The organism is Roseateles sp. PN1 (assembly GCF_038419725.1).
In the GTDB taxonomy this organism is placed as follows: Bacteria; Pseudomonadota; Gammaproteobacteria; order Burkholderiales; family Burkholderiaceae_C; genus Paucibacter_A.
In genome coordinates this window covers 55,943-276,746 of sequence record NZ_JBCARA010000005.1, presented here as the reverse complement: position 1 = coordinate 276,746, position 220,804 = coordinate 55,943, and the positions used below count along the sequence as shown (strand labels likewise).

206 protein-coding genes and 1 tRNA gene (2 of these 207 cut by a window edge) are annotated in these 220,804 nt (G+C 65.5%); 87 read left to right on the top strand and 120 right to left on the bottom strand.

The window, feature by feature from the left end:
• From AABB87_RS10560 to AABB87_RS10535, 6 genes are all read right to left on the bottom strand, one after another.
• Positions 1-94, bottom strand: the start of a protein-coding gene (locus AABB87_RS10560; protein ID WP_341971196.1) for a GGDEF domain-containing protein. 1,043 nt of this gene lie to the left of the window's left edge; the window shows 94 of its 1,137 coding nt (coding positions 1-94); the start codon lies at positions 92-94; the stop codon falls past the left edge of the window.
• Positions 95-123: 29 nt separating this feature from the next.
• The gene (locus AABB87_RS10555) at positions 124-1,038 is read right to left on the bottom strand and encodes a branched-chain amino acid ABC transporter permease (RefSeq protein WP_341971271.1); all 915 of its coding nucleotides are present in this window, start codon (positions 1,036-1,038) and stop codon (positions 124-126) included.
• Positions 1,039-1,166: 128 nt separating this feature from the next.
• Positions 1,167-2,054, bottom strand: a complete 888-nt coding sequence (locus AABB87_RS10550; RefSeq protein WP_341971195.1) for a branched-chain amino acid ABC transporter permease — start codon at positions 2,052-2,054, stop codon at positions 1,167-1,169.
• A 147-nt stretch (positions 2,055-2,201) separates the two neighbouring features.
• Positions 2,202-3,407: an ABC transporter substrate-binding protein gene (locus tag AABB87_RS10545; protein ID WP_341971194.1), complete on the bottom strand. Its 1,206-nt coding sequence runs from the start codon at positions 3,405-3,407 to the stop codon at positions 2,202-2,204.
• A 40-nt stretch (positions 3,408-3,447) separates the two neighbouring features.
• Complete coding sequence (locus tag AABB87_RS10540; RefSeq protein WP_341971192.1) at positions 3,448-4,158, bottom strand: ABC transporter ATP-binding protein; 711 nt, start codon at positions 4,156-4,158, stop codon at positions 3,448-3,450.
• Positions 4,158-4,928, bottom strand: coding sequence for an ABC transporter ATP-binding protein (locus AABB87_RS10535; RefSeq protein WP_341971191.1), 771 nt, complete (start codon positions 4,926-4,928; stop codon positions 4,158-4,160). Before AABB87_RS10535 ends, AABB87_RS10540 begins: the two co-directional genes overlap by 1 nt.
• A gap of 196 nt (positions 4,929-5,124) precedes the next feature.
• Here AABB87_RS10535 and AABB87_RS10530 point away from each other — a divergent pair, with 196 nt between their 5' ends.
• Positions 5,125-6,093, top strand: coding sequence for an MBL fold metallo-hydrolase (locus AABB87_RS10530; protein ID WP_058721463.1), 969 nt, complete (start codon positions 5,125-5,127; stop codon positions 6,091-6,093).
• A gap of 98 nt (positions 6,094-6,191) precedes the next feature.
• Here AABB87_RS10530 and AABB87_RS10525 read toward each other — a convergent pair whose 3' ends face one another.
• Positions 6,192-6,797 carry a PEP-CTERM sorting domain-containing protein gene (locus AABB87_RS10525; protein ID WP_341971190.1) on the bottom strand — a complete coding sequence of 202 codons (606 nt, stop codon included), beginning with the start codon at positions 6,795-6,797 and terminating at the stop codon, positions 6,192-6,194.
• A 550-nt stretch (positions 6,798-7,347) separates the two neighbouring features.
• On the opposite strand from AABB87_RS10525, the gene AABB87_RS10520 reads away from it, so the two are divergent.
• Positions 7,348-8,022 carry a hypothetical protein gene (locus AABB87_RS10520; protein ID WP_341971189.1) on the top strand — a complete coding sequence of 225 codons (675 nt, stop codon included), beginning with the start codon at positions 7,348-7,350 and terminating at the stop codon, positions 8,020-8,022.
• 44 nt (positions 8,023-8,066) lie between these two features.
• Here the strand turns inward: AABB87_RS10520 and AABB87_RS10515 are convergent, their stop codons facing one another.
• The 4 genes from AABB87_RS10515 to AABB87_RS10500 all read right to left on the bottom strand — a co-directional run bounded on the left by AABB87_RS10515 (position 8,067) and on the right by AABB87_RS10500 (position 12,911).
• A complete protein-coding gene (locus AABB87_RS10515; protein ID WP_341971188.1) occupies positions 8,067-8,546 on the bottom strand; it encodes a methyltransferase family protein in 480 nt (159 codons plus the stop codon).
• Between the two features lie 8 nt (positions 8,547-8,554).
• Positions 8,555-10,183, bottom strand: coding sequence for a peptide chain release factor 3 (locus tag AABB87_RS10510; protein WP_341971187.1), 1,629 nt, complete (start codon positions 10,181-10,183; stop codon positions 8,555-8,557).
• Positions 10,184-10,294: 111 nt separating this feature from the next.
• Positions 10,295-12,268 carry an alkyl/aryl-sulfatase gene (locus AABB87_RS10505; RefSeq protein WP_341971186.1) on the bottom strand — a complete coding sequence of 658 codons (1,974 nt, stop codon included), beginning with the start codon at positions 12,266-12,268 and terminating at the stop codon, positions 10,295-10,297.
• Between the two features lie 22 nt (positions 12,269-12,290).
• Positions 12,291-12,911, bottom strand: a complete 621-nt coding sequence (locus tag AABB87_RS10500) for an AraC family transcriptional regulator (protein WP_341971185.1) — start codon at positions 12,909-12,911, stop codon at positions 12,291-12,293.
• A gap of 57 nt (positions 12,912-12,968) precedes the next feature.
• On the opposite strand from AABB87_RS10500, the gene AABB87_RS10495 reads away from it, so the two are divergent.
• Positions 12,969-14,810, top strand: coding sequence for an OPT/YSL family transporter (locus AABB87_RS10495; RefSeq protein WP_341971184.1), 1,842 nt, complete (start codon positions 12,969-12,971; stop codon positions 14,808-14,810).
• 4 nt (positions 14,811-14,814) lie between these two features.
• On the opposite strand, the gene AABB87_RS10490 is transcribed toward AABB87_RS10495, so the two are convergent.
• The 13 genes from AABB87_RS10490 to AABB87_RS10430 form a co-directional block, all read right to left on the bottom strand.
• Positions 14,815-16,005, bottom strand: a complete 1,191-nt coding sequence (locus AABB87_RS10490) for an ABC transporter permease (protein WP_341971183.1) — start codon at positions 16,003-16,005, stop codon at positions 14,815-14,817.
• Positions 16,005-17,192: an ABC transporter permease gene (locus tag AABB87_RS10485; RefSeq protein WP_341971182.1), complete on the bottom strand. Its 1,188-nt coding sequence runs from the start codon at positions 17,190-17,192 to the stop codon at positions 16,005-16,007. The genes AABB87_RS10490 and AABB87_RS10485 overlap by 1 nt, the downstream gene beginning before the upstream one ends.
• Before the next feature lie 50 nt (positions 17,193-17,242).
• Entirely contained in the window at positions 17,243-18,232 is a 990-nt protein-coding gene (locus tag AABB87_RS10480) for an HlyD family secretion protein (RefSeq protein ID WP_058721470.1), read from the bottom strand.
• A 52-nt stretch (positions 18,233-18,284) separates the two neighbouring features.
• Positions 18,285-19,649 carry a TolC family protein gene (locus AABB87_RS10475; protein ID WP_341971181.1) on the bottom strand — a complete coding sequence of 455 codons (1,365 nt, stop codon included), beginning with the start codon at positions 19,647-19,649 and terminating at the stop codon, positions 18,285-18,287.
• Positions 19,650-19,765: 116 nt separating this feature from the next.
• Positions 19,766-20,782: a ChaN family lipoprotein gene (locus AABB87_RS10470; protein ID WP_341971180.1), complete on the bottom strand. Its 1,017-nt coding sequence runs from the start codon at positions 20,780-20,782 to the stop codon at positions 19,766-19,768.
• Positions 20,779-21,471: an energy transducer TonB gene (locus tag AABB87_RS10465; protein ID WP_341971179.1), complete on the bottom strand. Its 693-nt coding sequence runs from the start codon at positions 21,469-21,471 to the stop codon at positions 20,779-20,781. Before AABB87_RS10465 ends, AABB87_RS10470 begins: the two co-directional genes overlap by 4 nt.
• 50 nt (positions 21,472-21,521) lie before the next feature.
• The gene (locus AABB87_RS10460) at positions 21,522-22,319 is read right to left on the bottom strand and encodes an ATP-binding cassette domain-containing protein (RefSeq protein ID WP_341971178.1); all 798 of its coding nucleotides are present in this window, start codon (positions 22,317-22,319) and stop codon (positions 21,522-21,524) included.
• A 3-nt stretch (positions 22,320-22,322) separates the two neighbouring features.
• The gene (locus AABB87_RS10455; RefSeq protein ID WP_341971177.1) at positions 22,323-23,414 is read right to left on the bottom strand and encodes a FecCD family ABC transporter permease; all 1,092 of its coding nucleotides are present in this window, start codon (positions 23,412-23,414) and stop codon (positions 22,323-22,325) included.
• A gap of 35 nt (positions 23,415-23,449) precedes the next feature.
• Positions 23,450-24,376: a heme/hemin ABC transporter substrate-binding protein gene (locus AABB87_RS10450; protein WP_341971176.1), complete on the bottom strand. Its 927-nt coding sequence runs from the start codon at positions 24,374-24,376 to the stop codon at positions 23,450-23,452.
• Positions 24,373-25,458 (bottom strand): hemin-degrading factor, encoded by a 1,086-nt coding sequence (locus AABB87_RS10445; RefSeq protein WP_341971175.1) that lies wholly within the window; start codon positions 25,456-25,458, stop codon positions 24,373-24,375. Before AABB87_RS10445 ends, AABB87_RS10450 begins: the two co-directional genes overlap by 4 nt.
• A 23-nt stretch (positions 25,459-25,481) precedes the next feature.
• Positions 25,482-27,683 carry a TonB-dependent hemoglobin/transferrin/lactoferrin family receptor gene (locus AABB87_RS10440; RefSeq protein WP_341971173.1) on the bottom strand — a complete coding sequence of 734 codons (2,202 nt, stop codon included), beginning with the start codon at positions 27,681-27,683 and terminating at the stop codon, positions 25,482-25,484.
• Positions 27,684-28,037: 354 nt separating this feature from the next.
• The gene (locus tag AABB87_RS10435) at positions 28,038-28,556 is read right to left on the bottom strand and encodes a Dps family protein (RefSeq protein ID WP_058721478.1); all 519 of its coding nucleotides are present in this window, start codon (positions 28,554-28,556) and stop codon (positions 28,038-28,040) included.
• 130 nt (positions 28,557-28,686) lie between these two features.
• Positions 28,687-29,661 (bottom strand): helix-turn-helix transcriptional regulator, encoded by a 975-nt coding sequence (locus AABB87_RS10430; protein WP_341971172.1) that lies wholly within the window; start codon positions 29,659-29,661, stop codon positions 28,687-28,689.
• A 121-nt stretch (positions 29,662-29,782) separates the two neighbouring features.
• Between AABB87_RS10430 and AABB87_RS10425 the strand changes: the two genes are divergently transcribed.
• The gene (locus AABB87_RS10425; protein ID WP_341971171.1) at positions 29,783-30,436 is read left to right on the top strand and encodes a LysE family translocator; all 654 of its coding nucleotides are present in this window, start codon (positions 29,783-29,785) and stop codon (positions 30,434-30,436) included.
• Between the two features lie 172 nt (positions 30,437-30,608).
• Here the strand turns inward: AABB87_RS10425 and katG are convergent, their stop codons facing one another.
• A complete protein-coding gene (katG, locus tag AABB87_RS10420) occupies positions 30,609-32,807 on the bottom strand; it encodes a catalase/peroxidase HPI (protein WP_341971170.1) in 2,199 nt (732 codons plus the stop codon).
• A 402-nt stretch (positions 32,808-33,209) separates the two neighbouring features.
• On the opposite strand from katG, the gene AABB87_RS10415 reads away from it, so the two are divergent.
• On the top strand, positions 33,210-33,557 hold the full coding sequence (locus AABB87_RS10415; RefSeq protein ID WP_341971169.1) for a DUF4148 domain-containing protein: 348 nt from the start codon (positions 33,210-33,212) through the stop codon (positions 33,555-33,557).
• A 21-nt stretch (positions 33,558-33,578) separates the two neighbouring features.
• Here the strand turns inward: AABB87_RS10415 and AABB87_RS10410 are convergent, their stop codons facing one another.
• Positions 33,579-34,244, bottom strand: coding sequence for a flavin reductase family protein (locus AABB87_RS10410; RefSeq protein ID WP_341971168.1), 666 nt, complete (start codon positions 34,242-34,244; stop codon positions 33,579-33,581).
• A 284-nt stretch (positions 34,245-34,528) separates the two neighbouring features.
• On the opposite strand from AABB87_RS10410, the gene AABB87_RS10405 reads away from it, so the two are divergent.
• Entirely contained in the window at positions 34,529-36,199 is a 1,671-nt protein-coding gene (locus AABB87_RS10405; RefSeq protein WP_341971167.1) for an ATP-binding protein, read from the top strand.
• Between the two features lie 25 nt (positions 36,200-36,224).
• On the top strand, positions 36,225-37,217 hold the full coding sequence (locus tag AABB87_RS10400) for a substrate-binding domain-containing protein (protein WP_341971166.1): 993 nt from the start codon (positions 36,225-36,227) through the stop codon (positions 37,215-37,217).
• A gap of 8 nt (positions 37,218-37,225) precedes the next feature.
• Here the strand turns inward: AABB87_RS10400 and AABB87_RS10395 are convergent, their stop codons facing one another.
• The 4 genes from AABB87_RS10395 to AABB87_RS10380 all read right to left on the bottom strand — a co-directional run bounded on the left by AABB87_RS10395 (position 37,226) and on the right by AABB87_RS10380 (position 42,022).
• Positions 37,226-38,122: a bifunctional transcriptional activator/DNA repair enzyme AdaA gene (locus AABB87_RS10395; protein ID WP_341971165.1), complete on the bottom strand. Its 897-nt coding sequence runs from the start codon at positions 38,120-38,122 to the stop codon at positions 37,226-37,228.
• Positions 38,123-38,247: 125 nt separating this feature from the next.
• A complete protein-coding gene (locus AABB87_RS10390; protein ID WP_341971164.1) occupies positions 38,248-38,844 on the bottom strand; it encodes a sensor histidine kinase in 597 nt (198 codons plus the stop codon).
• A 2-nt stretch (positions 38,845-38,846) separates the two neighbouring features.
• On the bottom strand, positions 38,847-41,099 hold the full coding sequence (locus AABB87_RS10385; RefSeq protein ID WP_341971163.1) for a GAF domain-containing protein: 2,253 nt from the start codon (positions 41,097-41,099) through the stop codon (positions 38,847-38,849).
• A complete protein-coding gene (locus AABB87_RS10380) occupies positions 41,096-42,022 on the bottom strand; it encodes a LysR substrate-binding domain-containing protein (RefSeq protein WP_058721485.1) in 927 nt (308 codons plus the stop codon). The genes AABB87_RS10385 and AABB87_RS10380 overlap by 4 nt, the downstream gene beginning before the upstream one ends.
• Before the next feature lie 169 nt (positions 42,023-42,191).
• On the opposite strand from AABB87_RS10380, the gene panB reads away from it, so the two are divergent.
• Positions 42,192-42,998 carry a 3-methyl-2-oxobutanoate hydroxymethyltransferase gene (gene panB, locus AABB87_RS10375; RefSeq protein WP_058722473.1) on the top strand — a complete coding sequence of 269 codons (807 nt, stop codon included), beginning with the start codon at positions 42,192-42,194 and terminating at the stop codon, positions 42,996-42,998.
• Positions 42,999-43,049: 51 nt separating this feature from the next.
• Positions 43,050-43,892 (top strand): pantoate--beta-alanine ligase, encoded by an 843-nt coding sequence (gene panC, locus AABB87_RS10370; protein WP_341971162.1) that lies wholly within the window; start codon positions 43,050-43,052, stop codon positions 43,890-43,892.
• Between the two features lie 50 nt (positions 43,893-43,942).
• On the opposite strand, the gene AABB87_RS10365 is transcribed toward panC, so the two are convergent.
• Positions 43,943-44,413: an FKBP-type peptidyl-prolyl cis-trans isomerase gene (locus AABB87_RS10365; RefSeq protein WP_341971161.1), complete on the bottom strand. Its 471-nt coding sequence runs from the start codon at positions 44,411-44,413 to the stop codon at positions 43,943-43,945.
• Positions 44,414-44,621: 208 nt separating this feature from the next.
• Between AABB87_RS10365 and AABB87_RS10360 the strand changes: the two genes are divergently transcribed.
• The 5 genes from AABB87_RS10360 (at position 44,622) to sodC (ending at position 49,273) form a co-directional block, all read left to right on the top strand.
• On the top strand, positions 44,622-45,350 hold the full coding sequence (locus AABB87_RS10360; protein ID WP_341971160.1) for a peptidylprolyl isomerase: 729 nt from the start codon (positions 44,622-44,624) through the stop codon (positions 45,348-45,350).
• Between the two features lie 59 nt (positions 45,351-45,409).
• Positions 45,410-46,504 (top strand): hypothetical protein, encoded by a 1,095-nt coding sequence (locus tag AABB87_RS10355; RefSeq protein WP_341971159.1) that lies wholly within the window; start codon positions 45,410-45,412, stop codon positions 46,502-46,504.
• Positions 46,505-46,535: 31 nt separating this feature from the next.
• Positions 46,536-47,159, top strand: a complete 624-nt coding sequence (locus AABB87_RS10350) for an ABC transporter ATP-binding protein (protein ID WP_341971158.1) — start codon at positions 46,536-46,538, stop codon at positions 47,157-47,159.
• A gap of 75 nt (positions 47,160-47,234) precedes the next feature.
• Complete coding sequence (gene trhP, locus AABB87_RS10345) at positions 47,235-48,626, top strand: prephenate-dependent tRNA uridine(34) hydroxylase TrhP (RefSeq protein WP_445944858.1); 1,392 nt, start codon at positions 47,235-47,237, stop codon at positions 48,624-48,626.
• Positions 48,627-48,712: 86 nt separating this feature from the next.
• Positions 48,713-49,273, top strand: coding sequence for a superoxide dismutase [Cu-Zn] SodC (gene sodC / locus AABB87_RS10340; RefSeq protein ID WP_341971157.1), 561 nt, complete (start codon positions 48,713-48,715; stop codon positions 49,271-49,273).
• 33 nt (positions 49,274-49,306) lie between these two features.
• Here sodC and recG read toward each other — a convergent pair whose 3' ends face one another.
• Entirely contained in the window at positions 49,307-51,370 is a 2,064-nt protein-coding gene (recG, locus tag AABB87_RS10335) for an ATP-dependent DNA helicase RecG (RefSeq protein WP_341971156.1), read from the bottom strand.
• A gap of 48 nt (positions 51,371-51,418) precedes the next feature.
• Positions 51,419-51,907 carry a hypothetical protein gene (locus AABB87_RS10330; protein ID WP_058721489.1) on the bottom strand — a complete coding sequence of 163 codons (489 nt, stop codon included), beginning with the start codon at positions 51,905-51,907 and terminating at the stop codon, positions 51,419-51,421.
• A 139-nt stretch (positions 51,908-52,046) separates the two neighbouring features.
• Here AABB87_RS10330 and AABB87_RS10325 point away from each other — a divergent pair, with 139 nt between their 5' ends.
• Complete coding sequence (locus AABB87_RS10325) at positions 52,047-52,922, top strand: alpha/beta hydrolase (RefSeq protein ID WP_341971155.1); 876 nt, start codon at positions 52,047-52,049, stop codon at positions 52,920-52,922.
• Between the two features lie 50 nt (positions 52,923-52,972).
• On the opposite strand, the gene AABB87_RS10320 is transcribed toward AABB87_RS10325, so the two are convergent.
• Together AABB87_RS10320 and AABB87_RS10315 are read right to left on the bottom strand one after the other, a co-directional pair.
• The gene (locus tag AABB87_RS10320) at positions 52,973-53,353 is read right to left on the bottom strand and encodes a hypothetical protein (RefSeq protein ID WP_058721491.1); all 381 of its coding nucleotides are present in this window, start codon (positions 53,351-53,353) and stop codon (positions 52,973-52,975) included.
• Between the two features lie 108 nt (positions 53,354-53,461).
• A complete protein-coding gene (locus AABB87_RS10315) occupies positions 53,462-53,860 on the bottom strand; it encodes a TraR/DksA family transcriptional regulator (protein WP_341971154.1) in 399 nt (132 codons plus the stop codon).
• 167 nt (positions 53,861-54,027) lie between these two features.
• Between AABB87_RS10315 and queA the strand changes: the two genes are divergently transcribed.
• From queA to AABB87_RS10300, 3 genes are all read left to right on the top strand, one after another.
• Positions 54,028-55,071, top strand: a complete 1,044-nt coding sequence (queA, locus tag AABB87_RS10310; RefSeq protein ID WP_058721493.1) for a tRNA preQ1(34) S-adenosylmethionine ribosyltransferase-isomerase QueA — start codon at positions 54,028-54,030, stop codon at positions 55,069-55,071.
• Positions 55,072-55,106: 35 nt separating this feature from the next.
• Positions 55,107-56,294: an amino acid aminotransferase gene (locus tag AABB87_RS10305; RefSeq protein ID WP_341971153.1), complete on the top strand. Its 1,188-nt coding sequence runs from the start codon at positions 55,107-55,109 to the stop codon at positions 56,292-56,294.
• Between the two features lie 93 nt (positions 56,295-56,387).
• Complete coding sequence (locus AABB87_RS10300) at positions 56,388-57,269, top strand: alpha/beta hydrolase (RefSeq protein WP_341971152.1); 882 nt, start codon at positions 56,388-56,390, stop codon at positions 57,267-57,269.
• Positions 57,270-57,284: 15 nt separating this feature from the next.
• Here the strand turns inward: AABB87_RS10300 and AABB87_RS10295 are convergent, their stop codons facing one another.
• The gene (locus AABB87_RS10295) at positions 57,285-57,653 is read right to left on the bottom strand and encodes an ankyrin repeat domain-containing protein (protein WP_341971151.1); all 369 of its coding nucleotides are present in this window, start codon (positions 57,651-57,653) and stop codon (positions 57,285-57,287) included.
• 189 nt (positions 57,654-57,842) lie between these two features.
• Here AABB87_RS10295 and AABB87_RS10290 point away from each other — a divergent pair, with 189 nt between their 5' ends.
• On the top strand, positions 57,843-59,129 hold the full coding sequence (locus AABB87_RS10290) for a D-amino acid dehydrogenase (RefSeq protein ID WP_341971150.1): 1,287 nt from the start codon (positions 57,843-57,845) through the stop codon (positions 59,127-59,129).
• Entirely contained in the window at positions 59,126-60,352 is a 1,227-nt protein-coding gene (locus tag AABB87_RS10285; RefSeq protein WP_341971148.1) for a hypothetical protein, read from the top strand. Before AABB87_RS10290 ends, AABB87_RS10285 begins: the two co-directional genes overlap by 4 nt.
• Before the next feature lie 35 nt (positions 60,353-60,387).
• On the opposite strand, the gene AABB87_RS10280 is transcribed toward AABB87_RS10285, so the two are convergent.
• The gene (locus tag AABB87_RS10280) at positions 60,388-61,332 is read right to left on the bottom strand and encodes a DMT family transporter (RefSeq protein ID WP_341971147.1); all 945 of its coding nucleotides are present in this window, start codon (positions 61,330-61,332) and stop codon (positions 60,388-60,390) included.
• Positions 61,333-61,518: 186 nt separating this feature from the next.
• Here AABB87_RS10280 and AABB87_RS10275 point away from each other — a divergent pair, with 186 nt between their 5' ends.
• Both AABB87_RS10275 and otnI read left to right on the top strand, forming a co-directional pair.
• Positions 61,519-61,977, top strand: a complete 459-nt coding sequence (locus AABB87_RS10275) for an Lrp/AsnC family transcriptional regulator (protein ID WP_058721499.1) — start codon at positions 61,519-61,521, stop codon at positions 61,975-61,977.
• A gap of 17 nt (positions 61,978-61,994) precedes the next feature.
• A complete protein-coding gene (otnI, locus tag AABB87_RS10270) occupies positions 61,995-62,843 on the top strand; it encodes a 2-oxo-tetronate isomerase (protein WP_341971146.1) in 849 nt (282 codons plus the stop codon).
• Here otnI and AABB87_RS10265 read toward each other — a convergent pair.
• Positions 62,828-65,698: a TonB-dependent receptor plug domain-containing protein gene (locus AABB87_RS10265; protein ID WP_341971145.1), complete on the bottom strand. Its 2,871-nt coding sequence runs from the start codon at positions 65,696-65,698 to the stop codon at positions 62,828-62,830. The two genes, otnI and AABB87_RS10265, sit on opposite strands and share 16 nt — an antisense overlap.
• A 211-nt stretch (positions 65,699-65,909) precedes the next feature.
• Between AABB87_RS10265 and dacB the strand changes: the two genes are divergently transcribed.
• Together dacB and AABB87_RS10255 are read left to right on the top strand one after the other, a co-directional pair.
• On the top strand, positions 65,910-67,385 hold the full coding sequence (gene dacB / locus AABB87_RS10260; RefSeq protein ID WP_341971144.1) for a D-alanyl-D-alanine carboxypeptidase/D-alanyl-D-alanine endopeptidase: 1,476 nt from the start codon (positions 65,910-65,912) through the stop codon (positions 67,383-67,385).
• A gap of 204 nt (positions 67,386-67,589) precedes the next feature.
• Positions 67,590-68,033, top strand: coding sequence for a putative Ig domain-containing protein (locus AABB87_RS10255; protein ID WP_341971143.1), 444 nt, complete (start codon positions 67,590-67,592; stop codon positions 68,031-68,033).
• Here the strand turns inward: AABB87_RS10255 and AABB87_RS10250 are convergent.
• The 4 genes from AABB87_RS10250 to AABB87_RS10235 form a co-directional block, all read right to left on the bottom strand.
• On the bottom strand, positions 68,024-69,097 hold the full coding sequence (locus AABB87_RS10250; RefSeq protein WP_341971142.1) for a S66 peptidase family protein: 1,074 nt from the start codon (positions 69,095-69,097) through the stop codon (positions 68,024-68,026). The genes AABB87_RS10255 and AABB87_RS10250 overlap by 10 nt on opposite strands.
• Positions 69,098-69,199: 102 nt before the next feature.
• Positions 69,200-69,820, bottom strand: a complete 621-nt coding sequence (locus tag AABB87_RS10245; protein ID WP_341971141.1) for a M15 family metallopeptidase — start codon at positions 69,818-69,820, stop codon at positions 69,200-69,202.
• On the bottom strand, positions 69,817-70,719 hold the full coding sequence (locus AABB87_RS10240; RefSeq protein ID WP_341971140.1) for a LysR family transcriptional regulator: 903 nt from the start codon (positions 70,717-70,719) through the stop codon (positions 69,817-69,819). The genes AABB87_RS10245 and AABB87_RS10240 overlap by 4 nt, the downstream gene beginning before the upstream one ends.
• A 34-nt stretch (positions 70,720-70,753) precedes the next feature.
• Complete coding sequence (locus AABB87_RS10235) at positions 70,754-72,394, bottom strand: ABC transporter substrate-binding protein (RefSeq protein ID WP_341971139.1); 1,641 nt, start codon at positions 72,392-72,394, stop codon at positions 70,754-70,756.
• Positions 72,395-72,670: 276 nt separating this feature from the next.
• Between AABB87_RS10235 and AABB87_RS10230 the strand changes: the two genes are divergently transcribed.
• The gene (locus AABB87_RS10230) at positions 72,671-73,474 is read left to right on the top strand and encodes a hypothetical protein (RefSeq protein WP_341971137.1); all 804 of its coding nucleotides are present in this window, start codon (positions 72,671-72,673) and stop codon (positions 73,472-73,474) included.
• A gap of 47 nt (positions 73,475-73,521) precedes the next feature.
• Here the strand turns inward: AABB87_RS10230 and speB are convergent, their stop codons facing one another.
• Complete coding sequence (gene speB / locus AABB87_RS10225) at positions 73,522-74,451, bottom strand: agmatinase (RefSeq protein WP_341971136.1); 930 nt, start codon at positions 74,449-74,451, stop codon at positions 73,522-73,524.
• 132 nt (positions 74,452-74,583) lie between these two features.
• On the opposite strand from speB, the gene AABB87_RS10220 reads away from it, so the two are divergent.
• Positions 74,584-75,549 (top strand): exopolyphosphatase, encoded by a 966-nt coding sequence (locus AABB87_RS10220; RefSeq protein WP_341971135.1) that lies wholly within the window; start codon positions 74,584-74,586, stop codon positions 75,547-75,549.
• Here the strand turns inward: AABB87_RS10220 and AABB87_RS10215 are convergent.
• Complete coding sequence (locus tag AABB87_RS10215) at positions 75,533-76,969, bottom strand: hypothetical protein (RefSeq protein WP_341971134.1); 1,437 nt, start codon at positions 76,967-76,969, stop codon at positions 75,533-75,535. The genes AABB87_RS10220 and AABB87_RS10215 overlap by 17 nt on opposite strands.
• Before the next feature lie 146 nt (positions 76,970-77,115).
• On the opposite strand from AABB87_RS10215, the gene AABB87_RS10210 reads away from it, so the two are divergent.
• Positions 77,116-77,502, top strand: a complete 387-nt coding sequence (locus tag AABB87_RS10210; protein ID WP_341971133.1) for an MAPEG family protein — start codon at positions 77,116-77,118, stop codon at positions 77,500-77,502.
• Positions 77,503-77,565: 63 nt separating this feature from the next.
• Here the strand turns inward: AABB87_RS10210 and AABB87_RS10205 are convergent, their stop codons facing one another.
• From AABB87_RS10205 to AABB87_RS10170, 8 genes are all read right to left on the bottom strand, one after another.
• Complete coding sequence (locus AABB87_RS10205; protein WP_341971132.1) at positions 77,566-78,534, bottom strand: peptide ABC transporter ATP-binding protein; 969 nt, start codon at positions 78,532-78,534, stop codon at positions 77,566-77,568.
• The gene (locus AABB87_RS10200) at positions 78,527-79,510 is read right to left on the bottom strand and encodes an ABC transporter ATP-binding protein (RefSeq protein ID WP_341971131.1); all 984 of its coding nucleotides are present in this window, start codon (positions 79,508-79,510) and stop codon (positions 78,527-78,529) included. The genes AABB87_RS10205 and AABB87_RS10200 overlap by 8 nt, the downstream gene beginning before the upstream one ends.
• 3 nt (positions 79,511-79,513) lie before the next feature.
• The gene (locus AABB87_RS10195; RefSeq protein WP_341971130.1) at positions 79,514-80,434 is read right to left on the bottom strand and encodes an ABC transporter permease subunit; all 921 of its coding nucleotides are present in this window, start codon (positions 80,432-80,434) and stop codon (positions 79,514-79,516) included.
• A gap of 11 nt (positions 80,435-80,445) precedes the next feature.
• On the bottom strand, positions 80,446-81,456 hold the full coding sequence (locus tag AABB87_RS10190) for an ABC transporter permease subunit (RefSeq protein ID WP_341971129.1): 1,011 nt from the start codon (positions 81,454-81,456) through the stop codon (positions 80,446-80,448).
• Between the two features lie 22 nt (positions 81,457-81,478).
• Positions 81,479-82,351, bottom strand: a complete 873-nt coding sequence (locus tag AABB87_RS10185; protein ID WP_341971128.1) for an N-acetylmuramoyl-L-alanine amidase — start codon at positions 82,349-82,351, stop codon at positions 81,479-81,481.
• 153 nt (positions 82,352-82,504) lie between these two features.
• Positions 82,505-83,092 carry an IMPACT family protein gene (locus AABB87_RS10180; protein ID WP_341971127.1) on the bottom strand — a complete coding sequence of 196 codons (588 nt, stop codon included), beginning with the start codon at positions 83,090-83,092 and terminating at the stop codon, positions 82,505-82,507.
• 32 nt (positions 83,093-83,124) lie between these two features.
• Entirely contained in the window at positions 83,125-83,940 is an 816-nt protein-coding gene (locus AABB87_RS10175; protein WP_341971126.1) for a substrate-binding periplasmic protein, read from the bottom strand.
• Between the two features lie 7 nt (positions 83,941-83,947).
• Positions 83,948-84,763 (bottom strand): substrate-binding periplasmic protein, encoded by an 816-nt coding sequence (locus tag AABB87_RS10170; protein WP_341971125.1) that lies wholly within the window; start codon positions 84,761-84,763, stop codon positions 83,948-83,950.
• Positions 84,764-84,869: 106 nt separating this feature from the next.
• On the opposite strand from AABB87_RS10170, the gene tgt reads away from it, so the two are divergent.
• Positions 84,870-86,006: a tRNA guanosine(34) transglycosylase Tgt gene (gene tgt, locus AABB87_RS10165; RefSeq protein WP_341971124.1), complete on the top strand. Its 1,137-nt coding sequence runs from the start codon at positions 84,870-84,872 to the stop codon at positions 86,004-86,006.
• Between the two features lie 72 nt (positions 86,007-86,078).
• Positions 86,079-86,567, top strand: a complete 489-nt coding sequence (locus AABB87_RS10160; protein ID WP_341971123.1) for a hypothetical protein — start codon at positions 86,079-86,081, stop codon at positions 86,565-86,567.
• Between the two features lie 3 nt (positions 86,568-86,570).
• On the opposite strand, the gene AABB87_RS10155 is transcribed toward AABB87_RS10160, so the two are convergent.
• From AABB87_RS10155 to AABB87_RS10140, 4 genes are all read right to left on the bottom strand, one after another.
• Positions 86,571-88,364: an MFS transporter gene (locus AABB87_RS10155; RefSeq protein WP_445944857.1), complete on the bottom strand. Its 1,794-nt coding sequence runs from the start codon at positions 88,362-88,364 to the stop codon at positions 86,571-86,573.
• Positions 88,365-88,433: 69 nt separating this feature from the next.
• On the bottom strand, positions 88,434-89,120 hold the full coding sequence (locus tag AABB87_RS10150) for a CAAX prenyl protease-related protein (RefSeq protein ID WP_341971121.1): 687 nt from the start codon (positions 89,118-89,120) through the stop codon (positions 88,434-88,436).
• A gap of 301 nt (positions 89,121-89,421) precedes the next feature.
• Complete coding sequence (locus AABB87_RS10145; protein ID WP_341971120.1) at positions 89,422-90,285, bottom strand: 23S rRNA (adenine(2030)-N(6))-methyltransferase RlmJ; 864 nt, start codon at positions 90,283-90,285, stop codon at positions 89,422-89,424.
• Positions 90,286-90,333: 48 nt separating this feature from the next.
• A complete protein-coding gene (locus AABB87_RS10140) occupies positions 90,334-91,581 on the bottom strand; it encodes a right-handed parallel beta-helix repeat-containing protein (RefSeq protein ID WP_341971118.1) in 1,248 nt (415 codons plus the stop codon).
• 76 nt (positions 91,582-91,657) lie between these two features.
• On the opposite strand from AABB87_RS10140, the gene AABB87_RS10135 reads away from it, so the two are divergent.
• A complete protein-coding gene (locus AABB87_RS10135) occupies positions 91,658-92,731 on the top strand; it encodes an alkene reductase (protein WP_341971117.1) in 1,074 nt (357 codons plus the stop codon).
• Between the two features lie 19 nt (positions 92,732-92,750).
• On the opposite strand, the gene AABB87_RS10130 is transcribed toward AABB87_RS10135, so the two are convergent.
• From AABB87_RS10130 to AABB87_RS10075, 12 genes are all read right to left on the bottom strand, one after another.
• Complete coding sequence (locus AABB87_RS10130; protein ID WP_341971116.1) at positions 92,751-93,143, bottom strand: VOC family protein; 393 nt, start codon at positions 93,141-93,143, stop codon at positions 92,751-92,753.
• A 43-nt stretch (positions 93,144-93,186) separates the two neighbouring features.
• Complete coding sequence (locus AABB87_RS10125; protein WP_341971115.1) at positions 93,187-93,771, bottom strand: MOSC domain-containing protein; 585 nt, start codon at positions 93,769-93,771, stop codon at positions 93,187-93,189.
• A gap of 54 nt (positions 93,772-93,825) precedes the next feature.
• Complete coding sequence (gene cobA, locus AABB87_RS10120) at positions 93,826-94,629, bottom strand: uroporphyrinogen-III C-methyltransferase (protein ID WP_341971114.1); 804 nt, start codon at positions 94,627-94,629, stop codon at positions 93,826-93,828.
• Positions 94,626-97,451 (bottom strand): nitrate reductase, encoded by a 2,826-nt coding sequence (locus AABB87_RS10115; protein ID WP_341971113.1) that lies wholly within the window; start codon positions 97,449-97,451, stop codon positions 94,626-94,628. The genes cobA and AABB87_RS10115 overlap by 4 nt, the downstream gene beginning before the upstream one ends.
• Positions 97,452-97,467: 16 nt before the next feature.
• On the bottom strand, positions 97,468-97,848 hold the full coding sequence (gene nirD / locus AABB87_RS10110; protein WP_341971112.1) for a nitrite reductase small subunit NirD: 381 nt from the start codon (positions 97,846-97,848) through the stop codon (positions 97,468-97,470).
• Positions 97,849-97,889: 41 nt separating this feature from the next.
• The gene (nirB, locus tag AABB87_RS10105; RefSeq protein ID WP_341971111.1) at positions 97,890-100,322 is read right to left on the bottom strand and encodes a nitrite reductase large subunit NirB; all 2,433 of its coding nucleotides are present in this window, start codon (positions 100,320-100,322) and stop codon (positions 97,890-97,892) included.
• Positions 100,319-101,119 carry an ABC transporter ATP-binding protein gene (locus AABB87_RS10100; RefSeq protein WP_341971110.1) on the bottom strand — a complete coding sequence of 267 codons (801 nt, stop codon included), beginning with the start codon at positions 101,117-101,119 and terminating at the stop codon, positions 100,319-100,321. Before AABB87_RS10100 ends, nirB begins: the two co-directional genes overlap by 4 nt.
• A gap of 12 nt (positions 101,120-101,131) precedes the next feature.
• On the bottom strand, positions 101,132-102,037 hold the full coding sequence (ntrB, locus tag AABB87_RS10095; protein ID WP_341971109.1) for a nitrate ABC transporter permease: 906 nt from the start codon (positions 102,035-102,037) through the stop codon (positions 101,132-101,134).
• Between the two features lie 8 nt (positions 102,038-102,045).
• Positions 102,046-103,275, bottom strand: a complete 1,230-nt coding sequence (locus AABB87_RS10090; protein WP_341971108.1) for a CmpA/NrtA family ABC transporter substrate-binding protein — start codon at positions 103,273-103,275, stop codon at positions 102,046-102,048.
• 300 nt (positions 103,276-103,575) lie between these two features.
• The gene (locus AABB87_RS10085; RefSeq protein WP_197418184.1) at positions 103,576-104,184 is read right to left on the bottom strand and encodes an ANTAR domain-containing response regulator; all 609 of its coding nucleotides are present in this window, start codon (positions 104,182-104,184) and stop codon (positions 103,576-103,578) included.
• Between the two features lie 49 nt (positions 104,185-104,233).
• Complete coding sequence (locus AABB87_RS10080; protein WP_341971107.1) at positions 104,234-105,517, bottom strand: sensor histidine kinase; 1,284 nt, start codon at positions 105,515-105,517, stop codon at positions 104,234-104,236.
• Positions 105,507-106,103, bottom strand: a complete 597-nt coding sequence (locus AABB87_RS10075) for a response regulator (RefSeq protein ID WP_341971106.1) — start codon at positions 106,101-106,103, stop codon at positions 105,507-105,509. The genes AABB87_RS10080 and AABB87_RS10075 overlap by 11 nt, the downstream gene beginning before the upstream one ends.
• Positions 106,104-106,208: 105 nt before the next feature.
• On the opposite strand from AABB87_RS10075, the gene AABB87_RS10070 reads away from it, so the two are divergent.
• The 6 genes from AABB87_RS10070 (at position 106,209) to chrA (ending at position 114,629) form a co-directional block, all read left to right on the top strand.
• Entirely contained in the window at positions 106,209-107,477 is a 1,269-nt protein-coding gene (locus AABB87_RS10070) for an efflux RND transporter periplasmic adaptor subunit (protein WP_341971105.1), read from the top strand.
• Positions 107,474-108,160, top strand: a complete 687-nt coding sequence (locus AABB87_RS10065; RefSeq protein ID WP_341971104.1) for an ABC transporter ATP-binding protein — start codon at positions 107,474-107,476, stop codon at positions 108,158-108,160. Before AABB87_RS10070 ends, AABB87_RS10065 begins: the two co-directional genes overlap by 4 nt.
• Positions 108,157-110,649, top strand: a complete 2,493-nt coding sequence (locus tag AABB87_RS10060) for an FtsX-like permease family protein (RefSeq protein WP_341971103.1) — start codon at positions 108,157-108,159, stop codon at positions 110,647-110,649. The genes AABB87_RS10065 and AABB87_RS10060 overlap by 4 nt, the downstream gene beginning before the upstream one ends.
• A gap of 130 nt (positions 110,650-110,779) precedes the next feature.
• Positions 110,780-110,953 (top strand): oxidoreductase-like domain-containing protein, encoded by a 174-nt coding sequence (locus AABB87_RS10055; RefSeq protein WP_341971102.1) that lies wholly within the window; start codon positions 110,780-110,782, stop codon positions 110,951-110,953.
• A gap of 325 nt (positions 110,954-111,278) precedes the next feature.
• A complete protein-coding gene (locus AABB87_RS10050) occupies positions 111,279-113,159 on the top strand; it encodes a phosphoenolpyruvate carboxykinase (GTP) (protein WP_341971101.1) in 1,881 nt (626 codons plus the stop codon).
• Between the two features lie 120 nt (positions 113,160-113,279).
• Positions 113,280-114,629, top strand: coding sequence for a chromate efflux transporter (chrA, locus tag AABB87_RS10045; protein ID WP_341971270.1), 1,350 nt, complete (start codon positions 113,280-113,282; stop codon positions 114,627-114,629).
• A gap of 90 nt (positions 114,630-114,719) precedes the next feature.
• On the opposite strand, the gene AABB87_RS10040 is transcribed toward chrA, so the two are convergent.
• Positions 114,720-114,971 carry a hypothetical protein gene (locus tag AABB87_RS10040; protein ID WP_058721579.1) on the bottom strand — a complete coding sequence of 84 codons (252 nt, stop codon included), beginning with the start codon at positions 114,969-114,971 and terminating at the stop codon, positions 114,720-114,722.
• Between the two features lie 193 nt (positions 114,972-115,164).
• On the opposite strand from AABB87_RS10040, the gene AABB87_RS10035 reads away from it, so the two are divergent.
• From AABB87_RS10035 to AABB87_RS10020, 4 genes are all read left to right on the top strand, one after another.
• On the top strand, positions 115,165-116,133 hold the full coding sequence (locus AABB87_RS10035) for a LysR family transcriptional regulator (RefSeq protein ID WP_341971100.1): 969 nt from the start codon (positions 115,165-115,167) through the stop codon (positions 116,131-116,133).
• A gap of 131 nt (positions 116,134-116,264) precedes the next feature.
• The gene (locus tag AABB87_RS10030; RefSeq protein WP_082680383.1) at positions 116,265-117,050 is read left to right on the top strand and encodes a YecA/YgfB family protein; all 786 of its coding nucleotides are present in this window, start codon (positions 116,265-116,267) and stop codon (positions 117,048-117,050) included.
• Between the two features lie 216 nt (positions 117,051-117,266).
• Positions 117,267-118,040 carry a metallophosphoesterase gene (locus AABB87_RS10025; protein WP_341971098.1) on the top strand — a complete coding sequence of 258 codons (774 nt, stop codon included), beginning with the start codon at positions 117,267-117,269 and terminating at the stop codon, positions 118,038-118,040.
• 80 nt (positions 118,041-118,120) lie between these two features.
• Entirely contained in the window at positions 118,121-118,543 is a 423-nt protein-coding gene (locus tag AABB87_RS10020) for a universal stress protein (RefSeq protein WP_341971097.1), read from the top strand.
• Positions 118,544-118,645: 102 nt separating this feature from the next.
• On the opposite strand, the gene AABB87_RS10015 is transcribed toward AABB87_RS10020, so the two are convergent.
• Positions 118,646-118,873 carry a hypothetical protein gene (locus AABB87_RS10015; protein ID WP_156422137.1) on the bottom strand — a complete coding sequence of 76 codons (228 nt, stop codon included), beginning with the start codon at positions 118,871-118,873 and terminating at the stop codon, positions 118,646-118,648.
• Between the two features lie 213 nt (positions 118,874-119,086).
• A complete protein-coding gene (locus tag AABB87_RS10010) occupies positions 119,087-120,013 on the bottom strand; it encodes a LysR family transcriptional regulator ArgP (RefSeq protein WP_058721585.1) in 927 nt (308 codons plus the stop codon).
• 76 nt (positions 120,014-120,089) lie between these two features.
• Between AABB87_RS10010 and AABB87_RS10005 the strand changes: the two genes are divergently transcribed.
• The 3 genes from AABB87_RS10005 (at position 120,090) to AABB87_RS09995 (ending at position 123,459) form a co-directional block, all read left to right on the top strand.
• Positions 120,090-120,734 (top strand): LysE/ArgO family amino acid transporter, encoded by a 645-nt coding sequence (locus AABB87_RS10005; protein WP_341971096.1) that lies wholly within the window; start codon positions 120,090-120,092, stop codon positions 120,732-120,734.
• Positions 120,735-120,751: 17 nt separating this feature from the next.
• Positions 120,752-122,026 (top strand): D-amino acid dehydrogenase, encoded by a 1,275-nt coding sequence (locus AABB87_RS10000; protein WP_341971095.1) that lies wholly within the window; start codon positions 120,752-120,754, stop codon positions 122,024-122,026.
• A gap of 101 nt (positions 122,027-122,127) precedes the next feature.
• Positions 122,128-123,459 (top strand): Hsp70 family protein, encoded by a 1,332-nt coding sequence (locus tag AABB87_RS09995; protein ID WP_341971094.1) that lies wholly within the window; start codon positions 122,128-122,130, stop codon positions 123,457-123,459.
• A gap of 57 nt (positions 123,460-123,516) precedes the next feature.
• Here AABB87_RS09995 and AABB87_RS09990 read toward each other — a convergent pair whose 3' ends face one another.
• Positions 123,517-124,416, bottom strand: coding sequence for a YecA/YgfB family protein (locus AABB87_RS09990; RefSeq protein WP_341971093.1), 900 nt, complete (start codon positions 124,414-124,416; stop codon positions 123,517-123,519).
• A gap of 43 nt (positions 124,417-124,459) precedes the next feature.
• Positions 124,460-125,476, bottom strand: coding sequence for a LysR family transcriptional regulator (locus AABB87_RS09985; RefSeq protein ID WP_341971092.1), 1,017 nt, complete (start codon positions 125,474-125,476; stop codon positions 124,460-124,462).
• A gap of 95 nt (positions 125,477-125,571) precedes the next feature.
• On the opposite strand from AABB87_RS09985, the gene AABB87_RS09980 reads away from it, so the two are divergent.
• On the top strand, positions 125,572-127,086 hold the full coding sequence (locus tag AABB87_RS09980) for a CoA-acylating methylmalonate-semialdehyde dehydrogenase (protein ID WP_341971091.1): 1,515 nt from the start codon (positions 125,572-125,574) through the stop codon (positions 127,084-127,086).
• Between the two features lie 60 nt (positions 127,087-127,146).
• Here the strand turns inward: AABB87_RS09980 and AABB87_RS09975 are convergent, their stop codons facing one another.
• On the bottom strand, positions 127,147-127,752 hold the full coding sequence (locus AABB87_RS09975) for a hypothetical protein (protein WP_341971090.1): 606 nt from the start codon (positions 127,750-127,752) through the stop codon (positions 127,147-127,149).
• Between the two features lie 212 nt (positions 127,753-127,964).
• On the opposite strand from AABB87_RS09975, the gene AABB87_RS09970 reads away from it, so the two are divergent.
• Entirely contained in the window at positions 127,965-129,017 is a 1,053-nt protein-coding gene (locus AABB87_RS09970; protein ID WP_341971089.1) for an AraC family transcriptional regulator, read from the top strand.
• A gap of 74 nt (positions 129,018-129,091) precedes the next feature.
• Positions 129,092-130,741, top strand: a complete 1,650-nt coding sequence (locus AABB87_RS09965) for a tetratricopeptide repeat-containing diguanylate cyclase (RefSeq protein ID WP_341971088.1) — start codon at positions 129,092-129,094, stop codon at positions 130,739-130,741.
• Positions 130,742-130,796: 55 nt separating this feature from the next.
• Here AABB87_RS09965 and AABB87_RS09960 read toward each other — a convergent pair whose 3' ends face one another.
• From AABB87_RS09960 to AABB87_RS09950, 3 genes are all read right to left on the bottom strand, one after another.
• Positions 130,797-131,957 carry a GGDEF domain-containing protein gene (locus AABB87_RS09960; RefSeq protein WP_341971087.1) on the bottom strand — a complete coding sequence of 387 codons (1,161 nt, stop codon included), beginning with the start codon at positions 131,955-131,957 and terminating at the stop codon, positions 130,797-130,799.
• Positions 131,954-133,177: a GGDEF domain-containing protein gene (locus tag AABB87_RS09955; protein WP_341971086.1), complete on the bottom strand. Its 1,224-nt coding sequence runs from the start codon at positions 133,175-133,177 to the stop codon at positions 131,954-131,956. Before AABB87_RS09955 ends, AABB87_RS09960 begins: the two co-directional genes overlap by 4 nt.
• Before the next feature lie 101 nt (positions 133,178-133,278).
• Positions 133,279-134,280 (bottom strand): septal ring lytic transglycosylase RlpA family protein, encoded by a 1,002-nt coding sequence (locus AABB87_RS09950; RefSeq protein ID WP_341971085.1) that lies wholly within the window; start codon positions 134,278-134,280, stop codon positions 133,279-133,281.
• Positions 134,281-134,426: 146 nt separating this feature from the next.
• Here AABB87_RS09950 and AABB87_RS09945 point away from each other — a divergent pair, with 146 nt between their 5' ends.
• Positions 134,427-135,140: a fumarylacetoacetate hydrolase family protein gene (locus AABB87_RS09945; RefSeq protein ID WP_341971084.1), complete on the top strand. Its 714-nt coding sequence runs from the start codon at positions 134,427-134,429 to the stop codon at positions 135,138-135,140.
• An 86-nt stretch (positions 135,141-135,226) separates the two neighbouring features.
• Positions 135,227-136,093, top strand: a complete 867-nt coding sequence (nadC, locus tag AABB87_RS09940) for a carboxylating nicotinate-nucleotide diphosphorylase (protein ID WP_058721594.1) — start codon at positions 135,227-135,229, stop codon at positions 136,091-136,093.
• A gap of 36 nt (positions 136,094-136,129) precedes the next feature.
• On the opposite strand, the gene AABB87_RS09935 is transcribed toward nadC, so the two are convergent.
• The 4 genes from AABB87_RS09935 to AABB87_RS09920 are packed head-to-tail and all read right to left on the bottom strand — an operon-like array spanning position 136,130 to position 140,174.
• Positions 136,130-136,864, bottom strand: coding sequence for a proteasome-type protease (locus tag AABB87_RS09935; protein ID WP_058721595.1), 735 nt, complete (start codon positions 136,862-136,864; stop codon positions 136,130-136,132).
• A 52-nt stretch (positions 136,865-136,916) separates the two neighbouring features.
• Positions 136,917-137,744, bottom strand: a complete 828-nt coding sequence (locus AABB87_RS09930; protein ID WP_341971082.1) for a transglutaminase family protein — start codon at positions 137,742-137,744, stop codon at positions 136,917-136,919.
• 31 nt (positions 137,745-137,775) lie between these two features.
• Entirely contained in the window at positions 137,776-138,744 is a 969-nt protein-coding gene (locus AABB87_RS09925) for an alpha-E domain-containing protein (RefSeq protein ID WP_058721597.1), read from the bottom strand.
• A 2-nt stretch (positions 138,745-138,746) separates the two neighbouring features.
• Positions 138,747-140,174, bottom strand: coding sequence for a circularly permuted type 2 ATP-grasp protein (locus AABB87_RS09920; protein ID WP_058721598.1), 1,428 nt, complete (start codon positions 140,172-140,174; stop codon positions 138,747-138,749).
• A 515-nt stretch (positions 140,175-140,689) separates the two neighbouring features.
• On the opposite strand from AABB87_RS09920, the gene AABB87_RS09915 reads away from it, so the two are divergent.
• The 3 genes from AABB87_RS09915 (at position 140,690) to AABB87_RS09905 (ending at position 145,534) form a co-directional block, all read left to right on the top strand.
• Complete coding sequence (locus tag AABB87_RS09915; RefSeq protein ID WP_341971081.1) at positions 140,690-142,594, top strand: methyl-accepting chemotaxis protein; 1,905 nt, start codon at positions 140,690-140,692, stop codon at positions 142,592-142,594.
• Positions 142,595-142,807: 213 nt separating this feature from the next.
• Positions 142,808-144,556 carry a mechanosensitive ion channel family protein gene (locus AABB87_RS09910; RefSeq protein WP_341971079.1) on the top strand — a complete coding sequence of 583 codons (1,749 nt, stop codon included), beginning with the start codon at positions 142,808-142,810 and terminating at the stop codon, positions 144,554-144,556.
• A 174-nt stretch (positions 144,557-144,730) separates the two neighbouring features.
• Positions 144,731-145,534 carry a glycoside hydrolase family 19 protein gene (locus tag AABB87_RS09905; protein ID WP_341971078.1) on the top strand — a complete coding sequence of 268 codons (804 nt, stop codon included), beginning with the start codon at positions 144,731-144,733 and terminating at the stop codon, positions 145,532-145,534.
• Positions 145,535-145,654: 120 nt separating this feature from the next.
• Here the strand turns inward: AABB87_RS09905 and AABB87_RS09900 are convergent.
• Positions 145,655-145,729, bottom strand: a tRNA-Arg gene (locus AABB87_RS09900).
• Positions 145,730-145,784: 55 nt separating this feature from the next.
• On the opposite strand from AABB87_RS09900, the gene AABB87_RS09895 reads away from it, so the two are divergent.
• Positions 145,785-145,961, top strand: coding sequence for a hypothetical protein (locus AABB87_RS09895; RefSeq protein ID WP_341971077.1), 177 nt, complete (start codon positions 145,785-145,787; stop codon positions 145,959-145,961).
• A gap of 69 nt (positions 145,962-146,030) precedes the next feature.
• Positions 146,031-146,582: a c-type cytochrome gene (locus tag AABB87_RS09890; protein ID WP_341971076.1), complete on the top strand. Its 552-nt coding sequence runs from the start codon at positions 146,031-146,033 to the stop codon at positions 146,580-146,582.
• A 109-nt stretch (positions 146,583-146,691) separates the two neighbouring features.
• On the opposite strand, the gene AABB87_RS09885 is transcribed toward AABB87_RS09890, so the two are convergent.
• From AABB87_RS09885 to AABB87_RS09865, 5 genes are all read right to left on the bottom strand, one after another.
• Positions 146,692-147,219, bottom strand: a complete 528-nt coding sequence (locus AABB87_RS09885; protein ID WP_341971075.1) for a DUF2946 family protein — start codon at positions 147,217-147,219, stop codon at positions 146,692-146,694.
• Between the two features lie 67 nt (positions 147,220-147,286).
• The gene (locus AABB87_RS09880) at positions 147,287-148,300 is read right to left on the bottom strand and encodes a YheT family hydrolase (protein ID WP_341971074.1); all 1,014 of its coding nucleotides are present in this window, start codon (positions 148,298-148,300) and stop codon (positions 147,287-147,289) included.
• A gap of 52 nt (positions 148,301-148,352) precedes the next feature.
• Positions 148,353-148,802: a YybH family protein gene (locus tag AABB87_RS09875; RefSeq protein WP_295083024.1), complete on the bottom strand. Its 450-nt coding sequence runs from the start codon at positions 148,800-148,802 to the stop codon at positions 148,353-148,355.
• Positions 148,803-148,811: 9 nt separating this feature from the next.
• Positions 148,812-149,018 (bottom strand): zinc-finger domain-containing protein, encoded by a 207-nt coding sequence (locus tag AABB87_RS09870; RefSeq protein WP_295083022.1) that lies wholly within the window; start codon positions 149,016-149,018, stop codon positions 148,812-148,814.
• Between the two features lie 44 nt (positions 149,019-149,062).
• Positions 149,063-149,998: a branched-chain amino acid transaminase gene (locus AABB87_RS09865; protein ID WP_341971073.1), complete on the bottom strand. Its 936-nt coding sequence runs from the start codon at positions 149,996-149,998 to the stop codon at positions 149,063-149,065.
• A 196-nt stretch (positions 149,999-150,194) separates the two neighbouring features.
• Between AABB87_RS09865 and AABB87_RS09860 the strand changes: the two genes are divergently transcribed.
• Positions 150,195-150,794, top strand: a complete 600-nt coding sequence (locus AABB87_RS09860) for a PEP-CTERM sorting domain-containing protein (RefSeq protein ID WP_341971072.1) — start codon at positions 150,195-150,197, stop codon at positions 150,792-150,794.
• 47 nt (positions 150,795-150,841) lie between these two features.
• Here the strand turns inward: AABB87_RS09860 and AABB87_RS09855 are convergent, their stop codons facing one another.
• Entirely contained in the window at positions 150,842-151,252 is a 411-nt protein-coding gene (locus AABB87_RS09855; protein WP_058721607.1) for a hypothetical protein, read from the bottom strand.
• Positions 151,249-151,686, bottom strand: coding sequence for an antibiotic biosynthesis monooxygenase family protein (locus AABB87_RS09850; protein ID WP_341971071.1), 438 nt, complete (start codon positions 151,684-151,686; stop codon positions 151,249-151,251). Before AABB87_RS09850 ends, AABB87_RS09855 begins: the two co-directional genes overlap by 4 nt.
• A 200-nt stretch (positions 151,687-151,886) precedes the next feature.
• On the opposite strand from AABB87_RS09850, the gene AABB87_RS09845 reads away from it, so the two are divergent.
• Positions 151,887-153,851: a diguanylate cyclase domain-containing protein gene (locus AABB87_RS09845; RefSeq protein ID WP_341971070.1), complete on the top strand. Its 1,965-nt coding sequence runs from the start codon at positions 151,887-151,889 to the stop codon at positions 153,849-153,851.
• Here AABB87_RS09845 and radA read toward each other — a convergent pair.
• Complete coding sequence (gene radA, locus AABB87_RS09840) at positions 153,838-155,202, bottom strand: DNA repair protein RadA (protein WP_058721609.1); 1,365 nt, start codon at positions 155,200-155,202, stop codon at positions 153,838-153,840. The two genes, AABB87_RS09845 and radA, sit on opposite strands and share 14 nt — an antisense overlap.
• 101 nt (positions 155,203-155,303) lie before the next feature.
• Between radA and AABB87_RS09835 the strand changes: the two genes are divergently transcribed.
• Both AABB87_RS09835 and AABB87_RS09830 read left to right on the top strand, forming a co-directional pair.
• Positions 155,304-155,936: a LysE family transporter gene (locus AABB87_RS09835; protein ID WP_058721610.1), complete on the top strand. Its 633-nt coding sequence runs from the start codon at positions 155,304-155,306 to the stop codon at positions 155,934-155,936.
• A 76-nt stretch (positions 155,937-156,012) separates the two neighbouring features.
• Entirely contained in the window at positions 156,013-156,894 is an 882-nt protein-coding gene (locus AABB87_RS09830; RefSeq protein WP_341971069.1) for a DMT family transporter, read from the top strand.
• Positions 156,895-156,969: 75 nt separating this feature from the next.
• Here the strand turns inward: AABB87_RS09830 and AABB87_RS09825 are convergent, their stop codons facing one another.
• From AABB87_RS09825 to alr, 3 genes are all read right to left on the bottom strand, one after another.
• Entirely contained in the window at positions 156,970-157,383 is a 414-nt protein-coding gene (locus tag AABB87_RS09825) for a PspC domain-containing protein (protein ID WP_341971068.1), read from the bottom strand.
• A gap of 131 nt (positions 157,384-157,514) precedes the next feature.
• The gene (gene arfB, locus AABB87_RS09820) at positions 157,515-157,925 is read right to left on the bottom strand and encodes an alternative ribosome rescue aminoacyl-tRNA hydrolase ArfB (RefSeq protein ID WP_058721613.1); all 411 of its coding nucleotides are present in this window, start codon (positions 157,923-157,925) and stop codon (positions 157,515-157,517) included.
• 40 nt (positions 157,926-157,965) lie between these two features.
• Positions 157,966-159,078 (bottom strand): alanine racemase, encoded by a 1,113-nt coding sequence (gene alr / locus AABB87_RS09815; protein ID WP_341971067.1) that lies wholly within the window; start codon positions 159,076-159,078, stop codon positions 157,966-157,968.
• Between the two features lie 192 nt (positions 159,079-159,270).
• Here alr and lplT point away from each other — a divergent pair, with 192 nt between their 5' ends.
• The 3 genes from lplT to AABB87_RS09800 all read left to right on the top strand — a co-directional run bounded on the left by lplT (position 159,271) and on the right by AABB87_RS09800 (position 163,379).
• A complete protein-coding gene (gene lplT / locus AABB87_RS09810; protein ID WP_341971066.1) occupies positions 159,271-160,551 on the top strand; it encodes a lysophospholipid transporter LplT in 1,281 nt (426 codons plus the stop codon).
• A 72-nt stretch (positions 160,552-160,623) separates the two neighbouring features.
• Positions 160,624-161,628 carry a DUF2157 domain-containing protein gene (locus tag AABB87_RS09805; RefSeq protein WP_341971065.1) on the top strand — a complete coding sequence of 335 codons (1,005 nt, stop codon included), beginning with the start codon at positions 160,624-160,626 and terminating at the stop codon, positions 161,626-161,628.
• Positions 161,625-163,379, top strand: coding sequence for a GDYXXLXY domain-containing protein (locus AABB87_RS09800; RefSeq protein ID WP_341971064.1), 1,755 nt, complete (start codon positions 161,625-161,627; stop codon positions 163,377-163,379). Before AABB87_RS09805 ends, AABB87_RS09800 begins: the two co-directional genes overlap by 4 nt.
• Positions 163,380-163,405: 26 nt before the next feature.
• On the opposite strand, the gene AABB87_RS09795 is transcribed toward AABB87_RS09800, so the two are convergent.
• A complete protein-coding gene (locus tag AABB87_RS09795) occupies positions 163,406-164,341 on the bottom strand; it encodes a hypothetical protein (RefSeq protein WP_341971063.1) in 936 nt (311 codons plus the stop codon).
• A 243-nt stretch (positions 164,342-164,584) separates the two neighbouring features.
• On the opposite strand from AABB87_RS09795, the gene AABB87_RS09790 reads away from it, so the two are divergent.
• Positions 164,585-165,457 carry a DMT family transporter gene (locus AABB87_RS09790; protein WP_341971062.1) on the top strand — a complete coding sequence of 291 codons (873 nt, stop codon included), beginning with the start codon at positions 164,585-164,587 and terminating at the stop codon, positions 165,455-165,457.
• Positions 165,458-165,554: 97 nt separating this feature from the next.
• Positions 165,555-166,055 carry a glutathione peroxidase gene (locus AABB87_RS09785; protein WP_341971061.1) on the top strand — a complete coding sequence of 167 codons (501 nt, stop codon included), beginning with the start codon at positions 165,555-165,557 and terminating at the stop codon, positions 166,053-166,055.
• 6 nt (positions 166,056-166,061) lie between these two features.
• On the opposite strand, the gene AABB87_RS09780 is transcribed toward AABB87_RS09785, so the two are convergent.
• On the bottom strand, positions 166,062-166,790 hold the full coding sequence (locus AABB87_RS09780; protein WP_341971060.1) for a Crp/Fnr family transcriptional regulator: 729 nt from the start codon (positions 166,788-166,790) through the stop codon (positions 166,062-166,064).
• Between the two features lie 63 nt (positions 166,791-166,853).
• On the opposite strand from AABB87_RS09780, the gene AABB87_RS09775 reads away from it, so the two are divergent.
• Complete coding sequence (locus AABB87_RS09775) at positions 166,854-167,963, top strand: DUF2332 domain-containing protein (protein WP_341971058.1); 1,110 nt, start codon at positions 166,854-166,856, stop codon at positions 167,961-167,963.
• Positions 167,964-167,974: 11 nt separating this feature from the next.
• Here AABB87_RS09775 and AABB87_RS09770 read toward each other — a convergent pair whose 3' ends face one another.
• From AABB87_RS09770 to AABB87_RS09755, 4 genes are all read right to left on the bottom strand, one after another.
• Complete coding sequence (locus tag AABB87_RS09770) at positions 167,975-169,867, bottom strand: bifunctional diguanylate cyclase/phosphodiesterase (RefSeq protein WP_341971057.1); 1,893 nt, start codon at positions 169,865-169,867, stop codon at positions 167,975-167,977.
• A 144-nt stretch (positions 169,868-170,011) separates the two neighbouring features.
• Entirely contained in the window at positions 170,012-171,607 is a 1,596-nt protein-coding gene (locus AABB87_RS09765; protein WP_341971056.1) for a glycoside hydrolase family 10 protein, read from the bottom strand.
• Positions 171,604-172,893: an MFS transporter gene (locus AABB87_RS09760; RefSeq protein ID WP_341971055.1), complete on the bottom strand. Its 1,290-nt coding sequence runs from the start codon at positions 172,891-172,893 to the stop codon at positions 171,604-171,606. Before AABB87_RS09760 ends, AABB87_RS09765 begins: the two co-directional genes overlap by 4 nt.
• Positions 172,890-173,774: an N-acetylmuramic acid 6-phosphate etherase gene (locus AABB87_RS09755; protein WP_341971054.1), complete on the bottom strand. Its 885-nt coding sequence runs from the start codon at positions 173,772-173,774 to the stop codon at positions 172,890-172,892. Before AABB87_RS09755 ends, AABB87_RS09760 begins: the two co-directional genes overlap by 4 nt.
• Before the next feature lie 264 nt (positions 173,775-174,038).
• On the opposite strand from AABB87_RS09755, the gene bufA2 reads away from it, so the two are divergent.
• The 3 genes from bufA2 (at position 174,039) to AABB87_RS09740 (ending at position 176,206) form a co-directional block, all read left to right on the top strand.
• Entirely contained in the window at positions 174,039-174,326 is a 288-nt protein-coding gene (gene bufA2 / locus AABB87_RS09750; protein WP_341971052.1) for a BufA2 family periplasmic bufferin-type metallophore, read from the top strand.
• Positions 174,327-174,440: 114 nt separating this feature from the next.
• Complete coding sequence (gene bufB, locus AABB87_RS09745) at positions 174,441-175,376, top strand: MNIO family bufferin maturase (protein WP_341971051.1); 936 nt, start codon at positions 174,441-174,443, stop codon at positions 175,374-175,376.
• A gap of 14 nt (positions 175,377-175,390) precedes the next feature.
• Entirely contained in the window at positions 175,391-176,206 is an 816-nt protein-coding gene (locus AABB87_RS09740) for a DNA-binding domain-containing protein (RefSeq protein ID WP_341971050.1), read from the top strand.
• Positions 176,207-176,241: 35 nt separating this feature from the next.
• Here AABB87_RS09740 and AABB87_RS09735 read toward each other — a convergent pair whose 3' ends face one another.
• Together AABB87_RS09735 and AABB87_RS09730 are read right to left on the bottom strand one after the other, a co-directional pair.
• The gene (locus AABB87_RS09735) at positions 176,242-178,611 is read right to left on the bottom strand and encodes a fatty acid cis/trans isomerase (protein WP_341971049.1); all 2,370 of its coding nucleotides are present in this window, start codon (positions 178,609-178,611) and stop codon (positions 176,242-176,244) included.
• Positions 178,612-178,691: 80 nt separating this feature from the next.
• Entirely contained in the window at positions 178,692-179,681 is a 990-nt protein-coding gene (locus AABB87_RS09730; RefSeq protein ID WP_341971048.1) for an LLM class flavin-dependent oxidoreductase, read from the bottom strand.
• Positions 179,682-179,822: 141 nt separating this feature from the next.
• On the opposite strand from AABB87_RS09730, the gene AABB87_RS09725 reads away from it, so the two are divergent.
• Positions 179,823-181,178, top strand: a complete 1,356-nt coding sequence (locus AABB87_RS09725) for an HDOD domain-containing protein (RefSeq protein ID WP_341971047.1) — start codon at positions 179,823-179,825, stop codon at positions 181,176-181,178.
• A gap of 11 nt (positions 181,179-181,189) precedes the next feature.
• Here the strand turns inward: AABB87_RS09725 and AABB87_RS09720 are convergent, their stop codons facing one another.
• Complete coding sequence (locus tag AABB87_RS09720) at positions 181,190-182,071, bottom strand: hypothetical protein (protein WP_341971046.1); 882 nt, start codon at positions 182,069-182,071, stop codon at positions 181,190-181,192.
• A gap of 289 nt (positions 182,072-182,360) precedes the next feature.
• Between AABB87_RS09720 and AABB87_RS09715 the strand changes: the two genes are divergently transcribed.
• The 6 genes from AABB87_RS09715 to AABB87_RS09690 all read left to right on the top strand — a co-directional run bounded on the left by AABB87_RS09715 (position 182,361) and on the right by AABB87_RS09690 (position 189,291).
• The gene (locus AABB87_RS09715) at positions 182,361-182,909 is read left to right on the top strand and encodes a peroxiredoxin (RefSeq protein WP_341971045.1); all 549 of its coding nucleotides are present in this window, start codon (positions 182,361-182,363) and stop codon (positions 182,907-182,909) included.
• Positions 182,906-184,291: an amidase gene (locus tag AABB87_RS09710; RefSeq protein WP_341971044.1), complete on the top strand. Its 1,386-nt coding sequence runs from the start codon at positions 182,906-182,908 to the stop codon at positions 184,289-184,291. The genes AABB87_RS09715 and AABB87_RS09710 overlap by 4 nt, the downstream gene beginning before the upstream one ends.
• A 221-nt stretch (positions 184,292-184,512) precedes the next feature.
• Positions 184,513-185,205 carry an aquaporin Z gene (gene aqpZ, locus AABB87_RS09705; RefSeq protein ID WP_341971043.1) on the top strand — a complete coding sequence of 231 codons (693 nt, stop codon included), beginning with the start codon at positions 184,513-184,515 and terminating at the stop codon, positions 185,203-185,205.
• Between the two features lie 108 nt (positions 185,206-185,313).
• Positions 185,314-185,901, top strand: a complete 588-nt coding sequence (locus AABB87_RS09700) for a response regulator (protein ID WP_058721635.1) — start codon at positions 185,314-185,316, stop codon at positions 185,899-185,901.
• A 93-nt stretch (positions 185,902-185,994) separates the two neighbouring features.
• Positions 185,995-188,445 (top strand): penicillin acylase family protein, encoded by a 2,451-nt coding sequence (locus AABB87_RS09695; protein ID WP_341971042.1) that lies wholly within the window; start codon positions 185,995-185,997, stop codon positions 188,443-188,445.
• Between the two features lie 42 nt (positions 188,446-188,487).
• Positions 188,488-189,291 (top strand): hypothetical protein, encoded by an 804-nt coding sequence (locus tag AABB87_RS09690; RefSeq protein WP_341971041.1) that lies wholly within the window; start codon positions 188,488-188,490, stop codon positions 189,289-189,291.
• A gap of 41 nt (positions 189,292-189,332) precedes the next feature.
• On the opposite strand, the gene cadR is transcribed toward AABB87_RS09690, so the two are convergent.
• A complete protein-coding gene (cadR, locus tag AABB87_RS09685; protein ID WP_341971269.1) occupies positions 189,333-189,812 on the bottom strand; it encodes a Cd(II)/Pb(II)-responsive transcriptional regulator in 480 nt (159 codons plus the stop codon).
• 64 nt (positions 189,813-189,876) lie between these two features.
• Here cadR and AABB87_RS09680 point away from each other — a divergent pair, with 64 nt between their 5' ends.
• The gene (locus AABB87_RS09680; protein ID WP_341971039.1) at positions 189,877-192,141 is read left to right on the top strand and encodes a heavy metal translocating P-type ATPase; all 2,265 of its coding nucleotides are present in this window, start codon (positions 189,877-189,879) and stop codon (positions 192,139-192,141) included.
• Positions 192,142-192,355: 214 nt separating this feature from the next.
• Positions 192,356-193,549, top strand: a complete 1,194-nt coding sequence (locus tag AABB87_RS09675; RefSeq protein ID WP_341971038.1) for a hypothetical protein — start codon at positions 192,356-192,358, stop codon at positions 193,547-193,549.
• Between the two features lie 19 nt (positions 193,550-193,568).
• On the opposite strand, the gene AABB87_RS09670 is transcribed toward AABB87_RS09675, so the two are convergent.
• Genes AABB87_RS09670 through AABB87_RS09660 form a run of 3 tightly spaced genes read right to left on the bottom strand, consistent with a single transcriptional unit; the run spans position 193,569 to position 194,963 of the window.
• Entirely contained in the window at positions 193,569-193,811 is a 243-nt protein-coding gene (locus tag AABB87_RS09670) for a hypothetical protein (protein ID WP_341971037.1), read from the bottom strand.
• Positions 193,801-194,265: a GNAT family N-acetyltransferase gene (locus AABB87_RS09665; RefSeq protein WP_341971036.1), complete on the bottom strand. Its 465-nt coding sequence runs from the start codon at positions 194,263-194,265 to the stop codon at positions 193,801-193,803. Before AABB87_RS09665 ends, AABB87_RS09670 begins: the two co-directional genes overlap by 11 nt.
• Before the next feature lie 32 nt (positions 194,266-194,297).
• Positions 194,298-194,963, bottom strand: a complete 666-nt coding sequence (locus AABB87_RS09660; protein ID WP_341971035.1) for a glutathione S-transferase family protein — start codon at positions 194,961-194,963, stop codon at positions 194,298-194,300.
• A gap of 206 nt (positions 194,964-195,169) precedes the next feature.
• On the opposite strand from AABB87_RS09660, the gene AABB87_RS09655 reads away from it, so the two are divergent.
• On the top strand, positions 195,170-195,757 hold the full coding sequence (locus AABB87_RS09655) for an NAD(P)H-dependent oxidoreductase (RefSeq protein ID WP_341971034.1): 588 nt from the start codon (positions 195,170-195,172) through the stop codon (positions 195,755-195,757).
• A gap of 161 nt (positions 195,758-195,918) precedes the next feature.
• Here AABB87_RS09655 and AABB87_RS09650 read toward each other — a convergent pair whose 3' ends face one another.
• The 6 genes from AABB87_RS09650 to AABB87_RS09625 all read right to left on the bottom strand — a co-directional run bounded on the left by AABB87_RS09650 (position 195,919) and on the right by AABB87_RS09625 (position 202,682).
• Positions 195,919-196,662, bottom strand: coding sequence for a substrate-binding periplasmic protein (locus AABB87_RS09650; protein ID WP_341971033.1), 744 nt, complete (start codon positions 196,660-196,662; stop codon positions 195,919-195,921).
• 88 nt (positions 196,663-196,750) lie between these two features.
• Entirely contained in the window at positions 196,751-198,445 is a 1,695-nt protein-coding gene (locus AABB87_RS09645) for an AMP-binding protein (RefSeq protein WP_341971032.1), read from the bottom strand.
• 288 nt (positions 198,446-198,733) lie between these two features.
• Complete coding sequence (locus AABB87_RS09640) at positions 198,734-199,657, bottom strand: acyltransferase family protein (RefSeq protein WP_341971031.1); 924 nt, start codon at positions 199,655-199,657, stop codon at positions 198,734-198,736.
• Positions 199,654-200,343 (bottom strand): class I SAM-dependent methyltransferase, encoded by a 690-nt coding sequence (locus AABB87_RS09635; protein WP_341971030.1) that lies wholly within the window; start codon positions 200,341-200,343, stop codon positions 199,654-199,656. The genes AABB87_RS09640 and AABB87_RS09635 overlap by 4 nt, the downstream gene beginning before the upstream one ends.
• Before the next feature lie 192 nt (positions 200,344-200,535).
• On the bottom strand, positions 200,536-201,897 hold the full coding sequence (locus tag AABB87_RS09630; RefSeq protein WP_341971029.1) for a glutamine synthetase family protein: 1,362 nt from the start codon (positions 201,895-201,897) through the stop codon (positions 200,536-200,538).
• Between the two features lie 17 nt (positions 201,898-201,914).
• Positions 201,915-202,682, bottom strand: coding sequence for a ParA family protein (locus AABB87_RS09625; protein WP_341971028.1), 768 nt, complete (start codon positions 202,680-202,682; stop codon positions 201,915-201,917).
• A 225-nt stretch (positions 202,683-202,907) separates the two neighbouring features.
• Here AABB87_RS09625 and AABB87_RS09620 point away from each other — a divergent pair, with 225 nt between their 5' ends.
• The gene (locus AABB87_RS09620; RefSeq protein WP_341971027.1) at positions 202,908-203,657 is read left to right on the top strand and encodes a hypothetical protein; all 750 of its coding nucleotides are present in this window, start codon (positions 202,908-202,910) and stop codon (positions 203,655-203,657) included.
• A 37-nt stretch (positions 203,658-203,694) separates the two neighbouring features.
• On the opposite strand, the gene AABB87_RS09615 is transcribed toward AABB87_RS09620, so the two are convergent.
• From AABB87_RS09615 to modA, 5 genes are all read right to left on the bottom strand, one after another.
• Positions 203,695-204,432 (bottom strand): hypothetical protein, encoded by a 738-nt coding sequence (locus tag AABB87_RS09615; protein WP_341971026.1) that lies wholly within the window; start codon positions 204,430-204,432, stop codon positions 203,695-203,697.
• Positions 204,433-204,601: 169 nt separating this feature from the next.
• Complete coding sequence (locus tag AABB87_RS09610; protein WP_341971025.1) at positions 204,602-205,423, bottom strand: TOBE domain-containing protein; 822 nt, start codon at positions 205,421-205,423, stop codon at positions 204,602-204,604.
• Positions 205,404-206,084, bottom strand: coding sequence for an ABC transporter ATP-binding protein (locus AABB87_RS09605; protein ID WP_445944856.1), 681 nt, complete (start codon positions 206,082-206,084; stop codon positions 205,404-205,406). Before AABB87_RS09605 ends, AABB87_RS09610 begins: the two co-directional genes overlap by 20 nt.
• On the bottom strand, positions 206,081-206,785 hold the full coding sequence (gene modB, locus AABB87_RS09600; protein WP_445944855.1) for a molybdate ABC transporter permease subunit: 705 nt from the start codon (positions 206,783-206,785) through the stop codon (positions 206,081-206,083). Before modB ends, AABB87_RS09605 begins: the two co-directional genes overlap by 4 nt.
• Positions 206,786-206,793: 8 nt before the next feature.
• Positions 206,794-207,558, bottom strand: a complete 765-nt coding sequence (gene modA, locus AABB87_RS09595) for a molybdate ABC transporter substrate-binding protein (protein ID WP_341971024.1) — start codon at positions 207,556-207,558, stop codon at positions 206,794-206,796.
• Between the two features lie 308 nt (positions 207,559-207,866).
• Here modA and AABB87_RS09590 point away from each other — a divergent pair, with 308 nt between their 5' ends.
• Entirely contained in the window at positions 207,867-208,973 is a 1,107-nt protein-coding gene (locus AABB87_RS09590; RefSeq protein WP_341971023.1) for a calcium:proton antiporter, read from the top strand.
• 39 nt (positions 208,974-209,012) lie between these two features.
• On the opposite strand, the gene AABB87_RS09585 is transcribed toward AABB87_RS09590, so the two are convergent.
• Both AABB87_RS09585 and AABB87_RS09580 read right to left on the bottom strand, forming a co-directional pair.
• The gene (locus AABB87_RS09585) at positions 209,013-209,252 is read right to left on the bottom strand and encodes a DUF2789 domain-containing protein (protein WP_341971022.1); all 240 of its coding nucleotides are present in this window, start codon (positions 209,250-209,252) and stop codon (positions 209,013-209,015) included.
• Between the two features lie 117 nt (positions 209,253-209,369).
• A complete protein-coding gene (locus AABB87_RS09580) occupies positions 209,370-210,320 on the bottom strand; it encodes an XdhC family protein (RefSeq protein ID WP_341971021.1) in 951 nt (316 codons plus the stop codon).
• Positions 210,321-210,486: 166 nt separating this feature from the next.
• Between AABB87_RS09580 and AABB87_RS09575 the strand changes: the two genes are divergently transcribed.
• The 8 genes from AABB87_RS09575 to AABB87_RS09540 all read left to right on the top strand — a co-directional run bounded on the left by AABB87_RS09575 (position 210,487) and on the right by AABB87_RS09540 (position 219,442).
• A complete protein-coding gene (locus AABB87_RS09575) occupies positions 210,487-210,966 on the top strand; it encodes a (2Fe-2S)-binding protein (protein ID WP_341971020.1) in 480 nt (159 codons plus the stop codon).
• Positions 210,966-213,320, top strand: a complete 2,355-nt coding sequence (locus tag AABB87_RS09570; protein WP_341971019.1) for a xanthine dehydrogenase family protein molybdopterin-binding subunit — start codon at positions 210,966-210,968, stop codon at positions 213,318-213,320. Before AABB87_RS09575 ends, AABB87_RS09570 begins: the two co-directional genes overlap by 1 nt.
• A gap of 20 nt (positions 213,321-213,340) precedes the next feature.
• Positions 213,341-214,129 carry an FAD binding domain-containing protein gene (locus AABB87_RS09565; protein ID WP_341971018.1) on the top strand — a complete coding sequence of 263 codons (789 nt, stop codon included), beginning with the start codon at positions 213,341-213,343 and terminating at the stop codon, positions 214,127-214,129.
• Positions 214,126-215,034, top strand: a complete 909-nt coding sequence (locus AABB87_RS09560) for an AAA family ATPase (RefSeq protein WP_445944854.1) — start codon at positions 214,126-214,128, stop codon at positions 215,032-215,034. The genes AABB87_RS09565 and AABB87_RS09560 overlap by 4 nt, the downstream gene beginning before the upstream one ends.
• Positions 215,035-215,056: 22 nt before the next feature.
• Positions 215,057-216,364: a vWA domain-containing protein gene (locus AABB87_RS09555; protein WP_341971017.1), complete on the top strand. Its 1,308-nt coding sequence runs from the start codon at positions 215,057-215,059 to the stop codon at positions 216,362-216,364.
• A complete protein-coding gene (locus tag AABB87_RS09550) occupies positions 216,361-216,927 on the top strand; it encodes an SRPBCC family protein (protein ID WP_341971016.1) in 567 nt (188 codons plus the stop codon). The genes AABB87_RS09555 and AABB87_RS09550 overlap by 4 nt, the downstream gene beginning before the upstream one ends.
• Positions 216,928-217,316: 389 nt before the next feature.
• Positions 217,317-217,655, top strand: a complete 339-nt coding sequence (locus AABB87_RS09545) for a hypothetical protein (protein WP_341971015.1) — start codon at positions 217,317-217,319, stop codon at positions 217,653-217,655.
• 413 nt (positions 217,656-218,068) lie between these two features.
• Positions 218,069-219,442: a ferredoxin reductase family protein gene (locus AABB87_RS09540; protein ID WP_341971014.1), complete on the top strand. Its 1,374-nt coding sequence runs from the start codon at positions 218,069-218,071 to the stop codon at positions 219,440-219,442.
• Positions 219,443-219,468: 26 nt separating this feature from the next.
• On the opposite strand, the gene AABB87_RS09535 is transcribed toward AABB87_RS09540, so the two are convergent.
• Complete coding sequence (locus AABB87_RS09535; protein ID WP_341971013.1) at positions 219,469-220,437, bottom strand: dienelactone hydrolase family protein; 969 nt, start codon at positions 220,435-220,437, stop codon at positions 219,469-219,471.
• A gap of 93 nt (positions 220,438-220,530) precedes the next feature.
• Here AABB87_RS09535 and AABB87_RS09530 point away from each other — a divergent pair, with 93 nt between their 5' ends.
• Positions 220,531-220,804, top strand: the 5' portion of a protein-coding gene (locus AABB87_RS09530; protein WP_341971012.1) for a hypothetical protein. 122 nt of this gene lie beyond the right edge of the window; the window shows 274 of its 396 coding nt (coding positions 1-274); its start codon is at positions 220,531-220,533; its stop codon lies off the right edge, out of view.

The window sequence follows — 220,804 nt, the reverse complement described above, 5'->3', positions numbered from 1 at the left end:
GCCGCATCTTGTCTTCGTTGCGGCGGGCTTCCTGCAACAGGGCTTGCAGTTGTTCCCTGAGGGCTTGGTTCTCGGCCTGGAGCTCGCTTTGCATGCGAGGCATTATGCACAGGGCGGCGGCTTTTAGTGGCCGCGTATCTTGTCCCACAGGGCTTGGGCCTCACCCACCACGCCGCGGCGGAAGGCCAGCACGCAGATGATGAAGATCAGGCCTGTGACCAAGCTCACCGACTCGCCCAGGCCGTTGAACCAGGCCACGCCGGTCATGTCGGCCAGGGCCTTGCCGAGATCACCGATCTTGTTCTCCAGCGCAATGATGATCAGCGCGCCCACCATCGGGCCCACCAGGGTGCCCATGCCGCCCACCAGGGTCATCAAGATGACCAGGCCTGAGGTGGTCCAGAGCGCATCGGTCAGGGTGGCAAAGCCCAGCACCAGGGTCTTGGTGGCACCGGCCAAGCCGGCCAGGCTGGCCGAGAGCACAAAGGCCAGCAGCTTGAACTTGTCGACGTCATAGCCCAGCGAGGTGGCGCGGGCTTCGTTCTCGCGGATCGAGGTCAGCACCTGGCCGAAGGGCGAATGCACGGTGCGATAGATCAACCAGAAGGCGGCAATGAAGACCGCCAGCACGACGTAGTAAAGCGTGAGGTCGTGTTCCAGATTCAGGCCGAAGAAGCTGCCGCGCGGCACCGACTGCAGGCCGTCCTCGCCCCCGGTGAAGGGCGCTTGCAGGAAGACGAAGTACAGCATCTGGCTCAGCGCCAGCGTGATCATCGAGAAATAGATGCCGGTGCGGCGGATGGCCAGCAAGCCGAACAGCAGGCCCACGCCGCCGGCAGCCAGGGCGCCGAACAACAAGCCCGCAGGCGCGGGCAAGCCCCACACCTTGAGCGCATGGCCGGTGGCATAGGCCGCGGTGCCCAGAAAGGCGGCGTGGCCAAAGCTCAGCAAGCCAGTGAAGCCGATCAGCAAATTGAAGGCGCAGGCAAACAGGGCGAAGCACAGCACCTTCATCACGAAGATGGGGTAGACGCCCATGGCCGGCAGCAGGGCGATGGCCAGGAACAGGGCGCCGTAGCCCAGCAAGGGGTTGCGCTCCTTGCGGGCGCTGTTGGGCGGCTGCTTGGCAGCTGTTGCGGCGGTGGTGCTGCTAGCGGATGTTGTGCTCATTTCTCTTTTCCAAACAAACCGGCGGGACGCACCAGCAGCACGATGGCCATCACAACGAACACCACGGTGCTCGACGCTTCGGGGTAGAACACCTTGGTCAAACCTTCCACCACCCCCAGGCCCAGGCCGGTGATGACGGAGCCGAGGATGGAGCCCATGCCGCCGATCACCACCACCGCGAACACCACGATGATGAGGTTGGAACCCATCAGGGCCGAGACCTGCAGAATCGGCGCAGCCAGCACGCCGGCAAATGCCGCCAGGGCCACGCCGCCGGCGTAGGTGAGGGTGATCATGCGCGGCACATTGATGCCGAAGGCCTGCACCAGCTTCGGGTTCTCGGTGCCGGCGCGCAGGGTGGCGCCCAGCGAAGTTTTCTCAATCAAGGCCCACACGCCCAGGCAGACGGTGATGGACGCCACCACCACCCAAGCCCGGTAGTTGGGCAGAATCATGAAGCCCAGATTGGTGGCGCCCTGCAAAGCCTCGGGCACCGAATACTGCTGGCCCGACACACCGTAGAAGGAGCGGAACACGCCCTCCATCACCAGGGTGATGCCGAAGGTCAGCAGCAGGCCGTAGATATGGTCCAGCTTGTAGAGCCACTGCAGCAGCAAGCGCTCGATCAATATGCCCAGCACCCCCACCGCCAGCGGCGCCAGCAGCAGCATGGCCCAGTAGTTGATGCCCAGATACTCCAACCCCATCCAGGCCAGAAAAGCGCCCATCATGTAGAGCGCGCCGTGGGCGAAGTTGATGATGTTGAGCATGCCGAAGATCACGGCCAAGCCCAGCGACAACATGGCGTAGAAAGAGCCGTTGACCAGGCCCAGCAAAAGCTGGCCGAGCAAGGCGGGCAGGGGGATTCCGAAGAAGTCAGTCATGGGCGAGGCTGGGTTGGCGTGATGGCTTCAGTGCGGTTGATGCGGTGCAGGCGGCTCGTGCGGCTCATGCAACTCGTGAGCTGCCCCCGGCGCGGTGCCGGCGGCAGCGCGCGGTGGGCGCGCACCCACCGCACTGCGCTCAGGGCTTTAGCGTTTCACCAGCGGGCACTTGCTGTCCGCCAGTTTGGTGAAGGCTTCTTCGCCGGGGATGCGGGTCACGACCTTGAAGTAGTCCCAAGGCTCGACGGACTCCTTCTGCGACTTCACCTGCAGCAAGAACATATCGTGGATGCCGCGGCCGTCTTCCTTGCGGATCGTGCCCTTGGTGTAGAAGTCGTTGATCGGTGTGTCCTTCATCTTGGCCAGCACCTTGTCGGCGTCGTCGGTCTTGAGCGTGTCCACCGCCTTCAGGTAATGCATGGCGGCGGAGTAGTCAGCCGCCTGCAGCGAGGAGGGCATGCGCTTCATCTTCTCGAAGAAGCGGCGGCTCCAGGCGCGCGCCTCGGGGCTCTGGTTCCAGTACCAGCTGTCGGTCAGGTACATGCCCTCGGTGGTCTTCAAGCCGAGCGAGTGGATGTCGTTGATGAACATCAGCAAGCCAGCCAGCTTCATGCTCTTGGTGACGCCGAACTCATTGGCCGCCTTGATGGCGTTGATGGTGTCGCCGCCGGCATTGGCCAGGCCCAGGATTTGCGCGCCGCTGCCCTGCGCTTGCAGCAAGAAGGAGCTGAAGTCACTGGCGTTGAGCGGATGCTTGACGGTACCCACCACCTTGCCACCCGAGGCTGCCACCACCTTGGCGGTGTCGGCTTGCAAGGCGGCGCCGAAAGCGTAGTCGGCCTGCAGGAAGTACCAGCTCTTGCCGCCGCCCTTGGTGACGGCAGCACCCGTGCCATTGGCCAGGGCCACGGTGTCGTAGGCGTAGTGGATGGTGTAGGGCGTGCACTTGTCATTGGTCAGCGCCGAGCTGCCGGCGCCAATGGCAATGAAGGGGCGCTTTTTCTCCGCCGCTACCGTGGCCATGGCCAGGTTGGCACCGGAGTTGGTGCCGCCGATCAGCAGGTCCAGGCCCTGGGTGTCGATCCACTCGCGGGCCTTGGAGGCGGCCACATCGGCCTTGTTCTGGTGGTCGGCAAAGATCAGTTCGATCTTCTTGCCGGCGGCCACGCCCTTCATATCGGCGATGGCCAACTTGAGGGCTTCGACGCCACCGGCGCCGTCGATGTCAGCGTAGACGCTGGACATATCGGTGATGAAGCCGATCTTGACCACATCGCCGGAGACCTGGGCCTGTGCCAAGCCACCGCAGGCGGCCAGGCTGGCGATTGCAACTTGCTTGAGAACTTGGTTCATGGGGGTCATCTCCTTGGGTTTACTTATTGCCAACTCGTCATCAAACACTCAGCAGCACATCGAGCACGGCCTGCTTGGCCGCCAGCTCAGAAGCCGGGAAGGACTCCACCACCTCGCCATGCTCCACCACCATGAAGTGGTCGGCCAGCGGTGCGGCGAAGCGGAAGTTCTGCTCCACCATCACGATGGTGAAGCCTTGTGATTTCAGCGTCGTGATCATGCGCGCCAGGGCTTGCACGATGACGGGCGCCAAGCCTTCGGAAATCTCATCCAGCAAGAGGATGTCCGCACCGGTGCGCAGGATGCGCGCCACCGCCAGCATCTGCTGCTCGCCGCCCGACAAACGCGTGCCCGGGCTGTTCTTGCGCTCGGCCAGATTGGGGAACATGGCGTAGATGTCCGCCTCGCTCATTGGCTTGGCACGCTGGTTCTTCAGCAACGGCGGCAGGCGCAGGTTTTCCTCGGTGGTCAGCGAGGCGAAGATGCCGCGTTCTTCCGGGCAGTAACCCAGGCCCAGGTGGGTGATGTGGTGGGTGGGCATGTCAATGGTTTCCACCCCATGCACGCGGATGCTGCCCTTGCGTCGCCCGGTCAAGCCCATGATGGCGCGCAAGGTGGTCGTGCGGCCAGCGCCGTTGCGGCCCAGCAAGGTCAAGACCTGACCCTGTTTAACGCTCAGATTGATGCCGTGCAGGATGTGGCTCTCGCCGTACCAGGCGTGCAAATCCTTGATTTCCAACGCGACTGACATCAGTGGGCTCCCTGCAACTCAGCGGCTTCGCTGCCCATATAGGCCTCCAACACGGCGGGGTGCTTGGACACGGTGGCGTAGTCGCCTTCGGCCAGCACGGCGCCGCGCGCCAGCACGGTGATGCGGTCGGCAATGCGCGACACCACCTTCATATTGTGTTCAACCATCAAGACGGTGCGGCCTTCCGCGACGCGCTTGATCAGCTCGGTGACCTTGTCCACATCCTCGTGGCCCATGCCTTGGGTGGGCTCGTCCAGCAGCATCAGCGTGGGCTCCATGGCCATGGTGGTGGCGATCTCCAGCGCGCGCTTGCGGCCATAAGGCAGATCGCCCGCTTTCAGGTGGGCGGCGTCGCGCAGGTCCACCAACTCCAGCAATGCCAGCACGCGGGCGTCCAGTTGCTTCAGGCCGGTCAGGCCCTTCCAGAAATGAAAGCTGGTGCCGGTGAAGCGCTGCAGGCCGATGCGCACGTTCTCCAGCACCGTGAGGTGAGGGAACACGGCGGAGATCTGAAAGCTGCGGATCACGCCGCGCCGGGCGATCTCGGCCGACTTCTCACCAGTGATGTCGATGCCGTTGAAGATGATGGTGCCGCGCGTCGGCTCCAAGAACTTGGTCAGCAGATTGAAGCAGGTGGTTTTGCCCGCGCCGTTAGGGCCCAGCAAAGCGTGGATATGACCGCGTTGAACCTGCAGGTTCACCTGGTCCACGGCCGTAAAGCCTTTGAACTCTTTGGTCAGATTCTTGGTTTCAAGAATGAGTTCGCTCATCAGAGGTGTTGCACCGAGTGAGGGCACGGAAAAATTGAGTTCCCCAATGTAGGGCCGAAATTCGGCCGCAGACACAGGAAGAACCTTTACGTAGATTTGTCCTAGGGTTAACACGGGGAGCGCCGATGCGGCTACCCCGAGCAGGGCTTTTGCCCCCGCGCTATGCTGGTCGTCCCCCATTTGGAAGGACATCGTGATGCCCAAGTTTGCTCAACTCGGACTGGCCATAACGCTTTTGTTAGGCGGTATAAATACCGAAGTCATGGCTGCGGCGCCGCAGGTCAAAACCCAGGCGCCGGGCTTCTACCGCATGATGCTGGGTGACTTTGAGATCACCGCCCTGAATGACGGCACGCGCGATCTGCCGGTGGACAAGCTGCTCAAGGAACGCCAACCCGGCCAGGTGCTGCGCGCCCTGCAGCATGCCTATTTGGGCCTGCCGCTGGAAACGTCTTTCAACGGCTTTTTGATCAATACCGGCGCCAAACTGGTGCTGGTCGACAGCGGCGGCGGCAGCAATCTGGGCCCCACTTTGGGGCGTTTGATCACGAACCTGAAGGCGGCCGGCTACCAGCCCGAGCAGGTGGATGAGGTCTACATCACCCATTTGCACTCCGATCACATCAGCGGCGTGCTCAGCGAGGGCAAGGCCGCCTTCCCGAATGCCACGCTGCGCATGGATCAGCGTGAGGCCGATTTCTGGCTCAGCGAAGAGAACGCGGCCAAGGTGGCGGAGGGCGCGCGTGGCACCTTCACCAATGCCCGGGCTGCCGTCAAGCCGTATCAAGAGGCGGGGCGCTTCAAGCCCTTTGAGGGTGACGCCAAGACCGGCGTTGAGCTGGTGCCGGGCATCCGCGCGCTGTCTACCTATGGGCATACCCCGGGTCACAGCGTTTACTTGGTGGAAAGCAAGGGCCAGAAGCTGGCCGTCTGGGGTGACCTGATGCATGTGGCGGCAGTCCAACTGCCCGACCCCACGGTGACCATCAGCTTCGACAGCGATGCCAGCCTGGCTCAGCCCCAGCGCGAGAAGGCCATGGCCGACGCGGCCGAGAAGGGCTATTACGTGGCTCTGGCCCATTCCTCATTCCCAGGCATCGGGCGGCTGCGGCCCGACGGCAAGGGCTATGTCTGGCTACCGCCTAACTATTCCAGCAAGCCCTGAGCGCGCGTCTTTTCAGCAGCAATGCAAAAAGCCAGCACGGTGTGCTGGCTTTTCTGTTTTGACCCTCATTCAGCGCCCAAGCTGGGCGCTGCCTGTCATCAGGCGCTCTTGCGGCGGCGGGCCACAAAGCCCACGGCGGCCAAACCGGCCAACATCAGGGCATAGCTCTCTGGCTCGGGCACGGCGGTGGTCAAGCTGACCTTGTCGAGCGAAGTGCCCAGCGCGTCGTTGGTGCCGGTGGCACGGAAGCCGATCACGGTGCTGGCGCTGCTGGCGATAAAGCTGGTGCTGAAATCGGCCCACTTGCTGCTGTTCAGGGTCGGAGCGGCGTTCCAGGTCTTGCCACCGTCAACCGTCCAGTCCAGGCCGTTGGTGGCAGCGGCTGTGCCTTCACGATTGGCGAAGCTGAAGCTGAAGTTGTAGCTGCTGCCGACGCTGGTGCCGACGGTCTGGAACATGCCGCTGTTGGAATAGCTGTCCAGCTCCACGAACTTCACGCCGTCGATGGCCGAACCGACGATGTTGTTGCGCACCTCAATGCCGGCGCCCGTGCTGGTCCAGCCACTGATATTGGCGAAGACGTTCCACTTGCCGTTGGCAACAGCGTTGTCTTCAAAGCTGCCATTGATCAGCAGATTGGGCTGGGCGGCCAGGGTGATGGCGGGGGCGGCGATCAGGGCGAGAGCGGTAATCAGAGCTTTCATTTTTTCTTTCACTTGAACTGCAAATGTGCTGTTTCAACACGATGTCGCTATTGTTCCCAGCACTACAGATCCTCGCATCCCCGTGGCCCAAGGGGGTGTGCGCTCTGCGTGTGATATGTGTCACGTTTGTGGCGCCGGTTTGACAAGTTTTTGTTGTGGCGCAACTGGTCCGGCGTGAGCCACGACTCCCCGGGCCCCTGGGCGAGAGCAGTTCAGCGGCCAGAGTCTTGTCAAACCTAGTGGGCGATTTGAGGTGCTCAAGCTGAAAAATTGCGCGCGCCAGAGGCTGTATGCCGGCTTGTTTGTCCGCTCGGCGCGGCGAAGTTAGCGCTGCGCTGCCAATGGCGCGGGGTCTTTCTCGATAGTCTCGCCGTGTATGCTGGCTTGCATGTTTGCCGTCGCGCTTTTTCGAATGTTGCTGCCAGCGCAGCCCGCTCGTTTGCCGTGTCAGCGCCTTGTGCTGAGGGCGGCATGCACGCTGGCGCTTGCCCTGGGCGCGGCGGCCCAGCCGAACGGCGCAGCTGCTGCTGAAAAGGAGCCGCTGCGGGTGATGGTGTCCGAAAGCTGGGGCATGCCCTTCGGGCAAGTGAAGCGCCAGGGCAGCGGCCAGCAACTCAGCGCCGGCATTGCCTACGACTGGTACCTCGCCCTGGCCGAGGAGTTGGAGCGACCGTTGGAGCAGCGTGTGCGCTCGCGCCGCCGCCAAGAAGCGGCCTTGCTGGCGCATGAAGTCGATGTGTTCTGCCTGGTGCGCCCGGACTGGCTTAGCAAAAAGGTCAGCACCGCCCTGCAATGGGCCAGCCAGCCCTTGATGGCGGCGGAGGATCGCATTGTTGCCGCGCCTGGCGTGCCGGTGCCCAGCAGCCTGGATGTGCTGCGTGGCCAGACCCTTGGCACCGTCTTGGGCTTCGTCTACCCCAGCCTGGAGGCCGGTTTCGCCGCCGGCCATCTGAGCCGCGAAGACGCACCGAACGAGACGGCCTTGGCCGCCAAGCTGCTGCGAGGCCATAACCGCTATGGCGTGCTCAAGACCTTGGACGCCCGGTATCAGCAGCGCAGCCAGCCGGCAGCCATGGCCTTGGGGATCAGTGCCATCGTGGTGGCGAATGCGCCGCTGTTCTGCGCCTTGGCGCCCCAGGCCCGCATCAGTCTGGCCGAGTTGGAGGCGGCTCAAGCCAGCTTGCTGCGGCGCGGTGAGATGACGCGCATCCTGGCCAAGTACTGATTGGCCGCCGCTGAGGCCCGCCCAGGCGTCAGCTCATGCCCGGCTCAAAGCCAGCGCCGCACCCGGCGCATATAGGCCAGGAACGGCTCGCCGAACTTGGCGTGCAGGGCCGCTTCCTCGGGCCGAATCTGAAATCGAACCATATAGGCCACGTAGACCGGGATCAGCAGGGCGGCTGCCGCATTGCCCAAAGCGATGACCCAGGCCGTCAGGCCCAGGCCGAAGCCCAGATACATGGGGTTGCGGGTGAAACGATAGATGCCGCTGCTGACCACGGCCGAGCTGTGCTCGGGCCGTGTCGGGTCCACCGTGGTGCCATGCTGGCGAAAGGCCCGCACACCCGCCAGCGCGATGGCCGCTGCCAGCACCGCCAGCCCCAGGGCGAACCAGCGCTGGCCGGCAAAGCGCAGGTTCAGTGCCGGCCACTGCCAGGCCAAGAGCCAAGCGAGCGCGGCCAAAGCCAGCACCAGCAGCAGAGGCGGCAGCTTGGTTTCCAAGCGCCGCAGCACGCTGCTGAGCGGCATGGTGTCGATCAGCCTTCCAGGCGCTTCTGGAACACCAGACCCGCGTGCTCGCGCAGGGCGTGGAACTTGATCTTGGGCCAGTTGGCCTCGATGGCGCGCAGCTCGGGCGCGTATTCCACCAGCACGGTGGGCGCGTCCACCGCGTCGTAAGCCATGCGGTGGTCGTTGGCGTCGATGAAGCGCTTGAGCTCTTTCTCGTCGTCGCAGGTCACCCAGCGTGCCACTTGGAAGCGGCTGCCGCTGATGCGGGCCTTGCAGCCGTATTCATGCTCCAGACGGTGCGCCACCACTTCAAACTGCAGCTGACCCACGGCGCCCAGCAGCAGCACGCTGCCGGCAATGGGGCGGAAGACCTGGATCGCGCCCTCTTCGCCCAGCTGTTGCAAGCCGGCCTTGAGTTGCTTGGTCTTGAGCGGGTCGGCCACTTCCACGCTGCGGAACATTTCCGGCGCGAAGAAGGGCAGGCCGGTGAACTGCAGGGCCTCGCCTTCGGTGATGGTGTCGCCCAGCTGCAGCACGCCGTGGTTGGGGATACCGATGATGTCGCCGCCAAAGGCCTCGTCCAGCAGTTCGCGGCGCTGGCTCAAAAAGCTCACCACGGTGTTGGGTCGCAACTCTTTGCCTGAGCGCACTACCTTCAGCCGCATGCCGCGCTCGAAGTGGCCCGAGGCCACGCGCAAGAAGGCGATGCGGTCGCGGTGCGAGGGGTCCATATTGGCCTGGATCTTGAACACCACGCCGGTGAACTTCGATTCCTCGGGCTTGACCACGCGCTGCATGGCGGCGCGATCGCCCGGCGCCGGGGCCAGCTCGACCAGGGCGTCCAGAATTTCTTGCACGCCGAAGTTGTTGACGGCAGAGCCGAAGAACATCGGCGTTTGCTTGCCGACCAGGAATTCCTCGTGATTGAACTCGGCCGCGGCATCGCGCACCAGTTCAATCTCGCCCTCGGCCTGCTCGTACTGCATGCCGAAGCGCTCGGCGTAAGCCGGGTTGTTGAGGCCGCTGAGGATCTCGTCGTCACCGCCCACGCGGTCTTCACCGGGCGAGAACACCCGCATTTGCTCGCGGCGCAAGTCCATCACGCCGTGGAAATGCTTGCCCATGCCGACCGGCCAGGTGAAGGGCACGACGGTCATGCCCAGCTCGCGCTCGATCTCATCCATCAGGGCCAGCGGGTCTTGCACCTCGCGGTCCATCTTGTTGACGAAGGTCAGGATGGGCGTGTTGCGGGCGCGGCAAACCTGCAGCAGGCGGCGGGTCTGTGGCTCCACACCGTTGGCCGCGTCGATCACCATCAGCGCGGCGTCCACCGCGGTCAGCACGCGGTAGGTGTCTTCGGAGAAGTCCTGGTGGCCCGGGGTGTCGAGCAGGTTGATCACGCAGTCGCGGTATTCCATCTGCATGACGGACGAGGCCACCGAAATGCCGCGCTGCTTTTCAATCTCCATCCAGTCGGACGTCGCATGGCGCGAGGCCTTGCGTGCCTTCACCGAGCCGGCGATCTGAATCGCGCCCGAGAACAGCAGCAGCTTTTCCGTCAGCGTGGTCTTACCCGCATCCGGGTGAGAAATGATGGCGAAGGTGCGGCGACGCTTGACTTCGGTTTGAATGCGGGAGGGTAGATCGGCGGACATGGGGCAGGCGGGCGCGACGGCCCCAGGGCCCACGCGCAGATTCGAAGATAAGAGCGGGATTATCGCAGTGGCGGTCCCGCTGCGCGCCCCGCCCCCTTTCTCTGCGCCAGCTCAGCGGGTGACGATGGGGAAGACGCCCTTGGATTTGTCGATCAGGCTGAAGAAGCGGCCCAGGTCCAGGGTGCTGCCGCTGATCTTGGTTTGATCGGACAAGAGCAGGTCTTTGGCGCCGGCCGATCCCGTCATCATGCGCAGGAAGAAAGGCTTGCTGAGCGTCAGCGTGGCATTGGCATCGCTGGCGGGTGGGGCCTGTTTGTGGTGCAGCACCGAGTTGTCCAGCTGCAGCACATAGCTTTCCTGAATGTCTGAGAACACCAGATTGATCTTGAGCTGTAACCCCTCGGCCTTGCCCGCATTGATGCCTGCGGCCATCGCCTCCAAAAAGCGCTCGATGGGCGTGTGCTCCAGCATGTCCATCAGCATGGCGGTGCTGGTGCCTTTCTCGGGCGGCCCTTGCCGCAACTCCAGCGCGCCGGTGAGGTAGAAGTTGCGCCAGGGCGCGGACTCCGCCGCATAGCCCAGCTGCTCAAAAGTGCGGGCCAGCAACTCGGCCGCAGCCTTGTCCTTGGGCTGGCTGTAGACCAGGTGTTTCAGCAGCTCAGCGGCCCAGCGGAAGTCGCCCGCATCAAAGGCTTTCTGTGCCGCGCCCAAGGCCTTGTCCGGGCCGCCGGCCAAGCTCACATAGCGCTGGGCCAGCTCCTGCGCGGGCAAGGCATCCAGATTGGATGGGTGGGCATCAAACCAGCCCATATAGAACTGGTAAACGGCACGCGCGTTATGCCGCACCGTGCCGTAATAGCCGCGCACATTCAGATGGTCTTGCAAGGCTTTGGGCAGCTGCAAGGTCTCGGCGATCTCGGCCCCGTTGAGGCCTGCATTGATGCCGTGCACCGTCTGGTCGTGGATGAATTTGTAGACATCGCGCTGCTTGGTGATGAAGTCGCGGATCTTCGCCTCGCCCCAGACCGGCCAGTGATGCTGGTTGAACACCACTTCGGCCCCTTGGACCTGGGCCAGCGAGCGGTCCAGATAGGCCGCCCACTTGAGCGCGTCCCGTACCTTGGCCCCGCGCAAGGTGTAGAGGTTGTGCAAGGTGTGGCTCATCAGCTCGGCGCCGCCAAAAGCCTTCAGATCGGGCAGGGAGAAGGTGAACTCCGAAGGCGCCTCGCTGCTGGGCACGTTGTGAAAGACGAAGCGCACGCCGTCCAGCACCAGCTCTTCGTCGGCTTTTTCAACCAGGCGGGTGGGCGTCAGAATGCCCAACTGGCCATAGGCTACGGCCTTGCCCAGGCCGTCGTCCACCAGGCCGTTGGCGGAGCGCGGCAGGCGGCTGCCGTACATATACATGGAGCGCCGCGCCATGGCGCTGCCCACCATCAGGTTCTCACTGGTGGCTTCTTCCATGAAGCCGGCCGGGGCGACGATGGGCACGGCGCGGGCCTTGGCGTCTTCGGCCGAGAGCACGCCCAGCGCGCCGCCGAAGTGGTCGGCATGGCTGTGGGTGAAGACCAGGGCCGAGACCGGCTTATTGCCCAAATGCTGGCGCGCAAAGGCCATGGCCGCCGCGGCGGTTTCGCGTGAGGTCAGGCTATCCACCACGATCCAGCCCGTCTTGCCCTCGATCAGGGTGATATTGGCCAGATCAAAGCCGCGCAGCTGCCAGATGCCCTCACTGACCTTGAACAGGCCGATCTGATTGTTCAGCAAGGCCTGGCGCCACAAGCTGGGGTTGACGGTGGCGGGGGCGGCGCCTTGCACAAAGGCGAAAGCCTCGTAGTCCCAGATCACCTCGCCCGCGGCATTCTTGACCTGGCCCTTGGGTGCGGCGATGAAGCCGCGTTTGGCATCGGCGAACGTGGCCGGGTCAGATAGGTCGGCGGCCTTGGCCGTGGCCGCATGGGCTTGCTGGACCTGGGCAGAGACCTCGGCTTGCGCCGTGGCTTCCGGTGGCTTGGGCTGGCACGCGGCCAAGCTGAGCGCCATCAAGGCGAGAGAGAGCTTGGGGCGGTGCGTGCATGAACTCAAGGTTTGTCTCCTCCGTTTGTATTCAGTTTTTGGGTGTCAGAAAAGCTTGCACAGTCTTGATCAGCCGCGCCACATACTCGTCCTTCTCGCCCGCCGGCGCCACATCGTGCAAGGCATCGCGGGTGGCAGCCTCACCGGCCTTGCTGAGCATGACCCAGGTCGCCAAGTACTGTGCTGCCAGGCCGCCGCTGGCGGTGGCGATGGGGCCGTGGGCGTGGAAGGCTTCGTCCAGCACGCGGGCGCCGGCCTCGATGAGCCAGGGCTTGCTGCTCGCATCGGTGCAAGCCGGCTGGTCGCCCAGCAGGCCTAGGCGGGCCATCAGCAAGCTGCCCGAGCCTTGCGCGCCGATCAGCTGGCGCAAGGGGTCCAGCTGCAGCCGGTCCAGCAGGGCGGAGTTCTGCGCAAGCGAGCGCGTGTAGAGCCCCGCGCCGAATAACACGACCTCGGCCTCATTGGCCCATTCCAGCGGGCGCTGCAATTGCACGCTGACGCCGTTCACCGAACTGACGCTGTGACCCGGCCCGCACAGCTCGGCGTGCAAGCCCAGCGGTCGCAGCCGATTTAGCAGCCCCAGGGCAATGAAGCTGTCCAGCTCATTGAAGCCGTCAAAGCTGAGGAGGGCGATGCGGGTGGAAGCACTCATGGGGCGGCGCTGCGCAGAGGACTACAGTGCGCGCCATCCTAGTCAAACTTAGCCCTCATGTCTCTCAGTTCAACTCTCGCCCAGGGCGCAGCCCTAGACACGCGCCGCTGGGCCTGGCTGCCGCCGGTTGGCTCGGCCGCCTATTACCTTTTGCTCGGCGTGGTGGGCATGCTCATCTTGGGGCCGCTGGGCGGCATCACCGCCGCGTTCATGAACTTCTCCATCGGCTTTTACGTCGGTGGCCAGGTGCTGGCCGGCATTCTGGGCTCGGTGGTCACCTTTGGCTATGGCACTGAGGGCAAACACGGCGCCAACTACATCCAGACCACGGCCGCTTCGGTCGCGGGCATGATGGCCATGAGCACCTTGGTGCAAGCCATGGTCTGGATGGGCATGCCGCCTGTGCCGACCTGGCAGCTGGTGACCTATATGCTTTGCATCGGCATGATGGCCGCTGGCATTGGCATGCTCTACACGCCCATCTTGGTTGAGCGCATGCAGCTGACCTTTCCCTCCGGCCTGGCCGTGGCCAACATCCTGCGTGCCTTGACCGACCCGGTGCTGCTCAAGCAATCGGTGTCTCGCCTGTTCGGCGGCATGGCAGCGGGTGCCGTTGGTGGCATCGCGGCGGCCAAGATGGCCGTGTTGGGGGTGATTGAGTTGTCCACTTCCACCTTTGGCGCCGGCCTGATCGTGGGCGCGCGGGTGGGCATTCCGGCCATCCTCGGTGGCTTGGTGTTCTGGTCCCTGGCGCCCTATTTCATCAGCATCGGCTGGTTGAAAGAGGGCGAACCCTTCCGCAAGATCGCTTTCCTGATCGCTCTGGGCATGATTCTTGGCGCGGCCATTGTGGACCTGACGCTGATCATGTTCCGCGCCGTCAAGCGCCTGAGCAGCTTGGCCGCCAGTACGCGCGCCAGTGCGGCGGCGCAGGTGCCGGCCGAGCGGGTCGGGCAGGGCATTGGCCCGCGTGCCAGCATGCCGCGCCTGCTGCTGTGGGTGGGCTGCTGGACCGTGGCCACCATCGTGGCCGGCATGAGCTTCTTCAATGAACCGCTGGGCTATATGTTGCTGGCGGTGGGTCTGGTCTATGTGTTTGCCATCGTCAACGGCATCTCGCTGGGCCTGACCGACCAGAACCCGATTTCCTCTGCCTTTGTGGTGACGGTGCTGATCCTGGCCGGCATTGGCCTCAAAGACCCGATGCTTGGCCTGATGGCGGCGATGGTGGTGTTCGTTTCCAGCAGTGTGGCCGGCGATATGCAGCAAGACCGCTCCACCGGCTGGCGCCTGGGCTCCAACCGCACGGTGCAATTCCGCTTCCAGGTGGCGGGCTTGTTGCTCGGCGCAATTCTGGCGGTGGCGATTGCCCAGCTTTTCATGACCGCCTACCCGGTGCTCAAGCTGGACCAAACGGTGATGAGCGAGAGCGAGGCCCCCGCGCAATGGACCTCGGCCATGACCTTCAAATTCGTCGGCGTGCTGCGCAGCCTGACCGAGCCCAAGGCTTTTCAGACCACCGCCATCCTGATCGGTCTGGGTATCGGCTTTGGTACTGAGTTGCTGCGCAAGCTGATCAAGGCTAACGCTGCGTATCAGCGCTTCGTCAAGGCCGGCCGCAAGGGCTTTGCCGCCGACTTCTGCGTGGACGTGCTGCTCTTGCCCAGCCCCTATGCCTCCTCATTCGGCGGCTTTGTGAACCTTCCCACCTCGGCCTGGTTTGCGGCCGGCGGGACCATTTCCAGCCTGATCAACACCTTGAAGCCCAAGCGCAAGGCCGGTGAGCAAGATCTGCCGGACGATATGAGCAGCACATCCCTGGTCGGCGGCGGCCTGATCGCCGGTGACGCACTCGCCGCACTGGGCCTGGGCCTGGCGGGCTTGGCGGCGGTGCTTTGAGCAATCAGCCCAGCGCGGCCGGCTGGCCGCCCGAGCGGCGCAAGCGGCGCTGAACCGCCCAGGCCGCCAGCAGCGTGAAGGCGGCGGCCTGCGCCAGCAGGGTCCAGCCGTAGGGGGCCACCGCTTCCAGCGGCGCGCCCATTTGGTTCAGGCGCAAAAAGGCTTGGATGCCGACCACGGCGGGCACGGCATCGCCCAAGGTCTGCAAGGCCGCCGGCAGCGATTCGCGCGGCCAGGAGAAGCCGGCGATGAAGGCGATGGGCAGCGAGGTGCACAGCAGCGCCTGCATGGCCCGCTCGCGGTCAGCGAACAAGGCGCCCAGGGCCACGCCCAGCGCGGCCACGCCCCAGCAAAAAGGCAGGAGCAAAAGCGTCAGCCCGGCGTTATTGCCGCCATGTGGGTAGCCCAGCCAGGGGAACATCAGGCCGAAGTACCAGGCCGCTGACAGCAGGCCGAAAAGCGCGAAGGCGGCGATGCGGGCCGACCAGGCCGTGAGGCTGTTGTCCCGCGTAGCCTCAGGCTCGCCGGCTCGCGGGCGGCTCTCAAACCAGGTGCCCACCCACAGCGCCGTGCCAATCAGCAGCAGCTGCTGGATGATGAGCACCGCCACCGCCGGCACCACATAGCTGCCATAGCCCTCGCTGGGGTTGTAGAGCGCAATCAGCTGCACATTGAGCGGGCTGCGCGACTGCTCGGCTTGCAGCGGCGGCTGGCCGCGGGCCTTGAGCGTCTTGAGTTCGGCCCCGGCCGAGACCGTGCCAATCACCTCGCCAAAGCCGCTCAGCACCACCTTGTTGGTGAGGAAGTAGGCGCCGTCCGCCAGCACCGGCAGCGTCACGGCCTGGCCGCGCCCCACATCGCGCTTCATGCCCGCGGGCAGCAGCACATAGCCTTCGATCTGGCGGCGCGCCATCAGCGCGCGTGCCTCGGCCTCGTCGGCGCTCACCACGCTCAAGTCCAGGCGCGGGCTGGCCTGGGCGAAGCGCACGATCTGGCGGCTCAGGCTGCTTTGGTCTTGATCGACGATGGCCACCGGCACGCGCTGCAGCGCCTGCGTCGAATAAGGCCAGGGGTAGAAAAATGAGTAGATCACCGGCGCCACCAGCAGCATCAGCAAGGCGCCCTGGTCCCGCAGGGCCGAGGCCAGGGTGGCCGCGAGGTGTTTGAACCAAGACATATCGGCTTGCCCGCTCATCAACGCCGCCCCCAGCTGCTGGGCCGCAAGGCCAGGCGCGGCAGCATGAAGCAGGCCGCCATCAGCAGCGCCAGGCTGGCCAGGGCCAGGCCGCCCAGGGTGGCTTGCAGGCCAGCGGGGCTCAGGCCCGCTTGCAGCAGGCCGATCTGGCCTTGCAAAACCCAGGTGAAGGGCAAGGCCTGCGCCCACATCCGCGCACCCTCGGGCATGGCCATCAGCGGGAAGGCCAGGCCAGAAAAAGCGAAGGCCGGCGCGGTGATGAAACCCGCGGCCGAGAGCACCAGGCGCAGCGAGCGCCCGGCCAATGCAATCGCCGCGCCCAGCGCCAGGTAGAGCGCGATCATCAAGCCGTGCAGCAACAACAGCGTGGTCAGCGTGCCTTCGGGCACCAAGCCCAGGCGGCCCAGAATCAGCCAGAAGGCGAAGTTCACCAAATTCAGCAGCAGCCAGGCCGGGGCCAGCTTGGCCAGCAGCGCAGGCAAGGCCTGACCCCCGCTGGCGGCCAGCCAGGCGGGCGCGGTGGCGTCGCGCAGCTCACGCCCCACCGTCCAGCCGCCGGCCACCATGGCCAGCAGATGCAGCAAGGCCGGGATCAGGGCGGTGGCCAGAAACTGCTGGTAGTTCAGCGCGCCGTTGTAAAGCGCGCCCAGGCTGCTGCGCAGGGGCTCGAAGGCCTCTTTGGCCGCCAGCGGACTTTGGCCGCGCTTCTCGCGTGCCGTCAACTCAATGCCGGCCGACAAGGTGGCCACCACCGTGCGCACGTCTTTTTGAATCAGGCCCGAGTGGCTGGAGAACTGCGCGTTATGCAGCAGGGCCAGCTGCCCGGCCTGGCCATGCTTGATGCTGCGCGCCAGGTCGGGCGGAATCACCAGCGCGGCATAGACCTCGCCGGCGCGCAAGGCGCGCTGCATGGCTTGTTCGTCACTGAACTGGGCGCTGATGCGCAGCCCCGGCGCGCCGTCCAGCATGCGCTGCAACTGGCGCGACAAGGCGCTGTGGTCGCCGTCCAGCACGCCGATGGGCAAGCGCGTGGGCAGGCCCGCCGCAAAGCTCCAGATCACCATCAGGCCCAGCAGCAAGGGCACCCAGCTCAGCATGGCCAGGTCGAAGGGGCGCGCCCAGAGCAGGGCGCACTCGCGGCGCAAGCTGTCGCGCCAGGGGCGGGGGTTGCTCAGAGTCTCGGGCATGGTGGGGTCAATGCGGCATCAAGGCACGCGGCGGGCGGACAGATGAAGTCTCACTTCACCAGCACACTCATCCCGGGCCGCGCTTGCGCAATCGGCTGCAGCGGCTTGGCCTTGACCTCAAAGGTCCGCAAGTCATAGCCCTGGTTGGCGCGGGTGGCGCGCCAGGTGGCGAAATCCGGCAGCACTTGCGAGGCCGTGACCTTGAATCGCACCGTGAGCGGCTTGGCCTGGCTTTTCAGCGCGGGCAACTCAGCGTCGAATTCCTGGCCGATGGCAAAGCGGGCCAGTTGGTCCTCGCGCACATTGAACACGGCCCATTGGTTTTGCAGGTCCACCACGGTCAGCACCGGCACGCCGGCGGGCGACAACTCGCCCACCTTGGCCAGCAGCTTGGCCACTTCGCCGCCCACCGGGCTGCGCAGCTCGGTCTCGGCGCGGGCGCTTTCCACTTCCTGCACCACGCCGGCCACTTGGGCGGCTTGGGCTGCAGCTGCGGCCTTGTCTTCGCTGCGGGCGCCGGCGCGGGCCATATCGGCTTGGGCCTTGGCTGCATCGGCCAGGCCTTGCGAGGCATGCCAGTTGGCTTCGGCCTCGTCGCGCTTTTGCTGCGCCACCAGGCCGTCTTTGTAGAGGCTCTCCACCCGCTCGTAGCTCTTCTTGGCCAGCTCGGCCCCGACCTTGGCGCGCTCGTAATTGCTCTGCGCCATGCGGATTTCTTCGGGCCGCGCGCCGTTCTTGGCTTTTTGCGCCACCGCTTGCGCGGCCAGTTCGGCGCTATTGGCTTGCGCCAGCTTGGCCGCAACTTCGGGGCTGTTGATGCGCAGCAGCAGGCTGCCGGGCGCGACCTTCTGGCCCTCTTGCACCATCAGCTCGGCGATGCGGCCGGTGAGCTTGGGCGCGATATCGGTTTCCTGCGCTTCCATCATGCCTTGCAGCTGCTGGGGCGGCTCGCGCCCGCCTTGCAGCAGGGCGTAAACGCCCCAGGCGCCCAGGCCCAGCAAGAGGACGGGCGCGACGATCTGGCTTGGTTTGAGTTTCATGGCTTTGCTATTCGTTCTACTTGCTTGCGGGCTTGCTTGCGGAAGCGCTGATTCACTCGACGCGCAGATCGGCTTGCGCCAGGAATTCGCCCAGGCGATGGATCTGGCCGCTGGCTTGCAGCAGGCCGGTCAGCGCCATCACGTACTCATACGCCACTTGGGCGCGCTCGGTGCGCAGCTTGGCCAGATTGAGTTCGGCGTCGATCAAATCCAGCGCCGTGCTGGTGCCCTGGCGCAGGCCGGCTTGGCGCAGGCGCAGCAGCTCCAGGCCCAGCTCGTCTTGCGGCGCTAGGCCGATGAATTGCTCGCGCGCACGTTCGGCGCTGCGCCACTGCTTTTCCACCAGCAGGGCGATGTCGCTGCGGGCCTGGGCATCGGCGGCATTGACCTGCTCGATCTGCTTGGCGTGCGAGCGCGACAAGGCCTCGTGGTCGAGCGAATCCCATAGATTCACCCGCACGCCTACACCGGCCACCCAGTCGCGGTTATGGCTCAAATTGCTTTGGCCGAAGGCAAAGAGCTGTGGCTTGTTGAGCGCGTCGCCTGCTGCCTTGGCTTGCTCGGCCTGGCTGCGTTTGGCGGCCACTTTGGCCAAGCCGGGGTGGTGGGCCAGGGCTTGGTCAATGAACTCTTGCAGCGGTGCCAGCGGCTGGCTGCGCAGGGCCAGCGGCGTGCTGGGCGTGGGCGGCGCGCCAGCCAGCTTGACGCTGCGGGCCAGGGCCACTGCGGCCATCTCAGCATCGCTGCGCGCCTTGCGGGCCTGGTGGCGGGCGTCTTCCAGCGCGGCGCGCGCCTGCAGGCGTTCGAGCTGAGACACGACGCCGACCTTGAGCATCTTCTCCAGCGCCGCATCATGCTCGGCCACGCCTTGCACCACCGCCTCGCGCAAAGCGGCGGCGCGGCGCGCCAATTGGGTCAGGAAGTAACGCTGCGCCAACTGGCCCAATGCTTCTTCTTCGATATGGCTCAGCTCGGCCTGCGCTTCGTCACCCTGGGCTTTGCTCAAGCCGCGTGCCGCGTCGGCCGCGCCGCCCATGTAAATGGGCCAGACCGCGTTGAGGATGGCGGTTTGATTGCTGTTGCGCCGCTCAAGCGTGTAGTCGGAAGGCAGCGGCGGCAGGGGCGGCAACAAGCCTGCAAGTCCTGGCGGCAAGAGGCCGATCGCGTTACCGAGTCCCTGGTTGAGCGGGTCCAGGTTCAGGTCGAGGCTGGCCTTGTAGCTGTAGGCGGCGCCGTAGAGGCTGACGATGGGCCCACCCAGCCGGGCAACGCCTTCGCTCTGCGCCTGGCGGTAGGCCACATTGGCGCGCGCGCCGGCCAGCTGATCGGAGCCTTGTTGCAGCTGCTGCACGGCGTCCTGCCAGCTCAGTCCCGGCGGTGCCGCCGTGTCCGCCGCCCAGGCTTGGGCGAGCAGCATGGGCAGGAAAAAAATCAGCCGCAGCGCGGCTTTCGATGGGGTGGGGGTGGAGGCGCTCACGCCGCTGAGGTTAACCGATCTCGATGGCTGTTTGGCCGCACTGAGGGGGGCTCCAATTAGGGGGTCGCAGGCGGCAGCTTGAAGCCGGCGCAGGGATCATCGCGCGTGGCGGCAGGTGTACGCCAGACATGGGTGTACAAGCCCGCAGTGGGCTGGCCAATTTCTGCGAAGCCCACGCTGATCACACGCGCTTTTGGGGCCTGCTGCTGAATCCAATAGGCCAAGCCATAGTCGCTGCGAATATGACCATTGCCGGCCAGCAGCAGCACCGGTTTAGACCCGTCCTTGGCGGCGGCTTGCATGGTGCTCCACAGGCTGGCGTCGCGCAGGCCCTGCGCCCAGATCATGCCTTCGAGCCGTGGGCCGCTGAGTTGGCCGCAATGGCCTTGCACCAGGTCGGCGGCCAAAGCGGCGCGCCCCGTCGCTGGCAAAGGCGTGGCGTCCATTTGGGCGCGGGCGAAGTCGGGCAAGGCATAGCGGCCTTCTCGTGCGACCTGGCGTGCCAGCGGGGATGCTACATTGCCGCCGAGCAATGTCATGCCCGAAGCCCTGAGCCCTTCAAACAAAGCCTCGTGCAGCGGCCAGCGCCAGGCCCTGGCCTCAAAGCCGGCGCCGCTGAGCTGGCTCAGCAGATCCAGTTCGGGCCGCAGCTGCAGCTGCGCAGGGGCGGGCAGGTGTTCGGCAACGACCACGGCGGGCGCGCGCAACTGGGCCAGCAGCGCGCCGCGACGCTGATGATGCAAAGGGTTGTCATGCACTTCACCCAGCAGCACAAAGTCGCTTTGGCGCATCAGCGTCAGCAAGTCGGCCGGGCTCAGCACTTCTTGGCTGCGGCTATCGATCAAGCTTTCGCCCGTGGGCTCCCTTGCTTCGGGGCTGGCTTGGGCAGTCGTCGTTGTCATCATCACTGCCGCCGCCGCCGCCGCCGCCGCCGCCAGCAGCAGGGCGATGGCCGGACGAGCTTGGTGTGAAGGCGCATGGCGGGCGGGCATGGAGTCGTGCAGCATTGGGATGAGATTCTCAAAAAGAGCTGGCGCTCTGGTGTCGATGGGCCGCAAGAGGATGGAACTCATTGCAGCAGATCTTGTTGCAAGGTGAAGCGCACCGGGTACTCCACCCAGCTGGCGACGGTTTGCTCCCCACGCCGGGCCGGGATGAAACGACAGGCTTGCGCGACCAGCCGGGCCGCTTCATCGAATAGACGCAGGCCGCTGCCCTGCTTGAGCTGGATGTCGGTCGCGCGGCCTTGTTCGTCCACTTGCACCCGCAGCGTCACCCGCCCTTGCAGACCGCGTTCGCGCAGCAGGGCGGGATAGAGCCGGGCGGTGTTGCTGGCCGAGCATTGGCCATGCTCGGGCGGCAGGCTGGCCGCCACCCATTGGGCTTCGGGCGGCTGTTTGCTGGGGGCCGGTGCTGGCGCTGGCGTGGTGGACTTGCTGTCGACGGCCGCGGGCGCTTCGGTGGCATGGGCCAGCAAGGGCGCGGGCTTGAGCGTTGGCGTGGCAGGCGCGGTGGCCTCGCTTGTTTCTTGGCTGGCGACCACCGGCAGCAACGGCAGCGCCGCGGGCGCCAGCAGGCGCGGCCGCAGATGCGCTGGCGCAGGCGCTTGGCTTGCAAGCGCCTTGGTTACCTCGCTGGCAGCGCGCCGCTGAGGCACGATGAAGGCGCTGATCCTGGCGCCGTCGGTGGGCTGGGCGCGCAGGCGCTGCGGCGTGGCGCTTGAACTCCAGGTCCAGCAGCAAAGCAATGCGGCTGAATGCAAGATGAGCGATAGCCATAGGCCTGGCCTCAGGGGCCAGCTCAGGCTCCAGCTCATGCCGCCTCCGCCACCCGGCGCGCGGCAATGTTGCCTGAGCGGCTGGCCAGCAAGGCCATGCCCTCGGCGTCTTGCAAGAGCCGCAGGCGCAGGCCGTAGAGCTGTTCCAGCAGTGGCAGCACGGCGGGAACCGCCTCGCAATCGGCCAGGATCTGGCCGTCCTTCAAGAGCCATAGGCGCTCGAAGTGATTCATGGCCAGGCTCATATCGTGCAAGACCGCGACCAAGGCATGACCGCGCTCGGCGGCAAATTCGCGCATCGCGTGCATCAGCTCCAAGACCAAGCCGGGGTCCAGCGCCGCCAGCGGTTCATCCACCAGCAGCACGCCGCCTTCGGCATCCCAAAGCTGCGCGAAGACGCGGGCCAACTGCACCCGCGCTTGCTCGCCCCCCGACAAGGTGTCGAAGCGCCGCCCCCACAGATGGCTGGCATGCGCCTGGGCCAAAGCCTGGCGCACGAGCGCCATTTGCGTCGGATCGACCTCGCGCGCCACACGGCCGAGCGACACCACCAACTCGACCGGCAAGGCGAACGCCAGGCCGTGGCCCTGGGGCAGTACGGCGCGCCGGCGCGCCAATTCGGGCGCCGACCAATGCTGCAGATCGCGGCCGCCCAAGCTGACCGAGCCCTGAGAGGCGGGCAGCTCCTTGGCCAGCAGTTTCAGCAGGCTGGATTTACCGGCGCCGCTGGGGCCCAGGATGGCGACGCGATCACCGGCCCGCAGCTGCAGATTGAAGCGACCCAGCTGGCGCGAACCCACGCGCAGCGAGGCTTGGTGCACTTGCATCAACATGGCTCAAACACTCCCCATGCGCTGCACCGACTTGCGCAGCATGAACAAAAACCAGGGGGCGCCGATCAAGGCGCTGAACACGCCCACCGGGATTTCCGCCGGTATGGCCAGGGTGCGCGCCAATGTGTCGGCCAGCATCAGCAGCAAAGCCCCCGCCAGCATCGCGATTGGCAGCACGCGGCGCAGGTCTGCCCCCACCCATTGGCGCGCCAGGTGCGGCGCCATCAAACCGATGAAGCCGATGCTGCCGCACCAGGCCACGGCCAAGGCGCTGAGCAAGGCCACGCAGGCGATGGTCTGCAATCGCAAGCTATGGACCTGCACGCCCACATGGCTGGCCGCCGCCTCGCCAAGGGCCAGGGCGTTGAGCCGGGGCGCCATGCGCTTGGCCAGAGTCGCCGCCAGCACCACGGCCCCACCCATCAGCGCCACCATCAACCAGCTGGCGCCGGCCAAGGAACCCAGGGTCCAAAAGCTCAGTGAGCGCAGTTGCTCATCGGTGGCCACGTGGCTGCACAAGCCGACCAGCGCAAAGGCCAGGGCTTGAATCGCCAGGCCGCTGAGCAGCAGCGCGGCGATGGAGCCCGGTGCCAGCCAGCGCGCCAGGCGTTCCAAGGCGAAGCACACCAGCAAGGCGCCGGCGAAGCCGACGGCCGGCAGCAGCCAAACCCGCCAGGGCGCAGGCAGGGCCAATTGCAGGCCGGCGAACAGGGTCAGGCTCAGGGCCACAGCGGCCGCCGCACCGCTGGTGACGCCCAGCAGGGCCGGGTCGGCCATCGGGTTGCGGAACAGGGCTTGGCTCAAGGCGCCCGCCAGCCCAAGCCCCGCCCCAACGCTGGCCGCCAGCAAGATGCGTGGCAGGCGCAGCTGCCACAGCACATGCGCGCCGGCGCTGCCGCTGTCCTCATTCCACGGCCCGTGCAGCCAGTCTTGCAGGCCAATCGGCACGGCGCCCAACTGGCTCAGCGTGAGCAGGAAGACGAGCACGGCGGCGGGCAAGGCAAGCATGCGCAGCAGGCGTGCACGCGAGCCGGGCTGGACAAGTGGGCGATTCAGACCCGCCGCAGCGGGCAGGCTGGCATTGAGGCGGCTCATGGGCAGGCGCTCCTTCTACTCTCGCTCAATTTGGCTCAGGCCTTGGCGTGCAGCGCCGTGGCCAAACGGCTCAAGGCCAGCGGCAAACGGGGGCCGAAGCCCAGCAGCTCCAAGGCATCCATGGACACAAGGCGTTGCGCCCGCCCTGCGGGCGTCTGGGCCAGGCCGGGTAGCTTCAGAAAGTCCTGAATGCTGCCGGCCGCGGCCAAACCTTGGTCGGTGACCAGCAGGATGTCGGGTGCGGCGGCAATCGCGGCCTCGGGCGTCAGCTGCCTATAGCCCTTGAAGCCTTGCACCGCGTTCTCGGCCCGGGCATAGCGGAGCATGGCATCGGCCGCAGTGTCTTGCCCGGAAATGCGCAGCTGTTGCGGGCCATGCGCCAACACGAACATCACCCGAGGCGGGCGGCTGGCGTTTGCGCTGGCTTGCAGCTGCTGCACTTGGGCCACGCTGCTTTGCCATTGCCGGCGCAAGCGCTCGGCCAGAGCTTGGGCCTCGCTGGGCCGCTGCAGCAATTGACCCAGTTTCAGGCAGCGTTCAATCAGGCCTTCAAAACGATGTTCGGCGCTCAGCACATGCAGGGGCACGCGGGCGGCTTCCAGCTGGCGCAAGACGGCCGGAGGGCCGGCATCTTCGGTGGCCACGATCAAGTTGGGTTGCAGCGATAGCAGGCCTTCGGTGGCTAGGGTGCGGGCGTAGCCGACCTGGGGCAGTTTCTGCGCCACGGCGGGGTAGAGCGAGCTGCTGTCCACGCCCACCAAGAGCTGTTGCAGGCCGAGTTCGTAAATCAACTCCGTCACGGCGCCGCCCAGGCTGATGACGCGCAAAGCCTGGCTTTTGGCCGGAGCTTGCGCCCAGGCGCCCGGCAGACCGAGGCCCAGGCCGATGCTGGCCGCCCAGGCCAAGCACTGACGGCGCTGTGTTGGCGCCAGCGCTGTGCGTGGGGTGGGGGCGGGCTTCATGGGCACGCGGCCAACTCCGCCGCCGGGTCGGTCAGGCTGTTGAGCAGGCTGCGCCAATCGCAGCGTTCGGCTTGGCCCGGCTTGCGTTCGCCGAACAGCATGGCGATGTTGCGGCCTTCGGCGTCGAAGAGTTCCAGTGAACTCACCAGGCCATCGACGGTGGGCTTGCGCACCAGCCAGACCTGCGCGATGTGATCTTCTCGCAGATGGAGATTGAAGCCGGGATCGAGGATATTGATCCAGGGCCCCATGACGGCCACTTTCTGCACCGGCCCGGTGTGGATCTGGATCAGGCCGGGGTTGCCGACGAAGACCATGATGGACACGCCCTGCTGGGCGGCACGGCTGATGAGTTCGTGCACGCTGCCGATCGGCAGTGGCTGAACAAACTGCGCATCCGCGAGCCGCAGGGCTTGGGTTCGGCTGAGGCCAAAGCGCTTCAAGAGGCTGAAGAAGTCATGCGTATCGCGCAAGGAGGCCCAGGCCGCGCGCAGGCCAGGCACGTCGATGTCGGCGTCGCTGCGCTCGCTGGGCTCGGCGGGCACTGGGCCGAGTTCAAGGCCGGGCGTTTGGTCTTCGGCCGCAAAAGCGCTCAGCAATGCGGTGTAGGCGGCCAGATCGCTTTGCGGGCGCAGGAAGACCTTGTGGATGGCCGAGCCCGCTGCATCAAAGAACTGCAAGCTGCGTTGCAAAGCGCCGTCGGACAGGCGCTCGCTGACCGCAAAGCCATGCGACCAGACGCGATAGAACAGGCGCAAATCGATCTCGCCGAGCACCAGGCCCACGCCGTGCTGGGCCGAGGCCTCGCGGTAGACGCCCACTTTCTCGTGCACGCAAGAGGCGTTGCGGGTCAGCGCCATCAGCTCGCCCAAAGGCTCCAGGGCGGCGATCAGCTCGGGCCACTCGGCCTTCAGCCGCAAGGCCTGCAGCGGTGACTCCTGCGCTTCGAAGTGGCCGACATGCGCGGCGATCAACTCGCCTTCGCTGATGGCCAGTGACTCGGCAATATCGCGATGACGGGCTCGGTGTTGTTGGCGCGCCGAAGTAAAGGCTTGGCGCAGATCGCTGTAGCGGGTTTGCATAGGGGGCTCCTGGGTAGGGGGAATCAGAAGTCGGCGCGCAGCGAGAGCTGCACCTGCCGGCCGGGGGCGGTGTAGGCATCAAGCACGGCGTTGCTGGCTTCCAGGCCGCGCACGTCGGCCCACTGCCAATACTTGCGATCGCCCAGATTGGTGATCAGGACATTGGCGCTCAGGCCAGCGCTGATGCGATACGAGGCGCCGAGATCAACAACGTCGAAGCTTGGCGGCAAGAATGCCTTGGCATCGCTGACTTGTGAGGCTGGCTTGGCCGCGCTGTGCAGCCAGTTGGCGCGCAAGCTCCATGGGCCGACTTCGTACTTGGCGCTGAGGCTGGCGCGGGTGGGCTGAATCGTGTCGAGTGGCCGGTCGGCGCCGTCGACCTGGCTGTCGCCGCGGCTGTGGGCGATGGCGGCATTGAGTTCCAAGCCCGGGGCGGCTTGCCAGATCAGCCTTGCCTCAGCGCCGCGAATCTGCGCTTGCTGCAAGTTGATGTACTGGAACACCAGCGGATCGTTCGGCCGGCCGCTGCCGCGCACCACTTGCTGGCTGATGAAGTCTTTGTAGCGGTTGTAGTAGGCACTGAGTTGCCAACGCAGGCCGCTGATCGGCTGGCCGCGCAGGCCGGCTTCCAGGCTGTTGGCATGCTCGGCTTTGAGCTCGGGATTGCCGATGCTCATATAGCCGTGGACCGGATTGGCAAAGCCATTGTTGACCTGATCGGGCGCGGGTGCGCGGAAGCCCAAGGCCCATTGGGCATAGGGCTGCAATTGCTCAGTGGCGCGCCAGACCAGGCCCAGCCTTGGCGTCAGGGCCTGGTCGCTGAGGCGCACGGCCGTGCCGCTGTAGCCCTCGGGCTTGGGGGCCAGCCGATAGCTGTCGTAACGCAGGCCGGGCACCAAGCTGAAGTTGCCCGCTGCCAGCTCGCTTTGAACGAAGCCGCCCAGTTGGGTGTAGTCGGTGTCAGGGAAGGGTTTGCTGGGGAAGGTCTCGCCGGCGGGCGGCACCGTGCCGTCACGCAGCGCTTGGATGTGGTTGCGACTCAGGTCGAGGCCATAACTGATCATTTGGCCGGGCAGCTGGGTCTGGGCCTGGCTGCTCAGGCCGAGCAGACGCTCGCGGTATTGGCCCGATCGGGTGCGGTCGGGCGAGATGTGGCGGTCTTCGCTGGCAAATTGCCGGGTCTCGCTGTCTTGCACATAGAACTGGGTCTTCAAGGCATGCAGCCAGCTGGCGTTCAGGTCCTCAAAGCGATGCTCCAGCGAAAAGCGTTGCCGCTCCAAGCGGTCTTGCGCTTGCAGATCGACGACGGCGCTGGGTGCCTTGGCATTGACGGTTTCGGCGCGTGCCGAGAGCACATCGGTGTCCACCTGGCGGCGCCGGCCTTCCGCGGTGGCTTGCACCTGGTGTTGGCCATTGATGCGCAAGCCGGTCTTGAGCAGCCAGCTCTTGCTGCTGATATCGGCTGGGTTGGCCGCGGTGCGGCTGCTGTTGGGGGCTTGGTTATCGCCGTGGTTTTCGGTTTCATGGCCGCTGCGGCTGCTCAGCAAGAGCAAGCCAGTCCAGTCGCCGCTGCGGCCGGCCACCGCGCCGGACAGCCCGAGGGAGCGATCGACCGACAACCAGCTCGCGCGCGCAAAGCCGCCCGTGGTTTTGCCGTTCACCAGCAGGTCTTCCGGGCTGAGGGTGCGCAGGCTGAGCGCGCCGGCGAGGCCGTCACTGCCGTATTGAGCCGAAGCGGGGCCGCGCAGCACTTCGGCGCCGGCCAGGGTGTCCATCTCGGTGTAGTCGAGTCGGCCGCTGGAGAACGCGCCGAAGTTGAAGCTTTGCGGCAAGCGAATGCCGTCCACCAGCATCAGCACCTGATTGCCTTCCAAGCCGCGGATATTGAGCCCCTCATTGCCGCCGCGGCCGGTGGCCGCACCTGCCGCTGTGAAGCGCGGTGACGCCGCGCGCACGGCCAGATCGACCTCCTGATCCAGCAAGGCTTTGAGGTCGCGGGCATCCCGCTGCGCCAGCTTTTTCTTGCCGTAGACGCTGACCGTGTTCGGCACTGCGTCAGTGCTGCGCTCGGTGCGGGTGCTGCTGACGGTGACTTCACTCAGCACAACACTGCTGTCGGGCGCTGGTGCTGAATTCTTTGTGGAGTTTTGCGCCCAGCCGATCGAAGGGCTAAAGGGCAGGCATAGCGCAGCGAGCGCCAGCGCGACGGGAGTCTTGCGCAGCATAGGGAATCAGTCCGAAGTGATGACACACGGGCTGGCTCACAGTGGCTGGCTGGTGCAGAGGAAAGCAGGGATCAGGGTGACCGGAAAGCCGCTTGCTCAGCGGCGCTGAACGCAAGGGCACCCGTCATTGCTTCGCAGCATAGCACAGTACATGCGAATCATTCGCATTTAGATTTGTGAGGGGTGGCGGGGTGATCGTTGATCGCGGTTGGCTTGCGATGCCGTGGCCACAAAGAAAAGGCCCCGGCGCTGAGACAGCCGGGGCCTTGTGGATCACTTGAAAATTCGCGCGGGCCAGGTCTCGCAGGTTTGGCCGATTGGCGGGCGCAGCCTGCGCTGCGGCCTCGCCTGTACTTACTCTTCCAGCAAGCTGCGCAGCATCCAGGCGGTTTGCTCGTGCACCGTCAGGCGTTGGGTGAGCAGGTCGGCGCTGGGCTCATCGGCGGCTTTTTCCACGGCGGGGAAGAGCTTGCGGGCGGTGCGCGCCACGGCCTCATGGCCTTCCACCAGAATGCGCACCATCTCCAGCGCCTTGGGTGGCGTGGTGGGCGCGTCGGACAGCGAACTCAGCTGCGCGAACTGTGCATAAGAACCCGGCGCCACATGGCCCAGGCTGCGGATGCGTTCGGCAATCGGGTCAACCGCATTCCACAGCTCGGTGTACTGCGCCATGAACATGGTGTGCAGGGTGTTGAACATCGGCCCCGTCACATTCCAGTGGAAGTTGTGCGTGGTCAGGTAGAGGGTGTAGGTGTCGGCCAGCAAATGCGCCAGGCCGCTGGCGACCGCGGCGCGGTCCTTGTCGGAGATGCCGATATTGATCGCGCTGCTGCCGATGTTCTTGCCCTTGCTGGTTGCTGCCTTCTTGGCCATGGGATGCTGCTCCTGGTTGGGTTTGAGTGAATGTGGTGCCGGCTCGCGACAGACCCTGGCTACTCAGGGCTGTCATCCTAAGCGGGACTATATTCCTCGCTTGGCCCACCTAGGCCCGGCCCCTGGGTTCCTAGGGATGCGCGGCCAGGTTTTGCAGCCGTTCGCCCAGTTCTTGCAACTCGCGCCGCAAGGCGGCTGGCTTGATGACGTGCCAGGCAAAGGGCCAGCGGCTGATCTCGCGGGCCAGCGCAGCAAGATCGTCGATCTGCGCGTGCAAGCTGAGTGGACCGCGGCTGCCGTCCAAGCGCCCCAACTCCGGGGCGATATGCCGCTGCGCCGTGGCCAGGTCGGTGTGCAAGCGCATCTGCACGCTGTGCGTGCGCGGCAGCTCGGCAATCGCTTGGGCCAAATGGCCCAGCACATCAAAGCCCTTGGGCCGCAAGAAGCTGGCGGGCTTGGCCTCCACCGCTTCCACCCGGTCTAGCCGGAAGCAGCGCAAGGCGCGGCGCAGATGGCAGTGGCCCACGGCATACCAGGCACCGGCCCGGAAGGCCAAACCGTAGACATCGACCTCGCGCACGCTTTCCTCGCCCGAGGGCGCGCGGTAGTGCAGTTCCACCCGCTGCTGCGCCCGCGCAGCGGCGGACAGGGCCAGCAACTCCTGGCTGCGCGGCAATGCGGCGGAGCGGCCATCTCGGGCCTCCATCGCCACCACCTCGCTGACATCGCGCAGGCGTTTTTGCAAATTCTTGGGGCTGACGCGCTCCAGCTTGGCCTGGGTGCTGGCAATGGCGGGCAGGATGCCGTGCAGGCCCAGCTCGCGCGCCGCCCGCAAGCCCATTGCCAGGGCCAGGGTTTCGTCCTGCGTGAACATCAGCGGTGGCAGCTTGTGGCCGGGGCCGACTTGGTAGCCGCCGTCGCAGCCCCGGCGCGCTTGCACTGGCACACCCAGGGCCTGCAAGTGGCCGATGTAGCGGCGCACCGTGCGGGCGTCCACCCCCATGGTCTGCGCCAGCTCGGCGCCGCTGACTTGTTGCTTGGACTGCAGCAATTCCAGCAGGGCCAGCACGCGGCTGGTGGGTTTGCTCTTGTTGTCAGTGGGCATGCTGGCGTGGGCAAGCTTGGCGCAAGCCGAACAAATCGATATAGGGCGGATTCTGTCCTGATTGATGCTTAGACTGCGAGCCGCTTTCCATTCATCGTGCTGACCTCAGCCAACCCCCGCCATGCAAACCGCCAACAGCTTGTGGATCTTCTTCGCCTTGACCCTGGGCATCATCGCCCTGCCAGGGCTGGACATGGCCTTCATCGCCGGCAGCGCCACGGCCGGCGGCCTGCGGGGTGGGCTGGTGGCTATGGCCGGCGTGGTGGCGGGCGGCTTTGTGCATGTGCTGCTCAATGTGCTGGGGCTGGCGGCCTTGCTGATGCTGTGGCCGGGCGCGTTTCAGGCCCTACTGCTGGCGGGCTGCGTCTATATGGCCTGGATTGGCTGGGGCATGTTGCGTGCACCCGTGGGGGGCGATGAAGGCGCGAGTGCGGCGTCAGCGGCAGCGCCCCCGCCGGCCTTGGGCTCGATGCCGCGCGTGTTCATGCGCGGCATGATGAGCTGCTTGCTCAATCCCAAGGCCTATGCCTTCATGCTGGCGGTCTTCCCGGCCTATTTGCAGGTGACGCAGCGCAGCGTGGCGGCGCAAGCGGCCTTGCTGGCCGCCATCATTGCCGGTAACCAGATCGTGGTTTACGGGGCGGTGGCGGCTGCGGCAGCCGGGGCGCGCCATTGGCTGGGGCCGCGTGGCGCCACGGCGGGCTGGATGGTGCGTGGCGTGGGCCTGGTGTTGATCCTGGCTGCTGTGTTCACGCTGTGGCGGGCGTGGCCCTGAGCATCAGCTGGCGCTGTGGCGCATCCAGTCGACGATGAACTGCGCGCCCAGGGCGCTGCCTGAGAGCTGAATGGCCAGGCCGAGCAAGTGGCGGGGTTTGTTGAACATGGGGTACTCCTTTTGGGGTGGATGCATCGGGGCTGAGCCGCAGCTCAGCCCCGATGCGTTGACCTTAGGCCAGGTCGAAACGGTCCAGGTTCATGACCTTGGTCCAGGCGGCCACAAAGTCAGTGACGAACTTGGCTTGCGCATCGCTGCTGCCGTAGACCTCGGCCACGGCGCGCAGCTGCGAGTTGGAGCCGAAGACCAAGTCCGCGCGGGTGGCGCTCCAGCGCAGGGCGCCGGTCTTGCGATCACGGCCTTCAAACAGCTCTTGGTCCGGCGACACGGCCTTCCACTCGGTGCTCATGTCCAGCAGATTGACGAAGAAGTCATTGCTGAGCGTGCCGGGCCGCTGCGTGAACACGCCGTGCGGTGATGCGCCCACATTGGCACCCAGCACCCGCAGGCCGCCGACCAGCACGCTCAACTCCGGCGCGCTCAAGCCCAGCAGCTGGGCCTTGTCGATCAGGAAGGCTTCCGCCGGCACGCTGTAGCGGGCCTTGACGAAGTTGCGGAAGCCGTCGGCCACCGGCTCCAGCACGGCGAAGGCGTCCACATCGGTCTGCGCCTGCGAAGCATCCATGCGGCCCGGCGTGAAGGGCACGCTCAAGGCTTGCCCCGCCTTTTGCGCGGCCAGTTCAATGCCCACGCCTCCGGCCAGCACGATCAGATCGGCCAAAGATACCTGCTTCTTGCTGGCGGCTTGGCTGACATTGAAGGCGCTTTGAATGCCTTCCAGCGTCTGCAGCACCACGGCCAATTGCGCGGGTTGGTTGACGGCCCAATCCTTTTGCGGTGCCAGGCGGATGCGCGCACCATTGGCGCCGCCGCGCTTGTCGGAACCACGGAAGGTGGCGGCCGAGGCCCAGGCGGTGCTGACCAGTTGCGCCACGGTCAGGCCTGAGGCAGCGATCTTGGCCTTGAGTTCGGCGATGTCCTTGGCCTCGATCAGTGCATGGTTGAGCGCGGGGATCGGGTCTTGCCAGATCAACTCTTCGGCCGGCACGTCCGGGCCCAGGTAGCGGCTGCGCGGGCCCATATCGCGGTGGGTCAGCTTGAACCAGGCGCGGGCAAAGGCGTCGGCGAACTGATCCGGGTTGGCCAGGAAGCGGCGCGAGATCTTCTCGTAAGCCGGGTCCACGCGCAGCGACAAGTCGGTGGTCAACATGGTGGGCAGGTGGCGCTTGGCGGGGTCAAAAGCGTCGGGCGTGTTGGCCGTGGCGTTCTTGGCCACCCACTGGTGGGCGCCGGCGGGGCTCTTGCTCAGCTCCCATTCGTAGCCGAACAGGTTTTCGAAGAAGTTATTGCTCCAGGCCGTGGGGGTGGTGGTCCAGGTCACTTCCAGGCCGCTGCCGATGGCGTGCGAGCCCTTGCCGCTGCCGTAGCTATTCACCCAGCCCATGCCTTGCTGGGCCATGTCGGCGGCCTCGGGGTCAACGCCCACATGCTTGGCATCTGCCGCGCCATGGGTCTTGCCGAAGCTGTGGCCACCGGCGATCAGGGCGACGGTTTCTTCGTCATCCATGGCCATGCGGGCAAAGGTTTCGCGGATGTCATGTGCAGCGGCCAGCGGGTCAGGGTTGCCGCCGGGGCCTTCCGGATTCACATAGATCAGGCCCATCTGCACGGCAGCCAGCGGGTTCTCCAGATCACGCGCGCCGGAGTAGCGCTTGTCGTCGCTCAGCCAGGTGCTTTCCGAACCCCAGTAGACGTCTTCCTGCGGCTCCCACACATCGGCGCGGCCACCGGCAAAGCCGAAGGTCTTGAAGCCCATGGACTCCAGCGCGACGTTGCCCGTGAGGATCATCAGATCGGCCCAGGAAATCTTCTGACCGTACTTCTGCTTGATCGGCCACAGCAGGCGGCGCGCCTTGTCGAGGTTGACGTTATCGGGCCAGCTATTGAGCGGCGCAAAGCGCTGCTGGCCGGCCCCGGCGCCGCCACGTCCGTCCCCAGTGCGGTAGGTGCCGGCGCTATGCCAGGCCATGCGCACGAACAGGGGGCCGTAGTGGCCGAAGTCGGCCGGCCACCAGTCTTGGGAATCGGTCATCAGCGCATGCAAGTCTTGCTTGAGCGCGGCCAGGTCCAGGCTCTTGAAGGCCTGGGCGTAGTCAAAGCCCGGGTCAAGCGGATCGGACAGCGCCGAATGCTGATGCAGCACGCCCAGCTTCATCTGGTTGGGCCACCAGTCGCGGCTGGACTTGGCTTGAGCGGCGCTCGCGGCGGCGGCCGCGCTGTGGTTGAAAGGGCACTTGGCTTCGGTGGACATGGGCATCTCTCCTTGGGTTTTGAGCGCCGCCCATCGCAGGGAGGCGTCGCCTTGTGGGGCCAGCTGGGCTGACAGTGCTGCAAGCTTAGGGCGCCTGGATCAATAGCGCCAGTTAATAGAATCAAACTCGTCGATAGCTAAACATAAACTCGACGTCATATCTTCATCAGACAAGGTTTGCCGCGCAATCCCACATTGCTTGGCCGCGCTTGGCCAGCGCACAACTGGCGCCGCAATCAGGCTGCCTGGCGCCGCGCCGTGCGGCCTTGGTCGCAAAAGCCTGGGCCGCCCCGGCCCGATTCGCGACATTGCAGCCCAGCGAAGCCACATCGGCTTCGAGCCCCGGCTGCCATCCTTTGGGTCCGAGCCGGGCGGACCTTGTTTTTGATGGAGTGACAAATCATGTCCAAGACTGCAACTTTCACGCGTTTTTCTTTGCAATCCCTGCGCCCGGCTGCGCTGCTGCTCGCGGCGGCTTGGGCTGGCTGCGGCCCGGCACAGGCGGCCGATAGCAAGCCAGCGGTGCAGGCGACGCCAGCAGCCTCGGCGCCATCGACTGAGCGCAGCCGCGCCGAGGTGGTGGCCGAGTTGGTCAAAGCCCGCGCCGAAGGGCAGATGCCCGCCGACAACGAGGTCGACCCCTTCACCACCCAACGCCGCGCCGAGGCCAAGCTGCGTGAAGAGCGGCGCCTGGCAGCGCTCAAGACAGAGCAGGCCAGTGCCGCCGTCAAGACCGCGCGGCCCCAGTAATCTTCGGCGCAGCGCTGCCCTTTATGCCATGAACTTCCAGGGCGCATAAACCTCTTCGGGGTGGGCGCTGGCCAGGCGCGAGGCCTGCGGCAGCGCCTCGGCGCCATCGCCATAGAGTTGGCGGAACTTCATCAGCAGGGGCTGCCAGCGCTGCGGTGCAATGCGGTGCGAGCCGGGTGATTCGAGCAGCGCGGGGTCAACATGGGTGGCCAGCAAGCGCAGCTCCACCATGCAGGCGGGCACGGGCATGCGCGGGTCTTGAGCCGCGAAAGGGCGTATGTCCACCACCTGCGCTTCCAACTGCACCTGGCATTCGCGCACCCGCGGCGGCGCGACCTGGGTGGAGGCCTCGGCGCTGAGGCCAGCCGCGCCAAATTTGTCGGCGCAAAAGCGATAGTCCAGCATGCGTTTGTGGGCAGGTAGCTGGGCGCTGCCGGTCAACAGCGCCAGTCGGTCGACTGCCTCGGCATTCTGGGTGGAGGCGAGATTGAGCACGCACTCGCCTTCGCGCCGTAGGTTTGCGACTGTTTTCGAGCTGGCATCCAGGCCCAGCATGCAGCTCCAGCCCAGCCACCAGGCCGAGGACATCGGGGCCAGATTGGCGCTAGCGTCTTCGTTCAGCGTGCTGATCAGCAGCACCGGCGTGCCCCAATAATGGATAGCAGGCGTGATGGTGGTCTTGGTCATACAAGGGCCTCGCATGGCGGTTGAGAAAGCCGCAGTGTTGGCGGCCCCGCGCGCAGGTGCCACCCGATTCTTGCGTTCTGCACCGGCGGGGTAATTGCTCCACTCGCTGGCTGCGCAGGTGGGCGTCAGCGCAGCCCCCAAATGAGGCCTTCTGTGCATGGCAGAAGTCCCTGGCCGCGCATGGTGGAGCGGGCTTGCGCGTAGACTGCAAGTGAAGGCCCAGCGGAGGCGCCTGAGGAGAGCTTGTTGAGCTTTGCATCGCCCAGCGGATGGCCTGCACTATCGTGAACGAGCGTCGTTCTTCCCGCAGGCCTCGGATAGGCATCGGCCTGCGTCTGGCACTCAGCTACGGCGCCATCATCCTGCTCTTGGTGGGCCTGAGTGTGGTGGCGGTGCTCAAGCTGAAAACGCTCAGCGAGACCACCAAGCAGGCCCTGCAGCGCGAATACCCGAAGACCGCCCTGGTCAATGAGGTGAACAGCCAGCTCGGCATCGCCGCCCTGGCCATGCGCAATGCGCTGATCTTCAGCGAGGACGCGGCCCTGGCTCAGCATCAGGCGGAAATCACCGAAGCCAATCAACGCATGCTGGCCGCCCTGGCGACGCTGGCGGCGCAAGTCGAAGACCCCTTGGGTCGCGATCTGCTTCGGCGCATGCAGACGGTGCAGTCGGCTTACAGCATCAATCAGGATGATTTCATCGGCCTGCTCAACCAGCATCGCTTGAGTGAGGCGCGCAATCTGCTGATCGTTGATTTGCATGGCTACCAAACCGACTACTTCGCCTTGCTGGAGCAGTTCAGCCAACACCAAGCGGCGCAGATGCTGGCGGCCAGCCGTCATGTCGAGCAAGACTACCTGGAAGCTCGCTGGCTGATCTTTGCGCTTTCAGGCATGGCCCTGCTGCTGAGCGTGCTGGTTACGGTGCTGATCACCCGCTCCCTGCTGCGCCGCCTGGGCGGCGAGCCTGAATATGCGGTGGACATTGCACGCCGCATCGCGGCGGGCGATATGCAGATGGCGATTCACTTACGAGGCAGTGACAGCAGCAGCTTGCTGCACGGTATGGAGGTGATGCGTAAGCGCTTGATCGAGCGTGACGATGCCCTGCGCTGCGCCAATGCCGAGTTGCAGCGCAGCCTCGACGCCATGAGCCAGATGCAGGCGGACCTGGTGGCCAGCGAAAAGCTGGCGGCCTTGGGCGCCCTGGTGGCTGGCGTGGCCCATGAGCTCAATACGCCGATCGGCAACGGCTTGCTGGCGGCCAGCACCATGGCCGATGCGACCCGCCAATTGCATGAGCAGTTGGCCCAGCCGCTGGCCCGCAAGACCATGAACAACTATGTGTCAGAGATGCAGACCGCAAGCGAGATCGTGCTGCGCAATCTGGGCCGGGCCGCTGACCTGATCAGCAGCTTCAAACAAGTGGCGGCTGACCGCGAAAGCTCGCAGCGCCGCCCCTTTTTGCTGCACGAGGTGGTGAATGAAATCTGCAACTCCTTGCAGCCCGCCTTGAGCAAGGCCAGGTGCAGCCTGCTCGCCGAACTGCCTCATGACTTGCAAATGCTCAGCTTCCCCGGCCCCCTCGGTCAGGTGCTGGGCCATCTGATCAATAACGCGATGCTGCATGCTTTTGAGGGGCGTGAGCAGGGGCAAATCAGTATCAGCGCGCGCAGCTTGGGCGCCGATCAAGTCGAGCTGAGCGTCAGGGATGACGGTTGCGGCATCCCGGAAGAGCATTTGAAGCATGTGTTTGAGCCCTTCTTCACGACCACCTTCGGTCGCGGCGGCTCGGGCCTGGGTTTGCACATCGCATTCAATATCGTCACCGGCATATTGGGTGGCAAGATACGCATCGTCAGTCAGCGAGGCCAGGGCACCACGGTCTTGATGAGCCTGCCGCGCGAGGTTGCCAGCGGGGCGCCTGACGGTCAATCCAGCCCCCAGGCGTCTTGAGTCAGTGAACAAGGGAGAGTTCGCCATGTCTGAGCCCAGTGCCTCGCGCCGCGACTGTTTGCGTCAACTGATCTACGGCAGCAGCATGGCGGCGCTGGCGCCCTGGCCGCTGCAGGCCGCGCCGGCGCCGCTGGTGGCCTATCTGACGCCGGGCCTGGATCTGCCCTTCTGGCGCATGCTGGGGCGGGGCGTGCAGACGGTGGTGGAGCCGCAGGGCTTCGCTTTCGAGGCGCTGGACAGCCGCAACAGTGATGCGCAGCAATTGCAGAATGCGCGCGCCGTGTTGGCGCGCGGGGCGGCCGGCATCGTGCTGTCGCCGACCAGCAGCAAGTCGGCGCTGGATGTGTTGGAGCTGGCCAGCCGGGCCAAGGTGCCCGCGGTGGTGGCCGACATTGGCACCAATGGCGGCGAGTATCTGTCCTACATCAAGTCCGATAACTACAAGGGCGCTTTTGGCGTCGGCGTGGTGATGGCCCAGGCGATGAAGGAGCGCGGCTGGCAAGGCGGTGAATACGGGCTTTGCACCATCGCCCTGGATCGCAAAAACGGCCAAGACCGCACCAATGGCTTTCGTGACGCGATGCGCGAAGCGGGCTTTGGCAAAGAGGTGGCGCTGCGGCAGATGAAGAGCTATTCCACCGAGGAGACGCATGGTTTCGTCAAAGAGATGCTGATCCAGTTCCCCAAGCTGCGCGGCCTGTTTGTCGAGGTGGATCAGCCCACCCTGGGCGCGCTGCAGGCGGTACGCGAGGCCAAGCGGGGCAATGATTTGCTGGTGGGCTCTTTTGATGGCATTCCGGAGTTCGTCGACCTGCTCAAGAGCAAGGCCTTGTTGGCGGTAGGCATGCAGCAGCCCTTGCTGATGGGCAGCCGTGCGGCCGAGGCTTTGTTGGCCGGGCGCGCCGGGCAGCTGCCGGCCAAGCAGATTCTGGTGCCTGTGCTGATCGCGACCAGCCGCAATATTGAGGAATGGTTGCCGACGGCGCAGAAAACCGTCTTCGGTCAGGCCGGCCCGTAAGGCTTTGCTCAAGCCAGCGAATGCTCGGCACTTATCGCAAAACCAGAGGCGGCGCCTCGCGCCAGTTCCAGCCCCAGCAGCGCGCGCTTGGTCTGCGGCCCCCAGCGGTATTCGCCAAAGTCGGCATTGGCGCGAATCACCCGGTGGCAGGGGATCAGATAGGCAATCGGGTTGGCCGCCACGCAGCTGGCCACTGCCCGCACCGCCTGCGGCGCGCCGGCCAGACGGGCCAGCTGGCTGTAGGACAAGACCTGACCCTCGGGTATGGCCAGCAGGGCTTGCCACACCTTCAGGCGCAGCGGCGTGCCGCTCATCAAGAGGCCCAGGGGCAGGCGCGCGCCCTGACCGCCGAGCCGGCGCTGCACCTCGGCGGTCAGGGGTGCCAGCTCCTTATGCGCTTCACGCCAGCTGGCCTGGGGCAGGGCAGCGGCGGCCTCGCGCTCGATCAGCTCGGCTGCTGAGGCGTCGCCCATGAAGACCAGGCGCATCACGCCACGCTCACTCGCGGCCAGCCAGATGGGCCCCAGCACGGTGTCAGCACAGGCCCATTGCAGCGTAAGACCGGCGCCACCGTTTTTGAAATCACCCGGCGTCATGCCGTCCAGGCCGATGAACAGGTCATGCAAGCGCGAAGGCCCGGACAGCCCTGCCGCCAGCGCCGCTTCCATCACCGAGTCGGCCTGCGCCAGGCTTTGCTTGGCGCGCTGCAGGGCCAGCGCCTGGCTGAACTCCTTGGGCGTCACGCCGGCCATGCTGACGAAGCTGCGCTGGAAGTGAAACGGGCTCTGTCCGGCCTCGTCGGCCAGCGCTTGCAGCGGCGGCGCCTGCTCGGCCGCGGCGAGCCGCTCAATGGCGGCGCGAATACGTTGATAGCGCGCATTCATCGCGGCGCTACCTGCTGGCATGGTGGGCATTGCCGGGCGGCAAGGTCGCGCGCAAGCAGCCGGGCAGACGGCTCAGCGGCACGGCTTTGAAATTCAAATCGACTGAGGCGCATGGCAAGGGGCTGAAGCTGCGAATGAGCGCATTGTCAAATTGCGCTGCCGTTCTGCCCACCCGATTCTTGCGCCGCCCCGCCGTCCACCCCCTGTGGCGCCTGCAAGGGCAGGTTCACTACAAAGCAAGCGCCTGGCCCCGGCTTGGGCTCCAGCGTCAGGCTGCCGCCCAGCAGGGAGCTCACGATGTTGTGGCTGATTGAGAGGCCCAAGCCGCTGCCGCCCTGGCCGAACTTGGTCGTGAAGAAGGGCTCGAAGATGCGCTTGGCATGGGCCGTGCTGATGCCCAGCCCATCGTCCGCGAAGCGCAACTCAACGCGTCCATCCTTCAGCAGCTGGGCGCTCAAATGCATCTGGCCGCCGCGCCCTTCCCCGAAGCCGTGCAGCATGGCGTTGTTGATCAGATTGCTCAAGACCTGGCCAAAGGGGCCGGGAAAGCTGTTCATCAAGATGCCGGCCGGGATGTCCAGCGTGATCTGGTGCCCCTGCTTGCGGATGCTGGCGTGCAAGGTGGCGACGAGCTGCTCGCACATACCGGCCAGATCAAAGTCGCGGCGCTGCTCCACCGTCTGGTCGACCGCCACCTGCTTGAAGCTGGTGATCAGGCGTGCGGCGGTCTCCAGGCCTCGCATGATCAGCCGCGCCATCGAGCGCGCTTCGTCAAAAAGTCCGCCAACTCGCTGCGGCGCAAGGTATTGGCTACGGCGGCGCGCTCCACCTCGGCCGTTCTTTGTTCCAGCGTGCTGGCCATCAGCAGGCTGTTGCCCAGCGGGGTGTTCAGCTCATGCGCAATGCCGGCCACCAGCGCACCCAGGGCGGCCAGCTTCTCCTGGGCAATCAGCTGGCTTTGCGCCTGCTGCAGGCGCTGGTAGGCGTTGGCGTTGTCCAGTGCGATGGCGGTGTAGGCATTCAGGGTGCGAAAAATCATCCGCTCATGCTCGCCGTAAGCATCGGCCAGTGGCGACTGCACCGTCACCACGCCAAGCAGACGATCCCCGATCAACAGCGGCGCAAACAGCGCGCTGAGGGTGCGCATGGTGCCGGGGACCTGACTGGGGTCGCTGCCGTCGGCCGCCAGTTGCACCGACAGTTCGCTGCGTTCGAGCGCGCAGCGCGCTGCATTCGAAGCCGAATCGTTCAGTGGAATATGGTCGGGCGGCAGACGTGCGCCGCCCTCGAAACCGAACACCGAGTTCAGACCCTGGCCCTCGGCGTCAAGCAGATAGATTTCGAACGAGCGGGCATCCAGCAAGGAGGGGATGTGCTGGCTGAGCGCCGAGAAGATCGAGTTCAGGTCGAGTTGGCGGGTCAGCTCCTGGCCGATCAGGCCGAGCTTCTCCAGCGTGTCGCTATTGCGCTGCATCAGCTGGGCTTTTTGTCGCTCGGCCTCGGCCAACTGGCCCAGGTAGTCGGCCTGGGCGCGCGCACTCTCGCTCAAATTGCGCAACTGGATCGAGGCCAGGCGCTTGTCAGCCTCGCGGCCCAGCGTCTGGGCACGCGAACTGGCCGCCAGTTGGCTGGCCTCAAAGGCCTCCTGGTAGCGCCCTGCATCGGCATAGGCGATGGCCAGGGCATTGAGCAGATCGGCCCCGTCCTGGTAGCCGGCGATCGACTTGGCGCGCTCGCGGGCGCGTTCCAGGTATTGCAGCGCCAGGCCTTGCGGATCGGCTGCTTGACGCTGCGCGATGCGTGCCAGCAGCAGGCCCAGCTCCACCTCCAGTTCACCCGCGCCGCGCGATGCCGCCAACTGCAAAGCCTGCTGTGCAAAGCGCTCGGCCTCATCTAACTGTTCCAGTTGCAGCATGGCCTGGGCTTGGCCGCGCAGCGCGACCATTTGCAAATCGACGAATCCCCCCAGGGCCTGCAGGCGCGCAAAGTAGCCGGTGGCCTCTTGCGCCCGCGTTTGATCGAGCGCCAAACGGCCCAGATAACTCAAGCCCAGCGCGTAATTGCGCGCTTGCGCTTGGTTGGAAAAGCATTGCAGCGCCTCGGTCAAATGCTGCTGAGCCAAGTCCAGTTGGCCGAGCCGGCGCAGCGTATCGCCCAAGAGCATCAGGCAGTTGCCGGTGCTGTTGCGCCAGCCCTGGCCGCGCGCCATATCCAGGGCGCGCTCGGTCCACTCCAGCGCCGCTTCCGGGGCATTCAATTCATTGAAGGAATGTCCCAGATTGACCTGGGCGGTGATGGCCTCGCTGATATGGCCGGCGTCCTTGAGGGGCTCGATCAGGGCCGAAAAACGTTGGATCGCTTCGCTCAGCTTGCTGGCGCGCATGACCCGGTAAGCGCCGTAGAGCTCAATCAGGGGCCGCGATGCGGGCGCGAGCGCGGCGTCGATGTGCTCAAAACGGTCGCCCCAGCGGGCCTCGGCGGCGTAGCGGTCCGTCAAGCCGGCGTAGCGGGCTTGGCTGCATTCCAGCAGCCATTGCCGATCAAGGTCGCCGGCGCGCCGCGCCAGCTCGAAGCCGTGGCCGACCAGGTCGCAGCGGACCATATCGCCGTCGGCTGGGCTCAACAGCGCCAAAATCCAGCAGGCATCGGCAGCCGAAATCCAGTCGGCCGCCGCCTCGGCTTGTTGAAGAATCAGTGTGGCCAGGGCCTTGTCTTGGGCCGGCTCACCGCGCAGTCGGCGGACTTCAATGCCGGTCAGTTGCAGGCGCCAGCGCAGCGAAGCGAGCAGCTCGGGCGGCAGGGCCGCGCAGGCCGCTGGGCTCAGCGCTTGCTCGACCTGCTGGGCCAGGGCGAGGGCGCGGCCGCAGTCGCGTTCGCGCAAAAGCCAGGCCAGCCGCGTTTGCGCCGGCAGCCGTTGCGGCGAGGGCAGGCCGGCGACTTCTTCCGCCAAGGCCTCGACCTCGGCGTTCAAGGCAAAGAAGGCCGGCGCCTGCCTCATGACAGGCGCGTCACCCCGGCCAGCTCGCAGCCGTAGACGGCATTGCGCAAGGCGGCAATGGCCTCGTAGCGGGTAAAGGTCTTGCGCCAGGCCAGCACCACCCGGCGGGTGGGCACGGGCGCGGCGAAGGGAATGAAGCGCAGATGATCCAGCTCTTGGCGCTGCTTGGGCACCGACATGGCCGGCACCACGGTCACGCCCATGCCCGAGGCGACCATGTGTTTGATGGTTTCCAGCGAGCTGCCTTCGAAGCTTTTGCGTATGCCTTCGGCGTCGCTGGAAAAGCGTGCGAATTCCGGGCAGACCTCCAACACCTGATCGCGGAAGCAGTGGCCGGCGCCCAGCAGCAACATGGTTTCTTGCTTGAGCTCCTGGGTGCTGATGCTGCTGCACTGGGCCAAGGGGTGCTTGGCGGGCACGGCGACCATGAAGTCCTCGTCATACAGCGGCGCCACGGCCAGGCCGGTGTCGGGGAAGGGCTCGGCCAGGATGGCGCAGTCCAGCTCGCCGGTGCGCAGCATATCGAGCAGGCGCACGGTGAAGTTCTCCTGCAGCATCAGCGGCATCTGCGGGTAGTCTTCAATCACCCGCTTGACCAGCTCGGGCAACAGATAGGGGCCGATGGTGTGGATCAGGCCCAGGCGCAACTCACCGGCCAGGGGATCTTGGCCGCGCTTGGCGATTTCTTTGATGGCATGGGCTTGCTCCAGCACCGACTGGGCCTGGCGCACGATGTCCGCGCCCAGGGCGGTGACCGAGACCTCGGCCGCGCCGCGCTCGAAGATCTTCACATCCAGCTCTTCTTCCAGCTTCTTGATCGCCACGCTCAAAGTGGGCTGCGACACAAAGCAGGCTTCGGCGGCACGGCCGAAATGCCGCTCGCGGGCCACGGCGACGATGTAACGCAACTCGGTCAGGGTCATGGGTTCGGCTTTCTGCTGGGCAGCTGGCGCAGGCAAAGCCTATATTGTCAGGGGCGAAGTGCAAGCCGTGCTTGCCGCATGACATCGGGGCACACAGCTACACTTCGGGCCGCTGGCATGGGACTTTCAATTGCCGGCCCAGCTTTTCTTTCAACGCTCAGGTGCCATCATGACCGAACGCAAACCCATCAGCATCCAGCGCCTGTTGGACATGCACGCCAGCGGCGAAAAAATCGCCATGCTGACCTGCTACGACGCCGCCTTCGCCACGCTGCAGGATGAGGCGGGCGTGGACGTGCTCTTGGTCGGCGACTCGCTGGGCAATGTGCTGCAAGGCCAGACCAGCACGGTGCCGGTGAGCCTGGAAGACATGGTTTATCACACCCGCTGTGTGGTGCGTGGCCGCAAGAACGCCTGGGTGATCGGCGATCTGCCCTTCGACAGCTATCAGGCCAGCCCACAAGAAGCCTGGAAAAGCGCCGCCGCGCTGGTCAAGGCCGGCGCGCATATGGTCAAGCTCGAAGGCGGTGGCTGGACCGCGCCGGTGGTCAAGTTCATCGTCGAGCGCGGCATTCCGGTCTGCGCCCATCTGGGCCTGACGCCGCAGACCGCCACCATGCTGGGCGGCTTCAAGGTGCAGGGCCGCGACGATGCCGCCGCCGCGCTGCTTAAGCGCCAGGCCATCGAACTGGCCGAGGCCGGCGCGCAAATGCTGGTGCTGGAGATGGTGCCGGCCGGCCTGGCCGCCGATCTGACCCAGACCTTGAACATCCCCGTCATCGGCATCGGTGCCGGTGTGGGCTGCTCCGGCCAGGTGCTGGTGCTGCACGACATGCTCAACATCACGCCCGGCCGCCGGCCGCGCTTCGTCAAGAACTTCATGGCCGGCGCGGCCTCGGTGCAAGACGCCGTGGCGCGCTATGTGGCCGAGGTCAAGATGCAGACCTTCCCGCAGAATGACCTGCACAGCTATTGATTGACGGATAAGTTCTCAATCTGGCTGTCCCTTTTCTCTTCTCGTTTTTTCATGCAACTGATTCACGACATCGCCGGCCTGCGCCAGGCATTGGCCGCCGACCCGCGCCGCGCTTTTGTGCCCACCATGGGCAATTTGCATGAGGGCCATCTGACCCTGATTCGCCAAGCCCGCGCCGCGCTCGATGCGCAAGGCAGCGGCGGCCTGGTGGTGGCCAGCATCTTCGTCAACCGCCTGCAATTCGCGCCGCACGAGGACTTTGACCGCTATCCGCGCACCCTGGCGCGTGATTGCGAACTGCTGCAAGCCGCGGGTTGTGACGTGGTGTTTGCGCCCGACGAGCGCGAGCTCTACCCCGAGCCGCAGGGCTACAAGGTGCAGCCGCCGACCGAGTTGGCCGACATTCTTGAAGGCGAGTTCCGCCCCGGCTTTTTCACCGGCGTGTGCACGGTGGTGGCCAAGCTCTTCAATATCGTGCGGCCCTCCATCGCCCTGTTCGGCAAGAAGGACTATCAGCAGTTGATGGTGCTGCGCCGCATGGTGGCGCAGATGGCGCTGCCGATTCAGATCATCGGTGGCGAAACCACCCGCAGCGCTGAAGGCCTGGCCCTGTCATCGCGCAACGGCTATCTCAGCGAGCTTGAGCGCGCGGAAGCCTTGCGCCTGAGCCGCACGCTCAAAGCCATGTTGGCGCGTTGGGCCGCGGGCGAGCAAGACCTGAGCCTGCTGGAAGCCGAGGCGATGGCGCATCTGCGCGCCCACGGCTGGCAGCCGGACTATGTCTGCCTGCGCCGCCAGCATGATTTGGGCCCGGCGCAAGCGGGCCAGCCTGTGGTTGCCCTGGCGGCGGCCAAGCTGGGCGCGACCCGGCTGATCGACAACATCGAGGGCTGAGGGCCGCGCAGTGCGGGCCCCGATCGGGGCCTGCCGCTGCTGATGCTGCTTTACTTGACCGTCAGCAGTTCCACATCGAACACCAGTGCCGCATTGGGCGGAATCACATTGCCGGCGCCTGCCGTGCCATAGGCCATGCTGGCCGGGATGATCAGGGTGCGCTTGCCGCCCGCCTTCATGCCCAGGATGCCCAGCTGCCAGCCTTGAATCACCGAAGACACGCCCAGGGTGAAGCCAAAGGGGTTGCCGCCCACCGAGCTGTCGAACTTGGCGCCGCGCAGATCGGCGGCCTTTTGGTCATACAGCCAGCCGGTGTAGTGCACCGTCAGCACGCTGCCGCCGACGGCTGTTGCGCCGGTGCCGACCGCGGTGTCGTTCGTCTTGAGTGCGGTGACGGAGGCCCAGCCTGCGCTGTCTGTTGAGCTGCCCGAGTCATTGCCACCGCCGCAGGCGCTGAGGCCCAGGGTCGCGACGAGGACGGTGGCAGCCAAGTTCGAGGCACGGAAAAAAGGCTTGATCATGATGAGTGGGCAAACTTTGTTGTATTGAAAGTGAAGACGAGGGCAAAAAACAATCAAGCCCTTGGCGGATCGAAGGCCGCGATTTTGCGCGCATTTGTTGGCTGGCTTGTTTCACCCGCCGCACTTCCCAGGCGCCATTCGCACAAGACCTGTCATCCCCTGATCACGCTGCGGCGTTGAAAGCTCTGTCAACAGGGAGTTTTCAAGCATGCGTACCGATCTTTGTACTGACCGCAATCTCAACCATCGCCGTGCTTTTGGCACCCGCGCGCTCACGGCCGCGGCCCTCGTGCTGAGCAGCCTCTTGCTGAGCGCCTGCGGCGGCGGTGGAGATGGCGGTGATCATGACCGCCTGCCTTTGCCCACACCCAACCCGAACCCCCGACCCAATACTCTGAGCTGCAGCAGCGAAGGCCTGGCCAAGTCGGCGCAAAGCAGCTATGCCACCGTGTGCATGCTGACCAGCAGCGGCGAAATCGTGTTTGAGCTTTACACGCCCTACGCGCCGGTGACGGTCAACAACTTCCTGCGCTATGTGGCCGATGGCGCCTACAGCAACACCTTGTTCCACCGGGTGGATCGCGACTTCGTGATCCAGGGCGGGGCCTACACCAGTGGCATGGTGGAGCGCTTCCCGGCCTACGCGCCCATCGTGTCTGAAAGCAATAACGGCCTGGCCAATCTGCCCGGCACCTTGGCGATGGCGCGGCGCGGCGACCCCAATAGCGCCACCAACCAGTTCTTCATCAATGTGGTCGACAACCCTGGGCTTGACTACAAGAACGCGGCCCAACCCGGTTACACCGTCTTCGGCCGCGTCATCTCCGGCATGGCCACGGTGCAGGCCATCAATGCGGTGCCCACTTACCGCTACAGTGATACCGATCTCCAGCCACAACAAGAAGTGTTGATCTATTGGGTGCAACGCCTGAAGTAATGAGGAACCGAAGCGGGCCGCCATCGCTGCAACAGCAAAAACTGCAGCAGCAGCGGCCCGTGAGCTTGACGGCTATGCGCCTGAGCGGCAGCGCTGCCGAGTTGCGCGCCTTGCTGCGCCGCTGGTCCGGCTTTGTGCTGGTGGTGGCCATGGTGCTGGGCCCGTTTTTCACCACCTTGATCGGCTGGCCGGCCTTGCCCTTGTTCTGGGCGGTGCAGCAAGCGCCGAAAGGCGCGGGCCTGGCGCTGCTGGCCATCGCTGCCCACGCCATGCCTGCCGCCCTGCTGTGTTGGGCGCTGCGCGAGCAACTGCTGCCCGCGCGCTGGTTGCCGGCCGAGGCCAGCCTGCCGCTGAGTGGGCGCCAGCGCCTAGCCGCCGACTTGGCCGTGCTGGCCTTGGCGCAAGCGCCCTGGCTGCTGCTCAATCTCATTTCCATGCTGGCTTGGCGGCGCGACAGCCCCGCCTGGATGCAGGGCCTGTGGCTGGGTGTGCTGGCCGGCTTTGCCTCCTCGTTGATCATCTCCAGCGCCTTGGGCGTGCTGGCTCTGCATTGGCAGCGGCGCCGCCCGGTCGTGCCGGCCCGCCGAACCCCGAGCAGGGCTGCTGCCGACGCTAGCTCGGCTTCGCCCCAACCCTTGCTCGCCAAGCGCTCACCCTGGTTCAGCCTGCTGTGGCTGCCGCTGTGGCGCGGCCCGGCGCGGGCGGTGTTGTGGGCCTGGCTGCTGGCGCTGCTCTTGCCTGGCTTGAGCTTGTTGCTGGCCTGGCATTGGCCGCAACAGGCCTCCTGGGCCTTGGCCTTGTTCACTTTGATGGTGATGGGCTGGACGGCGCGTCTGCACAGTCTGGCCGAGCGTTGCTACGGCCCGCTGCGCCTGGCCAGCCAGTTGCTGCCTGTTGCCGATGTGTCCTGGGCCTGGCGCTTGGCCGTGCTGAGTCTCTTGCCCGCCGTCTTGGCTTGGCTGGCCCTGGCCGGCTTGTTGATGGTCGGGCCCTGGGTCTTGGCGCCGCGTGCCACGCCGCTGTTCATGCTGCTGGGCTTGCTGGCGCCGACGCTGGCGATTGCCTTTGATGGCGGCGGTGCAGAGCTGCGTGCCGCGCGCTGGCTCTTGTGTTGGGCGGTGTGGGTGGCGGTGGCCAGCGAGGTGTTGATGTGATGAAAAAACAAGAAGCGAAAAAGAGCGCCGCATGAGTCTCGAAGCGAACTTTTTGCACTGCGATGCGCTCAGCTTTGCATACACCCAGCAGCGCAGGGTGGTGGACCTGTGGACGCAGACCCTGGCGCCGGGCCTGTGCTGGCTGCGCGGCGCCAACGGCACCGGCAAATCAACCCGCTTGAAGCTGCTGGCCGGTGCCCTCACGCCGCAATACGGCACGGTGCGCCTGCAAGGCTTGGACTTGCAGGCGCAGCCGCTAGACTATCGCCGCCAAGTCAGCTGGGTGGGCGCCGAGCCGCCACCCTTTGAGCATCTGAATCCGGCCGAGCGCTTTGCCTTTCTCGCCGGGCTTTACCCCCACGCCGATGCGTCGCAGTGGCAGGCTCATGTGGACGGCTTTGGCCTGACGCCGTTTCTGCACCAGCCCCTGAGCCAGCTTTCCACCGGCACCCAGCACAAGGCGGCCCTGGCGGCGGCGCTGGCTTTGCAAACGCCCTTGCTCTTGCTGGACGAGCCGCTGAACGCGCTGGATGCGCAGTCGCTCAGCTATCTGCGCGCACGCATGGCTGAGGCGGCGCAGGCCCGCGATCGCCTCTGGCTGGTGGTCAGCCACGAGGATCTTGGCGTGCCGCCCAGCGCTTGTCTTGACCTGTAGCAAGGCGCAGCGCGGCGCTGGCGCATAACCTAGCGGGTTGCTTGCCTTTTGCTTGCCACCTTCTCGGCCATTGCCATGAATCAGCCCCACACCACCCCCGCAGCGCCCACCCTGCGCGCACCCGAATTGCTGCTGCCCGCCGGCGACCTGGAGCGCATGCGCGCCGCCTTCGACTTCGGCGCCGACGCGGTGTACGCGGGCCAGCCGCGTTATTCCCTGCGCGCGCGCAATAACGACTTCAAGCTGGAGAACCTCAAGACCGGCATTGCCGAGGCCCATGCGCGTGGCAAGAAGTTCCTGGTCGCCAGCAATATCCTGCCGCACAACGGCAAGCTGAAGAACTATCTGGCCGATATGGCGCCGGTGGTGGAGATGGCCCCCGACGCCCTCATCATGGCCGACCCCGGCCTGATCATGATGGTGCGCGAGCGCTGGCCTGAGCTGCCGGTGCACCTCTCGGTGCAGGCCAATACGGTCAACTACGCGGGCGTGAAGTTCTGGCAGAAGCTGGGGCTCAAACGCATCATCTTGTCGCGCGAGCTGAGCCTGGACGAGGTGGCGCAGATCCGCCAGGAATGCCCGGACATCGAGCTGGAAGTCTTCGTTCACGGCGCGCTGTGCATTGCTTATTCCGGCCGCTGCCTGCTCTCGGGCTATTTCAATCACCGCGATGCCAATCAGGGCACTTGCACCAATGCCTGCCGCTGGGACTACAAGCTGGGTGATGCCTTCGAGGACGAGGCCGGCCAGGCGCAAGAGGCGCAGAAGATCAATTTCGACTTTCGCAAGGCGGCCGAGCTGGCCGACCAGAGCTTTGCCGCCGCCGGCGGCACGAGCCGCCACCCGGCGGCCGATCAGGTCTATCTGATCGAGGAGTCGCAGCGCCCGGGTGAACTGATGCCCATCATGGAAGACGAGCACGGCACTTACATCATGAACTCCAAGGATCTGCGCGCGGTTGAGCATGTGCAGCGCCTGGTGGAAATTGGTGTGGACTCGCTCAAGATCGAAGGTCGCACCAAGAGTCGCTACTACGTCTCGCGCGCCGCCCAGGTCTACCGCCGCGCCATCGACGACGCGGTGGCCGGCCGCGCTTTTGACCCCAGCTTGCTGGCCGAGCTGGACGGCCTGTCCAACCGCGGCTACACCTCGGGCTTTTATCAGCGCCACCGCAGCCAGGACACGCAGAACTATCTGGACGGCCATTCCAAGGCACGGCGCAGCCAGTTCGTCGGCGAAGTGCGCAGCGTGGATGCCCAGGGCTGGGCCGATATCGAGGTGAAGAACCGCTTCGAAGTGGGCGACCGCCTGGAAATCATCCACCCCAGCGGCAATGTGATCGTCGACGTGACCCAGCTGCGCGGCAAGCTGGGCGAACCGGTCAGCGAGGCCGCAGGCAATGGCGTGGTGGTGAGCATGCCGCTGGAAGCGCGCTTCGAAGGGGCTTTGATGGCGCGCTTGCTCTAAAGCTTGCCCTGCAGCTTGCGTTACTGAATTGCGGTGTTAGATTGGTGCGCAGGTCCTCTCTCCTGACTACAGCGAAGGTGAAACCGATGATCAAGCGTCTGTCCAACACATGGTTCTTCTCGGCCCTGGCCTTGGCCGCCGCGGCGTCCAGCGCCCAGGCCGCTGAGTCGATGGCCGCGCCGGCCGATCTCAGCATCACCGTCAGCCAGGTCAACCCGGCCGGCGTGCTCAAGTCCCTGGGCACGGTGGCCGTCAGCCAGACGCCCTACGGCCTGGTGTTCACCCCCGATTTGCAAGGCCTGCCGCCCGGCGTGCATGGCTTCCACATCCACGAAAACGGCAGTTGCGATTCGGCCATGAAAGATGGTCAGCCCGTCGCCGGCCTGGCCGCAGGTGGTCATTACGACCCGCAGGGCAGCAAGAAGCATGGCAGCCCTTGGGGCGACGGTCATCTGGGTGACTTGCCCGGCTTGGTGGTGGATGCCGCTGGCAAAGCCAGTTATGCCGTGCTGGCGCCGCGCCTCAAACTGGCCGATATCAAGGGCCGCAGCCTGATGGTGCACGCCGGTGGTGACAACCATGCCGACCACCCCATGCCTTTGGGCGGCGGCGGGCAGCGCATGGCTTGCGGCGTGATCGCGAATTGATGATCCGCTGAGCGGCGCTCAGTTCACGAGACCTCAGGCCTTCAAAAACTCCGCCTTGCCGCCGAGCCAGCGCATCACCTGCTTGGCGGCCACCTCGGGCTGTTGATCCAGTAATACAGGCGCCAGGCGCCGGGCGGTTTGCAGCAGCACCGAGTCTTCCTGCAAATCGGCAAAGCGCAGCAGCTCGGCGCCGCTCTGGCGTGAACCCATAAACTCGCCGGGGCCGCGGATGTCGAGGTCGCGGCGGGCGATCTCGAAGCCGTCATTGGTTTCAGCCATGGCGCGCAGGCGGTCTTTGCCGGTTTGCGACAAGGGTCCGGTGTAGAGCAGCACGCACACACTGGCCTTGGCACCACGCCCGACGCGGCCGCGCAGCTGGTGCAGCTGGCTGAGGCCAAAACGCTCGGCATGTTCGATCACCATCAGGCTGGCATTGGGCACGTCCACACCCACTTCGATCACGGTGGTGGCCACCAGCAACTTCATCTCGCCACCGGAAAATTGCGCCATCACCGCCGCTTTTTCGGCCGGCGCCATGCGGCCATGCAGCAGGCCGACGCTGAAGCCTTCGAGCGCCGCGCTCAGCTCCGCATGGGTTTCGGTGGCATTGCTGAGGTCCATGGCCTCGGACTCTTCGATCAGCGGGCAGACCCAGTAGACCTGGGCGCCGCGCGCCACTTCTTCCTGAATCTTCTCGATCACATTCCAGCGCTTGGCGTCAGCAAACACCTTGGTGACGATGGGGCTGCGGCCGGGCGGTAGCTCGTCAATCGTGCTGACCGCCAGGTCGGCGAAATAGGTCATGGCCAGGGTGCGCGGGATAGGCGTGGCGCTCATCATCAGCAGATGCGGCTCCAGATCCATTGAGGCCAGCTTCTTGCGTAGCGCCAGCCGCTGCGCCACGCCGAAGCGGTGCTGCTCGTCGATGATGGCCAAGCCCAGCTTGGCGAACTTGACCTTGTCTTCGATCACCGCATGGGTGCCGATGACCAGCTGGGCCGAGCCGTCAGCGGCGGCGTCCAGCATCTTCTGGCGTGCCTTGCCCTTGACGCTGCCGGTTAGCCAGGCCACTTTGAGGCCCAGCGGCTCCAGCCAGCCCAGCAGCTTTTTGAAATGCTGCTCGGCCAGGATTTCGGTCGGTGCCATCAGCGCGCATTGCCAACCGGCGTCGATGGCCACGGCCGCCGCGAGTGCGGCGACCACGGTCTTGCCCGAGCCCACATCGCCTTGCAGCAGGCGGTGCATGGGCTGGGGCAGGGCCAGGTCTTGCGCAATTTCTTCGCTGACGCGTTGCTGCGCGCCGGTCAGACCAAAGGGCAGGGCGGCCAGCAACTGCTCTACCAGGCCGCCGGGCTTGGCGCGCAGGGCCGGGGCGTGCAGCAGGGCGCGTTCGCGCTGGGCCTGCATCTGGCTGAGCTGCTGGGCCAGCAACTCCTCGAACTTCAGGCGCTGCCAGGCCGGGTGGCTGTGGTCTTCCAGCGTGGCCAGCGGGGTTTGCGGCGTCGGGTGATGCAGGAAGTTCAGCGCCTCGCGCAGCGTCGGCAGCTTGGCCGGCACCACACCGGCGGGCAGCAACTCACGCAGATCGGCGCGCTGCAAACCGGCCGCCACGGCCTTGCGCAAATAGGCTTGCGGCAGGCTGGCGCTTGCCGGGTAGACGGGGGTGAGTGCGGCGGCCAGCGGCGTGTCGGCCTGCACGGCCTTGAACTGGGGGTGCACCATCTCGCGGCCGAAGAAGCCGTGGCGCACCTCGCCGCGCACTCGCACGCGGTTGCCGACCGCCAGTGTCTTTTGATGCGAGGGATAGAAGTGGATGAAGCGCAGCAGCAGTTGCTGGCCGCTATCGTCCTCGATGCGCACCAGCAAGACGCGGCGGCCACGCAGGTCGATGCGGCATTCGCTCACCTCGCCCTCGCATTGCACATTGTCGCCCTCGAAGGCCTCGGCAATCGGGGTGACGCGGGTTTCGTCCTCGTAGCGCAGCGGCAGGTGCAGGGCCAGGTCGATATCGCGCAGCAGGCCCAATTTCTCCATCGCCTTCTGCGGGGCAGATTTGGGCGTGGAGCTGGCTTTGCTGGTGCTGGCGGCTTCTGACATCGGCGCCATTCTGCCGTGTGCTGAGCCCTTAGCGCTCAAGCTTAAGCGTCAGCGGAACTCGCGCGAATACTGCAGCATCAGGCCGGCATCACCCAGGGCGTGCACGGTCAGCGCGTCCTTGGGTGTGAACTGCCAGCCCAGCGAGAACAACAAGCCGGGCGAGATGCCACGGTAGTTGAAGGGCACTTTGTTCTTGTATTCGCCGCGGTACCCCCACAGCACGCCGGCGGACCATTGCGCGAAGTACTCGTTCGAAGTCCAGCCCCACAGGCCGGGGTAGCGCTTGCCGACGTAGACGTAGGCGCTGTCCTGACCGAAGGAATTGCTGAAGTAGGAGGCACCGGCCAGCCAGTCGGTGGCGTCCCATTGCTTCTCGACGCCCACGGCCCAAACATGGCGATGCTCGGGGCTGGGGTGGAAATGCAAGGTGTAGGGCGAGCCCGCGAAGCGCCAATGCGAGGGGCCAGTGAAGCGGCCGCCAAAGCTGTAGCCGCTGGCGCTGGAATCGCTGGCATCATCAGCGGCGTGAGCCGCCATTCCCGAGCCCAGTGCAAAAACGGCGCACAAGGCCGCTGCGGCGACTCGGGGACTATTTGATGTTGAGGACACCCGCATAGATATGGACGACAAAGGCAATTTCATGGCGCGCATTATGGCGGCGGGAATCGCAAGGCCTGTGACAGGGCTTGCACGCGGCCTGACCCTGGCCATGGCGGTGTCCGCGCTGAGCGGCTGCGCCTGGTGGGATGCCAAACAGCGCGAGTTGGCCCTGCGCCCCTCGCCAGGCCGCCCGGCGGCCTTTGCCGAAGACGGCGCGGGCCTGCGCCCGGGCGACCAGCGCTGGTTAGTTCCAGCGGCCAGCGATCCGCAGCAGATGCTGGCGCTGTGGTGGTTGCCGCAAGTGGGCAAGCCGGAGGCGCCGACGCTGCTCTATCTGCACGGCACGCTGCGCAATCTCTTTGAGAACCTGCCCAAGATCGAAGCGCTGCGGGCGGCCGGCTTTGCCATCCTGGCGGTGGACTATCGCGGCTGGGGAGATAGCGCGGCCATCATTCCCTCGGAAGCGACGATTGCGGCGGATGCGGCTCAAGCGTTTGCCGAACTGCAGCGCCGGCAACCCGATGCGCGCAAGCGGGTGATCTTTGGCCACTCCATGGGGGGCGCAGCAGCGGTGCGTCTGGCCAGCGGTTTGCACCACGGTCAGGATTACGGTGCGCTGATTTTGGAATCCACCTTCACCAGCCTGCCCGATGTGGCGCGCGAGGTCGGCAATATCGGCGAAGTGGCTGCCGCCATCACCACGCTAGACTTCAACTCGGCGGGGCGAATCGGCAAAATCGATGCGCCCATCTGGATGCTGCATGGCAGCGCTGATAAGACCGTGCCGGTGCAACTGGGCCGGCGCCTGCGCAATACGGCCGAAGCCGCGGGGAAGGCGCCGGTGCGCTGGGTGGAGATTGCCGGCGGCTCACACAGCGGTTTGCACCGCGAGGCCTCCGGCATTTACCGGGAAGCCATGCGCAGTGCCATGAGTGGGCTGACTTCGCCCTGAACCTTGCAGAGCGAGGGCGAGGCGGCAGGCGCCGCCTCAGCGCACGGTGCTCAGGTCGGGGTGGGCACGCCGGCCATGCGGTCGTACTTCAGGAAGTACTGGCGGGCAAAGGCCAGCAATTGGTTCTCGGTCGGGTGATCCACGGTTTCATAGGCCACGATGGCCTTGCCGGCTTGCGGGCGGTGCTTTTCAACATAGTGCTTGAAGTCGGCCTGGGCGGTGCTGGAACCGACCACCAAGACTTCGGTGATGCCGTTCAGTGCATCCACCACTTCACCGAAGAATTCATGCTCGGTGCGCACCGCGCTGCCGCGCTGCTTGGTGTGGTGGGAATGTGCCTTGATCTTCTCGGCCTGCACATGCTCGGTGTCGAACTGCAAGACCTTGGCTTGTTGGTGATCGAGCCAAACGACGGCGTGAAAAGTGCTCATAGCGCGAATGCCTTTATGGGTTGAGTTGATAGGTAAAGCGTTGAAAGAGGGGCTGATGACCTCGCCTGCTGTTGCCGCGCCAGCGCTCAAGTAGCTGGCGCTTCAAACTCACAAGCTGTGCGAGCGCAGCGCACCGTGGCTTTGCTCTTGCTTGGACTGGCAGTCGATGCAGCGCAGCACGGCCGGGTTGAGCTTGAGGCGGTCAAAAGCGATGGCGGCGCCGCAATCGCCGCACAGGCCGAATTCGGGGTCGTGCACCCGCTGCAGTGCCTCGTTGACCTGACGCAGGGATTCGAGGGCCTGGTCGCTGCGGGCCAGATCGACCTCGCGGTCGGCTTGGTGGGCTTGCTCGCCGTCCACGACTTGCAGCAATTCTTCGCGGGCATGTTCCACGCGGCCCTGCGTGCCGAGTTGGTTGCTCAACTCCTGCTCCAGGGATTGCTGGCGCAGTTTCAGGGCGGCTTCCAGCAGGGCTTGTTGCCCCGAGGTGAGATGGTGTTTGCTCATAAGCTGTGATCTCCTTGGAACTCATGCTCGCACCGGGCGGCTGCGGCCACCTTGATCGGCGTCAACTTTTGCTGCTCGCCCAGTGCTTGCCGATGCCCGGCGTGCGGCATGGGAAAATCCGCGTTCTTTCTTTGCTTGGTACGGGTCCGTCCGGCCCTCAACACACAATGTCTGCTCGTCAACACAGCGTCAGTGACTTCGACTTCGAACTCCCCCCGGAGCTGATCGCCCAACACCCCGCCGCCGAGCGCAGCGCCTCGCGCTTGCTGGATGGACGCCATGCCACTGCGGTGGATCGCATCTTTCGGGAATTGCCCGACTTGCTCGCCCCCGGCGACCTGCTGGTGTTCAACAATACCCGTGTCATCAAGGCCAGGATTTATGGCCAGAAGGCCACCGGCGGCAGCGTCGAAGGCCTGATCGAGCGGGTGATTGCCGGAACCAATGAGGTTTGGGCCCATCTGCGCGCCAGCAAGTCGCCCAAACCGGGTAGCTGGGTGCGCTTCAACGAGGCCTTTGACGCCGAAGTGCTGGGCCGCTGCGGACCCGACAACGGCATGTTCCATCTGCGCTTCCCCAGCGACCCCTTCGCGCTGCTGGAGCAACACGGCCATGTGCCGCTGCCGCCCTATATCGAACATGCCGATGAGGCCGACGATGTACGGCGTTATCAAACCGTGTTCGCCAAAGAGCCTGGCGCGGTGGCCGCGCCCACGGCCGCCCTGCATTTCGACGAGGCCTTGCTGGCCCGCTTGGCAGAGCGCGGCGTGGGCACGGCGCATGTGACCTTGCATGTGGGCGCGGGCACTTTCCAGCCGGTGCGGGTGGAGCAGCTCAGCGACCACAAAATGCACAGCGAATGGTTCGAGGTCAGCGCCGAGACGGTGGCTGCCATCGCCGCCTGCAAGGCCCGCGGTGGCCGTGTGGTGGCGGTGGGCACAACCACCTTGCGCGCGCTGGAGTCCGCCGCCCAGGGCGGTGAGCTGCAAGCCGGCGCGCGTGAAACCGCCATCTTCATCACCCCCGGCTTCCAGTTCCGCGTGGTCGACACCCTGGTCACCAACTTCCACCTGCCCAAGAGCACTTTGATGATGTTGGTCAGCGCTTTTGCCGGCTATGAGCCCATCATGGCGCTGTACCGCCATGCCATTGCCCATCAGTACCGCTTCTTCAGCTATGGCGACGCCATGCTGCTGCAGCGCGCTGGCTGATAATCAAACGCAAATTTCGTTTTGGAGACCAAGCCATGTTTCATCACGTCGAACCTTATGCCGGTGACCCGATCCTGAGCCTCAACGAGGCGTTTCAGAAAGATCCTCGCCAGGGCAAGATCAATCTGTCCATCGGCATTTATTTCGACGATGACGGCCGCATCCCCATGCTGGACTCGGTTCGCAAGGCCGAACTGGCCGTGGTGGCCGAGGCTGGTGCGCGCCCCTATCTGCCGATGGAAGGCGCCGCCAATTTCCGCAGCGCGGTGCAAGCCCTGCTGTTCGGCGAAGCCAATCCGGTGCGTGAACGCACCGTCACCATCCAGAGCGTGGGCTCCAGCGGCGGCCTGAAGGTGGGCGCGGATTTCATCCACCGCTACTTCCCCGACAGCGCCATCTACGTCTCCGACCCGACCTGGGACAACCATCGCGCCGTCTTCGAAGGTGCTGGCATCGAGGTCAAGACCTATCCCTACTACGACCCCGCCAGCGGTGGTGTGCGCTTTGCCGATCTGCTGGCCGCCGTCGAGGCCCTGCCGGCCAAGAGCGTGGTGCTGCTGCATGCCTGCTGTCATAACCCGACCGGTGTGGACCTGACGCCCTCGCAGTGGGATGAGCTGATCCCGGTGCTGAAGGCGCGTGAGTTGCTGCCCTTCCTGGACCTGGCCTACCAGGGCTACGGTGAGGGCATCGAGGAAGACGCTTTCGCCATTCGCGCCATGGCCGATGCGGGCCTGAGCTTCTTCGTCGCCAACAGCTTCTCCAAGAGCATGAGCTTGTATGGCGAGCGTTGCGGCGCGCTGAGCGTGGTTTGCCCCAACGCCGCCCAGGCCGTCAATGTGCTGGGCCAGCTGAAGTTCCTGATCCGCCGCAACTACTCCAACCCGCCCATGCACGGCGGCCAGATCGTTGCTCGCGTGCTGACCGACCCGGCCCTGCGCAGCCTGTGGGAAGGCGAAGTGACCGAGATGCGCGACCGCATCCACGCCATGCGCAATGCCTTGTACGAAGTGCTGACGGCCAAGCTGCCGGGCCGTAACTTCGACTACTTCCTGACCCAGCGCGGCATGTTCAGCTACACCGGCCTGAGTGCCGAGCAGGTGGACCGCCTGAAGGACGAGTTCGGCGTTTACATCCTGCGCTCGGGCCGCATGTGCATCGCCGGCTTGAACAACAAGAACGTCGAAGCCACGGCCGCCGCCATGGCCGCGGTGCTGAGCTGAGTTGCGCTAAGCAACCAGCCTGCACCGTGACCTTTAGCGCTTGAAGCCCGCCCTGCCCAGGGTTGTTGGCCTTCAGCCGGCCTGGCGGCTCGTGTGAACACGGGCACCAGGCCGCCATTGCCGAGTCGGCTGGATCAGCTGGATGGCTTTCTGGCCGCCAGCGAAGCGCGCTGGGGTGATGTTCGTCCCGGCACCGAAAAAACCATCATTTGGGGCGCAGGAGGTCAGCAGCGCGCACCTTGGGCGGTGGTCTATCTGCACGGCTTCACGGCCACCCGCCAGGAAATGGCGCCGCTGGCCGAACAGGTGGCGGCCGGCCTGGCTGGTCATGTCTTCTACACCCGCCTGGCCGGCCACGGCCGACCCGAGCTGGCCATGGAAGGCATGCGCCTCAAGCAATGGAAGGCCGATGTGCGCGAGGCCCTGGCCATCGGCAGCTTGTTGGGCGAGCGGGTCTTGGTGATCGGCTGTTCCACCGGTGCCACCCTGGCCGCCTGGGCCGCGCTGAAAACCAAGGCGGTCGATGCCTGGGTGATGGTGTCGCCCAACTTCCGGCCCAAAGACCCGTTCTCTGCCCTGCTGAATTGGCGCCTGGGCCGCTGGCTGGCGCGCCAGGTGCATGGCCGCATGATGGGTGAGCCCGCCAGCAGCGAAGCCCGTCAACGCTTCTGGACCAGCCGCCACCCCACCAGCGCCCTGTTCCCCATGATGACCTTGGTGGCCCAGGTGCGCGCCAGCCGACTGGACAAGGTCACTGCGCCCTTGCTGATGCTGTACTCGTCGCGCGACACCGTCATCCATGTGCCGGCCTTGCTGGCTGCCTTCGAGCGCTTCGGCAGCCAGCCCAAGCAACTGATCGAGGTGAACTACAGCGAAAGCCCGGGCCAGCATGTGCTGGCCGGTGATATCGACGCGCCGCTAGCCACGCCGCGTATGGCGGCAGAGATTCTGGCGTTTGTGCGCGGCTTGGGCTGAGGCCCGCTCGCAGGCTCAGGCGCTATCGCGCGCAAACAGGCGGCTGAACCAGCCGCGCTGATCGCGGCCGACGCCCGGCGATGCTTCTGCCATCGCGCCGAGCTGCATTAGCCTGGCCTCTAGCCCGACCAACTTGGCCTTGCGGGCGGCTTGAATTGGCGTGAGTTCGTCAAACTCGGAAGGCAGATGCGGATTAGCGCCTGAGTCCAATAGGTACAGGGCGATTTCCTCCTGGCCCGCCAAGGCGCAGGCGACCAGCGGCGTGGAGAGGAACTCCGGGTGGGCGTAATTGACATCCACGCCTTGCTTGACATGGTATTTGACGAGTTCCAAGTCGCCCTCACAGCCGGCGATGTACATCTCTTTCCAGTTGCCACCTGCCATCAGTGCCTCCACTTTTTTGTCTGCGCTTGGCTACGCACTATATGGGTTTGCGTCTTGGCCCGCTGAGGGGCTTGCTGCGCTGTCACACATGCGGTCAAGTTATGGCTTGCGCCCGCGCTTTCATTGGTCAGCCGGGCGGCCCTTCACTAAGCTGGCGGCTTGTTTTCCCAGTGGCAGGCCGAAGGACGAATGAGCGGACGACAGAAAAAGCATTGCGTGGTGATCGGCGCCGGAGTGGTGGGCCTGACCAGCGCCTGGGCCTTGGCCGAGCGCGGCTTTGCCGTCACCTTGGTCGAGCGCGAAGCCCAGGTCGGCCAGGGCGCCAGTTTCGCCAATGGCGGGCAGCTCAGCTACCGCTATGTGTCGCCCCTGGCCGATGCCGGTGTGCCCATGAAGGCGCTGCGCTGGCTGCTGGACCCGGACGGCCCGCTGCGCTTCAAGCCCGATTTGACCTCGCTGCAGCAATGGCGCTGGATGGCGCAGTTTCTGCGTGCCTGCCGCGCGCCGGTGAACCAGCAGATGACCACCCGGTTGCTGGCGCTGGGCGCCTATAGCCAGGCCGCGTTTGCGCAGCTGCATGCCGATGCGAATCTCAGCGCTCCAGCCCTGCAATTGCGCAGCCCCGGCAAGCTGGTGCTGTACCGCCATGCCGCCGAGTTCAAGCGGGTGCGCCAGCGCCTGCAAGCCCAGCCGGCTGGCGCCGAGCAGGCCTTGGATGCGGCAGCCTGCTTGCAGCTGGAACCGGCCCTGGCCGCCAGCAGCGTGCAGCTGGCGGGCGGCATCTTCACCCCGGGCGAAGCGGTGGCGGACTGCCATGCCTTTTGCACCCACCTGGCCGCCAGCCTGCAGCGCCATCCCAATTTCCGCGGCCTTGTCCAAGGCGAAGTGCAGGGCTTCACGCCCGGTGCGGGCGGGCGCGTCGCCGCCGTGCGGATGACGCAGGGTGAGTTGGCGGCGGATGACTTTGTGCTCGCCGCCGGCTTGCAAAGCCGCAGCCTGGCGCAGAGCCTGGGCCTGCGGCTGCCGCTCTATCCGCTCAAGGGTTACAGCCTGACGGCGCCCATCGCCGCCGAACACCTAGCGCCCGAAATCAGCGTCACCGACTTTGAGAAGAAAGTGGTCTACGCCCGCATCGGCGCGCAGATGCGCGTGGCCGCCATGGTGGACATGGTGGGCGATGACACCAGCTTGGACCCGCGCCGCTTGGCCTCGCTGCGCGGCCATGTGCAAGCCATGTTCCCGCGCTCGGCCGATTACACCCAGGCCAGCGCCTGGGCAGGCTTGCGCCCGGCCACGCCCAGTGGCGCCCCCATTCTGGGGGAAACACCGCTGCGCAATCTGTGGCTCAATGTCGGCCATGGCGCACTCGGCTTCACCTTCTCTTTCGGCACGGCCAATATCGTGGCCGATTTGGTTGCGGGCCGCGCCAGCCCGGTGCCGCTGGATGGTTTCCAACTGGCTTGGGCGAGCCCATGAGCTTTACCCACGCTGACCTAGCGAGCGCGCTGCTGGCCGCGGTGCGCGCCCAAGCCTTTGAGCAAACGCCCGATAGCTTGCAGGGCGGTGCGCCCCTGGGCCTGCACCCCAATATCGACCTGGCCGTGGTCGCATTCCCCCGTGGCGCCGCGCCGGTGTTTGCCAATGTGCTGTTCTCGCGCGAGCACCCGCAAGGCCTGGTGGCCGAGATTGCGCCGGGCGCCGGTGCCGTCAGCAATATCAGTTACTTGGCGGATTGCCAGGACGCCCAGGGCAATTCCATCGCCTGGCTGCCCGGTGCGGATTGGTCGCAAATGAACTGGCGTGCGCTCAGTGGCCGGGGGGCGCAGCGCTTTGTCGCGCCCTATCCGGCCTCGCTGCTCAAGCTGATGGTGTTGGTGGGCATGGGCTTGCTGGTGGACTTGGGCCGTAGCACCTGGGAGAGCACCGTCAGCTATGCCGGCCAGCGCCGCAGCATGGCGGACTGGGCGTTTGACATGACGGCCAGCAGCAGCAATGAGGCCACCTCGGCCCTGGTGGCCCATCTGCATGCGGTGGGCGTGATCCGCCGCCATGCCGGCTTGGAAACACATAACGAGTTACACCGCTGGTTTGAAACCTTGGGCCTGAGCAGCTTGCGCCTGGCCAATACCCGCGCCGACGGCGGCTGGGGCAATGCCGCCGGATCTGGCGTGGGCCATTGCCAGATGACCGCCTGGGACACCGTGCGCCTGCTCTGGTGGCTGGACCCGCAGGCGCCGCCCGCCCCCTGGCTGGGTGCCGATGCGCCGCGCCTGAGTGACTACAGCCGCTGCCAGATCCTGCACTGTCTGCGCGAGCAAGGCCTGCACGAAATCTTGTCCAGCGGCTTGCTGATGGGCCTGCCCGCCTGGGTGCCCGGCCTGCCCGCGCGCCTGCCCGCCCGCTGGGTGCGCGCCGACGGCACGGCCCGCGTAGCGGGCACTGACTTCCCCGGCGACCTGCGGCCGGCCACGAGCCAGCCGGAATTGCTGTTCGCGCACAAGACCGGCAATACCCAGAACTACAGCGCCAACGCCGGCATCGTCATGGGCCTGGCCCCGGCAACGCGCCGCTACCTGATCGCCATGACCAGCAATTTGGGCAGCCGCTACGCGCCCGAGGCGCGCTTGGCTACCACCTGGCGCCTGCCGGCTTTGGGGGCGGCGGTGGATGCGGTGATGCGGGGCTGGCTGGAGGCCTGAGCGGCCGCACTCTCAAGCCCCGGGGGGCGGCATGGTCAGCGCTGGCGCTGGCTCCACAGCACACCGGCGGCGATCAGTGCCATGCCCAGCAAGGTGCCGCCATCGGGCTGCTCGCCGAACAAGGGCATGGCCATCAGCGTGGCCAGCACGGGGGTCAGGGCGCCGGCGGTGGCGCTGCGTTCCGCACCCAAGCGGCTGACGGCCATGCTGTAGCCCAGCGTGGACAGCAGGCCCACGCCCAGGCCTTGAATCGCCAGTTGTAAATAGAGTTGGCTGGCGGGCAGCTGGGGCAGGGCCAGCGGCTGCTGCAAGGCATGCCAACCCAGCAGGGGCAGCAGCAGGATCAGTGACACGCCGGAGATCAGGGCGGCCGCCTCAATTGGCGCCAGCTTGGCCTGGCGCAGCGCCAGGGTGTAGGCCGACCACATCAGGCTGCCCAGCAAGAACAGGCTGTAGCCCTGGGCTAGGTCGGCTTGCCCAGCGCGCAAAGCCAGCAAAGTGGCCACGCCGGCGGCAATGCACAACAGGGCCGGCCAACGCCGCAGGGCCGAGCGGCCATGCAATGCGGCGGCCAGCAAGGCGGTGAACAGCGGCAAGGTGCCGGGAATCAGGGTGGCGCCATCGGCCACCGGCGCATGGCGCATGCCCCAGCCGGCAATCAGAAAGTAAGGCAGGCCGGCGCCGGCCACCACCAGCAGCAGCAAGCGGGCCGGCACGGCGGCAAAGCGGGCGCGGCGCGTCCACAGCAGCGGCGCCAGCAGCAGGCCGGCGGGGCCGAAGCGCAGCAGGGCCAACTCCACCGGCGGCAAGGCGGCGCGCGCGCCGGCGCGCAGCGAGATGAAAAAAGCGGCCCAGATGCACAGGGTCAGCGCCAGGGCGGCCCAGCCTAGCCATTGCGTTTGCTTGCCCTGCTCGTCTTGTGGCTGGGTGGTGGCGGCGGAAGCCAAGGTGGCGCTGGGCGACAGAGTGGGGGAGGACATGGACAGCAGGAGGCGAGGCGAGAGCAAAAAGGCGCAAGCGCGGCGGCAGCAGCGCCGCTGGCAGGGGGAGAGGCAGGCAGAATTTTCTGGCCACGGCCGGGCTGATTTGCCGCGTAATCAGCACTCGGTTGACTTGAAAGAGGTGGAATTCGCCAATAATCAATCAACTATTGATTGAAACAAGCCATGGACAGAATTGACATCCAGCTGCTGGACTTGCTGCAGCGCGAGGGGCGGCTTTCGATTGCCGAGCTGGCCGAGCGGGTGGCGCTATCGCCCAGCCCCTGCGCACGCCGACTCAAACGCCTGGAAGACGAAGGCTTGATCGCCGGCTACCGCGCCGTGCTGGACCGCAAGGCGGTGCAGCTGGCCACCACCGTCTTCGTCAATGTGCGCCTGATGCATCACCGCGAGGATGCGGTGCAGCAGTTCGAGGCTGCCATGGAGGCCATGGCCGAGGTGGTGGCCTGCCATGTGGTGAGCGGCGCGCATGACTATTTGCTGGAAGTGGTGGTGGGCGAGCTGAGCGCTTACGAGCACATCGTGCGCCGCCTGCAGGCCCTGGCCATGGTGCAGGACATCACCAGCAATTTCGCCATCCGCTGCGTCAAGAGCGGCGCGCCGCTGCCGCTCAATCGGGTTTGATTCAGGAGTGCCCCGCCATGCCCCGCTTTGCCGCCAATCTGTCCATGCTCTACCCCGAGCATGGTTTTCTGGACCGCTTTGCCGCCGCCGCCCAAGACGGCTTTGCGGGGGTGGAATATCTATTCCCCTACGCGTTCGCGGCCAGCGACATCGCGCAGCGCCTGCAGGCGCATGGCCTGAGCCAGGTCTTGTTCAACGCGCCCCCGGGGGATTGGGAGGCGGGTGAGCGTGGCCTGGCCTGTTTGCCCGGCCGGGAGGCGGAATTCCGCCAGGGCATTGACTTGGCGCTGAGTTATGCCCAGGCGCTGGCCTGCCCGCGCATCCATGTGATGGCGGGGCTGGCGCCGGCCGGCGTAGACCGGGCGCGGCTGCAAGCCACGTATGAAGCCAATCTGGCTTGGGCGGCGGCGCAGGCGGCCCAGGCTGGCCGGGAACTGCTGATTGAGCCGATCAACCCGCGTGATATGCCGGGCTATTTTTTGCAGCGCCAGGATGCGGCGCACGAGATCGTGCAGCGCCTCGGCGCCGCCAATCTCAAGGTGCAGATGGATCTGTACCACTGCCAGATCGTCGAAGGCGATGTGGCGATGAAGCTGCGCGACTACCTGCCCAGCGGCCGAGTCGGCCATCTGCAGATTGCCGGCGTGCCCATGCGACACGAGCCTGACCTGGGCGAGCTGAACTACGCCTATCTCTTGCCGCTGATCGACGAAATCAGCGCGGCAAGCGGGTGGAATGGCTGGGTGGGCTGCGAGTACCGCCCGGCCCGCGGAGCGGTCGCGGGCGGCACGAGTGATGGCTTGGGCTGGGCCGGCATGAACCGGCCGCAGCCGGCCACAGCCCGAGGCGCTTACTTGAAGGTGTAGTTCGCCAGCAAGGTGAAGGCGCGGCCACGCGGGTCGGCCACACGCGGGTCCCAAGAGCTGCCCGAGCCCAGATCGGCGTCGTAGTAGGTGCTGAACGGCGGGTCGGTATTGAGCAGGTTCTTGACCCCGGCCGTCAGGCGCAGGCTCTTGAAGCCGCTATACGTGACCGAGGTGTCGAAGGTGCTGTAGCTCTTCACATCCTTGACCCAGTTCGCCGGCTTGACCGTACCGTTGGCCACGCCGGGCAGCACCGCGTCTTCGTAGCCGCCGGTGAAGCGCTGCGTCAGGCTGCCGACCCAGTCGCCCTTGGCGTAGCTGAAGCTGGCCACATGCTTCCAGCGGATGCCGGGGTCGCTGTAGCGGTTGAACTTGCCCAGCTCGCTCGGGCCCCAGGGGTCGGTGTCGCTGATGCGGGACTTCTTCTCGATCAGATAGCTGCCTTCCAGGCTGGCCACCCATTTGCCTTCCAGCATGGTGCCGGCCCAGGCGGCGCTGACATCCACGCCTTGCGTCTTGCCACCGCCGGCATTGAACCAGCGCTGGTCGATGGCCACCAGATCACCGGCCGCATTGCGGCTGAAGCGGTCGGAGAAGCGCGTGTAGTTTTTCAGCAGCTCGCTCATGCCCGGCGTGCGGATGGCGCCGCTGCGCTCAATGCTCCACCAGTCGGCGCCCAGGGTCAGATCTTGCATCGGGGCCAGCACAAAACCGAAGGAATACTGCTTGGAGGTCTCGGGCGCCAAGGCCGCGTTGCCACCGCTGATGATGTCGGGCGTGACTGCTGCGCAAGCCGGGTTGCTGGCACTGACCACCAGGCTGGCGCATTTGGCCGGGTCCACCAGATCCTTGCCCGCGTAGGGCGAGATGGTCGCGCCGTTGAGTGCCTGGCTGAAGGTGGGCACCTTGAAGCCGGTGCTGTAGGAACCCCGGAACAGCAGGGCGCTGCTGGGGGTGAAGCGGGCCGAAATCTTGGGGTTGGTGCTGCGGCCAAAGCCGGTGTAGTCGTCGGTGCGCAGCGCGGCGGTCACTTCCAACTGCTTCAGCACCGGGATCATCACCTCGCCGTAAGCTGCCTTCACATCACGGGTGGCGCCGGTCACCGAGTTGCTGCTGTCGAAGGGGGCGTTGGGGATGTTGAGGTCGGTGTACTTGTCGCTGCTGGGGGCGCCGTCGATGCCGCCGAAGCGGTAGGTCTCACGCCGCAGGTCGATGCCGAAGGCGCCCATCACCGTGCCGGCCGGCAGCTTGAACAAGGGGCCGGTGGCCGAGGCATCCAGCTGCGTCACCTTGAACTTGCCGCCATAGAGCTTGAGCCCGCGTGCCGTGGCCTCTTCCAGCGCCGCCAGGCCTGCGGCGGTTTGCGCCTCGCCGGGCATGGCGAAGGGATTGAGCTTGCCGGAATCAAAGGCGGCGATCAGACCTTGGCGGTAGTAGTAGCCATTGCCCAGCTTGGAGCTGTCTTCGCTGCTGGCGGCGGAGATGCCGGTTTTGTAGTCCCAGTCGGCAAAAGGCAGCGGGCCGTCCAGGCCGATGAAGAAGCGGCTGGATTCGGTTTCGGTCTCGATCTCACGCGCGCCGCAAGGCATGCAGCGCCAGCGGAAGGCGATGGGCTTGCCCTTGTTGGCGGCAATGCTGGGGAAGACGGCCGCGATCGAATTGAACACCTTGTCATAAGACGCACCGGTGCTGGGGTAGAGGTACTTATTGGTGCCGCTGGTGCTGAGCTGCGAATTCGAGAAGGACTTGGCCGAATGCACTTTGGCGGCGACGAATTCCGCCGTCAGCAAATGCTCGCCCAGGGTTTTGCTGACGCGTGCGACCAGATTGTTGTTCTCCACCGGTTGCTGCAGCGTGGCCGCCACGCCGGTATCCCAGGCGCAGCCATAGGCCGCACTAGGGGTGGCCCAGAGGGCGGCGTCGTAGGCGGCGGAATTGGCCATGGTCTGGCAACCGGCTGCGCCCGGCAGGTTCAGCACATTGATGCCGTTATAGGCCTGTGTGCCGCCGGGCAGCTTGGGGCCCGAGCCCTTGCCCAGGATGTTGTCCGGGAAGGTGCCGGCGGTGCTGGTGAAGACCGTGCCGGTGGGCGTGCCGCGGGTGTCCACCGCCAGGCCGCGGTCGGGCTGGAAGGTGTTGACGAAGGAACGGTCGCTGCCGCTGAGAATCTTGTTCTCGGTGCGGGTCAGCGCGAACATGGCGTTATAGCCATCCGTCGCCAAGTTGCCGATGCCACCGGTGGCGGCGACGCGGTAGATATTGCCGCCGCCTTGCTGGGTCGCATCCGCCGAGGCTTGGAATTCCAGGCCGGTGAAGTCGCGCTTGAGGATGAAGTTGATGACGCCGCCGATGGCGTCCGTGCCGTAGATGGCCGAGGCGCCGTCCTTCAGCACTTCCACCCGCTCCACCGCGCTCATGGGAATGGTGTTGAGGTTGACGGCGGTGCCGTTCAGGCCGTGGGCCGCCACACGGCGGCCATTCAGCAGCACCAGGGTGTTCTCGGAGCCTTGGCCGCGCAGATTGGCGAAGCTGGCGCCGTTATTGCCGCGCGAGCTGCCGGCCACCACATCGGACTGGCTGGCCATATTGTCCAGACCATTGCCATTGCTGGTCAGCGTGGCCAATAGCTGCTCGGCGGTGACGATGCCGGCGCGCTCCATCTGTACGGAGGTGATCACCTGCACCGGCAGCGAGCCTTCGTCTGAGATGCGCTTGATGCGCGAGCCGGTCACCTCCACGCGTTCGATCTTCTGTGCGCCATCTTGCGCTTGGGCCAGCGCTGCCGAGCCCAAGAGGGCCAGATGGGCGCCCAGGCCCAAGAGGGCCAGGCGATGCGTGAGAGGGGACAGCTTCAACATGGGTTTCTTCTCCTTCGGGGGGGGGATAAACGGGGCGGCAGGATTCTCAGGCCATGATGGACTCTTGCCGGCCCTGCGCGCCTCAGGGAAGGCCAGCGTTTGTTGCGTAAGCCCCAATGAAAGCTTGTCGGGCTTGCATAACCTGGGGTGATGAACAAGCCAAACGAGCGGGCGCGAGACCGTACAGTCAAGCCACTTTTGATCCTTGCTCATGCGCCCCATGCTGCCCTTATTGCCAACATCGCCCAAGCGGATTGCCCTTGTTCTGGCCCTTAGCCTTGGCCTTGGCGGCTGCGCCAGCTGGCAGCAGCCGGCCAGCAAGGCCTTGCCGGCCGAGCTGCAGCAGGCCTTGCAACAAGCCGGCTTGCCCGAGTCGGCGTTGGGCCTGGTGGCCTTTCCGCTGCATGCGCGTGGCACCGGGCCGCGGGTGCAAGCGGATGTGGCCATGCAGCCCGGCTCCACCATGAAGTTGGTGACGGCCGTGGTGGCGCTGGATCAACTGGGCGCCAACACGCGTGGCCGCACGGATTTGCTGATCGCCGACACGCCGCAGGGCGATGTTCTGCCCGGCCCGCTTTACTTGCGCGGTGGCGCCGACCCCGACCTGGACTGGCCGGCGCTGTGGCTGATGTTGCGTCAGCTGCGCGAGCAAGGCCTGCGCGAAATCCGCGGCGGCCTGGTGGTGGACCGCAGCCTGTTCAATCCGGCCCGCCCCGAGCTGGGCGTCGCTCCCTTTGATGAGGCGCCCGAGTTTCCCTACAACGTCATTCCGGATGCGCTGAACCTCAACGGTAGCTTGCTGCAATTCGAATTCAGCGCCGACGCTCAAGCGCTGCGCGCCCGCAGCAGCCCGGTCTGGCCAGGCTTGCAAGTCGATGTTTCGTCTGTGCGCTTGTCGCCCAATCGTGCGTGCAAAGACTGGGAGCAAGGCTGGTTGCCACCGCAAGTGCGCCATCGCCCCGAGGGTCAAGTCGTGCTGCAGCTGCAGGGTGAGTTTCCCGCCAACTGCCAGCAAAGCCAGGCCCTCAATCTGCTGGACCGCCAATGGCTGACGGCGCAGCTGCTGCGCCAGCTCTGGCGTGAGCTGGGGGGCGAGATCAGCGGTCCCGATGTCGAGGCGGCCACGCCCGCCGGGGCGCAACTGCGTGCCAGCCATCAGGGCCGGCCCCTGGCCGAGGCCATGCGCGGCATGATGAAACAGTCAGACAACGCGCTGACCCGGCTGGTCTATCTGCAGCTGGGTAGCCGCGTGGCAGCGCCCGGCCAAGCCACACAGGACGCCGCCGCCGCCCAGGTGCGTGCCTGGTTCGCGGCCAAGGGCCTGGACAGCAGCGGCTTGGTGATGGACAACGGCTCGGGCCTGTCGCGCAGCGAGCGCATCAAGCCCGCCCAGCTCGCCGCCTTGTTGGCCGTCGCCTGGGATGGCCCGCAAGCGCCCGAGCTGCTCAACAGCCTGCCCATTGCGGGTGTGGACGGCACCATGCGCCGCCGCCTCAAGGGCACGGCGGCCGAAGGCCATGCTCGCCTCAAAACCGGCACCTTGCGCGATGTGACGGCACTGGCCGGCTATGCCTTCGATGCCCAGCACAAGCCCTGGGTGCTGGTGGCCATCGTCAACGACGCGACCGCTGCCGCCAAGGGCCGTGCCGTGCTGGACGCTGCGGTGGAATGGGTGGCCAAGCAATGAGGGGCATGCGCGGCCCTTGCGACTAACAACTTACCTCGCCGGACGATTTAGGGCTGGCGCATGCCCGTCCACTTGTGTTTGGACAAAGCCAGAGCCCTCGCCTATATTCAAATCACAGCTATCAAACGTATCAGTTTGAGCCTTGTGCCGCGCACTGTTCCACACCAGTGCCTCCTTAGGCCTCAAACCAATGCAGGGTTTGAAATGACAGGCAGCTTGAGCAAAGAGCTTTCTCGCCCCAGGTCATGGCGGCATGCCGTGGCCGACTTTGTGGCCAGTGCTTTCGGCCATGACGGCGGCGACGGCTGGCGGGATATCAGCCTTGCGCCGCCACCGGCCGGCTTGGCCATCAGCCTGGCGTATGAGATCGATGGCCAAATCTGCACGCCGCTGGCACCGATCCACCTAGCCCCTGGCCGCGCCATCTTGGCTCGCCCGGTGGCGCTGGGTTTGCCGGCTGCAGATGCCAGTCGGGCGCGTTGGCAGGTGATTGACGCAGCCGCCTTGCCTGCCGGTCTGGCTTTGGACATGGCCACCGGTGCGCTGTGCGGCACACCACCAAGGGCAGGGCATTTCACCCTGCACATCCGCCTCAGCCTGAGCGGCTACCTTGGCAGCATCGAGGCGCAGTTCGAGTTCTACGCCTGAGTCAGCACCACCGGCTGCAGCAGCTGCAGGGTGCCTGCATCGGCATCGATTTCGGCCGCCGCGCCCACCGGCAGGGTCAGTTGGCGCTTGATGTGGCCGAAGCTGGCGCCGCGGTAGACCGGGATGTTCATGGGTTTGACGAAGTAGTCGTCGAAGACCTCGTCCAGGGTCAGTGAGCCATAGCCCTCACCCGGCTCGCATTTGGTGAAGCCGCCCAGCACCACGCCGGCCAACTGATCCAGCGCGCCGGACAGGCGCAGGGTGGAGAGGCAGCTGTCGATTTTGTAGATGGGCTCGTTGACGTCTTCCAGAAACAGAATGGCGCCGCGGAAGTCGGGCCAGAAGCGCGAGCCCGCCAGCCCGGCCAGCACGCTCAAATTGCCACCCAGCAAATGGCCGCGTGCTTTGCCGCCGCGCAGGGCGCGGGTGCGGTCGTTCTTGGCCACCAGGGCGTCGCCGCGTTCGGGCGTGGGGTTGCGCAGCAGCGCGGCTTCGCCTTCCATCACCAGTTGGCGGAAGTTGTTCAAGCTGTAGGCATTCCACTCGGCCGTGCCCATCGGGCAGTGGAAGGTCACCAATCCGGTGCGGGCGTGAATGGCGTTGGTCAGCGCAGTCAGGTCCGAGAAGCCGCCGAAAAACTTGGGGCGCGACTGGATCAGGCCGTAGTCCAGCTTGTCGACGATGCGGCTGCAGCCGGAGCCGCCGCGCAGGGCCAGGATGCCGGCGACGCCATCGTCCGCAAACATGGCGTTTACATCGGCGGCGCGCTGCGCATCGGTGCCGGCGAACTGGCCGTAACGGGCGCGCAGATGGGCGCCTGGCTTGACCTTGAAGCCCATGGCTTGGACGGCTTCAAACGCCAGCTCGAAGGGCTCGCGCTCGAAGAAAGCATGCGAGGGGGCGACCAGGCCAATGGTGTCACCAGGCTGCAAGCGGCGCGGCAAAAGCAGGGCCGGTCGGTGGATTGCATTGCTGCTGCCGCTAGCGGCCGACGCGGCCAACGCCGTGCCGGCGCCCAAGGCGGCGAGGGATTGCTGGGCAAACAGGCGGCGGGTTGTCGTCATGCGTGGCGGCTTGGGGTTAGCAAGGATTGGTTGTTTGATGGGCGGTCGGTGGGCTAGCGGCACAGGCCTCATCACCCAGCCGCGCCATGAACTCCAAGCAGTTCAAAGCACGCGCGGCAAATCCCGGCGCACCGCCTCGCGGTCGCCAAAGTCGAAATGCCACCATTCGGTGCTGATGGTTTGAAAGCCGGCCTGGCGCATGGCGGCGCGCAGCCAGCCGCGCTCGATCAGATGCTCGTGGCGCAAAAGGCCCAGGGCCAGGTGCTCGGCTTCATGGTCGGTGTGCGAGATCAGGCTCATTTCGTCGAAGGCCGCGCCCATATCGACCTCGCGGCCCTGCGGGTCGAGCAGGCTCACGTCCACCGCCATGCCCCAGCTGTGGATGGAGCCGCGCGCTGGGTTGGCCAGGTAAAGCGTCAGCGGCGTGCCGGCCAGCTCGGCCCACAGCAGCTCTTGCACGCGTTGCGGGCGCAGCGCGTCCAGCACCACGATGCGATAGCCGGGGCGGTGACGGGCTAACCACTGCGCGGCTTGGGCCAGGGCATCGGCGGCCTCGCGGCGCAGCCAGCTGCAGTCCAGGCCGCCGTAGATATTGCGGCTAACGAAGTTGTCCGGGGTGGCGTAGCGCAGGTCGACGGCGATGCCTTCGATGCTCAGCAGGGCGCGAAAGTCGGGGTGCTGGGCGATGTCCTCGCAATCAATCATCGGTGGCGTCGGGCTCATGGGGCAAGGCTTTCCAGGCTCAGGCGAGCCGCTTCGCCTAGGTACTTGACCAGGCGGCGTGAGGTTTGGGCCAGCGGCGCATTGGCGGCGCTGAGCAGATAAAGATGCACCGGCACGGCGGGTGCCAGCGGTCGCAGGCTCAGGCGGCTGCGGTCGGCTGAAGCGGCGGTAAAGGGGTCCACCACGGTCATGCCCACACCGGCTTCCACCAAGGCGCGGGCCAGCTGATAGGTCTGCACGGTCAGGCGGCTGTGCAGTGGCCGGCCCTGGGCTTCGGCCGCGCTTTGCACCACATCGGAGAGGGGATCGTCGGCGCCCAGGCCGATCAGCTCGGTCTTGATATCGTTCACGCTCAAGGGGCCGACGCCGGCGGCCTCGGGGCTGCCCAGCGGGCACAAGGCCATCATCGCGCCGCTGGCCAGCACCTCGGCCTTGATGCCGGGGTGATGCGGGTCTTGCAGCGACAGGGCCAGATCGGCTTCGCCCAGCAACAGGGCCGAGACAATCTCGCGCGTGTGGTGGGTGGCCAGGGAGCAATGGCTGTCGGGGAAGGCGGCGCACCAGCGCGTCATGGCCGCGGGGATCACCGCCGCACCCAAGGTCGGCGTGGCGACCAGGCGCACCCGTTCTGACTCGCCGCTGCGCAAGCTGGCCGCCAGGCGCCGGATGCTGACCAGATCGCGGTTGAGCTTATCGATCTCGACGAAGAGCCGGTGCGCCTCGGGCGTGGGGTAGAGCTTGCCGCGCACGCGGTCGAACAGCGGCAGGCCGAGCTGCAGCTCGCAATGCTGCAGCACCTTGGTGACGGCGGGTTGGGAGATATGCAGCAGCTGGGCGGCGCCACTGATGGTGCCGGCCTGCATGATGGCGTGGAAGACTTCGATGTGTCTGAGTCGCATGGGCCTAGGCTCTGGCTGACTGGCTGGAGCGCCCTTACTTGCGGTAAACGTCTTCGAAGTCCACCGTGCCGTTGGGCGCCATGATGAAGCCCTGCACATCCTTGCGGACCGGGATGTAGACGGTGGAGTGGGCCATGGTGATCCAGGGCCGCTCGCGCTTGAAGATGACTTGCGCCTGCTCGTACAAGGCATTGCGCTTCTTGGCGTCCGGGGTGGCGCGGGCCTCGTCGATCAGTTTTTCAAACTCTGGATTGCAGAACTTGACGCCGCTGCGGTTGGCCGCGCAGCTGAGGTTGGGGGTCAGGAATTCGTCGGCATCGCCGGTCTCGCCGCCCCAGCCGCTCATATAGACGTTGTGCTCGCCGTTGTTGGCGCGCTTGAGGTATTCGCCCCACTCATAGGTTTTGATATTGGCTTTGACGCCGATCTTGGCCCAGTCCTGCTGAATCAGCTGGGCCATCAGCTGGCCGTTGGGGTTGGTGGGGCGGCTGACCGGCAACGCCCACAGGTCGATCTCCAGGCCCTTGGCGAAGCCCGCCTTGGCCAGCAGCTGCTTGGCGCGCTCGGGGTTGTATTCGTTCTTGAGCTGCTTGTTGTAGCCGGGAATGGCGGGTGGAAAGGCGCTGATGGCCTGCGTTGCATCGCCACGCGGGAACAGGGCCTTGAAGATGGCATTGCGGTCCACCGCGATGTCCAGCGCCTCGCGCACCTCGCGCTTGTCGGTGGGCGCCTTCTTCATATTGAAGGACAGATAGGAGATGTTCAGTGCCTGAATCTTCATCACCGTGATGTCGGCCCGGCCATCCATGGCCGACACATCCACATCGCGGATCGCCGAGGCCACCTGGCATTCACCCGCCAAGAGCTTTTGCACCCGCACATTGGGTTCACGGCTGATGCTGAAGATCAGCGCTGGCGTCTGCTGTTTTTTGCCCCAGGTGTCGGGGTTAGCCGTCATGCGCAGCACATCGTCCTTGGCATAGGACTTGAACACATAGGGCCCGGTGCCCACCGGCTGGTTGTTGATCTGGGCGGCTTGGCCGGCCTTGAGCAGCTGTGCGCCGTACTCGGCCGAATGGATGCCCGACCAGGCCATGGCCAGATTGGTGGCGAAAGTGACGTTGGGCGACTTCAGGCGGAAGCGCACCGTCATGTCGTCGACCCGGTCAATCCCGTCCAGCAGCTTGGCCAGTCCCATGTTCTGCGGGTAGATGAAGTTGGCCGGGAAGGCCTTGTTGAAGGGGTGCTGCGGATCGATGAAGCGCTGGAAGGTGAACAGCACATCGTCCGCATTGAGCGTGCGGCTGGGCTTGAAGTAGGGCGTGCTGTGGAACTTCACACCCGGCCGCAGGGTGAAGGTGAAGGTCTTGGCGTCGGGCGAGATTTGCCAGGCGGTGGCCAGCTGCGGGATCAATTCCGTCGTGCCGCGCTTGAAGGCCAGCAGGCCTTGGAACATCTGGCTATTGGCCGTGTTGGTGCTGGCGCTGTCCCACAGACCGGGGTCAAAGCCCTCGGGGCTGGCATCGGCGCAGTAGACCAGGGGTTTGGCGGCCTGCGCTGCCAGGCCGGTACTGGCCAGCACAGCGGCAAGCGCCAGGCTGATGAAGGGGGTTCTGGGCTGGGTCGACAGGGGCGGCAGGGTCGGCAGGGTCGGCAGGGTCGGCAGGGTCGGCATGGGGCGTAAATGCTGGCAGCAGAGGTGCTGGGATTGTGCGGGACGAGGTCAGTGCGGAGCAGTGACGAAGCGAGTTTTAACCATAACATGAGCTTATGGGCTGGAGCCCTGGCTGGCCTGCTTCGGCGCTGCTGGCGCCATCGCCGTCAAGATTCACCCCAAGCGTTTGAGACTTCTGGCATCCCCCGTTTTCTGTCCTAGACTGCGGCGGCAACATTTTGAGCCGGCTCAGCTGAGTTGCCGGCATTTCATGAATCTATTGGGGAGGGGAAGGCCATGTTTAAAAAAATAGCAGCTTCCAGCGTCGGCGCGCGTCGTCGCCAATGGCTGGCGCTGGCGGCCGGCTTGCTCGTGGCCGGCCAGGCGTCGGCCGCTGGTGAGGCCGCGGCACGCAAATATGTGGCGGTGTCCTTGTTGGGTGACACGGTGCATGTGGTGACGCGCCAGGATCAGACGGGTAGCCGCCTGGACGCCAATCTGCGCGAGTCGTTCGAGTTCAACGGCGGCGTGTTCGACCAAGCCGCCCTGGCCGCCCTGGATGCGGCCGTGCGCAAAACCGATACGAGCGCGCAGTTCTTTGGCCTCAAGCTGCCCTCGGCCAAGGTCTTCGGTGACCCGCAAGCGTTGATCGACGGTGAGCGCTTTGTCACGCCTGCCGCCTTGGTACCGGTGCTCAAGCAGGTTCAGGCGACGCATTTGCTGCTGATTACCAACTTCCGCACCGACAACAAGATCAGGTCCATGGATGAGAGCGTGGGCCTTGGCTATCTGGAAGGCCAGGGTTTTTTCATTGATCGGGACCGCTGGATGAAAGCGGAATCCGACAGTGAACGCTACAAGGGCTTCCTGGCGCCTTACACCTACTTCAAGGTCTCCTTGGTCGACCTGGCCAGTGGCAAGGTGCTGGGCAACCAACAGGTGACGCGCGGCCAGGCCTGGATCAGCAAACGCAAAGAGGCGGCCGCGAACCCCTGGGAGGTCTTCACCACCGAGCAGAAGGTTGAGGCCTTGCGCACACAAATTCGCGAGGAAATCACCGCCGCCGTGCCGGTGCTGTTGCAACCACTGCAGGCGAAATAAGGAAAGGGGCCAGGGCGACATCAGCGCCCTGGCCTGAGTCCTTCACATCAGACCTGGTTCGCGGCGATGCGCCCGCATAGATAGGTCCACACCAGCTGCGCTGCCGCATAGCTGGTCAGTTCGGCGTGGTCGTAAGGGGGCGCAACTTCCACGCAGTCCATGCCGACGAAGTTGAGCCCGGGCACCAGCTCTTCCAGGATGCTGAAGAGCTGATTGGTGTTCATGCCGCCGGGCTCGGGTGTGCCGGTGCCCGGCGCGAAAGCGGGGTCCAGGCAGTCGATGTCCAGGCTCAGGTAGAGCGGCGGGTGGCCCAGCGCGGCCATGCGTTCGCGCACGCGGTTCAGAATCGGCGCCAGCTGGCTGGCATTGTCCAGGCCGCGCAGGCTGCGGGCATCGAAGATCATGCCGCCCTGGTCGGCCACATATTCGCGCGCCTCGCGCAGGCCGGCTGAGCGAATGCCGAACTGCACAAAGCCCTCTTTCAGCACCAAGCCTTCCTGGATCGCCTCATAAACCCAGGTGCCGTGGCCGCTGGGTTCGCCGAAATGGTCTTCCCAGGTGTCGCAATGGGCGTCGAAGTGGATCACCGCCAGGGGCTGGCCGTAATGCGCCCGGTAGGCGCGCAGCAAGGGCAGGGTGATGGAATGGTCACCGCCCAGCCAAGTCATGTGATGCTGGGCCAGCATGGGCGCCACCAGCGGCAGCATGGCCGCGCGCATGGCATCCAGATTGGTATTGGGCAGCACCAAGTCGCCCAGATCGGTCAGCTGGCCCTCGGGCGTGGTGTTGAAGAAGGGGTGGATGCCGTCGCACAGCATATGGCTGGCTTCGCGCACCGCGCGCGGGCCGAAGCGCGCGCCTGGGCGGTTGGTGACACAGCCATCCCAGGCAATGCCGGCTAGGCCGAAGGGCTTGCTGGCGTCGCCACGGGCGAGCTTCATGAAGGCGTTGTCGGCGTTGAAGGCGAAGGTGCTCATGCGGAGGCAACGGTGGAGTGGTGAAAGTTTGATTGTGGACCCAGCGGTACGGGTAATTTGTCGCTTAAGTGTGCGGCCAGTGTTCCGAAAGGTGAGGGTGCGATGCCATTCACTCAAGCCAAGGAGTCAGCGATGAGCCTGGAAAGCAGCAAGTCCGAAGCCGGTCAAAGCAATGCCAAGTTCCGCCTCGTCACCCGCAGTGACTTTGACGGCCTGGTTTGCGCCGTGCTTTTGAATGAGTTGAAGCTGATCGACGACATCAGCTTCGTCCACCCCAAGGACATGCAAGACGGCAAGATCGCCATCACCCCGCGCGACATCACCACCAATCTGCCCTATGTGGCAGCCGCGCATTTGGTGTTCGACCACCATGCCTCGGAAACCGTGCGCAATACCGGCGAGCGGCTCAATCACATCATCGTGGCCGATGCGCCGTCGGCGGCGCGGGTGGTTTATCAGCACTACGGCGGCAAGAAGGCTTTTCCTCGCATCAGTGACGAGATGATGGACGCGGTGGACAAGGCCGACTCGGCCCAGTTCACCCGTGAGGAAATCCTCGACCCCAAGGGCTGGCCGCTGCTGAACTACCTCATGGACTCACGCACCGGCCTGGGCCGCTTCCGTGAGTTCCGCATCAGCAACTACACGCTAATGATGGATTTGATCAAGTACTGCGCCGACCACGACATCGACGACATCCTCGACCTGCCCGATGTGAAAGAGCGGGTCGATCTCTACTTCGAGCATGAGCGCAATGCCAAGGAGCAGCTCAAGCGTTGCGGCACCGTGCACGGCAATCTGGTGGTGCTGGATCTGCGCGGCGAGGAGACGATCTGGGCCGTCAATCGATTCATGATTTATGCCATGTACCCGCGCTGCAATATCTCCATCCACCTGATGTGGGGCATGCAGAAGCAGAACATCGTGTTCGCCACCGGCAAGTCGATTCTGGACCGCAGCAGCAAGACCAATATCGGCGAGCTGATGCTGGCCTACGGTGGCGGCGGCCACCATGCGGCCGGCACTTGTCAGATCGACAAGGATCGCGCCGCCACGGTGCTGCAGGAATTGATCGCCAAGATCAACGCGGACGGCTGAGCCAGCGCTGCTCGGCCGCCTGCACGCTGGCTTCCAGCTCGGCGGCCTGCACGGGCCCGCCCGCTCCGTCATTGCCGGGCAACTCCACCATCACCAAATAGCCTTTGACCATGGGGTCCAGGCCGCCCGGGTTGCGCTCCTGCGCCTGGCTGTAGGCGCGTGCAAAGGCCTGGGCCAGCTGCAGCTGGCCGCTGGCCAGCAAGCGGCCGTTGGCGGGATCCCATTGCTCCGGCGCAGTGAGGCAGCCGGCGGTGGGCGTGGCGGGGTAGTAGCTGGCACCGCGGTAGTAGTCGGGGTTGACCACGCTGCCGTGCATCAAGATTTCGTCACGCCCGGCGCGCCCGGCCAGCCAGGCTTCCTTGATCGGCTCCCAGGCCTGCCAGCTCGGCGGCAGCAAGGCGGCGTAAAGCGGCTCGCTCCAATCTAGGTCGCTGCCGTCGACCTGGAAAAACTCAGAGACGCTGGCCTCGATGGGCAGCTTGGTTTCCAGAAATGGCGTCGGCCCAATGCTGGGGTTGCTGGCCGTGCTGCTGCCGCGCACCGCGAAGATGCCTTGCGGCGTATTGCCCAAGGTGATGGTGCCGGGCAGGTTTGACAGCGCGCGGGCCAGCTGCGGCACTTGGAACAGCCGGCCATCAGCCTCACGCACAAAGCGGCCGTCGGCGCCGCGCAGCAGGGCCAGGCCCAGCACCTCGCGGCCGGGCCGCTGCAGGCTGAACACCACCGGGTAGCCGGGGCGCAGGGGCGCCGCCAGCAAATCGGCCAGGGGCGGCGGGGTGAGGGCCGGCGCACGGGGCTGCAAGGCTTGATCGAGCGGCCAGCTCAAGGCGCGCAGCCGAGGCTCATCGGCCCAAGTGGTGGGGAAGCTCAGCTGCATCTGCGCCTTGATTTGCGCGGCAGCACTTTGGCGCGCCGGGCCCGTCAGGGGTTTGAGCAAGGCGTTGGCTGCGATGGCGAACTCACGCGGGCTGCTCAGCTTGGGCAGCAGGGACCACAGCTGTGCGCTCGCCTCTGGTGCGTAAAAGCGGTAGACGGCGGAGAGCACCGCGCGCTGGACGTCGACAGGCTTGGTCTCCAGGCCCGTCAAGCCGCTCAGGGCCGGCGCACGCGCCGCGTCGATCTCGGTGTTGTAGTGCAGCACGGCGGCCAGAATTTCGGGCAGCGCCGCCTGCGCCTCGGCCGAGCCGGGGGCCAGGCTCAAGCGCTGGCGCAGCAGGCTCAAGTCGCGCTCACGGGCGGCTTCTTCGGCGCCGGCCCGGGTGGGCTGCCAGCGGAAGTCGCCCGGTTGATAGCTCAGCAGCTCCTGGGTGCTGTGGCGCTTGCCGGGGATGGCATCGGGCGCTGTGGCGCAGCCGGTCAGCAAGGCCAGCAGGGCTGCCAGCAGGGCGGGTGCGCGCAGCGCAGCGTGGTGAGCGTTCAAGTTCAGGTCCTCAGGGCTTGGGAGCATGGGTGTCTTCTGAGTCGGCGAATCGGCGAATCGGCTCAAGTATGCTGGATGCATCCATGCTGGGGTGAATCGACCACGCCATCATCTCGTCACGATTGAATCAAGGGAGCAACAAAGCTATGAACTGGGCAGATCTGGTCATCGTCTTGGCACTTTGCCAATTTTTCTTCTTCGGCATTTTGGTCGGCAGTGCACGCGGCAAGTATGGCGTCAACGCGCCTGCGGTCAGCGGTCATGAGATGTTTGAGCGCATCTATCGCGTGCAGATGAACACGCTGGAAATGCTGGTTATCTTCGTCCCCGCCTTGGCGCTTGCCGCCAAGTACTGGTCGCCCACCTGGAGCGGCGCGCTGGGCGCCGTGTTCCTGCTCGGCCGCTTCATCTACTGGCGCGCCTATGTGTCCAAGCCCTCCAGCCGCGGCCTGGGTTTCGCGCTCAGCGCCGGGCCGACGATTGGCCTGCTGATTGCGGCGGTGGTGGGCATGCTGCGCCAGGCCGCGGTTTGAACTGACGCCGCAAGCGATCACGCAGCAGGCCTCGCGATCCGGGCGAAGCCTGCTGGCCTGCCCTTAAACCAGGTGGCAAGCCACCTGCCGCCCGGCCACTTCGCGCAGCAGCGGCTGCTCGGCGGCGCAGCGGCTTTGCGCCATCGGGCAGCGCTTGTGGAAAGCGCAGCCTGAGGGGGGATTGAGGGGGCTGGGCAATTCGCCGTGAATTGGAATGCGCTCGCGCCGGTCGGCAGCGCGCAGGGCCGGGGTGGCGCTCATCAAGGCCCGGGTGTAGGGATGCAAGGGCTGGGCGAACAAGGTGGCTTTGGGGCCGATTTCCACCGCGCGCCCCAGATACATCACCATCACCTCATCGGCCACATGCTCCACCACGCTGAGGTTGTGGCTGATGAAGACATAAGCGCAGCCGAATTCGGCTTGCAGGTCCATGAAGAGGTTGAGGATCTGCGCCTGGATGGACACGTCCAGGGCCGACACCGGCTCATCCGCTACGACGATTTTGGGGTTCAGAATCATCGCCCGCGCGATGGCGATGCGCTGGCGCTGGCCGCCCGAGAACATATGCGGGTAACGGCGCAAATGCTCGCTGCGCAAGCCGACTTTGGTGACCAGGGCTTCGATGCGCTCCAGCCGCTCGGCCTTGCTCAAGCGGGTGTTGATCAGCAAGGGCTCATCCAGCGTGGCGGCAATCGTCTTGCGTGGATTGAGCGAGGCAAAAGGGTTCTGGAACACCATCTGCACCTGCTGGCGCAAGGCCTTGAGCGTGGCCTTGTCGGCGCTGGCGGCATCGGTGGTGCCAAAGTGCAGGGCGCCGGCGCTGGGCGGCTCGATCAGGGTCAGCTGGCGCGCCAGGGTGGACTTGCCGCAACCCGATTCGCCCACCACGGCAAGCGTCTGACGCGGCTTGAGGCTGAAGCTGACGCCGTCCAGCGCCTTGACCGTGGCCTTGGGCGCGAACAGGCCGCGGCTAACGCGGTAGTGGCGTGCCAGGTCTTGCGCCTGCAGCAAAACGTCCTGTTGCTCAGCCATGGGCCACCTCCACTTGGGTCAGCACCGGGGCCAGCACAGGGAAGAAGCAACGCACGCCGTCCACCAGGGCGGGCCGCTCGGCGCGGCAGCGCGGCTGCACATAGCGGCAGCGCGGCGACAGCAGGCAGCCCGCCGGCCGGTCCAGCGCGCCGGGCACGATGCCGGGCAGGGCCGAGAGCCGGTGCGCGCCGCGGTTGTGCTCAGGGATGGCTGCCAGCAAGGCCTCGGTATAGGGGTGGCGGGGCGCCTCGAACAGCGCGGGTACCGGGCCGCATTCCACCGCCTGGCCGGCATACATCACGGTGACTGAGTTGCGGCCGGCCTGGGCCAGCTCGGCGACGATGGCCAGGTCATGCGTGATCAGGATCAGGCCCATGCCTTGCTCGCGCTGCAGGCGCAGCAGCAAGGCCATGATTTGCGCCTGTATGGTCACGTCCAGCGCGGTGGTGGGCTCGTCGGCAATCAAGAGCTTGGGCTTGCAGGCAATGGCCATGGCGATCATCACGCGCTGGTTCATGCCGCCGCTGAGTTGGTGCGGGTAAGCGTCCAGGCGGCTGGCGGGGTCGGGAATCTCCACCAGCTGCAGCAATTCCAGCGCCCGCTGCGTGGCCGCCGCGCCGCGCAGGCCCAGATGCTCGCGCAGCACTTCCTTGATTTGATAACCCACGGTGTAGCTGGGGTTGAGGCTGGCCAGCGCGTCCTGAAACACCATGGCGATGTCTTTGCCAATCAGCTGGCGGCGCTGCTTAGGCGTGAGCTGCAGCAAGTCCTGACCCTGAAATTCGACGGCATCGGCGCTGACCTTGCCGGGCGCGTCGATCAAGCCCATCAGGGCCAGCATGGCCACCGACTTGCCCGAACCCGATTCGCCCACGATGCCGGCCAGGTCGCCCGCTTCCAGGCACAGATCCAGTCCTTCCACGGCGGGGAAGGCGCCGAAGCTGACGCGCAGGTTTTTGATATTCAGCAAGGGCATGGTTCAGCCCACCTTCTTCAGCTTCGGGTCCAGCGCATCGCGCAGGCCGTCGCCCATCAGATTGATGGACAAGACAGTGATCAAAATCGTCAGGCCCGGCAGCGTCACCACCCAGGGCGCGCGCTGGATGTAGTCGCGCGCGGCCGACAGCATGGTGCCCCACTCGGGCCTAGGTGCTTGCACGCCCAGGCCCAGAAAGCCCAGGCCTGCGGTTTCCAGAATCGCCGAGGAAAAGCTTAGCGAGGCATTGACGATCAGCGGCGCCATGCAGTTAGGCAGCACGGCGTCGAACATCAGGCGCAGATTGCCTGCGCCGGCCACGCGGCTGGCGGTGACGTAGTCTTTGCCGATTTCCGCCAGCGCCGCGGCGCGGGTCAGGCGGGTGTAGCCAGGCAGGGCGCCGATGGCGATGGCGATCACGGTATTGATCAGACCGGGGCCCAGAATGGTGATGACGCAGATCGCCAGCAGCAAGCCGGGCAGGGCCAGCATGATGTCCATCACCCGCATGATCAGCGGCGAGGCCAGGCGCTGGTAGAAGGCCGCCAGCAGACCCAGCAGCACGCCGGGCAGCAGGGACAGCAGCACCGAGGCCAGGCCTATGCCCATGGACACCCGCCCGCCGTAAAGCAGGCGCGACAGCATGCAGCGGCCCAGCTCGTCGGTGCCCAGCAGGAATTGCGAACTGCCGCCGGCGGCCCAGACGGGTGGGACCAGCATGTGATCGCGGAACTGCTCGATCGGGCTGTGCGGCGCCAGCCAGGGCGCCAGCAGCGAGGCCAGGGCGATCAGGGTGAACAGCAGCAAGGCGGCCAGCGCGCCACGGTTGGCGCTGAAGCCGCGCCAGAATTCCTGCAGCGGGGTGGGGTGGGGCGCGAGTGGGGTCAGGTCTTGCTCGCGTGCGCTGGGTTTGGCTGTGCTCATCGTCGCGGTCATCAATGCTGGGAACGGATGCGTGGGTTGACCACGCCGTACAGAATGTCCACCAGCAAATTCACGCCGATGAAGGTCAGGGCCGAGATCAGGATGCCGGCCTGCACGACGGGATAGTCGCGCCGGGCGATCGAGTCGATCAGCCATTTGCCGATGCCGGGCCAGGAGAAGATGGTTTCGGTCAGCACCGCGCCGGCCAGCAAGCTGCCGGTTTGCATGCCCACCACGGTCAGCACCGGGATCAAGGCATTGCGCAGGGCATGAATGATCACCACCCGGCTGGGTGAGAGGCCTTTGGCGCGGGCGGTCCGGATGTAGTCCTCGCGCAGCACTTCCAGCATTGACGAGCGCGTCATGCGCGCCACCACGGCCATGGTGCTGGTACCCAGCACCATGGCCGGCAGCAGCAGATGCAGGCAGGCGGATTGGAAGGCGCCGGGCTCACCCGAAGCCCAAGCGTCGACCAGCAAGAAGCCGGTGACGGGCGCCACGTCGTACTCGATGCTGATGCGGCCGGACACCGGCGTCCAGTCCAGCCCCACCGAGAAGAACATGATCAGGATCAGGCCCCACCAGAACACCGGCATCGAGTAGCCGACCGTGGCCACGCCCATCACGCCCTGGTCCAGCAGCGAGCCGCGCTTAAGCCCGGCCAACATGCCCAGCAGCAGGCCTAAGCTCACCGCCAGCAGCAGCGCAGCCAAGGCCAATTCCACCGTGGCCGGGAAGAGCACGGCGAACTCCTTGGCCACCGGCTCGCGGCTGACCAGGCTCAGGCCCAGGTCGCCCTGCGCGAGTTTGCTGATGTAGTCGAGGTATTGCACATGCAGGGGCTGATCCAGGCCCATGCGCTGCACCAGGGCGGCGTGGGCCTCGGGGTCGAGCCGGCGCTCGCCCATCATCACTTCGATGGGGTCACCCGGAATCAGGCGGATCAGGCCAAAGGCCACCAGGGTGATGCCGATCAGCGTCGGAATCAGGGTGGCCAGCTTTTTGAGCAGGAAAGTGAACACGGCGCGGTGGCTGGCTTCAGAGTCAGAACTTGGAACCGCCGGCCTTGACCGGTGGCGCGGGGAAAGGCGACTTGGCCAGCAGCATGCCGCCCGGCGTATTGGCCACGTCCAGCAAGGCGGCGGTTTCGGCATCCAGCACGCCGCTGTAGTCGCTGGGGCGGTACTTCATCTGGAAGGTTGAGACGACATCTTTGGTCGCCTGATCCAGCTCGCCATGGCGCGGCACGCTGTAGCCGAAGCGGGCCAGCTTGTCTTGGAACCAGGCCGCGTCGGGCGGCAGCGTTTCATACAGCGGGCGGCGCGCAGCCACTTGGGCGCTGTCGGGCCAGGGGATCAGGCCGGCATCGGCCAGCTGCTTCCAGGGGAAGAGCGGGCCGGGGTCTTGCTTGCGGCCAGGGGCGATGTCGGCGTGGCCGATGATGCGCTCGGGCTTGATCTGGTGGCGGTTCTGGATGTCGCGCACCAGCTTGATCACCTCGTCGATCTGCTTTTGCGGGAAGGGCGCGTAGACGCGGCCGCTGGGCGTGTCGGTGTAGCCGGCGTTGACGATTTCGATGCCGATGGAGCCGGCGTTCAGGTTCTGGCTATTGCCCCAGCTGCTATTGCCCGCATGCCAGGCGCGGCGGTTCTCATCGACGATGTAGTAGCTGATGGGGGGCTCGTCGCGCACCAGGTAATGGCTGCTGACCTGGCCGCCGGTGGTCAGCACCCTGAGCGACTTCTCGAAGTTCAAGACCGTGTAGTGCAGGATCAGGAACTGCGCCCGGCTGTCCTGGTTCAGCGAGGTGTAGGTCTTGTCGATGGTGGGTGGCGGCGCCGTCGGGGTGCGCGGGGCACTGGCGCAAGCGCTCATCAAGAGGACGGAGGCGGTGCTGATCAGGAGATTTTTCTTCATACCGTGGCGGTGGTGGCGGCAAGGGCTTAGTGCCGCATTGTTGCAGGCTGGCCAAGCTCCTTGGCGCGGGGCTGCATTGCAATGCCGACGCGAGGTATAGCTTTTGCACATGGGCGAGGGCCGCTCACCCTGCCGGCGGCCGTGTTGGGCGTATCAGTCCTTCAACCAGCCAATGCGACCCTGCCCAGCTTCGTTCAGGCGCAGCACCAGATCGGCCGCGGCGCTTTGCGGCAGGCTGAAGGAGGCTTCCACCTGGCTGCCGTGCGCCACCGCCAGCAGTTGGGCGCCGGCGCCCTCCAGTTCGCGTCGCAGCAGGCCTTCAAAGGCGTAGGGCAGGGTGCAGCGCAGGGTTTGCTGGCGCACCAGGGGGATCTTGTCGGCCTTCAGCAGCGCCTGGGCCACCGCATCGGTATAGGCCCGCACCAGCCCGCCCGCGCCCAGCTTGCAGCCGCCCCAGTAGCGCACCACGGTGGCCAGCACGCCTTCCAGGTCCTGGTGCCGTAAGACATCCAGCATGGGCCGGCCGGCCGTGCCGCTGGGTTCGCCATCGTCCACAGCGGCCGATTGCCCGCCCGCCAACAGGGCCCAGCAGACATGCACAGCGCCGGGATGCTCGGCGCGCAGGGCGGCGACGCGCTCAGTGGCGCTTTGCCGATCCGCCATGCGTTCGACGCAGGCGATGAAGCGGCTTTTCTTGATGATGACTTCGCTATGAACCGGCGCGGCGAGTGAAAAGGGCATGGCGCTATTCTCGCCGGGCCTCGCCGGGCCGCTCAGCTCGGCAGATCGGCGTTGGCGTCCAGGCGCAGGCTTGGCAGCAGTTCGGTGCCGACGTAGCGTTTGAAAATGGCGTCCAGCGTGCCATCTCGGCGCATGGACAGCAGCGCTAGACGCAAACGCCGCCGGTCGGCCTCATTGACCTTGTGGCGGGACACCACCAGACCGGCCGTGATGTGGTCTTGGGGTGCCCAATCCAGCAGATCGAATTGCTTGTGCGCCTCCTCCCGACGGACCAATAAAGCCCAAGTGGTCGGCAGGGCCAGCATGGCATCAACCCGGCCAGCCTTGAGCACGCGCAGCGCGGCCTCGAAGTCTGGCGCCTCCATCACCCGTTGCTGCGCGCGTAATTGCTCCAACCACGCATCCAGGACGAGGCCATGCTTGAAGCTCTTGACCACCACGATTTGCCGGCTGCTGTCCGCCAAGAACGCCGCCATGGAGGTCAGTTGCGAGTTCAGCCCTTTGGGCATCAGCACATAGTTGTGCGACTGCATATAGAGCATGAACTCGGCATATTGCACGCGCTCCGGCGTCGGGATGCCGGACACCGTGATGTCGAGTTGCTGTCGTGCCAACTGGTCCCAAATGCGCACCCGGGACTCCAGCACGGGCTTGAACACGCAGCCGCTGCGCTTGGCCAACTCCGCGACCACATCAGAGTCAATACCGGCATATTGACCTTGGGCATCGCGAAAATGCAGCACGCCGTGCTCATAGAAGGCCAGTTTGTAAGGGCCACAGGCCAGCGCTGCGCCACTCATCAGCCCAAGGCTGGTGAGGAAGAGGCGCAAAGGGCGAAGCAGCTTCATCTCAATCTCAGTTGGGCAGTGGCGTGAGCTGCATATCGTAGGCCAAGTCCTTGCCCACATGATGTTTGAAGATCCGGTACAGGCTGCCGTCGGCCTGCATGGCCGCAAGTGCGGCCCGCAGTGTTTGCTGGTCTGCTGGGCTCACGCGCTGGCGCGAAACAATCAAGCCGTGGACAAGGCGCTCCTGCGGCGCCCAATCCATCACCTTGATGCGGTCCTTCAGGCCCTCTTTCTGCAGCAGGCGGATGAGGCTGGTGGGCAGTGCCAAGACGGCGTCGACACGGCCGAGCTTGAACATGCGGACAGCGGTTTCAAAGTCGGCCAGTTCCACGACTCGCTGCTGTTCGCGCAAGCGCTGCAGCCAGGCATCGTAGAAGCTGCCGTGCTTGAAGCTCTTGACGACCCCAACCTTGCGCGTTGCATCGGCGAGAAATGCTTGGGGTGTCGGCAAGGCGTTGCTCAGCTCCAGGCGTAGCAAGGCGTAGTTGCGGGTTTGAAAGTAGGGGATGAAGTGGGCGAACTTCTCACGCTCCGGTGTGGCAATGCCTGACACGCTCAGGTCCAGCAGCTGCTGCGACATCTGATGCCAGATCCTGACTCTAGATTCCACCACCGTGTTGAATTGGCAGCCGGTGCGGCGGGTCAGCTCTTCCACCACGTCTTTGTCTATGCCCGCCGCGGTTCCGTCCACGTCGCGGTAATAGAGCACACCCAACTCATAGAAAGCCAGTGTGTACTGCCCGCATATGGGTTCCACGGCTGCCGCCGGACGCGGGCACAGCAGCGCTGCGATCAAGAACAGACCCAACAAGAATGATTGCATTGCAGTGCGGCGAGGCCGGTTTTAGGACATGCCCGCTTGGCGGATCTGATGTTGGCCCTGAACGCTCAGTCTATGGCCGGATGACAGCTGCGACAATCGGGCCACTATGCTGAAGTTCGACCTCCTCAAGACCGAGGGCCGCGCACGCCGCGGCCAGATGACGCTTAACCACGGCGTTGTGCAAACCCCCATCTTCATGCCGGTGGGCACGTATGGCACCGTCAAGGGTGTGATGCCGCGTTCACTCGAAGAGGCGGATGCGCAAATCATTCTCGGCAACACCTTCCACCTCTGGCTGCGGCCGGGGCTGGACATCCTCAAACAGTTCGGCGGTTTGCACCGCTTCGAGAGCTGGAACAAGCCCATCCTCACCGACAGCGGCGGCTTCCAGGTCTGGAGCCTGGGCGAGATGCGCAAGATCACCGAGGAAGGCGTGCGCTTTGCCTCGCCCGTCAACGGTGACAAGCTGTTCCTGACGCCCGAGATCAGCATGCAGATTCAAACCGTGCTGAACAGCGACATCGTCATGCAGTTCGACGAATGCACGCCTTACGAAAGCAAGGGCGTGCTGACGACCGAGAAGGAAGCCCGCGTCTCGATGGAAATGAGCTTGCGCTGGGCCAAGCGCTGCCAAGATGAATTCGCGCGCCTGGAGAACCCCAACGCGCTGTTCGGCATCGTGCAGGGCGGCATGTTCGAGAGCTTGCGCGACCATTCCCTGGCCGGCCTGGCCGAGCTGGACCTGCCGGGCTATGCCATCGGCGGCTTGAGCGTCGGTGAGCCCAAGGAAGATATGCAGCGGGTGCTCAGCCACATCGGCCACCAGCTGCCGCCGCACAAGCCGCGCTATCTGATGGGTGTGGGCACGCCGGAAGACCTGATCGAAGGCGTCAGCCAGGGCATCGATATGTTCGATTGCGTGATGCCCACCCGCAATGCCCGCAACGGCCATCTGTTCACCCGCTTCGGCGATCTGCGCCTGCGCAACGCCCGCTACAAGACCGATGAGCGCCCGGTGGACGAGACCTGCAGCTGCTACTGCTGCAAGAACTTCTCCCGCGCCTATCTGCATCATCTGGATCGCTGCGGCGAGATGTTGGGCCCCATGCTGGCCAGCATCCACAACATCCACTACTACCTGAACCTGATGAAGGAAGTGCGCGACTCGCTGGAGCAGCCGGGCACCGATGGCTTCGCCACCTTCAAGCTGAAGTTCGCCGCCGATCGGGCGCGTGGGGTTTAGCCTCCTGCTGACTCGATCGCCCGCCGCCATGCCTTTTGGCAGCGGCCGGGCCCTCGGCCATGATGGCCGCTCATGCTGAAAACCTTGCTCACGCCGCTGCGTTGGCTGGCCCGCGCCCTGCTGGCGCTGCTGATCCTGTTCGAGGAATGGGGTTGGGCGCCGCTCTCGCGGGCAATGGCGCGCCTGGGGCAGCTGCCTCTGCTGCGGCGCCTGGGGCCGCTGATTCGCGGCCTGCCGCCTTATGCGGCCCTGTGCCTGCTTTTGCTGCCCAGCTTGCTGATCATCCCGGTCAAGCTGCTGGCGCTGTGGTTGGTGCTGCAGGGCCGCACCCTGCTGGGCCTGGCGGTGGTGCTGCTGGCCAAGCTGGCCGGCACGGCCTTGTTGGCGCGCTTGTTTGAGCTGATTCAGCCGGCCTTGATGCGCCTAGGCTGGTTCGAGCGCCTTTACCGGCGCTGGATCGGCTGGAAGCAAGGCCTGATGGATTGGCTACACCAACAAGCCCTGTGGCGCAGCGCGCGCCTACTCAAGCGGCGCTTGCGCAGGATTTGGGCGCGCCACTGAGTTTCAAGCGGCAGCTTCGGCAGGGCTTGGGCCCGATACGTGCAAATCGACCCGGCTGAGCAGGCCTCCCGTGTCGCTGAGTTGCAGCGTCAGCACCGGCACATCGGGCCGGGCTTTGCGCAGTTTTTCCAGCAGCTCGGTGGCACCCGCATCCGCCTGGCCCAGGCAGACCAGCTCACCGGCCGTCAAGCGCTGGCGGGCGTGGCGCAAGGCCAGCTCGGGTGGCGCCAAGGGACAGGCCATGTTGGCCCGCCACAGCCAACCCGCGACGGGCCGGGCGACCAGGGGCCGGGCCATGAAGAAGTTGATGCTGCGCGGGCTGGCCGCCGTCAGCAGCAGGGCGTGGCTGGCGCTCACGGGCTTGTTCTCCAGCAGCAGCAAGGCCGCGCCTGTGGCCGGAATGGCGCCCGTGCCGCTGTGGCCCAGCCGGTAGCGCAGGCGTGAGCAGACAAAAGCGATCGCACGCAGCAGGTATTCCGGCACCAGCACGCAGATATAGACCGCCACGGCCAAGTTGAGCAGGCCCACGGTCAAAAAGACCTCGGGGATGCTGAAGCCCGCGCCGATCAACACGCCCGCGCCCAGCGAGCTGGCGATCATGAACAAGGCGTTGAGAATGTTGTTGGCGGCGATGATGCGGGCGCGGTGCGAGGGCTGCGAGCGCAGCTGTATCAGCGCGTACATGGGCACGCTGTAAAGCCCGGCGGACAGGGCCAGCATGCCCAGGTCCAGCAGCACGCGCCAATGGGCGGGTTGGCTGAGGAACTCAGCCACGCCCAGTAGCGGCGCGGCGGGCAGGCCGCGCGAAGCGAAGTAGAGGTCTACCGCAAACACCGTCATGCCCAGCGCGCCCAGCGGCGCCAGGCCGATCTCCACATGGCGGCGCGAGAGCAACTCGCACAGCAGCGCGCCAATGCCCACGCCCACCGAGAACACCACCATCAGCAGCGAGGCCACGGCGCTCTGGCCGTGCAGCACCTCTTTGGCAAAGCTGGGGAAGTTGGCCAGGAACACGACGCCGAAGAACCACATCCACGAAATGCCCACCAGCGAGCGGAACACCACCTTGTCCTGGTAGGCCAGCTTGAGGTTGTTCCAGGTCTCGGTAAAGGGGTTCCAGTTGATGCGCAGCTGGGGGTCGGTGGCGGGGCTGTGAGGCACGAACTGCGCGGCGATGCGGCCGGCCACGGCCACCGCCAGGCAGGCCAGGCCGGTGGCGATGGCGCCCACCTCGGGCAGGCCAATCAGCAGGCCGCCCAGCACATTGCCCAGGATGATGGCCACAAAAGTGCCCATCTCCACCATGCCGTTGCCGCCGGTGAGTTCACGCTCGCTCAGCTGCTGCGGCAGGTAGGCAAACTTGACCGGGCCGAACAAGGTGGAATGCATGCCCATCATGAACACGCAGGCCAGCAGCAGCGGCACTTGCGCATGCCAGAAGCCCCACAGGGCCAGGGCCATGATGGCGATCTCGAAGTTCTTCACCAGGCGCATCAGCCCGCCTTTTTCGAACTTGTCGGCCAGCTGCCCGCTGGTGGCTGAGAACAGCACAAAGGGCAGGATGAACAGCGCCGCAATCACCACACCGGCCTGCGCCGCCGGCAACCACTGCAGCTGCAGCTGGTAGGTCACCATCACGGTCAGCGCGAATTTGGAGATATTGTCATTCGCCGCGCCGAGGAACTGGGTCCAGAAGAAAGGCGCGAAGCGGCGCTGCTTGAGCAGGCCGAACTGGCTGGTGTGCTGGCTTGGGGGATTCACCGCGGGGACTTTCTTGTCATGGAATGTGGACGGCATTCTGGCTGAATGAAGCCGCTGGGCGGTTTGCCGGGTTCCAGCGTGCCGAGGCTCAGGGCTTGTTTTGGTTTACCAGAATTGCCATTGCCCGGTCTGCACCACCCAAATCCCCAGTGCGCCGTTGGTGACGGCATGCGCAATCACGGCGGTCCAGAGTTTGCCGGTGCGCCGGTAGAGATAGGCATAGGCCAGGCCGGCCACGATGGCCGCCAGCCACAAGGTGTGGGCCAGCATGAACACAAAGGTGGACAGCACGATGGCCTTGACGCCCACCCGCTGCGGATCCACGGTTTCGAACTGAGGCGATTCGATCCAGCGCATCAGGAAAGCGCGCCAGAACAGCTCTTCCATGATGGGCACCAGGAGTGCCGCGCCAATCAGGCGCAGGGCGATCAAGGGCCAGATTTTTTGACCTTGCAGGTCCAGGGGCAGAAAGCTGGCGGTGGGCTCGCCGATCTGCATCCAGGGTGCGTCAAGCTGAATCCATAGCCCGAAGACCAGCAGGCCGACGGCACAGCTCAGCAAGGTCTCGCGCAGGCTGGGCAGGTTCTGCCGGGCCAACTCGCCGTAGCCGCGCCAATACCAGACCAGGGCGCCGCCCACCACCAGCACCGAGACGCCGTAGATCCAGCGCGCATCCACGCCCGCGCCGCTGGGCAGGTAGCCGCGCAAGGCCAGCATCAGCATGAACAGCGCAAAAGGCACGCAGCGGGCGAGGGCGGCTGGGCTCAGGCCCAGAATCGGGTTCAGCTTCATGAGGCGGTGAATGGCGGCCACAGGACCAAGTCAGGAAGGCTTGCAGCGTAACCCGAAATGATGACTGTCTTGGCCGCGGCCATCCCCACTTCATGGGCCCGGCCATGGTGGCGGGCCGGACCAGACATTGCGAGGTTCAGGGCGACGTGGAATAAGTCCCCGTGATGCGGCGCGCCTCGCTTCGGGATGGACAACAAGGCGCAAACCGCAGCCATAGCCCGAGCTATGGCGAGGATTTGCAACGCCGTTGTACGCCCGAAGCGGGGATGCGGCGCGCACGAGGGACTTGTTCCGCGTTGCCTCAGCTCGCGCGCTGCTCCAGCAGGAAGTTGGCGCCGTCGTACAGGCCCAGCTTCTCAACCAGATAGGGCAGGCATTCCTGCAACTCGTCGTGCAGGGTGAAGGGCGGGTTGATGATGAACATGCCGCTGCCCAGCATGCCGATGCCGCGGGTGTTTTCCTGCTGCGCCACGGTCAGGCGCACATGCAACCAGCCCTTTTTGGCACCTTCGCCCGCATCGGCGGCGGCCTTCAGGCGCTGGGGCAGTTGGGCCGATTCCAGCAATTGCAGCTGCGGGTACCAGACCATGAAGACGCCGTCCTTGAAGCGCTCCAAGCCTTCGCGCACGGCGGTGATGACCTTGCCGTAGTCGCTCTTGATTTCGTAGCTGGGGTCCATCAGCACCACGCCGCGGCGCGAGGGCGGCGGCAACTCACCGCGCAGCGAGGCGAAGCCGTCTTTGTCGCTGACAAAGGTGTTGGGGCGGGTGGAGAGGTAGGTCTGCAGGATGCGGTAGTCGGTCGGGTGCAGCTCGAAGCAGCGCAGCCGGTCTTCGGCGCGCAGCAGCAAGTTGGCAATCGCCGGGGAGCCGGGGTATTGGCGCAGCTGGCCGCCGGGGTTGAAGGCGCGTACCGGTTCCAGGTAGCGCGCCAGCGGCGCGGGCAAATCTTTGGCGTCCCACAGGCGGGACACGCCGTGCACATACTCGCCTTTTTTCTGCGCGTACTGGCCTTCGATGGAATAGCCGCCGGCACCCGCGTGGGTGTCGACCAAGGTATAGGGTTTGTCTTTTTCCGCCATATAGCGGAGCACCTCGGTCAGGACCAGGTGTTTGAGAACATCGGCATGGTTGCCGGCGTGGAAGGCGTGTCGATAGGCGAGCATAGGTCGAACTGTACCTTCCTAGCCTTGCAAGCGGCGCTCCGGCCCGGTTTATGGGAACTGGAAAGCGCCCGGATGGCTCGCCGGCGCCGGCGCCGTCAGCTTAAGCGTGCCGCGTGGCGCCAGGAACTGGGCGATGGGGCGCAGGCTGAGCCCGTCCACCTCACCGGGGTCGACCGCCTTGCCGCGCACTTTGGCACCGGGCTTGAGCAGATAGTTGTCGCGGTTGGCCTGGACGAAGACGTCGTAATCCACCGCCAGATTGCCGCCTTGCTGCCATTCGGCCTGCTCGGGCAGCTTGGGGTTGCCGACCCAGAGGTTGTTGAAGATCCGCACTTTTACTTGCGCCGCCCCCTGGGCCGGGCTCACACGCAGAAAAATCCCACCGCTGGGTCGCCCGTCCACCACCGTGTTGTTGATCAGATGCAGTTCTTGGCGCGGCCAGGTGTAGCCTTCTGCGCCAAAGGAGATCATGTGCGGGTTCTCGGAGGTGGCGCTTTGCGCGATCACATTGCCCACCACCAGGCATTGGCCGCCGTTGGGGAATTCCAGCTCGTAGCTGGACTGGCCGCCGATTTCGTCGGTTAGCCGGTTGTAGAAGATGTGATTGATGGCGGCCCGGCTTTTCAGCAAGTGGCCGGACTGGCCGTGGTGGAAGTAGCAGCCCTCGGCGCGGAAGTAGGCAATCGCGCCGACGTAAATATTGTGGTTCTTGCCCTGGCGGCGCACGATGGTGCCGAACTCGCAGTTCTCGACCTCCAGGCGCACGCTGTTGTCATTGCTGGTCAAGACACCGTTTTCGTTGTCTTTGAAGCTGCAGTCGCGCAGCTTGAGGGAGCCGGCCTCTAGGCGGATGCCGGCACCGTTTTGGTCTGGCACCACGGTGCCGAAGAAGTCGAAGCCTTCGATGCTGATGTCACGCCCGGTGGTGACGAAGATGCCTTTGTTCTGCATGCTCATACCCGACGCTCGCAGCACCACCCGCCCGCCCACGGCCTTGAGCGTGATGCCGTTCTGGCTCCACAAGGCCACATCGCCCAGGTAGTCGCCGGCGTCGACCTCGATCAACATACCGTCTTTGGCTTCACGCGAGGCGGCGGACAGGCTGCGGATCTCGCGCTTGGGGCCGACCTTGAGTGTGGCGCGGGGTTGGGCTTGCGCCTGAGGCTGAGCCGCACAGAACCCGGAAGGCAAGGCGAGCCAGGACGCCGTAGCGGCCGCGCCCTGCAGGGCCAGTCGGCGTTGGGGGTTGAGCGCGCTATCCTTCATGCCATCGTCCTTGTTTGATCTGTCCGTCATCAAGAAAACTGCCTTGCCAGCGCGTGACAGTCTAAGCGCGCCGTGTGAACCCACCGTTAATTTGAAGCCCGCCACCATGCCCAATCTTTTTGACCCGATACAGATCGGTGACCTCGCCCTCGCCAACCGCATCGTCATGGCGCCGCTGACGCGCAGCCGCTCGCGCGGTCTGCTGCCCGGTGAGATGGCCGTCGAGTATTACCGTCAACGCGCCAGCGCCGGGCTGATCATTAGCGAAGGCACGCAGATCTGCGCTGAAGGTCAAGGTTATCTGGACACTCCGGGTATCCACACGCCCGAGCAGATTGCCGCCTGGCGCCGCGTCACCGACGCCGTGCATGCCGAGGGCGGCAAGATCGTGGCGCAGCTCTGGCATGTGGGCCGCGTCTCACATGTGCAGTTCCAGCCCGAGGGGCGCGCGCCGGTGTCCTCCACCGCACGTTCGGCCGGCGGCAAGACTTACACGGCCGAGGGCTTTGTCGAGGTGTCCACCCCGCGCGCGCTGAGCGCGGCCGAGATCCCCGGCGTCATCGCCACCTTCGCCCGCGCGGCCGAGAACGCCTTGGCGGCCGGCTTCGACGGGGTGGAAGTACACGGCGCTAACGGCTACCTGCTGGACCAGTTTTTGCGCGACAGCATCAATGACCGCAGCGATGAGTACGGTGGCTCCATCGCCAACCGCGCCCGCCTGACGGTGGAGGTGATGAGCGCGATTGCCAAGGCCATCGGCCCCGGCCGCGCCGGCCTGCGCCTGAGCCCCGTCACGCCGGTCAATGGCGCGGGTCAGGACAGCGCCGCGCAAGACTTGTTCAATCACCTCGCCGGGGCGCTGGCGCCGCTCAAGCTGGCTTTCTTGCATGTCATCGAAGGCCAGACCGGTGGCGCGCGCGACATCGCCTCGTTTGACTACCAGGCCATGCGCGCCCACTTCGGCGGCAGCCCCTGGATGGTCAATAACGGCTACACCCGTGCCATGGCCCTGCAGGCGGTGGCCGAGGGTCAGGCCGATCTGGTGGCCTTTGGCCGCGATTTCATTGCTAACCCCGATCTGGTGCGGCGCCTGCGCCTGAATGCTGCGCTGAACCCGCTGGACAAGGCCACGCTCTACGGCGGCGATGCGCGTGGCTATACCGATTACCCCAGCTTGTAGCCACTAACTCGCAGCCGCCTCACTGCCCGGCAGGCGGCTGCCACAGCTCGACCTTATTGCCCTCGGGGTCGATGACCCAGCCGAACTTGCCGTAGCCGGCTTCATCGTCGATGCGCTGATCAAGCACCTGGCAGCCCTCGGCTTGCAGCTGGGCCAGCAGGCCCGCCAGGTCGTCAACCCGGTAGTTGATGACGAAGTTGCTGGGGCTGTTGGCAAACTGCTCGCCGTCCTGCGGCGCCACGCACCAGATGGTGCTGCCGCCCACGGGCTGGCCCGCGGCATCGGCCCAGCGGAAGGCTGCGCCGCCCCAAGCCTGCACATCGATGCCGAGGTGACGCTGGTACCAAGCCTGCAAGGCCGGCGCGTCCTTGGCCTTGAAGAAGATGCCGCCAATACCGGTCACGCGTTTCATAGGGAACTCCGTTGGTGGGCAGGCCGTAGCAAGCGTTTGACGCCTAGGCCCGGAACTTGGCTCTGAACAATTCCGCAATGCTGACTTCGCGCGGCCCCGGCTGCAGTTCAAAGGCCTGGCCGGCCTGCAGCGTGCCGGGCGTTTTCACCGCCAGGTAGAAGCCGCACCAGCCGCTCTGGCCCATCATCTTCACGGCCTGGTTGAAGCCCATCACCGCGTTGAATTTGAAGCAGGGGAAGCGGGGTTCGCTGACGACCAGGCTGCAGTCGGGGAAGGCCAGCACATCGCCGACCCAGACCTGCGATTCCAGCAGGCCGCTGAGGGTGAGGTTCTCGCCCATCGCGCCATGCGGCAGTGCTTCTTGCCAAGCCGCCACCTTGGCCTGGGCGCGCACTGTTTGCCAGAAGGGGTAATGCTCTACCGGGTAGGCGTAGATGGCCTTGCTCAAGCCACCGTGCACGCTCAGATCGGCCTGCTCATCGCCTTCAAGCCCGAGCGGGCGCACGGCCAGGGCCTGCGCCTTGGGCGTTTTTCGGATCGCGCTGCTGACGGTCTGGCCGCCAGGGACGAGCAGGGCTTGGGCGAGGGCGGTGTTGAGGCTGAGGAGGCTAAGAGGTTGAGGCTGCATGAGCGCAGTTTAGAACCTGCCGCCGAGGGCTGAGGGCCAAGTGCAGGCCCGCCCTCAAGCGCAGCGCATCTGCGCGCTCATCGCGCCGTCCAGGTCCAGGCTTTGCACATAGGCCAGGTTCACCACCGTCCCGATCACCAGGATGGCGGGGCTGCTGATGCGCTCGCTGTGCAGCTGCGCGGCCAGCGTGCCCAAGCTGCAAATCGTGGCGCGCTGCTGCGGCGTGTGCGCCGCGGCGATGGCGGCCGCCGGCGTGTCCGCCGCCAGCCCGCCGGCGCGCAGGGCCGCCACCAGCTGTTCCACCCGGGCCAGGCCCATGTAAATCACCAGGGTCAGGCCGCTGCGGGCCAGGGCCTGCCAGTCTGGGTTGACGCCCGCCCCGCCGTCTTCGCGCGCATGGCCGGTGACGAAGGCCACGCCGGGGGCGTGGCGGCGGTCGGTGACCGGGATGCCGATGCTGGCAGGCGCGGCAATGCCGGCGGTGATGCCGCTGACCACCTCCACCGTGATGCCAGCTGCGCGCAGGGCATCCATTTCCTCGCCGCCACGGCCGAAGACAAAGGGATCACCGCCCTTGAGCCGCACCACCTTCAGGCCGGCGCCGGCCTCGCGAATCATCAGCTCGTGAATGAAGCGCTGCTCGGTGGACACACAGCCGCCGCGCTTGCCGACAGGGATCAGCCGCGCGCCGGGCTTCATCAAGGCCAGCACGCGGGCGTCGACCAGATCGTCGCTCAGCACCACGTCGGCGGCTTCGATGCGGCGCAGGGCGCGCAGGGTCAGCAGCTCCGGGTCGCCGGGGCCGGCGCCGACCAGGCTGATGCTGGGGGCTGGGTGGTGAGGGCGCTGGTTCATCATGATGTGAGGACCTCTTCAAGAAAGGGGGTTTGTGCCTCCAGCCGCCGCAAGCTGGGCAGGCAGGAGCCGCATTGGGTTCCGCAGCGCAGGCTGGTTTGGAGGCCTTGCAAGCGCTCTTGCGACGTGCCGGCCAGGCTTTGCAGCTGGGCGCAGATGCGGGCTTCCGACACATCCAGGCAGTTGCAGACCTGCGGGCTGCGCGGCGCCGCCAGTGGCTGGCCCGGCAGCACCGGCTTGGGGCTCAGTAGCTGGGCGCCCAGGGCGGCCACTGGCGCGGCCTCGCGCCACAACGTCAGCAGCCAGGCGCCGGCCGCGCGCTCATCCATCTCGGCCCCGCCGACCAGCAGCAAGGCACGCAGACGCGCATGGGCGCCCAAACGGTCCAGGCCCAGCAGGCGGCTGCGCTGGCGATGGCTGTCGGCATAACTCAGCACTTGAGCGCCATGTAAACCCAGCAGCGCGCGCAGCTGGGCCAGCAGCGCGGAGGCCGGGGGCGTGGCCGCCGCAGCGTCAAAGCACCAGCCGGTTTGCTCGGGCGTGGCGCCGGCCACCGGCAGGCAGCTGGCGTAGTCAAACTCGCCCATCAGCGCGCGCAATCCGGCGCGCAGCGCCACGGCCTCGGCGGGCGTGCACCAGATCGCAGCGCTGAGCCGCCAGGGCAGCGCCACCGACTTGACCTGGACGGCGGCGAACTTCAGCTCCGGCTGCTGCGAGTCGGGGCAGCATTGCTTGCCCAGCAAGGCATTGATGCCGGGCCAGACTGGGCCGTCGTCCTGTCCCTTGCCCTCGCGGCTGCGGCCGGACACAAACTCCTCGCCCCAGTGCATGGCCAGATAGGCCTGGGCGGGGCGCATCAGCGGGTCGGCGCGCACCGGCAGGATGAGCTGGCCGTGGCGTGAGCTGATCAGGGCCAGCTCGCCATCTTTGAGCCCGCGCAGGGGCAGGTCTTGCGGATGCAGGCGCAGGGCCGGTGCGGGTTCGTGGCCGAACAAGCGCGGCAGCAGGCCGCTGCGGCTCATGCCATGCCATTGGTCGCGCATGCGGCCGGTGGTGAGGGCCAGGGGGAAGCGGGCGTCAAGCTTGTCGACGGGCGGGCGGTAAGGCTGGCTGATGAAGCGGGCGCGGCCGTCGGCGCTGGGGAATTTCCCGTCCAGATAGAGCCGGGCCTGGCCTTGGCTGGCGCCGGCCGGGTAGGGCCATTGCTGCGGGCCGTCGCGGTCCAGAATGGCCCAGCTGAGGCCGCCGATGTCGAGGTCACGGCCGACGGTGGCGGCGCGGTGCTCCAGCCACAGGTCTTCGGCGCAGGCATAAGGCAAGCGGTCGGGCTGGCCTAGCAAGGGGGCGAGCTGGCGGGCCAGGTCGCGCACGATTTGCCAGTCGGGCCGGGCTTCACCCGGCGGTGCAATCGCGGCGCGCACGCGGCTGATGCGGCGCTCGCTATTGGTGACCGTGCCTTCCTTCTCGCCCCAGGAGGCGGCCGGCAGCAGCACATCGGCGAAGGCGGCGGTAGCGGTGTCGGCAAAGGCCTCTTGCAGGATCACCAGCTCGCAGCGCGCCAGCGCACGCCGCACCAGGGCCTGGTCGGGCATGGACTGGGCGGGGTTGGTGCAAGCGATCCACAGCAGCTTGATCTCGCCATTGGCGGCGGCCTCGAACAGCTCCACCGCCGTCTTGCCCGGCGTTTCGGGCAGGTCGTCCACGCCCCACAGGCGGGCGATCTCGGCGCGATGTGCGGCATTGCCTGGGTCGCGGTGGCCCGGCAGCAGGCTGGCCATGCCGCCGACCTCGCGCCCGCCCATGGCATTGGGTTGGCCGGTGAGCGAAAACGGCCCGGCGCCGGGCCGGCCGATCTGGCCACAGGCCAGATGCAGATTGATCAGCGCGGTGTTCTTGGCCGTGCCGCTGCTGCTTTGATTGAGGCCCTGGCAGTACAGCGACAAGGTGGCGGGCGACTGCGCGAACCAGCGCGCGGCGGTCAAGAGATCGGCCTCCTTGATGCCGCAAATGCGCGCCGCTTCCTTGGGCGTGCTGCTGCGCACGAGGGCTTTGAGCTCATCAAAGCCCTGGGTGTGGCGGGCCATGAAGTCGGCGTCCAGCCAGCCCTCCCAGATGCAGGCGTGCAGCAGGCCGTGCATCAGGGCCACATCGGTGCCGGGCAGGATTTGCAGATGCAGATCGGCAAGCTCGGCGCTTTCGGTGCGCCGTGGGTCAACGACGATGAGCTTGAGCGCCGGCCGCTGAGCCTTGGCGTCTTCAAGCCGGCGGAACAAGATGGGGTGGGCCCAGGCGGGGTTGGCGCCACTGATGAAAACGCAGTCGGCCAGCTCGATGTCTTGGTAGCAGGCGGGCGGCGCGTCCGCGCCCAAGGCTTGCTTGTAACCGGCCACCGCCGAGCTCATGCACAGGCGCGAGTTGCTGTCGATATTGTTGGTGCCCAGCAGGCCGCGCGCCAGCTTGTTGAAGGCCTGGTAGTCCTCGGTCAGCAACTGGCCTGAGATGTAGAGGCCGATGGCGTCAGGCCCATGTTCGGCATGCACGGCGGCAATGCGCTGGGCCAGGCGCTGGTTGAGGGCGTCCCAGCTCAGCGCCTCGGGCGCGGCGCCGCGGCTGGGCCGCCAGGCTGGTTGCAAGAGGCGCTGGGTCTGGCGGATCAGCGGCGTGGCCGTGAGGTGCAGGGTGCTGCCCTTGCTGCACAGGCGGCCGAAGTTGGCGGGGTGCGCGGGGTCGCCTTTGACGCCGGTGATCTCACCCGCGCTGCTTTCGATGATCACCCCGCAGCCGACGCCGCAATAAGGGCAGGTGGAGCGAGTCTCGGTGCTCATGGCGCGCTGCTCTTGCTCAGGCGGCCTTGGCGCAAGGGCCGGCCTTGAGCGGCGCGAACTCCAGGCCCACGGTGTCGAGCTCGGTTTGGTCGAGCTGCACCTGGCCCTCCAACACGCGCACCTGGAAGCGCGCGGCGCAGCCCTCGTCCGGCGCGATGGCCTGGCCGCTGTTCAGTGCAATCGTCCAACTGTGCAGCGGGCAGGCGACCGAGTGGCCAAAGACCAGGCCCTGGCTCAAGGGCCCGCCCTTGTGGGGGCAGCGGTCCAGCAGGGCGAAGACTTGGTTGTCTTCGGTGCGGAAGATGGCCACTTGCGGGCCTTGCGCGCGGGCCACGCGGCGGGCGCCAAGCACGGGGATGTCGGCCAGGGCGCAGATGGTTTTCCAGCTTGGTGTCATGGCTGTGTCTCTATCTATCTCTGTCGGTGGGATGGAGCAGTTCAGAGCGGCTCGAACTGGCGCAAATCGACCTTGGCCTTGGCGAAGTCGAACCAGGGGTCGGGCTCGCCGGCCAGGGCGAATTGAAGCTCGGCCCAGAGCGTGCGGCGGCCGTCGTGATCGTCCAGAATGCGGCGCTTCACATAGTCCATGCCGACCCGGGCCAGGTAATGCACCGTGCGCTCCAGATACCAGCCTTCGGTTCGGTAGAGCTGCATGAAGGCGCCGGTGACTTCCATCACTTCTTCGGGCGTTTTGACCTTGACGAAGAACTGCGCCACCTCGGTCTTGATGCCGCCGTTGCCGCCGATATAAAGCTCCCAGCCGCTGTCCACACCGATGATGCCAACGTCCTTGATGCCTGCCTCGGCGCAGTTGCGCGGGCAGCCCGAGACGGCGAACTTGACCTTGTGCGGCGCATACATACGCCACATGGCACGCTCCAGGTCCTTGCCCATCTGGGTGCTGTCTTGGGTGCCCATGCGGCACCACTCGCTGCCCACACAGGTCTTCACCGTGCGCAAGGCCTTGGCATAGGCGTGGCCCGAGGGCATGCCGATATCGGCCCAGACTTGCGGCAGGTCTTCCTTCTTCACGCCCAGCAGGTCGATGCGCTGGCCGCCGGTGACCTTGACCGTGGGGATCTTGTACTTGTCCACCGCATTGGCGATGCGGCGCAGCTCGTCGGCCGTGGTCTCGCCGCCCCACATGCGCGGGATCACCGAGTAGCTGCCGTCCTTCTGGATATTGGCGTGGCTGCGCTCGTTGATGGGGCGCGACTGCGGGTCGTCCTCGGCCTCTTTGGGCCAGGTGGAGGTGAGGTAGTAGTTCAGCGCGGGGCGGCAGGTGGCGCAGCCATTGGGGCTGCGCCAGGCCAGGGCGCTGTAGAGCTGGGGCAGGCTGATCAGATGCTGCTGGCGGATGGCATCGCGTACGTCCTGATGGCTCAGCTCGGTGCAGGCGCAAACCGCCTTTTTCTTTGGCGTGGCCGAATAGTCGCCACCGGCGCTGAACATCAGCAGCTGTTCTACCAGGCCGGTGCAGGAGCCGCAGCTGGCGCTGGCCTTGGTGTGCTTGCGTACCTCGTCCAGGGTGAACAAGCCCTTGTCTTTGATGGCCTTGCAGATCGTGCCCTTGTTGACGCCGTTGCATCCGCAGACCTCGTCGCTATCGAGCATGGCGGCGGCCTTGCTGTGGCCCTGGTGGCCGACGTCGCCGATATTGCTTTCGCCGAACATCAGCTTGTCGCGGATGTCGGCCACCTTGCGGCCTTCGCGCAAGAGCTTGAAGTACCAGCTGCCGTCCACCGTGTCGCCGTAGAGGCAGGCGCCGATCAGGCGGTCGTCCTTGATCACCAGCTTTTTGTAGACACCGGCGAAGGGGTCGCTCATCACAATCTCTTCGCTACCTTCACCGCCCATGAAGTCCCCGGCGGAGAACAGGTCGATGCCGGTGACCTTGAGCTTGGTTGAGGTCTGCGAGCCCTGATAGCGGCCGATGCCGAACTGCGCCAGATGGGTGGCGCAAACCTTGGCCTGCTCGAATAGCGGCGCCACCAGGCCGTAGGCAATGCCTCGGTGGGCCGCGCATTCGCCCACCGAGTAGATGCGCGGGTCGGTGGCGGTTTGCAAGGTGTCGCTGACGACGATGCCGCGCTGGCACAGCAGGCCGGCACTTTCCGCTAATGCCGTATTCGGGCGGATACCGGCGGCCATCACCACCAGGTCGGCGGGGATTTCGCTGCCGTCCTTGAATTGCACCGCCATCACTCTCCCGTCCTTGCCGCCGATCAAGGCCTGGGTCTGCGCGCCCAGCATGAAGCGCAGGCCGCGCGCTTGCAGGCTTTGGCGCAGCAAGTCGCCGGCCACATCGTCGAGCTGGCGCTCCATCAGCCAGTCGCCCAAGTGCACCACCGTCACCTGCATGCCGCGCAGCATCAGGCCGTTGGCGGCCTCCAGGCCCAGCAGGCCGCCGCCGATGACGACGGCGTGTTGATAGCGCGTGGCGGCGTCGATCATCGCGTTGGTGTCGGCGATGTCGCGGTAGGCGATCACGCCGTCCAGGTCTTTGCCGGGCACGGGCAGGATGAAGGGGCTGGAGCCGGTGGCGATCAGCAGGCGGTCGTAGTCGGCCTCGGTGCCGTCGGCGGCCACCACCTTGCGGCGTTGCCGGTCGATCTGCGTCACCGTCTTGCCCAGGTGCAGGGTGATGCCGTGCAGGGCATACCAGTCCAGTGGGTTGAGCACGATCTCGTCCAGTGTCTGCTCACCCGCCAGCACCGGGCTCAGCAGGATGCGGTTGTAGTTGGGGTGGGGCTCGGCGCCGAAGACGGTGATGTCGTAGAGATCGGGCGCGATCTTGAGTAACTCCTCAAGTGTGCGCACGCCCGCCATGCCATTGCCAATCAGCACCAGCTTGAGTTTCTTGTTCGTCATGCGGCCACCTCGCTGCGGGCATGTCGGGTGTAGAGGAAGTCGATCACCGCCTTGCGGCAGCTCAGGTAATGGCTGTCATCGGCCAGGGCCACACGCTCGCGCGGCCGGGGCAGGTCCACGCGCAGGATCTCGCCGATGGTGGCGGCCGGGCCGTTGGTCATCATCACGATGCGGTCGCTCAGCAGCACGGCCTCGTCCACATCGTGGGTCACCATCACCACGGTGCTCTGGGTGCGGGCCACGATCTTCAGCAGCTCGTCTTGCAAATGGGCGCGGGTCAGGGCGTCCAGCGCGCCAAAGGGCTCGTCCATCAGCAAGACCTTGGGCTCCATGGCCAGGGCGCGGGCGATGCCCACGCGCTGCTTCATGCCGCCGGAGATTTCATGCGGGCGCTTGGCGCTGGCGTGGGCCATGCCCACCAACTCCAGCGCGGCCTGGGTGCGTTCTTGCAAGCGGGGCTTGGCCTCGCTGGCGCCGAACACCGACTCCACGCCCAGGTAGACGTTGTCGAAGCAACTCAGCCAGGGCAGCAGGGAATGGTTTTGAAACACCACGGCGCGTTCCGGCCCGGGCGCATTGATCTCACGCCGGTCGCACAGCAGCACGCCTTGGCTGGCCTGCAGCAGGCCAGCGATCAGGTTGAGCAAGGTGGACTTGCCGCAGCCGGAGTGGCCGATCAGGGTGATGAACTCGCCCTTCTCGATTTGCAGATGGATGTCGCGCAGGGCATGGAACTGGCCCTTGCGGGTGCTGAATACCATTTCAGCGCCCTGGACTTCGATGAATGCTTGGCTCATCGGGAAACTCCTTCAGTCTTCAAACGAGAAGCGCCGGGCCACGCTCATCAGCAGCCATTCGAGCAAGAGCCCGACGATGCCGATGACGAAGATGGCGATGATGATGTGGGCCACATTGAGGTTGTTCCACTCATCCCAGACCCAAAAGCCAATGCCCACACCGCCGGTCAGCATTTCCGCCGCAACGATCACCAGCCAGGCGGTGCCGACCGAAAGCCGTACGCCGGTCAGGATGTAGGGCAGCACGGCGGGCAGCAGGATGCGGGTGATGACCTTCCACTCCGACAGCTTGAGCACCCGCGCCACGTTCAGATAGTCCTGCGGCACCCGCTGCACCCCGACGGCGGTGTTCACCACCATGGGCCAGATCGAGCAGATGAAGATGGTCCAGATCGCCGCTGGGTTGGCGCTCTTGAACACCAGCAGGCCAATCGGCAGCCAAGCCAGCGGCGAGACCGGCTTGAGCAAGCTGATCAGCGGCGACACCATGCGGCCGATGAACTCAAAGCGGCCGATCACAAAACCCAAAGGGATGCCCACCGCAGCGGCCAGGCCAAAGCCCAGGGCCACGCGTTGCAGCGAGGCCAGGATGTTCCAGCCAATGCCTTGGTCATTGGGGCCGCGGCGGTAGAAGGGGTCGGCGAACAGCTGCACGGCCGAGTCCCAGGTGGCTGCCGGCGTGGGGATGCCGCTGCTGGTTTTGAGGGTGAACAATGCCCACAGCCCGGTCATCAAGGCCAGGCCCAGCACGGGCGGCAGCAGCTTCATCCACAGGCCATGCCAGTCGAAGCCTGGCCGGCTGTGGGCGAGCTTGGCCCCGGGCTTGCGGGCCGGGCCGGCCGCCAGTGGCGCTGGCACGGCCGGGGCAAGAACTTCATCAACATCGCCACGCGGCGAATGGAACACGGCGCTCACCATGATGGGCCTCAGGCTTTCAGCTTGAAACTATCGGCGTACTTGGCCGGCGACTTGCCGTCCCACACCATCCCGTCCAGCAGCTTGGCGCTGCGCAGCGCCTCCTTGGGCACGGCGATCTTGAGTTGGCTGGCGGCTTGCTTGTAAAGCTCGATCTGGTTGATCTGCGTGGCCACGGTCAGATAGTCCGGGTGCTCCTTGAGCAAGCCCCAGCGCTTGTGCTGGGTCAGGAACCACATGCCGTCGCTCAGGTAGGGGAAGTTGACCGCGCCGTCGTTGAAGAACTTCATCGCGTTCGGGTCGTCCCAGGTCTTGCCCAGGCCGTTCTGGTAGCGGCCCAGGATGCGCTGGTTGATCGCATCGGCGCTGGTGTTGACATAGGCCTTGTCGGCGATGGTGTCGGCCATCTTCAGCTTGTTCTGCAGATTGGCGTCGATCCAGCGGCTGGCTTCCAGCACGGCCATGATGACGGCGCGCGCGGTGTTGGGGTTCTTCTTGGCGAAGTCGCCGCTGCAGGCCAGCACCTTCTCGGGGTGGTCGGGCCAGATGTCTTGGGTGGTGGCCGCGGTGATGCCGATGCCGTCCATGATGGCGCGGTGGTTCCAGGGCTCGCCCACGCAAAAGCCGTCCATATTGCCAACCCGCATATTCGCCACCATCTGCGGCGGCGGCACGGTGATGACCTTGCTGTCCTTCAGCGGGTGAACGCCATGCGCGGCCAGCCAGTAATACAGCCACATGGCGTGGGTGCCGGTGGGGAAGGTCTGGGCGAAGGTGTACTCGCGCTTGTCTTGGCGCATCAGCTTGGCCAGCGAGGCGCCGTCCACCGCGCCTTGGTCGGCCAGCTTCTTGGCCAAGGTGATGGCCTGGCCATTGTTGTTGAGCGTCATCAGCACGGCCATGTCCTTCTTGGGCCCGGCCACGCCCAGGTGGACGCCGTAGACCAAGCCGTAGAGGGCGTGCGCCATGTCCAGCTCGCCGTTGACCAGCTTGTCGCGCACGCCGGCCCAGGAGGCCTCCTTGCTGGCGACGATCTTGATGCCGTACTTCTTATCAAAGCCCAGCACCGAGGCCATCACCACCGAGGCGCAGTCGGTCAGCGGGATGAAGCCGATGCGCACTTCTTCTTTCTCGGGCTTGTCCGAGCCGGCGGCCCAGGCGCCTGTTGATACCGCTGTGGCGGCGGGCAGGGCGGCCGCAGCGGCGGCGCCCAGCAGCAGTTTTCGACGTGGTTCGCTCATCAAACCCTCCATGGCGTGCTTGACCTTGTGCATGAATGAAAACCTCCAAGACAAAACGAAAAAAGGCGTCGCGACCATCAAGCCCGGCGCCAAGAAATGGCGGGGTTGAACGGTCGGACGCCTTTGCCCGAAAGAAGAATGCGGTACGGAAAATTCAGTCTTGCCGGCCCACGTCGTTGCGGGCCGCAGGGTTAATTTAGCAGGAAGCGTGCCAGCGTTTTGCCCGGGCGGGCGGCCCCTGATGCACGCATTGCGGGCACTTCTGAGTGGCCGGGCGGGCCAGCTTGGTGCACTGCAGCATCAAATCGGGCGCAAGAGGCTGTGGGCGTCGATGATGCGGTCGGCCAGTTCCACCAGCGGCATGCCGCGGTCCATGGCCATGCGGCGCATCTGGCGATAGGCGCCGTCTTCGTCCAGCGTGAGCTCGCGCATCAGGATGCCTTTGGCCTTTTCAATGCACTTGCGCCCGGCCAGCTGGGCCTGGGCGCGGCCCAGTTCCTGGCGCAGGGCCAGGTCTTGCTCGAAGCGGGCAATCGCCACCTGCATCACGCCGGCCAAGCGCCCGCTTTGCAGGCCCGCCACCACATAGGCGCTGACGCCGGCCTTGAGGGCGTGGCGCATCGGGTCATCGTGGCTGCTTTCCGAGAACACCAGCACCGGGCGCGGCATGCGCTCGTTGAGAGTGGCCAGGTTCTCCAAGGTGTCGCGCGAGGGCGAGGCGCTGTCCACAATCACCACATCGGGCTGCAGGCGCAGCACGCAGTCGTGAATTAAGGTGGCCTCGGCAATCACCCCCACCACCTCGCAGCCCTGCGCCGCCAGCTCTTGCTGGATCAGCTGCAGGTGATGGGCGCCGTCGTTGATCAACAGCACGCGCAGCACCGGGGTGTCGGGTGGCAGGCTTGGCATGGTGGCCAAGGCGATGCAACTTCCGTACCTGTGGGCCTAGGGTGTCAACTCAAAAACTCAGCACAAAGGCCGCGCCACCTTCCAGCGGCCGCACATGCCGCACCCGGCCGCCCATGCCGTTGACGAGCTGGCGCACCACGGTCAGGCCAATGCCTTGTCCAGCTTGGCCGGCTTGTTCGGCTTGACCTTCCTGGCCGGCCGTTCCGTCAGCTTCGGCGCCGTGCTCGCGCGCGCTGAAAAAGGGCAGAAAGATTTGCCGCTCTAGTCCAGCGGGTACGCCGGCGCCGTTGTCGCGCACGCTGATCAGCAGCCGCCCGCCGCGCCCTTGCGCGCATTTGACCCACAGCCGTGGCACGGCCAGGCCCCAGGTGGCTTGTTCGGCATTGCGCAGCAGGGCCAGGAGGGCTTGCTCCAGTTGTCCGGCATCGGCCTGCAAGCGCAGGCCCGCCGTGGCCAGCTCAAAGCTGACGGCCCCGCCGCGCGCCAGCCAGGCGGGGCCCACGGCCTGCTGCAGGCGCGCCATCAGGGCGCCCAAGTCCACCGGCGCGAGTTGCGGCGCCGGCCATTGGCTGACGCGCCGGTAGTTGCGCACAAAGCTGGACAAGCTCTGCGCCCGCAAGGCAATCGCTTGCAGCGCCTGGCGCATCTCGGCGCGGCTGTCGGTGCTCGAACTGACGGGATGCGCGGCCGGGCCCTCGTCTTGCTCATCCATCAAGAGCAGGGCTGTTTGGCTGAGGCTTTGAATCGGTGTGAGCGAGTTCATGATCTCGTGCGTCAGCACCTGCACCAGCTGCTGCCAGGCCAGCAGTGACTCGCTCTCCAGCGCTTGCTCCAGCGGCACCAGCACAAGCAAGACCTGGGCTTGGCCGTCCAGCGCCAGGGGCTGGCGGCGCAGCTGCCAACGTTCATCGCTGCCGCGCTCGGTGTCCAGCAGCACCGGCCCGCTATGCGTTTGGGTGAGCAAGAGCTGCTGCAGTGCCGCCACATCGCGCACGCCGCCGGGCGCTTGCAGGCGGCGGGCGCGGCTGCTCAGGGGCTTGAGCTGGCTTTCACCCGTTTGCAGCCAGGCGGCCACGGGCAGGTGTTCCAGCTGGGCCAGCGCGATGGCCAGGCTTTGTTGGGATACGGCGGTGGCGGCGGCGCTGGGCTGGGGCTCGGGAAAGGCCGGTGGTGGCAAGCCGCGCCGCCAAGCCAGGGCCAGCGCTGCTGTACTCAGCAGGGCTGGGCCGACCCAGCCGCGCGCCGTGCCGTCAGCACCATGGGCCAGCGCCCCGGCAGCCGCGAGCAGCAAGGCGGCGCCGCCCAGCCGGGCCAGTGCGGAGTTAAAGCCCATGTTTATCCAGGCGACGGTAGAGCGCTGCGCGTGACAAGCCCAGCAAGCGCGCGGCGGCGCTCAGATTGCCCTCGGCCTGGGCCATGGCCGCCAGCACGGCGGCGCGTTCCTGTACCGCCAGGGAGCGCGGTGCTTCCTGCTCCGGCGCGGGCGGCGTCAAGGACCTGGGCGGCTCAGCGCTGGCCGCTGCGCCTTGCGCCAAGGCTTCGCGGCAGGTGGCGATCAGTCGCACATTGTCCCAAGGCTTGGTGAGGAAGTCGTAAGCGCCCTTGCGCAGGGCTTGCACGGCCAGGTCGATGTCGGCGTAAGCCGTCAACACGACGACCAGTGGCGGCTCGGCCAGGGCCTGCACCTCGGCCAGCAGGCGCAGGCCTTGGGCGCCGTCGCTGCGGCCGGGGCCGAAGTTGAGGTCCAGCAGCAGCAGGGCGGGGCGCAGGCGGCTGATGGCCGGCAGCAGCTCGGCCGGGCGGCGCAAGCAGGTCAGCGGCGCCACCCGGCGCTGCAGCAAGAGCTGCGCCGCCAGACCCACATCGGGGTCGTCGTCGAGCAGCAAGATGGAGGGGAGAAGCGGTTCAGCGGCGGGCATAGGCGCCTATCTTCGCAGCCACGCGCGCGGGCGCGCCAGAGCCCTGTCCGAAAGCGGACAGGGGGCTTGGCCGGCGCTTGCCGTGCCGCGATGCTGCACAGCAAGATGTCGTTAGAACCTGTCCCCCAAACCCTGCCCCCCAGCGGCGCCGCGATGGACCGCAGCCTGCCGCGGCCACCTCTCTGGCGGCGCGCGCGGGTGATTGCCGCTGCGGCAGTCGCCGCGCTGGCGCTTGGCGGCGCTTGGCTGTGGGCGGTGCGCGCCACGCCGGCCCAGCCGCTAGGTCATATGCAGCTGGCTACCGTTCGCCTGGGTGAGTTCCGCGACGAGTTGGCGCTGCGCGCTCGCGTTGAGCCGCTGCGCTCGGTGCAGCTGGATGCGGCCGAGGCCGGGCGGGTAGAGGCGGTGCTCGCGGCCGACGGCGACAAGGTGCAGGCCGGCGCGCCGCTGTACCGCCTGCTCAGCCCAGAGCAGGAGCAGCTTTTGATGCAGCGCAGCGCCGAGGTGGCGCAGCAGATGGCTAACGTCTCGGTCCAGCGCAGCGCGCAGGCCGCCAGCCTTGCCCAGAACCGCCGCGAGCTGGCCCAGCTGCAAGCCGCCCAGCAGCAGGCCGACAACGAGCTGCAACGTGCCAGCCAGCTGGCGCAAGACGGGTTTCTGTCGGCCGCCGCTCTGGAGCAAGCGCAGCGCCAGCAAGGCCTGGCCACACAGCTGCTGCAGCAAGCGCGCCAGGATCAGGCGCTGGAGGCGCAGACGCGCCAGCAATCCCTAGATGAGATGGCCCGCGCCGTGCAGGGCTTGCAGCGCGGCCTGCAGTTGCTGGAGCGCGCGCGCGACCGGCTGTTGCAGCGCGCGCCCATTGCCGGCCAGCTCAGTGGCTTTGCTCTGCAACCCGGCACCAGCGTGCGGCTGGGCGACCGCCTGGGCCGCATCGATGACCCGGCCGGTGGCATGCAGCTAACGGCCGAAGTGGACGAATACTATTTGCCGCGCCTGCAAGCCGGCCAGAGCGCCCACAGCGAGGGCAAGGGCGTGCTGAGCCTGGCGCAGATCCTGCCGCAAGTGCAGGGCGGCAAGCTGCGCGTGCTGCTGCGTTGGCCCGCCGGGCAGGCGCCGGCCGAATTGCGCCCCGGCCAGGCCGTGGAGCTGCGCCTGGCCCTGGCCCAGCCCGCGCCGGCCTTGCTCTTGCCCGACGGGCCGGGCGTGCAGAGCCAGCTTTTTGTGCGTCAGGGTGGCGAGTTACGTCGCCGCGCGGTGCAGCTGGGCCGGCGTGCGGCCGGCCAGGTGGAAGTTTTGTCCGGCTTGGTGGCCGGCGATGAAGTGCTGGTGTCCCAACCTCCCTCTTTTGATCTTGAAAGGCTGACTCTCCCATGATCGAACTCAAAGCCGTGAGCAAGCGCCACCGTGCCGGTGATATCGAAACCACCGCGCTCGATGCCATCGACCTGCACATCGAGGCGGGCGAATATGTCGCCATCACCGGCCCCTCGGGCTGCGGCAAGTCCACCTTGCTGGGCCTGCTGGGCTTGCTGGACCTGCCCAGCAGCGGGCAGTACCGTTTACTGGGTGAGGACGTCACGGCGTTGCGCCCGCGTGAGTTAGCTGCCCTGCGGCGTGGCCGCATCGGCTTTGTGTTCCAGAGCTTCAATCTGGTTGATGAAATGAGCGTGGCCGACAACGTGCAACTGGCCCTGCGCTACGGCCCCATGCCCGAGCAGGCGCAGCGCCAGCGCGTTGCCGAGGTGCTGGGGCGCCTGGGCCTGAGCCACCGCGCTGCCCACCACCCCAGCCAGCTCAGCGGTGGCCAGCAGCAGCGGGTGGCGATTGCCCGTGCCATCGCGGCTCGCCCGGCTCTGCTGCTGGCGGATGAGCCCACCGGCAATCTCGACAGCGGCCATGGCCAGGAGGTGATGCAGCTGCTGCGCGAACTCAATGACGAAGGTACTACCTTGGTGATGGTGACCCACAGCGCCGAGCACGCGGCGCTGGCCTCGCGCACCGTGCGCCTGCTGGACGGGCGGGTGCTGGTGGATGCCTGCGCCGAGGTCGCGGCATGAGTGCAAGGATCGCCTTGCTGCGCGACGCCTGCCGTGGCCTGCGCGCCCGGCCCTGGGCCACGGCCGTGGCGGTGGGTGGGCTGATGCTGGCGCAGGCGGCCTGTGTGTTGGTGGCTTTGCTGGCGGTGGCCTTGTCTGACCCCGACCCGGCGATCCCCGCGCCCGAGCGCGTGGTGCTGCTGGACTTCAAGGGCAATCTGCCGGGCGAGCAAAACTTCTGGTTCAGCGCCTCGCCGCTCGTGTTCGCTGAGATGTTGAAGGAGCGCAAGGTCCCGCTGGAGTTGATCAGCCGGGCCAGTGGCGGCGGCTTGGACATCAAGATCGACGGCCGCCTGCAAGCCAGCTATTTGCTGCTGGCCGACCCCGATCTGGTGCCGCTGCTGCAACTGCCCTCCCTGCAGGGGGACCTGCGCGCCAGCCTGGCGCGGCATGACGGCATTGCCATCAACACCGATCTGCTGCGCAAGCTGTGGGGCGAGCTGCCGCCCGAACAGGCGCTGGGCCGCCGCATCGAGGCGGGCGGCAAGACCTACACCGTCAGCGCGGTGATGCCCAATATCGATGCCCGCAACCCGCTGGCCAATCCCGGCGCGCTGGCCTCGGTGGGTGAAGCCATGGCCATGGTGGGTTATGACTCGCAAGCCAATACCCGCACGCCGGCGCAGCGGGAGGCGCTATTCGTCATCAACGGCCGGGTGTTTGCTCGCCTGGCACCGGGGGCCACGGCCGCGCAGGTGGGTGGCTGGATGCGCGCCGCCTTCATGGCCAACCCGCAGTATGCAAAGCTGCCGGCCGAGTGGAAGGCCAATGGCCGCGAGGCCGCCTTCTTCCGTGGCCTGCCGCTGACCGAGCTGCCGTTTGAGGCGCGTGGTGTGGAATTGCGTTGGCAGCTGCTGGGCGCGGTCGGTCTGGCCTGCTTGGTGCTGCTGCTGCTGGCGGCCTTCAACACCATGAATCTGCACACTGCCAGCTTGCTGCAACGCCAGCGCGAAACCGCTTTGCGCCGCAGCTTGGGCGCGGATGGCCCGCGTCTGCTGCAGCTGTGGGGCTTGGAAGTCTTGCTGCCGCTGCTGCTGGCCGCCGCTGGCGCGCTGCTGTTGGCTTGGTGGCTGGCGCCCGCGCTGGCGCAGTGGATGGGCTTGTCCGCGCAGCACCCGGTGGCTGATCCGCTGCCCGGCCGGGTCTTGCTGGGCTTGGGCTTGAGCGTTTTGCTGCTGTGGCCGCTGACCCTGGCTTTGCCGGCCTGGGCCGCCTTGCAACGCGCCCCGGCGCCGGCCTTGCAAGGCCGCACGGCCAGCGAAGGGCCTTGGGGTCGACGCCTGCGCCAGGGCTTGTTGACGTTGCAGCTGTGCGGCTCGATGGCGCTGCTGGGTTTGGCCGGGGTGCTGGCCCTGCAGCAGCAATATCTGCTGCATCTGGACCGCGGCTTTGACACTCACAACCGGCTCTGGCTGGGCATTGTGATGGACCCCGACGAGGTGCCGCAGATGGCGCCGCTGATCGCCGCGCTGCGCTCACATCCTGCCATTCAACACTGGGCCTTCAGCGGCATGCGCCCGGCGCGTGACACCGAGGGTGAGATCGATCTGCACGTCAGCGCCAGCCAGCACAAACAGGTGCTGCGCGTCAGCACCGTGTCCAGTGGCTTCTTCGAGACCTATGGCATGACCGTGCTGGCGGGCGACCCCAAGCTGGGTTCGAGCGCCGCGCTGAGTTCTGTTGCGAATGCAGCGGGCGAGGACGGCGAGGCCAAGTTGGTGATCGATGCCAAGGCGGCAAGACTTTTGGGCTTTGCCAGCCCGCAGGCGGCCATCGGCGCGCAACTGCGCGCGGGCGGCGGCTTTTTGCAAGAAGGCAAGGCGCTGCGCCGGGTGGTGGCGGTGGTGAAAGCCGTGCGCCTGGAGTCGGCCCGCGAAGCCGCCCGGCCGCAAGCCTTTTTGCTCAGTGAGGCGCCGCAGTGGGATTTGACGGTGCATGGCCCCGACCCGGTCGCCTTGCGCCGGGCGCTGGACGAAATCTGGGCCGCCCACGGCCCGGCCGTGCGGCACGAAATTCAGGCCGCCGACGAGCAGCTTGCCGAGGTCTACCGCCAGGAGCAGCAAATCACCAGCCTGCTGAGCGCCATCGCCCTGCTGGCGGTGGGCGTGGCCATGCTGGGGGCTTACGCCCTGGTGGCCGACACCCTGCGCCGTCGCCGCACCGAGCTGGTCTTGCGCCATCTGCACGGCGCCAGCCCGCTGCAGGTCGCGCTCAGCGTCGGGCGCGAATTCGCGTGGCCATTGCTCGGCGCCGCAGTCTTGGGCCTGCCCCTGGCCGGCTGGCTGGGCTGGCAATACCTGGCCGGTTTTGAAGACCGCATCGCGCTGGCGCCTGGCCTGGGCTGGCCGCTGGCCGCGGCAGCACTGCTGACCCTGGGCGTGAGCACGCTGGCGGCAGCGCGGCACTTGCGCCTTGCGATGGGCTTGCGGCCGGTGGAGGCTTTGGGTTGAGCTGAAATCAGTAGCGCGGGGGCTGCACGGCGCCGAGGCGGTGAGGGGTGGGGCGTTTGCTGGCGCCATAGCCGCCCCTATTCCCGCCGCGGTCCTTGGGGAAATCAGCGCTGCGAGACAATCTTGCGCTATGTCTTCCCCCGCCGTATCCGAACCCGATCCCATGCCTTTGCCGCCCCCGCAGCCCGACCTGGACGCCTGCTGCGGCAATGGCTGCGATCCCTGCATCTTTGATCTCTACGACCTGGAGATGGACCGCTACCGCCAGGCCCTGCGGGCATGGCGGGCCCGACATCCGGAGTGACCCGGTCAGCGTCACGTTCGCGCGCGAGCTGTGAGTTCTTGCATAGCTTCATTCGGCAAATGCATAAACCCGGGGTTTCGGCGAGTTACGGCATGGTTACATTGGGGTGACAATCACGTCTGTGCGAGCCCCAACCGGGGCTCGTGCTGCTGCACCAGTCCGAACACCACCCTGCGTCGGCTTTTGCCACATCTCGCCAAAGCCTCCTATCGGGGCCGGCCTGTTGAACGGCATTGGGTCAGGCCCGACCCGCGGCACGCGCCATTAGGTGAGTGCTTGCTACCGAGCTTGACCCAATACTGATTTAACTTTGATTGGGAAAGCTATGAACCAGCCCGTGATGGAAGGCCTGCGCTTGAATGTGCCGGCATACGTGAAACACCAGCGTTTGATCGCCTGGGTGGCCGAAGTCGCCGCGCTCACGCAAGCGCGTGATGTGTACTGGTGCGACGGCAGTCAAGCCGAATACGACCGCCTGTGCGAGCAGTTGGTGGCCGCCGGTACCTTCAAGAAACTCAATCCGGCCCTGCGCCCCAATAGTTTCCTGGCTTGCAGCGACCCCAGCGACGTCGCCCGGGTTGAAGATCGCACCTATATCTGCTCCGCCAAGAAGGAAGACGCCGGCCCGACCAATAACTGGATGGCACCGGCCGAGATGCGCGAACTGCTGCAGACCGGCGACAAGGCGCTGTTCAAGGGCGCCATGAAGGGCCGCACGCTCTACGTTGTGCCCTTCAGCATGGGCCCCATCGGCTCGCCGATCGCCCACATCGGCGTGGAACTGTCCGACAGCCCCTACGTCGCCGTGAATATGCGCACCATGACCCGCATGGGCCGCGCCGTGTTGGACGTGCTGGGTGATGACGGCGTGTTCGTGCCTTGCGTCCACACCGTGGCCGCACCGCTGGAAGCCGGTCAGGCCGATGTGAAGTGGCCTTGCAACCAGACCAAGTACATCGTGCATTTCCCCGAAACGCGCGAGATCTGGTCCTACGGCTCCGGCTACGGCGGCAATGCCTTGCTGGGCAAGAAGTGCTTCGCCCTACGCATTGCTTCCACCATGGGCCGCGACCAAGGTTGGTTGGCCGAGCACATGCTGATCCTGGGCGTGACTTCGCCCGAGGGCAAGAAGTACCACTTCGCGGCAGCCTTCCCCAGCGCTTGCGGCAAGACTAATTTCTCCATGCTGATCCCGCCGGCCGCCTTCGAGGGCTGGAAGGTCACCACCATCGGTGATGACATCGCCTGGATCAAGCCCGCCGCCGATGGCCGCCTCTACGCCATCAACCCGGAAGCGGGCTACTTCGGCGTGGCGCCGGGTACCAACACGCTGACCAACTTCAACTGCATGGCCAGCTTGAACAAGGACGTGATCTTCACCAACGTCGCACTCACCGACGACGGCGATGTGTGGTGGGAAGGCATGACCGACACGCCGCCCGCCCACCTGATCGACTGGCAAGGCAAGGACTGGACGCCCGCCATTGCCAAGGAAACCGGCGCCAAGGCCGCGCACCCGAACGCACGCTTCACCGTCTCGGCCATCAACAACCCGGCGCTGGACTCCGAGTGGGACAACCCCGCCGGCGTGCCCATCGATGCCTTCATCTTCGGCGGCCGCCGCTCGACCACCGTGCCGCTGGTGACCGAGGCCCGCAACTGGGTGGAAGGCGTGTACATGGCTGCCACCATGGGTTCGGAAACAACCGCCGCCGCTGCTGGCCAGCAAGGCGTGGTGCGCCGCGACCCCTTCGCCATGCTGCCCTTCATGGGCTACAACATGTCGGACTACTTCCAGCACTGGCTGGACATGGGCAAGAAGCTGCAAACCCTGTGCGCCACCTCGGGCGCCAAGCTGCCGCAAATCTACTGCGTCAACTGGTTCCGCAAGGGCGCCGATGGCAAGTTCGTCTGGCCTGGCTACGGCGAGAACATGCGCGTGCTGAAGTGGATGCTGGACCGCGTGGAAGGCACTGGCCAGGGCGAGGAACACGCGTTCGGCGTGACACCGCGCTACCAAGACATCAATTGGAACGGCCTGAACTTCAGCCAAGAGCAGTTCAACATCACCACCCATATCGACAAGGCCGCCTGGGCCACCGAAATGAAGCTGCACGATGAGCTGTTTGCCCAGCTGGCCTACCACCTGCCGGTGGAACTGCCCGCCACCAAGGCGCTGATCGAGGCGCGCTTGCAGGCCGAGTAAGGTCCGCTCAGCGCCTGCCGTCGCTTTGCACAGCAGCGGCGGCAAGTAAACCAGCCCGGCCTCGGCCGGGCTTCTTTTTGCTTGTGCGATATTCGCCGGATGTCGAATCTACCGCCCAGCATGGGGGAGGGCGCGAGCGCGCCCGACCCCGTCTCGCTTCGTGAGGCCTTTGTGTTCTGGCTCAAACTGGGCTTTGTTAGCTTCGGCGGGCCGGCTGGGCAGATCGCGCTGATGCACCAGGAACTGGTCGAGCGGCGCCGCTGGATTTCAGAGCGGCGTTTCCTGCATGCGCTCAATTACTGCATGGTCTTGCCCGGCCCGGAGGCGCAGCAGCTGGCCACCTATATTGGCTGGCTGATGCATCGCACGCCCGGCGGGCTGGTGGCGGGCGGGCTTTTCGTGCTGCCGTCCCTGTTCATTCTGATTGCGCTGTCCTGGGTCTATATGGCCTTTGGTCAGCAGCCGGCGGTGGCAGGGGTGTTGTATGGCATCAAACCTGCGGTGACGGCCATCGTGGTGTTCGCCGCCTATCGCATCGGCTCGCGGGCTCTGAAAAATGGCTGGCTGTGGGGCATCGCCGTGGCTGCGTTTGTGGCCATCTTCGCCTTGCAGCTGCCCTTTCCCTTGATCGTTTTGTGCGCGGGCGCCCTCGGGTATTTGGGCGGCCGCTATGCACCAGACAAGTTCGCGGTCGGCGGCGCCCATGGCGCGGCGAAGCTGTCTTATGGCCCCGCCTTGATCGACGACGACACACCCACGCCCGCGCATGTCGTGTTCAGCTGGCGGCATTTCCGCCGCGTGTTGGCCTTCTTTCTGGGGCTATGGTTCTTGGCCATCACGGGCCTGACGCTGGCCTTTGGCTGGGACGCGGTGCTGACGCAGATGGCCTGGTTCTTCACCAAGGCGGCCTTGCTGACTTTTGGCGGTGCGTATGCCGTGCTGCCCTATGTCTACCAAGGTGCGGTGGAGCATTTTCAGTGGCTCAATGCGGCGCAGATGATGGACGGGCTGGCCTTGGGCGAGACCACGCCCGGCCCACTGATCATGGTCGTGGCCTTCGTCGGCTTTGTGGGTGGCTGGAGCCGCGCCTTGTTTGGCCCGGACGCGCTGTTTCTGGCCGGCGCGGTGGCGGCAAGCGTGGTGACCTGTGCCACCTTTTTGCCGTCCTTCATGTTCATCTTGCTGGGCGGCCCTTTCATCGAGACCACGCATGGCAATTTGAAACTCACCGCGCCGCTGACGGGCGTCACCGCGGCGGTGGTGGGCGTGATCGTCAATCTGGCGCTGTTTTTTGCGACCCACGTGCTGTGGCCGCAGGGCCTGGCCGGGCCCTTCGACTGGCGCTCGGCGCTGATCGGCTTGGTGGCCGCCGTGGCCTTGTTTCGCTACCAGGTAGGTGTGATGGCCGTGGTGCTGGGGGCGGCGCTGGCGGGCTTGGCGCTCAGCATGGCCCGCTTGCTGCTTGCTTGAGACGAGCCCGACATTGGCCGGCAACAAGCGGGCCACAAATGCAAAAAGGCCCCTGAGGGCCTTTTTTCTGCGTGAACCGGCCAGCGCGGTTCAGCTGCGGCGGTTGTAAGCGGCGCGCAGTTCGGCGGCGAAGGAAGGCATGCTGGTCTCGTACTCTTGAGCCAGGGCCAGCAGTTCGCGGGAAGCGCGGGCTTCGGAAGCGGCGGCGATACGTGCCTTGACCTTGGCAGCCAGGTTCAACCAGACGCGGGCGCCGATGGCGGCGAAGGAACCGCTGTGGCGGACATTGAAATGCAGGCTGTGGCTCAGGGGACGGCCGAAGGTTTGGGTAGCGACGCTCATGGTATTTCCTAGATTTGGCAGTCGACGCTTCCGTTTTAACCGGTTGGTACCGAGGCGGACTGACTGCAGTGGGTGCTTCTTGTTGAAGCGATGGGTGAATTATGGGGTAAACCCTAGTAATGCCGCCAATGAATTGTTTGAATCCGTTGTATAAACAATTCGCATATCAACGCCTTCACCTCAATTCGGCGCCATGAACTTCCTCAATCTGGATCTGAACCTGCTGCGCGTGTTTGACGCCGTGATGGCCGAGCGCAATCTGACCCGCGCGGCGCAGCGCCTGGCCATGACTCAGCCCGCCGTCAGCCATGCGCTCAAGCGTTTGCGTGAGGCCTTGGGCGAGGAACTCTTCGTGCGCCAGGCCTTTGGCATGAAGCCCACTTCCCGCGCCGAAGGCCTGTGGCCCGAGGTGAGGCTGATCCTCCAGCGCTTGCAAACCCTGTTGGTCCCGGGTGAGTTTCAGCCCGAAAGCGAGGAATACACCTTCCGCATCGCCATGGCCGATGCCACCGCCGCGTTGCTCTTGCCGCCGCTGGTGGCGCAGCTGGAGGAGGCGCGGGCGCTGGCCAATGTGCATGTGTTGCCGCTGACCACCCGCGATCCCCGTGCCTTGCTGGAGCAGGGCGAGGTGGACTTCGCCGTGGGCTACTTTCCCAGTGCGGTGGCGGCGCTGCAGTCGCAGGGCAACCAGGCGGCCATACGCCAGCACCGCCTATACGACAGCGAATACGTCTGCGTGATGCGCCGCGACCACCCCTTGGCCGACTTGCCTTTGGACCTGGACGCTTTTTGCGCGGCCCATCATTTGCTGGTGAGCTTTTCCGGCCGGGCGCATGGTTTTGTGGACCAGGCCCTGAACGCGCTGAACCGCAGCCGCCGCATCGTGCTGACGGTGAATCAGTTCTTCACCGCAGGGCGGGTGGTTTCACAGTCCGACCTGCTGACCGTGTTACCCACCCGATTCATCGAAGCCACCGGCTTTCGCGACAAGCTGCTGGAGCGGCCGCTGCCGGTGCAGCTGTCCAAGGTCAATGTCGACATGCTGTGGCATCTGCGCAGCGAGGCGCGCAGCGCCCAGCGCTGGATGCGCGCTTGTTTGATCGCCGCGGCGGGGCGGGCGCAGTTGCCGGCTGTGGTGGTGGGCAGTTCGCCGCCGGGCTAGTTTGCTGTCGCCCAATTCCGTTTGTTGGCTTCTGCGGTGACAAACTCAGTCAGGCCTGGTTGAAGCGGACATCCGCTTGCAGTTTGCCGCCGCCAATTCCGTTTGTTGGCTTCTGCGGCGACAATTGGCGCATGAGCACCTCCGACCTGACCGAATCCGAATTCGCCGAACTCGACGAATTGCTTGCCAACACGCCCGCGCCGCTGCAGCCGCTGGATGCCTCCATGCTGGACGGCTATCTCTGCGGTGTGCTGGTGCAACCGCGCCTGATCGACATCGATGAGTGGCTTCCCAATATCTTCGATTACGACGGTGGCGTGCTGCCCGAAGAAGTCGACCAAACCTGGCTGGCCCGCATCCGCGAGCTGACCGAGCGCCGCCACACAGCACTCAACAAGGCCATGGTGGAGGACGGCTGGTTCGACCCCGTGGTGCTGGATCTGGACGAGCCGGCTGAGTCTGCAGAAGGTGCCGAGGCGGCTGCTGAGCAAGCGCCGGTCGACGAAGATCCCGAGCAGGCCGAAGCCCGCGCCACCTACAACAGCATGAGCTTGATCTCGCGCACCCTGATGCCCTGGGTCGCTGGCTTCCAGCATGCCGCACTGTGCTTCCCCGAGCTGTCGGAGATGGACAACGATGCCGTGATGGCTGCATTGGCTCGCCTCTACCGCCACCTGCCGGCCGAAACGCCGGAGGAAAAGGAAGTGGTTGCCACCCTGGACCGCGAGCATCCGCTGAAGGACTTGGACGATGCTATCGAAGAGATGGTGGTGACCGTGGCCGACCTGTGTGACCTGACTCAAGAGCAGCGCTATCGCGTCGAAACCCTGCGCCGCGAAGGCCCCAAGCTCGGCCGCAACGACCCTTGCCATTGCGGTTCGGGGCGCAAGTACAAGCAATGCCACGGCGCTAATTAAGACTTTGCGGGACAGACCGCCCGAGCGCAGCGAGTAGCTCTGTCCCCAACTGACTTGGCCTTGCGGGACAGACCGCTCGAGCGCAGCGAGTAGCTCTGTCCCCAACTGACTAGGCCTTGCGGGACAGACGGCCCGAATGCAGCGATTAGTTCCGACCCCAACTGATCTAGCGGGTTCTTGCGGCACCGGCCGCCACCTGAGTCTTCATCCCGCCCCATGCGCCTCCAACTCCTCTCCGACCTCCACCTCGAAACCGAAGCTTTCGAGCCCGAGCCTGCACCGGGCGCGGAGTTGCTGATCCTGGCCGGCGACATCGACAGCGGCTGGCAAGGCCTGCGCCGCTTTCAGAACTGGCCGGTGCCGGTGCTCTTCGTGCCCGGCAATCACGAGTACGACCAGCGCGATTTCGACGCGGCGCGGGCCGGCTTGCAGGCCCTATCGGCCGAGCTGGGCTTCACCTTGCTCGACAACAGCGCTTGCATCCGGCTGGACGATCAAGGCCGTCGCGTGCGCTTTCTGGGCAGCACGCGCTGGAGCGATTTCGATGTCTTCGGCGTGGCCCAGCGCGAGCGCGCCATGCGCGCCGCGGGCTACTTTCAGCGCGTGATGGCGGCCAGCCGCGACGGCCAGTCGTTTGATGCGGCGGCTGTGCGTCAAGAGGCTCTGCGCTGCCGCGACTGGTTGGCCGAGCAGTTGGCGCTGGGTGAGCAAAAAAGCGGCGAGTGGGATGCCACCGTGGTCATCACCCATTTCGCACCTTCGCTGCGCAGTGCCGACCCGCGCTACGGCAAGCAGCCCGGCACGGCCAGCTTCTGCAATGACGACGAAGCCCTGCTGCCCTTGGCGCGCCTGTGGCTGCATGGCCATCTGCATTGCCAGAACGACTACCGCTTGGGTGCAACCCGCGTCATCTGCAATGCCCGAGGACATGCGCGCAAGAACGAGCCCGCGGGCTTTCTGGCAAACGCACACATCGAGGTTTTTGATTGACTAAGGTCAAGCAGAGTGCCGGCTTTACTGTCAAACTTTGACTTGGATTTGTTGAGTACATAACTCTTGGAGCACACACCATGAAGATCTTGATCGCCGTTGATGGCAGCCCATTCACCAAGCGCATGTTGGCCTATCTGGCGGCTCACGACGAATGGTTGAGCGAGACCAATGCCTACACCGTGGTCCATGTGGTGCCGGCCGTGCCACCGCGCGCTGCGGCAGTGCTGGACAAGGAAGTGCTCAAGGGCTACTACGCCGACGAAGGCGAGAAGGTGCTCAAGACCTTGCGCACGTTCTTCGCTCGCAAGAAGGTCAAGGTCGAGTACGTCAACAAGGTTGGCCCGGCCGCCGATGTGATCGCCAGCACCGCTGACAAGGGCGACTTCGACCTGCTGGTCCTGGGCTCGCACGGCCATGGCGCGCTGGGCAATCTGGTGATGGGCTCGGTGGCCACCAAGGTGATGGCGAACTGCCGCGTGCCCACCTTGCTGGTGCGCTGAGCTGAATTTGCTTGCGGCCTAGGCCATCTGGCTAGGCGCCAAGAAAACGATGGGCCGCGTTTTGCGGCCCATTTTTTTTGGGCGTGCCGCTGAGGGGGGGCTTCAGTTGCTGCGTCTGGACAGCCAGGCCAGCGGTGACTCTAGATGGCCGCCATTGCCAGCGGCCGCGCGCTGGGATTCCAGCTCCATCGGGGGCTGACTGCTGCGGAAATCATCGCTGCCGTCCAGGCTGGCTTCCATGCCGAAGGCCGTGCCCATATCGGCCGGGTCTTGCTCCAGGGGCGTGGCGGGGCTGCGGCGGAAAAAGCGCAATGCAGGTGCAAATCGCATATCAAACCTCGCTTGTCTCTTCGTGTGGGCCGAATCAGATGGCGGCTTCGAGGCTGCTACTTAGGCGCTGCGTTCTTGTGCTTTCAGTGTGCGGCAGGCGCGCGAAAAACGAACCCCCAAACTGGGGGTAAATATGTACTTAGTTGGGAAAAGGTGACTGTTGTCACGGCCGGGGCTGACCGGCGGCGGCCGCACTTGGCGCGCACGCCACAGTCAGGCCAGTGCCAGCTTGGCGCCGGCCGCCAGGGCTTGGCCGATCTGATCCAGCAAGGCCACGCGGGCCGGCGCGGCGGTCTGCTCGGTCAGCAGCTTCCACTGGTGCCAGTAGAGCGTCACATCGACGCTGATCTCGGGCCGCAGCACTTGCAGCTCACCGCTCTGGATCAGCGGGCGCACTTGCAGCTCCGGCGCCACGCCGACGCCCCAACCCATGCACACCGCCCGCACATAGGCCTCGCTGGACGGCACATAGCGTTCTTGCAGGCGCGGCTGGCGCACGCCGAAGGCCTTGCTGACCCACAGGGCCTGGCTGTCGTCTTTGCGGTTGAACACCAAGAAGGGCGTGCTGGCGAAATTGCCTTCGAATAGGCCCTGGGGCAGGCGTTTGGCGCAAAAGGCGGGGCTGGCCACGGCCACATAGCGCATCACCCCCAGGGTTTGCACCGCGCAGCCACGCAGGGCCTGGCGCACGGTGCTGACGCAGCCCAGCACTTCGCCCTGGCGCAGCCAGTCGTGGGTGAAGTCCTGATCGTCCACCACCAGCTCCAGGCCGAAGCCCTGGTTCAGGCCGTCTTGCACCACCCGGTCCAGGGCCGGCAGCACCCAGGTGGCCAGGCTGTCGGCGTTAACGGCGATGGCAATGCGCTCGTCCATGGCCACTCGGCTGCCCAGTTCGCGGGCCATATCGGTGCGCATGGCTTGCAGCTGGCGGGCGTAGCGCAGCAGCACTTTGCCGGGCTCGCTCAGGCGCAAGGGGCGCGAGCGCACCACCAGCAACTGGCCTACCTGCGACTCCAGGCTGCGCAGGCGCTGCGAGACGGCGCTTTGGGTGATGGCCAGGCGCTGGGCGGCGCGCTCGAAGCTGCGTTCATCCGCCAGGGCGGTGAGGCAATCGAGGCTGGCGAGATCGAGGTCTTTCATTAGTGTGCCTAATGTGTGCCGAGAAATATGAATCCTACTTCTAGTTTGCCGGCTTCCTGTAGACAATCCGCGCCCAATGAGCCTCACTCCCGACAGCGCTGCCGCAATGACCCAAGGTTGGCTGACGGGCGCCGGCTTGATCATGGCCATCGGCGCGCAAAACGCGCTGGTGCTGCGCCAAGGCTTGTTGCGCCGCCATGTGGCGCCGGTGGTGCTGTTTTGCAGCTTGTCGGATGTGATCTTGATCGCCCTGGGCTTGTTCGGCCTGGGCACGCTGATTGCTTCCAGCCCGCTCCTGCTGAACGTCTTTCGCTGGGGCGGTGCGGCCTTCTTGCTGCTGTATGGCTTGAAGGCAGCGCAGCGTGCCTGGGTGGGCGCGGGCAGCTTGCAGGCGCAGGCCAGCGGCACGGATTTGCGCGCCACTTTGCTCAGCGCTGCGGCCATGACATTTCTGAATCCCCATGTCTATTTGGACACAGTGCTGCTCTTGGGTACTGTCGGCGCGCAATTTGCCGATGTTGCTGGTGTTGACCTACGCTGGGCTTTTGGCCTGGGCGCGGGCCTGGCCTCGGTGATGTGGTTTTCCTTGCTGGGTTTCGGGGCTGCTGCGGCGGCGCCCATGCTCAGCAAGCCTTGGGTGTGGCGGGCCATTGATGGCGCCGTTGCCCTGCTGATGTGGTTTTTGGGTTTTCAACTATTGCTGGGCCCGCTGGGGGCCTGACGCATGGAGTTCAGACAATGAAAGTCGTCGTACTTGGAGCCGGCATCATCGGCGTTTGCACCGCCTGGTATTTGCTGGAGCAGGGCCATGAGGTGACGGTGGTGGACCGTCAGAAAGACGCCGCGCTGGAAACCAGCTTTGCCAACGGCGCGCAGATCTCGGTCAGCTTCTGCGAACCCTGGGCCAATGCCGGTGCGCCTTTCAAGGTGGCCAAGTGGCTGTTGCGCGATGACTCGCCGCTGCTGTTCCGCCCCAGCCTGGATCCCAAGCAATGGATCTGGGGCCTGAGCTTTCTGACCCAGTGCACCAGCGCCGCTTTCGAGCGCAATGTCGAGCAATTGGTGCAACTGGGCCGCTACAGCCACGCCGCCCTGAAGGACTTGGTCGGGCAGACCGGCATCGAGTACGAGCGCCTGGAGCGCGGCATCTTGCACTTCTTCTCCTCGCAAGCCGACTTTGACAACGGCGTGGCCGGTGCCGAAATCATGCGCCGCCACGGTGTGGACCGCCGCGTGCTGAGCCGCGAAGAAGTGCTGAAGGTGGAGCCCGCCCTGGCCAGCTTCGGCGCCAATATCTTCGGCGGCACCTTCACGCCCAGCGATGAATCGGGTGATGCCTGCGTGTTCACCCAGAAGCTGGCGCTGCTGTGCCAGCAGCGTGGTGCCAAGTTCCTGTGGGAACACGAGGTGCTGCAGCTGTCGCGCACGGGCTCCACCATCGACCAGGTGCAGATCGCGAGTGTGCGCAGCGGCGCCAAGCAAGACTTGAAGGCCGACGCCTTTGTCGCCGCCATGGGTTCTTACACCCCGGCCCTGGTCAAGCCGCTGGGCGAATTCCTCAATATCTACCCCGCCAAGGGCTATTCCGCCACCTTGAAGCTGAAGAAGCCCGAGCAGGCCAGCGTGGTGAGCTTGCTGGACGACACGCGCAAGATCGCCATCTCGCGCCTGGGCGACAGCATTCGCATTGCCGGCACGGCCGAGCTGTGCGGTTTTGACAACGACCTCGACCGCCCCACCTCGCGCACCCGTTGCGCCGCGCTGGTGCGCCGTTATGAGGAGCTGTTCCCTGGCGTGGCCGATCTGAGCGAGCCCAATTACTGGACCGGCCTGCGCCCCAGCACGCCGACCAACATCCCCTACATCGGCCGCAGCCGCAAGGCCAGCAATCTGTGGATCAATGCCGGCCACGGCACTTTGGGCTGGACCCATGGCGCCGGTTCCGGCCTCGCCATGGCCGAGCTGATGGCCGGCCGCAAGCCCGCGATGGATTTCGGCTGCTACGGGGTCTAAGTCCGCGCACGGGGACTTGATCGCCCTTGCCTTGAGTGAGGGGCAAGGGCGGAAGAAGGGCGCGCCCGGTACAATCCGCGCCCCTTCTGTTCGCGGTCCCCATGAGCTCCTCCATCCCCCATTCGGCCAGTTTTTGCGCCATCGACTTTGGCACGTCCAACTCGGCGATTGCCATTCCCCGTCGCCATACCGGTGACGGCAAGGCCGCCATGGACCTGGTGGAGCTGGAGCCCGGCCACCTGACCATGCCCACGGCGGTGTTCTATTTCGTCGAAGGCCGCCACGACGCCGACGGCCCGCCGCGCGCCTTTGGCCGCGCCGCGGTGGCCGCCTATGTGGAAGGCAGCGACGGCCGCCTGATGCGCTCGATGAAGAGCATTCTGGGCTCGGGCCTGATCGACCAAACCACCGATGTGGGCGGCGGCCGTGGCATCAAATACGTCGACATCCTGGCCGGCTACCTCAAGCGCCTGCGCAGCAAGGCGCTGGCTGCCGGCGCGGAGGCGCCGCTGAACAAGGTGGTGCTAGGCCGGCCGGTGTTCTTTGTGGATGGCGAGCCGGCGCGTGACGCCGCTGCGCAGAAGTCGCTGGAAGGCGCGGCTCATGCCGCCGGCTTTGATGAAGTGCATTTCCAGTTTGAGCCCATCGCGGCCGCGTTCGACTTTGAAAGCCAGGCCACCGAGGAGCAAATCGTTCTGGTGGCCGACATCGGCGGCGGCACCTCGGACTTTTCCGTCGTGCGCGTTGGCCCGCAGCGCATGCAGCGCCTGGATCGCCGCGACGACATCTTGGCCAACCACGGCGTGCACATCGCCGGCACCGACTTTGATCGGCACGTCGAACTGGCCAGCATCTTGCGTGAGTTCGGCTACCGCAGCCACGGCCCCGAGCGCCCGGGCTCGCCAGCGCGTGAAGTGCCCAGCGGCGTCTACTTTGACCTCGCCACCTGGCATTTGATCAACACCGTTTACAGCCCCGGCCGCGTGGCCGAGTTGCGCAGCATGCGCAGCTTCTACGGCAATGTGCAGCATCACCAGCGCCTGATGACGGTGGTGGAAGACCATCTGGGCCATGAACTGGCGGCGCGTGCCGAGGGCGCCAAGATCGCGGTCTCGGGCGGTGGCGACACGGTGATCGACCTCGGCATCGTCGAGAACGGCTTGCAGATCGAGCTGTCGGAAACCGTGGCCGTGGCGGCGCTGGACGCCGACATCAACCGCATCGTGCAATGCGGCCGCGAAACCGTGGCCATGGCGGGCCTGAAGCCGGAGCAGATCAACGCGCTCTACTTCACCGGCGGCTCCACCGGCCTGCGTTTGTTGGCCGAGCGCATCGCCGCCGACTACCCGCAAGCCACCCTGGTGCGCGGCGACCGCTTTGCTTCGGTGGCCACGGGCCTGGGCTTGCACGCGGCGCGCTTGTTCGCGCGTTGATCAGAGGTACTGAAGCCCGGTATCACGGGCTTACGGGTTCAGCTGCTCAATAAGGGCTCAATAACGGCCGCGTGGCGGCGGCCCGCGCCGGGCTGGCGGGCGCTGTGGCGCCGCGGGCCGGGCTTGCGGCCGCGACACATCGGCCAGCATCAGGCAGGCGCTGACGAGGCTTTCCACCGCCTCGCTGACGTCTTTCGGCGGCTCCAGCGTTTCAATCTCTTCCAGCAAGTCGTCGGCGTCTTCCAGATCCTCGGGATCCAGGTGCATGAAGATCGCGGCCAGGGGTTCCAGCAAATCGGCCGCATCCTCGCGCAGCAGATCGGGGAAGACATCGGTGGCCAGGGCAAAACCGGCCACCCAGGAGAACAGCACTTCCGAGGGGTTGGCGTCGTCGTCGGCCTCTTCGTCTTCCTCATCGAATGCCAGCTCGAACACCCAGGGGTCGAACCACTGGCGATCGACGATGGCCTGGTTGAGTTCCTGGTAGCGGCGCTTGACCAGATTCATCAACACGCGGCTGTCAAAGCCGGCCGGCGCGGCGCGGCCTTCGCTGTCCAGCACATAGCGGCCCCACTGAAAGGCCGGCACGGCCTTGGGCTGCAGCAGCACGCCGACCAAATAGCCGTCCAGCATGCTGATGTCCAGCGGCTCCAGCGGTGCGGGCACGCGGTCCAGCAAGTCTTCCAACTGCGCCATCTCGCTTTCATTGAGCGGCAGCAGGGGCGCCTTGGGTGTGGGGGCGGCGGCAGGCTTGGCGGCGGCGCCACTGGGTTTCGCACCTGGTCGTGAATCTGGCCGTGAATCCGGCCGGGCACCTGGGCGCTCACTCTGGCGCTCACCTTGACGTGCACCTTGGCGCGCGCCCGGATGTGAGGCGGGGCCAGGGCCGCTGCGGCCACCGGGCCTTGCAGCGGCCGGGCGGGAGGAAGAGGGGCGAGGGGGCTTGGAGGTGCTCATGGCGGTATTGTCCCGCCGTTTGGGTGTGTGGGGCTTGATGTGTTCAGCCGCTGTGTCCCTTCGATGCGGCGCCCTTGCCCACTTCAGGCCCAAACCCCGCCTTCATGTTTTTTGCCAGATGTTCGATCAAGAGCTTGACCGGCCTGGGCGTGGTGTTGCTCCAGGGGTGAATGGCGTAAATCGCCTCGCCGAAAAAGCCGACCGGCCGCCAGTCGCTGAGCACCTCGACCAAGCGGCCGTCGCGCAGCGCGGGGCCGACGGTGAAGTCCGGCAATAGGGTCAGGCCTTGATGGGCGAGGGCGGCCTCGCGCAGGATCTCGCTATTGCCGGCGCGCAGCGGCCCCTGCACCGGCACGCGCTGGCGCTGCGGCTCGGCGCTTGCACCGGCGTCGCTGGCGCGTTCGAACAGCCAAGCGGCCGGCCCGGGGCGCAGATAAGCCAGGCAGGCGTGCTGGGCCAGCTCTTGCGGATGGCTGGGCGCGCCATGCGCCTGCAGATAGCTGGGGCTGGCCACCAGCAGGGCGCGTGAGGCGCAGAGCTTGAAGGCCACATGGGTGTCGGGCGGCGCGCTGGTGTGGCGGATCGCCAGGTCAAAGCCTTCTTGCGCCAGCGGCACCAGGCGGTCGCTCAGGTCCAACTCCACCTGAATCTCGGGGTACTGCTGGAAAAAGCTCAGCAGCAGAGGCGCCACATGCTGGCGGCCCAGCGCCACCGGTGCGGTGATGCGCAAGAGTCCGCGCGCCTGGCCCACGGAGTCACGCGCCGCGCCCAGGGTGCGGGTGATGTGGGCAAAGCTGGCCTCGGTTTCGGCCACCAACTCCCGGCCGGCTTCGCTGAGCCGCACCGAGCGGGTGGTGCGCGCCACCAGGGTCTGGCCCATGGCGCGCTCCAGCTCGCTGATGCGCTGGCTGACCGCCGCTTTCGACAAGCCCAGTCTTTGCGCGGCCTTGGTGAAGCTGCCCAACTGGGCAATCACGGTGAGCGCATGGAGCTGGCCCCACAAGACATCGTGGCGGAATTCGGAGGCCTTGGTGGCTTTGTTGAGCTTGTCGGCTTTCATGATTGTTCATGATATCGAACAATCAAATCGGCGAAATGGGATTGGCAGCGCGGCGCGAGCTGCCTAGACTCTGTCCAAGCTCAAGGAGACCTGTCATGCCCACCCCTTACACCAGTACCGCTGACCTGACCCACTTCATCAGCGGCCAAGCCCAAGCCGCCACTTCCGGCCGTAGCCAGGCTGTGTTCAACCCGACCACGGGCGCCGTGGCGCGCCAGGTTCAGCTGGCCAGCATGGATGATGTCAACGCGGCTGTGGCTGGCGCGCTGGCCGCCTTCCCGGCCTGGGCCGATGCGCCGCCGCTGCGCCGCGCCCGCGTGATGTTCAAGTTCCTGGAATTGCTGAATCAGAACAAGGAAGTGCTGGCCGCCATGATCACGGCCGAGCATGGCAAGGTCTTCACCGACGCGCTGGGCGAGGTGGCTCGTGGCATCGACATCGTCGAGTTCGCCTGCGGCGCGCCGCAGCTGCTCAAGGGTGATTTCACCGACCAGGTCTCCACCGGCATGGACAACTGGACCCTGCGCCAGCCCCTGGGCGTGGTGGCGGGCGTGACGCCTTTCAACTTCCCCTTCATGGTGCCGATGTGGATGGCGCCCATGGCCATCGTCACCGGCAATTGCTTCATCTTGAAGCCCAGCGAGCGTGATCCTTCGCCCAGCTTGTTCGTGGCTGAATTGTTCAAGCAGGCTGGCCTGCCGGATGGCGTGTTCAGCGTCGTGCAGGGCGACAAGCTGGCGGTGGACGGGCTTTTGAATCACCCCGATGTGAAGGCGCTGAGCTTTGTGGGCTCCACCCCCATCGCCCAATACATCTACGAGACCGGCGCCAAGAACGGCAAGCGCGTGCAAGCCCTGGGCGGCGCCAAGAACCATATGGTGGTGATGCCTGACGCCGACATCGAGCAGACCGTGGACGCCCTGATCGGCGCGGCCTACGGCTCGGCCGGTGAGCGCTGCATGGCCATTTCGGTGGCAGTGCTGGTGGGCGATGTGGCCGACAAGATCGTGCCCAAGCTGGCCGAGCGTGCCCGCGCTTTGAAGATCAAGAACGGCATGGAACTCGATGCCGAGATGGGCCCCATCGTCACCCGCGAAGCGCGTGATCGCATCGAGGGCTATATCGGCACCGGCGTTGAAGAAGGCGCGCAGTTGTTGGTTGATGGCCGCGGCCACAAGGTGGCGGGTTTTGAAGACGGCTTCTTCACCGGCGGCACTTTGTTTGACCATGTCACGCCTGAGATGCGCATCTACAAGGAAGAAATCTTCGGCCCGGTGCTGGCTTGCGTGCGCGTGGCTGACTTTGCGCAGGCGGTGGACCTGGTCAACGCCCATGAGTTCGGCAATGGCGTGGCCTGCTACACCAGCGACGGCAATGTCGCGCGTGAATTCGCGCGCCGCATCCAGGTCGGCATGGTGGGCATCAATGTGCCGATTCCTGTGCCGATGGCCTGGCATGGCTTCGGCGGCTGGAAGAAGAGCCTGTTCGGCGATATGCATGCCTACGGCGAAGAGGGCGTGCGCTTCTACACCAAGCAAAAGAGCGTAATGCAACGCTGGCCCGCCAGCGTGGCCAAGGGCGCTGAGTTTGTGATGCCGCAGAGCCGCTGAAGGCTTGCTGATCGCTGGGGGCGGCTGCCCGCTGACATATGGCTAGCCGCTGCGCGCGCCTCAGTGCAGCAGCGGCTCCTTGTCAGTGCGGCGGCGCCTGAGCAGCTGCTGCTCTTGCTGCGTTCGAGCTGGTGGCTGCGGCGGTGTAGCTTGGGCCGCAGCCGGCTTGTCGCGGTTGTCGATCAACAGGATATAGGCCTGCAGCATCAGGTCGCCATAGCGCGCCCAGGCACGCTGAATGCCTAGCAACTGCTCGTAGAGATAGAGCTTGGCGGCCGGGTTCAGCGGCAGATTGTGGGCATGCAGGCGTGCGAGCAAATCCTGCGCGCGCACCATGGCCGCATCAATCGGGCGATTCACCACGCGCCGCATCAAGCGCGCACTGGCTTGGCGGCTATTCGCCTTGCCCACCAGACGCTGCACGATGCGGCTATAGGGCGTATTGGTGGCGGCGCGGTCTGCGCGCTTCTTGGCCGCACTCAGTTCGGCCAGCAGGGCGCTGACCCAGGGGTCGCCGCTCAGCTTCAAGAGCGCAGCGATTTCCGCGCGCGTGAACACCAACTCGGCACTGCGGCTGGCGTATTCAGGCCGCAAATTCAGCAGTGCCAGCACGGTGTCGATGCGGGCGTCAAAAGGCAGGGAGCTTGTCGTCTTTGCGTCTTCCATGGCATCTCCTGAATCGCTGTAACTCACGCCCTGTGAGCCATATAGACGATGCTAGGGACAAGGGCCGCACAAGCCCATAGCCCGATGGGCCAGCGATTTGACCGATTGGGACAAACCCTGGTGATGCTGGCGATTGGCGCCTGAATAGGCCTCCGAATGGCCGTCTAAGATGGCGCTTGCCCGCTGAATCCAGCCATCGGAGTCGCCTTCAGTTGCCCACACCTTCTCGCCCCAGCCCCCGCAGCCGTGATGGCCTGGCCAGTGGCCTGCTGCTGCCTTTGCATCAGGCTCTGCGTCTGCGCGGCCTGGATGCCGATGGCTTGCTGAGGCAGGCGCACATCGAACCCGAGCCGTTTTTGGCGGCGCGGGTTCGCATCAGCCCCGCCAACACGCTCAAGTTGTGGCGCTTGGCCAACCAGGCGACAGGGCGTGACCCGGCTTTGGCGGTGGACGTGGCCGAGCAGTTCAATCTGCGCGCGCTGGGGGTCTTGGGCATGGCTTGGCTGGCCAGCACCAGCTTGCGCGAGGGGATTCGGCGCTTGGTGCGTTACTACGATCTGGTCAGCTCGGTGGCGGTGTTGAGCTTGCAGCAAGAGGGCGAGCTGAGCTGGCTGCAGTACCGCGCCGCGCCCGAGGTGCTGCCCCTCACCCACGATGCCTGGGCGGGCGTGATGCTCAAGCTCTGCCGCAGCGCCTATCCGGCCGCTCCGGGAAGCACCCCCTTCACCGCTGCCGGCGTGCGCTTAGCCCATGCAGAAAATGGCGCCAACGCGGCCTTGACGAGCTATTTGGGTTGCCGCCCGCAGATGGGGGCGGCTGCCACCGCAATCGCGTTCACGGCGGCGCAGCTGGATGCCCCTTTGCCCGGCGGTCACCCCGGCCTGGCACTGAATGCCGAGAAGATTCTGGCGGCTACCCGGGCCGCGCAGGGGCATGGCGCTACGCACAGCCAGGTGCGCGCCCATTTGCTGGACATGCTGCCTTCCGGCGATGTGTCGCGCGCGGCGGTGGCGCAGCGTATGCATCTGAGTGAGCGCACTTTGCAGCGCCGCCTGGAGGCGGAGAACTTCGGCTTCGCCGAGTTGCTGCAGCAAACCCGCCTGGAGCTGGCGCAAAACCTGTTGCGTGATCCCGAGCATGATGTGCAGGATGTCGCCTTCATCCTTGGCTTTGCCGAAATATCGAGCTTCACCCGGGCCTTCCGGCGCTGGACCGGCCAAGCGCCTAGCGCTTGGCGTGAGCACCAAGGCGCGGCGATGCACTGAGTGCTGCAAGCCTCGCGTCAGCCTTCGGGAATTCTTAGGCTACGCTACGTGCTTCGCCAAGCTTGTCAGCCATCATGCAAGAAGTTCCCTGCAGTGACGTTTCCTGCGACCAGATACAGCAATGGCTGCATGAGGCCAATGCGCAACGCCAAGGCAATGTAGTAGCCGGATTGGCGCTGGCCCAGCGCGCCTGGGAGTGCGCGCGCGCCCAAGGTTTTCTTGAGGAGCATCTGAGCGCTGCCGTGCTGCGCGCCTTCTTCCTCTACCGCCATGGCGATACCGAAGCCATGCTGGCCGCCAGTGAAGATCTGCTGCCCTTGCTGCGCGAGCAAGGCAGCACGCCGCGTTTGTGCGAGCTCTTGCGCTGGATGGCATTCGCTTGTGCCGACCTGGGTGAATTTGAAGCCGCCTTGGCCCATATCAACGAAAGCCTGGCGCGGGCGCGGGAGCTGGGCGACAAGCGCATGGTGGCCGTGGCCCTGAACTCCGTGGGCGCCTGCCTGGAGCGCATGGGCGACCCCTGGCAGGCCGAGCGCTTGATGAATGAAGCCGCGGCCCTGCTGGGCGAGGATGCCAGTGAATTCGAGCGCATGGTCTCGCACAACAATCTGGCCACCGTGGCGTTGGGCTTGTTCAATCTGCTGAATCACAGCCAGCACCCCGAACATCAGCGCGAACGGCTGGACGCCTTGCAGCGTGCGCGCCTGCATGCCCTGGCGGTGCGTCCGCATGCCTTGACGCTGGGCGACAACTATTTGCTGGCCTTGTGCGATACCAATCGGGGCGAAGTCCTGCTGCATCTGCACGAGTTGGTCGAGGCCGAGGCCGTCTTGTTGGCCAGTGTGCAATTGGCTGATCGCCAAGGCTACCTGGCCCTGGGCTGGCGCTTGCGCTGCTCCCTGGCCGAGTTGCATCTGGCGCAGGGTCAGGCACAAGCCGCCAAGCAATTGCTGGAAGCGGTGCTGGACAGTGCCGCGGGCCGCGTCAAAGCCCATATCGCCTTGCGTCTGCATCATGCCGCCTACCGCGCCAACAAGGCCCTGGGCCTGGCCGAGCTGGCCCTGCATCACTTGGAGTGCCATCAGGCAATTGCACGCGAACGCAGTGCCGCGCAGCTGCGCGCCCAGGCGCGCTTCTTTGTCAGCCGCATGGAGGCCGAACGGGCCTTGGCAAGCGTCAGCGCCGAGCCGCGCGCGGCCGAATCCTCGGATCCGGTGCTGCCAAGCGAGGACGAGGAAGCGCAGCTGCGTGACCCGCTGACCGGCTTGGGCAACCATCGTTGCATGGCCGCGCGCATGCCCGCCCTGGTGCAGCGCGCCGAACGCAGTGGCGCTGCCTTGACGGTGGCCCTGGTCGATGTGGACCGCTTCAAGATCATCAACGAGCGCCATGGCCGGGCCGTGGCCGACCGGGTGCTGCAGGTGCTGGCGCAAATGCTGCGCGACAACACCCGTGCCAGCGACCTGCTGCTGCGCTGGGGTGGCGAAGAATTTCTGGTGGTTCTGCCCGACACGGTGCCGGACCGGGCTTTCGAGGTGTGCGAGCGCCTGCGCCAAGCCGTTGAGGCCTATGCCTGGGTGCAGCTGGCGCCCGACCTCGATGTGACCCTCAGCATCGGCCTGGCCAACGCGCCGCCCTATGCCACCGACTTGCTGGTGGTGCGGGCCGAAAGTGCGATGTTGCGGGCCAAATATCTGGGCCGCAACCGGGTCGCGCTGGCCTGAGTCTGCTGAGCTGGACGGGCCGTGTTCGGCTAGTTTGGCTGCCGCCGCAAGCGGCTCAACTCTCCCGCGCAAGTACCAGGTTACGTCCCTGCGCCTTGGCCCAGTAGAGCCCCAAGTCGGCACGTTGCAGCACGGTTTCCGCGCTGATGTCACTGGGCAGGGCCTCGGCGATGCCGAAGCTGGCGCTCAGGGGCCAGGGCTTGCCCTGCCATTGGAAGTCGCAGTCCTCCACCATGCGGCGCATGCGCTCGGCCACCAGGGCGGCGCCGGCCAAGTTGGTGAGGGGCAGCAACACGCAGAACTCTTCACCGCCGATGCGGCCGAGCGCATCCACATCGCGCATGCTTTGCTTGAGGATAGCCACCGTCTGCTGCAAGGCCGCATCACCCGCGGCATGGCCCAGACCGTCGTTAAGCTTTTTGAAGTGATCCATGTCCATCATCACCAAGGCATAGGGCTTGCCGCGTTGCAGGCGCAGATGCTCGACGTCAATGGCTTCTTGCAGGGCGCGTCGGTTCAGGGTCTGGGTCAGGGGATCGAGCCGGGTGAGCTGCTGGATGCGCAGAATCAGCGTCATCAGCACCAAAAAGGCCACGGTCGTGTTCAGCAGCAGATTCATCAGCAAGCTTGACCACAGAAAGCTCACGTTCAAGGCGTTGGCGCTGCGCAAATCGTTGAGTTGCTCTGAGAGGAAAAAGGACTCCACGACCCGCGTTGCCAGCAGCAGGGCAATCAGGAAGAAGGGGCTGGACAAGATCGTTGCCATGCCCGGCTTGAGGCGCTCGCGCAGCTGCCGCCAGGCATCCAGCGCAGCCAGCAGCGCCAGCAAGGCCAAGCCACTGAACACGACGCGACTGTGCCAGCGCAGGTCACCTTCGTAAGGCATGACGCCCAGGGCGAGGCCGGCAATCAGCCAGACCGCCAGACCGCTGCGCCAAGCCAGTGCTTTGTTGCTGAGCGCTGGAATGCTGGCCCGCAGCAGGGCCAGGCCAGCCAGGGAACAGAGGTCTGAGCCCCAGTGCGTCAGCAGGTCAGGCGCCTGGCCGCGCAGGGCATGGGTGGCCAGTGATATGGCGACCAGGCCGTTGGCCAAGGCCATGCAGCGCGACACCCTCACCGCATCGCCCAGGGCTGTGGCCATGGCCGCCCAAGACAGGCTGGACAGCAGCAGCATCAGCACCAGGGCTGCCATCAGGGTGATGGGATCGGCGCTCATGGCGACACTGCCTTGGCTGGCTGCTGGAAGCCGCTGGCGCTGATGCCGTCCGAGCCATCCTCGGCCTCGGCGCAGACGCGGTCACGGCCAGCGGCCTTGGCCCGATAAAGCTGGGCATCGGCGCGGGCCATGCTTTGTTCGCCGCTGGGGTCACCGGCGGTGCAACGGGCCACGCCGAAGCTGGCGGTCATGGGAATCGACTGCTCGCCCCATTGCAGGGTTTGGCTGCGCACCGCCTGGGCCATTCGCTCTGCCACGCGGCAGGCATCGGCCAGCGAGGTGTGCGGCAGCAGCAGGCAGAACTCCTCACCGCCCAGGCGGCCCAGCTTATCCAGCGCCCGCATATTGGCGCGCAGCAGGCTGACCAAGTGCAGCAAGGCGGCGTCGCCGCCGGCATGGCCGTAGTTGGAGTTGATGGACTTGAAGTGATCCACATCGATCATGACCAGGCTGTGCACCTGGCCTCGTTCAACCTGGGCTTGCAGGGGCAGCAAAGCGCTGGCGATGGCGCGGCGATTCAAGGTGTCGGTCAGCGGGTCGCGCAAGGTCATATGGGTGATGCGCAGCACCAGCCGCCCCACCAGCACGCCCACCAGGCCTATGCCTATGCACATCGAAATGAATAACTGGGTCCAAGCGGAGATCAAGCTGGGCAGTTGGCCGCGCACAAACCAATGCGTCGCGCTCGGGAACCAGAGAAAGGTGCTGGCCTGCGCCAGCAACAGCAAGATCAGCAGGGCGTAGGGCAGGATCAGCCACAAGGTGATCAGCTTGCGCCGGCCGATGCGGCCACTCAGCAACACGTCGCGGGCGCAGAACAAGGCCAGGATGCTGGCGCCAAATGCGAAGGCGCTGATGGCTTGGTCTGACAAGCCCGCGCTGTTCAAGCTCAGCATGCTCAGCGCCGTCAGGCCGCCAATCAGCAGCACTGGGCCGTAACGGAACTGCAGGCGCGTCAGCCTTTGCACGCCCAAGGACAGGAAGCTCAAGCTCAGCAGCAGCGGCAACTGTTGCATCCACGGCCCCAGCGCCTCCGGCCACACATTGGCGCAAGTTGGGCAGTACATGCCGGGCAGCGAGCTCAAATTTGCCGCCGCCAGCAAGAGGCTGGCTTTTGGGGCAATGCGGAACAGCCGTGCCAATACCAGCCAAACCAGCACCATGAAGCCGTTGAATACAGCGATCACCAGCAACAGGGTAGTGGCATCGAATAGTGGCATGACAGAGGATGTGGGGCGGCTAGCTGGATGATCGCTATTTGGGCGCTTCTACACAAGCGCTACACAAGCGTGTTTGCAGGGAACTGCTTGTTGCTCGCGCCTCAGCGCCGCTCCAGCACCACGCCTTGCACGGCCAAGGCCAGGCGCACCCGCTCGGCGGCGCGGCCGGCATCCTCGCGGCTGGCGTAGGGGCCGGCTTGCAAGCGGTGCAAATTGTTGTCTTTGAAGACGGCCAGCAAAGGCGCCATCCAGTCGGCCTCCTGAACCAACTTCTGGCGGAAAGACTCGGCGCCCGCCAGCTTGCTGAAGGCGCCGAACTGCACCCAGAAGCCGGGCGCGGCCTTGGCCGGCATGATGCTGGGTGCCGCCAAGGGGGCGGGCAGGCTAACCGCCGAGGCCAGCGTGGCCGTGCTTGGCGCCTGCGGCGCGCCCACCGCTTCGGTGGCGGCGAAGACGGGGGCATCGGCCGGCTTATCGTCCAGGCCCTGCCATTTGCCGCTGCGGATGTCCTCGTAAGTGATGCGGCTCAGCTCCACCTGGGACACACCGTGCAGCACCCCGAGCTTGAGTGCGGCGGTGTAGCTGAGGTCAATGACGCGGCCCTTGTGAAAGGGCCCGCGGTCATTGATACGCACAATCACTTCACGGCCATTGGCCGGGTTGCGCACCCGCGCATAGCTGGGGATGGGCATGGTGGCATGCGCCGCCGTCATGGCGTACATGTTGTAGACCTCACCGCTGGCGGTGGGGCGACCATGAAACTTATTGCCATACCAGGAGGCTAGGCCGCGCTGCACCAGGGGCTTGTCGGCGGTCTCGGGTTCGTAGCGTTCCCCCAGCACTTCATACGGCTTGTTGGGCCCACCCTTGCGAATGTTCTCTAGCTGCGGGCTGGCATTTGGCACTTGGTGCAGATTGGCCGGCGGCGAGGCGCCGGGGCCGTCTTTATCGGGCCAGCTGCCACTGCTGGCGGGCTTGCTGCTCGCGCCGCTTGGGGCCGGGCTATTGCGGCTGGCGCAGCCGCCGAGGCACAGGCTGATGGCCAGCGGCAGCAGGCCGGCGTGAACGGTGCGAAGGGATGAAAAAGCGCGTGCAATGAACATGGCCGCCACCCTAAACGATTCCAGGCGTATCGCGTGGAAACAGTCCACATTTGTGCGCAAAGCAACCGGAATATGGCCGTTTGCCGCGCTGCCGCCCAAGTATGCTGTGTGTCCTACTCATCATGCCTGACCTGCCTTCGACCATCATGAGCGCCAATACTCCCACCGTCTATATTTTCCCGCCTGCCGAGCAGCCCAGCGTGGCCGTGCGGGGCAGCACGGCGCGTTACGCCGTTAGCCGTATTTTCTGCGTGGGCCGTAACTACGCCGCCCACGCACGCGAAATGGGCGGCAATCCCGAGCGCGAAGCCCCGTTCTACTTCACCAAGCCCGCCAGCGCCCTGGTGCCTTCGGGCGCCACCGTGCCCTATCCGCCGGGCACCAAGAACTACCACTACGAGATGGAACTGGTGATTGCCATCGGCGCGCCAGTCTTCAAGCTCACGCCTGACTCCGCCGGTGCCGCCGTGTGGGCTTATGGCGCTGGCCTGGACATGACCCGGCGCGATCTGCAAGCCGAGTCCAAGGCTGCCGGCAGGCCCTGGGACACGGCCAAGAGTTTTGAGCAAAGCGCGGTCATCACCGAGCTGGTGCGGGCCAGCGAAACCGGCCCGCTGACGCGCGGCAGTATCAGCCTGGCGGTCAACGGCGTGCCCAAGCAAAAAGGCGATCTGTCCGACATGATCTGGAGCGTGCCCGAAATCGTGGCCAATCTGTCCCAGCTCTATCACCTGCAGCCCGGCGACTTGATCTACACCGGCACGCCCGAGGGCGTGGGCCCGCTGCAGCCGGGCGACATGATCACCGGCGAGATCGACGGCCTGCCGCCGCTGACGCTGTGGATCAGCGAGCCGGCCTGATCCGGCTTGGCTGGCTTCGGCGGTTGCCGCCGGAGCCGGTGCTGAAGAAACTAAACTAGCGGCCCGATTTCAGCTCAGGCGCCGCCATGTTCGACCACAACGAAACCCTCACCGAAGCCCGCGCCCGCAATATCCGCGAAGCGCTGCAGGAAGACATCGGCGTGTGCGACTGGACGGCGCAGTTGGTGCCGGCCGGGCGCCGCGTCAAAGCGCATGTGCGGGTGCGCGAGGCGGCTGTGCTGTGCGGGCGCGACTGGTTTGAAGGCGTGTTCGCCGCGCTCGACCCCAGCGCCCGCATCGAGTGGCTGTACGCCGAGGGCGCCGAGATGGTGGCCGACACCCTGGTCTGCCGCATCGAGGCTGATGGCCGCGCGCTGCTTTCGGCCGAACGCCCGGCGCTGAACTTTTTGCAATTGCTCTCGGCCACCGCCTCGCTCACCCATGCGCATGTGAAGGCGATTGAAGGCGCCAGCAGCAACCCGCGCGGCTGCGCCGTGCTGGACACCCGCAAAACCATTCCTGGCCTGCGCCTGGCGCAGAAATACGCCGTGCGGGTGGGCGGCGGCGCCAATCAGCGGCTGGCGCTGTACGCCGGCATCTTGATCAAGGAAAACCATATTGCTGCAGCCGGCGGCGTGGCCGCAGCGCTGCATGCGGCGCAGGCCTTGCAGTCTGGCGTTGATATTCAGGTCGAAGTGGAAAGCATCGCCCAGTTGCAAGAGGCCCTGGGCGCCGGCGCGGTGAGCGTGCTGCTGGACAACTTCAGCGAGGCCATGATGCGCGAGGCCGTGGCGCTGAACGCCGGCCGCGCCTTGCTCGAGGTGTCGGGCGGCGTGGCGCTGGAGCAGCTGCGCTGGATCGCCGCCACCGGCGTGGACCGCATCTCCATCGGCCGCCTGACCAAGGATGTGCGGGCGGTGGATTACTCGATGCGGGTGGATGGCCCCGTCTGAGACGATGCCTTGGCGGCCCAGGCTGGCCGCGCTTGATTACTTGCTGAACCAGTCCTCATCCGGCAGGGCGGCGAACGCCTTTTTCAGCCCCTCGCCCCAGCTATTGCGCAGCATATTGAAGTAGGGGTCGTTGGCGGTGATGCGGTGCGGCTCGGCCGGGGCGAAGCTGTCGCTCAGGTAGAGCAGCATGTCGATGGGCAGACCGACCGAGAGGTTGCTGCGGATGGTCGAGTCAAATGAGACCAGGGTGCATTTGGCCGCTTCCTTCAGCGAGGTGCTGGGGTTGATGACGCGGTCGATGATGGGCTTGCCGTACTTGGATTCGCCGATCTGGAAATAGGGCGTGTCATCGGTTGCTTCGATGAAATTGCCCTGCGCGTAAACGTGGAAGATGCGCGGCTCTTCGCCCTTGATTTGGCCGCCGACGATGAAGTTGCCGCCGAAGTCCACGCCCTGGCCCAGGCTTTGCGCATTGGCATCGCGGGCGACGATTTCCTTCACCGTCTTGCCCACCAACTCGGCCACGTCGTACATGCTGCGGCGGTTGTTGAGGTGGTCTTTATGGTCCAGCAGGCGCTGGCGCAGCAGGGTCACCACGCTTTGGGTGGTGGCCAAATTGCCGGCGCTCAGCAGGGTGATCAGGCGCTCACCTGGCACCTCGAAGATGCTCATCTTGCGGAAGGTGGCGATCTGATCCACCCCGGCATTGGTGCGGGAATCGGAGGCGAACAGCAGGCCCGCGTTGAGGCGCATGGCGACGCAATAAGTCATGGTGGCGGTGGGCTGGTGAAGGCTAGATAGAGGGGCAATTATCCCAGGCCGCTCAGGCTTGGGTCTGGGCGCTGGCCAGCGTCACTTGCACCGCGGCCTGCATCGCCTCGATGCCGCCGCCTAAGCGCATGCCGCGCACGGGGCAGGCGTCCAGATAGTCCAGGCCGATGGCCAGGCGCACATAACGCGCATCCGCCAGGCATTGGTTCGACACATCAAAACCCAGCCAGCCGCCACCTTGCTCGGCCGTGCCGGGCAGCCTGGCCTCGGCCCAGGCGTGGCTGGCCACATGCTCGGCATCGGTGGCCAGGTAGCCGCTGACGTAACGCGTTGGCACACCGAGCAGGCGCGCGCAGGTTGCAAACACTTGGGCGTGATCCTGGCAAACGCCCAGCCGGCGTTCAAAAGCTTCGGCCGCTGGCGTGGCGGCGTCGGTGGTTCCTGGCGTGTAAGGCATGTGTTGGGCCAGTGCCAGCATCAGGCCCAGCAGGCCTTGCAGGGGCTGAGCGGCCACGGCCTCGGCATGGCTGGCGGCAAAGGCGCGCAGTGCGGCATCGGCCTGGGTCAGGGGCGAGTCGCGCAGGAACACGGCTGGGGGGAAGCGCCCGTCCTGCGGGTCCGGGGCGGGCGGGGCGTCCAGCGTTTCCACCACGCCGCGGGCGAAGAGGTGGATCTCGCTGTGCGGCTGGTCCATGCTCAGCACATGCATCACATTGCCGTAGGCGTCCAGGCAGCGGCTGGCCTGGGCGGGCAAGTCCAGGGCCCAGCTCAGCACCTTTTGGTGGGGGGTGTCCACCGGCGTCAGGCGCAGGTATTGGGTGCTGCGCTTGACGGGGCTGGCGTAGCGGTAAACCGTTTCGTGGTGGATGGCGAGGTGCACGGCAAGACCCAGGTCGTCGTTCAGAGGCCGCTCAATTGGCCTCGAAATAGGCTTCGCGTACCGCGTCGCCCAGCTGTGCTGACTTGGCCAGGAAGGTGGTGAGCCAATGGTGCACACCCAGCTCCAGCACTTCGTCCACCGTACCATGTTCCAGGCGCAAAGCCATGCGCCCGGCCATTTGCTTGACGATGCGGCCGGCATCCCGTGAGCCGCTGCGTGCCTCGATATGCGGCAGCACATCGCGGATTTCGTCGCAGCAAGCGCGCAGCGAGCGCGGCACATCGGGGCGTAGGATCAGCAGCTCGGCCACCCGGCGCGCGTCCAGCCGGTCGCTGTAAACCGCGTGATAAGCCTCGAAGGCGGAGAGCGAGCGCAGCAGCGCGCTCCAGGTGTAGAAGTCCTGCGCGCTTTCTGCTGCCACCTTCACCGGCGCCAGATTGGCCTGGGCCGGTTCGATCAGCTGCGACTTCACATCCAGCAAGCGGGCGGTGTTGTCGGCACGTTCGATGAAGGTGCCCAGGCGGATGAAGTAGTAGGCATCGTTGCGCTGCAAAGTGCCCTGGGTGGCGCCGCGGATCAGGTGGGAGCGCTCCTTCACCCAGTCAAAAAAGGTCGACACATTGGGCACGCCGCGCTTGGGCAGTTCGCGCCCGTCCAGCCAGGTGGCGTTGATGGCTTCCCACATCTCGGCGGTGATCTGGCCGCGCACCGCGTGGGCGTTCTCGCGTGCCTGGCGCAGGCAGCTCAGCACCGAGGCCGGGTTGTTGAGGTCCAGCGCCATGAAGTGAAACAGCTGATCGGCTTGCAGGGCCTGATTGCTCTTGGTGAAGGCTTCCAGCGTGCCGGTCACGGCCAGTGGCGCTGCCAACTCGGTCATGGCGCCACGGGATTGCGGCAGCAGCGAGAGGGAATACGTCACGTCCAGCATGCGCACGAGGTTCTCGGCGCGCTCCACGTAGCGGCTCATCCAGTAAAGCTGGGCGGCGGTTCGACTCAACATGATCAGGCCTCCAGAATCCAAGTGTCTTTGGTGCCGCCGCCTTGGCTGCTGTTCACCACCAGCGAGCCTTGCTTGAGCGCTACCCGTGTCAGGCCGCCGGCCACCATGGTGACCTCTTTGCCGGTCAGCACAAAAGGCCGCAGGTCAATATGGCGCGGTGCGATGCCGGCCTCCACAAAAGTGGGGCAGCTGGACAGGCACAGCGTCGGCTGGGCGATGTAATTGCTCGGGTTGGCGCTGACGCGGGCGCGGAAGTCTTCAATCTCGGCCTGGGTGGAGGCGGGCCCCACCAACATGCCGTAGCCGCCCGCGCCGTGTACCTCCTTGACCACCAGCTCGGCCATATTGGCCAGCACATGGTCCAGGTCGGCCGGCTTGCGGCATTGCCAGGTCGGCACGTTGTGCAGGATGGGTTCTTCGTTCAGGTAGAAGCGAATCATGTCCGGCACATAGGGGTAGATGGACTTGTCGTCCGCCACGCCGGTGCCGATGGCATTGGCCAGAATCACATGGCCCTGCTTGTAGACCGACAGCAGGCCCGGCACGCCCAGCATGGAATCGGCGCGGAAGGCCAGGGGGTCGAGGAAGGCATCGTCAATGCGGCGGTAAATCACATCCACCCGCTTTGGGCCGACCGTGGTGCGCATGTACAAGAACTCGTCCTTGACGAAGAGGTCTTGGCCTTCCACCAGCTCCACCCCCATCTGCTGGGCCAGGAAGGCGTGCTCGAAGTAAGCGCTGTTGAAGGGGCCTGGCGTCAGCACCACGCAGGTTGGGTGTTCGGCCACGCTGGCGTGGCGCAAGGTGTTGAGCAGCAGGGTGGGGTAGTGCGCCACCGGCGCCACCGCGTAGCGGGCGAACAGCTCGGGGAAGAGCCGCATCATCATCTTGCGGTTTTCCAGCATATAGCTGACGCCCGAGGGCACGCGCAAATTGTCTTCCAGCACGTAGTAGCCGCCGTCGGAATGGCGAATCAGATCGACCCCGGTGATGTGGGCGTAAATGCCCAGCGGCAGGTCCAGGCCCTGCATGGCCGGCTGGTACTGCGCATTGGCAAACACCTGCTCGGCCGGGATCAGGCCTGCCTTGATGATTTCATGGTCGTGATAGATGTCCCACAGGAATTTGTTGAGGGCGCTGACGCGTTGGCGCAGCCCGGCTTCCAGCATCTGCCACTCCGACGCCGGCACGATGCGCGGCACCGTGTCGAAAGGAATCAGGCGCTCGGCGCCGGCCTCATCGCCGTAGACGGCGAAGGTGATGCCCACGCGGTGGAAAAGCAAATCAGCCTCGGCGCGCTTGTGCGCCAGGGCGGCGGGCGTCTGGGCGTGCAGCCAATCGGCAAAAGCCTGGTAGTGCGGCCTGAGTGCACCGCTGGCCAACAGCATTTCATCGAAATGACCCGGTGCGGGAAGAGTGAGCGCATGCATGAGTGAAAAGACTCCCGGTGGGCGTGAACCAGATTGATGCATCCAGCAATGCAAGGCCTGTGCCTGAGCCACGGCCCATGCCGGTGCGTCAGCTAGGCCTGAGCTTGAACGATCTTGGTGCGCTTTGTGTACGGACTTGAACCTAGTGCGGGTTCATGCACTGCGCTGGGGCGGCGCCCGAGGTCGAAGCCTTGTTGGCGGCGCTCTCATATGTCATCACGATGACATCTCTGCTTCAGAAAATTAGGGATTGACGCCTTGTGCTTTTCTGAAATTTTCTGTCTTGCGTTTCGAATCCAAAGACTTAGCTTGCTCCGCCCAGAAGCCAGGCCTGGGCAATCGCACCGCGCCTTGGCGGCATCGCCAGGCCCGAACGAGCGCAATGCCCCCGCCTTTCTTCACGCCACCTCGCTTTGCCTGCCTGACGAGGCGAGCGTGAGTGCGGCTGCCTCAGGCCGACGCATGGCCTCGCCCCTCCCCAAAACATTGAATCCAAACACGTCGAGTCGACCCGCATGACCCAACACCATCTGAGTCTGAAAACCCGCTTGATCCTGGTCGGGCTGATTGCCTTGCTGCTGAGCGTGGTGCCCAGCGCCTTGCTGATTGGCAAATTTGCCAGCGAATCCGAGCAGGCTGCCCGCGAGGCCCAGGGCTTGCCGCCCAACGAGGCCTGGCAAGCGGCGCTAAAGACTTTGCAAATACACCGCCAGCTTGGCGCCGAAACCTTGTCGACCCGACCCGCCGCGCGTGAAGAGCTGCCCGCCGCGCAGCAGGCGGTGCGTGCGGCGCTGGCGGCTGTGACTGCCCGCCTGGCAGCCAATGAAGACGCGTCTGCCCGCAACCTGGCTGCGGTGAAAGCCGTGGCGAGCGAGTTCGATCTGCTCGCCGCCGATCTGCGCGATGGCAAGCTGGACTCGGCCAAGCTGCTGGCCGGCCAGCAGGCGCTGGCAGCGCAAACCTTCCGCGCCATGGGTGAGCTGAATCACGATGCGGGCCTGTCGCTGGAGGTGGACCCGGCTCTGTATCACGCCGTCATCGCCGGCCTGCAGATTTCGCCCCAGGTGGGCGACGCGCTGTCCGAACTCAGCAGCATGGCGCGCGCCGCCGCGGTGGACGAAATCGCCCAGCTGACCGCCGCCTTGACCCGCTACCGCGAGAACAACGAGGCCTTGCAACAAGAAATGCGCCTGGCGATTCACGCCAGTGGCAGCGAGAGCCATTTGGCCCCGTCCCTCAGCGCGCTGCTGCCCCAGGCTCAACAGCAACGCAAGCTGGTGGACGATGCCTTGAAGGCGGCGAGCCTGGATGTGAACTACCCGCTGGAGCAGTTGGCTGCCAGCTTTTCCAATGCGGCCGCGCTGCAGTCGGACCTCTCGGCCCAGGTGCTTAAAACTTTGGGCAGCGAGCTGACGCAGCGGCGAGAGAGCAGTGCCTTCAAGCGCAATGCCTTGCTGATCACGCTGGTCGTGCTGCTGGCCGTCATGGGCATGGTCATGTTGCGCGCCATGCGCCGCTTGCTGGCGCCGGTGGCGCAGATGATTGAAGTGGCCGAGCGCATTGCCGGTGGCGACTTGAGCCAGCCGGTGCCGCAAGGCCGGCGTGATGAGATGGGCCGGGTGCTGGTCGCGCTACAGCATATGCAAGCGCGGCTGCGCCAACTGGTGGAAGAGATTCATGCCGGTGCCGGCAATATTCGCAGCGCGGCGCAGGAGATTGCGCTGGGCAATCAAGACCTGGCTTCACGCACCGAGCAGGCCGCGGCGCAGCTGCAGCAAACCTCGGCCAATGTGGACTTCCTGGATCAGGTGGTGCGCGACAGCACCCGCGCCGTCGGCGAAGCGGCCGGCCTGGCGCAGCGCACCTCCGGCGTGGCGGGCGATGGCGGCCGGGTGGTTGAGCAGCTGGCCAGCACCATGGCGTCCATCCATGAGTCCTCGAATCGCATTGCCGACATCACCGGTTTGATCGATGGCCTGGCCTTCCAGACCAATATCCTGGCCCTGAATGCGGCCGTTGAAGCCGCGCGTGCCGGCGAACAAGGGCGCGGCTTTGCCGTGGTGGCGGCCGAGGTGCGCTCGCTCGCCGGGCGTAGCGCTGCAGCGGCACGCGAGATCAAGGTCTTGATTCAGCACTCGGTCGAGCGGGTGGAGAGTGGCGCCACCCTGGCCACCGATGCCGGCGCGTCCATGCAAAGAATTCTGGCCCAGGTGAACCAGGTGAGCAGCGTGATTCAGGGCATGGACGGCCGGGCACGCAGCCAGGCCGAACAGACCCATGACCTGGGCGATGCCGTGCGCGCCATCGATGCGATGACTCAGCAGAACGCCGCCTTGGTGGAGCAGTCGGCCGCCTCGGCCCTGTCTTTGCGCGGCCAGGCCGAGAGCATGGATGCGGCGGTGCAGGCCTTCAGGCTCTGAGCGGCGCTGGCCTTTGCCAGGGCGGCTTGCCGATGCGGCGCGGCCCGCCGCCCGCAGTGCTGGTTGTTTGAAAGATGAGCCCCGGTAAGCCCAGTGGATTGCGCTGACGAAGAAGGTGAATGTCAGTGATGGCCGACCCTCGGCCAAGGCGATATGCTCGCCCGCATCGAACGCCGCGTTCGCAACTCGCTGCCCTCGGGCTAGACATTCACCATGCTCGCCATCCTTCGCATGCGCCTGGCTGCTGCCTCTGTTTTGTTCTGCCTAACTGCACTGGCGGCGGGCACTTTTATTGCGGCCCCTGCGGCCCATGCGGCGGCGCCACATAAGCAGCAACAGCAGTCGCAACAACAAGCAGCGCCTGCCCCTGCCAACGAGGCCACTGAGCTCGCCGAGGCGCCGGGCTCGGCCGGTTCAATGCTGGCCCAGGGCGGCGCCTTGCCGGCCAGCGTGGGCGCGCCGGTGATGGTGTTGAATCGCCAGATCACCGCCTTCCGGGCCAGCTTCATGGGCACGCAGCCGGCCGATCGGGCGCGCCGGGCGCAGTTGGTCATCAACGAGATGCTGGCGCGGGTGGGGGCGGGTGCGGTGACGGTGCGCAAAGAACTCCAGGGCCGGGTGCTGATGGTGGACGGCGAGATGGTCTTCTTCCTCACCGCAGACGATGTCAACCTGGACGAGCGCGAAACGCTGGAGCAGGCCGCCAGCCACGCCAAGCATCAGCTGGAACAAGTCATCAACGAAACCCGTGAAAGCCGCGACGGCTCGCGCCTCTTGCATGGCGCGCTCGCCACCTTGGTGGCCACGGCGGTGTTTGTGGGCCTGGTGCTGCTGGTGCTGCGCGGGCGCAATCTGGCCGGCGCCAAGCTGGCGGGCTTGATGAGAACCAAGGACGTGCGCCTGGAAATCGCCGGCACCCAGCTGCTGCAGCGCGACAAGCTGCTGGCCTTTTTGCGCCTAGCGCTGCGCTTGGCCAGCTGGGTGCTGCTGGCCTTGCTGTCCTACCAATGGCTCAGTTATGTGCTGAGCCAGTTCCCCTACACCCGGCCTTGGGGCGAGCAGCTCAGCGGCTATTTGCTGAATGTGGCCGAGCGGATTGCCGTGGGCATCTTGCATGCGCTGCCCGATTTGTTCGTGGCGCTGGTGATCTTTGCCATCGCGCGCACGGCCATCAACATCATGAGCCCGGTGTTTGACCGCATCGAGCGCGGCGAAGTCAGCATGGGCTGGCTGGACCGCGACACCGTGCGCGCTTCGCGCCGCATCATCAGCATCGCCGTCTGGGTGTTCGCGCTGGTGATGGCCTATCCCTATCTGCCGGGCTCAGGCTCCGAGGCCTTCAAAGGCATGTCGGTGCTCTTGGGTCTGATGATTTCACTGGGCGCCTCCAGCATCGTGGGTCAGGGCGCCAGCGGCATGATTTTGATGTTCTCGCGCACCATTCGCGTTGGCGAGTTCGTGCGTATCGCCGACCACGAAGGCACGGTGATGGAGCTGGGCATGTTTACCACCCGCATCCGCACCGGCCTGGGCGAGGAGCTCAGCATGCCCAACTCCCTGGTGCTGGGCACGGTGACCAAGAACTACTCGCGCGCGGTGAAAGGCTTGGGCTTCATCGTCGACACCACGGTGACGATTGGTTACGACACGCCTTGGCGCCAGGTGGAGGCCATGCTGGAAGAAGCGGCGCGGCGCACGCCCGGCGTCTTGGCCAGCCCGGCGCCGCAGGTGTTCCAGACGGCGCTGTCCGACTTCTATCCCGAGTACCGCCTGGTCTGCCAGGCCGTGCCCAGTGAGCCGCGCCCACGCGCCGTGGTGCTGAGCAATCTGCACGCGAACATCCAAGACGTGTTCAATGAGTACGGCGTGCAAATCATGTCGCCGCACTACCTGGCCGACCCCGAGCAAGCCAAGTTCGTGCCCAAGAGCGCCTGGTTCACCGCGCCGGCCAAGCCGGACTGAGGCCGCTTAGGGGCACCGCGCTGGCGGCGCTGTCCCCAAGATTGCACTTGGCCTGCCGCCCGCTTCGGTCAGATACTCAAGCGCCACGCTCAGCAGCGCCTGAAAACGCGCAGACGGGGTGGCCCGCGGGGTGCCGGCTGCGCCCTCCAATCAGTGGCTTGGGAGTGTCAGACCATGTGCATTCAAGGACCGGTGGGGCGGGGCTCGCATAACGACATCATCGATGTGATGGTGGTGCAGAACCTTTTGAATATGAACCTGGGTCGTTATGCCGGCGTGCAGCCGCCGGCCCAGTTGCAGCCCGATGGGCGCATCGGCCTGAAGACCATCGATGCGATCCAGCAATTTGAGACTCGCATCATGGGCTTGCCCGAGTCCGACGGCATCATCGTGCCCGGCGATGCCACCCTGAAGGCGCTGATTGCCGGCCTGCCGCCCGGCTATGTCGAAGAAAAACTGGCCATCGTGATGCCGCAGGCCACCGCCAGCCGCATCGATCTGTATTACCAGCCTCTCTTGACCGCCATGCCCAAATACGGCATCACCAGTGAGCTGCAAATTGCGCACTTTCTGGCCCAACTGGCGCATGAGTCAGGCTCCTTTTTGTACCCGGAAGAGCTGGCCAGCGGCGACGCCTACGAAGGCCGCAATGATCTAGGCAATAAGCAGCCGGGTGATGGCCGCCGCTTCAAAGGCCGCGGCCTGATCCAGCTCACCGGCCGCGCCAACTACACCCGCTACAGCCAGGCCAGCGGGCAGGACTTTCTGGCGCACCCGGAGCGCATCGCCAATGAACCGCTGTTGGCCGTGGATGTCGCCTGCTGGTTCTGGGCTGATAAGCGCATCGGCGCCATGGCCGACCGTGATGATGTGAAGGCGGTCACCAAGGCCATCAACGGCCAGGCTGATGGCCCCAACACGCACTTGAAAGCCCGGCTGGAGTTCTTGTTCCGCGCCAAGGCCTTGATCGGCATTTAAGTGCCGAAAGCGTGCGTGGTGCTGAAAGAAGGAGGGGTGTTGCGGCTGCCTGGCTCAACCCGTGGCGGGTGGCAGCGGCGGCTGTTGTAAGGAACAGCGCGGAGGGAGCAGGGGGGGATTTGGTGCGACCGGCAAGAATCGAACTTGCGCCTAAGCCTTCGGAGGGCCCAATGATATCCACTTCACCACGGTCGCAGCGATTGGAGCCGGATTCTAACCCGGCCCGGCCAGCCCTTCACAAAGTGCAGGCGTGAATGCGTGCTTGCGCCAGCGCGTGCAAGCCCTGACCCTCCTCGATCAGTTGGGCAGCAAGCTCTTGGAGTGCTTGGCTGGCCGGCGCGACCGCGCCGCGGCGGCCGGTGCAGTCGCGCAAGCGCCACGCCGCCGGCGTCGCACCGAACTAGAGCGTGCGCATGGCGACTTATAATCTCGCGGTTTTGCGCCCTGCGCTTTGTGGGGCGCAACCAGCCCACCTGATTGAGCCAACGAGGATTTCATGAGCGGAACCCCAGACCACGCGAACGACCATCACGACGAAGATGCGCACACCGGGCCGATCAAGACGCCCAAGCAATTGGCTTGGGCCGTGTTCTTCGCCTTCTTGATCCCCATCATCGTGATCATCCTGCTGGCCAATTACGTCACCACGTCGAGCAAGCCTTCGGCCGGTACCGAAGCTTTGGAGGCGATGGCCGTGGCCGCTCGCATCCAGCCTATCGGTGGCATTGAGATCAAAGACGCCAGCGGCGCCGGCGTGATGAAGACGGGCGAACAAGTCTTCCAAGCCCAGTGCGCAGCTTGCCATGCCACCGGCGCCGCAGGCGCGCCTAAGTTGGCCGATGCCGCCGCTTGGGGCCCACGTTTAGGCCAAGGTTTTGATCTCTTGCTGACTAGCGCCCTCAAGGGCAAGGGCGCCATGGGTGCCCAAGGTGGCGGCGATTTCAGCGACTATGAAATCGCCCGTGCCGTGGTCTATATGGCCAACCAAGGTGGCGCGAAGTTTGAGGAGCCCAAGGCTCCGGCCGCTGCCGCTTCGGCCGCGAACTGATGCCTTGAAGGCCTGAGCCCAGACGGCAGGCCGATGCAAGAAAAAAGCCGACCCGTGGGTCGGCTTTTTCACGTCTGTATGGCGGTCTGAATGGCGATGTGATTTGCGCTTATGCCGCGCTCGCCGGTGCTGGGCAAAGCTCCACTCGATACTCCCGCAGCAGCTCGGAAAACTGGCGGGGCTGCGGATCCCAACGGCCTGCCTGCACCGCATCGGCGGCGGCCAGCATGTCCATGCTGTGCACCAAGCCCAGGCCCAGGGACGTGGCGAGGAAGAGCCGGTCATGTTCGTCCAAGTAACTGGCCAGCACCTCGGTAGCCAGGCCGGTGTGGCTGCTGACGGCACCGGCGGCGTCAATGCGCCAAATCCAGGGGGCGGCTTCCAGCTGCAGATACACCCGCTGTGGGCCGTTCTGGAAAAACCAGCAGCCGTGGTCGTCCACCGCGTAATTGCGCTCGATGAAGTGGCGCAGCTTTTCGTGCGTGACCCGGCTGCCCTTGACTTGCGGGAAGGGGCCGGCGGCCTGGATGCGTTCGTCGCGCATATACCAGTCGCCGCGCGCGTCCAGCGCCAGCCAGCCGTAGCAATGCGGCACGTTCGGCCATTTCTTCAGAGCGGCTTCGACTATTGCGTCCACGGCGGGGCTTTCTATTTAGCGTTTGCGGGCAAGCGACGGCGTGATCAATGGCGCGTCAATGCTGCACTTAGGGCAGCGACTGCGCCAGCCATTGGCAGACCTGCTCGGGCATCGCGAACAAATGGCCGGGCGGGCGCCCTTGCGGGAATCCGACATGGCCGCCTTGCGCGGGTTGCCAGAGTGTCACATGCGGGCCGGCGTCGGCAGCAGTGGGCAGGCAATGGGCGGGCACAAAAGGATCGTTGGCGGCATTCAGCACCAGGGCCGGGATGCGGATGTCGCGCAGATGCGGTTTGGCCGACGCACGCTGCCAATAATCCTCGGTGCTGCGGAAGCCGTGCAGGGGCGCGGTGAACAGATTGTCGAATTCGTACAAATTCTTGGCCGTGCGCAGGCGCTCGCCATCGAACAAGCCGGGGTGCTGGGCCAGCTTGTGCAAGGCCTTGGGCACCATGGAGCGCAGAAACATGCGGGTGTAGACCAGGCGGTTGAAGCCCCGGCCAATGGCGTGGCCCGCCGCCGCCAGATCCACCGGCGAGCAGATCGCGCAAACCGCTTGCACGGTGGCGGCTGCCGCCGCGCCGCTTTCTTCGGCCCAGCGCAGCAAGGCGTTGCCGCCCAGCGAGACGCCGGCGGCAATCATCGGGCCGCCGTAGCTGGATTTGCAGCGCGCCAGGATCCAGCCGATTTCCTCAAAATCACCCGAGTGATAGGCGCGCGGCGCCAGGTTCAGCTCGCCCGAGCAGCCGCGGAAATGTGGCAGCGCCAAAGCCCAGCCGCGTGCGCGCGCCACCGAGGCAAAGGCCTGCGAGGAATGGCTTTGCGAGCTGCCTTCGAGGCCGTGGAAGAGCACCAGCAAGGGCGGCTTCTGGCTTGATTGCGCTGGCGTTTGCGCTGCGGATGCCTGGTTGGCGGGCGCCACAGGGTCCAGCCAATCCACATCGATGAAGTCGGCATCCGGCGTCAGCCAGCGTTCGCGCCGGAACTGCAGTGCCGGCGCCTCGCTGCTGCGGGCGAAAAATGCGGGCCAGATGGTTTGGGCATGGCCGCCGGGCAGCCAGGCGGGGGCTTGGTACTTCATGCCGGTCGCGCGCTGCGAGTGCAGCTGCCGGGAGCGAAACGCAGGCGAACTTTCAATGCAGGGTCGCCGGTTCTTCGATCACTTCTTGAATGTCATGCGCCGTGCCGGGGCTGGCATGGTGCACCACCATGCGCCAGCCGAAAGCGGTTTTCAGATAGACATTGGTGGCGATCACCCAGGCGCTTTGCTGGCCTTCGGGCGTTGCCATCGTGATGCGTTCCAACACTTGGTGAATGGCGGTGTCGCCGGTGTGGATGCGGCGCACCCGCTCGGGCGTCACGCCGATCGCGCCTTGCTGAAAAATCGTCTCGAAGGCCGCGCGGATGGCGCCGCAGCCCACCAGGCGTGGGCCGCCGGGGTGGACGCAGGAGACATCGTCCTCATCGGACCAGACGTTCATCAAGCGGTCCAGATCGGCCGACTGCAGGGCTTCGTAGAACTGCTGCTCGGTGTCCTCGGGCGAGGCGAGCAGGGCGGCGGTCTGGGCCTTGGGGCGTTGCATGGGCTGAGATCAGTGGTGGCTGTGCAGCACTTCACCGGCCTTGAGCTGGTAGACGGTGCCGCAGTAGGGGCACTTGCCGTGGCCGTCGTGGCTGATGTCGATGAACACCTTGGGATGGCTGCTCCACAGCGCCATCTTGGGGTTGGGGCAGGCCACCACGCCGGGGCCTTGGACGTCGGCAGCGGTGACTTCGACGATGGACTTTGCTTCGCTCATGGGCTTCTTTCGGGGGTCAATGGGGCTGGGTCGGGCGGCTGGTCTCAGACCAGGCTCAGCCAGTCAGCGTACTTCGGATTGCGGCCGCCCACGATGTCAAAAAAGGCGGCCTGGATTTTTTCGGTGATGGGGCCGCGTGTGCCGACGTAATCGTCACGGCCCAGCTCGATGCGGTCCAGCTCGCGGATCGGCGTCACTTCAGCGGCGGTGCCGGTGAAGAAGGCCTCGTCGCAGATATAGACCTCATCACGGGTGATGCGCTTTTCCACCAGCTGCAGGCCCAGGTCCTGGCAGATGTGGAAGATGGTGTTGCGGGTGATGCCGTTGAGGGCGCCGGCCGACAGATCGGGCGTGTAGACCACGCCGTTCTTGATCACAAACAGGTTCTCGCCCGCGCCTTCGGAGACAAAGCCCGAGGCATCCAGCAGCATGGCTTCGTCGTAACCATCCTCGGTAGCTTCCATATTGGCCAGGATGGAGTTGGTGTAGTTGCTGACCGCTTTGGCCTGCGTCATGGTGATGTTGACGTGGTGGCGGGTGTAGCTGCTGGTTTTGACGCGGATGCCGCGCTTCATGCCTTCTTCGCCCAGATAGGCACCCCATGCCCAGGCGGCCACCATCAGGTGGATTTTGTTGCCCTTGGGGCTGACGCCCAGCTTTTCGGAGCCAATCCAGGTCAGCGGGCGCAAATAGCAGCTTTCCAGCTGGTTCTCACGCACCACTTGCTTTTGCGCCTCGGCCACTTGCTCGAAGCAGAAGGGGATCTTCATGCGCAGGATCTTGGCGCTGTTGAAGAGCCGCTCGGTGTGCTCCTTCAAGCGGAAGATGGCGGTCCCCTTATCGGTCTTGTAGGCGCGCACGCCCTCGAAAGCGCCGCAGCCGTAATGCAGGGTGTGGCTCAGCACATGGATCTTGGCGTCGCGCCAGTCGACCAACTGGCCGTCCATCCAAATTTTGCCGTCGCGGTCGTCCAGAGACATGAGAGGTCCTTGCTGTGGGGTGGCGGCATTTTATGCGCGGCAAGCTGGCGGCTGAACCGTGACTTTTTTGGCGGAATGACCCGCCTGGCGCCTGGCCGCCCCCCGTGCCTCAGGGGGCTGGGTGGCGTGTGTGGCGGCGGGGCGTCCCTATATTCGAGCCATCAAGTAGTTTTTGGCCCACGCAGGAGGCCCCACCATGAAATCCACTTCAACTCTGAGCAGCTTGGTCGCCGTCGCGATGATGGCCCTTGCCGGTCCGACGCATGCGCTGAACATCAGCGACAGCAATCTCAGCTGCGCCGCCTCCAGCACCTTGCTCAGCCAGCCTGGTTATGTCTCATGCCTGGGCGCCTTCAGCGGCAATATCGACAACCAGCTGAACGGCGCCAGCGGTGCATTCGCCACCATCAACAGTGCTTTTTCCTTCAGCACCAACCAATACTTCAGCAGCGAAAAGTTCGCCGCTGCGGGCAATCCGTTCGCGGAAGACGCGGGTGCGCTGGACAACGGCCGTGTCCGCTTTGATCAGGCGCTGACCGGCAAATTCGTGCTCGGCATCAAGCAGGGCAATGCGTTTTCGCTCTACCTGTTCAATGCCGAAAACGTGGCGGGCGGCATCTCGCAGTTGCTCATCGATGCCAACGGTGTCAAGGCCGGCAGCGGCAGCACCATTTCGCATGCGGGCTTCTTTGGCACGCCAACGGCTGCGGTGCCTGAGCCTCAAAGCTATGCGCTGATGCTGGCCGGCCTGGGTGTGATGGGCTTGGTGGCCAGCCGCCGCCGTCGGCGCGGCTGAGGGCTGATCGAAACGGCCTAATCCGCCGCCTTACTCGTTCGTCTTACTCAGGCGCCTTGCTCAGGCGTCTGGCTTGGCTGGTTTTCCGCGCCTCTGAGCAATTCCCAGCTTTGCACTTTGCCCTTTTGCAGGACCACCGCCACTTGGTCGCCGCCGGCGTCGATCCAGCCGAAGGTCTCCGGCGTATCGCTGAGCTTGCGGCCCAGGCTGCGGGTCAGCGTGATGATCTGGGCCACCGTCATGCCTGCGCGCAGCTGGCTATTGAACATCACTGCGCTGTGGACCTGACCCACCGGGCTTTCTGACGCCGCGCGCATCGCCCGCATCAGGCGCGAGAACTGCAGCAGCAGCCAGAACACGATGCCCGTCAGGGCCAGAATCACGCCCTTCCAGCCCCACAGGCCACCGCCCAAAAACATCGCCGCCACGGCCAAAGCGCCACCGATCCAGGCGTTCATGGCTGCACCTCGTCATTTGTTTGGCCATTTGCTTGGTCGTTTGCCAGAGGATTGGCCGGGTCAGCGCTGCCATCGGCCGCGCACCAGCCGTAGGCGCGTTCGACCTTGGCAATGCGCACGCTGTAGTGGCTGTACCAGGCTTGGCGACCACGGTCGCGCGCCAGTTGGTGTTCGCCATGACGACGCCAAGCGGCGATATCGGCCTCGCTGCGCCAGTAGGACATGGTGATGCCTAAACCCGTGGCATCGCGCACGCTCTCGGCGCCCAGATAGCCGGGCTGATCGGCAGCCAGTGCCACCATCTGATCGGCCATGGCGTCGTAGCCTGTGTCACCAGCGGTTCTTTGGCTGGTGAACATCACCGCGAAATAGGGCGGCTCAAACAGTGGCGCCAGTCCGGCCGGGGCGGGGGAAATAGGGCTTTGATTCGTCATGGGCTTGGCGTATTCTGCGGGTTCTTTGGGAGTGATCCAGCCCGCATTGTGCGGGTTTGCCGTGCTCCCTTGTCATGCAGGCCGAGGCTTCGCGCCATCACACCTGCTCAGCCTCAGAGGCCATGAGACATGGAAGGTGTGTTGTCGGCAAAGCGGCCGCTCCAGGGCCAGCGATCACAGCAGCTCAGCTGTGAGCAGCCATGAGTCTGGCGCCTATGCCCGCGCGCATCCCCGAGGCCTTTGCTTGGCCGCGGGCCTTGCGGCCGCTGCGCGTGCTGTTGCCCTTGTTGGTGCTGCTGCTGGCGCTGGCACTGACGGTCGCCTTTTGGCGCTTCGAGTCGCAACGCGAGCAGACGCAGGTCAATCAAGCTTTTGATCGCAATTTTCAGGAATTGAGCCAGCGCTTTGAGCAGCAGCTGAATGCGCAGCGCCAGGTCTTGCAGGGTTTGCAAGGTTTTCTGGCGGCCTATCCGCAAGCCGATGAGGCGGCATTGCGCCTTTACGCTCAGACCTTGCCGCCACACGCGGGCCAAGCGGATATGCATGACCTTTTGGTGGCTTGGGCGCGGCCTGGGCAGGATGAATTGGCCCTGTTGCTGCGCCTGCATCCCGGGCCTGGGGCTCCGATTCGTGCGGGCTCAGAATTGGCCAAGGTGTCGCCCAGCCTGCTGACGAAGCTGCCCCAGCTGCCGCTCTTGCTGGCGCAGGCCCGCGATGGGGGGCGCTTGAGCTTGTCCGGGCGGCTGGACCTGAGGGAGCTGCAAGTGGGCGTGGCCGAAGGCTATTTGCAAGCGCTGCCGGTGTTCAAAGGGGCGGTGCGCCCTTCCAACGAAGCCTTGCGACGTGAGCAGTTGCTGGCCTGGGTGCTTGCCCCCATCGACCCGACGGCCATGTTCGCCGGCCTCTACCAGCATTTGCCCGAGGGGCTGTCACTGGCGCTTTACACCGAGCAGCATTTGCAGGCGCGCAGCGCGTACTTTCGCAGCACGGCTTTGAATAGCGACGGCGAATTCATCGAAGCGGGCGAGGGCTTGCAGACCGCCCGCAAGCTGCGCATCCCGGAGGGCGCGAACTGGACCTTGGTCCTGCAAGCGGGGCCGGACTTTGCGCCCGCTCACGGCGCCGGGTTCGCCAGCCAAGTGCCTTGGCTGGGCGGCGTGTTGAGCGTGATGCTGGCCTTGTTGGTCTGGCTGATGTTGACCTCGCGCGAGCGCGCTCAGCATCTGGCCGAACGCATGACGGTGGTGCTGCGTGAGACCGAGCAGCGCTGGGCCTTCGCGCTGGAAGGCGCGGGCGATGGCGTGTGGGAATGGCAGGTCGGTAGTGGCCAGCTGAACTGCTCGCTGCGCTGGAAGGCCATCATGGGCATCAGCGCCGATCAGGCCGAGCCCAGCATGAGCCAGCTGCGTGAACTGATCCATCCGCAGGACCTTGAGCGGGTGCAGGGCGACTTTCAGCATTGCCTGGACGGCCTGACCTCCTCGCTGGCCAGCGAGTACCGGGTCAAGGGGCCGGGCGGCCAATGGCTGTGGGTCTTGTCGCGTGGCATGGTGGTGCAGCGCGATGCCGATGGCCTGGCGCTGGCCATGGTGGGCACCTTGTCGGACATCCACCAGCGTCGCCAAACCGAGGAGCAGATGCGCTACCTCGCGCTGCACGACCCACTCACCGATCTGGCCAACCGGGCCCATTTCGACGAACGCTTCCGCTTCGCCCTGGCCAATGCGCGCCGCTATCAGGAGCGCCTGGGGCTGATTCTGCTCGACCTGGACCGCTTCAAGCCCATCAACGACCAGTTCGGCCATGCCGTGGGTGACCAGTTGCTGCAAACCGTGGCACGCCGCATCAAGGCCGCGGTGCGTGAAACGGACACGGTGGGCCGCATTGGCGGCGATGAATTCGTCGTGCTGTTGACCGGCCCGATGAGCAATGAAACCGCCCAGCTGGTGGTCGAGAAGATCTTCAATCAGGTTTCATTGCCAATGGAGCTGAGCGGGGCGCGCTTGGAAGTCACTTGCTCGTTGGGCCTGGCCATGTACCCGCAGGACGGGCAAGACGAGCTGAGCTTGGCCAAAAGCGCCGACGACGCCATGTACCGCAACAAGCGCGAGGGGCGCAAATTGCTGGACGAAGCGCAGCGCTCGCGGCCCTTTACAGGCCTCTGACCAGATCCATCGCGTCCTCGATGCGATCCACCGCATGCACGGTCAGGCCCTCGATGGCCTTCTTGGGTGCATTCGCCTTGGGCACCACCGCGACGGTGAAGCCCAGCTTGGCGGCTTCCTTCAAGCGCTCTTGACCACGCGGCGCCGGCCGCACTTCGCCGGCCAGGCCCACCTCACCGAAGGCGATGAAGCCGCGCGGCAGCGGCTTGCCGCGCAGCGAGCTTTGAATCGCCAGCAGCACCGCCAAGTCGGCCGCCGGTTCGCTGATGCGCACTCCGCCCACCGCGTTGATGAAGACGTCTTGATCCATGGTCGCCACGCCGGCGTGGCGGTGCAGCACCGCCAGCAGCATGGCCAGGCGGTCCTTCTCCAGGCCCACCGATAAGCGGCGCGGATTCGGCCCGCCCGCATCCACCAGGGCTTGCAACTCGACCAGCATGGGCCGCGTGCCCTCCAGCGTCACCAGCACGCAGGAGCCTGGCACCGGCTCGCCGTGGGTGGACAGAAAAATGGCGCTGGGGTTGGTCACGCCTTTGAGGCCTTTTTCCGTCATGGCGAACACGCCAATCTCGTTGACGGCGCCGAAGCGATTCTTGATCGCTCGCACCAGGCGGAAGCTGCTGTGCGTGTCGCCCTCGAAGTAAAGCACCGTGTCAACGATGTGCTCCAGCACGCGCGGCCCGGCCAGCGCGCCTTCCTTGGTGACATGGCCCACCAGCACCATGGCGCAGCCCGAGGCCTTGGCCTTGCGGGTCAGGTGGGCGGCGCATTCGCGCACTTGTGCGACCGAGCCCGGCGCGGAGGACAGATGCTCGGAGTACAGAGTCTGAATCGAATCGATAACGCAAAAGGCCGGCTGCTCCGCGTCCAGGGTGGCCAGGATTTTTTCCAGGCTGATCTCGGCCAGCACCCGCACCTGCGTGCCAGCCAGTCCGAGGCGGCGCGAGCGCATGGCGATCTGCGCGCCCGACTCCTCGCCGGTGACATACAGCACGCGCATCTTGGCGGACAAATCGTCAATCGCCTGCAAGAGTAAGGTGGACTTGCCGATGCCGGGGTCGCCGCCGATCAGCACCACGCCGCCTTCCACAATGCCGCCGCCCAGCACGCGGTCCAACTCCTCCTGCCCGGTGGGGGTGCGCTCGAAGTCGCTGGCCTCGATGTCGGCCAGGGTGGCCACGGGCTGGCTCTTGGCCAGCGCCTGGTAGCGGTTCTTGCTGCCGCCCGCCGGTTCAGCCGCGCCTTCGACCAAGGTGTTCCAGGCCCCGCAGCTGGGGCATTTGCCCAGCCATTTGGCACTGTTGCCACCGCAGTCGGAACAGGTGTAGATGGATTTTTCTTTGCTTGCCATGGGGCTGATTGTCCCCGGCTTGCCCGGGTCTGTCGTGAGAGCGACTGACATGGCCGACCCGGCATGTTAAAAACCGCGGTTCTTTCTCGGAGTGCTGTTTCATGGAATTCTCTGTCTGGCTGGGCTTTTTCGCGGCCTCCTGGGCCATCAGCCTGTCGCCGGGCGCGGGCGCCATCGCAGCCATGAGCTCGGGCCTCAACCATGGTTTTCGGCGCGGCTACTTCACCACCTTCGGTCTGATTCTGGGCATCCTGACTCAGATCCTGCTGGTCGGCGTGGGCCTGGGGGCCTTGATCGCAGCCTCCAATCTGGGCTTTGCCATCGTCAAGTGGGCCGGTGTGGCTTATTTGGTGTGGATGGGCGTGCAGCAATGGCGCGCCCCGGCCAAGCCGCTGGTGGCCGAAGCCGAGGAGGGCGGGCCACAGGTCAGCCTGCGCCAGTTGGTGCTGCGCGGCTGGATGCTCAATGCCGTCAACCCCAAGGGCACGGTGTTTTTGCTGGCGGTGATGCCGCAGTTCCTCAACCTCAAGCAAGACCTGCTGCCGCAATATGTGGTGATTGCTGCCACGCTGATGTTCACCGACTTGGTGGTGATGGCGGGTTACACCATCCTGGCTTCCCGGGTCTTGAAGGCCTTGCGCACGGAGCGTCAGGTCAAGCTGCTGAACCGTGTTTTCGGCAGCTTGTTCATTGGCGCGGGCTTGCTGCTGTCGGCCTTCAAGCGCAGCGCCTGAGCGGCGTCTCGTTTCTCTCCAATCGGCGCCTGGCCCACCGGCCAGGCGCCGTTCCTTTTCTTGTCAGCCCATTTTGATGAAACCGCAACTCTCCGACCGCTGGCTGTTCTGGGGCCCGACGCTGATCTGGGCCAGTACCTGGCATGTGATCCTTTATCAGCTCGACTCGAGCGTGCCGGTGCTGAACTCGGTGGCCTGGCGCTTCGCCCTGGCTGCCGTCTTGCTGCTGGCGCTGGCGCGCTGGCGCGGTGAGAGCTTGCGCCTGCCGCTGAGCGCCCATGTGCTGATGCTGGCCACCGGCATCGTGCAGTACAGCGGCAACTACTGGTCGGTCTACGAGGCCGAGCGGCATATTCCCAGCGGCCTGGTGGCGGTTTTGTTCTCGCTGATGGTGTTCGGCAATGCCTTGTCCGGGCGGTTGTTCTTTGGCCAGCGCGTGAGCTCACGCTTTTTGCTGGCCGCCAGCGGCGGCGTTCTGGGCGTGGTGATGATTTTCTGGCCCGAGATTGCCGCCACCGGCGCGCGCCCCAATGCCGCCCTCGGCTTGAGTCTGGGCCTGCTGGCCGTGCTGGCCGCCTGCATCGGCAATGTGTTGACGCTCACGCTGACCAGGCGTGGCCTGGCCCTGGTGCCCATCCTGGCCTGGAGCATGGGCTATGGCGCGGTCTTCCTGATGCTGCTGGCGCTGGGCACCGGCGTGGGTCTGCGCTTTGACAGCTCGCTGCCTTATTTGCTGTCGCTGCTTTACTTGGCCGTCTTTGGCTCGGTGACGGCTTTTGTGCTGTATTTCAAGCTGGCTCAGCGCCAGGGCCCGGCGCGAGCGGCCTTGACTGGCGTGGTGATCCCGGTGATTGCGCTGGCCATTTCCGCCTTGTTGGAGGGCTGGCAACCGACCTTGCTGTCCTTGGCCGGCATGGGCTTGTGCCTGGCCAGCCTCTACGCCGCCACGCGTAAGTAAATGGGCAAGCAAATGCGCGAGTGACTGTGAGTGGCGCCCTGGCCCTGATGTCGGCCAGGACGGAAGCCCTTTCGCTTAATGCGCCTTCGGGTCTTGCCAGCCCAGTTGCAGCAGCGGTGGCTTTTCCACCGGCACCAGCAGCCATAGCAGCAAATAGGCCAGCACGCCAAAGCCGTGGCAGGTCACAAGGCCCACAAAAATCAGGCGCCAGAGCCAGGACGCCAGCCCGCTGACCTGCGCCAGCCCGCCGCACACGCCGCCCAGCCAGCGGTCATCGCGGCTGCGCTGCAAGGCATTCAGGGCACCGCCCATGCCTGGGGCGCTTGTGCGTTGTTGCTGCTGCTGTTGTTGCTGCGGCTGGGGCCGCGCCGCGGGCTGGTCGCCCTCGTCTTGCAACAAGCGGGCCTTGGCGCGCTGGAATTCTTCATCGCTCAAGGCGCCCCGCTGATGCAGTTCCGTCAGGCGTTCAAGTTCGGTGGCAAGTGACATGGTGTTGAGCTCCTTGGCTAGTGGCGCCGAAGTTCCGGCCCATGGAGGTCAATGTGCCGCAGCGGCTTCAGCCTTGCACCCCGCTTGCGACGAACTGCAGCGCTGGCCGACTCAGCGGAATGGCGGCTGCTTCAATGGTCGGAGCCGACCTTGCCGCGCCCGGCCTTGATGCTGCTGCGCTGCGCCTTGCCTTCCAGCCGGCGCATCTTGGAGCCGTAGGTCGGCTTGGTGGCGCGCCTGGCTTTTGGGGTGTGGGCCACGCTTTGCACCAGCTCAATCAGGCGGGCCACCGCGTCGGCGCGGTTTTGTTCCTGGCTGCGGCTGTCTTGCGCCTTGATCACCACCACGCCGTCTTGCGTGATGCGCTGGTCCGACAGCGCCGCCAAACGGGTCTTGATCAGGGCGGGCAGGCTGGAGCGCTGAATATCAAAGCGCAGATGCACGGCGCTGGAGACCTTGTTGACGTTTTGCCCGCCCGGGCCGCTGGCGCGGATGAAGCTGAAGTCCAGCTCCCAGTCGGCCGGCGTCCAGTCAAGTTGCATGAGTCGCCAGCTTCCTGGGCGTCAGGGCGAGGCGCAAGGCCTAGCCTGCCAGGCCAGCGGCGCCGTGATCAACCGTCACCGGCACCCGCAGCGCCAGGGCGCACATCAGCTCATAGCCAATCGTCTTGGCGGCCTGGGCCACTTCGTCGATCGGCAAGACCTGACCCTTGCTGCTGCGCCCCCACAGCGTGACCTCGCTGCCGGCGCCGGCTTTGGGCAGCGCCGTCAGGTCCACGGCCAGCATGTCCATCGATACCCGGCCGACCGTGCTGCAGCGCTGGCCGTCCACCAGCACGGGCGTGCCGGTGGGGCAGTGGCGCGGGTAGCCGTCGGCATAACCGCAGGCCACCACGCCGATGCTCATTGGCGCCGTGGCGGTGAAGCTGGACCCATAGCCCACCGTGTCGCCGGGCTGCAGGTGCTGGACGGCGATGATCTTGGAGCGCAAGCTCATGGCCGGCTGCAAATCCCAGAAACCTTGGTCGTGCACCGGGAAGTCGGGCACGCCGCCGTAAGTCATGATGCCGGCGCGCACCCAGTCGCTGCGCAGGCGTTCGCTGTGGCGCAGGACGGCGGCGCTATTGCTCAAGGAGCGCTCGCCCGGCAAGTCGGCGCAGACGCGCTCGAACGCGGCCACTTGAGCCTCGATGCCAATCTCGCCGTCGGCGTCGGAGAAGTGCGTCATCAGCGAAATCTCGTCCACCTGGGGCAGCACATTCAGGCGTGTCCAGGCCGCGCGGAAGGCTTGTGGCGTGAAGCCCAGGCGGTTCATGCCGCTATTGAGCTTGAGGAACACCCGGTGCGGCTCGTGCGTCTTGTGCATGGCCAGCCAGTCGATCTGCTGCTCGCAATGCACCGTGTGCCACAGCTTCAGGCGCGAGCACAGCTCCAGGTCGCGCGCCTCGAAGCAGCCTTCCAGCAGCAAGATCGGGCCGCGCCAGCCCAGCTCACGCAGCAATTTGGCCTCGGCAAAGTCCAGCAGGGCGAAGCCGTCGGCGCTGCGCATCGCTTCATAAGTATGAGCAATGCCATGGCCGTAGGCATTGGCCTTGACGACGGCCCAGAGCTTGGCGTCGGGCGCACGGGCGCGTGCGCGGGCCAGGTTGTGGGCGATGGCGGGGAGGTGGATATGGGCTTCAATAGGACGCGGCATGGCCTGAATTGTGGCACCGCCCGGCACGCCGACGCCGACGCAGGGCGCACCTCGATGACGGCACTGCCATGAGCTGCATGCTATAAACCCGCCGCAGCATCCACTTTGCCGACCGATCAAATGTCAGGATGCCGGGCCGCGCTTGCATGCGTCGAACCGGTAGGCCTTTTTCCCGCAGTATTGAATGGGCTCATGAAAAAAGGCTTTTCCATCATCATGTCAGCGCAGTTTTTCAGCTCGCTGGCTGATCAGGCGTTGTTGGTCGGTGCGATCGAGTTGTTGAAGACCAATGGCTCGCCGGCCTGGCAGATTCCGGCCCTGGGCCCGATGTTTGCGCTGTTTTACGTGCTGCTGGCGCCTTTTGTCGGCGCGTTTGCCGACGCCGTGCCCAAAGGCAAGGTCATGTTCTATTCGAACCTGATCAAGATATTCGGCTGTTTGATGATGTTGTTCGGCGCGCATCCGCTGCTGGCCTATGCCATCGTGGGCCTGGGTGCCGCTGCCTATTCGCCGGCCAAGTACGGCATCCTGACGGAGTTGCTGCCGCCCTCGCAATTGGTCAAGGCCAATGGCTGGATTGAGGGCCTGACCATCGCCTCCATCATTTTGGGCATTTTGCTGGGTGGGCAATTGGTGGGACCGCATCTGGCACCTTTGCTCTTGAGCATCGATATGCCCTTCATCAACACCGGCATCGACACCGCGCCCAAGGCCGCCATCTGCAGCTTGGTCGTGCTGTATCTGATCGCTGCGGCCTTCAATCTCTACATCCCGCGTACCCAAACCGCCTTGCAGCCGCTGTCGCACAGCCCGCTGACCTTGCTGCGCGACTTCGCTTCTTGCAACTCGCGCCTGTGGGCCGACAAGCTGGGGCAAATCTCGCTGGCCACCACCACCTTGTTCTGGGGCGTGTCGGGCAATCTGCGCATCATCGTGTTCGCTTGGGCGGCCATGGCGCTGGGTTACACCACTACGCAAGCCTCCACCTTGGGCGGCGTGGTCGCCATCGGCACGGCCATTGGCGCCGTGGTGGCTTCGGTCTATATGCGTTTGGACCGCGCCACGCGCGTGATTCCGCTGGGCATCTTGATGGGCGTGCTGATCATTGGCCTGAACATGATCACCAATGTCTGGGCAGCGATTCCCTTCCTGATCGTGCTGGGCATGATTGGCGGCTATCTGGTCGTGCCCATGAATGCACTGCTGCAGCACCGCGGCCACAACCTGATGGGCGCCGGCCGCTCCATCGCCGTGCAGAACTTCAACGAGCAGGCCTGCATCCTGGCACTGGGCGCGCTCTACACGGGCATGACGCGCATCGGCTTGTCCGCCTTCATCGCCATCTCCATCTTCGGCCTGCTGGTGGCCGGCACGATGTGGATCGTGCGCCGCTGGCATCAGCGCAATTGCGTCAATCATCGCGACGAGGTGGAGCGCCTGCTGGCCTTGGCGCGTTGCGACGAGGTGCACTGAGCCTCGAATAACACTTGCTGCTGTTGCGCACGCAAGGCGGGCAGTGCCCGATGACAAGTTTGAGGGTGGGGCATGGACGATATCCGCTTGGTCTTGTATCGCTGGGTCGGCCGACACGGCCTTGACGCGAACCAGCATGCGCAATTGCTGCGCGAGGCCGGTCTGGGCCAGGAGCCCGCAGGGTTGCAGCAACGCTTGATCCAAGGCCTGGCCGTGCTGGCCGCAGCGCTGGCCGCCTTTGGCCTGCTGATGTGGTTGGCTGCCAACTGGGACGATCTGGGCCGCTTCGGCCGCTTCGCCCTGCTGCAAGGTTTGGTCTTGCTGCTGGCCCTGGCCGCCTGGCTGCTGCCAAGGCTGCGCGCCGCCTTGGGCCTAGCGCTGTTCTTGGTGCTGGGCGGCTTGTTCGCCTATTTCGGTCAGACCTATCAGACCGGCGCCGATCCCTGGCAGTTGTTTGCGCTTTGGGCCGCACTGGGGCTGCCGCTAGGTTTGGCCTTGCGCAGCGATGTGCTCTGGGCGCCCTGGGTGCTGGTGTTGATGGCCGCGATCGCGCTGTGGTGGCAGGCGGAGGCCCCATCGATCAGGCTCTTCAATAGCCATTTGCCGGCGCAGATCCGTGGCCTGCAATTGCTGCACTGGGCGCTGCTGGCGTTGCCTCTTGCTTTCCTGGGGCGGCCTTTGCGGTCCTGGACGGGCGCCGGCATCTGGTCCTGGCGCCTAGCCCTGCTGCTGGCGGTGGGGCAAATGAGCGTTAGCGCCTTGCTCTTGTTGTTCGGCGGAGACGAGACCCTGCTGTTTAGCCTGGCGCTCTTGCTGCTGGCGGGCGCAGCGTTCGCCTTGGCGCGGCCCGCTCATATCGAGATTTTTGGCCTCAGCGTGCTGGCCTTGGCCCTCAATGTCTTGCTGCTGGCCGGCCTGGGGCGCTGGTTGCTGGAAGACCACCGGGTCGAGCCAATTGCCAGCTTTGCCCTGCTGACCTTGGTGGGCGCGGGCTTGCTGAGCCTCTCGGTCAAGGGCTTGTTGGCGGCTGCGCGCCGGCAACGCGAGTCGGAGCAGAACGACGGGACGGCCGCATGAACTTGCTTGAACTACAAGCCCTGTGGTCCCGCGCCCAAGCTCTGGGCTTGCTGCCCGCGCAGGCCCAGCCGCCCGCTCCATCGCCCGTGCGACCTTGGCCCGTGGTGGTGTTGACGGCGCTGGGGGCTTGGCTTTTGGCCTGCTTGCTGCTGGTCTTGCTGGCCCTGATTCTGAAGAGTGCGCTCGAAGGCCTGGGTAGCTTGCCGGTGGCGGCGATGCTCTTGGGCGCGGCGGTGCTGGTGTTGCGCCAAGCTGAGGTCGATGGCGAGGGTAGCGCTGAGCGCGGCTCAGCTGGCAGTGGCCTGTTCCTGCAACAGCTGGCCCTGGCCGCCATGGCCGCGGGCATGGGCTTGCTGGCTTACGGGCTGTGGCAGGGCTTGCATCTGCCCTTCGGCGCGGTTCTGTTGGCGCTGGCGCTCTTCAGCACCGGCTTGGCCTGGGTTTTGCCACAGGCCTGGCTGCGCGCGCTACTGGGCGCGCTGGCTGCGGGCTTGGCGCTGGGGGCGCTGTGGCAGGCTTGGTTTGAATTTTCCGGCGAATTTGCGCGTGACTATGGTCGCGAATACCGCCGTGAAGCCTGGGCTTTGAGCCTGAACCTGGGCCTCTATCTCCTGCTGGGCCTCTGGCTCGCCGCGCAATGGCAGCTGGCCAAGGGCTGGCTGGGGGCCGGCCGAGCGCAGGCGGCTGCCGCCTTGGAGAGCTTCGCGAGCGGCTGGGGCCTGGGCCTCTTGCTGGGCTTTGCCCTGGTGTCGGGCAGCACGTTTTTGCTGCCTGCCAACCCAGGCCTGAGCTTGGCCCATGACTTGCGCGGCATCGGCGGCTGGCCCGCGAGTTCGCACACGGTCTTGGCCTGGCTCGCACCCCTGTTGTCGGCCCTCAGCAGCCTGGCCGCTGCCACTTACTTGCAGCGTTGCTGGCCGGTGCTGCGCAGCCAAACTTGGCTGCTGGGTGTGGCGGGGGCCCTGGCCCTGCTGGCCTGGTTCAACCCCTTGCTGGGCGCTGGCCTGCTGATGCTGGCGCTGTGCGCCACGGCCGGGCGCTGGCGCATGGCGGCCGCGGCGGGCGTTAGTTGCGCCTGGATGCTGGGCGCTTTTTACTATCAGCTGAGCTGGAGCTTGAGCAGCAAGGCCTTGGTTTTGATCGTGGTGGCGGCCGTTTTGGCGGCCATGGCGTATTGGGCTCAGCGCAGCCGCCGGATTGAAACGGCCTCGGTCGCTGGGGCTGCCGCCCCGCTGCCACGCTGGACGCGCCCCGCTGCAGGCCTGCTGGGCCTGACGGTCTTGCTGGGCTTGTTGCTGGCGAACTTGGGTATCTGGCAGAAGGAGCAACTGATCCGCCACGGTAGGCCGATCTTTTTGCCGCTGGCGCCGGTGGACCCGCGCTCGCTGATGCAGGGCGACTATATGGCGCTGAACTTCCGCGTCATGGCTGCTGCCGCCGCGCCGGGGTCAGGTCTTGCAGGCACACCCAGCGAACTCCCCAAGGATGCGGCGCAGCTGGTGCTCAAGCTGGATGCGCGCGGACTGGCGATTGCGCAGCGCGCCGCCGATGGTCAAGCGCTGGCGCCGGACGAGGTCTTGATCCCGCTGGTGCAGAAGAACGGCCGCCGCTTGCTGGTGACCGATGCCTATTTCTTCAAGGAAGGCGAGGCCGAGCGCTATGCCAAGGCCCGCTTCGGCGAGTTTCGCGTCGACGGCTCAGGCCGCGCCCTGCTGGTGGGCCTGCGCGGGGAGAACCTGGCGCCGCTTTGAGGGATGGCGCGGCGGCGCGGCTCTGCTTAACTGCGGCGTTTGCTCGGCTCCACCGCCTTGACGCCGCTCAGCACGTTTTCCACATGCTCTGACCAGGCGCGGGCGATTTTGAAGCAGCCGCTGTGGTTGAGGTGGATCTCGTTATGCCAGTCGCCGCTGCTGCCGCTGCTGCCGGGCGTGGCCGGGGCCAGCGGCACGGTGGTGGAATCGAACACATGCAGGCCGGGGAATTGCTCTTTATCGGCCGCCATGCTTTTCAGCAGCAGGGCCAGGTGGAAGACCATCAGCCGGCTCACCGCCGCCCAATCGGCGGCCGGCAGGGCGTAAGCCTTCAGCGCGGGGTAGAGCCAGGGGCCGGATTGCCCCAGGCCCACATCCTCGGCGCCGGCCGGGCGCGGCATCGGCACGGCGTAGCAGTGCATGAACATCGGCTTACCGGCCGAGGGGCCTTGGTCGCGCAGGGTCAGCAGGTGGCGGACATTGGTGCGCAGATACTCGCTGTAAGTGGCCCAGCCGGGTTCGGAGAAATAACGCGCCACGCCGCTGGCCGGCGTGCCCCATTCGGTTTGATGGCGCAAGAGGCGCAGATGCAGGGGCACGCGTGTGCCGTCTGCGGCATTGGCCGGCGTTTGTGCGGCGGCGATCATGTCGTTGCCGCCCATGGACAGCAGCACGCCGTCCCAGACCGGTGAGTCCGAGCCGCTGAGCAGGCGCACAAAGTCGGGCGCCGATTCCAGATCCACCAGATGGCTCAGCGCACCCCCCTTGCCGGCGCAGTTCACGGCGCAGGTGGGTTCCTTGTAGACCATCTCTTGCAGCAAGTTGGCGTGCGCATTGAGCTTGTCATCGGCGGTGGAAAACCAGGAATCGCCTTGCGCGAGCAAGCGCCAACGGAAGCTCGTCAGATCAGGCGCGGGGTCGGCAGTGAAGTCCCCCGGGGTGAAGCAGGCCAGATGATTCAAAAGAGTCTCTCCCTTGCAAAACTGTCAATGACAGCAATCCCAGCGTTTGAGGGGCGCCATGCCCACGCAAAACACCATGCTATAAACCCCGGCCATTGTTGATCGACAAAGTGACCGGGCGCCCGCGCTTTCGCACGAATCTGTTGTTGCCGGCCAACCACCGCCAAGCAGGATCAACCGCGCTGTCTTGTAGCGCCCCCGGCAATCTTTTTCAAGCCCAATTTCATCTCTGAGCCCATTTTTTTGAAGCCACAACTCGCGCTGATGTTTAACGCCCTGATCTGGGGGCTTTCCTGGTGGCCATTTCGGCAGTTTCAAGCGCTCGGGTTGCACCCGCTTTGGACGACGGTGGCGCTGTATTTGCTGTCGCTGCTGGTGCTCAGCGCCAGTCAGCCGCAGGCCTGGCGCGAGCTGGCGCGCACGCCCGCCCTCTGGCTGGTGACGCTTGCCGCTGGCATGACCAATACCGCCTTCAACTGGGGTGTGGCCACCGGGGATGTGGTGCGGGTGGTGCTGCTGTTCTATTTGATGCCGCTCTGGGCGGTGCTGCTGGCGCGCCTGATTCTGGGCGAGCGCCTGACCGCCTTGGCGGGCCTGCGCATGGCCCTGGCCCTGGGCGGCGCGGCCATTGTGCTGGCGCCAGAAGGGGGCGGCCTGCCGCTGCCGGCGGGCTTGTCTGACTGGCTGGGCCTGGCGGGTGGCTTCACTTTTGCGCTCAACAATGTGATGTTGCGGCGCCAGTCCGCCAGCAATGGCCCGGCCGCCTGTGCGCTGGCCATGTTTGCCGGTGGCGTTGGTGTGGCCGGCACGGCGGCGGCCTTGCTGGCCGGCGCGTCGGTGATCAGCTGGCCCGGCCTGCCCGGTGCGATCTGGCTGCTGCCCTTGGCGGGCATGGCGCTGCTGTTCTTTTTGTCCAACCTCAGCCTGCAGTACGGCGCCGGGCGCCTGCCGGCCAATGTGACGGCCATCATCATGCTGACCGAGGTGCCGGTAGCTGCACTCTCCGCCCTGTGGCTGGGCGGCGGCCAGTTGGATGTGAAGACGGCGCTGGGCGGGGTTTGCATTCTGGCCGCGGCTTTGCTGGCCGCGCTGGAGCGTAAGGCAAGCGCTGCATAAATCGGGGCGAGGCTGCGCAGCAGGGATCAGCCTGATTTGTGCAGAGCTTCCCCGGGCCGGCTAATATCCGCGCAACTCAGCAGATCGGAGCATCTCCATGGCGTCCAGCGTTTACGACTTTCAGGCCTTGTCCATCGATGGCAAGCCGGCCGACTTGGCCAGCCAGCGCGGCAAGGTCCTGCTGATCGTCAACACCGCCAGCCAATGCGGCTTCACCCCGCAGTTCAAAGGCCTGGAGTCGCTCTGGCAGGAATTTGGCGAGCAAGGCCTGGTGATCGTGGGCTTCCCCAGCAATGAGTTCGGCGGCCAGGATCCGGGCAGCAATGAGGACATCGCCTCGTTTTGTGAGCTGAACTTCGGCGTCAGCTTCCCGATGATGGAGAAGATCAAGGTCAATGGCGCCGACGCTCACCCGCTGTGGCAGTGGCTGAAAAGCCAAAAGCCCGGTTTTCTGGGCACCGAGCTGATCAAGTGGAACTTCACCAAATTCCTGATCGGGCGCGATGGCCAGGTGATCAAGCGTTATGCCCCGAACGACGCGCCAGCCAGTTTGCGCGCGGACATCGAGGCGGCCTTGAAGGTGGAAGCGAAGGCCTGACTTCGTTCAAGCCTGCTGCGCCCGCAGCCACAGCTGCCCGTAAGCGCGCCGCAACTGACCTTGTGCCGCCGCTTCGCCCAGCAACTGATTGACCGTTTGGCGCGAGAGATTGGCCAGCGCGGCCAGGTCGGCCTGGGTGGTTTGGATGCGCAACCAACCCGGCTCTTGCGCAGGCCCGTTTTGGCGCATTGAGGCAGCGGGCTGCTCCCGGCTCAGCTGCGTCAGGGCCAGTTGTAGGCGCTCCGCCGCGCTGCGGTGGCGGGAAGCTTCAAGCATGCGCAAAGTACCGTCGAAGCGCTGGGCAAATTCGCGCAACAGAGCGCGGGCAAAACCTGGCACCTCATCCATCAGCAGGCAATAGGCCGGCTCCGCCAAGACCCAGACCTGGCTGGGCTGAAGCGCCACCGCTTCGTAGCTGGAGGGCTGGCCGGCGGCGAAGGCGGCTAGGCCGAACAGGCGCGGCGCCTGCATCGTCTCCAGCACCGAGACCGTGCCGTCCGCGCCGGTGAAGCGCGCTTCCATTTGCCCTTGCCCCACGGCATAGAAAGCCTGGGTCGGCGCGCCTTGGCGAAACAGGCTGCTGCCGCGCGCCAGGCGCCGGCTTGGGATCAGGCGCTGCAGGCGTGCCAGCAGGGCGGCGTCTTGCTGCCAGTCCAGCGTCGGGAAGTTGCCTTGCAGCACGGCCAAAAGTGCTTGAAGTGAGGGCTGGACTGAAGGCTGAGCGGCGTCAGACATGTTTGCGTTCTATTTGTCGGGTATCCGACATTTTGCGTCCAGCCTCGCCACTAAGCTGGCGACATGAATTTCGAATCAAGCCAAGCCTGGGCGCAGCAGTTCCGTCAGTTTGCCGCGCTGGAATGCCTGCAAGACCCGCTCTATGTGGCGATATGCCAAGCGGTAGCGGATGCGCCTGAGCTGCTCGCCCTGATGGCCCATGCGCCGCCCACCCAGGCGATTCCCAATCTGCTGCTCGCGGCCCTGCATGAGCGGGTGCTGGCCGGCGTGGCCCATCCCCTGGCGGACTATTACCCGAGCGTGGGCGGCCAGCGCCTGCCCGACGCGCAGCTGCCGGCCCTGCTGCTGGATTTCGCGCGTCAGCAGCAGGCCAGCCTGATCGAATCCTTGCGTGAGCGCCGCACTCAGACCAATGAGATCGGCCGCTGCGCCGTGCTCTGGCCGGCCCTGCAACACATCGCGGGCTTGAGTGGCAGGCGTGCGCTGAGCTTGATCGACTTCGGCTGCAGCGCGGGCCTGAACCTGGGTGTGGACCGTTACCGCTATTGCTACCAAACCGAGTCCGGCGCGAGCTTTGCGCGCGGCGCGCCAGCCGGGCCCGAGCGGCCCGAGATCAGCTGCGATTGGCTGGGCGCAGCCGCCGCGCCCCCGGCCGATCAGGCTTGGCAGCTTCAGCAGCGCCTGGGTTTGGATCTGGCCCTGCTGGATGTGCAGGACCCGGCGGCCCTGCGCTGGCTGCATGCCTGCTTGTGGCCGCATGAGCGTGAGCGGGCGCGCCGCCTTGATCAAGCGGTGGCGCTGGTCGATCAGCACCGCATACAGCAATGTGAAGATGGGCTGAGTGTGCTGGCGGCGCAGTTGGCTGCGGGTGACTTTGCCGGCAGCCAGCCTGTGCTGTTCAATAGCTGGGTGCTGTACTACTTCACGCCCGCCGCCTTGCAGGACTATCAGGCGCGCGTGCGGCGGCTGGTGCTGCAGCATGGCCTGATCTGGCTCAGCGCCGAGGGCGCGGCCTTGCGCCCGCCGGGTCTGGATCTGCCGCCTTTGGCCGCCGAGCGCGCCGGCGCCAGCGCTACCTTGTGGACGCTGCAGTGGGCTGCTAATGGGCAGATTCAGCAGCGGGCGCTGTCCTGGTCACACCCGCATGGGCGCTGGCTGGCTTGGTGCGCTTGAGCGGGGCTTGCTCAGGCGGGCTCGCGCTCTGGCGCTGTGAACACCTTGAAGCCGTCGCCGCCGGCGTGTTTGGCTTCGTACAAGGCCAGGTCGGCTTGTTTGAAGAGTTCTCCGGTGCCGCAGTCGCGGCCAACAAACAAGCTGATGCCTATGCTGCAGCGGCAGGGCCAGTCCGGCGCGCCCGCCCCCAGCGCAACCGGCGCGTTCAAGGCTTCGAGGATCTTGCTGGCGATCAGGCCGGCGTTGGCGGCGGCACTGGCGCGGTCTTCACCTAAGCCGCTCAGCAGCACCACGAATTCATCGCCGCCCATGCGGGCCACGGTGTCCTGACCCCGCATCAAGGCCTTCATGCGGCGGGCCACCTCGATCAGGAGTTGGTCCCCGGCATCGTGGCCCCATTGGTCATTGAGGCGCTTGAACTTGTCCAGGTCCAGCATCATCAAGGCACAGAACTGCCGGCTGCGCTGGCTGGCCGCGAGGGCTTGTTCCAGCCGGTCGCTCAGCAGGCGGCGGTTGGGCAGCTGGGTCAGCTGATCAAGGTAGGCCATCTCCCGCATCTGGTCTTGAATCGCCTTGCGCTCGCTGATGTCGCGCACCGAGATGTAGAAGCAGGGCTCGCCGGCAATCTCAAAAGCGCTGACATTGAGTTCCACGTCGCGCAACTCACCTGCCGGCCCTTTGCGGATCAGCGTTTCCAAGCTCAGCAATTCATTGCCCGCGCGCAGGGCGACAAAGGTTCGCGCCCGGGCCCGCTTATCCGGCCACAGCTGCAGCAGTTCGAGCCGGCTCATGGCCACGAGTTGATCGCGGCTCAGGCCCAGCAACTCGCACATGCGGTCGTTGACGATGTTCAGGCGTCCCTTGCCGTCCAGCACCATGATGCCGTCGCTGGCGCGCTTCAAATACATGCGATTGCGCAGGCTGGCTTGCAAGGTGGCTTGGGTGGCGCGGCGCAGGGTCAGGCCCAGCAGCACCGAAACGATGGCGAAGCAGCAAACCAAAGCAGCGGCCGCTGCGATCTCGCCATACCAGCCGCGCAGATAGTCCTGGCTGGCCAAGCCTACGGCCAGCAAAAAAGGCGCGGCATGCAAGCGCCGCATGCTCACCACCCGATCGATGCCGCCGGCACCGTCGGCATTATGGAAATTGCCAGTCTCGACGCCGGCATCAATCAACTTCTGGAATTCCTTGGACACGATGCGGTTGCCGACCTCACCCGCTGGGCTGCCGTGCAGCGGCGGGTTGCGCGCGATCAAGCGCTGATCGGCGTCGCGCAAGGCGACAGTGCCGCCGCTGCCAAGGTCTAGCCCGTAGATCAGCTGGCTGAAATACTCAACACCGATGGGGGCGATCACCACGCCGGCGAAGCGCCCCTGGGCGTCCACAAAGCGGCGTGCCGAGACAATCACAAAGCTCTGGTCGACGCGCGAGCGGAGCAGGGGCGACAGAATGCGCTGCGGCTCGGTCTGGGCCTTGGCGCGCTGAAAATAGTCCCGGTCAGCGATGTTGACGACATCGGCGGCGGGCTCCACACCCTCGTTGACCAGGCCATTGCCCTCGGCGTCGTAGACGCGCAAGGCCGGCAATTCGGGCATGTTTTGCAGGCGTCGCGCCAGAAAGCGCAAGGCTTGGTCCTTCTGGATGCCGCCGGCGCGGATTTCCCGCTCCAACTCGTCGGCCACGCTGGCCAGCACCAGATCAATCTTCTCGATGCTGCTGGAGATATTGCCGTCCAGCGTGCTGGCGATATTGGCCGTTTGCGCGTAGGCTCGCTCATCAAAGAGCTGTTTGCTGCTGCTCAGCGACCACCAGAAGAAGATCGCCACCGTTGCGTTGGCGAGCAAGAGAATGGCCACGATGGAGGGCCAGAGCCACGACTCCCTGCGGGTGCTGAGTTTGGGCATGAAGGGGCGGAATGGGTGGGCGCGGCTCACAGCCACGCAGCGGATCAAAAACTTGAGCCCAATTGGACCTCATCCCGCATGTGGCTGATGGTGCCAACAGGCGCTCATTCGTGGCTTTATTCCGGCCCGACTAGCCGCAAGGGCTCAGGCGAGCCGGAAAGCGCTCCGTGGTCCCTCGATGCCAACCCGGCTCAGGCGCGAAATCACCAGGGCATTGAGATCCTGTGCTGCGATGACAAACTCGCTGCCGAGCTGCCAGCGCCATTGCTCGCCATGCCGGGTCCAAAGCAGGTAGCGCCCGCTTTCGGCCGGCTTGCCGGGCGGCAGGCGCAACTGCCAGGCCGGTGCGGCATCGGGCTGGCCGCCTGAGGGCAGGGCCAGCAGCAGTGGGGTGGGGGCAGGCTCCGGCTGGCTTGCATCAAGCCAGGGCGTGGCCGGCGGCACGGCGGCTTGGCCGTAGACGCCTTGCTTGAGCGCAAGCGCCAGGCCGCGCCGGTTCTGCAGCAAGGCCACCATGCTGAAGTGCGCATGGCCGGTGGCGGGCGCGCGGGAACGCTGCATCTCGATCTGGGCGCTGATCTCGCTGATCGGCCAGCTGTCGGCCTTGTCCGTCACCTTGCTGGTGAACAGGCCCGGCCAGATATGGCGCTGCAGCGGGTTCTGCGCGTGCCAATAGTCCAGCAAGACATCAAACGCCTGCGGCGCTTGCTTGATCGGCCAGTAGAGCTGGGGCGCCAGATAGTCCAGCCAGCCATTGGCCAGCCACAGCTCCACATCGGCATAAAGCTTGTCGTACTGGCTGAAGCCGGCAATGCCCGGCGGCCGCAGCGCCGGCTTGGGTAGGCCGAAGGGGCTGATGCCAAAGCGCACCCAGGGCTTGCTGCTGAGCCGGATGGTTTGCTGCATACGCTGCACCAGCTGATCGACATTGCGGCGACGCCAGTCCGCGCGGCTCAGGCTGCCACCGCTTTGCACAAAGCGCTGCCAGCTCGGCTCATCCGGGAAATCAAGCTCTTGCTTGCTGGTCGGCTCGGTGATGGGATAGGGATAGAAATAGTCGTCGATGTGGATGCCGTCCACCTCGTAGCGCGCCAGCACATCAGCGATGACGGCCAGGCAGTGGTTGGCGGCGGCTTCTTCGCCGGGGTCGATCCAAAGCTGGTCGCCGTAGCGCTTGACCCATTGCGGCTGGGTCTGGCTCAGGTGGCTGGCGGCGGGCGCCGATTGGGCCTGGCTTTGGCGCGCGCGGAAGGGGTTGAACCAGGCGTGCAGCTCCAGCCCGCGCGCATGGGCCTCGTTGATCCAAAAGGCCAGCGGGTCGTAGAAGGGCTCTGGGGCCAGGCCTTGCGTGCCGCTCAGGTACTCGCTCCATGGCTCCAGCGCGCTGGGGTAGAGCGCATCGGCGCTGGTGCGCACCTGCAAGATGATGGCGTTGAGCTTGAGCGCCACGGCGCTGTCCAGCAGCGTCCGCACTTCGGCCTGCTGCTCGGCCGTGCTGAGGCCTTTGCGGCTGGGCCAGTCGATATTGGCCACCGTCGCCACCCAGGCGGCGCGGAACTCGCGCGGCACTGCGGGCGCTTGCTCGGCCAGTTCGGGCGCGGGCAGCAAGCGCGGTGGATTGGCCAGGGCAGGCTTCAGCGGCGACTGCGCGCAAGCCATCAGCGCGGCGGCGCTGCCGCCGAGCAGGCTGCGGCGCGACAAGGCTTTGGACTTGGCCGTGGGCTTGAGCTCGGCACTCATGCGGGCTCCTCGTCCTGCTTCTTGCCGAAGTCGGCCGGGATCTTGATCAGCGCCGCCATAGCGAAGGAAGGAATCGTGGCCACCAGCACCCAGATGAAGAAGTTCAGATAGCCCAGCTGATCCTGCAGCCAGCCGCTCCACATGCCAGGAATCATCATGCCCAGCGCCATGAAGCCGGTGCAGATGGCGTAGTGCGCCGTTTTGTGGGGGCCGTCGGCGACCAGAATCATGTACATCAGATAGGCGGTGAAGCCCAGGCCATAACCGAATTGTTCAACGGCCAGCGCCGCGCTGATCAGTACCAAGCTGCCCGGGTGGGCCAGAGCCAGGGCCACAAAAGCGATATTGGGCACATGCATCATCAGCACCAGCGGCCACAGCGCTTTTTTAAGGCCTACGCGCGAGATGATCCAGCCACCCAGCAAGCCGCCCACGGTCAGTGCAGTGAGGCCCACCGTGCCGTAGGCGATGCCGACCTGCTTGGTCGTTAGCCCCAGGCCGCCGTCGGCTTGGCTATCCAGCAAGAAAGGCGTGGCCAGCTTGAGCAACTGCGCTTCCGGGAAGCGGTAAAGCAGCAAAAAGCCCAGGATCACCCAGATGCCGGGCTTGCGGAAGAACTCCGCAAACACTTGCAAGAAGTCGCGCAGCAAACCGGCCGAGCCGGCGCGGCCCGGCCCTTGGGCATCGGCCGCGGGGCGTGGCAGCACGAGGAAGTGATAGGCCGCCATCAGCGCAAACAGCCCGGCCAGCAGCGCGAAGACAGCGCTCCATGCTGTCGTCATGCTGCCGGTGCGCTCTTGCAGCTCACCGGCCAGATAAACCAGGCCGCCCTGGCCGCCGATATTGGCCAGGCGGTAGAAGGTGGAGCGCACGCCGACAAAAGCGGCCTGGCTGTGCTGCGGCAGGGCCAGCATATAAAAGCCGTCCGCAGCGATGTCGTGCGAGGCCGAGGCAAAGGCCATCAACCAGAACACCGCCAGCGTGACCTTGAACGCCTGCGGGCCGGGGATGGTCAGGGCCACCATGGCCAGGGCCACGCCGATCAGGAATTGCAGCGCAATGATCCAGCTGCGCTTGGTGTGGAAGAGCTCAATCAGCGGCGACCACAGCGGCTTGATGACCCAGGGCAGATAGAGCCAGCTGGTGTAGAGCGCGATGTCGGTGTTCGAGAGCCCCAAGTTCTTGTACATGATGACCGACAGCGTCATCACCACCACATACGGAATGCCTTGGCCGAAATAGAGCGAGGGGATCCAGCGCCAGGGATTGGCTAATTTTTCGCTCATGGTGATAGCAAGGCCTGGCGCAGATTGCCGTCGGCGGCGTCCAGGGCAGCGCGAGCCTCGCCCACGCTCAGCTGCTTGTTCAGGGCCAGCACCGCCAGCTTGACGTGGTGGCCGCACTGCGCCAGCACGGCTTGCGCGCGCGCCTCATCGGCGCCGCTGATGCGCATGGTCAACGCCAGGGCGCGTTGCAGCAGCTTGGCATTGGTGGGTTTGAGGTCCACCATCAGATTGCCGTAGACCTTGTTGAGTTTGACCATCAGTGCGCTCGAGAATGTGTTGAGCGCTATTTTCTGCGAGCTACCGGCCTTCAGCCGCGTGCTGCCTGCAATCAATTCGGGTCCGGTGTCCAGAAAGATGCCGATATCGGCCTGCGCCGTCAGCGCCGCCCCAGGGTTGTTGGCAAAACCCAGGGTTAATGCGCCCCCTGCGCGTGCCGCCCGCAGAGCGCCCATCACATAAGGCGTGGCGCCGGAAGCGGCCAGCAGCAAGACCACATCGTTGGGCGTGGGCGCCAGAGCCAGCATCTCGGCCGCGCCTTGCGGGCCATCGTCTTCCGCCCCTTCAATGGCCACAAACATGGCCCGCTCGCCTCCGGCCAGCAGGGCCAGGGCGCGCTCGCGCGGCCAGGAAAAGGTGGGGTAGAGCTCCACGCTGTCCAGCACACCCAGCCGGCCCGAGGTGCCGGCACCCACATAAATCAAGCGGCCGCCGGCCTGGATGCGCGGCAAGGCCGCGGCCACCGCAGCAGCAATCTGCGCGCCCGCCGCCTGCACCGCACGCACCGCGTCGAGCTGGTCCTGCACCAAGGTATCCACCAGCGTGGGCAGGGCGTAGAGGTCCAGATCGGCGTGTTGGGTGCTGGAGGCTTCGGTGTTCAACATGGTGGGTGAGGGCTGCAGCCAGGCAGCCAAGCATGACAAGGTGCTGCCGACTCTAGTGAGTTCGCTGCGCTCACGCCAATATGCAGCGTCTTTGCTCCCATAACCCCAGCTCATTCAGAAATGTTGAGATATTTTTTTGGCGGGCTGTAAGAAGGGCGGGGTGTCGGGCGACACAAGCAGCGTGGGCGTATCAAGCGCCTGCATGAAGCGTTAAACCTTGTCACCCCTTTCTTCCATTTCATCCATTCCATCCAGGAGCAAGTCATGCAACAAACTACTTCCAGCCTCAAGACCCTGTCCGCCACCGGCCTGAGCATCGCTGCTGCTGCCGCCACCTTGTTCGCCGCCGCTGGCTTCGCCACCGTGGCTCAGGCCGCTGACGGCGATATGGGCAAGGTCAAGTGTTCGGGCATCAATGGCTGCAAGGGCAGCTCCGAATGCAAAACCGCCAAGAGCGAGTGCAAGGGCCACAACAGCTGCAAGGGCCAGGGCTGGGTCAGCAAGAAGACGGCAGAAGAATGCACCAAGGAAGGCGGCAAGGTGCTGAAGTAAGCAAAAGAAGGCAGCCACTGTCACTGGGGCGGGGCAAGACCTGACCCTGCCCCATGTCACATGCCCGATGTATTGACCGCGCTGGCCGCGCCTTGTTCCACAGGATCGATCACCATGCCCGTCCCCTCGCCCTCACCCCTGCAAGGTTTCGGCCTTGGCTTGCGCAGCGAGCACTACGCTGCTTTTTCCGATGCCGCGCGGCCGCTGCCCGCTGGGCTCAAGCCGGACTGGCTGGAGATCATCAGCGAAAACTATCTGGTGCCGGGCGGCCGCCCGCTGTGGCACTTGGAACGCATTCGCCGGGACTATCCCTTGGTGATGCACGGCGTGTCGATGTCGATCGGCAGCAGCGACGCGCTGAATTTGGACTATTTGCGCGCGCTCAAAGCCCTGGCTGATCGGGTGCAGCCGGCCTGGGTGTCCGACCACCTGTGCTGGACCGGGGTGGACCACCGCAATCTGCACGATCTGCTGCCCATGCCCTACACCGAAGCCGCGCTGGCGCATCTGCTGCCGCGCATCGCTCAGGTGCAAGACCTGCTGCAGCGGCCGCTGGTGTTGGAAAACGTGTCCAGCTATATCCGCTTCGCCGAAGACGAGATGAGCGAGGCCGAGTTTGTGGCCCAGCTGCTGCGCCGCAGCGGCTGCCGCCTGCTGCTCGACGTCAACAATGTTTATGTCTCCAGCCGCAATCACGGCTTTGATGCCCGCGACTACATCGATTACATGCCGCCCGAGCAAGTGGTGCAAATCCACCTGGCCGGCCATGAGGATCAAGGCGACTTGATCATCGACACCCATGACGCGCCGGTGTGCGACGCGGTCTGGCAGCTTTACGTCTACACCGTGCTGCGCTTGGGGGCCAAACCCACCATGATCGAGCGCGATGACAAGATCCCGCCGCTGCAGGACTTGCTGCTGGAGCTGGATCAAGCGCGCCAGCTGGTGCGCCAGACCTGCAGCCCAATGAGCCCTCAGCCCAGGCCTGAGCCTATGCGCCAGCGGGTCTGGCCCTTGCCCCCTAGGCAAGACCTGGCCCCGGCCGCTTGACCGGGGTGCGCCGCATGATCAGCTCAAGCACAAACTCTGACACCGCCCTGCGCCGGCAACAGCAGTGGCTGCAGGCTCAGATCGCGGGTGAGGATTCGCCCGATCCGCCATCAGGCCCCGCCACCTTCAGCCCCGGCCTGCGCGCCTACCGCCATGCCTACCGCGCCCGCCTGCAAGCGGCCTTGCGTGACAACTATCTGGTCTTGCACCGCGCGCTGGGCGATGAGGCTTTTGATGCATTGGCACTGCGCTACCTGAACGCCTGCCCGCCCCGCCAGCCTTCCATCCGCTGGTTTGGCGATGGCCTGGCTGAATTCATGGCGGACGAGGCGCAGCTGCATCCCTCCTTGATCGAGCTGGCCCGCATGGACTGGGCTTTGCGTGCCGCCTTCGATGCGGCCGAGGCCGCCGCCCTGCTAGGCGTGGAGGACTTGGCTGCACTTGCGCCCGAAGACTGGGGCCCCCAATGCTTTCGGCTGCAGCCCAGTGTGCAACTGCTGACCCTGCAATGGGCGATTGAGCCGGCTTGGCGGCAGCTGCGTGAGTACGGCCCGGAGCAAGGTGATGCGGAACCCGAGCTCGCGGAGCCCGAGGCGCATGCGCATTGGCTGCTGATCTGGCGTGACGCCGCGCTGGAAACGCGCTGGCGATCCCTTGAACCGCTGGAAGCGCAGCAACTGCTGGCCCTTCAGGCGGGCGAAAGTTTTGCGAGCCTTTGCGAGATGACGGCCAAGGCCGCCGCCGGGCCCGAGCAGAGTCAGCACGCCGCCGCCCTAGCCGCACAGGCCCTGGGCCGCTGGTTGGGCGAGGGGCTGCTGGCGCGTGACTGAAGCTGGCCGGCTCTGGGATTCAGCAGCTCGGCGCCTTAGCGATTCTCCAGCCGGTTGTAGTCAAACAAGCCGCCGTCCGGCCCGGCCAGGCGGGGCCTGGCGCGGTGCAAGGCGTCGCTGGCGGCCCAGAAGTCGGGGTTGCTGCGGCGCACGGCCCAGCGGTCAGCCAGGCGGCGGTAGTCGGCTTCGCTGCTCAGGGCGGCCACGGCGGCGCTGAACTCGGTCAACTCGCTGGCCTTCACCCGCAGCAGCACATTGGGGTAGGCGCCGATCAGGCCATTGGCCACCGTGAGGGCGTTCTCGGCCGGCAGTAGCTCGCCTTCTTCGCGCAGCAAGCGGGTCATATTCAGGTGGCCCAGTTCGCGCAGCAGGCTGAAGTAGCGCGGCGGCCCGGCCACCTCGCTGACTTCCATGAACAGCGTCGCCGGCAGCCAGCCCAGGCTGGGGCCGCGCAGGGCGGCCAGCTGGGCCAGATCGCGGCGCAGGCTGGCGTTAGGCTCTTGCTGCAAGGCCCAGCGTTGCGGCAGGGCGGGGCCGATGCGCTTGGCCAGCAGGCTCAGCAATTCAGTCTTGGGGTCGGCGGTCTTGAAGGGGATGGCGCTTTCATGCGTGCCGGTCAACGCCAGGGTTTGCATTTGTTCCAGCGCCGCGGGCCGGGCCTCGCGATACCAATGCGCCACCACGCCGGGCCGGGCCGCACGCGGCAGCAAATTGATGAAATTGGACTCACCCTCCATGCGCAAAAAGTCCATGAATAGCCGGCTGTGCAGCTGATGACCGATGTCGCCGTAGACATCAAAGCCGGCCGCCAGCAAATAGAAGATGCGCTCGAACAGCGGGTAGCCGATCACCCAGGCCGTTTTTGGCGTGTCGCCCACCAGGCCTTGGACGACGCTGGCGCTTTCAAACTGGCGGAACACGGTCAGTGCGGCGTTGGGGTTATGGCGGTCGCCGTCCCACACCATGGCCAGGGTGGGGCCGCCGTGGGCGGCGAAGTTGGCGCTCAGGCTTTGCGCCTTCTCGCGCTGGAACTGCTTTTCCTGTTTGGCGTAAATGGTCCAGAAGTCGAACACCGAGGCATCGCTGCCCTGGGCGGCCGGCAGGCCGGCGGCGGCGCCGGCGCGCAGCACCAGCTCGCTGGCGTCATGGCCCAGGCTGCTGTCGGGGTCGGTGAAGAAAACCCAGAAGCGATCCTCAATCACGTTCAGCGCCACCTGGCCCCGGCACACCGGGCCTTTGATGAAGTTCATGATGAAGAACTGCGCGTCGTCCAGCAAGAAGCGGTAGCGCGCGTCGCTGGGCATGGCCTGGAAGCTGGCCAGGCCGTTGGAGGCCATGGTGGGTTCGTAGCTGGGCAGCTGCGTCACCTCGTAGCGCGGCTTCAAGAACAGGGCGCGGTAGCGTTCGCGCCTTGCCGCGTCGAAGCGGTAAGGCATATGCGTTTTGGCGACGATGGGTTCCAAGTCACGCTGCAAGCGGTAGTAAAAAGGCGCGCTTCCGGGGTCGTCAAACGGCCGCCTTGTGGCGATGGGCGCAATCGCCTGGCCGGGCGGCGTGCTGCTGCGCACCAGCTTGTAGGCTTGGCGCGCCGCCTCGTCGCTGAGGTAGAGGTGGCCCAGGAATAAATGCTCGTAGAGGTAGCGGCTCATCAGCCGCTCTTTATTGCTGCCTCCGTTGTTGAGGAATTTCTCCCAGGCTATCACTTCGCGCTGCTCGGTGGCCGTGGGGGCCGGGGCGCCGTCATCGGGCGCACCGGTTTCCAGCCAGCGTGCCACTAGATTTAATTCCTCGGCGCTGATGCCGGGCAGGCCGTAAGGCATGCCGGCCAGGGGATGGGCCTTGGCATGGGCCTCGAAGTTCTCGATTCGCGGGCAGCTTTGCGCACGGTCCATCGAGAAGTCAAAAGACTTGGCCGGCAGCACGTCCACCGCCGGCAGCGGATGCTCTTGCTTGAGCAGCAGGCTGCGGTAGAGCAAGCTGGCCGAGCGCATGGCCTGCGGCGTGTTCTCAAATTCGTTGAGCACCGGCTGGAAGCCACGCTCGCGCCATTGCGAGGCCACTTGCGCGTCGGTGAACAGGCGCGTCGGCTCGGCTGGGCGCAGGCGGGTGCCGTCGTACACCGGGGTGCTGCTCAGGCCGCGTGCGATGCCCTCCCAGCTGCCCAGTTTGAGTTGGCAGGGCGCGTCGTAGCAGGCGTGGCAAACCACGCAGCGGCTTTGCAGCAAGGGTTTGATTTGCTGCTGATAGCTCACGCCGCCGGGCGGCATCGCTTGGGCCTGGTCATAACGCTGTGGATCAGGGGCGCCATGCTCGCGCTGGTAAGCCTGCTGATTCAGCGCCGCGCAAGCGGACAAGAGCAGAGCGGGTAGGGCGACAGCGCAGCGGCTGACAAGGCGGTGAGTCAAGAGGGCAGGCATGGCGAAAAAAGCAGTGGCGCAGCCCCGCAAGAATAGCGCGCGGGTTTTACCAAACGCCTCGCGTGCCCTCAGAGTGCCGCGAGCAAGGCGTAGGAATGGCGCCTGGCGGCATCGTCATGCACGGCGCAGGCGACGATGAACTCATCGGCACCGGTGCGCGCCTGGGTGGCCCGCAGGCCGGCGGCCACGGTGGCGGGCGAACCCACCAGCGACTCCGCCAACATGCGTCCGACCCCGGCTTCTTCCTGCGGTGTCCAGCGCCCGGCCATGCTGTCCACCGGGCGCGGCAGCAGGCCGCGCTGGCCGCGCTGCATGCCCAGAAAGCGCTGCTGCAGCGAGGTGAAGAGGTAGGCGGCCTGCGCATCATCGTCGGCCACCACCACGTTCAGGCCCACCATGGCATAGGGCTTGGGATGCTTCTCGCTGGGGCGGTAGTGGGCGCGGTAGAGATCCAGCGCCTGTTGCAGCAAATCGGGCGCGAAGTGGGAGGCGAAGGCAAAGGGCAGGCCCAGGTAGGCCGCCAGCTGGGCGCTGTAGAGGCTAGACCCCAGCAGCCAGATCGGCACCTCGCTGCCCTGGCCGGGAATGGCGCGCACGACCTGACCCTCGCGGGCCGGGGCCAGATAGCTTTGCAGCTCGATCACATCGTCGGGGAAACGGTCTTCGCTGGCGCTGCTGAGGTGGCGGCGCAGCGCCCGCATGGTGGCTTGATCGGTGCCAGGGGCGCGGCCCAGGCCCAGATCGATCCGATCCGGGAACAGGCAGGCCAGGGTGCCGAACTGCTCGGCCACCACCAGCGGCGCATGGTTGGGCAGCATGATGCCGCCGGAGCCGACCCGCAAGGTCTTCGTGGCCGCCGCGAGCTGTCCAATCAGCACGGCAGTGGCTGAGCTGGCCACACCGTCCATATTGTGGTGTTCCGCCACCCAGAAGCGGCGGTAGCCCAGGGCTTCGGCATGCTGGGCCAGGGCAATGCTGCGGCGCAAGGCCTCGCCGGCATTGCTGCCTTCAACGATGGGGGCGAGGTCGAGAACGGAGAGGGGGCAGGGATGAGGCATGGGGCCAGTCTAGTCCGCGCGCTGTTTTTCTGCCGAGCCAAGGTCTTGGCGCCGAAGTGGTTCAACGTAAGCCGAATTGGCCCGGATTGCCCCGGCTTCACGACCGAGCGTGCCGGCCGAAAAGCTGCGAGGCTAGCGGGAATGAGTTTTTTGTCCCAAATCTTGTCTTGCTTGCCTGGGCGCAAGCCAGCTGCATCCGCGCCTGCTCCCTTGCCGGCGCGCGCACGCGTGGCCGCGCCTGTACAGGCGCCTGCCGGCCTGCCCGCCGCGGAACCGGTCTTGACCGTGGTTGGCGCGCGCCGGCCGCTGGTGTCGGCGCAAGGGCATTTGGCGGGCTTTGAGTTTCAACTCGGCGCGGCCCAGCAGGAGCGCCTGCTGGCGCGTGCCGACGCCAGCACCGGTGCCGCTCATGCCAATGCCTTGCTAGCGGCCATGCGTTTGTGCGTGGCCCAGGGTCTGCGGGCCTTGACCGAATTGCCACTGGCCTGGTTGGCGCGCAGCTTGGATGCGAATGAACAGCCCGGCGCAGTGTTGGCCGGCATGGTCTTGCTGATTCGACCCGGTGCCCCTTTGGCCAGCAGCGAGCAAGCCCTGACCCTGCTGGCGCGCTTGCGTGCCGCCGGTGCCCTGGTGGGCTGGCGCCAACAACATGGCCAGGCTTTGGCTGAGTTGGGCCGACCCGACTTCATCGTGCCCCAATTGGCTGAGGCCAACAGTGATGCCGCACGCCGCCAGGCCATCAGCCTGTGCCTGCTGCAAAGCGGCGCCCTGCCGCAGCTGCTGCTGGACTTGCCGGATGTTGATGCGCTGGAAGCCTTGCTGAACCAGCCCTCGGTGATGCTGGCCAGCTGCCGCCTGGATGCGGCGGCGCCTGCCGGCCCGGCCGCCGATTTGAGCCATGCCCTACCGCCTCAAGCCGCTGCCCTGATGCAGCTGCTGGGCCGCCTGGTGCGCGACGATGATGTGGCTCTTCTGGCTGCCGACATCAAGGCCGACGCGGCGCTGAGCGTGCGCCTGCTGCAGCATCTCAATAGCGCGGGCGCCAGCCCGGGCCGGGTGCTGGATTCGATCGAACATGCGGTGATGGTGCTTGGCCGCGACGCGCTTTACCGCTGGACTTCCCGCCTGCTGGTGCGTTTGGCGCCGCCGCGCCCGGCCGGCCAGGCCTTGCAAGCGCATGCGCTGGCGCGGGCCCGTTTGCTTGAAGCCTTGGCACGCGCCAGCGGCGAGGCTGAGTCGGGTGCTTTGTATTTGCTGGGCCTGGCCAGCAGCCTGCCGCGCCTCCTGGGTTGCCAGGCCGCCGCGGCGGTGGCGATGTTGCAGCTGCCGCCATTCGCCAAGCAAGCGATGTTGGAGGGCAGCGGGCCCTGGGCGGCTTATCTGAGCTTGGCGCAAGCTTTGGATGCGGGCCCGCCAGGCGAACAGTTCGACGCCCTGGCCGCGCCCTTCGGAGGCGCCGAGGCGGTGCAGCTGCTGGCCGCGCAGGCCTGGGAATAATCATGCCTGGCTTAGAGCCTGGCGTCGTAGCTGATGTGGTGGCCGGCGCTGCGCTCGGCGCGGATGCTGCTGTACTTGGACAAGGTGGCCGCTGTTTTGCCGGGCTTGCTGAGCAACCAGTTGAAGTCCAGCTCGCAGCTCTGCACCGGTGATTTATTGGGGGTGCTGCCGCCCAGGCCTAGGCCCACATTGTTCAGCGCCAGGTCAAGGTCAAGGGTGCTGATCCGCCAGGCCGGGCCGCCGTTGGCATTGGCGTCATAACTGCTTGGCACGGCGGTATCGCCCTTGAAGCTGCTGCCGTCTGCGCGCACGCAGCTCAGCGCGGTCTGCAGGCTCAGCGGCGCATCGCCGGCCAAATCCATGCGTACCCACAGAAAGCCGCTTTGCCGCCCGAGGTTGATGGGGCCGGTCGGGCTCAGGATGCGAAAGGGCGCCGGCATGGTGACGCTGCTGGCGTGCGCCTCACCGGCACGCACGAAGTTGACGACGACGCTGGGTTGCGCTGAGCCGTCGGCAAAGTCCACCGCATAGTCCATGCGGTATTTGTCGATATTGCGTAGCTCGCTTTGTTGGCCGCCCAGGCTGGCCGTCAGGGTGTCGCCCTTGGTGGGGCGCACAACGGTCAGCAAGTTGGCTGTCTTGCCCAGGCGCGCCGCCACATGCACCTGGCCACCCGACGATTGCGTCACCACATATTTGGGGCTGATGTCGCCGACCACGACGGTGTCGGACTCGGTGCAGTTGTAGAGCACGCACAGCGAGGCTTCGGTCGTGTCCTTGACGAAATGGTCGATCTCACCACTGCCGCCCCCGCAGGCGCTCAGCGCCAGCAGCAAGCCCAGGGCGGTGAGCCCGCGCCGTGGCAGGGGGATCATGGCGTGACGATGGCTCATATCGCTGTTCATTTGGGTGGCTGATGGGACGGCGATTGTGGGTTGCCGCCTGTGCTGCGGCGGGTGTCAAAAGTCATGGCGGCAGCCGAGTTGGCAGCATTCACCTGTCACGGCTGGGTCATGCCGGCGTGGCGGTGCTGGGCTTGGCCTGGGCTTCATGCCCGCTTGTCCGATGGGTCGGCCCGGTTATCCGCGCTGGGCCTTAGCAAGAGCGTGGTGAAACAGGCATCATCGGGCTGTCAATCAGTCAATCCAACTTCTTCCTTTAGCTAAACAGGCGGTCCAGCTCATGCAATTCAAACAACTCTCCAGTCTCGCCCTGTGCGGCCTCATGCTGATCAGCCCCTGGGCCCAGGCCGCTCTGGCCGTGGGTGCCCCGGCGCCTGACTTTGCGGCCGAGGCGGCGGTGGGCGGCAAGCCCTTCCAGTTCAAGCTGGCGGCTGCGCTGAAGGAAGGGCCGGTGGTGCTGTACTTCTACCCCAAGGCCTTCACCAGCGGCTGCACGATCGAAGCCCATCAGTTCGCCGAGGCGACCGATCAGTTCAAGAGCCTGGGCGCCACCGTCATCGGCATCTCCAACGATGACATCGAAACGCTGAAGAAGTTCTCCATCGAGGCCTGCCGCAGCAAGTTCGCCGTGGCCGCCGATGCCGGTGCCAAGGTGATGAAGAGTTATGACGCGGCCCTGACCCTGGTGCCCGGCATGGCTGACCGCATCTCTTACTTGATCAGCAGCGATGGCAAGATCGCCGCCGTCTATGCCAGCCTGAGCGCCGACGGCCACGTCGAGCAAATGCTCAAGGCCGCCGCCAAGCTCAAGGCGGCCACCAAGCCATGACCGGTGGGCCCTTGCAGGGCTGGAGCGCGACTCAGCTGCTGGCGGCCTACCAGGCCCGGCAGCTCTCGCCTGTGGAGGTGCTGGACGCGGTGTTGCGGCATATCGAAGCCTGCGAGCCGCAGCTGCACGCGCTCTATGCGTTTGACCCGGACTCAGCCCGGCAGCAAGCCCGCGCTTCCGAAGCGCGCTGGCTCAAGGGTCAGGCCTTGCCTCTGGACGGCCTGCCGCTGACCCTGAAGGAAAACATCGCCACCCGCGGCACGCCGCTGCCGCTTGGCACGGCAGCGACCGAGCTGATCCCGGCGACTGAGGACGCACCGCCCGCCGCCCGCTTGCGCGAAGCCGGCGCGGTGCTGATGGCCAAGACCACCATGCCTGACTACGGCATGCTCAGTTCGGGCCTGTCCAGCTTTCACCCGCTCAGCCGCAACCCCTGGGATTTGAGCAAGAACCCGGGCGGCAGCAGCGCCGGTGCGGCGGCCGCCGCGGCAGCCGGCTATGGCCCCTTGCATGTGGGCACCGACATCGGCGGCTCGCTGCGCCTGCCGGCCGGCTGGTGCGGCATCTTCACGCTCAAGCCCAGCGGCGGTCGCATTCCCATCAAGCCGGCCTACGCCGGCCGGGTAGCCGGGCCTATGACCCGCACCGTTGCCGACGCGGCGCTGATGATGCGTGAGTTGAGTCGCCCCGACTGGCGTGACGCCACAAGCCTGCCGCCGCAGGCGCTGGACTGGCAGATTCGCCCGACTCCTCTCAAAGGCTTGAAGCTGGGACTCATGCTCGATGCCGGCTGGGGCATGGCCGTTGATCCCGAGGTGGCCGCTGCCGTGCGAGACGCGGCGCAGCGCTTCGCCGCTGCCGGCGCGCAGGTGGAGCCGTTGGCCGGCTTCAGCACGCGCACCATGATTGAGGGCCTGGATAAGTTCTGGCGCATGCGTTCCTGGCTGGACTTTTGCAAGCTCCCGGCCGAGCGTCAGGCCCTGGTGTTGCCCTATATCCGCGCCTGGGTGGAGACGGCGGCGGGCTTGTCCGCTGCCGAGCTGTTCGAGGGCTATAGCCAGATGGCGGCTTTCCGAGAAGCGGCGGTGGCGGCTTGTGAGCCCTTTGACTATGTACTCTCGCCGGTCAGCCCGGTGCCAGCATTTGCGGCCGAATGGGCCAGCCCGCTGAACGACCCGACGCGGCCGTTTGAGCACATCGCCTTCACCTTGCCCTTCAATATGAGCGAGCAGCCTGCCGCCAGCATCAACTGCGGCTACACGGCGGCTGGCCTGCCGATCGGCTTGCAAATCATCGGCAAGCGCTTTGACGATGTGGGTGTGCTGGGCCTTGCTGCCGCCTTTGAGCAGTTGCGCGCGCCGCAGCGGGCCTGGCCTCTTTGATCCCCTTTCAGCCCCTCTGAACCCCTGAAGCAAGCGCCGGCAGCCTGGCGCACCGGGTCATCCCGCTTGGGTATTTGTCACCTCTATCCGTGACACTGCGCGGGGCCGAGGCGCGCTGACAATGCGCGCTGCTTTGGCCGCTTAGCTGCCAGGACGACGGCGCCACCCGAGGGACGGATCGCCGCGTCAATCATTCCATTCACACGATTGAGGGGTTCAGGATGAATAAATACGGTGCAGAGTTTCTGGGCACTTTCTGGCTGGTGCTAGGCGGCTGCGGCAGCGCGGTCTTGGCGGCCGTGTTCCCTGGCGCACTGGGCATTGGCTTTCATGGCGTGGCCCTGGCCTTCGGCCTGACGGTGTTGACCATGGCCTTCGCCGTCGGTCATATCTCGGGCGGTCACTTCAACCCGGCCGTGTCGATTGGCCTGTGGGCCGGTGGCCGCTTCCCGGCTGCGCAGCTGCTGCCCTATATCGCCGCCCAGGTGCTGGGTGGCTTGGCTGCCGGTGGCGTTTTGTACTTGATCGTCAGCGGCCGTGCTGACTTCAGCAGCATTGGCGACTTCGCATCCAACGGCTTCGGCGAGCATTCGCCTGGCAAGTACTCGCTGCAAGCGGCGCTGATCACCGAGGTGGTGATGACCGCCTTCTTCCTGCTGATCATCATGGGCGCCACCGACAAGCGCGCCCCGGCCGGCTTCGCGCCCATCGCCATCGGCCTGGCCCTGACCCTGATTCACCTGATCAGCATCCCCGTCACCAACACCTCGGTCAACCCGGCGCGCAGCACCGGTGTGGCGATCTATGTGGGTGGTTGGGCTGTGGAGCAGCTGTGGTTGTTCTGGGTGGCGCCCATCATCGGTGCCGTCATCGGCGCGCTGGGCTACCGCATGGTGGCTGGCGAACAGCGCTGAGCCATACGCTGAGTTCCAAGCCCATGAAAGCCGGCCTCAGGGTCGGCTTTTTTTCGTTTAGGTGCAGGACGCGGGTGTTAGATTGGGCATCCGCCAAGAAAGCCGACCATGTTCTTTGATCTGTTCGACACCCTCAATCTCTATCTTCTGCCTCTGCTGATCGTGGTGCCCCTGGCCGTGGTGGTCTGGTTCATCAGCGCCCGGCGCGGCGAGGAGACCCGTGCCTTCAAGGCCACGCAGGCGGCCAACACCACCCAGATGCCCGAGCTGGAGGCGGCGCCCGTGCCGCCAGCGCCTCCGGCGCCTGAACCCGTACCTGCTGCGCCTGCCAAGCTGCTGCTGGTGGATGACTCGGCCGTGGCCCGGGCCAAGCTGGGCAAGCTGTTCCAGGGCGCGGGCTATGAAGTCACGCTGGCACGCGACGGTGTCGAGGCGCTGGAGCGCTTGGCCGAGCAGCGCTTTGCGGTGCTGATCACCGATTTGGAAATGCCCAATAAGGACGGCTTCGAGCTGATCGCTGCCGTGCAGGGCAGCATGGAGACCGAGGACATGCCGGTCATCGCTATCACCGGCCACGACGAGATGCAGGCCCGGGTGCATCAGGTGCAAGGGCTTTACGGCATCTTCAAAAAGCCCTGGAACGATCGCGAGTTGCTCAAGCGCGTCGAGACCCTGGCCAGCTTGCGCAAGGCCTGACCCTCACCCTGGGCTGCGCCGGGTAAGCCCATGGCTTGAACCGGCCCAGGCTGTGCTGCAATCGGGCCTGTCCTGATTGCTGCATGCGCCGCCATGAAATCCTTCTTGCTGAAAAAAGTCCTGCCCGGCCTGCTGGTCCTCTTGCTGCTGGGCGCCGCCGTGTTGGCCTGGCATGTGCGCAGCAAGCAGCCGCAGCGCAGTGGTGAGCTGGCCCTGGCCGGCTTGAGTGCCGCTGTCACGGTGCGTTATGACGATTTCGGCGTGCCGCATATCAGCGCCGGCAATGAAGCCGATATGTATCGCGCCCTGGGCTATGTCCATGCGCAAGACCGCTTGTTCCAGATGGAGATGCTGCGCCGCCTCTCGCGCGGTGAGCTGGCCGAAATCCTCGGCCCCAAGCTGCTGGACACCGACCGCCTGTTCCGTACCCTGGGCATCCGTGCCCATGCAGATGCCTACGCGGCCAAGGAATTCGCCCAGGTCGACACACCGGCCAAGCAAGCGCTGGTGGCTTATCTGGACGGCGTTAACCAATTCCAGGCCCAGAGCCCCGCGCCGCTGGAGTTTGAAATTCTGGGCATCCCCAAGCGCCCCTTCACCCCGGCCGATACCGTCAGCATCGCTGGCTATCTGGCCTACAGCTTTGCGGCCGCTTTCCGAACCGAACCGGTGCTTAGCCAGGTGCGTGATCAGCTGGGGCCGCAGTACCTGGCCCTGTTCGACCTGGCTTGGCGGCCCGACGGCGTGCTGCGCCAACAGCTGCGCCCCGGCGATATGCAAGACCTGAACCGCCTGGCCCTGCTGAGCCACACGGCGCTGGAGCAATCGGGCCTGCCGGTGTTTGAGGGCAGCAATGCCTGGGCCGTGGCCGGCGCGCGCAGCGCCAGCGGCAAGCCGCTGTTGGCGGGCGACCCACACATCCAGTTCGCCGTGCCGGCAGTCTGGTACGAGGCCCATTTGCAAGCGCCTGGCTTTGAGCTCTATGGCCATTTCCAGGCCCTCAACCCCATGGCTTTGCTGGGGCATAACGAGAAATTCGGCTGGAGCATCACCATGTTCCAGAACGATGACCTCGATCTGGTGGCCGAGCGGGTCAACCCGGCCAATGCCAATGAGGTCTGGCACCAGGGCCGTTGGGTGGCTTTGCAGAGCCGGGTCGAGAGCATTGCGGTTAAGGGCCAGCCCGCCGTGGAGTTGACCCTGCGGCGCTCGCCGCATGGCCCCATCGTCAGCGACATCGTGCCTGGCAAGAAGGCGGCTGACCAAGCGGACCCAGCTGATAAAGCCGGCACACCCATCGCCATGTGGTGGGCCTTGCTGGAAACCGAGAACCCGGTGCTGCAGGCTTTTTACGAACTCAACCGTGCCGACACCTTGGCGGCAGGCCGTGCGGCGGCCGAGAAGATCCACGCCCCGGGCTTGAACGTGGTGTGGGCCAATGCCGCGGGTGACATCGCCTGGTGGGCCGCCGCCCGCCTGCCGATCCGCCCGGAGGGCGTGAACCCCAGCTTCATCCTCGATGCCGGCAAGGGCGAGGCCGAGAAGCTGGGCTGGCGCCCCTTCGCCCAGAACCCGCAGGAAGAAAACCCGGCGCGTGGCTATGTGATGTCGGCCAACCACCAGCCAGCGGGCAGTGTGCCGGTGCCGGGCTATTACAACTTGTGGGACCGCGCCGAGCGCCTGGATTCACTCTTGCGTGAGCCCAGCATCCGCTGGAACAGCGCCAACACGCGCGCCTTGCAGCTCGATGTGGAGTCGGGCTATAGCGCCCGTGTGCTGCGGCCGGCCTTGCCTTTGCTGCGTGCCGCAGCGCAGGGCGAAGAAGAGAAAGCCTTGGTCGAAGAACTGGCGGCCTGGGACGGTAAGTTCAGCCTGCCGCAGCGCGCGCCGGTGCTGTTCCAACAGTTTTTGTGGGAGCTAGCACGCGCCGCGTTGGCCGATGAACTGGGCGAAGCTGCTTTTGACAATCTGCGCCGCAGCCGCTTGCTGGCGCCCGCGCTGCCGCGGCTGCTGGCCGACCCGCAGTCCCCCTGGTGGGACAAGCGCGGCACGCCCGCCGTGGAGAGCGAGGCAGAAATCGTCAAGGAAGCCTGGGTCGCCACCCTGGCCCATTTGCGCAGCGGCTTGGGTGCGGATGCCAAGCGCTGGACCTGGGGCGGGGCGCACACGCTCACGCATGAACACCCCTTGGGCAAACAGGCGCCGCTGGACAAGATCTTTAATGTTGGCCCCTGGGCCGTGCCCGGCGGCTATGAGCTGCCCAACAATATGACGGCGCGTTGGGATGATGCGCCCTGGAAGGTGCTAACCGGCCCCTCCACCCGCCGCATCATCGACTTCGCGCAAGCCGGACAGAGCCAGGGCATCAACCCGGTTGGGCAGAGCGGTGTGTGGGGCGATGCGCATTACGACGACCAGACGAAGCTGCATGCGGCGGGCCGCTACCGGCCGCAGCATTTGCTGGAGCAGGATGTGCAGACCCATAGCCGCAGCACCCTGGTTTTCAAGCCCAAACTCGGCGTGCAGCCCGTGCAGCAGCCCTGAGGTCATACGTCGATTGGGCGCAGCAGTAACGGCATCACCATCATGCAAGACCTGACCCCCATGCTGCTGCTGGCAGCCGCCTTGTTTGCTGCCAAGCCGGCGGCAGCGCTGGAGTTGCCGGCACCGGCCGTGCTGCAAGCCAGCTTGGCCGCCAAGGCGCAAACCATCGAGGTGCTGGAGCCGCATTTGAGCGGCGGCCAGCGCCGGGTGCGTTATTTGGGCTATCCGGCGCCGCAGCTGCTGGATCATTTGCTGGGCCTGCGTTGGCGCGAAGATGCCGAGCAGGAGATTGAGTTGCGCGCGCTGGACGGTTTTGTCTCGCGCATTCCGGTGGCGCGCTTTTTGACGCATGCGGCTTTTCTGGTGGTGGCGCGGGCTGACGGTGCGGCCTTTCAGGTGGACAACCAGCTGCAGAACGAAAAGGCGGTCGCGCTCGCGCCCTATTACCTGGTGTGGGACAACCTGCGCTCGTCCGAGCTGCAGGCCGAAGGCGGCGCGTTGTGGCCTTACCAAGTCGCGCAGATCAGCCTGCGCCCCAGCAGCCGCGCGGCGCTGTTGCCCGGCCAGATGGCCAAGCGCTGGGCCACCCAAGCCGCTTGGGTGCAGAAGTACTGCCTCAGCTGCCATCAGGTCAATGGCTATGGCGGCGACAAGATGCCGCTCAACTTGGCGCAGCGGGCGCGCGAGCTTGATGCGGCGGCGTGGCAGCGCCAGTTGCTATCACCCACCAGCCTCAAGCCAGGCAGCAGCATGCCGGCTTTGCCGGACAGTTTCAGCCCTGCCTCGCGCGCCAGCGTGGCGGCGCAATTGCATGATTACCTGAAGGCCTTGCCGCTGGCGCCTTGAGTGCGCCCGGAGACCAGGCCGCCCGGCGCGGTGAAGTCTGCTTACTTGGCCGAACGCTGCCGGCCACTGTGCGCCGCGCCCACATGGGCCAGGCCGCTGCGTGGCGCGGTGGTGCTGGCAGCGGTGCCATCCATCTGACCCAGCTCTTTCAAAATGGCACAGTCGGCCCCGGCCGCGGCGGACTTGCAGCGCGCGCGCAGTTCCACCAACTCCTGCTCCAGCGCCCGCAACTCCACGACCCGTTCGGCCACATGCTGGATATGGGCGTCCAGCAAGGCGTTGACGTCGCCGCAGTCTGCGCTGGGCGCATCTTTGAAGCTCAGCAGTGCGCGGATTTCGTCCAGCGCCATGTCCAAGGAGCGGCATCGGCGGATGAAGGCCAGGCGCTGCACATGCGCGTCTTCGTAGCTGCGGTAATTGGCGACGGTGCGCCGTGGCTCAGGGATCAGGCCCTCGCGCTCGTAGAAGCGGATCGCCTCCACCGAGGTCGCCGTTGCCTGCGCCAACTCACCAATCTTCATGGCCATCCCTTTCTGCAATCATCGGGCTTGACTCTATACCCGCTTCAGGGTTTCCAATGACTGCATGACGCACAAACACACGCATTCCCCAGCGGCCGCCAGCGGCCATGAACATGCCCCTGCTCATGCCCATGCTTGCGGCAAGTCGGCCTGTGAGACAGCTTCGTCGCCCAGCTCGCCCGCCGATCCGCTGCCCGCTGACAAGGGCGCTCTGCGCTTTCGCATCCCCACCATGGACTGTGCGGTGGAAGAGTCTGAAATCCGCCGTGCCCTGGAGCCGATTGCCGGCGTCAGCGCCTTGCGCTTCGACCTCAGCCAGCGCGTGCTGTCACTGAAGGCCGAGGCGCCGCCTGTGCTTGAAGCGGCAATGGCTGCCATCCGCAAAGCCGGCTTTGAGCCCACGCCGCTGGACCTTGCAGCGAATGCCGGCACCGATGACGGCCCTGCGCCCATCGCCTCCGGCCTGCCGCGGCTGCTGGCCTCCTTGCTCTTCGCCCTGCTGGCCGAGGCTTTTGCTTTCTTCGCGCCCGACACGCGGCCCTTCCAGCTCGGCGCCATGGCCTTGGCCGCCATCGCCATCGGCCTGGCCGGTTTTGATACCTACAAAAAAGGCTTCTATGCCCTGCGCGTTGGCCGCCTGAACATCAACGCCTTGATGGCGGTAGCGGTGACCGGCGCCTTCCTGATCGGGCAGTGGCCCGAGGCGGCGATGGTGATGGCGCTTTACGCCATTGCCGAGCTGATCGAAGCGCGGGCGGTGGACAAAGCCCGTAATGCCATCAAGACTTTGTTGGCCATGGCGCCGGAGGACGCTGAAGTCCTGCAAGCCGATGGCGGCTGGCTGCGCCAGTTGACCGTCACGGTGGCTGTCGGCGCCACCGTGCGCCTGCGCCCCGGTGAGCGGGTGCCGCTGGACGGCGTCATCACCCAAGGCGCCAGCGCCATCGACCAAGCGCCGGTCACCGGCGAGAGCGTGCCGGTGGACAAGGCTGTGGGCGACGAGGTCTACGCCGGCACCATCAACCAGACGGCGGCGCTGGAATTCCGCGTGAGCGCCTTGGCCTCGAACAGCACCTTGGCCCGCATCATCCACGCGGTGGAAGAAGCACAAAGCGCACGTGCACCCACCCAGCGCTTCGTCGACAAATTCGCCGCCATCTACACCCCGGCGGTCTTCGTGCTGGCTCTGGCCGTGGCGGCCTTCATGCCCTGGTTGATGGGCTGGACTTGGCTGGAGGCGGTTTACAAAGCCCTGGTGCTGCTGGTGATTGCCTGCCCCTGCGCCTTGGTGATCTCCACACCGGTGACCATCGTCAGCGGCCTGGCGGCTGCGGCCCGACGCGGCATTCTGATCAAGGGCGGCGTCTATCTGGAGCAGGCACGCATGCTCAAGGCCGTGGCGCTGGACAAAACCGGCACCATCACCGAGGGCAAGCCGCGCTTGGTGGAGTTCCAGCCCATCGTCGCCAATATGGACCGCGCAGCGCTGGCCCGCTTGGCCCTGGCCCTGGCCAGCCGCTCGGACCACCCGGTGTCCAAGGCTATTGCGCAGGGTTTGGTGAGCGCAGGTGAGGCGACTGCTGTGCAGGACTTCAAGGCCGCCGCTGGGCGAGGTGTTGAAGGGCGCATCGACGGTGGCAACTACGTGCTGGGCAATCACCGCTGGATCGAAGAGCGCGGGCAATGCTCCCCGGCCATCGAGGCGGCCTTGCGTGTGCATGAAGAAGCCGGCCGCACCGTCACCCTGCTGGCGGGTGAGCAGGGCGTGTTGGCCATCTGCGCGGTGGCGGACACGATCAAGCCCTCGTCCCGCCAAGCGGTGGCCGAGCTGATCGCGTTAGGCGTCACGCCCGTGATGCTGACCGGCGACAACAGTGCCACCGCCCAGGCCATTGCGGCCCAGGCCGGCATTGCCGAGGCACGCGGCAATTTGCTGCCGGAAGACAAGCTGGCGGCGATCAAGGAGCTGCAGCAGCGCCATGGCCCGACCGGCATGACGGGCGACGGCATCAACGACGCACCCGCGCTGGCGCAGGCCGATATCGGCTTTGCCATGGGCGGCGCCGGAACCCACACCGCGATGGAAGCGGCCGATGTGATCGTGATGAATGACGATCTGCAGCGCCTGCCGGAAACCATCCGCCTCTCGCGCCGCACCCGCAGCGTGCTGGTGCAGAACATCGCCCTGGCGCTGGGCATCAAGGGCGTCTTCCTGCTGGCGGCCCTGTTCGGCAATGCCAGCATGTGGATGGCGGTGTTCGCCGACATGGGCGCCAGCTTGCTGGTGGTCTTCAACGGCTTGCGCTTGCTTCGCAGCAAGGTGTCGTGAACCAACAGCCCGCCTTGCTGCGGGCTGAACTGCACTGAACTGCGCTGAACTGTGGACTTGGGCCGGCGCTTATCGGCGCTTTTGAATTTTGCCGGGCGGGCAAGATACAAGGTACCGGGAGCTCTACGCGTCGAGGCTGTCGGACTTGGCCCCAGCCATCAGCGCTGAGGGCCTCACACTGTTGTTGATCCCTCTCGGCGCGCGGAGACTTCGCATGGCACACCTTTTGATCGTCGAATTGCCGGGCGGCAATGATGTGGACATCATGCGTGCCGCCATCGAGCGCGGCGACACCTTCAGCTTCTTGACCGCCGACCTCGCGCATTACCAACGCCAGCCCCTGGTCAGCGCCGTGCTGGAAATGGCTCAGCGCATCATCACCCTGCCGGGCTTTGACTATGACGAGGTGCAGGGCGAGGTGCTGGCCCTGCACAAGCGCTGGCCCATCGAGGCCTTGCTCTGCCTGGTTGACAAACGCCTGCTGGACGCCGCGCGGCTGGCACAGGCCCTGGGCCTGCCGCATATCCGCCCCGAGACGGCGCGCTTGTTGCGCGACCCCGCCGCCTTGCATCACCAACTTGCAGAGCAGGGTTTGGATCAGGCCGAAGCCGCCCCGGCCACCCGCGCCGCCATGTTGTCGCACCCGCTGCAGCAACTGCAGCTACAGCGGCACGGCCAGCTGATTGGCTGCGACACCTTCAGCGTAAATGGCCGCCACCACTTGCTGGGCGTGAATGAAAAGCAGAGCTTCGCGTCGCCATATGCGCCAACAGCCTCGGTGGCGATTCGCGGCGGCTGCTTCACGCCCAATCAAGGCCAGTACGCTGAGATTGAGCGTTTTGTTTTTGCCCGGCTCGACGCCCTGGGCTTTGACTGGGGTGCTGCCCATACCGAGTTGATGCTCACTGAGGCCGGCTTGCGCTTGGTCGCCGTGAATGGGCGTCTGGTGGGCGCCAAGCTGCCGCGCCTGCTCAGCTATGCGCTGGGCTATTCGGTGCATGAGGCGCTGGTGGATGTGCATCTGGGCCAGTGGCCGGCTGCCGCCTTGGCGCAGCAGGATCAGGCTCGGCCCATGCAGGTTGCCGTGGTGCGCTGGCTGGCGGCCGCGCATGAGGGCGAGCTGCGCCGGATTGATTTGCCCGAGCAAGCCACCGCGCTATTCCCTGGCCTGCGCTGCGTGGAAATGCTCAAGCGCAGCGGCGACGCGCTGCGGCCTCCGCAAGAAAACGCCGACCGCATCGGCTATGTGATGGTGAGCGCCGCCACGCGGGTGGACGCCGAGCGGGTGGCTGAGCGCTACCTCGCCGCCAGCCGCATCGTCATGGCCGATGAGGTGCTTGATCCCTTAGCCATGGCCGGTGCGGAGCCGAGCTGGCCGAGCGCCGCCCCGGGCCGGCTGTTGCAATAGCCGCCAGCCCAGTGCGGGCTTACTTGGCAGTCGTGGGGGTCTTCTCGCGCTGGTAACGGTCGTAAGACATATTGGCGTCTTGCAAGCAGCGATCGCGCTGGGCGCTGTCCATCAGCTTCTTGCACTGATCGCGCTGGGCCTCGCGGCCGGCGGCGTACCACTCCTGGCTGCTGCAGGCGCCGAGCAAGCTCAGGCTCAGTGCGAGAGCTGTCGAGAGGCCGATCCCTCGGCCCAGCTTCTTGCAGTCTTTGTCAGTTCGCATCGATTTGCCCCCGCGCCACAGCGCCTTCCGGGTCCTCAAAAATGGCCATGGCCGTCAGCATGCGCCGAAAGCCGAACTTTTTGTAGAAGGGCTCTTTGCCGGCCACGGCGTAAAGAATGATCTTGCGGTGGCCCTGGCATTGGTCCAGCAGCTTTTGCACGACTTGCTTGCCCAGGCCCGTGCCCTGGTGGCTGGGGTGGACAGCGATGTCGCACAGATAGGCGCAATCCACCCCGTCCGACAGCGCCCGGCCCGCGCCCACCAAACCGCCCTGCGCATCGCGCACCAGCCAGCGGAAGCGGCTATTGCTGAAGGCGGTTTGTAGATCGCGGGCGTTCTTGCTGCCCAGCGGCGCGGCGCGGTACAGCGCCACCAACTCGTCCCAGTCCAGGCTGCTGATGTCATCGCTCCAAACCAGGGGCAGGGCCTGGGCAAGTGCGTTGGGCTTACTCACTGAAGCAGTCATGGGTTCAGTCATTTGTTCAATCAATCCGTGCCGAAGAAGCTGGCCGGCAGCTGCTCGGTCGCGAAAGCGCGCTGCACCGCCGGGCGGGCCAGCATGCGGCGCAGATAGGGCGCCAGATGCGGATAGGCAGCGGCGTCGCGCGCCGGGCGCTTGAAGTTGCGGGCCCAGCAGCACAGCACAAAAGCCAGGCAGTCCAGCGCGCTGTACTGCTCCCCCAGCAGCCAGGGGCCGCCGCTCTTGAGTAATTGCGTGTCCAGCTGAGCCAGCACGCCGGTGAGCCGCTCTTCGGCCAGGGCCTTCACTTCGGCGGCACCGGTGGTGTTGCCTGGGGCCACATAGCGCTGGGCGTAGTAGTAGGTCTTGAAGTCGGCCTGGAAGGTGTTGCTGAGCCAGAGCATCCACTTGTAATACTCGGCGCGCTGCGCGGTGGCCAGGGCTGGGGCCAGGCCGGCCTCGGGGTGGCAATCGGCCAGATGCAGCAAGATGGCGGCGGTTTCATACAGCACCACATCGCCGTCCACCAGCACTGGGATCAGCCCGTTGGGGTTGAGCTTGAGGTAGGCCGCCGACTTCTGCGCATTGTTGGCGCGGTCCACCAGCTTGAGCTCGAAGGGGATGCCCAACTCTTCCAAAAGGATGTGCGGGATCAGGCTGGCGTCGCTGGGGTGGTAGTGGAGTTGCAGCATGGGGTTTGGTCGCTTTCGCAGGGGCAGTGGCGGCAACTGTAGCAAGCAGGCGGGTGGGCCTTGCACGCTGAAGCTGACGGGTTGTCACGGCTTGTTGATCGGCAAGCTGGCAGCAATGCGGGCATCTCTCCGATTCATGCGCAGCATCAAACCCGAGTTTGCCTTCGCCATCGACGATATGGCTTGCTTCACCCCGGGAGACGACGATGGGCAAACGCATCCTGATCATTCAAGGGCATCCCGATGCCAGTGCGCCGCATTTTTGCCATGCGCTGGCGCAAGCCTATCGTGAGGGGGCTGAAGTGGCCGGGCATGAAGTCCAGACGGTCGACGTCGCTCAGCTGAGCTTTCCGCTCCTGCGCTCTCAACAGGAATGGGAGCATGGCGCTTTGCCCGAGTCATTGAAGGGCGCGCAACAGCGCATTGCCTGGTGCGAACACCTGGTGATGTTTTTCCCCTTGTGGATGGGTGATTTGCCGGCCTTGCTGAAAGGCTTTCTGGAGCAAGTGGCCAGGCCTGGATTCGCCTTCAAGGCGGAAGGCAACAACCCCTTGAAACACAAGGCGTTGACGGGCCGGTCTGCGCGTGTCGTCGTCACCATGGGCATGCCCGCATTGGTTTACCGCTATTACTTTCAGGCGCATAGCATCAAGTCTTTGGAGCGCAATGTGCTGGGCATGGTGGGCATTGCGCCGGTTCGCGAAACGCTGATCGGCATGATGGGCAGCTTGGACGAAGGGCAGCGGCTCAAGTCGCTCGACAAGCTGCGCAAGCTGGGTGCCGACGCTGCATGAGCGTGTGCGTATGTGTGTGCTTCTAGGCCGAGAGTCACTTCTCCAAGAGCATCGTGCCGTCAGATATCACAGCGGCCCTGGCCCGGCCTTGGCTGAGCCAAGCGTCATGGCGCAGCCTCGGCGGTATGTGTTCGGTTGATGCCGCAAATACGCAGCCGCCCCTACCAGCTGTCCACATCAAACTGCCGAGCAATGGCCGCCAGCCGGCCCGATTTTTGTAGCGCCTCCAGCCCGGTACGCAAGCGCTGCGCATGGGCGTCCGCCGCGGGGCCAGGCGCTGTCATGGCCCAACCCAGGGGTATCTCTGCAAACGAAGGCTCCAGCCAGTGGATTTGGGTTTTGGTGTTTGCCAGCTGCGTGCGCAAAAGGTGCATGCCGACGGCGCGCTCCAGGGCCACCAAATCCAGGCGAGAGCGGCTGAGCATGCGCAGATTGACGAGGTCATCGGTATGCGGGTGCAGATTGAGGCCGGCGCCCAGAAACTCGGCGGGGTAGCCATAGCCACGGCCGGTGCCGATCTTGCGCTGGCCGATGGCGCGCCAGGAGGACACGTCAATCGCCGTGTCGGCGCGGCCGAAGAAGCCCAGCCGGCTGCGGAACACGGGCATGAAGTGGTGCAAGCCCATGGTGTCGATCTCCGGCGGCCACAGCACCAGCACGCCGTCGAATTTGCGGAACTCCACATTCACCCGCGACCAGGGCTGGTAGCTCACCTCCACCTTGTAGCCGGCGGGCTCTAGGGCTTCCCGCAAAGCAATCACCATGGCCCCACCGCTGCTCATGTGGGCGCTGGTGTAGGGCGGGTACTCCGTGGCGACGAAGCGCAAAGTGGCGCCTTGCCCCCAGGCCAGCACCGTCATCAGCTGCAGCGCCATGGCGACGCAGATCGGATAGAGCCTTTTCATACGGCTCGTTCTACACCCAATCCATGCCGGCGTGGCCAGTGGGGTGATCTTTGCACCCGCACCACAGTGCCCAGCGCTCGCTCCGCACTCAGGCCCACTGCACCTTGCTCGCATCGGCATACCAGTCCGCCAGGCGGTCGGCTACCAGGGCCTCGATCCGGGCGCGCTTGACCTTCATGGTGGGCGTGAGGCAGCCGTTCTCGATGCTCCAGGGCTGGGGCAACACCACCAGCATGCGCAGGCGTGAATAGTCAGGCAGGGCTGCGTTGACTTGCTCCAGATGCTGGCTCAACTGGCGGGCTAGCTCGGCACGCTGCTGGGGGTCGGTTTGCTGCGGGCGCAGGGCTTCGTTCAGCACCACCAGGCCATAGGCTGCGGGTTGGCCCACGCCCGAGACCAAGCTCACTTCGATGCAGGGGTGGGCGTGCAGCAGGTTCTCCACCGGCGCGGGCGCCACATACTTGCCCTTGGCAGTTTTGAACAATTCTTTGACCCGGCCGGTCAGCTTGAGCCGGCCTTGGGCGTCGTACTCGCCCTTGTCCCCGGTGTGGAAAAAGCCGTCGGCGGTGAAGACTTCAGTATCCAAGTCCGGCCGCTTGTAATAGCCCAGCAACTGCCCCGGCGACTTGACCAGAATCTCACCCTCTTCGCTGATGCGTGTCTGCACCCCAGGCATGGGCTGGCCCACTCGGCCCGGCGCGCTCAGGCCCGGCGGGCTGCAGTGCGAGTAGCCGAAGTCTTCGGTCATGCCATAGCCTTCCAGCAGGTTCAGCCCCAGACGCCGGTACCAGGCGATCAGCTCGGGCGGGATGGGCGCCGAAGTGCTCATCGCCAGCCGCACTTCGTCCAGCCCCAGGCCGCGCAGCACCTTGCGCCGCACCATGCCGCCCAGCAAGGGCAGGCGCAACAGCCGCTCCAGCCGCGCCGGCGCCATCTTGCTGAACACGCCTTGCTGGAACTTCAGCCACAGCCGCGGCACCGAGCAAAAAATGGTGGGCCGAGCACGCCGCAGGTCTTGCACAAAAGTGTCCAGCGACTCGGCAAAGAAGATGTGGAAGCCGCCGTCTTGCAGCGAGTTGCATTCGATCACCGAGCGTTCATACGCATGCGCCAGCGGCAGATAGGACAGCACGCGCAGCGGCACGCCCGGCGGCATGATGAGCTTGATGAACGCCATGCTGCTTTCCGCCACCCGCGTGATGCGCTCGAAGCTGTGCATCACGCCCTTGGCCTGGCCGGTGGAGCCGGAGGTGTAAATCAGCATGGCCATCTCAGCCGGCCGCCTCGCCGGTTGGCCGGCCAGGGGCTTGGTGGCCTGGGTGATGCTGTCCCAGCCTGGCATCTCGCTGGTGGCCGAGTCAGGCGCCAGCGGCAAGGCGATGCAGGGCAGGCCGGCGGGCACACCGGCGCGCTGCGTGTCCCAGAGATCCAGCTTGCCCACAAACAAGAGGCTGGCCTCGCTGTGCTCCAGCACATAACGCACGGTGTCCGCGGTTTCGGTCGGGAAGATCGCCACCGTGCAGCCCCCCGCCATCCAGATCGCCAGCTCCGCCATGATGAAGTGCGCGCAGTTCTTCGACAGGATGGCAATCCGCGCCCCCGGCGGCAAGCCTAAGCTCTGCAAATGCGCCGCCATGCGGCGAGCTTGGTCCAACGTGCTCGCCCAGCTGAAGTCCTGCACCTGCCCGCCGCCCAGCGGCTGGCTCAGGTAAATCTGCTCCGGCTGCTGCGCCTCATGCGCATAGACATAGTCAAGCAAGAGCTGCGGCTTGGATGCGGCCATGGCACTGTCACTCCGTGGGAGCTGGGGTGCCGGATTATGAGGAGGTGGGGCGGGGTTGCGGTGTACAGGTTTTCGCCAAGGGGGTTGGTAGCGATGAGTGCGGAAGAGGCGCCCCTGGAGCGGTTACGCGGTGCTCACTTTTGGGGTGCCATGCGCAAACGCTGCCCTTCTCTCTTTCATGGCTGTTAGCCGGAGAGGATTGACGATTTGATAACTGAAACATGGCATGTGCCAGGCCTATTGCAGTCTGTCCTCGTGTTGGTTTTTGGCGCCTGGAATTCTGAGGCCTTAGCCGGAGCCCTGGATACGCGCCTCGCCGAGGAATAGTTGCCGCGTCAATGCTGTGCGTGCCAGCAACTGATGCAAAGCAAATGGAACGGTAAGCGCGATCCCGAACAGGAGTGTTTCGTTGTTGGTCCAGTGCAGGCCGTCACGAATCCCCCGGAAAACCGCCTGGTGGAGGAACATGATCGTCATGGATGCCCCGCCGAGTGCTTGCAGTGGGCGGCTCAATGGCGATTGAATGCGGCTGACTTGGCAGACGAGGTAAACCGCAGTTACCGAAAAGGTAAGGGTCAATATCGGCAGGCCGTATTGCCCGGCTTTGAGGTCGAGCGGCGGTAACAGGCCAGTAGCGCAAAACACTAACCCAATGACGCCTACAGCCGACACTACGCCATTGCTGGGATCATGTCCTTTGCAGCGGGTGCCGAGCCAAAACACTGGCAACGTGAACAGCATCACATCAAGGGCCCATGGAACGCTTAGGCCCGGAGGGATCAGGGCCGCCACTGCAATGCAGGCCGCGACCAACGCTGCTTGCGCATTGATGCTAAGACGCGGGAACAGATAGTTGGCCAATTGCTGAGTCAGAAACAGGACTGGAATGAACCAAAACGTCCCAAACGTTCCTGTAAGCAAGCGCCCGCCAAAGATCATCTTTCGCACGTGGTTCAAGTCGCCCGCCAGGAGTTGCGGCAGCGACAGCACGAGCAAAAAGGCAAGGTATGGCACCAGCAAATGCTTCGCCTTTTTCACCGCGAAAGCTAGGCTCGGCCGCGGCGAGAACAGGTAGCCGCTCAGGAAGAAGAACAAGGGCATGTGCCAGAGGTAAATCAGATCGGCAACTTGCCGATTGCTGAACACATGGCCGGCAACGACCGCAATGATGCCTATGCCTTTGGCTGTGTCCAGCCAAGCAAGTCGACTCATTGGACTCGTTTGGCGAAGAAAAAGAAGTCTGCCGTCGAACCGCTGCCGTCCTCTTCCCGGAAGGGATATCGGTTCGCAATATGCCGCTCAAGTGCCCACTCAGGGTAGCGTTGCTGGATCGTGCGTAGAAACTCACGATGGCGGACATGTGGGGCCTGAGCAGTTGCAGGCCGCTCAAAGTTCGAGGAGTAGATGATCACATGCCGCTGGGCGGCGCTGAAAAGTCGTTCGAGGTAGGCGTCGTAAACACCATCCTCGACCAAGTGGTAGATCACGTCCAGCGATAGCGCCAAGTCGGCATGCTCGCCGACATAGTCACCCAATGCCATGAAACGCTTGCTCGCATCCCCCGCGAAGCGCTCGCGACAAAGGCCTACGGCTGTTGCACTGATATCGATGCCCGTGTAGGCGGGGTAGTTCGCCAAGGTCAGTTGGTTGCCGTCACCGCAGCCGAACTCGATCACCGAAGCACTACCGAATTCCTCAACGGCTGCGTTCAGGATCTCGGCCTTGAACTCGGCCAGCTTGCCGTAGGAGCCATCACCAGAATTGCCGCCACGGGTGTAGCGTTGCTGCCAATAGTCGCCGGTGTTGGCAAAGCTCGGTTGTTCGCGGGGCATTAACCAGCGATACATGGACTGGGCAATTGGTCCGACGACCGGGATTCGCTTGACGAATGCGCGCATGCTGTGCCTCCGCGTAAAACTAAACTTTTAGCACCTTTGCATGACGATCTCGCAAGGGAATTCCATAGGCCGGCGCACAGTGAGCACCCGGCCGTCGCCGAGAGACCGGCTCAGTTCCCTAAAGCCAATTCGCCAAAGCCAGCCTCCTCCCGAAGCCAAGCGCCCGCCATCCCGGCGGTCGCCCAGCCTCGCCTAAACCTGCGGCAACAAGAACCGCCTCTCCCAGGCGCTGATCTCGTTCTGGAAGCTCTCGAACTCCAGGCCTTTGACCGACAGATAGCCTTGCACAAACTCCGCCCCCAGCAGGCGGGCGGCGCCTTCGCTCAGGGCCATGGCTTGGTGGGCGTGGATGAAGCTGCGGGGCAGGTCGTGGGCGTGGTCGTAGGCGTTGCCGACCAGGGGTTCGGTGGGGCGCAGGCCTTCTTGCATGCCGGTCAGGCCGGCGGCGAGTGAGGCGGCGATGGCCAGATAAGGGTTGGCGTCGGCGCCAGCGATGCGGTTTTCTACTCGGCGGGCGGCCGGGCCGCTGCCGGGGATGCGCAGGCCGGCGGTGCGGTTGTCGTGGCCCCAGTGCAGGTTGACCGGGGCTTGGCTGCCACTCACATAGCGCCGGTAGGAGTTGATGAAGGGCGCGTAGATCAGCATCAGCTCAGGTGTGTAGCGCTGCAGCCCGGCGATGAACTGGAAGAAAGCTGGGGTGGCGCTGCCGTCCGGCGCGGAGAAGATGTTGTTGCCGCCGGCGTCGACGATGCTCTGGTGCAGATGCATGGAACTGCCGGCCTCACCGCTGATGGGCTTGGCCATGAACACCGCGTTGAGGCCGTGTTTGAGCGCCACTTCCTTGGCCGCGTACTTGAACAAAAAGGCTTGGTCGGCCACGGTGACGGGGTCGTCGTGCAGCAGATTGATTTCGTACTGGGTGCGGCCCACTTCGTGGATCCAGGTGTCGGCGGCAATGCCCAGGGTGTCGATGGCGGCGTGGAATTCGTCCCAGAAGGGCGCCAGCTCATTGAGCATATTGAGGCTGAATGCCGAGTGGCCGGCCTCGGCCCGGCCGCTGCGGCCGATCGGGGCGCTCAAGGGCTGGGCGGGGTCGTGATTGGCGGCGCAGAGATAAAACTCGATCTCGGGTGCCACCACCGGTTGCAGGCCCAGCGCGTGGTAGCGCGCCAGCACGTGCTTGAGCAGGCTGCGCGGCGCCAGCGGCGAGAGCTGGCCGCTCCAGGGGCCGCTGAGCTCCAGGCAATCGTGAATGGCCATATACCGCGGCCGGCTCGCCCAGGGCACGGGCCTGAGGGTGCTCAGGTCGGGCAGCAGGCGCACATCGGGGTCGGCGTCAGGGAAGATCGGGTCGTAGGAATACTCGCCGGTCACGCATTGCATGGCAATGGCTTGGGCAATGCGCAACTCATGGCCGCGTGCAAAGCTGGCTGCGGGCATGAGCTTGCCGCGCGGATAGCCGGACACATCCGGGAAGATGCATTCCACATCGCGCACGCCTTCGAGTTGAAAGCGGGCGGCCAGTTGTTCCGAAACGGCTTGCGCCTGGGTCATGGTGTGGACTCTTGAAGTTATGGCAGCGATTCAAACAGCGCCATGTACTCCTGCGTGAGCTTGTGGCGCGGATCCAGATGGATCATAGGCCGAGCCAGCTCGTGCGATTCCTTGATCTTGACGCTGGCGCTGAGGTAGGGCTGCAGCACCGGCAGGCCTTCGTCGATCAGCTCTTGCACCGTGCGCTGCGGCAGGCTGGCGCGCGGCTGGAACTGGTTCACCACAATGCCTTCCACGGCGAGTTCGCGGTTGTGGTCGGCCTGGATTTCTTTCACGCTGTCCAACAAGCCGTAGAGGGCGCGGCGCGAGAAATCGTCGCAGTCAAAAGGGATCAGGCAACTGTCCGCCGCGATCAGGGCGGAGCGGGTGTAGAAGTTCAGCGCCGGCGGCGTGTCGATCCAGATCTGGTCGTAGTCTTCGCTCAAGCCTTGCAAGGCCTCGCGCAGCTTGTAGATCTTGTAGCGGCTTTCCAGCTTGCTGTGCAGCTCTTCCAGCTTGGGGCTGGAGCGCATGACATGCAGGTTCTCCCAGGGGCTGGCGCTGATGAAATCGGCCATCTTGGGCGGCCGCACGCTGAAGCTCAGGGTGGATTCGAAGAACTCCGCCGCGCCTCGCTGGCCGGCCTCATCGGCGGCTTCACCCAGCAGATAGCGGGTGGAGTTGCCCTGCGCGTCCAGGTCCACCACCAAGGTGCGCAAGCCCTGCTGCGCCGCGATGGCCGCGAGGTTGCTGGTGATGGTGGATTTACCCACGCCGCCCTTTTGATTGAACACAACACGTCGCATGCCTGACCCTTTGCTGAAGCTGATGGCAGAGCGAGTATTGTGCACTGCAGCAATTGCAGAACTGCGTGGCTAGATCTAGGTGTCTACACGGCTGTGGCGGGCGGTCGCGCCAGCGGTGCTGTCACGGGCGGCATATGACAATGCGGTACTTTTCCCGGCACGGTCCACCGCCAGCGCCAACGAGCCGTTAGCAGCTCACCTTCACCGCCAGCTTGAGCGCCACTAATGCAGCACCATTCCCCCATTGACAAGCCCGCGCCAATCACGGCCTCGCGCTACACGGCTGCTGGCGCCGCTGCGCTCTTGAGCCTGCTGCTGAGTGGGTGTGCGTTCCCCACCGCCCGCATGACCCCGCCGCCAGACATTGCGCCCAACGCCGATGTGCTGGAGGTGGCCAATCGCAGCAGCTTTATCGGCGCGCTGGTGGATGAGTCTTTCGACGTCGGCCCCTACCGGGTAACCGAGGTCAAACGCGGTTGGGACTCGAGCAGCAGCACCACGCTGGGCAATGTCACGGTGCAGAAGAGCAGCTCAGGATTCCGCTTTGAGTTCAACGGCACGGCCGATCACTGGCAGGGCCGCTGCGACTACCGCGCGCAGCAGCGCCTCGTGCAGATCGGCAATGTCGGCAATCTGGAAGATGACCGGGGCAATTTGCGCTGCAGCTGCCGCAGCGACAACAAGGAGCGCGAAGTCAGTTTCGATCTGGACGATGAATGGCGCCCCTTGCGTGGTGCCTTGCTGATCGACGCCAGCCGCTACGAAGTGCAGCAGTACAGCTTTGGCCGGCATCGCGGCGGACTCAAGTCACCGGCCTCGGGCTACCGGGTCGAACGTGAAGGCAGCGGCACCGGTGTGGCCGCCGTCGAGGTGCAGCACCCTGGGCGCATCTGGCTGCAGCGCAGCCTGCCGGCCGAGCAGCGCGAGCCTATGGCCTGCCTGATGTCGGCCTTGATGATTTACGGCTCGCAGTAAGTTCATCAATCGATCAGCTTGCGCGCCGCTTGGGCCGTCAGCGTCCTGCGGGGCCTTTGCCCTTGTCCGCGCCATTAGCGGCCCGGCAACGCTGAATGTCGCAAGCGGTGGGCAGCTGGGCGCGGTATTCGGTGACGGTTTTGAGCTGGCTGGGGTCGCGGGCCAGGCAGTGCTGGCCCTTGCCGTCGTCGTAGTACGAGGTCACATCGACGCAGCGGCGTGAATGCGCCATCAGGCCGTAGAGGTGGCCCATCTCATGCGAGATGGTCATCTGCAGGGTTTCGCCCGCAGGGTGCCTGGGGTTGCGGCGCTTCAGCAGCTCAAAGCCCGCCGGGCTCAGGGCCAGGCGGCGCTGGGTCAGATTGGCCAGGGCGAAGCTGCCGCGGGTTTCGGCATCGCTCCACAGCACCAGCACATTGCCGGGGTTGGCTGCCATCAGTGCGGGCGTCATCTCGCCGCGCACCACCAGCCCCGGCACACCGCAGGCCGACCAGGCCTCGGCCGCCCGCTCGAGCGCGGTCAGCACCGCGCGCTCGTTGAACTGAGGCGCTGCGCCGCGATGGTCGTAAACAAACACCAGCTTGGTCGCCACGGCCGCACGGTCTTTGCCGTCACCCCAGGTGCTGATTTCTCCGGGCCTGCATTCAGCCATTTCCTGTTCGCGCACGCTGGGCTGAGCTTCGGCCAGGGCTGGTGTCAACAGGGCCGCCGAGATCACCGCGGCATGTAAGACGCGCTTTGCAGGCCTAAAGCTGCTGACAAATTTGGGCGGCATGTTGGACGGGGGGTGGCAATGGTGTTGCGGAGGATGATGCGCGCGCGTCACCGGAAGCGCTAATGGAAGCGCCAAGTATCTGCAGGAACCGGGCAGCGCGATGCTGGCATATGCCGTGGTTTTGCTGGCCTCTATCGCCAGGCTGAGCTGGCATGCCGCCCTGGGGCAATCAGGCGGCCACGCCGATGATCACGCTGGAGGCTTTGAACAGTGCAGTCGCCGCCATGCCGGGGCACAGGCCCAGGCTGTCGGCGCTGGTTTGGGTGACGATGGCGGCCACGGTGCCCCCGCCGGCAAGTTCCAGCACCACCTCGCAATTGACGGCGCCGGGCTGCAGGCGCAAGACCTGACCCTTCAGCTGGTTGCGAGCTGACAACTTCACGTCTTGCTCGCCGGTCATCAGGATGATGCTGGAGGCCTTCACCAGCGCGAAGGCCTTGGCGCCCAGCGTCAGCCCCAGCTCAAGCCGGCTCTCGCGGGTGACGCTGGCCACGATCTGCTGGCCGCCGATGATGCTCAGCGTGATCTCGTCATTCACCGCGCCGGGGCGCATCTCGCTGACCGTCCCGGCAAACTGGTTTCTGGCGCTGGTTTTCATGGCAATGCTGCCCATCAGGGCGTAGTCGGCGTGCAAGCCTTGGGCTTGGGTGTTGAGGCGCGCGATGAAGCGGGCGTGTTCTTGCTGGATCAACGCGTAGTTGGCCACCAGGGCCTCGCCCCGTGGCGTCAGGCGGCTAAAACCCCCGCCTTTGCCGCCGGCCAGGCGCTCCAGCAGCGGCTCACCCGCCAGATTGCTCATCAGCTCAATCGCGTTCCAGGCACCCTTGTAGCTATAGCCCACCGCCTTGGCCGCCTGGGTGAGTGAGCCCAGCGCCGCGATCTGCGCCAGCAAGGCCAGCTGGCGGCTGCCGCCCAGGTCTTGGCCTTGCAGGCGCAAACGCAGTTCGGCGGCCAGCTGGAGCTGGGGGTCTTCAGTCGTGCTCGGGCTCATCGGGGTTCCTGACGATGCGGCCGCCGCGCAGCAGCAATTGGGTGTCGCCGAACAAGGCCAAGTCGTCCGGGTCGTGGGTGATCATCAGCAGCGGAATCTGCAGTTCGGCCAGCAGGGCTTGCAAGCTCTCGCGCAGACGGCCGCGCAACTCGGGGTCCAGGGCCGAAAAAGGTTCGTCCAGCAGCAGGGCGCGCGGCTGGGTGATCAGGGCGCGCGCCAAGGCCGTGCGCTGGCGCTGGCCGCCCGAGAGTTGATGCGGCAGCTGCTGGGCCAGCGGGCTCAGCTCCAGGCGCTCCAGCCAATGCTGAACGGCGGTTAGGGCGGCGGCCTTGCGGGCGCTGGGGTTGAACCAGCCGCGCTGCAGGCCGAAGGCAATGTTCTGCGCCACGGTGAGCTGGGGGAAGAGCGCGTAATCCTGGAACAGATAGGCAAAGCCGCGCTCGCGTGCCGGCACCTCGGCTTCGCCCGCCGCGAACAGGGTTTGGCCTTGGAAGGCGATGCGCCCGCTGTCGGGCCGAAGCAGGCCGGCGATGGCCTGCAGCGTCAGGCTCTTCCCCGCGCCGGAGGGACCGTAGATGACGGTGTTGCGCGCCTGGCTGTGGAAGCTGACATCGAGGCTGAACTTGGCGCTGATGCGCTTGCTGATGTGGACTTCGATCACGCCTCGGCCCTCCGCGTGGCCGGCGCCAAACGACCGGCGGCTAGCAGCACCGCCACGCAGGTGATGGAGATGATGATCACCAAGCTGTTGGCCAGCTCATCCTGCCCGCTTTGCACCGCCTCGTAGACGGCGATGGACAGGGTTTGCGTGCGCCCGGGGATGCTGCCCGCCACCATCAGCGTGGCGCCGAACTCACCCAGCGCTCGCGCGAAGGCCAGCAGCAGCCCGGCCAGAATGCCGCGCCAGGCCAGCGGCAGGCTAACGCGGAAGAACAGCGCCGCCTCGCTCAAGCCCAGCACGCGGGCGGCCTGGGCCAGTTGTGGGTCGAGGTTTTCAAACGCAGCGCGGGCCGACTTCATCACCAGTGGGAAGGACACCAGGGTTGCGGCAATCACCGCGCCTTGCCAGCTGAAGATCAGGGTGATGCCGAAATGCTCGAACAACCAGGCACCCAACGGCCCGCGCTTGCCGATCAGCACCAGCAGGTAGTAGCCCAGCACCGTGGGCGGCAAGACCATGGGCAGGGTCAGCAGAGCATCGAGCAGCTCGCGGCCGGGAAACACCCGCAGCCGCGCCAGCGCGAAGCCGGCCGCCGTGCCCAGCAGCAAATTCAGCCCAGTGGCCCACAAGGCCACCTTGAGCGAAAGCGCCAGTGCGGGCCAGCTGGCCTGCAAGGCTGAGAACAACGCTGAGTCACCCATCTCTGCCTTCAGGGCGCCAGAAAACCGTGGCGAGCCAGCACGGCCTGGGCGCCGGGGCTCTGCAGATAGCTGAGGAACTGCCCGGCGAGCTTGGCGTTAGCGCTGCCGCTCACGATGGCGGCGGGGTAAAGAATCGGCTCGGCCGTGGGGATGCTGAAGGCGGTCTTGACCTTGTCAGCGGCCTGGGCGGCGTCGGTGGCGTAGACGATGCCGGCCTCGGCCTCACGGCGCGCCACATAGTCCAGCGCCTGGCGCACGTTCTGGGCGTAAACCGCCTTGGGGGCGAGGGCGGTCCACAGGCCGGCTGCCTCCAGCGCGCTCTTGGCATAACGGCCGGCTGGCACGCCCTCGGGGCGGCCCAGCGCCAGGAGGCTGAAGGCGGGGGTTTGCAAGTCGGCGAGGGACTTCGGCGGCGTCACGCCCGCCGCGCTGATCAGCACCAGCTGATTGCGGGTGAAGTTGCGCCGGCTGCCCGGGGCCAGCAAGCCCTGCGCTTGCGCCCGGTCCATGCTGATCTGGTCGGCCGCGGCGAACACATCCACCGGCGCGCCCTTGGCGATTTGGGCCAGCAAGGCGTCAGAGGCGGCGAAGTTGAACAGCAGCTTGCTGCCCGGCTGCTGCTCTTCAAAACCCGGCGCCAGCTCCTTGAAGGCATTGCTGAGGCTGGAGGCTGCCGAGACGGTCAACTCGCCGGCCTGAGCCGCAGGCGCCAAGCCGGCCAGGCTGCTCAGCAGCAAAAAGGAAAGGCGGGTCAGGGCGTTGCGCAGCAACATGGCTTGGCGGTGAGAAGCTGTTGAGGCTCGAAATATAACTGACTACATAACGAAAGACCGCGCCACGTTGGGCGCCGTGTTGGCCTGTGCGCTGTGGGCGGCGTCTGCTCCCCGCCGCGCTGCTCGTCGTACCGCCAAACTCGGCGGTTATATTGATGGGCCTACCCCGCGCGATGAGGGGCGGGTAGTCGCCGGCCACAAGCCGGACGCCACATCAGCCCCAAGGTCTGCGCAGAAGTCAGGGGCCAAGCGGGCGGCCAGCCCAGCCGGCCGCTCGTTCAATTTCAGAAGTTCAAGGACAGTCATCAATGCCACAAGCCCATGCCCCGCAGCCACTCTGGACCATTGCCGCCCCCGTGATCGGCTGGCTTTTGCTGGGTGGTCAGGCCATGGGTCTGGGCCAAAGCCTGGGCATGATTTACCAGGGCTTGATGATCGCCGGCCTGCTGGGCGGCGTGCTGGCCGCCGTGCATCACGCGGAGGTGGTGGCGCATCGGGTGGGCGAGCCGCTGGGCAGCCTGATTCTGGCGGGTGCCATCACGGCCATCGAGGTGGCGCTGATCGTCACGCTGATGCTGGCCGGCGGCGAATCGGCCACCACGCTGGCACGCGACACGGTGTTCGCCACGGTAATGATCATCCTCAACGGCATCGTCGGCATCTGCTTGCTGGTGGGCGGGCACCGGCATCTGGAGCAGCGCTTCGAGATCAAGGGCGTCAACGCGGCGCTGAGTACCTTGGCCGCCATCGTGGTGTTGACCATGGTTTTGCCGGTGTTCACCAGCAGCGTGCCCGGCCCGGTTTACAGCAATAGCCAGCTGGGCTTCATCGCGGTGATTTGCCTGCTGCTGTATGCGGCGTTTCTGTTCATCCAGACGATTCGCCACCGCGATTACTTTTTGCCCTCGCCCGAGGATGCCGCCGTGGCGGGCGACGACGCCCACGTGGCCCCGCCCAGCACGCGCGCCGCGTGGATCAGCGCCGGCTTGTTGGTGCTGGGCCTGGCGGCCGTGGTTTTGCTGGCCAAGTCGATCTCGCCCTTGATTGAGGCTGGCGTTGCGGCCATCGGCGCGCCGGCCACCTTGGTGGGCGTGATCATTGCGGCCATCGTTTTGCTGCCCGAAGGCTTGGCCGCCTTGGGTGCCGCCAAGGCCAATCTCTTGCAGACCAGCCTCAACCTGGCCCTGGGCTCGGCCCTGGCCAGCATTGGCCTGACCATTCCGGTCGTCGCCTTGGTGGCGATTGCCAATGGCTGGCAACTCACCCTGGGCCTGGACCCCGCCTCCATCGTGCTGGTGATGTTGTCGCTGCTGGTGGCCACGCTGTCACTGGGCACCGGCCGCACCACGGTGCTGCAAGGCGTGGTGCACCTGGCGATCTTTGCGACCTATTTGTTCATGACCGTGTTCCCCTGAGCAGGCTTGCTGCTGCTCCCGAGGCGGCCTGTTCCGGGCTCAACCGTTGTAGCGCAGCGAGGCATCCAACTGGTCAACCAACTCAGCCCAGTCGGCGTCGTCGCAGCGCTGCTGGCGCAGCATCTCGGCCTGCGCCGGGCTCCAGAAGGGGGCATCGGCCAAGCGGACTTCCGGCGCCAGCGGCGCGTGCAAGGTCAGGAAGTCATAAATGCTGAGCGGGTCATGGGGCAGGCCCAGTTGCGCAAACAGCTCGTGAAAACGGTGGTGTGCTTTGTCCATGATGGGTGTCGAGCTCCGGGTTCGGAAAAAGGCTTCGAGACCCTGCTGGTGCGCCCCCGTTGACCGGGCGGCGCCAAGGCTCGAAGTGCTGGGCCTGCTGTGTGCTGTGGGATTGGGTTAAATCGTCACCCCATATCGTTGCGCCGTCATATGCGCCAGGATGGACAAGGCAATTTCCGGCGGCGTGCGCGCGCCGATGTTCAAGCCCACCGGCCCATGCAGCCGCGCCAGCTGTTCTTCGCTGAGGTCGAAATGCTCGGCCAAGCGCGCCCGCCGTTTGGCCTGGTTGACGCGTGAGCCGATGGCGCCGACGTAAAACGCCGGGCTGCGCAACGCCTCCATCAAGGCCAAATCATCGAGCTTGGGGTCATGGGTGAGGGCGACGATGGCGCTGTGGCCGTCCGGCGCGAAGGCTTGCACGCAGTCGTCCGGCATCTCGCGGCTGAGCGTGCAGCCGGGCACATTCAGCGTGTACTCCTCGCGCGGGTCGCAGATCAGCACCTGATAGTCCAGCGCCTTGGCCATATCGGCCAGGTACTGCGTCATCTGCCCCGCGCCGATGATCAGCAAACGCCACTGCGGGCCGTGGTGGGTGCACAGGCTGTGCTCGGTCAGCAGCACCACATCGGCACCCGCTTGCGCCTCGCCCAGGCTGACTTCGCCACTGGCCAGGTCCAAGACGCGCCGCACCCGCTCACCGCGCTCCAGGCGCTGCAGCAGGGCGTCGATTTGTGAGCCGGGGGCCGATAGCGGCTCCAGCATCAACTCCAGCGTGCCGCCACAGGGCAGGCCAAAGCGATTGGCTTCCTCGGCGCCGATGCCGTAGCGCAAGAGCTGGGGCCGGCTCAGGTGCATCGCACCTTCACGCACCTTGGCCACCAGGTCGTCTTCAATGCAGCCGCCGGACACCGAGCCGGCAATCTGCCCGTCATCACGCAATGCCACCACCGAGCCCACCGGGCGCGGGGCCGAACCCCAGGTGCGGGTGATGGTGCCCAGCACCACGCCGCGGCCTTCGGCCAGCCACTGGCTGACCTGGCGCAAAACCGTCAAATCAAGATTGTCCATAGGCCGATGCTAAACGCCTGCCGCCGGCTTGGTGCGCCGCCGCTGAAAAACCGTCCGCGTAACAGAAGCTGTATGCATATACATACGGGTAAACGGCGGATAGCGCGGCGGCGGTGCAGCCGCGAGGATGCGTGCTGCCGCTTGGTGAAAAAAACTAGGAGACGAGATGAGTCAGAGAATCACGCTCAAGGTAAATGGCAAGACGCTGACGCGCACGGTCGAGACCGATCAATTGCTGGTGCAATTTCTGCGCGAAGACCTGGCCCTGACGGGCACCCATGTGGGCTGCGACACCGGCCAATGCGGTGCTTGCACCATCCATCTCAACGGCCGCGCCGTGAAGAGCTGTACCCTGCTTGCGGTACAAGCCAACGGCGCCGAGCTGCGCACCATCGAAGGCCTGGCCGCCGCTGACGGCAGCCTGCACCCCATGCAAGCCGCCTTCAAAGAATGCCATGGCCTGCAATGCGGCTTCTGCACCCCCGGCATGGTGATGAGCGCGGTGGACCTGGTGCAACACCACGGCTGCCATTCCGAGACGCAGGTGCGTGAAGCGCTGGAGGGCAATATCTGCCGCTGCACCGGCTACCAAAACATCGTGCGTGCGGTACAGACCGGCGCCGCCGCGATGAAGGGAGGCCAGTGATGAACGCGCCCCAACAAGGCCTGATCGGCCAAAGCATCCGCCGCCGCGAAGACGCCCGCTTTCTGACCGGCCGCGGCCAGTACACCGATGACTTGGTGCTGCCGCGCCAAAGCTACGCCTACTTCCTGCGCTCGCCCTACGCGCATGCCAGCATCAAGGCCATCGACGTCGCGGCGGCCGAGGCTGCTGAAGGCGTGTTGGCCATCTTCACCGGCGAGCATTTCCGTGCCGTTGGCGGCCTGCCTTGCGGCTGGCTCATCAACAGCCTGGACGGCTCGCCGATGAAGGAGCCCAAGCACCCCATCCTGGCCGATGGCAAAGTGCGTTATGTCGGCGACGCCCTTGCCCTGGTGGTGGCTGAAACCTATGCCCAGGCCAAGGCCGCGGCGCAGCTGATCATGGTGGACTATGAGGAGCTGACCCCGGTGGTGGACACCGCCAGCGCCACCCAGTCCAGCGGCCAGGTGCACGACGAGGCGCCCGGCAACGTCTGCTACACCTGGGGCTGCGGCGACAAGGCCGCCACCGACCAGGCCTTTGCCGGCGCGGCCCATGTCACCAAGCTGCAGTACTGCAATAACCGCCTGATCCCTAACGCCATTGAGCCACGGGCTGCCAACGCCAGCTACAACCCCGGCGACGAGAGCTACACCCTCTACACCACCAGCCAGAACCCGCATGTGGCGCGGCTGCTGATGTGCGCATTCGTGCTGGGCATCCCTGAGCACAAGGTGCGCGTGGTGGCGCCGGATGTGGGCGGCGGCTTTGGCTCCAAGATCTTTTTGTATGCCGAAGAAACCGCGCTGACCTGGGCCAGCAAGCAAGTTGGCCGCCCGATCAAATGGACCGCCGACCGCAGCGAAGCCTTTTTGAGCGACGCCCACGGCCGCGACCACGCCACCGTGGCCGAGCTGGCGCTGGACGCGCAGGGCAAGTTCCTGGCGATGCGGGTGCACACCACGGCCAATCTGGGCGCTTATCTGTCCACCTTTGCCAGCAGCGTGCCGACCATTCTTTACGCCACTTTGCTGGCCGGCCAGTACACCACCCCGGCGATTTATGCCGAGGTCACTGGCGTGTTCACCAACACCGCGCCGGTGGATGCCTACCGGGGTGCCGGCCGACCCGAAGCCACTTATGTGGTGGAGCGTTTGGTGGAGACGGCTGCCAAGGAATTGGGCATTGACCCCGCCGAGCTGCGCCGCCGCAACTTCATCCGAACCTTCCCCTACCCCACGCCGGTGGGCCTGACCTACGACGTGGGCGACTACGACGCCACGCTCGACGCCGTGCAGGAACTGGCCGATGTGGCCGGCTTCCCCGCCCGCCGCGCCGCCAGTGAGGCCAAGGGGCTCAAACGCGGCCTGGGTTATTCCACCTACATCGAAGCCTGCGGCCTGGCCCCGTCCAATATCGCCGGCGCCCTGGGTGCACGGGCGGGCTTGTTCGAGGCTGGCGAGGTGCGCGTGCACCCCACCGGCAAGGTGACCATCTTCACCGGCTCGCACTCCCACGGCCAGGGTCACGAAACCACCTTCGCGCAGGTGGTGGCCGACAAGCTGGGCATCCCGATCGAAGACGTCAGCATCGAGCATGGCGACACTGGCAAGGTGCTGTTCGGCATGGGCACTTACGGCAGCCGCTCGCTCTCGGTGGGCGGCACGGCCATCGTCAAAGCGGTGGACAAGGTGATCGCCAAGGGCAAGAAGATCGCTGCCCATCTGCTGGAAGCGGCCGATACCGACATCGAGTTTGAGAACGGAGTCTTCAAGGTCGCCGGCACCGACAAGAGCGTGCCCTTCGCCTCGGTCTCGCTGACGGCCTATGTGCCGCACAACTACCCGCTCGACAAGTTGGAACCCGGCCTCAACGAGAACGCCTTCTACGACCCCACCAATTTCACCTACCCCGCAGGCAGCTATGTCTGCGAGGTCGAGGTGGACCCCGCCACCGGCCAGGTGCGGGTGGACCGCTTCAGCGCGGTGGACGACTTCGGCAATATCGTCAACCCGATGATCGTGGAAGGCCAGGTGCAAGGCGGCATCGCCCAAGGCATCGGCCAGGCTCTGCTGGAGCACGGCATTTACGACAAGGAAAGCGGTCAGTTGCTGACCGGCAGCTATATGGACTACGCCATGCCGCGCGCCGACGACTTGCCCAGCTTCCAGATCAAGACCGCCAAGGGCACGCCCTGCAGCCACAACCCGCTGGGTGTGAAGGGCTGCGGCGAGGCGGGCGCCATCGGCTCGCCGCCTGCGGTGATCAACGCCATTTGCGACGCCATCGGCGTCAAGGATGTGCCCATGCCCGCCACCCCGCATGCGGTGTGGCAAGCCATGCAGGCCAATCGCTGAGCGCAAGGGAGACACACGCCATGACATTCACCTACACACAAGCGGGCTCGGTGGCCGAAGCCGCCCAGGCCGGCGCCAAAGACGAGGCCAAGCTGATCGCCGGGGGTCAGTCCTTGCTAGGCGCCATCAAGCTGGGCCTGGCCGCGCCAGAGGCTTTGATTGACCTTAGCGGCCTGGCCGATCTGAAAGGCATCCGGCTGGACGGCGGCAAGCTGGTCATCGGTGCCATGACCACGCACGCCACGGTGGCCGCGTCCAAAGAAGTGCAGAGCGCCATTCCGGCCCTGGCCGACTTGGCCGGCCGCATCGGCGACCGCCAGGTTCGCAACCGCGGCACCCTGGGCGGCAGCCTGGCTAATAACGACCCGGCCGCCTGCTACCCCGCCGCCGTGCTGGCCTTGGCGGCCACGGTGCACACCGACCGGCGCAGCATCGCGGCGGATGACTTTTTCAAAGGCATGTACGAAACCGCGCTGCAGCCCGGCGAGATCATCACCTCGGTGAGCTTCCCGGTGCCTGCCAAGGCGGGTTGGCAGAAGTTCAAGCAGCCGGCCTCGCGCTTTTCCATCGTCGGCGTCTTCGTGGCGAAGACTGCGGCGGGCGTGCGCGTGGCCGTCACCGGTGCAGGGCCGGGCGTGTTCCGCGAGCCGCAGCTGGAGGCGGCGCTGGGCAGCAACTGGAGCCCGGGCGCCACGGCCGCCATCACCGTCAGCGCCGATGGCTTGAACCAGGACCTGCATGGCTCGCCCGCTTACCGCGCGGCGCTGATCCCCGTGCTGGCCGGGCGGGCGGTGGCAGGGGCGGCGTGAGTTCCGCGCTGCTACCCGCCAGCATTGACGACACCGCGGCGGCGCTGCGCGCGCAGGGCTATGTGGCCCAGCGCGCGCTGGCCACCGCCACCTTCTTAGCCTTGCGACTGCAGCGCCCGCTGTTTCTGGAAGGCGAGCCCGGCACCGGCAAGACCGAGATCGCCAAGACCCTGGCGGCCATGCTGGGCCGGCCACTGATTCGGCTGCAGTGCTATGAAGGGCTGGACCTGGCCGGTGCCGCCTACGAGTGGAACTACGCCCGCCAGATGCTGGAGATCAAGCTGGCCGAGGGCCAGGCCTCGCGGGAGGAACTGAGCCGCGATCTGTTCGCCCCGCGCTTCCTCATCAAGCGCGCCTTGCTGCAGGCGATTGACCCGGCCAATGCGGTGGCACCCGTCCTGCTGATCGATGAGCTGGACCGCGCCGACGAACCCTTCGAAGCCTTTTTGCTGGAGGTGCTGAGCGACTTTCAGATCACCATCCCCGAGCTGGGCCTCGTCAAGGCCCTAACGCCGCCCATCGTCGTCATCACCTCCAACCGCACGCGGGAGATTCACGACGCCGTCAAACGCCGCTGCCTCTATCACTGGGTGGACTTTCCGGATGCAGCCACCGAGCTGGAGATCTTGCGCCTGCGCGTGCCCGAGGCGCCCGCCGCGTTGGCGCGCCAGATCGTCGCCTTCATCCAGGGCTTGCGCCGGCTGGATTTGTACAAGCTGCCCGGCGTGGCCGAAACCATCGAGTGGTCGCGTGCGCTGCTGGAGTTGAACGCCCTGGTGCTGGACCCCGCCACCCTGCACGACACCCTAGGCGTGCTGCTCAAGTACCAGGACGACATCGCCCGGGTGCAGGGCTCCGAAGCCGCGCGGCTGCTGGAGCAGTTGCGGGTGGCTGAGGGTGGGTGAGCTTGTGTGATGGCACTTGATCGTGGCTGAGAACCCAGCGCCGGCCCCTGCTGAGGCAGAAGGTTATCTGGCGCAAAACGTCATGCACTTCGCCCGCGTGCTGCGCCAGGCCGGCATGGCGGTGGGCAGCGACCGCGTCTTGCTGAGCTTGCAGGCCCTGCAACTGGCGGGGCTGGAATCACGCCAAGACTTTCACGCCACCCTGGCCGCCTGCCTGATCGACCGGGCCGAGCACCGGCCCCTGTTCGACCAAGCCTTTGCCATCTTCTGGCGCGACCCCGATCTGCTCGGCCGCATCATGCGCATGCTCTTGCCGCAAGCCCAGGCCAAGCCCGGCACGCCGGCCCTGCCGGAGAACCGGCGCCTGGCCCAGGCCCTGTTCCCGCATGCGCCCGGCCCGCAGGCCAAAGTGCCCGAGCCTGAGCAGCAGATTGAAATCGACGCCCGTTTGAGTTGGAGCGCGCGCGAAGTGCTGCGCCAGCAAGACTTCGACACCATGTCGGCGCAAGAGTGGATCGCCGCCAAGCGCCTGCTGGCGCAGTTGCAAGGCAGCTGGCTGCTGGAGGCCCGCCCGACCCGCCGCTGGGCCACCGCCACGCGCGGTCGCCTGGACTGGCGCGGCAGCCTGCGGGCCCAGGCGCGTGGCGAGCACCAGGCCCTGCCGCGCCAGACACGCAAGGAAAAGGTGGCGCCGCTGCTGATCTTGGCCGACATCTCCGGCTCCATGGGCCGTTACTCGCGCATGCTGTTGCATCTGGCCCATGGCCTGGCCAACCCCGTGCCGCGCAGCAATAGCCGCGCGCCCAAGGTTGAGAGCTTTGTCTTCGGCACACGCCTCACGCCCATCACCCGCTTGCTCAAGCAGCGCGACCCCGACCTGGCCGTGGCGGCGGTATCGCGCCAGGTGCAAGACTGGTCTGGCGGCACCCGCATCAGCGCCTGCCTGCAAGAGTTCAACCGCCGCTGGGCCCGCCGCCTGCTGCACAGCGACAGCACCGTGCTGCTGATCACTGACGGCTTGGAGCAGGGCAGCGAGGATGATCCGCGCTGCGCCGCCCTGGCCTTTGAAGCCGAGCGCCTGCGCCTGAGCTGCCGCCGCCTGGTCTGGTTGAATCCGCTGTTACGTTTTGAGGGCTTCGAGCCCAAGGCCGCCGGGGTGCGTGCCCTGCTGCCCGAAGTCAGCCTACATCTGCCGGCGCACAATCTGGCCAGCTTGGAAGCGCTGGCGCAGCGGCTGTCGCAGCCTCATGCCAGCGGAAATCAAAGCGCCCGGACAAGCGCCAGATCGAACACGTCCTCATCCTTCTCGACACAGTCACCACCACCATGAACCTCACCGGCCAAGAAACCCTGCCTGTCTCGCAAGCCCAAGCCTGGGAGGCGCTGAACGACGCCGCCCTGCTGCAAGCCAGCATCACGGGCTGCGAGAGCCTCACGCTGATCGGCGAGCATGAGTTCGAGGCTTTGATGACGGTGGCCATCGGCCCGGTCAAGGCCAAGTTCAAGGGCAAACTGAAGCTTTCGGACCTGCAGCCGCCCAGCAGCTACCACCTTGCCTTCGAAGGCAGCGGCGGCGCCGCCGGCCACGGCAAAGGCACGGCCCATGTTCGGCTGGAGCCCGTGAGCCCCACCGAAACCACGCTGCACTACGACGTGCAAGCCAGCGTCGGCGGCAAGATCGCCCAAATCGGCTCCCGCTTGGTGGACATGGCCGCGCAGAAGATGGCCGGTGACTTCTTCTCCGCTTTCAATACCGCTTTGCAAGCGCGTTATGCGGTGGCGGCAGTTGTTGCTGAGTCTGCGGCTGATGAGGCACCGAAGAAGAGCCGTTTTCAGCGCCTCCTGGATTGGTATCTGGGGTGGCTGGGGCGGGTGTTTACGGGAAAGGTGTGAGCGTGCAGCGGATGCGTTTGCTCAGTTTGTCCAGCAGTCACGTTGCCTTCAGGGGTTGCAGGATTTCCCGGAAAGTCTGAGGCGCGAATTACGCTGGGAGCCGTCGAGACGGCAAAACAAGCCTTCAATATGGCGACCTCACTTGTCAGCCGAGACTCGGAAAAGCACTGCTTGAGGCAGTTGCTGCATTTTTCAGAAATTGAATGCTGTAAAAATACAGTCGATCGGGCGATCTGTTTCGCTAGATCTGTTGCTTCCGACGGTTTGGCGTGCCCGCGCCATACAGCATGCTGCTATTTTTTTGGGGCGTGCGAGTTGTCGCCAGGGAACACGTTAGATCTGACAGTTGTGCTGTCGTAACCATTTCAAAATTTGTAGGAAAGTTGAGCATGAATCGATTCATTTCGTTGACGTTGTCAGTTGCTGCCCTCGTGGCAATCCAGGGTTGCGCAACCAAAACATACGGGCGACAAGGCTCTCTGACAGACTACGAGAAGGAATCAATGTCCTGCCGGGAGATCGATCTTGACTTGGCAAAAACTCGAGGATTTATCGATCATGTAAACAAGGAAAGTGAGTTCAGTGGAAAGGATGTTCTGGCGTTTCTCGGTGATTTTGGTATCGGCAACAGCATGGAAAAGAATGCCGCACTCGAAAGTGCAAATGCTCGCATCGCCCGACTCAGCGAACTGAAGCGCACCAAGCAATGTCCAGCAAGTCCCGTCTAACCTGACTACAAGGACTTTGCATCCTTTCAAGCTTGAACAGCAAGATCTGACCCTTCGGGGTCTTTTTCATTTCTAGACCTGTACTCTGAAAAGCGGCAGCGCAACGAGGAACAGACGGAATATCTACAAACTGGCTTGGTGCGGAATGTGCCTCAGCGTCTGAGAGTCTGGCGCTCGTCCAGCATTTTCACGTCTCGGAATTTCTGCATATTCAGCCAAACCAGGTTGGGGAGGCTGATCGCAATTCCTTTGGTTGCCCTAGTGGCGATGCAAGACGGGCGATATGACCCTGGGTGTCGCCCGTTTCTTCTTCAGCTTTGTTTCAGATCACCACGTCACTCCGCCCGCCTTGCTATCCTCATCACAGGCTTCGACACCCAGCCCGCTGACGTGAGGACGACAAGATGATGGTGATGATGAGAGCTTCGACCACTTGGCTTGTGCTGCTGGTGCTGCTGGCCTTTGCATGGCTGGGCTTGCCAGCTTGGCCTGCGGACGGTGCGCCGGATTTGCAGCGCTGGATGGTTTATCTGGATGGGCTTTATCTCAGCGGCTATCTGGCCATCGGTTTGATGTCTGTGGCGATGGTGCTGGCTTTGCGCATGCCTTGGCTGGAGCGCTGGGTCGGCGGGCTGGACCGCGCTTATCGGCTGCATAAAAGCCTGGCTGAATGGGGCATTGGCCTGGCGCTGTTCCATTACGGCTTGCGCTTGCTGGTCAAGGAGTTGCGCGGCAGTGGGCTGATGGTCAAGCCCAAGGGCTTGGCCAGCCAGGCGGTGGAGGCCTTGCGGCCGTTTCATGGCACGGCCAAGGATTGGGCGGAATGGGCGCTCTACCTTGCGGTGGCGCTGGTGGTGGTGGCTTTGTGGCGGCGCGTGCCTTACCGCTGGTTTGCGCGCCTGCATCGGCTGCTGCCGGCGACCTATCTGGTGATGGTTTATCACAGCGTGGTGTTCTTGCCGCAGGGCTATTGGCAGGGGCTGGGCTGGCCAGCGGCAGGGCTGATCATGGCCTTGATGCTGTTTGGCAGCGTGGCGGCTTTGATGTCTTTGTTTGGCCGCGTGGGCCTGCGCCGGCGTGTGGCGGGTGAGGTGCTGGAGGTGAAGCAACTAGCCTTGGATGTGCTGGAGCTGCGCCTGAAGCTGGCGCCCGGCTGGCCCGGCCACGAAAGCGGCCAGTTCGGCCTGGCCACGTTTGATAGCCGCGAAGGCGCGCACCCGTTCACGATCGCGTCGAGCTGGAAGGGCGATGGCGAGCTGCGCTTTGCCATCAAGGCCTTGGGGGACTACACCCGCAATTTGCCGACGCTGCTGAAGGCGGGCGATGCGGCTTGGGTGGAAGGGCCTTATGGGCGCTTTGTGTTTGCAGACGGCAAGCCGCGCCAGATCTGGGTGGGCGGCGGCATTGGCATGACGCCCTTCCTGGCGCGCATGCAGGAGCTGGCTCAGCTGCGCGAGGCCGCATCATCCGCTTTGCCCACAGCTGAGGCGCCCGCGCTGCTGGCGCAACAAGTGGATCTTTTCTACTGCACCCGCAAGGGCGATCCCGACATCACGCGGCGCATCACCGAGCTGGCCGCTGCAGCAGGCGTCAATTTGCATGTGCTGGAGTCCACCACGCAAGGGCAGCTGAGTGTGGAGCGTTTGATGGCCATGTCACCGCAGTGGCGGGAGGCCAGCCTTTGGTTCTGCGGCCCGGCGCGCTTCGGCCAAGCTTTGCGCGAGGGCTTGCTGGCAGGGGGTTTGGCGGCTGGCGACTTTCATCAAGAGGCGTTTGAGTTCCGCTGAACTGGGCCGCAGTCCATGCGCCTGGGTCAGGGCTGTTCTGCTCGCAACTGTTCCCGCAGAAAGCTGAGCATCGCGGTGCGGGACTGCGCAAAGGCCTCAGGCTGGCCGCCCACATGCACGCCCGCCCCAGGCTTGATGCCGTTGGGTACATCGGCCCGCACGCGTACCGGCGCCTTGCTATCAAAGCCGTGGAAGGCACCGGGGTAGGCGATGAACTGGGGCTTGATGGCGACGGCGTCGTTCTTTTCGCTGCTCGCGCCGCTGGATTTCACCTGGGCTTGTTGGGCCAGCGCCTCGCAAGGCGCGGCGGCGGTCCAGTCATCGGCCGCGCCGGTCAGCATCAGCAGCGGGGCCGTTGGCGCATAGCCCCGTTTGAGATCGGCTTCACAGCCGGGGTAAAAAGCCACCGCCGCACGCGGGCGCAGCGCGGCGGCTTTGACTTCTGCATGGTTCAGATTGGTGCTGGCCAGCACGGTGCTGCCGCCGTTGGACCAGCCCAGCAAGGCCAGGCGCTTGCCATCCACATCGGGCCGCGCGGCCAGCCATTGCAGGGCGCCCAAGGTGTCGCGGCGGCGTTCGGTCATGGTGATGGCGCGGCTGCCGATTCTTTGTGTGCACAGCTCGCGCTCGCCGCGTGGCGTCAAGGAGTCCAGCACCAGCACATGCCAGCCTTGGGCGTTGAGCAGCTTGCTGTAGTCCTGCATGCGTTCCGACAAATCGCCGCCACGCCCGTAAGGGCCGCCGCAGCCATGCAAGAGCACGATGGCCGGTGCGCGGGATGATGCATTGCCGGCCGCCGGGAACCAGTGACCCAGGAGCGGGATGGCCTGGCCTGCGCGCAGGTCGAGGCTGGGCACTTGCATTTTTTCAGGCGAGGCGCTGGTCGCGGCCACCGCCGCAGTGAGGCTGCCCGTAATGCCCAGGCAGGCGACAAAAAATGCGCGCAAGTAGAAAGACTTGGCCGTTCGTGCTGTGGTGGTGGGCATCGATTCCATGGGCGCGATTGTGCGCGGACAAGGTGACTCAGGGCCTCTCTAGACTGAAACGCGAATTGCCACGCCGCCGCCGCCCTGCTACACCTGCGGCCCATGCAACGATTCTTTGACACCACCTTCCGCCCCTTTTTCTTGCTGACCGGCGCCATCACCGCCGGCGCGGCCGGCCTGCTGTTTTTACCGGCCTGGACGCTGAAGATGATTTTTCAACTGGACTATGTGCCGGCCTACACCGTGCTGGCCCAGCACTGGGGGGCGATGGTGGGTTTGGTGGGGCTGGCGATGATTCTGGCGGCGCTGCGCAGCGAGTGGCGTACGCCCATCCTGATCTTCGTTGGCCTGGAGAAAGCCTGCCTGGTGCTGCTTG

Excerpts from the sequence above, each read along its gene's own strand:
- AABB87_RS09830 (WP_341971069.1), top strand. The coding sequence starts at position 156,013 with ATGAAACCGCAACTCTCCGACCGCTGGCTGTTCTGGGGCCCGACGCTG.
- cobA (WP_341971114.1), bottom strand. The coding sequence starts at position 94,629 with ATGATGAACCAGCGCCCTCACCACCCAGCCCCCAGCATCAGCCTGGTC.
- katG (WP_341971170.1), bottom strand. The coding sequence starts at position 32,807 with ATGTCCACCGAAGCCAAGTGCCCTTTCAACCACAGCGCGGCCGCCGCC.
- AABB87_RS10025 (WP_341971098.1), top strand. The coding sequence starts at position 117,267 with ATGCGCCTCCAACTCCTCTCCGACCTCCACCTCGAAACCGAAGCTTTC.
- AABB87_RS09835 (WP_058721610.1), top strand. The coding sequence starts at position 155,304 with ATGGAATTCTCTGTCTGGCTGGGCTTTTTCGCGGCCTCCTGGGCCATC.
- AABB87_RS09875 (WP_295083024.1), bottom strand. The coding sequence starts at position 148,802 with ATGCAACGCCCCAAGGCCCAGACCGCCGCCCTGCTCGCCTCGCCCGAG.
- AABB87_RS10060 (WP_341971103.1), top strand. The coding sequence starts at position 108,157 with ATGAGTGCAAGGATCGCCTTGCTGCGCGACGCCTGCCGTGGCCTGCGC.
- AABB87_RS09845 (WP_341971070.1), top strand. The coding sequence starts at position 151,887 with ATGAGTCTGGCGCCTATGCCCGCGCGCATCCCCGAGGCCTTTGCTTGG.
- AABB87_RS09655 (WP_341971034.1), top strand. The coding sequence starts at position 195,170 with ATGGGCAAACGCATCCTGATCATTCAAGGGCATCCCGATGCCAGTGCG.
- AABB87_RS10240 (WP_341971140.1), bottom strand. The coding sequence starts at position 70,719 with ATGCGACTCAGACACATCGAAGTCTTCCACGCCATCATGCAGGCCGGC.
- AABB87_RS10490 (WP_341971183.1), bottom strand. The coding sequence starts at position 16,005 with ATGAGCGGGCAAGCCGATATGTCTTGGTTCAAACACCTCGCGGCCACC.
- AABB87_RS09805 (WP_341971065.1), top strand. The coding sequence starts at position 160,624 with ATGGACGATATCCGCTTGGTCTTGTATCGCTGGGTCGGCCGACACGGC.
- AABB87_RS09660 (WP_341971035.1), bottom strand. The coding sequence starts at position 194,963 with ATGCTGCAACTCCACTACCACCCCAGCGACGCCAGCCTGATCCCGCAC.
- AABB87_RS10475 (WP_341971181.1), bottom strand. The coding sequence starts at position 19,649 with ATGCTGCTCGCCCAAGCCTGGGCGGCGGACACGGCGGCACCGCCGGGA.
- AABB87_RS09570 (WP_341971019.1), top strand. The coding sequence starts at position 210,966 with ATGAACGCGCCCCAACAAGGCCTGATCGGCCAAAGCATCCGCCGCCGC.
- AABB87_RS09825 (WP_341971068.1), bottom strand. The coding sequence starts at position 157,383 with ATGTCACTTGCCACCGAACTTGAACGCCTGACGGAACTGCATCAGCGG.
- AABB87_RS10090 (WP_341971108.1), bottom strand. The coding sequence starts at position 103,275 with ATGAGCGAACCACGTCGAAAACTGCTGCTGGGCGCCGCCGCTGCGGCC.
- AABB87_RS09870 (WP_295083022.1), bottom strand. The coding sequence starts at position 149,018 with ATGAGCGAAGCAAAGTCCATCGTCGAAGTCACCGCTGCCGACGTCCAA.
- AABB87_RS10035 (WP_341971100.1), top strand. The coding sequence starts at position 115,165 with ATGAACTTCCTCAATCTGGATCTGAACCTGCTGCGCGTGTTTGACGCC.
- AABB87_RS10040 (WP_058721579.1), bottom strand. The coding sequence starts at position 114,971 with ATGAGCGTCGCTACCCAAACCTTCGGCCGTCCCCTGAGCCACAGCCTG.
- AABB87_RS10415 (WP_341971169.1), top strand. The coding sequence starts at position 33,210 with ATGTCCAAGACTGCAACTTTCACGCGTTTTTCTTTGCAATCCCTGCGC.
- AABB87_RS10435 (WP_058721478.1), bottom strand. The coding sequence starts at position 28,556 with ATGGCCAAGAAGGCAGCAACCAGCAAGGGCAAGAACATCGGCAGCAGC.
- nirB (WP_341971111.1), bottom strand. The coding sequence starts at position 100,322 with ATGACGAACAAGAAACTCAAGCTGGTGCTGATTGGCAATGGCATGGCG.
- bufB (WP_341971051.1), top strand. The coding sequence starts at position 174,441 with ATGCCCGTCCCCTCGCCCTCACCCCTGCAAGGTTTCGGCCTTGGCTTG.
- AABB87_RS10390 (WP_341971164.1), bottom strand. The coding sequence starts at position 38,844 with ATGCGAGGCCTGGAGACCGCCGCACGCCTGATCACCAGCTTCAAGCAG.
- AABB87_RS10145 (WP_341971120.1), bottom strand. The coding sequence starts at position 90,285 with ATGCTCGCCTATCGACACGCCTTCCACGCCGGCAACCATGCCGATGTT.
- AABB87_RS10520 (WP_341971189.1), top strand. The coding sequence starts at position 7,348 with ATGGTGTCCGAAAGCTGGGGCATGCCCTTCGGGCAAGTGAAGCGCCAG.
- AABB87_RS09540 (WP_341971014.1), top strand. The coding sequence starts at position 218,069 with ATGATGAGAGCTTCGACCACTTGGCTTGTGCTGCTGGTGCTGCTGGCC.
- AABB87_RS09620 (WP_341971027.1), top strand. The coding sequence starts at position 202,908 with ATGCAGCACCATTCCCCCATTGACAAGCCCGCGCCAATCACGGCCTCG.
- AABB87_RS09690 (WP_341971041.1), top strand. The coding sequence starts at position 188,488 with ATGCAAGACCTGACCCCCATGCTGCTGCTGGCAGCCGCCTTGTTTGCT.
- AABB87_RS09905 (WP_341971078.1), top strand. The coding sequence starts at position 144,731 with ATGTGCATTCAAGGACCGGTGGGGCGGGGCTCGCATAACGACATCATC.
- AABB87_RS09725 (WP_341971047.1), top strand. The coding sequence starts at position 179,823 with ATGAGTTTTTTGTCCCAAATCTTGTCTTGCTTGCCTGGGCGCAAGCCA.
- AABB87_RS09975 (WP_341971090.1), bottom strand. The coding sequence starts at position 127,752 with ATGGAAGACGCAAAGACGACAAGCTCCCTGCCTTTTGACGCCCGCATC.
- AABB87_RS10365 (WP_341971161.1), bottom strand. The coding sequence starts at position 44,413 with ATGATCAAGCCTTTTTTCCGTGCCTCGAACTTGGCTGCCACCGTCCTC.
- AABB87_RS10000 (WP_341971095.1), top strand. The coding sequence starts at position 120,752 with ATGAAAGTCGTCGTACTTGGAGCCGGCATCATCGGCGTTTGCACCGCC.
- AABB87_RS10275 (WP_058721499.1), top strand. The coding sequence starts at position 61,519 with ATGGACAGAATTGACATCCAGCTGCTGGACTTGCTGCAGCGCGAGGGG.
- arfB (WP_058721613.1), bottom strand. The coding sequence starts at position 157,925 with ATGCAACTTGACTGGACGCCGGCCGACTGGGAGCTGGACTTCAGCTTC.
- AABB87_RS10485 (WP_341971182.1), bottom strand. The coding sequence starts at position 17,192 with ATGCCCGAGACTCTGAGCAACCCCCGCCCCTGGCGCGACAGCTTGCGC.
- modA (WP_341971024.1), bottom strand. The coding sequence starts at position 207,558 with ATGTTGCTGCGCAACGCCCTGACCCGCCTTTCCTTTTTGCTGCTGAGC.
- AABB87_RS09615 (WP_341971026.1), bottom strand. The coding sequence starts at position 204,432 with ATGCCGCCCAAATTTGTCAGCAGCTTTAGGCCTGCAAAGCGCGTCTTA.
- AABB87_RS10230 (WP_341971137.1), top strand. The coding sequence starts at position 72,671 with ATGTTTAAAAAAATAGCAGCTTCCAGCGTCGGCGCGCGTCGTCGCCAA.
- modB (WP_445944855.1), bottom strand. The coding sequence starts at position 206,785 with ATGGGTGACTCAGCGTTGTTCTCAGCCTTGCAGGCCAGCTGGCCCGCA.
- AABB87_RS10195 (WP_341971130.1), bottom strand. The coding sequence starts at position 80,434 with ATGAGCACAGCCAAACCCAGCGCACGCGAGCAAGACCTGACCCCACTC.
- trhP (WP_445944858.1), top strand. The coding sequence starts at position 47,235 with ATGAATCAGCCCCACACCACCCCCGCAGCGCCCACCCTGCGCGCACCC.
- AABB87_RS09715 (WP_341971045.1), top strand. The coding sequence starts at position 182,361 with ATGCAATTCAAACAACTCTCCAGTCTCGCCCTGTGCGGCCTCATGCTG.
- panC (WP_341971162.1), top strand. The coding sequence starts at position 43,050 with ATGCAACTGATTCACGACATCGCCGGCCTGCGCCAGGCATTGGCCGCC.
- AABB87_RS09755 (WP_341971054.1), bottom strand. The coding sequence starts at position 173,774 with ATGTTGAACACCGAAGCCTCCAGCACCCAACACGCCGATCTGGACCTC.
- AABB87_RS10210 (WP_341971133.1), top strand. The coding sequence starts at position 77,116 with ATGAACTGGGCAGATCTGGTCATCGTCTTGGCACTTTGCCAATTTTTC.
- AABB87_RS09780 (WP_341971060.1), bottom strand. The coding sequence starts at position 166,790 with ATGTCTGACGCCGCTCAGCCTTCAGTCCAGCCCTCACTTCAAGCACTT.
- AABB87_RS10385 (WP_341971163.1), bottom strand. The coding sequence starts at position 41,099 with ATGAGGCAGGCGCCGGCCTTCTTTGCCTTGAACGCCGAGGTCGAGGCC.
- AABB87_RS09770 (WP_341971057.1), bottom strand. The coding sequence starts at position 169,867 with ATGCCCAAACTCAGCACCCGCAGGGAGTCGTGGCTCTGGCCCTCCATC.
- radA (WP_058721609.1), bottom strand. The coding sequence starts at position 155,202 with ATGGCAAGCAAAGAAAAATCCATCTACACCTGTTCCGACTGCGGTGGC.
- AABB87_RS10510 (WP_341971187.1), bottom strand. The coding sequence starts at position 10,183 with ATGTCCGCCGATCTACCCTCCCGCATTCAAACCGAAGTCAAGCGTCGC.
- AABB87_RS10130 (WP_341971116.1), bottom strand. The coding sequence starts at position 93,143 with ATGAAACGCGTGACCGGTATTGGCGGCATCTTCTTCAAGGCCAAGGAC.
- AABB87_RS09640 (WP_341971031.1), bottom strand. The coding sequence starts at position 199,657 with ATGAGTCGACTTGCTTGGCTGGACACAGCCAAAGGCATAGGCATCATT.
- AABB87_RS10285 (WP_341971148.1), top strand. The coding sequence starts at position 59,126 with ATGAGCTTTACCCACGCTGACCTAGCGAGCGCGCTGCTGGCCGCGGTG.
- AABB87_RS10180 (WP_341971127.1), bottom strand. The coding sequence starts at position 83,092 with ATGCCCTTTTCACTCGCCGCGCCGGTTCATAGCGAAGTCATCATCAAG.
- AABB87_RS09710 (WP_341971044.1), top strand. The coding sequence starts at position 182,906 with ATGACCGGTGGGCCCTTGCAGGGCTGGAGCGCGACTCAGCTGCTGGCG.
- AABB87_RS09680 (WP_341971039.1), top strand. The coding sequence starts at position 189,877 with ATGACGCACAAACACACGCATTCCCCAGCGGCCGCCAGCGGCCATGAA.
- AABB87_RS10470 (WP_341971180.1), bottom strand. The coding sequence starts at position 20,782 with ATGAGTTCCATCCTCTTGCGGCCCATCGACACCAGAGCGCCAGCTCTT.
- AABB87_RS10450 (WP_341971176.1), bottom strand. The coding sequence starts at position 24,376 with ATGAAGCCCGCCCCCACCCCACGCACAGCGCTGGCGCCAACACAGCGC.
- AABB87_RS10160 (WP_341971123.1), top strand. The coding sequence starts at position 86,079 with ATGCTGAAAACCTTGCTCACGCCGCTGCGTTGGCTGGCCCGCGCCCTG.
- AABB87_RS09915 (WP_341971081.1), top strand. The coding sequence starts at position 140,690 with ATGACCCAACACCATCTGAGTCTGAAAACCCGCTTGATCCTGGTCGGG.
- AABB87_RS10205 (WP_341971132.1), bottom strand. The coding sequence starts at position 78,534 with ATGGCTGAGCAACAGGACGTTTTGCTGCAGGCGCAAGACCTGGCACGC.
- AABB87_RS10170 (WP_341971125.1), bottom strand. The coding sequence starts at position 84,763 with ATGCAATCATTCTTGTTGGGTCTGTTCTTGATCGCAGCGCTGCTGTGC.
- AABB87_RS09860 (WP_341971072.1), top strand. The coding sequence starts at position 150,195 with ATGAAATCCACTTCAACTCTGAGCAGCTTGGTCGCCGTCGCGATGATG.
- AABB87_RS10175 (WP_341971126.1), bottom strand. The coding sequence starts at position 83,940 with ATGAAGCTGCTTCGCCCTTTGCGCCTCTTCCTCACCAGCCTTGGGCTG.
- AABB87_RS10460 (WP_341971178.1), bottom strand. The coding sequence starts at position 22,319 with ATGTTGATGCAAGTGCACCAAGCCTCGCTGCGCGTGGGTTCGCGCCAG.
- AABB87_RS09765 (WP_341971056.1), bottom strand. The coding sequence starts at position 171,607 with ATGAGTGCCGAGCTCAAGCCCACGGCCAAGTCCAAAGCCTTGTCGCGC.
- AABB87_RS10400 (WP_341971166.1), top strand. The coding sequence starts at position 36,225 with ATGTCTGAGCCCAGTGCCTCGCGCCGCGACTGTTTGCGTCAACTGATC.
- AABB87_RS10445 (WP_341971175.1), bottom strand. The coding sequence starts at position 25,458 with ATGCAAACCCGCTACAGCGATCTGCGCCAAGCCTTTACTTCGGCGCGC.
- AABB87_RS10245 (WP_341971141.1), bottom strand. The coding sequence starts at position 69,820 with ATGAGCCCGACGCCACCGATGATTGATTGCGAGGACATCGCCCAGCAC.
- AABB87_RS10100 (WP_341971110.1), bottom strand. The coding sequence starts at position 101,119 with ATGAGCCAAGCATTCATCGAAGTCCAGGGCGCTGAAATGGTATTCAGC.
- AABB87_RS09675 (WP_341971038.1), top strand. The coding sequence starts at position 192,356 with ATGGCACACCTTTTGATCGTCGAATTGCCGGGCGGCAATGATGTGGAC.
- recG (WP_341971156.1), bottom strand. The coding sequence starts at position 51,370 with ATGTCAGAAGCCGCCAGCACCAGCAAAGCCAGCTCCACGCCCAAATCT.
- AABB87_RS10550 (WP_341971195.1), bottom strand. The coding sequence starts at position 2,054 with ATGACTGACTTCTTCGGAATCCCCCTGCCCGCCTTGCTCGGCCAGCTT.
- AABB87_RS10315 (WP_341971154.1), bottom strand. The coding sequence starts at position 53,860 with ATGAGCAAACACCATCTCACCTCGGGGCAACAAGCCCTGCTGGAAGCC.
- AABB87_RS10055 (WP_341971102.1), top strand. The coding sequence starts at position 110,780 with ATGTCTTCCCCCGCCGTATCCGAACCCGATCCCATGCCTTTGCCGCCC.
- AABB87_RS10425 (WP_341971171.1), top strand. The coding sequence starts at position 29,783 with ATGCAAACCGCCAACAGCTTGTGGATCTTCTTCGCCTTGACCCTGGGC.
- AABB87_RS10015 (WP_156422137.1), bottom strand. The coding sequence starts at position 118,873 with ATGCGATTTGCACCTGCATTGCGCTTTTTCCGCCGCAGCCCCGCCACG.
- AABB87_RS10440 (WP_341971173.1), bottom strand. The coding sequence starts at position 27,683 with ATGCTGCGCAAGACTCCCGTCGCGCTGGCGCTCGCTGCGCTATGCCTG.
- AABB87_RS09760 (WP_341971055.1), bottom strand. The coding sequence starts at position 172,893 with ATGAGCGAAAAATTAGCCAATCCCTGGCGCTGGATCCCCTCGCTCTAT.
- AABB87_RS10430 (WP_341971172.1), bottom strand. The coding sequence starts at position 29,661 with ATGCCCACTGACAACAAGAGCAAACCCACCAGCCGCGTGCTGGCCCTG.
- tgt (WP_341971124.1), top strand. The coding sequence starts at position 84,870 with ATGCTGAAGTTCGACCTCCTCAAGACCGAGGGCCGCGCACGCCGCGGC.
- AABB87_RS09920 (WP_058721598.1), bottom strand. The coding sequence starts at position 140,174 with ATGCATGCGCTCACTCTTCCCGCACCGGGTCATTTCGATGAAATGCTG.
- AABB87_RS09960 (WP_341971087.1), bottom strand. The coding sequence starts at position 131,957 with ATGAGCGCCGATCCCATCACCCTGATGGCAGCCCTGGTGCTGATGCTG.
- AABB87_RS10010 (WP_058721585.1), bottom strand. The coding sequence starts at position 120,013 with ATGAAAGACCTCGATCTCGCCAGCCTCGATTGCCTCACCGCCCTGGCG.
- AABB87_RS09585 (WP_341971022.1), bottom strand. The coding sequence starts at position 209,252 with ATGGACAAAGCACACCACCGTTTTCACGAGCTGTTTGCGCAACTGGGC.
- AABB87_RS09785 (WP_341971061.1), top strand. The coding sequence starts at position 165,555 with ATGGCGTCCAGCGTTTACGACTTTCAGGCCTTGTCCATCGATGGCAAG.
- AABB87_RS10535 (WP_341971191.1), bottom strand. The coding sequence starts at position 4,928 with ATGAGCGAACTCATTCTTGAAACCAAGAATCTGACCAAAGAGTTCAAA.
- AABB87_RS10185 (WP_341971128.1), bottom strand. The coding sequence starts at position 82,351 with ATGAAGAAAAATCTCCTGATCAGCACCGCCTCCGTCCTCTTGATGAGC.
- AABB87_RS10555 (WP_341971271.1), bottom strand. The coding sequence starts at position 1,038 with ATGGGCGTCTACCCCATCTTCGTGATGAAGGTGCTGTGCTTCGCCCTG.
- AABB87_RS10085 (WP_197418184.1), bottom strand. The coding sequence starts at position 104,184 with ATGCCAAGCCTGCCACCCGACACCCCGGTGCTGCGCGTGCTGTTGATC.
- AABB87_RS09880 (WP_341971074.1), bottom strand. The coding sequence starts at position 148,300 with ATGAAGTACCAAGCCCCCGCCTGGCTGCCCGGCGGCCATGCCCAAACC.
- speB (WP_341971136.1), bottom strand. The coding sequence starts at position 74,451 with ATGAGCACCTTCGCCTTCAACGCCGACAACGCCTTCATGAAGCTCGCC.
- AABB87_RS10150 (WP_341971121.1), bottom strand. The coding sequence starts at position 89,120 with ATGAAGCTGAACCCGATTCTGGGCCTGAGCCCAGCCGCCCTCGCCCGC.
- AABB87_RS10380 (WP_058721485.1), bottom strand. The coding sequence starts at position 42,022 with ATGACCCTGACCGAGTTGCGTTACATCGTCGCCGTGGCCCGCGAGCGG.
- bufA2 (WP_341971052.1), top strand. The coding sequence starts at position 174,039 with ATGCAACAAACTACTTCCAGCCTCAAGACCCTGTCCGCCACCGGCCTG.
- AABB87_RS09855 (WP_058721607.1), bottom strand. The coding sequence starts at position 151,252 with ATGAACGCCTGGATCGGTGGCGCTTTGGCCGTGGCGGCGATGTTTTTG.
- ntrB (WP_341971109.1), bottom strand. The coding sequence starts at position 102,037 with ATGGTGAGCGCCGTGTTCCATTCGCCGCGTGGCGATGTTGATGAAGTT.
- nadC (WP_058721594.1), top strand. The coding sequence starts at position 135,227 with ATGTTCGACCACAACGAAACCCTCACCGAAGCCCGCGCCCGCAATATC.
- AABB87_RS10280 (WP_341971147.1), bottom strand. The coding sequence starts at position 61,332 with ATGTCCTCCCCCACTCTGTCGCCCAGCGCCACCTTGGCTTCCGCCGCC.
- AABB87_RS10545 (WP_341971194.1), bottom strand. The coding sequence starts at position 3,407 with ATGAACCAAGTTCTCAAGCAAGTTGCAATCGCCAGCCTGGCCGCCTGC.
- AABB87_RS09740 (WP_341971050.1), top strand. The coding sequence starts at position 175,391 with ATGATCAGCTCAAGCACAAACTCTGACACCGCCCTGCGCCGGCAACAG.
- AABB87_RS09650 (WP_341971033.1), bottom strand. The coding sequence starts at position 196,662 with ATGAAAAGGCTCTATCCGATCTGCGTCGCCATGGCGCTGCAGCTGATG.
- AABB87_RS09550 (WP_341971016.1), top strand. The coding sequence starts at position 216,361 with ATGAACCTCACCGGCCAAGAAACCCTGCCTGTCTCGCAAGCCCAAGCC.
- dacB (WP_341971144.1), top strand. The coding sequence starts at position 65,910 with ATGCGCCCCATGCTGCCCTTATTGCCAACATCGCCCAAGCGGATTGCC.
- AABB87_RS09730 (WP_341971048.1), bottom strand. The coding sequence starts at position 179,681 with ATGCCTCATCCCTGCCCCCTCTCCGTTCTCGACCTCGCCCCCATCGTT.
- AABB87_RS10320 (WP_058721491.1), bottom strand. The coding sequence starts at position 53,353 with ATGAGCACTTTTCACGCCGTCGTTTGGCTCGATCACCAACAAGCCAAG.
- AABB87_RS10295 (WP_341971151.1), bottom strand. The coding sequence starts at position 57,653 with ATGGCAGGTGGCAACTGGAAAGAGATGTACATCGCCGGCTGTGAGGGC.
- AABB87_RS09565 (WP_341971018.1), top strand. The coding sequence starts at position 213,341 with ATGACATTCACCTACACACAAGCGGGCTCGGTGGCCGAAGCCGCCCAG.
- AABB87_RS09695 (WP_341971042.1), top strand. The coding sequence starts at position 185,995 with ATGAAATCCTTCTTGCTGAAAAAAGTCCTGCCCGGCCTGCTGGTCCTC.
- AABB87_RS10235 (WP_341971139.1), bottom strand. The coding sequence starts at position 72,394 with ATGCCGACCCTGCCGACCCTGCCGACCCTGCCGACCCTGCCGCCCCTG.
- sodC (WP_341971157.1), top strand. The coding sequence starts at position 48,713 with ATGATCAAGCGTCTGTCCAACACATGGTTCTTCTCGGCCCTGGCCTTG.
- otnI (WP_341971146.1), top strand. The coding sequence starts at position 61,995 with ATGCCCCGCTTTGCCGCCAATCTGTCCATGCTCTACCCCGAGCATGGT.
- AABB87_RS09990 (WP_341971093.1), bottom strand. The coding sequence starts at position 124,416 with ATGAGCACCTCCAAGCCCCCTCGCCCCTCTTCCTCCCGCCCGGCCGCT.
- AABB87_RS10530 (WP_058721463.1), top strand. The coding sequence starts at position 5,125 with ATGCCCAAGTTTGCTCAACTCGGACTGGCCATAACGCTTTTGTTAGGC.
- AABB87_RS10360 (WP_341971160.1), top strand. The coding sequence starts at position 44,622 with ATGCGTACCGATCTTTGTACTGACCGCAATCTCAACCATCGCCGTGCT.
- AABB87_RS10500 (WP_341971185.1), bottom strand. The coding sequence starts at position 12,911 with ATGAGTGCTTCCACCCGCATCGCCCTCCTCAGCTTTGACGGCTTCAAT.
- AABB87_RS09775 (WP_341971058.1), top strand. The coding sequence starts at position 166,854 with ATGAATTTCGAATCAAGCCAAGCCTGGGCGCAGCAGTTCCGTCAGTTT.
- AABB87_RS10515 (WP_341971188.1), bottom strand. The coding sequence starts at position 8,546 with ATGCCGCTCAGCAGCGTGCTGCGGCGCTTGGAAACCAAGCTGCCGCCT.
- AABB87_RS10220 (WP_341971135.1), top strand. The coding sequence starts at position 74,584 with ATGAGCCTGGAAAGCAGCAAGTCCGAAGCCGGTCAAAGCAATGCCAAG.
- AABB87_RS10525 (WP_341971190.1), bottom strand. The coding sequence starts at position 6,797 with ATGAAAGCTCTGATTACCGCTCTCGCCCTGATCGCCGCCCCCGCCATC.
- AABB87_RS10075 (WP_341971106.1), bottom strand. The coding sequence starts at position 106,103 with ATGCCCGCCGCTGAACCGCTTCTCCCCTCCATCTTGCTGCTCGACGAC.
- AABB87_RS10250 (WP_341971142.1), bottom strand. The coding sequence starts at position 69,097 with ATGACGACAACCCGCCGCCTGTTTGCCCAGCAATCCCTCGCCGCCTTG.
- queA (WP_058721493.1), top strand. The coding sequence starts at position 54,028 with ATGTCTGCTCGTCAACACAGCGTCAGTGACTTCGACTTCGAACTCCCC.
- chrA (WP_341971270.1), top strand. The coding sequence starts at position 113,280 with ATGGGGGAGGGCGCGAGCGCGCCCGACCCCGTCTCGCTTCGTGAGGCC.
- AABB87_RS09995 (WP_341971094.1), top strand. The coding sequence starts at position 122,128 with ATGAGCTCCTCCATCCCCCATTCGGCCAGTTTTTGCGCCATCGACTTT.
- cadR (WP_341971269.1), bottom strand. The coding sequence starts at position 189,812 with ATGAAGATTGGTGAGTTGGCGCAGGCAACGGCGACCTCGGTGGAGGCG.
- AABB87_RS10255 (WP_341971143.1), top strand. The coding sequence starts at position 67,590 with ATGACAGGCAGCTTGAGCAAAGAGCTTTCTCGCCCCAGGTCATGGCGG.
- AABB87_RS10135 (WP_341971117.1), top strand. The coding sequence starts at position 91,658 with ATGCCCAATCTTTTTGACCCGATACAGATCGGTGACCTCGCCCTCGCC.
- AABB87_RS09910 (WP_341971079.1), top strand. The coding sequence starts at position 142,808 with ATGCTCGCCATCCTTCGCATGCGCCTGGCTGCTGCCTCTGTTTTGTTC.
- alr (WP_341971067.1), bottom strand. The coding sequence starts at position 159,078 with ATGCCGCGTCCTATTGAAGCCCATATCCACCTCCCCGCCATCGCCCAC.
- aqpZ (WP_341971043.1), top strand. The coding sequence starts at position 184,513 with ATGAATAAATACGGTGCAGAGTTTCTGGGCACTTTCTGGCTGGTGCTA.
- AABB87_RS09590 (WP_341971023.1), top strand. The coding sequence starts at position 207,867 with ATGCCACAAGCCCATGCCCCGCAGCCACTCTGGACCATTGCCGCCCCC.
- AABB87_RS09630 (WP_341971029.1), bottom strand. The coding sequence starts at position 201,897 with ATGACCCAGGCGCAAGCCGTTTCGGAACAACTGGCCGCCCGCTTTCAA.
- AABB87_RS10070 (WP_341971105.1), top strand. The coding sequence starts at position 106,209 with ATGTCGTTAGAACCTGTCCCCCAAACCCTGCCCCCCAGCGGCGCCGCG.
- AABB87_RS09645 (WP_341971032.1), bottom strand. The coding sequence starts at position 198,445 with ATGGCCGCATCCAAGCCGCAGCTCTTGCTTGACTATGTCTATGCGCAT.
- AABB87_RS10065 (WP_341971104.1), top strand. The coding sequence starts at position 107,474 with ATGATCGAACTCAAAGCCGTGAGCAAGCGCCACCGTGCCGGTGATATC.
- AABB87_RS09945 (WP_341971084.1), top strand. The coding sequence starts at position 134,427 with ATGAGCGCCAATACTCCCACCGTCTATATTTTCCCGCCTGCCGAGCAG.
- AABB87_RS10305 (WP_341971153.1), top strand. The coding sequence starts at position 55,107 with ATGTTTCATCACGTCGAACCTTATGCCGGTGACCCGATCCTGAGCCTC.
- AABB87_RS10265 (WP_341971145.1), bottom strand. The coding sequence starts at position 65,698 with ATGTTGAAGCTGTCCCCTCTCACGCATCGCCTGGCCCTCTTGGGCCTG.
- AABB87_RS09700 (WP_058721635.1), top strand. The coding sequence starts at position 185,314 with ATGTTCTTTGATCTGTTCGACACCCTCAATCTCTATCTTCTGCCTCTG.
- AABB87_RS10455 (WP_341971177.1), bottom strand. The coding sequence starts at position 23,414 with ATGAGCCGCCTCAATGCCAGCCTGCCCGCTGCGGCGGGTCTGAATCGC.
- AABB87_RS10410 (WP_341971168.1), bottom strand. The coding sequence starts at position 34,244 with ATGACCAAGACCACCATCACGCCTGCTATCCATTATTGGGGCACGCCG.
- nirD (WP_341971112.1), bottom strand. The coding sequence starts at position 97,848 with ATGACACCAAGCTGGAAAACCATCTGCGCCCTGGCCGACATCCCCGTG.
- AABB87_RS10200 (WP_341971131.1), bottom strand. The coding sequence starts at position 79,510 with ATGCCCTTGCTGAATATCAAAAACCTGCGCGTCAGCTTCGGCGCCTTC.
- AABB87_RS09535 (WP_341971013.1), bottom strand. The coding sequence starts at position 220,437 with ATGGAATCGATGCCCACCACCACAGCACGAACGGCCAAGTCTTTCTAC.
- AABB87_RS09545 (WP_341971015.1), top strand. The coding sequence starts at position 217,317 with ATGAATCGATTCATTTCGTTGACGTTGTCAGTTGCTGCCCTCGTGGCA.
- AABB87_RS09670 (WP_341971037.1), bottom strand. The coding sequence starts at position 193,811 with ATGCGAACTGACAAAGACTGCAAGAAGCTGGGCCGAGGGATCGGCCTC.
- AABB87_RS10495 (WP_341971184.1), top strand. The coding sequence starts at position 12,969 with ATGTCTCTCAGTTCAACTCTCGCCCAGGGCGCAGCCCTAGACACGCGC.
- AABB87_RS10540 (WP_341971192.1), bottom strand. The coding sequence starts at position 4,158 with ATGTCAGTCGCGTTGGAAATCAAGGATTTGCACGCCTGGTACGGCGAG.
- AABB87_RS09985 (WP_341971092.1), bottom strand. The coding sequence starts at position 125,476 with ATGAAAGCCGACAAGCTCAACAAAGCCACCAAGGCCTCCGAATTCCGC.
- AABB87_RS09935 (WP_058721595.1), bottom strand. The coding sequence starts at position 136,864 with ATGACTTATTGCGTCGCCATGCGCCTCAACGCGGGCCTGCTGTTCGCC.
- AABB87_RS09800 (WP_341971064.1), top strand. The coding sequence starts at position 161,625 with ATGAACTTGCTTGAACTACAAGCCCTGTGGTCCCGCGCCCAAGCTCTG.
- AABB87_RS10030 (WP_082680383.1), top strand. The coding sequence starts at position 116,265 with ATGAGCACCTCCGACCTGACCGAATCCGAATTCGCCGAACTCGACGAA.
- AABB87_RS10155 (WP_445944857.1), bottom strand. The coding sequence starts at position 88,364 with ATGCCGTCCACATTCCATGACAAGAAAGTCCCCGCGGTGAATCCCCCA.
- AABB87_RS10080 (WP_341971107.1), bottom strand. The coding sequence starts at position 105,517 with ATGGGCTTTAACTCCGCACTGGCCCGGCTGGGCGGCGCCGCCTTGCTG.
- AABB87_RS09720 (WP_341971046.1), bottom strand. The coding sequence starts at position 182,071 with ATGAGCCATCGTCACGCCATGATCCCCCTGCCACGGCGCGGGCTCACC.
- AABB87_RS09580 (WP_341971021.1), bottom strand. The coding sequence starts at position 210,320 with ATGGACAATCTTGATTTGACGGTTTTGCGCCAGGTCAGCCAGTGGCTG.
- AABB87_RS09610 (WP_341971025.1), bottom strand. The coding sequence starts at position 205,423 with ATGAGCCCGAGCACGACTGAAGACCCCCAGCTCCAGCTGGCCGCCGAA.
- AABB87_RS09955 (WP_341971086.1), bottom strand. The coding sequence starts at position 133,177 with ATGCCACTATTCGATGCCACTACCCTGTTGCTGGTGATCGCTGTATTC.
- AABB87_RS10005 (WP_341971096.1), top strand. The coding sequence starts at position 120,090 with ATGAGCCTCACTCCCGACAGCGCTGCCGCAATGACCCAAGGTTGGCTG.
- panB (WP_058722473.1), top strand. The coding sequence starts at position 42,192 with ATGACCGAACGCAAACCCATCAGCATCCAGCGCCTGTTGGACATGCAC.
- lplT (WP_341971066.1), top strand. The coding sequence starts at position 159,271 with ATGAAAAAAGGCTTTTCCATCATCATGTCAGCGCAGTTTTTCAGCTCG.
- AABB87_RS09625 (WP_341971028.1), bottom strand. The coding sequence starts at position 202,682 with ATGCGACGTGTTGTGTTCAATCAAAAGGGCGGCGTGGGTAAATCCACC.
- AABB87_RS09850 (WP_341971071.1), bottom strand. The coding sequence starts at position 151,686 with ATGACGAATCAAAGCCCTATTTCCCCCGCCCCGGCCGGACTGGCGCCA.
- AABB87_RS10115 (WP_341971113.1), bottom strand. The coding sequence starts at position 97,451 with ATGAGCACCGAGACTCGCTCCACCTGCCCTTATTGCGGCGTCGGCTGC.
- AABB87_RS09925 (WP_058721597.1), bottom strand. The coding sequence starts at position 138,744 with ATGTTGAGTCGAACCGCCGCCCAGCTTTACTGGATGAGCCGCTACGTG.
- AABB87_RS09980 (WP_341971091.1), top strand. The coding sequence starts at position 125,572 with ATGCCCACCCCTTACACCAGTACCGCTGACCTGACCCACTTCATCAGC.
- AABB87_RS10050 (WP_341971101.1), top strand. The coding sequence starts at position 111,279 with ATGAACCAGCCCGTGATGGAAGGCCTGCGCTTGAATGTGCCGGCATAC.
- AABB87_RS10020 (WP_341971097.1), top strand. The coding sequence starts at position 118,121 with ATGAAGATCTTGATCGCCGTTGATGGCAGCCCATTCACCAAGCGCATG.
- AABB87_RS10480 (WP_058721470.1), bottom strand. The coding sequence starts at position 18,232 with ATGAAACTCAAACCAAGCCAGATCGTCGCGCCCGTCCTCTTGCTGGGC.
- AABB87_RS10140 (WP_341971118.1), bottom strand. The coding sequence starts at position 91,581 with ATGACGGACAGATCAAACAAGGACGATGGCATGAAGGATAGCGCGCTC.
- AABB87_RS09965 (WP_341971088.1), top strand. The coding sequence starts at position 129,092 with ATGCAAGAAGTTCCCTGCAGTGACGTTTCCTGCGACCAGATACAGCAA.
- AABB87_RS09950 (WP_341971085.1), bottom strand. The coding sequence starts at position 134,280 with ATGTTCATTGCACGCGCTTTTTCATCCCTTCGCACCGTTCACGCCGGC.
- AABB87_RS09890 (WP_341971076.1), top strand. The coding sequence starts at position 146,031 with ATGAGCGGAACCCCAGACCACGCGAACGACCATCACGACGAAGATGCG.
- AABB87_RS09575 (WP_341971020.1), top strand. The coding sequence starts at position 210,487 with ATGAGTCAGAGAATCACGCTCAAGGTAAATGGCAAGACGCTGACGCGC.
- AABB87_RS09635 (WP_341971030.1), bottom strand. The coding sequence starts at position 200,343 with ATGCGCGCATTCGTCAAGCGAATCCCGGTCGTCGGACCAATTGCCCAG.
- AABB87_RS10395 (WP_341971165.1), bottom strand. The coding sequence starts at position 38,122 with ATGCCAGCAGGTAGCGCCGCGATGAATGCGCGCTATCAACGTATTCGC.
- AABB87_RS10350 (WP_341971158.1), top strand. The coding sequence starts at position 46,536 with ATGAGTCTCGAAGCGAACTTTTTGCACTGCGATGCGCTCAGCTTTGCA.
- AABB87_RS10330 (WP_058721489.1), bottom strand. The coding sequence starts at position 51,907 with ATGGCGGCTCACGCCGCTGATGATGCCAGCGATTCCAGCGCCAGCGGC.
- AABB87_RS10290 (WP_341971150.1), top strand. The coding sequence starts at position 57,843 with ATGAGCGGACGACAGAAAAAGCATTGCGTGGTGATCGGCGCCGGAGTG.
- AABB87_RS10125 (WP_341971115.1), bottom strand. The coding sequence starts at position 93,771 with ATGCAGCCTCAACCTCTTAGCCTCCTCAGCCTCAACACCGCCCTCGCC.
- AABB87_RS09865 (WP_341971073.1), bottom strand. The coding sequence starts at position 149,998 with ATGTCTCTGGACGACCGCGACGGCAAAATTTGGATGGACGGCCAGTTG.